Raw genomic sequence first — 190056 nt, 5'->3', positions numbered from 1 at the left:
CGGGGCGGCGATGATGGTGTTCGACCCGGTCGGCAACTACCGGATCAACTCCATCTTCAACTTCCCGGTGGTCTACCTGCCGGGTCAGGCTTGATCCCTGCGCCGGGCACGGCGGGCCCCCGCCCCCGTCGTGGTTCCGGTTTGTGCGGGGGTGCCGCCGCCGTCGGTGGGTTGGGTGATCTTGGTGGTTCTTGGTCAGCGTTGGGTCTTCGGTTTGCTGGGGGTTTACCAGCCTCTGGCTTTCCACTGGGGGAGGGCCGGGCGCTCGGCGCCCAGGGTGCTGTCCTTGCCGTGGCCCGGGTAGAACCAGGTGTCGTCCGGGAGTTGGTCGAACAGCTTGTGCTCGACGTCACCGATCAGCGCCGCGAAGCGCTCCGGGTCCTTGTCGGTGTTGCCCACCCCACCGGGGAAGAGACTGTCGCCGGTGAAGAGGTGCGGGGTGCCGGCCGGGTCGCGGTAGAGCAGCGCGATCGAACCCGGGGTGTGCCCCTTGATGTGGATGACCTCCAACGCGCAGTCGCCGACCGCCACGGTGTCGCCGTCGGCCAGCCGCTCCGCCTCGATCGGCAACCCCGCCGCGTCGTCGGCGTGCACCAACGCCTGGGCGCCGGTCTTGGCGACGACCTCCTCCAGCGCCACCCAGTGATCCATGTGCTGGTGGGTCGTCACCACGGCGGTGAGCCCACCGTCACCGATCAGCTCGAGCAGCCGGGGTGCCTCGTTCGCGGCGTCGATCAGTACCTGATCACCGGTGCCCGTGCAGCGCAGCAGGTAGGCGTTGTTGTCCATCGGACCCACCGACAGCTTGCTGATGGTCAGCCCGTCCAGCTCCCGAACCGCCGGTGGGCCGCCGTGCGTGACGTCTCCGCTGTATGTCATGACGTTTCTATATCCATTCCGGTGGAGTAGGCAGGGGACCGTCAGGGGTGACGGAGAGCAGGGTGCTGTCGGCGCGGCCGATCAGCCAGACGGCGAGGTCGGGGGCGGAGCCGGCGACGACCGGAGCGCCGACGCGCTCCCCGATCACCACCTCGTGCTCACTGCCGTCGAGACGCAACACCATCGACGGCGGTGTCGGCCCCGTGGCGTGATGACTGGCGGCCTCCCGCAGCAGTCGGTGGGCGAACGTCTCCGACCAGTCCGCGGCCCGGTAGTCGGCGGCCAGATCGAGGTGGTGCACCTCGATCTCCCGCAGCCGACCCCAGACCAGCAGCGCCGCCGGCCAGGGACCCTTACGCGCCTGCACCGTCGCCGCCCACGCGTCGGCCGGCATCGCCGCGACCGCCTCGGCGAACAGGTCCGCGGTGCGTCGCAGGTCGTCCAGGTGCGCGGCCGGTGGCCGGCTCGAACCGGCTTCGATGTCGGCGGTGCGGGCGTCCAGCGAGGCGTACATCGGCAGTGCCGCCCCGGTGCGGGCCGCGGTGAGCAGGTTGACGAAACCGTCGGCGTTGCGCGCCACATGCGCCAGGACGTGGCCGCGCGTCCAGCCCGGCAGCAGCGACGCGGCGGCCAGGTCCGCGGCGTCGAAAGAAGCGGCGGTACGCAGTAGTCGCCTGGTGGCCGCGTCCACCTCGCCCATCAGCAACAGCGGATCCGTGGTCACCCGTCGACCCTAGCGGTCCGCCGTCGCGCCGTCGCCGGGGAAATCGCTTTCGGCGCGTCGGCGCGCGACCTACCGTCAGCGGCAGACGCGGCACCGGGACATCGGACGGAGGTGGTGATCATGCCGGACGTGGCACGCGTGTTCCGCCATCACCAGCTTCGACACCGATGAGGATGCCATGACGATCGATTTGACCGCCCTCGGCTGGGACGCCGAGCGGACGGCGTACGCCGCGCGCCGCGGCGAGCACCAGCCGGGTCGGGTGGCCCGGGTGGACCGGGGGGTCTGCACGGTCCTCACCGCAGGTGGCCCGGTCCGGGCCAGTCTGGGTGGGGCGGTGCTGACCGTCGCCGCCCGGGACCCGTCCGCGCTGCCCTGCGCCGGGGACTGGGTGCTGCTCACCCACTGGCCGGACCGCCGCGTCACCGTCGAGGCCGTGCTGCCACGGCGGGGAGCGCTGATCCGACGTACCGCCGGCAAGGACGCCAGTGGTCAGGTGCTGGCCGCCAACCTCGACGCCGCCGCCGTGGTGGAGCCGGTGCACCCCGAGCCGGACGTGGGCCGGATCGAGCGGCTGCTCTCCCTGGCCCACGAGTCCGGCGCCCGGCCACTTGTCGTACTGACCAAGGCGGACCTCGCGGCCGACCCGGCCGCGCTGGCCCGCCAGCTGGCCGCCGTCGCGCCCGGGGTGCCCGTGCTGCCGGTCAGCGCCGAACGTGGCCTCGGGCTGGCACCACTGCGCGCCGAGGTGACGCCCGGCCGCACGCTCGGTCTGCTCGGCCCCTCCGGTGCCGGCAAGTCGAGCCTCGTCAACGCCCTCGTCGGAGCGGTGATGATGCCCACCCAGGCGATCCGGCGCGTCGACGGCAAGGGCCGGCACACCACCACCTGGCGGGCGCTCGTACCGATCCCCGGTGGCGGTGCGGTGATCGACACGCCCGGTGTCCGGGCGGTCGGCCTGCTGGACGGCGCGGCCGGGCTCGACCGGGCGTTCGCCGACATCGCCGGGCTGGCCGAGGGCTGCCGGTACGCCGACTGCGGTCACGACGGCGAGCCGGCCTGCGCGGTCCGGGAGGCGGTACACACCGGCGAGCTCTCCACCCGTCGGTGGGAGAGCTGGCGACGGCTGCAGGGTGAGGTGGCCCACGAGAGCCGACGGCGGGAGGCCCGGGTGGCGGCGGAGCGACGCGGCGGGTGGCGTTCGGCCCGGCGTCGGGCCGCGCGTCCGCCGGCGCCCGGCGGCTACTGACCGGGCACCCGCCGGCGCGTGGCCGACCGGGTTCCCGGGCGGCGCGGCCGACCGGGCTGAGCTGGGGGAATGTGCGGGCGAGGGAAACTGTCGTACCTCGGGGCTAGAGTTGCCGAGGCGCGTTTTCCGCGCCCGCACGACCGCTCAAGACCACCCAGAGCGGGACAGATCCTTTGCTTCATCTTCTCCCGGGAGTACACGCACCGTGGCCGACCGACTGATCATCCGTGGCGCGCGCGAGCACAACCTGCGTGACGTCAGTCTCGACCTGCCCCGGGACGCGCTCATCGTGTTCACCGGGCTGTCCGGGTCGGGCAAGTCGAGCCTGGCCTTCGACACGATCTTCGCCGAGGGGCAGCGGCGCTACGTCGAGTCGCTCTCGTCGTACGCCCGGCAGTTCCTCGGCCAGATGGACAAGCCAGACGTCGACTTCATCGAGGGCCTGAGCCCGGCCGTCTCGATCGACCAGAAATCCACCTCGCGCAACCCGCGCTCAACGGTCGGCACCATCACCGAGGTCTACGACTACCTGCGTCTGCTCTACGCCCGCATCGGTGAACCGCACTGCCCGGTCTGTGGTGAGCGCATCTCCCGGCAGAGCCCGCAGCAGATCGTCGACCGGGTCCTCGCCATGGCCGAGGGCACCAAGTTCATGGTGCTCGCCCCGGTGATCCGTGGCCGCAAGGGCGAATATGTCGACCTCTTCGCCGAGCTACAGGCCAAGGGCTACGCCCGGGCCCGGGTCGACGGCGTGGTTCACCCGCTGACCGAGCCGCCGAAGCTCAAGAAGCAGGAGAAGCACACCATCGAGGTGGTGATCGACCGGCTCACCGTCAAGCCGAGCGCCAAGCAGCGGCTCACCGACTCGGTCGAGGCCGCACTGGGCCTGTCCAGCGGCCTGGTCCTGCTCGACTTCGTCGACCTTCCCGAGGACGACCCGGACCGCGAGCGCCGCTACTCCGAGCACCTTGCCTGCCCCAACGACCACCCGCTCGCCATCGAGGATCTCGAGCCTCGGGTCTTCTCCTTCAACGCGCCCTACGGCGCCTGCCCGGAGTGCACCGGCCTGGGCACCAAGAAGGAGGTCGACCCGGAGCTGCTGGTCCCCGACCCGGAGCGCAGCCTGCGCGAGGGCGCCATCCAGCCCTGGTCCACCGGGCACAACCTGGAATACTTCCTGCGCCTGCTCGAGGCGCTCGGCGAGGCCCAGCACTTCGACATCGACACCCCGTGGCGGGCGTTGCCGGCGCGGGCACAGAAGACGATCCTCCACGGCTCCGACGACCAGGTTCACGTGCGCTACCGCAACAAGTACGGCCGCGAGCGCTCCTACTACACCGGCTTCGAGGGCGTGGTGCAGTGGATCGAGCGCCGGCACTCCGACACCGAATCCGAGTGGTCCCGCGACAAGTACGAGGGCTACATGCGCGACGTGCCCTGCGCGGCGTGCGGCGGTGCCCGGCTCAAGCCCGAAGTCCTCGCGGTCACCCTCGCGGGCAAGAGCATCGCCGAGGTCTGCAACCTCTCCGTGGGGGAGTGCGCCGACCTGCTCGCCGGCATCGAGCTGACCGACCGGCAGAAGATGATCGCCGAGCGGGTCCTCAAGGAGATCAACGCCCGGCTGCGGTTCCTGCTCGACGTCGGCCTGGACTACCTCTCCCTGGACCGCCCAGCCGGCACGCTCTCCGGCGGCGAGGCACAGCGCATCCGGCTGGCCACCCAGATCGGCTCCGGTCTGGTGGGCGTGCTCTACGTGCTCGACGAGCCGTCGATCGGGCTGCACCAGCGCGACAACCACCGGCTGATCGAGACCTTGATCCGGCTGCGTGGGCTCGGCAACACGCTGATCGTGGTGGAGCACGACGAGGACACCATCCGCACCGCCGACTGGATCGTCGACATCGGTCCCGGCGCGGGTGAGCACGGCGGCAAGATCGTGCACAGCGGCTCGGTGCCGGCGCTGCTGAAGAACAAGGAGTCGATCACCGGGGCGTACCTGTCCGGTCGGCGGTCGATCCCGACGCCGACGGGCCGCCGCCCGCAGGACCCGGCCCGCGAGCTGGTGGTGCACGGCGCGCGGGAGCACAACCTGCGCAACCTGACCGTCTCGTTCCCGCTGGGCCAGCTGATCGCTGTCACCGGGGTCAGCGGCTCGGGCAAGTCGACGCTGGTCAACGACATCCTGTACGCGGTGCTGGCCAACCAGATCAACGGCGCCCGGCTGGTGCCCGGCCGGCACACCCGCGTCTCCGGGCTGGAGCACGTGGACAAGGTCGTCGGCGTGGACCAGTCGCCGATCGGCCGCACGCCGCGCTCCAACCCGGCCACCTACACCGGCGTCTGGGACCACGTCCGCAAGCTCTTCGCCGAGACGACCGAGGCGAAGGTACGCGGGTACGGCCCGGGTCGGTTCTCCTTCAACGTCAAGGGCGGACGCTGCGAGGCGTGCTCCGGTGACGGCACCATCAAGATCGAGATGAACTTCCTCCCCGACGTGTACGTCCCCTGCGAGGTCTGCAAGGGCGCCCGGTACAACCGGGAGACCCTGGAGGTGCACTACAAGGGCAAGACCGTCTCGGACGTGCTGGAGATGCCGATCGAGGAGGCCGCCGAGTTCTTCTCCGCGATCCCGGCCATCCACCGGCACCTGAAGACCCTGGTCGACGTCGGCCTGGGCTACGTCCGTCTCGGTCAGCCGGCGCCGACCCTCTCCGGCGGTGAGGCGCAGCGGGTCAAGCTCGCCTCCGAGCTGCAGAAGCGCTCCACCGGGCGGACGGTCTACGTGCTCGACGAGCCGACCACCGGTCTGCACTTCGAGGACATCCGCAAGCTCCTGATGGTGCTGGAGGGGCTGGTCGACAAGGGCAACACGGTGATCACGATCGAGCACAACCTCGACGTGATCAAGACTGCGGACTGGCTGATCGACATGGGTCCCGAGGGTGGCCACCGTGGCGGCACCGTGCTCGCCACCGGCACCCCCGAGGAGGTCGCCGAGGTGGCCGAGAGCCACACTGGCGAGTTCCTGCGCCAGGTGCTCAAGCTCGACGGCAAGGCCAAGGGTGCGGCTGCCGCCACCACCCGAGCCGCCAAGGCCAACGGGGTCACCAAGGCGCGGGCCAGCCGTAAGGTGCCGGCCGCCGCGCGCTGACCTCTGTACGCGTGCTGATGGGGTGGGGCGGGTCGGATGACGACCTGCCCCACCCCATTTGTCGGGTCAAGCGGATGCCGTGGTGAACCATCCGGCACAGTTGCCCGTGTGGAGAAGTGTGGCCGGCTTTCGACCGGCAGCGGGCTAGAGAGAGGCGAGGCATGAGTGACGATCAAGCGCTGACCGGACCAGGTACGCAGACACGTCGTAACCTGCTCACCGGCGTCGGGGCGGTCGGCGCGGCCGTCGTCCTGGCTGCCTGCGGCAGTGACGACGGCGGCAGCAGCAGCGGTGCGCCCACAAGCGGTGGCCCCGCCGTACCCAGCACCGGCGACGCTGGCGGCGGTGACCGGCAGGATGCCCAGTCGCTGGCCACCACCGCCGACATCCCGGTCGGCGGCGGCAAGGTCCTCGCCGCTCAGGGCGTGGTCATCACCCAGCCCACGGCCGGCCAGTTCAAAGGCTTCAGCCCGATCTGTACGCACCAGAACTGCCCGGTGACGAACGTCGACGGCGGCACCATCAACTGCACCTGCCACAACAGCAAGTTCTCGATCGAGGACGGCTCGGTGAAGGCCGGCCCGGCCACCAAGCCGCTGCCGCCCAAGGAGATCAAGGTCACCGGCGACCAGATCTCGCTGGCCTGACCCGACGCGGGGCCGGTGGGCCGGCCCGGGCCGCACCTTGACCGGCCGGTCGCCCGGCGTCGCAGGATCGATCCGCGTTCGGAAAGTCGGGGTGTCAGCGGTGTGCTGACACCCCGACTTCCGGGGCACCGAGTGGATCACGCCTGCGGTGGGCTGTCGGTGCTGCGGACTAGGCTTGTTGGCGTGGCTGACCCCTCGACCTACCGCCCCGCACCCGGCACCATCCCGGAGCTACCAGGGGTCTACCGCTTTCGCGACGGCACCGGCCGGGTGATCTACGTCGGCAAGGCGCGAAATCTGCGCAGCCGACTCAACTCCTACTTCGGCGACGTCTGGAACCTGCACGAGCGCACCCGGCAGATGGTCACCACCGCCGAATCGGTGGACTGGATCACCGTCGGCACCGAGGTCGAGGCGCTCCAGCAGGAGTTCACCTGGATCAAGCAGTACGACCCGCGGTTCAACGTCCGCTACCGCGACGACAAGTCGTACCCCTATCTCGCTGTCACCCTCGACGAGGAGTACCCCCGGCTGCAGGTGATGCGCGGCGCCAAGCGCAAGGGCGTGCGTTACTTCGGTCCCTACTCGCATGCCTGGGCCATCCGGGAGACCCTCGACCTGCTGCTGCGCGTGTTCCCCGCACGCACGTGTTCCGCCGGGGTGTTCAAGCGGGCCGGCCAGGTCGGTCGCCCCTGCCTGCTGGGCTACATCGGCAAGTGCTCGGCGCCGTGCGTGGGCACCGTCTCCGCCGACGAACACCGGGCCATCGTCGACGGGTTCTGCGACTTCATGGCCGGGCGCACCGACACCATGGTCCGCAAGATCGAACGTGAGATGACCGAGGCGAGCGAGCAGCTGGAGTTCGAGCGGGCCGCCCGCCTGCGCGACGACGTGGCCGCGCTGCGCCGGGCCATGGAGAAGCAGACCGTTGTGCTCGGCGACGGCACCGACGCGGACGTCGTCGCGTTCGCCGACGACCCGCTCGAGGCGGCTGTGCAGGTCTTCCACGTCCGCGACGGCCGGGTCCGCGGCCAGCGCGGTTGGGTGGTGGAGAAGACCGAGGAGCTGACCACCGGGGACCTGGTGCACCACTTCTGCACCCAGGTGTACGGCGGCGAGCACGGCGAGGCCGACGTTCCTCGGGAACTACTGGTCCCCGAGCTGCCCGCGGACGCCGACGCGCTGGCCGAGTGGCTCTCCAACCACCGGGGCAGTCGGGTGTCGCTGCGGGTGCCGCAGCGTGGCGACAAACGCTCACTGATGGAGACGGTGGAGCGCAACGCCAAGGACGCGCTGGCCCGGCACAAGCTCAAGCGCTCCGGTGACCTGACCACCCGGGGCAAGGCACTGGACGAGATCAGCGAGGCGCTGGGCATGAGCACCTCGCCGCTGCGCATCGAGTGCTTCGACATCTCCCAGATCCAGGGCACCGACGTGGTCGCCAGCATGGTGGTCTTCGAGGACGGGTTGCCCCGCAAGAGCGAGTACCGGCGGTTCATCGTCCGGGGCGCCACCGACGACCTCTCCGCGATGTCCGAGGTGCTCCGTCGCCGCTTCGCCCGCTACCTGGACGCCAGGGCCGAGACGGGTGAGGTGGGCGTGGAGTCGGCCGACGATCCGGCCGCGCCCGGAGGCGCCACGGATCCACAGGTCGGCATCCTGATCGACCCGACCACCGGCCGGCCCCGAAAATTCGCGTACCCGCCACAGCTGGTGGTCGTCGACGGCGGCGCCCCACAGGTCGCCGCCGCCGCGCAGGCCCTCGCCGACCTCGGCATCGACGACGTGGCCCTGTGCGGGCTGGCCAAGCGGCTGGAAGAGGTGTGGCTCCCGGACGACGAGTTCCCGGTCATCCTCCCGCGCACCTCGGAAGGGCTCTACCTGCTGCAACGGGTGCGTGACGAGGCCCACCGGTTCGCCATCACCTTCCACCGGCAGCGCCGCTCCAAGCGGATGACCGAATCAGCGTTGGACCACGTACCCGGCCTGGGCGAGGTACGTCGCAAGGCGCTGCTGCGGCACTTCGGCTCGCTCAAACGACTCTCGGCGGCAACGGTCGACGAGATCACCGAGGTGCCTGGGGTGGGGCGGCGCACCGCCGAGGCGATCCTGGCTGCCCTGGACAAGGACACCAAGGCCGGCGACGGCGCGGGCGCGAAGCCCAGCACCTGAGCACTGTCGCTCGCTCGCTGCCGGGCCGGAGGCGGCCGCTGGCTGTCCTCGCTCGCTCCGGTGATGGGCGGTCGCCCCATGATCGTGCTCGTTCCTGGATGTAGTGGCCTCGTTGCGCTGGGAGGGGCCGCTTTCCTGGATCCAGCACGATCTAGCGGGGGTTCGGGCGCCGCTGCCCGGGCCGGGCTGCCCCGCCCGGTCTGCCCCGCCCGGTCTGCCCCGCCCGGTCTGCCCCGCCCGGTCTGCCCCGCCCGGTCTGCCCCGCCCGGTCTGCCCCGCCCGGTCTGCCCCGCTCGGCCCGCCCGCCCGCCCGCTCGGCCCGCCCGCCCGCTCGGCCACGCCGGCCCCACCCGGACTGCCCCGCCCCGCCCTGGACTGCCCCGGTCGGGTCCGGGGCGCATCGGACGAACCGTGCAGGCGGGCTTGATCCACTCGGTTTCCATGAAGTCGGGGCATCCTGGGCAGCGGGACACCGCGACTTCCGGGAACCCGAGTGGATCATGTTGGCCTGGCCGCCGTGTCGGGTTCGCTGGGCCGGCAAGGTGGGTGGTTTGTCGGGTTCGGCCTCGCGTGTCGGGTGGTCGGGGCCACCCCGGCGGCGGAATCGTGGGCCGGGCCGGGTCGTTATACCTGGCAGACCACCGCACCAGCCCGGCTCACCCCGGGCCGGCAGCCGGAACAGCCGCCGGGAACACCCGGCAGGCCGCCCCGGTTACAACCCCGAACGGCCGAGCACCCCAACGGCCGGGCCGCCGCCGGGAACACCCGGCAGGCCTCTGCGGTTACACCCCCGGAACGGCCGAGCACCACAACAGGCCGGCCCTTGCGGGTTGGCGGAATGATTCGCCGCCGGCACCCGTTACACCCTGTCCCGACGCCGACCCCCTCGTTGCGGGTCGCCGGGCAGACGAACTTTCCCCGCGCCACCATTCACCCCCCTGGTGTGGTGTGGGTATCCCCCTGAGGCAGAGGAGCACGCCATCATGCGTACCGATCTGATCCGTAAGACCGCCCTGACCGCCGCCGGCCTCGCCTTCACCGGCGGCGCCATCGCCGGCCCCGTCACCACCGCGTTCGCCGCACCCACCACCAGCAAGCCGGCCACGCAGACGCAGACCGACCGCAAGAGCCACAGCGAGCGGGAGCTCGGTGTGCGCTACGAAGCCCAGCCGAACTTCTACTACTGCGGGCCCGCCGCGACCCGTAACGCCCTGTCCGTGCAGGGCAAGAACATCAACGTCGACGACATGGCCAAGGAGATGGGCACCACCGAGGCCGGCACCAACTCCATCAACGACATCACCCCCGTACTGAACAAGGAAACCGGCAAGAACGACGCCTACCGCTCCGTCGAGATCAGCACCCCCGACGCCGACGCCAAGCAGACCGACCAACTGCGCGCCGACATCGTCCGCACGGTCGACGACGGCAGGGCCGTGGTCGCGAACATCGCCGGGACCAGCACCGACACCAACGGCGTGACCCACTCCTACGAAGGCGGGCACTACATCAGCGTCGTCGGCTACCACGACAACGGCACCACCGTCACCATCGCCGACTCCGCCGACCCCAACCAGGCCGCCTACCAGATCAGCGTCGAACACCTCGCCGACTGGATCGCCACCCGCGGCTACGCCACCAGCTGACCCAAACCGAACCACATGACCGAAGGGCCGTACCCCACGAGGGTCCGGCCCTTCGGCATGACCTCAGTCGGTGGCGAGGACGGCCAGGATCTGCTCGCCGTACTTGGCGAGTTTGTTCTCGCCGACCCCGCTGACCTTGGACAGGTCACCCAGCGTGGTGGGCGCGTCGCTGGCGATCTGGCGCAGAGTCGCGTCGTGGAAGATGACGTACGCCGGGACGCCCTGTTCCTTGGCGGTGGTCGCGCGCCAGGCTCGCAGCCGCTCGAAGAGCGACGCGGCGGCCGGGGTCAGCTCGGCCACGACGGTGGACGCGCCGCGCGGCTTCGATGAGCGGCTCGATGCCGGCTTCTCCGGCTCGCGACGCATCGTGACCGTACGGCGGCGAGCGAGGACGTCGGCGCTCGCCTCGGTCAGCGCCAGCGTGCCGTAGTCGCCCTCGACGGCGAGGAGCCCTTCGGCGAGCAGTTGGCGGACGACGCCCCGCCACTCGGCCTCGCTGAGCTCGGAGCCGATGCCGAAGACGGTCAGGGAGTCGTGACCGTACTGGCTGATCTTGTCGGTCTGCTTGCCGAGCAGGATGTCGATGCAGTGCCCGGCGCCGAAGCGCTGGTTGCGTTCGCGGTCGAGGCGGAAGACTGCGGAGAGCAACTTCTGGGCGGCGACGGTGCCGTCCCAGGTCTCCGGTGGGGTGAGGCAGGTGTCGCAGTTGCCGCACGCCGCCGTCGTCGTCTCGCCGAAGTATTCGAGCAGTTGGACCCGCCGGCAGCGCACCGTCTCGCAGAGGGCGAGCATCGCGTCAAGGTGCGCGGCCAGGTTGCGGCGGTGGGCGAGGTCCCCGTCGGACGTCTCGATCATTTTGCGTTGCTGGACCACGTCCTGAAGCCCGTACGCCAGCCAGGCGGTGGACGGCAGGCCGTCACGGCCGGCGCGGCCGGTCTCCTGGTAGTAGCCCTCGACGGATTTGGGCAGGTCGAGGTGGGCGACGAACCGCACGTCGGGCTTGTCGATGCCCATGCCGAAGGCGATGGTGGCCACCATGACCAGGCCGTCTTCCCGCAGGAAGCGCTGCTGGTTGCGGGCGCGGGTGCCCGCGTCCAGCCCTGCGTGGTACGGCAGCGCGGCGACCCCGTTGGCGGTGAGGAACTCCGCCGTCTTGTCGACCGAGGCACGGGACAGGCAGTAGACGATGCCGGCGTCGCCGGGGTGCTCGTCGCGCAGCAGGGTCAGCAACTGCTTGCGGGGCTCGCGCTTGGGCACGATCCGGTACTGGATGTTGGGCCGGTCGAAACTGGCCACGAAGTGCCGGGCGTCGTCGAGGTTGAGCCGCGTCGCGATCTCGGTGCGGGTGGCGCTGGTCGCGGTGGCGGTCAGGGCGATGCGGGGCACCTGCGGCCAGCGTTCGTGCAGCATCGAGAGCGCGAGATAGTCGGGGCGGAAGTCGTGCCCCCACTGGGACACGCAGTGCGCCTCGTCGATCGCGAACAGGGAGATGCGGCCCCGGTCGAGCAGGGCGAGGGTGGATCGGACGCCGAGCGCCTCCGGGGCGAGGTAGAGCAGGTCCAACTCGCTGGCGACGAAGGCCGCCTCCACCCGCCGTCGGGCGTCCAGGGTCTGGGTCGAGTTGAGGAACCCGGCGCGTACGCCGACTGCGGTGAGGGCGTCCACCTGGTCCTGCATGAGCGCGATCAGCGGGGACACGACGACGGCGACCCCGTCGCGGACCAGGGCCGGGATCTGGTAGCACAGGGACTTACCACCACCGGTGGGCATCAACACCAGCGCGTCGCCCCCGGCGACCACATGGTCGATCACGTCCTGCTGGAAACCACGGAATGCGTCGTAGCCGAACACCCGGCTCAGCACGTCCAGGGCGTCGGAGGCGGCCCGCAGGTCGGTGGGAGAAGCCATCCGGGGAGTCTACGAGCCCAGCCCGACATCATCGTCCGCAGACCTGTCGGGCGCGTCTACCGCATCTCGTATGTGAACCGGACCCTGCCTCCGAGTAGTTGATCGGCCCCTTGCGCATCGGTAAGCCGGGCAGCGATGGTTGCCTCGGCCAACTCCGCCGGCAGGGCGGCACTGAATTTCAAGCCCGCAAGCGCCTGGGCGGAGGCTCGGGGCAACCGGATTTGGGGCATCACTGAGGTGTAGCTGTCGCGCCACTGCATCGCATTCAGGTCGGTTCGCAGCCGTACGAACAGGTCGCCGTGAGCCTGCCCGGCTTCGACGACTTCCCTCAGCGTGCTGGCCAGGGTCAGGTTGGCCCGGTATCCGGCCCAGGTCCACCACCGGACCTCCCCGTTTGTCGAGCGGGACACCACACTGCTGTCCGGGTGAACGTCGCCCTCGTGCCGCTCACGAATCTCGCTGAGCTGATCGGCCGCGCGCGCCGTGAGATCGATGGGCGGCGTGGCGCCGAGTACCACCTCGCGCATGGCTTGGCAGAGCGCAAACGAAAGTCCACTGACCCCCGAACTGGTCCAGTGGGCGCGCCCACCATCGTCGGACGGTTCCACGTAGCAGCGTCGCCTCGCCCAGTCGATGTGGGTGACCTGCCAACTCCGGCCGCCGAGGAGCAGCCGACGATGGTTGCTCGTCTCGTTGGTGAGCAGGACGGGATCGACCCTACCGATCTCGGTCCGCCCGACCAGTACGGTGAACTGCGGTGGCGCGGTGAAAACCGAGAGCATTTCCATGAAATGGCGATGGCCGAAGCGGCGTTCCGCCGCCGGGCCGACGAACAACATGCCGGCGTCCTGTTCGAGGAAGCGTTCGGCCAGAAGGAATTGCAGGATGTTCTCCGCCCGCTCGTCGAACGGTGCCAACCCGTTGAACCAGCGGTGCCATTCTCGGTCGCCGACCTGTCCCTGTTGCAGGCAGAGGGCCAGGATTTGCTGCGCCACGATGTGTCGCGGTTCGGGCGGGGCCACCGTCGGTTCGACCCAGCCTCTTCCCCACAACAGCAGCAGACCGGCGGCTCGCAGGAGAGCGGGCCTGCTCAGGGTGAGAAGTAGGCAGTTGCGGACGGTGTCGGAGCGTCGACCGCTGCGGCCGAGACGTTGCAGGAACGACGCCACGGTCTGCGGTGCGTCGATCTGGATGACTCTGTCGAGGTCGCCGACATCGATGCCGAGCTCCAAAGTGCTGGTGGAGACGATGACGCAGTCTCGGGCCTCAATGAATGCCTGCTCGGCACGGGTCCGCTCGTCCCGGGAAAGCGAGGCGTGGGAGAGGAAGGTGTTAACCCCCCGGGCCCGGAGCAGGCTGCCCAGTTCCTCGACGCCCTGCCGGGACTCGCAAAAGACGAGACGTTTTTCCCCTCGGTGGAGGGCGGCGATGATGGTGGCGGCGTTCTCCCACGAGCCGACGTAGTCCAACTCGACTGCACCGGATGGCAGTTGCGGCGCTGCCGAGCGCAATGGTGAGGTTGGCGGACTGCTTATGTCGGTGAGGATGTGGGCGGGCCTCTGGTTTGCAGCGGAGCCCTGAAGCCAGGTGAGCAGGTCGGCGGGATTTCCGACGGTAGCTGAGAGCCCGATCCGTTGGATCGGCCGTCCGATCGGGTAGGCGAGCCGCTCCAGCAAGGCCAACAGGTGCCAGCCCCGGTCGTCGCCAGCGAAGGCGTGCACCTCGTCGATGATCACGACCCGCAGGCCGGCGAGGAGGTGGGTATGGTCGATGGTCCTGCTGACCAGCATCGACTCGATGGACTCCGGCGTGGTCAGCAGAACATTCGGCGGCTCGTGCAAGATGCGGCGCCGTCCGGCGCTGGTGACGTCTCCGTGCCAGACCGCAGACCGGCGACCCAGCCAGGAGGTGTACTGGTCCAGGCGCGGGCCGAGGTTGTTCAGCAGCGCCTTCAGCGGGCAGACGTAAAGCACGGAGATGCCGGGCCAGTTGGCCGTCGCCATGGCGGAGAGCACCGGAAAGAGCGCCGCCTCGGTCTTCCCGCTGGCTGTCGACGCCAGCAGCAGAGCGTCGTCACCTGCGAGCAGCGGGGCGATGGCCTGCTTTTGCAACTCGCGGAGCTGCTGCCAGCCGAGTGTGTTGACGATGTGATGCAGCAGCACCGGATGCAGGCGGTCGGCGCCCTCGACCGGGGTCTGCCCGGTCACGTCCGGACCACGTCGGTCATCACGGCAGTTGCAGCTCGACGTCGTCGGCCCGAGTGGCGTTCCGCTCGACGTCGGTCAGCTCTGCAGGGGCGAGGGTGAGTGCGTAGTTTCGGCGGGGATCGAAGTCGGGATACAGCTCGATGGGGTCGAGTACCCCGGCGACGAGCTTCTTCAGGAAGAGTCGGGGTGCGATTCCGACCCGCCCCCCGAGCTGCCCGGTGACGGCTCGGGCCAGGTCGGACAGGTAGTTGTCGTCAGCCAGGGCCAGCAAACGCTCCTCGGCGGGAGAGCCGGTGCTGTACAGGTCGCGCACCCGGCGGCCGAGTTGGGTCAGTGAATCGACGGTGAAGCCGGGCAGGCGGAGTTGGACGGCGCGGGGGTTGTCGAACCGGGCGTCGGCGGGGAAGTCGGTGGCCAAGCGCTGGGCCAGGGGGGCCAACCGTTGCATGCCCTGCGGCCCGTCGTAGAACGCGGGTGTGCCGGTGATCACCAGGTAGAGACCGGGAAACCGCCCCGCGTGCACCTCGTCCACGAGTTGCCGCAGTGCGTTGAGAGCTTTATCCCGCGCATCGGAGCGGACCCGCTGAAGGGTCTCGACCTCGTCCAGGACGACGAGCAGGCCGGCGTAGCCGCAGTCACGGAGCACCACCAGCAGTCCCTGGAGGAAGCCGAGCGCCCCGAAATGGTCGAGGTCCCCCCGTAGGCCGGCGTGCCGGCGTGCCGCGGATGACACGTGGGGCTGCCCACCAAGCCAGGCGAGCACCGCTTCGGCTCCGGCCATGTCTCCGGAGGAGAGCGCGGCACGGTAGCCGCGCAGCGCGATGGCGAAGCTCGGCGCGGTCCGGCTGACCCGGGCCAGCCGCTGGGCGAGGAGATCGTCGACGACACGTTCCACCGCCCGCTGGTCCGCCGGATCGACGCCGCCGGCCGCCAGCGCGTCCTCTTCTAAGGCGTAGAACCAGGCGTCGATGATCTGCCGTAGGGCGCTGGGCGAGAAGGTTGCGGTGGTGAGTCGTTCGATGAGCCGCCGGTAGACGGTCTCCAACCGGTGCAGCGGGGTCTCGTTCTCCGACACCTGCACTTCTGCCGCGGCCAGGTTGGCGCGCTTGGCCTGTTCGGCGAGCCAGCGGGCGAAGAAGGTCTTGCCAGAGCCGTATTCGCCGCGTATCGCCTTGAACACCGCGCCGCCGGTGCGTACCGTCCCGATTTCTTCGTCGACTGCGCTGGCGAATCGGTCGAGCCCGACGGCGAGAAGGTCGAGGCCGGATTCGGGGACTGCGCCGCGTCGTAGCGCGTCGATTACGAGCCGACGGCGTGCGGCGCTCGCCTGCGGCCTCATCGAACCCGCTCCGGCAGGCCGAATTGACGGCACAGCAGTGACACATCGAGCCGTACGGTGCGGCCGTCGTCGATCTGGGACAGGACCGGGAAGTTGTCGACGTTCAGGATCCGTTGCAGTGTCGCGACGAAGCCAATCGCCCGCCCCGGCTGCTCGCCCGCCCGCTCCGCGACCAGGACAGTCGGCAGCACGCCATTACTGTCGATCAAGGCCGTTAGGGCCCCCCGGATCTTGTTGAGCGGCACCTTGCGCGGGGTCAGGGCGTGCTGGGCGTCGAAAATCTCGGAGGCGAACAGCCGGTCCAGCAGCGCGTCACCGCTGTGGGTGCCCGTTGGCGATGCAGCCGGCAGGTCGAACAGCGCGTCCGGGTCAACCGGCGGCAGGGTTGCCTTTGGCTTCCGTCCGGCCTTGGTTCGTCCCTCGCGCGGCGGCGGCGGCGGGGGTGGCGCCTCGCGTTCGGCGACTGTCGCCGTCCACCAACCGGGCTGCTGGAGCGCGAGAGGACGCCAGCCCGCTGGGGCGGCGGCGCCGAGCGGCAGCAGGGCCACTACCGGTACGGCCACCTCGGCCAGGGATGCCCCACCGTGATAGCCGGCCCGGCGTGGCAGGTAACGCAGCCGCGAATCCCAGAGTGCGACTACTCGTTGACCGTCGGCGACCACACGGGAACCAACCAGTTCTACCTCGCCGTCTACCGGAGGCGCCGAGTCTGTGCGGTGACGCGCGGACGCTGCCCCGTCCGTTGCTCGTTGCTCACTGTCGCGGTCGAGTACGTGACCGTGGTCGCTGGTCAGGATCACCGCTCGCCCGTGGTAGCGGGCATGGTCGAGCAGGGTACGTAGGGGGCCGAAGCTGTTGAGCTGCCAGCCGGCATCGGCACTCTCCCGGCCATGGTCGAGCGCGTCATCCACGGTGTTCACGACAACGCCGACCAGCGTGTCCACCTCGCTGAGCGCCTCCACGAGCCGTTCGTGCAGCACCTCGCCGGCCTCGCCGTGCAGGGCCCCTTTGTGGAACAGTTCGGCACGCTGGCCCCGCCACAGTGGGTGCTTCCGGAACGAGGCCCGCTCGGTCGCCTGATCCCCCTCACCAATGGCGGCACCGAGCAGCGAGCTGCGCGAGACCGAGGTCACGGTCGGCAACGCGGCGACTGCGCCCCGCCGCCGTGGCTCGCCGGTGCCGCCGAGTGGGTCGTACTCCACCCAGCCCAGGGCTGTCAGCTCCCCGCCCAGCCCGGCGGCGACCGCGGTGCTCATACCGTCGATTACGACGACCAGCACCGGTCGGGTGTCGTCCTGCACCACCGGTGCTACTACGCGGGGCAGCACCGTCTCCACGGTGAGCAGGTCACCGGCCGGGCTGCCGTCGCTGCTCCAGTGAGCAAGTTGGCCAGCAAAGTCGTTGTCGAGTGCCCGGCGGCGGTCCCGGACGCGGTCGTACACGGCCCGGTAGGCGCGGCCCAGGCCAGTGTGGGCGTCATCACCGGCCCAGACGTGCTCGACGGCCAGATCGACCCAGCCCCATTCGGTGACCTGCTGGTCGATGGCGTGCGCGACTCCCGTTGGCTGACGGTTGGGGGTTGCCAGCCAGCGCAGCAGTCGTAGCGCCATCCGAGCCCGCTCGACTCGGTGCGGGTACGTGGCGGACAGATGGTGGGCTGCCAGGTCAGCGACCGCAGCTTTGGCGGTGTCGAGTGCGGCAGGGACTCGTTCGGGTCGTCGGTCGGTGCCGTCGAGGGCGTTCAGCGCGGACTGCATCGCGGTCGCTACCGCGCCTAGTCGGTGGTCGAAGCCGACGCGCAGGGTGCGGCTGGTACGACCCAGGTCCTGTGCCCCGAACATCAGCAGCAACTGTTCGGCCCGGTCCAGGATGGCCTGGCTGGTCTGTTGGGCGGATGGCAGCCGACCGTCTCGCCGGTTGGCTGCCTGGAGCAGGTCGACCATCGCGGTGCTGGCGGCTGCACCGAAGGAGCTGATCACCGCGCCGGGCAGCGGTGGATTGCCGAAGTACTGCTCGATGCGGCCCTGAGCGCGGAGCGTGTCCGGGTCGGCGTCGGCTCTGGGCGACCAGAGCGCTTCGCAGAGCAGGCCGAGCGGGATCGCGTCGGCCAGCCGGTCCACGGTGTGCAGGGTGGTGAGCGCCCGCAGCGGGGCACCGAAGACTTCTGTCAGCCAGGCGATCAGCCCGGTGCGTTCCGCGTCGGCCAGCGAGGCGAGCATGGCGCTGGAACCCGGCAGAGTCGTCCACCACAGCAGGGCGGTGACGTCGAGATCTTCGGGTTCAATGCTGAGCCGTCCGAGCCCCAGCCGTTCGGTCACGAGGTGTCGTAGTGCGGTGTCCCGTTCCAGCATCGTGCCGGTTCGGCGGGGCCACCCCTTTGAAGGCATGGCCTCGATCAACGCCGCCCCGGCCCAGCGGAGCGTCACCAGCCGGGAGTCGAGATGCCGGGCACCGAAACACTCGGCCACGAGGTCCCACGGGTCGAGGTGGATGACACGTCGCCGGAACACCCGGCTGAGGATGCCCGTGCCCAGATCATGCTGGGGGAGGTCGGTCAACAGCACCACCGGCTCGTCCTGAGCCACCGCCAACTGCTCCCAGATGGCCAGCACCGACGGGCAGGGCACCACCCGGACACGGCGGTCACCCCCGATGGTCAACCTCGGCTCGTAGGGCCATACCGGGGCCGCGGCGATCAGCACCACCGGCGGCGAGTCCGCCCGGGGCGGGTAAGCGTTGAACTGCTGGTTGATCCGTTGTGCGAGCGCACCGGGGTTCACCGGCAGCCCCGCCGGCCCTCCTGCCCTACCGGTCACGGCAGCACCCGCCAGCGCAGCTCGATCCTCCGTCCGGGATGCTGCCGAGCCACGTCGCGGACCGCCTCCATCGCGGCGTCGATGTCGTCGCCACCATCCAGGACTGTGACGCCGTGCTCCAAGGGGCCCGCGCCGTCGATCAGGGCGTGCTGTTCTTCCAGGACGCCCGCTGCCCGCTCTGGCGTCGGGCGGGGGAGTCGACGGGTGGCCCGGCGCAGCAACTCCGTGGCCCGGCTACGTGCCTTTGCGAGCGCGGCCGCCAGTGGGGTGGTCAGCTCGTCGTCAGTGATTGCCTGGCGTAGCGCGGCCCGGATCTCCGCCGCCTCGGCCGACCAGCGTTGGTCCAGTTCGTCGAGGAGGCCGAAGGTGTCCCACGGGGCGTCTCGGAGCGCGCGGCTGACCTCTTCGGCGCTGCGGATGCTGCGACCCGCCCGTTGGGCCGGCCCGCCGAGTTCGGCGCGGGCGAGCTGCCGGACGATGTCGATGTCCTGGTGCCGGGAGTCCAGCCCGTCGAGCAGGTCAGCGGCGGCCTGCGCGGTGTGCAGCCGGGGCCAGCCGTCGGCTTGGGGGTCGAGGCCGATCCGCGGCCCGTGTCGATCCAGCTCGTCGACCAGGCGGTGCGCGGCGTCCCGGTACGACCGGGCGCGCCTCGACAGGTCCTGCACGAACATTGCCACGAGCCGGCCCCGGGCCAGGTCGGGTGGCATGAAGCCGAACAGGTGCATGGCGCGTTCGCGGGCTGTCGCCCAGTCTGCCGGGTCCGGCCGTTGCGGGGTACGCAGCGCCAACTCGTCGCTGATGGCCGTCAGTTCGGGCTGTGGCGTGACGATGCCGCCGTGCCGGATCCACGTCCGGTCGGTCTGTTCGGCGAAGCTGGCCAGGACGAGTTGGGCGACGAGTGGGTCGAGCCCTCGGGGGCGCGGCTCGTCGAGCCAGCGTCGCAGGTCGGGCACCCGCAGGTCACCGTCGATACCCTCCTGGCCGGCCCGGCGCTGGAAGTGCTCAAGCCAGTGCCGGCCGAGGACGAATGCGGCCTCGTGCATTTCGCCGAGCAGCAGTGGATTGGCGATTCGGCGGACCACGGCCCGGTCCTTCTTCTCGACCTCGACTCGGCCGTCCGGCGCTTCGACTGCGCGCCGGACGTATTCCAGGACGGTCCGGATGTCGGCTGTTTTCAGCGCCTCACCACGCCGGTCCGGGTCGAAGTCGGGATGGTCGGGGTACTGCTGCGCAAGGAGTTGGTCGGCGACGTCGCGCAGCGCGTCAGCCAGTCTGGCCCCGACGGGCAGGGTCGGCGTCGGGCCAGGGCTGAGAGTGATCAGGTGCTCGTCGTAGGTGGGTACGACGTCCTCGGGTTTCTTGGTGGCCAACCCGTACGCCTGCTTGAGTACGGCGGTGACCGCGACCAACAGCGCGTCCCGTTGGCTGGTCAGGGTGGCGAGTGCCCGCCGCCGGTCATCCTCGCTGAGGTGTTTGGCCGCAGCGTCGAACCGGTGCCCGACAAGGAGAGCGTCCAACACGACCAACCGGCCCAGGTCGGTCTGGCGGGCGGTGCTCAGTGATGCCGGAATCCAGCAGAGCACCTGGTCGGTGAAGCGGGATCGCAACTGTTGAACCCGGTTGCGGTCGTCGGAGGGGTGGTGGGCGCTGTCGTCGAAGGGGTAGTCGATGACGAGCCGCCAGGCGGTGCGGACGAACGGGTGGAAGGCGTCGTCGCGCAGATCGTTTTCGTCGCGAATGTTGCCATAGATCACTTCGACGCTACGTCGGCTGCCCCGCCACACCAGGCTCGCCTGGTCGCAGTCCTGGTTGGTTTCGGCGACGTCCAGCTCCTTCCAGAGCAGCCGCTTGACCAGGACCTTGCGCTGCCCCACCGTGTCGAGGTGCCGGACGTTGTTGAGCACGCTCTCGACGTCGACGCCGATCAGGTCGAGGCGTACCCCGTCGCCGTCGAGCATCTTGATCTCGCCGAACCGGCTGGCCCAGTCTTCGATGCGCCGCTTGATCTGGCTGACCTCACCGCCCGGGACCGAGCTGGTGATGCTGCCGTGGTTGAGCGCGGACAGCTTGCGTGCGGTGAGATTGCGCAGCGCCGGCACGGACGGGGCCAACGCGGCCAGGATCAGTGTCTTGATCAGTCGATCTTCGCCGGTGAACGCCTTGATCCGGCCGGCGAGGTCACGATCCGGGGAGCCCTGGTGGCGGGCCGCCGCCAAGTCGTCGTCGGTGAGGTGATGTCGGTCCAGCAGGTATGGCCGTAGTTTGCCCTCGTACAGCTTCTGGGCGGTTTCGAACTCGGCCTTCAGCCGTTCGGTGAACGGCTGGTCTCCGCCTTTGCGAAGCACGTCGAAGAGGTCGCCGATGGGGATGAGCTCACCGAGTCGAAGGTCGTCGCGGCGGTCCATGAGTAGTTGCCGCATCAGCTTCAGCCCGGTCCGGGAGCGTTGCAGCGCGCTGGACACGTGCACCAGCGTGGAGAGGAAGGCCGGGCTGAACGGGTATGTCCGGCGGAACGACTCCAGGTCTGCCCCGCTGCCGGTGTCGGTGCCCAGCAGGGTGGTCCACACGTCGTCGCGGACCCGGGTGATCCGCTCGAACGCTTCGGCGAGCGCCTCGTCGGCCGGCCCTCCGTCGCCGCCGACGCGCTTCAACAGCCGTTTGCGGGTGATCTCCGGGAGGTTGCGGTCCTCCAGCGTGATTACGTCGAATCGACCGCTGGCCAGGTTGAGCGTGTCCTGGAAGCCCAGCTCGCTGGCCCCGGTCACCTCTTGGCCGACCAACTCACGCAGGTCCCGCTGGCGGGCGATGAAGGTGACTACCGGGATCGGCCTGCGGGCGTCACTGCCCTCGACGAAGTTGGTGATCTTTTGGATTTCCCGGGAAACGAACTGCTGGTCACCGATGGAGTTGGTCAGCCAGAGGATCAGCTCGTCGAGGAAGATGACGAGCGCGTCGTAGCCCAACTCCTTGGCGTGCCGGGCGATCTCGGTGAGACCCCGGTCGAGGGAGACGAAGCCCTCGGCGTCCTCCAATGCATTGCGGAAGAAGCCCTGCTGCCAGGTGCTGAGCAGGTCATTGACCAGCCGGCGGCGGGCGGCGTCGTCGGGGGCGGCGGCGAACGCCGCGTCGAGCTGCGCCGGGTCCCAGGACTGCCCCTCGGGGTCGCCCCACTTGTCCTCGCCCTGCGGAAGGCCAGCGAGGAACGCCTCGTCGCCGATCTGCTCGCGCAGATGCCGGCTCTGGTCGAGCAGGGCGTCGGTGCGGTGCACCGCCGGGATCAGCGCGTCCGGGTGTAGGCGCCGGACCTGCTCGATGTAGCCGCCGAGCACCCGTTGCTCGAGAGACTTGGCGCCGATCAGGTGATAAGGCACGATCAGGAACTTCCGCCCGGCCAGCCAGGAGTCGTGTCTGGCCAGTAGGGGAGCGAACTCGTCCCGTTCCCGGGCGGCCCGGTCGCCGCGCAGCAGCGCGTACAGCACTGCCATGAAGTGGGACTTGCCGGAGCCGAACGAGCCGTGCAGGTAGGCGGCCCGGGACACGCCGGTGGCCAGGGCGGTGGAGATCAGCCCGAGAGCCTGGTCGAAGTTCTCGACCAGGCTCGGCGGGATCACGTACTCGCTGACGGCCCGGTCGGTGTCGCTGACGCCGTCGGCGAGCTTGAGCACGAAGTCGCTGTTGCTGGTGGCCGACGGCTCGGGGATGACGATGTATTCCCGGAGCAGGGGTTGAGGGGGCGACGCCGGCATGGGTAACACCGTAGCGGAACGGGGACCGGCGGCAGTTGACCACGAGTACCGGCACGGCGACAACCGAGGGTGCGGTGGGGCCGTCACTGCCCCGTCTCGCCGTCCCCGTCACCCCAGCAGAGCCCGCCGAGACCGGCCGCGCTGTGGAAGCCGGGGTGCCCGGTGACGTCCATGCAGACCTCCTTGTCGGGACCGACCCGGCCGCAGAAGACCGGCTCGACGTGGTTCCAGGCATCGGCCCGGGACAGCAGCGCGGCCCCCGCCGGCATCTCGGGCCGCAGGATCGTCAACCCCTCCGTGTAGACGACGGCCTGGTCGCGGGCCTCCGTCACATCAGTCGCCAGGTAGGTCAGGTGCAGAGTCCAGCGCCGGGGCATCCGAAACCCGCCGGCCGGTGGCCCGTTGCGGCCCGACCGCCGTTCGCGCTCCGTCGTGTAGCGGGTGGCCAAAGATGTGACGTACGCGGACAGAGCGTCCGGTTTCCTCAGCGCGTGCGCGATGGCGGCCCGGACCCGCTCGGACACGTCGGCCCCGTCGAGTACGGCGGCCAGGTCGTCCTGGAAGCCGTTGTGCTGCTGCGGCTCCCGCTCCCACCGCGACGATCGGTTGTCAGTCACCGTTACCTGCCTCTCCGTAGCGAGTGATTACTCAGAGACTGGACCACGTAAGTAGAAAATGCAACGTCGTATTTTACTCCGCGAAGTACTTGATCTGTGGTCGCTCCCAGGCAAGAATCGATTACTCACAGTGGAGGCGATGCTGGCGATGTCACAGGTGCCAAGTCCGACGATCAGAGCCCGCCGTCTGCGGCGCGAGTTGCGTCGCCTGCGGGACCGCACCGGACGCACCGCCGAGGAGGTAGCCAAGATCCTGGGCTGGCATCGGACCAAGGTCATCCGCTTCGAACTCGGGCACTCCCGGGTGATGCCGAAGGACATGCCTCCGTTGCTTGACCTCTACGACGCCTCCGAAGAGGAGCGGGAGTCGCTGACTGGTTTGCTCCGGCAGTCGCGCCAGAAAGGCTGGTGGAGCGCCTACGGCGACGTGTTGCCGGACGACTACGTCGGCTTCGAGGCGGAGGCCACGTCGATCAGCGCGTTCGAGAGTCTGTACGTTCCCGGCCTGTTGCAGACAGAGGAGTACGTCCGCGCGATCGTCAAGGCGGGCCGCAGCACCGCCGACCAGGACGAGACCGATCGCGTAGTGGCGGCGAGACTTGCGCGCAAAGCTCTGTTGGCCCGTGACGCGCCGCCGTCCGTATGGGCTGTGTTGGACGAGGCGGTCGTGCGCCGGGTGGTTGGTGGCCCGACGGTGATGCGTGCGCAGCTTGCGCGCTTGGTCGAGGCGTGTGAGATGCCCACGGTGGAGATACAGGTCGTGCCGTTCGCAGCAGGAGCGCACGCGGCGATGGGTGGAGCTTTCACGGTGCTGGGTTATGCCGACCCGATGCTTGATCCGCCGGTGGTCTACCTCAGCAACGACAACAGCGCGCTGTTGCTGGAGGAGGACCGACAGGTGGCCCGCTATAGACTCATGTTCGACCACCTTCGGGCCAAGGCGCTCGACCCTGACCGGTCTGCGGACCTTCTTACGCGGGTTGCTGCCGAGCTCCCGGACTGAGGCCGATTACTTGGAGCGCTAGCGATGACCCTTCCGGATCTGGCACAGGTTGCCTGGCGCAAGAGCAGCCGAAGCGGTGCCAACGATTCGAATTGCGTTGAGGTCGGCGAGGCGTCGAGTGGGCTGGCAGTGCGCGACTCCAAGGATCCGGGCGGGCCGGCGCTCATCTTCGACCGGGGCGCTTGGTCGTCGTTCGTGACCGGTTTGCGGAGCGGCCCGCTCGGCTGATGCCGGCGGCATCACCTCCATCCGGTTGGATGGGCCCCACGGTGGTACGCATCGACATCGACGCACTCCGGGACGCGGCCGGACCTATGGTCTGTGCAGCGGCGGACAAGCTTCAGGCAGCCGGTCAGCCAGTGGTGCCCAGGCCGGTCGGCGGGGGAGTTTCCTACGTGTTCCGCGAGGTCGGGCAGCATCCGTTCGAAGTCTGGGTGGGCATCACGGCGGACGGTTTCACCGCCGAGCGCGACTGCGCCACTGCGGAGCTGTGCGCCCACGCCGGGGCCCTCACCGCCACCGCCCTGGACGGCGACTTCACGTGGTCGTCGTCGGCCACCCCACCGTCAGCCGTGACGACCGATCTAAGGGCCGCTGATTTGGTCGAAGTCGCGAGCAGCATCCCCGTCCGACGCTTGGCGCTGTTGGTCGCTGAGTGGGCAGCTGCGGATCGCGTGTTGGAAACCGGCTTCGCGCGCAGGCCGGCCAGCGCGCGTCTCTCTCCACTGCCGAGCTGGCCGGCATCCGTCGGACGATCGACAACCTGGCAAACGAGGCGACCAGCGGCAGCCGTTGGGATCTGCACGATATGGAGAAGGCCGGTCGGGCGATCGTCGAAGAGATCGAGGTGCTCGCCCAACGGCCGCCGACCCAGGAGGCGCTGTTGTTGGTCGAGCGGGCCGCCCGCGCGTGGGAAGGCCTCGCTGGCTACCTCAACGACGCCTGGGAGACGTACGAGGAGGAGCCAGCCGAGATCGGCGGCGCGCTACGGGCGGTCCACGTCCAGATCTGCGAGCAGGTGCAGCCGGACCCCGACGAGTTGGCCGCCCGACTTGTCGAGATCGTCGAGGCGGCCGACGTCGACTCTTGCCTTGATGAGCCGGACGACTACCTCACCGTGCTCGGTCACCAACGGGTCAAGGAGCTGCGGCACCGCCGCTGACGGTCGTCATGATCCGCGTCGCCGGCCGCGCGTGGTCGGCGGTTGCCAGGCGGTCAGATCCGCCTGAGTACGGTTCAGTTCGTTGAGCTGCTCGTCCAGGAAGGCGTCGTAGGCATCGGCGGGGGACTCGCCAGTGTCCGGGTCGAGTTCCCCGTGCCACTGGCGCACCCAGGGCAGCACCTCGTGCAGCCCGGCCAGCAGCGGCGTCACCTGCTCGGCCGTCCAGCCATCCGCCTGCTGCCGTTCGACGACCAGCAGGGCAAGTGCCTGCGCCTGCTCGCGGTGGTCCCAACCCGCCCACCCGATCAGGAGCGAGGGGTCAGCCGTCCGACCGGCACCGGGGTACGAGATGAAGGGCTCCTTCGGCACGTCGAGCTTGCCCCGGTTGCCCCAGTAACTGTTCTTCCGAAAGTCGACGGGCTTGTACTTCGGCGGCACCCGGATCGTTTTGCGGATCGCCTGACGGGCCGGCTCGTCGGGGGCGGCGTCTTCCTGGCGCTGCTTCTCCCAGACCAACTCCCAATCGTCCCGCTTCGCCAACCCGCTGTCGGTGTAGCGCAGCTTCGACAGGAACGGGACGTGCTCGCCGTCGATGAGGTCGGCGAGGACCTTGGCCAGTCCGCGGCCCGGGTCGTACAGGTCGGCCACCGCAACCGTGTCCGCATCCCGGCCCAGCTCGTCGGCGAGCTGGGCCACCGACAGCGGACGAGGCTGCGGGTTGCCGTTCTCGTCCGGGGCGTACCACAGCTCGCGCGCCTCGCACCGGTCCAGCAGCCAGGCCCGGAGCGCCTTGTCGAGCAGCTTGTCCCAGCCGTCGGTGCCCCAGCGGCGCTTGCACTCCGGCCGCTCGATCAGCGCGAGGTACCGGTTCGACTCGATAACCTCGATCCGCTTCCGCACCACGGCGCGGTACTCCGGCGACCAATGGTCGGGCAGCTCGGTGATCGGCGTTGAGCGGTGCCGGACAAACCACTGCGTGTCGGCGCTGCCCTCCTTCACCTTCCGGGCGAGCGCGATCTCGAACGCGCGCTCACCGAGGCTCAGCTCCGGGACGGAACCAGCGGGCGCGGTCAGCTCATCGGGCAGCAGGCCGTACTGCGCGTAGACCTGCCAGTCCAACTCCTCCTGAAGCGCGATCATCCAGCCCCGGATCGAGTGCCACTCGCGCTTGGCGGTCGCGAGGCGCTCGGCGGTGGGCGTCCCCTCGGCCGCGACGGCCGCCGGGCTCACCGCCGTCAGGCGCTGCGCTGCAGCATCCAATTCCCGCGCAAACTCCAACGGGTAGGCCTCCGGCAGCGGAAACTCCAACAACTTGGTCCCGTTGAACTGGTACCGGTTCTCCCATGCTTCGTCCTGAACGCCGCGACCCATGCCGCTGCCGCCCTTGCCCTGGCTGACCTGCTTCAACCAGAAACACGCCGTGGAACTGTTCAGCACTCCGATCAAGACGAGATGATCTTTCTCGTTAGCAGCCGGAGGTAGCTTGATCACCGGTGCGGTTTGCTTGAACACTTTCTTGCCCCGGTTCAACGAGAAATGATTGTGGGTCGACACCTCCCCGAAGGTGATTGAAGTGGGCGTCCGGTAGCGTTCGGGAACCCATCGATACCAGGTCCACCACGCGTCGCCGGCTTCTTCTCTTGTCTCTCCGCCGAAGCCGACGGTTTCCCTGAGAGTCTGCCGGAAGATCCAGAGGTGTCGGCCCCAAGCCGAGTCGGGCAGGTAGGGGAGAGGCTTCAAGTTCTGGTCGTAGGGAACGAGTGCCTCGACTGCGTCGGCTTCATTCCAGTCACGTACCGAATCCCCCGTGACCAGGGGCTTGTGTTCGGTAATACGATGCCGAAGATGCCAAGATCGTGGTGCCAGGAAAACGTCGTCCTGTCCGGGAAAGCTGGCGAAGCCGACCTTTCCTTGAATCCTCTGGCCGAGTCTTCTGGACGAACAGTTGATCAGGTCGAGGAGATGGCTAGCACCGCCCCCGGTCAGACTCCACGGGAAGGTGGCGAGTTGTTCCCGCGGGTGGTTGACAACGGAGATCCATTCGGATTCTGAGCCCGCGCTCCGGTACTGCTGGAGGATGGCCTGCCAGACATGGCCGTTCCGTGGTTCGGCAGGTGCCTCTGGCTCGCCGCGCACCCCCATGACCGTGCGGACGGTGTCCGCGCCGAGCTTGGCCGGGCGCTGACGGCCGACCATGATGACCGTCGGTGTGCCGTGGCCCGGGATGTAGGCCCCGGACGTGTCGATGACGTAGGTCAGGTCGATCCGGCTGGCCAGATACTCGGTGATCAGCTTCCGGCCGAACTCGCGTTTCATGAACGAGTTGGCGGTGATCTGCCCGACGTAGCCGGACCCGCGCCCGTCCGACTCGGCCCGCTTGGCCAGGTCGAAGAAGCGCTTGGCGAACGGCACCGACAGGGCGTACTTGCCCGAACACACGTCGCGATAGGACTCCCGGTAGATCTCGTTGAGGCTCTTGTCCTTCGGGGTGACGTACGGCGGGTTGCCGACCACCACGTGGTAGCGCCCCTCGCGCAGCATGTCCGGGTGGTTGTCCAGGTCCTCCGTGGCATACCGGAACCGGGCCAACTCGTCGACGTCGTCGAAGAGGGTGAGCTGGCGGGCCTTGAGCAGGGAGTCGCCGGTGGCGATCTGGAGCGGGAAGGCGTACCCCTTGGTCTGCGCGAGTGTCGCGAAGCCGGCGGCGCGCAGCGCGGCGACCAAAAGTCGGAACCTCGCGACGGCCACCGCGAACGGGTTGACGTCGACGCCGTGCACCGCCAGCAGGGCCAACCGGACCACCTCGTGCGGGTCCTTGTCCTGCTCCTCCGCATACCACGCCTTGCAGAGCCGGTCGAAGACCTCCAACAGGAAGTGCCCGGAGCCGCAGGTCGGGTCGATCACCTTGACCACGTCGAGGCCGAACTCGTCGAGCGCCGGGGTGAGGGTCAGGTCGAGGATGAACTCCTCGACGAAGTCCGGGGTCTGCAGCAGCGCGTACTTCTTGCGGGCCATCTCGGAGAGATGCTGGTAGAGGTCGCCGAGGAAGCGGGTGCCCCAGGCCGGGTCGGTGAAGTCGTGCACCAGGGCGCCGGCGTCGTCGCGTCGCCGCCAGAAGGCGATCAACGCCTTGGCGGCGTCGTGACTGACGTCGATCTGGTACGCCGGGTTGTGTTCCTCGTCGAAGAGCAACTTGCCGGCCTGTGACTGGCGGATCTGAGCGAAGCCGGCGAGCAGCCAGTCGCGGTCGGTCTTTGCCGGGTGGCGGCCGAAGAAGTCGTCCTGGGACTCCTCGGCGAGCACCGCGCGGTCCTGGGTCGGCCCGGTCAGGTAACAGGCGTCGCCGAGCAGGCCATTGTCCTCGCAGAACCGGACGAAGACGGTGCCGAGCACCCATGCCACCGCAGCCTGGGTGGCCCGCTCGTCGCGCCACTGCGTCCAACCGGCGGCGGTCCGGCCGAGCTTGAACGCCCGGTCGTACTCCCCGTGCAGGCGGTCGTGCAGGCCGTCGACCTCGGCGATCTGCACCACCAGGTCCCTCTCCAGCTTGCGGACCTGGCCCTGGAGATCCTTGCGCAGCGCCTCCTGGTCGATCACGGTCAACCGCCCCCCGTTCCGTTCCCGGCACCTGAACCGGGCCACCTTACCGGGCAGGTGGCAGTGCACCGGGCCTGTGTGGTGTCCGGCACCCGACAGTGCCACGCAGTTGAACGGGACTTCGAACTCACGTCCTGCTGGTTAGGCTGCCACGCTGACCCGAGAGGCGGAGGTGGGCGTGCGGATCATCGAGGGCACGGTCGAGGAAGTCATCGAGTGCCAGGCAGGGCATGCCCCGCCCCGGTCCGCTGAGCCCGGGTGGGTTGATCCATGTCTCTGGTTGGGATGACCCTCGGCAGCTACCGCTGCTTCGCCCGCCGACAGGACATCGAGCTGCGGCCGATCACCCTGGTGCTCGGCCGCAACAACGCGGGCAAGAGCGCGTTGGTCCGGGCGCCGGTGGTGTTCGGCACCGGCATCCGCACCGAGTCCCCGGAACCACTCGACCTGGACCAGCTCGGCGAGAGCATGGTCGACTCGTTCACCGACCTGGTCTACGGCAACCGGGCGCTGGGCAGCTTCCAGCTCGGCCTGGCACTCGACGGAGCAGCCGGCCCGATCGAACTGAAGGCCACTGTGCAGCATGTCCGGGAACACCACACGCAGGTGGTCAGCGAGCTGACTGTCACGACCGGTGGGGTGCGCCGGTTCCGGCTGGAGTGGGAGCTGACCGACCCGCGCCAGACGCCGCGCTACACGATCGAGGCCGGCGAGACGACCTGGACCGAGGTGCCGGTCCTGTTCCAGGGGCTGCTGCCGGTCGAGGTGGTGCAGCGTGACGGAATAGTCGACGGCATTCCGCCTGCCATCGAGACCGAGCTGCTCGGACTGAGCATGGACATCCGGGCCAGCTTCCCGAGGGTGCGCTACTTCGGGCCGTTCCGGGACCGGGCGCAACGACGCTACCGGCTCCCCGGCCGGGCGCCCGCCGAGATCGGCATCACCGGCGAGCACGCCGCGGGCATCCTCGCCAGCGACAAGGTCCGCAACCAGAGCCGGTTGATCCGACAGCTCAACGAGCAGTTCGCCGAGCAACTTCCGGGGTGGAAGTTGGATGTCGCCGAGCGGGGTGGCATGTGGTCGGTGGTGCTCACCTCCCGCGACGACGACACCATCCAGGTGAACCTGGCCGACGCCGGCACCGGTGTGGCTCAGGCGCTGCCGGTCTTCGTGCAGCGGGCGGCGGACCTGCTCCACCCCAGCGACCAATCCGTGTTGGAGATCATCGAGCAGCCGGAGCTGCACCTGCACCCGGCCGCGCACGCCGCGCTGGCTGAGCTCTACCTGACCGCCGCGCAGAACACCTCCACCCGCTTCCTGATCGAGACGCACAGCGAGACGCTGCTGCTGCGCCTGCGGCGGCGCATCGCCGGGGGCCTCGACCCGGCACTGCTCGCGGTCTACTTCGTGGACTCCCTCGACGGCGCGGCCGTCGCCCGACGCATTCACGTCGACGAGGCCGGCAACCTGGACTACTGGCCGGCGGGCGTCTTCTCCGAAGACTACGAGGAGACCAAGGAACTGGCCCGCGTCCAGTGGGAGAGGCGGGACGCCCGTGCGGGTTGAGCTGACCGCCGACGTGTTCGTCGACGTCGGCGACCCCGCTGACCAGTTCGACCCGACCGACCTCTACGTCCTGCTGCGCTGCTTCCCGGACCGCCGCCACGACTGGGTGACCAACTACGGGGTGGTCGCCGCCGTCGAGGCGTACCTGCCGAAACATCTGCCCGACCTCGCCGATACCTATGTCGCGTTGGCCCGCGACGCCATGGTCCAGCAGGCGTGGACCGGCACCACCCAGCAGCGGGACCTGGTCCGGGTCGGTCGAGCCGATCTCGCCGACCACTCTGCCGACCTGTGCCGGCCCGCGGTGCTCGTCGTCGAGAACAGCAGCTCGGACGGTGGCTTCCTGCACACCGTGGCGTGCGCCCTGCGGCACGAACGGGTCCTCACCGCGCTGGAGCGGGCCTGGTTGGAGGTGCACAGCGCGGGCGGCAGCGGGGAGGTTCCTCGGGTGGCCCGGGAGCACGCCGTCCGGTACCGGCGGTTGGTCAGGGTTGTCGCCCTGCTCGACAGCGACAGCCTGATCCCAGGCCAGCGGACCCCCAACCACGACCAAGCCGAGAAGCTGGCCGCCGAGGAAATCGCGGTGCACGTGCTGGCGCTGCGGGAGGCGGAGAACTACGTCCCGCACCGGGTGCTCGCCGGCATCGGCAAGCCGAAACAGGCGTCCCAGAAGCTGTCCTTGCTCAGGCGGCTGACCCCGCAACAGCGTGGTCACCTCGACATGAAGACCGGGCTCGGCAAGCGGAAACCGGAAGCCGTCGAGAAGCAGAAGGAGCTCTTCGAGGGCCTCGACCTGGCGGTGCAGCTCGGCCTGCATGACGGCTTCGGCAAGAATCTGCTCGAGCGGTTGGCCGAGTATCGGGAGCAACTGACCGAGCGGGACTTCGCCACTCTCGGCGACGAGGTCGTCGCGGAGCTGCGGACCATGCTCGACCTGATCGCGAGCCGGGTCTGACGACGGGAGCGGGGAGCAACTGATGGCGGAACACGCAGACGAGAGCACCGTCAAGCCGGAGGTCCTGCTGCTGGAACAGCTGCTGGACGACGTGGCCGCCGGCCGCCTGCGGGTGCCCAGGTTCCAACGCCCGTTCGTCTGGCGTCCCGAGCAGATGATCGACCTGTACGACAGCATCGAGCGGGGTTACCCGATCGGCAGCATCCTGGTGTGGGAGACACCGAAGGTGCTACCCAGCCTCGACCAGGTCGCCGGGATCGACATCCCGCCACCGCCCTCCGAGGGCCCGGTGGCCTACCTGATCGACGGCCACCAGCGGCTCTCCACCCTCTTCGGCACCCTCGCCCGCCGTCCGGCCCCCGCGTCCGCGCCGGGCGAGTGGGTATGGCGGATCTACCGCGACCTCGGCCTGGGCAACCACCCGGAGCCCCGGTTCGGGCACTGGCCGGAAGGTGAGCCGTCGGCACGGCTGCTTCCCATGCAGGCGGTGCTGCGCACGATGGAGTTCCTCGCCCATGCCCGTCGGCTGGCTCGCGAGGTGGCCGACCCGGCGGAGTGTGACGCGCTGGTCGAGGAGGCCGAGCAGCTCGCCCAACGAATCCGGTCCTACAAGATCGCAGTGGTTCGGCTGGTCGGTGGAGACCTGTCCCACGCGGTGGAGGCGTTCTCCCGGCTGAACAGCAAAGGTCAGCAGATCACCCCGGACCAGATGGTCTCCGCGTTGACCTACAGCGCGACCTCGACGTCCACGCTCGCCGACCGGATCAGCACGATCCGGGAGAGTATCGGCAACAGCGGTATCGGCGAGATTCCCGCGAGCACCGTCTTCCAGTCCATTCTCGCCATCGCCGGTGAGGAGAACGTGCAGGCGACCCGGTGGGGGGCCCTGGCCGACCGATTCCGGGATGATCTCAACGACGCGGCCCGGGCGGCCGAGCCGGCCCTGCACCGGGCGGTGCAGTTCCTGAGGTACGAGGTCGGGGTTCCGGCCACCCGGCTGGTGCCATACCCGCAGCAGGTCATGCTGCTGGCGGCCTTCCACCACCTCGTTCCCGTACCGGACCGCGCACAGGTTCGCACCCTGGTCCGCTGGTTCTGGGCCACCTCGTGGTCCGGCGTCCTCGCCGGCAGCAGCGAGTTCCAGACCCGACGGGCGTTGCAGCAGCTCCAAGGTTTCGCCGACGGCGGGAAGCTGAACCTTGAGGAGCATCGAGCACAGCCCGTCCCGGACTGGTTCGACGCCGACGACGGCCGGATCCGGGCGTTCATGTTGTGGGAACTGCGCCGGTTCCCGGAGCGACTTGGCCTCAGCGGTGGTCCGATCGATCTCGAGACCCTGCTCGCCGGGTCCGGGACCGCCGCCTATCGCCGTGTGGTGACCGATGTGCCTGAGGAGTCGTGGCCAGCCAACCGGATCATCCTGCCCAGCCAGTCAGGCTTGCCGGCGCGCGAGGACCTGGCCCTCCTGTCGCCGAGCCTGCTGCAGAAGGTGGTCACCAGCCACGGCATCCGTGCCGAGGCGCTGACCCATCTGGTCGCTGGGAACGGAACGGCGTTCGTTCGGGCGCGCGCTCGGGACCTGGCCCGCTGGGAGGCGGAGTTCATGGACGAGCAGGGGGTTCGGCCGGCGGTCGAGCTGAGCGACCTGATACTCGGACGCACCCACGGTGACCTACACGCCGGAAACATCCTGCTGCCGTCTGACTCTGACGACTAACTCGCCTGCTCCGGGTGGCCGCGGTGGGCATTGCTGACCCAGGCGTCCGGCAGGATGACCCACTCGTAGGGAGGCACCGGCACCACGGCGTCGTCCAGGTGCGGCAACTGGGTTGGGTCCTCCATGGGGCAGAGCAGCCAGACCGGCCCCGCCCCGGCGCGAGCCGCCTCGGCCAGCTCCTCCAGTAGGTGCATGCCCCGGTACCGCACCAGCGGCGCGGCATCGACGAGCAGTAACGGGCACTGCCGGTCGGGCAGCGCCAGCAGTGCGGGCCGCAGGCTCTGCCAGGCTCGGCCGGTGAACTCGGCGAGCTTCAGCGCGTCCCGGGAGTTCGGGTCGGCCCGGTCAGCGGTCAGCACGGTCGGCCAGGTCGGCTTCGGCCGGGACTCCACCAGCGTGCGCAGCTCGGAGACAAATCTGCCGGCCACGCTCACTGGTTGTCCGGCGAAACGGCCGGCCAGTTCCCGCGTCGCTCCGGCATACCGGTCGGCGCGGATGGTCAGCACCCGGAAACCTCCCTCGTCGGCAGCGGAGGCGAGTTGCTGCTCAGCGCGGATCGAGGCGGCCAACTCGGGTGACTCGGCCGTCCACGGCGTCATCCCGGACGCGGTGGAACGGCGACGTGACGACGCGACCCGGGTCGATGACAATGAGGAACGCCGGGCGTAGTAGCGGCCGGCCTTCCACACCAGGTCGAAGCCGGCCTCGGTGAGCAGCCGGTCCAGCCGGGGATGGGGGGGCAACGCCGGCAGCTCCGGGAACCGGGCCTGGACCTTCTCGGTGATCTGCCTCTCGCTGAGGCCAGCGGGCTCCGCATCCCCCACGGGTGCAGGCACCACCCCGGCCTGGGCCAGTCGCAATGCACGGACCGGATCGAGATTGCGGGGATAGATCTCCAACCGGGGGGACGCGGCGGCCGTCTTCGATGCCGCCGCCGCGAGCTGCACCATCCGGCGCTCATCGAGCGTGATTCCCGTGTGCTCGGTGCGCGGATCGACTGCGGTGAGGTCCCTCAGCACCGTCGCCGGGCTGGGCAGCACCTCCTGGCTGGCCAGCTCGTCCGCGACCTCGCCGAGCGCATCGGCGTAGTCGAGCAGGGCCGGTGCTGCCGGTGTCTCCTGGGGATCCGTGCTGCCCGCCTCCAGTGCGAACAGCAGTCGGTCGCCATGCCGGCGGGAGGCGAAGCGGGCCTCTTCCGCCAGTGGATCGATCTCCACGGCTGCTCGGACCGCCGCCATCGCCAGCGCTCGGCGCAGCTCCTCGCCGTCCTGGCCCGAACCTCGCCGGATCAGTAGCGCGACCGCGAGCTCCATCGCCCCCATCACCCGGCCACTTTCGGCCAGCAGCTCGATCAACTCCAGCCGGACGCTACGCAGCACCGGGTCGGCGTGCCACCGCTCACGTTGTGCCATCAGGCATTGCGCGACTCGACCCGGGCTGACCCCCACCAGGCTCGCCACCGCCGGTTGCTGCGGCCACGGAGCCAACTGCGGGAGGTTGCCCGCCTCGTCGGGCAGCCGTAGCAGCAACCGAATCGCTTCGACCTCGTTCCGATTGCGCCCAGTGGAATGCGGGACGGGCAGTAGCCGGGCAACCACGGCGTCCAGCCCGACCGTAGTGAACGCGGCCGGCTCGGGGTCTCCGCTGCCGGCGTCGGGGCCTGCGTTCACCGCCGCGTCGACCTCGGTCCGAGCTGCGGCCCGAGCCGCCGCGCTCGTCGGCATCGCTTCGTGCTCAACCAGCCGGCCCCGCCATTCCCGGAGCCGGCGTTGCAGCTCCTGTCGGGTCTTCGCACCGAGACCGGGGAGGCTGAAGAGCTGCTTCGAGCCGAGGGCCAGCAGCTCTCCGACGGTGGTCGCGTCCAGCCGGTGGGCGGCGGAGACGGCCCGTAGGGTGAGGCCGGACGCCTCCAGCACCGTCGCCCGGGTCGCTCGGTCGGCAGCGGCGTCGCGTTCTGCGGGAGTGGCGCCAGCCTCGTCGTCCGGGTGCACCGAGCCGACCGGGGCGGTGTGGTCGGACTGACGGAAGACCTGCTGCCAGGCGTCCCGCATCTCCTTCAGAGAGCTGTGTCGCTGGCTTGCGTCTCGGTTCAGTGCCCGGATGAAGAAACCGACCAGGCCGTCCCGGACCGCCGGGTCGAAGGCTTCGACGGCCAGCACTGGTGGGCCTTCGGTGTATCGGGGCTCGGTCGCGCCGTCCCCCCAAACCGGCAGCTCACCGGAGGCCATCTCGTGCAGGGTCACCGCAATCGCGTACCGCTCGGCGTGCTCGTCGTAGTGCGGGCGGGTGGTGGTGCCGAGGAACGGATCGAGATAGCGAGGGGTGCCGGCTTCGATGTCCTCCAGCGGCACTGCGGCCAGCGAGAAGTCGAAGAGCACGAGTTGGCGGGTCCGGTTGGGGCGGATCCGGATGGCGATGTTGTCCGGTTTGATGTCGCGATGGACCACGCCCTCGCCCTGGAGATGGTCCACCGCTCCGAACAGGTAATCGGAGTACGTCTCCAGCTCATCCACGGTCAACCGGCCGTCCTCACGCAGCTTGCGTGCGACGGTCTTCTCCCCGGCATGTTCGAGCACGATCACCCAGCGCGGCGGCAGGTGGATGGGCTCCTCCCGGGCGAGTCGAATGATCCGTGAATCCTGGTGGATGTTGCGCAACACCTGCGCTTCGTGTGACAGGCGGCTCGCCTTCTCGTCCGACAGGGCGACCTTGAGCACCTCCGGTGCGCCGGTGCGCCGGTTTTCGACCAGGAAAGCGCGAGAGGTGGAGCCGGTGCCCAACTTCTTGACGATCCGCCAGTCGGCGACCGTGTCACCGACCCGCGCCTCCAGCAGGTCCACCGGATCCGTGACCTCTGCCGGGGGAGCGGACGGCGCGGTCAGCTCCTCCTCGGCCAGCGTCAGCATCTCCAGCAGCTCCGCGACGCTGGACAGTCGGCGCGCGGGCACCGGTGCGGTGGACGCCTGGACCAGCTCGTCCATAAACTCTGAGATCGAGTCAGCGGAGGACGAGGGGCGAAGCCCGTCGTCGCTGGCCAGCCGGGCCAGCAACTCGCGCCGGTTTCCCGCTGGCGGTTGGCCCGAGAGCAGCAGATAGGCCAGGGCACCAAGACCGAAGACGTCCAGTGCCACCGGATCCGGTGTCGGCGTGCTCAGCTCTGGCGCGAGATACGCCTCAGCCGACCGCTCCAGATGGGCACCCAGCTGTGATGTCGGCGAGACGCGCAGGGCCACACCGCCGCCGCTTACCGAGTCGGGCAGCCGGCTCGCCGCCTGCCAGTCGCTGATCTGCACCTGCGGTTGTAGCCAGGCATCATCCTCACTCTGGCCACGGGCTCGATGGCCGGGAGTCGCCAGGATGCTGCGGGCAGAAAGGGCGCAATGGTGCAATCGGCGGCCGTGTGCGTACGCCATCGCCTCGGCGAGCTGCCGGATCATGTCAAGCCTGGCGCCGACCTCCAGCCGGTCGCCATGCTGCGCCATGAAGTGGTCGAGGCGTACGGCGCGGGGATCGTGGCGGAAGATGAGTGCCGGGCCACCTTCGTGGGGTTCCATCGTGTCCACCTGGACAATGCCGGGGTGCTGCACCCCATGCAGCGCCAGCATCTCCCGTCGGGCGGCCCGTTCGATGCTGGCCCGCTCGGCCTTGGCCGAGTTGCGCTCTACGAGGTAGATGCGGACCCGCCTGTGCTCGTGCTCGAACTGGGCATGGTGGGCGAGATGATCCTGCCAGGTCGGCCCCACATCGAAGGGGGTTGCGCCGAGCTGCCATGAACCGACCTGGTGATACCGGCGGCTGCGGGCCACCCCGGCGCCGGTCAGTAGCCGGGGCAGCGCCCGTGAGATCTCGGGCGTGATCCGCCGTCGCTCGTCCTGTGGCGGGCGGCCGAGCAGACCGGACCAAATCCCGGGAAGCGAGGATTCGTCTGCGTCTCCCTGCGTCTCTGGCCCGAAGACCCAGTGCAGTTGGTGCTCCGACACTGCGATTTGCAAGGTCGGCAGGGACAGGAAGACCGCGCCCTGGATGAACGGAATGTGGATCGGGGAACGGTCTCTCCGTGCCTGCGCGGTCAACAGCGACCGAAGCCGCTTGCCCTTGAGGTCAGCCAGGTGGAGGGGATTGTCGAACGTTCGTACCTTGTTGTTGCTCAGTAGCCAGTTGGACCCGCTGTTGGTGAGACGGCCACTGAGACTCTTGATCTCGACCAGGTAAATCCCACTGGGGGCGGCCACCAAGAGGTCCACCTCGTGAACGTGCCCGGTCTCGGCAGTGAAGGTGAAGTTCGACCACGCGCGGTAGGGCTCAGTGTCCGGCAGGAGGCGGCGGACGTGCTCCAGGGCCGCGCGCTCCCGCTCGAACTGAGTCGGCGTGACCGTCGTCCAACGGCTGTCCTTCACGCCGCCACCTCCGTGCGAATCCGGCATGGGCGATGTCCCCCATCCGCGGAGTCTACGAGCCGACGCCGACAGCGCCCGCCCGGCGCACCCGGGTCGGGTGGGCCGGACGGGCGGGGCGGTCAGCCGGGCTGGCTGGACCGGTTGGCCAGGCCGCGCGGCGGGGCCTTCATCCCGATCACGATGTCGACGATCTCGATGTAGCGGGCCTTGTTGCCCATGCGGAAGGCGGTGGCCGCCGCGTTGATCTCCTCCAGGGTGTCGGCCTCGACCATGGTGACCTGGTCGTACGTGCCGTTCACCCCGGTGCAGACGACGTGGGTGAGCTGCTTGGCGAAGCGGCCCAGGTCACGGGCGTGCTCGGCGGAGATCTCGTGGATGCCCTCACGTCCGAGGGCGAAGTACTCGGGGTTGATCCGCATGAACAGGAAGCCCACGTACTTGTTCTTGTCCGCCAGGTCGTGCATCGCACCCTCCCAGATATCGGCCTTGACCTGCGGTTATCGCAAGGAGCGTATAGACAGTCACTGATCGTCATCAAGGGCGCGCACTGTCGGGAGCGCGACCGCCGGGCGCTCGGTGTGCGCCGCCCGGCCACGGGTGCCGGGCGGGGACCGGGTGGCGGGATAGAGTCGCTGATTGACCAATCGCGGCCGAGGGCGGCCGCGGCGCCACGGCTTGGGGGTACGGGTGAGCGAGGCGCGCACAGCCGGGGACCGGATCGACGGCCCGGATGCCAATGACGAGCAGGTGGCGGCTGAGTCGGAGACCACACTGGTGGTGGTCACCGGCGTCTCCGGGGGTGGCCGCAGCACTGTGGCCCGGGCGTTGGAGAACGTCGGCTACTACGTCGTGGACAACCTGCCGCAGGCCCTGATGCTGGACATGGCCGAGCTGGCGTTCAAGGCGGGCGGCGCGGCTCGGCGTACCGCGATGGTGCTGGACGTGCGGTCGCGGGCCTTCTCCACGGACCTGGCCGGGGCGATCCGGGAGCTCAAGGAGCGCGGATTCTCGCCCCGGGTGGTCTTCGTCGACGCCGACGACGAGGTGCTGATCCGGCGGTTCGAGAGCGTTCGCCGTTCGCATCCGTTGCAGGGTGACGGGCGGCTGGCCGACGGCATCGCCGTGGAGCGCGGCCTGCTGGAGGAGGCCCGTGACCAGGCCGACGTGATCATTGACACCAGCCACCTGAACGTCAACCAGCTCCGGCGCCGCATCGAGGAGCTGTTCGGCGGCGAGGACGCCCGCCGGCTGCGGGTCACCGTGTTGTCGTTCGGCTTCAAGTACGGCCTGCCACCGGACGCCGACTTCGTGTTGGACGCCCGCTTCCTGCCCAATCCGTACTGGGTGCCGGAGCTGCGTGAGCACACCGGGCGGGAGGAGGCGGTCAGCGCGTACGTGCTGGGCCAGGAGGGCGCGGACGCCTTCGTCGCCTCGTACGCCGACCTGGTCAACGCCACCACGACCGGCTTCGAGCGGGAGGGCAAGCGGTACCTTACGGTCGCCGTGGGCTGCACCGGCGGCAAGCACCGCAGCGTGGCCATCGCCGAGGAGTTGGCCAGCCGACTGCGTCACTCGGGGTTGGCGGCGAACGCCCAGCACCGCGACCTGGGGCGGGAATGACGGCCCGGCGGGTGGTGGCGTTCGGCGGCGGGCACGGTCTGTCCGCCTCGTTGCGTGCGCTGCGCCACTGCGCCCCCGAACTCGACCTCGACATCACCGCGGTGGTCACGGTGGGTGACGACGGTGGTTCCAGTGGTCGGCTGCGGGCCGAGCGGGGTGGCCTGCCGCCGGGAGATCTGCGCCAGGCGTTGGTGGCCCTGGCCGGTGACCACCCGGCCACCCGGCGCAGCGCCGGGCTGTTCCAGCACCGCTTCGCCGCCGCGCCGGTGGGCGTACCCGGACCCGGCGCGACCGGCCAGGGCCTGGCGGCGGGCGACGACGCGGGCCGGGACGGCGCGGCTCCGCGCGGCACCGACGGGGCGTCGGCCGGCACCGACGGTCTGACCGGGCACGCGGTGGGCAACCTGGTGCTCTGCGGCCTCATGGAGCTGCTCGGCGACCCGGTGGCGGCGCTGGAGCACGCCGGCGCGATGCTCGGCGCGGTGGGCCGGGTGTTGCCGATGTCCCGCCAACCGGTCGGCATCGAGGCGCGGGTACGCGGCGCCGACCCGGCCGCCCCGGACGAGGTGTGCACGGTCAGTGGCCAGCACCAGGTGGCCGTGACCACCGGGCGGGTCGAGTCGCTGCGCCTCACCCCGAGCGCCCCACCGGCGTGCGCCGAGGCCATCGAGGCGATCCGGGCGGCCGATTGGTTGATCTTTGGGCCGGGCAGCTGGTACACGAGTGTGCTTCCGCACCTGCTGGTGCCGCAGTTGGCCGACGCGATCGTGTCCACCTCGGCCCGGCGGCTGGTCACGCTGAACCTCGCCGCGGAGAAGGAGACCCTGGGGCTCTCCGTCGCCGATCATCTCGCGGCACTGCACTGGTACCTGCCCGAACTCAAGGTCGATCTTGTGCTCGCCGACGCCAAGGCGGTGGGTGACCCCGAACCGGTCGAACGTGCGGCAGAATCGCTGGGTGCCCGCCTGGTCCTCGCCCCCGTCGCCGTTGTCGACGGGACTCCCCGCCATGATCCGGCTGCCCTGGGCGCCGCGCTGGTGCCTGTCCTGGGCGCCGATCGTTAGACACGTACGTAATCTCCGGCGACACGCCGGAACAGGTCCGTGAGGGGACGCACAATGGCGATGACGGCCGCGGTCAAGGACGAGCTGAGTCGGGTCGACGTGCCCAAGCCCTGCTGCCGGCGGGCGGAGATGGCCGCGCTGCTGCGCTTCGCCGGCGGGCTGCACATCGTCTCCGGCCGCGTGGTGGTGGAGGCGGAACTGGACACCGGGGCGGTCGCCCGGCGGCTGCGTCGGGAGGTCGCCGAGGTCTACGGCTACCCCAGCGAGATCCACGTGCTGGCCTCCGGTGGGCTGCGCAAGGGCAGCCACTTCATCGTGCGGGTGGTCAAGGACGGCGAGGCCCTCGCGCGGCAGACCGGCCTGCTCGACGTGCGGGGTCGCCCGGTGCGAGGGCTGCCCCCACACGTGGTGGCGGCCAACGTCTGCTGCGCGGTCTCCGCGTGGCGGGGCGCGTTCATGGCCCACGGCTCGCTCACCGAGCCCGGCCGCTCCAGCGCGCTGGAGATCACCTGCCCGGGGCCGGAGTCCGCGCTGGCGCTGGTCGGCGCGGCCCGCCGCATCGGCATCACCGCGAAGAACCGCGAGGTACGCGGGGTGGACCGGGTGGTCGTCAAGGACGGCGACGCTATCGCCGCGCTGCTCACCCGGATCGGCGCGCACTCCAGCGTGCTGGCCTGGGAGGAGCGTCGGGTACGCCGCGAGGTGCGGGCCACCGCCAACCGGCTCGCCAACTTCGACGACGCCAACCTGCGCCGCTCGGCGCGGGCGGCGGTCGCCGCGGCCGCCCGGGTCACCCGTGCGTTGGAGATCCTCGCCGACGAGGCGCCCAACCACCTGACCGACGCCGGTCGGCTGCGTCTGGAGCACCGGCAGGCGTCGCTGGAGGAACTGGGCGCCCTGGCCGACCCCCCGCTGACCAAGGACGCCATCGCGGGACGGATCCGCAGGCTCCTGGCGCTGGCCGACAAGCGGGCCCGCGACCTTGGCATCCCGGATACGGAAGCGGCAGTCACGCCCGACATGCTCGTGGTCTGATAGGACGGTGGGGCCGCACGGTGCGCCCGGGAGCGCGACCCGGCGCAGCGTGGTCTCGCACGCTCGGATAAGGTCGCTGAGTACGGCAAGGGGGCCGACACCGGCCTTTCTCGTCGTGCCCACCGCCTCGGGCGGTCAGGTCCTCAGACCGCGCGGCGGGGTGGCCGAGATGAACCGTCGACGGCCGGCTCCAACGGTCGGCGCACACCATTCCCGCCGGCCCGTTGTCTGAAGCCGGCGGACCAGAACGCGAGGAGATGGGACCTGTGACCATCCGGGTTGGCATCAACGGCTTTGGCCGAATCGGCCGTAACTTCTTCCGGGCAGTGCTGGCGTCTGACGCCGACATCGAGGTCGTGGCGGTGAACGACCTGACCGACAACGCCACGCTCGCCCACCTGCTCAAGTACGACAGCATCCTCGGTCGCCTGCCGTACGAGGTCAAGGCCAACTCCGACGAGATCACCGTCGGTGGCAAGACCATCAAGGCGTACGCCGAGAAGGACCCGTCGAAGCTGCCGTGGGGCGAGGTCGGCGCCGACGTCGTCATCGAGTCGACCGGCTTCTTCACCGACGCCACCAAGGCCAAGGCGCACGTCGACGGTGGGGCCAAGAAGGTCATCATCTCCGCCCCGGCGAAGAACGAGGACGTCACCGTCGTCATGGGTGTCAACCACGACACCTACGACCCGGCGAAGCACACCATCATCTCCAACGCTTCGTGCACCACCAACTGCCTCGCGCCGATGGCGAAGGTCCTGCACGACACGTTCGGCATCCAGCACGGTCTGATGACGACGATCCACGCGTACACCCAGGACCAGAACCTCCAGGACGCGCCGCACTCGGACCTGCGTCGTGCCCGGGCCGCCGCGCTGAACATCGTTCCGACCTCGACCGGCGCCGCCAAGGCGATCGGCCTGGTCCTGCCGGACCTCAAGGGCAAGCTCGACGGCTACGCCCTGCGGGTGCCGATCCCGACCGGCTCGGTCACCGACCTCACCGTCAACGTGGGTCGCGAGACCACCGTGGACGAGGTCAACGCCGCGCTGAAGGCCGCCGCGGACGGCCCGCTCAAGGGCATCCTGGTCTACAACGAGGACCCGATCGTCTCCACCGACATCGTGACCGACCCGGCGTCGTGCATCTTCGACGCGCCGCTGACCAAGGTCGTCGGCAACCAGGTCAAGGTCGTCGGCTGGTACGACAACGAGTGGGGCTACTCCAACCGCCTCGTCGACCTCGTCAAGCTGGTCGGTTCGTCGCTGTGAGCATCCGGACCCTCGACGACCTGCTCGCCGAGGGGGTGTCGGGTCGGCGCGTGCTGGTGCGCGCCGACCTGAACGTCCCGCTCGACAAGCAGACCGGTGCGATCACGGATGACGGGCGCATCCGCGCGGTGCTGCCGACCCTCGGCGCGCTGGTCGAGGCCGGCGCGAAGGTGGTCGTCTGCTCGCACCTGGGCCGCCCGAAGGGCGCCCCGGACCCGCAGTTCAGCCTGGGCCCGGTCGCCGGGCGGCTCGGTGAGCTGCTGGGCGCGCCGGTGCACTTCGCCACCGACACCGTGGGCGAGTCGGCCCGCGCCACCGTCGCCGACCTGGCCGACGGCCAGGTCGCTCTGCTGGAGAACCTGCGTTTCAACGCGGGCGAGACCAGCAAGGACGAGGCCGAGCGGGGCGCCTTCGCGGACCAGCTCGCCGCGTTCGGCGACGCGTACGTGGACGACGCGTTCGGTGCCGTGCACCGCAAGCACGCCAGCGTCTTCGACGTGCCGGCCCGGTTGCCGCACGTGGCGGGTCGGCTGGTGCTGCGTGAGGTCGAGGTGCTCTCCAAGCTCACCGGTGACCCCGAGCGCCCGTACGTCGTGGTGCTCGGTGGGTCGAAGGTGTCCGACAAGCTCGCCGTGATCGAGGCTCTGCTGCCCACTGTCGACCGGCTGCTCATCGGTGGCGGGATGTGTTTCACCTTCCTCAAGGCCCAGGGCCTGGAGGTGGGCACCTCGCTGCTGGAGAAGGACATGGTCGACACCTGCCGCAACCTGCTGGAGCGGTCCGACGGCAAGATCATGCTGCCGGTCGACGTGGTGGTGGCGGACGCGTTCGCTCCGGACGCGGCGCACGACACGGTGCGGGTCGACGGCATCCCGAGCCACCGGCTCGGCCTGGATGTCGGCCCGGAGACGGTGGCTGGCTTCAGCGCCGCGCTGTCCCAGGCGAAGACGATCTTCTGGAACGGCCCGATGGGCGTGTTCGAGATGCCGGCCTTCGCCGCGGGCACCCGGGGGATCGCCGAGGCGATCACCAAGGCCGACGCGTTCAGCGTCGTCGGTGGCGGTGACTCGGCCGCGGCCGTCCGTGCCCTGGGGCTGGACGAGTCGTCCTTCGGGCACATCTCCACCGGTGGTGGCGCCTCCCTGGAATACCTCGAGGGCAAGACCCTCCCCGGCATCGCGGCCCTGGAGAACTGAATGTCGAGCACCACCCGCCGGCCGCTGATGGCCGGCAACTGGAAGATGAACCTCAACCACCTCGAGGCCAACCTGCTGGTGCAGAAGCTGGCGGCGAGCCTCACCGAGAAGCAGCTCACCGACGTCGAGACGGTGGTGCTGCCACCCTTCACCGACCTGCGCACCGTGCAGACCGCGGTGGACGGGGACAAGCTGCTGATTGGCTACGGCGGGCAGGACCTCTCCCCGCACGCGTCCGGCGCGTACACCGGGGACATCTCCGGGCCGCAGCTGGCCAAGCTCGGCTGCACGTACGTGGTGGTCGGGCACTCCGAGCGGCGGGCCTACCACCACGAGGACGACGCGCTGGTCAACGCCAAGGTCAAGGCGGCGCTGACGCACGGCCTGACGCCGATCCTGTGCGTGGGGGAGGGGCTTGACGTCCGCGAGCAGGGCACCCACGTGGCGCACTGCTCCGACCAGCTCGACGGGGGCCTCGCCGGGCTCACCCCCGAGCAGGTGCGGCAGGTCGTGATCGCGTACGAGCCGGTCTGGGCGATCGGCACCGGCAAGACCGCGACCCCGGACGACGCCCAGGAGGTCTGCGGGGCGGTGCGTCAGCGACTGGCGGAACGCTTCGACCAGGAGACCGCCGACCAGGTTCGGGTGCTCTACGGCGGGTCGGTCAAGGCGTCCAACGTCGCCTCGATCATGGCCCAACCGGACGTGGACGGGGGCCTGGTGGGGGGCGCCAGCCTGGACGCCGAGGAATTCGCTCAGATCTGCAGGTTCCCGGAGCACCTCGCCCGCTGATCGCTCGGTATCCTTGACACCGCCCGTCCGCCGGTCGGTGCCGCCGTGCCCGATCAGACCGGGCGAGGATCGCTACGAGAGGAACTGACCCCAGCCATGCCGATCTGGTTCGCATACACGTTGATCGTGTTGCTGGTCATCACGAGCATTCTGCTCACCCTGCTGATCCTGCTGCACCGTGGCAAGGGTGGCGGTCTGTCGAGCATGTTCGGCGGTGGCGTCAGCTCCAGCCTCGCCGGCTCCTCGGTCGCCGAGAAGAACCTGGACCGCTACACCGTTCTGGTGAGCGTCGTCTGGTTCGCCGCCATCATCGGGCTCGGGCTCTGGCTGCGCCTCCAAATGAACAGCGGCGCCTGAGCAGGCTCAGTAAGTCGTACAATCTGCGCGCGGTTCGTCACTCGACGGGCCGCGCGCAGGCTTTTCTCCGCTGCACCGCGTCGCCCGCCGCTCCACCCCCGAAGACGGCGGGTCCCCTCCGACGACAGGAGCGAGCAGCCGTGCCGAATGGCAACGTTATCCGGGGAGCCCGGGTCGGGTCCGCACCGATGCGCCCCGACGAGAGGCACCAACCCGCCCCCCGACAGGACGTCACCTACTGGTGCCGTAACGACCACCGGGTCGACATTCGGATCGCCGCGGACGTCGAACCGCCACCCCTGTGGGACTGCCCCCGCTGTGGCCTACCCGCCGGTCGGGACGCCCAGAACCCGCCAGGTCGGGTCCGCGCCGAACCGTACAAGAGCCACCTGGCGTACGTGAAGGAGCGCCGTACCGCCGAGGAGGGAGAGGCCCTGCTCGCCGAGGCGCTCGCCGCACTGCGCCGTCGACGCGGCGAGTAGCGGGCTCCTCCGCCCGCTCAGCGCAGACTGCGCAGTCGGACTGGCACATCGGCTGCGGCCGTCCGGTCCAGCAACCAGCGGGTGCGGTTCACGCCGTGCACGCCGGCTGCCGGCAACTGCACCGGGCCTGCGCCGGCCAACGCCATACCCACCGCGCGAGCCTTGTCGGCGCCGGCGGCCACCAGCCAGACCTCCTCGGCGGTGTTGATGGCCGGCAGGGTGAGGGTGGTCCGCGTCGGCGGCGGCTTGGGGCTGCCCCGCACCGCGCTCACCGGCCGGGTCTCGTAGCCCACCGGGTGCTCGGGGAAGACCGAGGCCACGTGGCCGTCCTCGCCGACGCCCAGCATCAGCACGTCGAAGTGCGGCAGTGTGGCGTTCCCGGGCCGGGCGGCGCGGGCCAGCTCCTGCGCGTACTCGGCAGCCGCCGCCTCGGGGTCGTTGCCGGCCGGGCCGTCCGAAGCCGGCATCGCGTGCACCCGGGCCGGATTCAGCGGCACCACGTCCAGCAGGGCGGCCCGGGCCTGCGTCTCGTTGCGGTCCGGATCACCGGCGGGCAGGAACCGTTCGTCGCCCCACCACACGTCGACCCGGGACCAGTCCACCGCGTCGCGGGCCGGCAGCGTCGCCACCGCCCGGTAGACGGCCGCCGCGACCCGACCTCCGGTGAGCACCACCGAGGCTTCGCCCCGGTCGGCCTGGGCGTCGAGCAGCTTCACCAGCAACCGAGCCGCCACGGCCTGCGCCAGCAGGTCGGCGTCGGCGTGGACGGCGACACTCGCCTCACTCATGGTTGCGCCTTCGTTCGAGGACCGCGAGGCGGTCGCTGTCGTGCCCGGGGCGGTGTGCCCGAGGTGGTGGGGCGAAAACCCCGGAGATTGCGGGGCAGGGCCGGTGCGTACCGGCCCTGCCCGACGTTGTGCCCCGGCTGGGCTCAGCCCTCGCCGCTCGTGCCGACGTGCGCGGTCACCCCGGCCTCGGCGCGCTGCGCGGTGGCCGGATCCTTCCAGACGTGGACCCGCTGCGCGGGGCGCTGATCCAGCCCTCGCAGCCCGACAGTCGCGCCCAGCGCCTCCGCGTACACCTGGTCGGCGTCCAGCCGGCGCAGCTCCTCGGCCAGTTCGTCGCCGAGCGGGCGGCGCACCAGCGGCAGGGCCCGGTCGTCCTGGCCCGTGCGCCGGAACACGGCCATGCTGTCCTCGCGGGTCAGCGTCAGCTGATCGCCGTTGGCGCAGCTGAGCTGCACCTCCCGCATCCGGGGGAATTCGTTGCTGTCCACCCGGCGTGGGGTGATGCCGAGCCGGCTGGACAGCCAACCGGCCATCAGCGCCGCCGTCGGATCAGTGGGAGGCGCGACGATCGTCGCCTCGGTGACCTGGGCGTTGGTGGTGTCGAACGCCCCGGCGACAAGGGTGCGCCACGGGGTGATCCGGGTCCACGCCAGGTCGGTGTCGCCCGGGGCGTAGTCCCGGGCCCGCTGCCGCAGCGCCTCCAACGGGTCGGCGGCCTGCGCAGAGTCGGTGATCCTCCGGTCGGCCACCACCCCGAGGAAGTCGGTGGCGATCTCCGCCGGCGGCTCGCCGTGCCACCAGGTGACCACCGGTACGTCGGGAACGAGCAGCGGCATCACGACCGACTCGGCGTGCAGGGACAACCGGCCGTACATCCGGGTGACCACCGCCTCGCACGGGCCGAGCCGGCCACCGACCACGATCTCCGCGTCCAGTCGGTTGCGGTCCCGCTCGATCTCCGAGCGGACCACCACCACGAGGCGGCACGGGTGCGCCGCGGCGGCGATCGTCGCGGCGGCCTCAGCCTCCCGGACCCGCTTCTCGTCCACCACCACGATGAGGGTGAGCGCCATGCCGCTGGCCACCCCGCCGGCGCTGCGCCGCTCGGCGGCGAGCGCCTTGACCACCTCGTTGCCGGTGGTGTCCCACAGCCCGATCATGCTCGTCTCCAGGCGCGGCCCTCGCGGGCCAGCATCTCGTCGGAGGCCCGGGGGCCCCACTCGCCGGCCCGGTACGGCTCCGGGGTGGTGCCCTCCCAGGCGTGCTCAAGGGGGTCGATCACCTGCCAGCTCTGCTCGACCTCGGCCGCGTCCGGGAACAGGGTGCGGTCGCCGATCAGCACGTCCAGCACCAGACGCTCGTACGCCTCGGGGCTGGACTCGGTGAACGCCTCGCCGTACTGGAAGTCCATCGCGATGTCGCGGACCTCCATGGTCGTGCCCGGTACCTTCGAGCCGAACTTGAGCACCACGCCCTCGTCCGGCTGCACCCGGATGACCAGCTGGTTGTTGCCCAGCGACTCCATGTCGGCGTCGTTGAACGGCAGGTGCGGCGCCTTCTTGAACATGATGGCGACCTCGGTGACCCGCCGGGGCAGCCGCTTGCCGGCCCGGATGTAGAACGGCACCTCCGCCCAGCGGCGGTTCTGGATGCCCAACCGCACCGCCACGTACGTCTCAGTGGTGGAGTCGGCGGGGACGTCCCGCTCTTCCAGGTAACCGACAGCGCGTTCGCCGCCGACCCAGCCCGGCAGGTACTGACCGCGGACGGTGTCCCGGGCGACGTCCTTCGGCAGGGTGATGGCCTTGAGCACCTTCAGCTTCTCAGCCCGGATCTCGTCGGCGTCGAAGCTGGTCGGCTCCTCCATCGCCACCAGGGCGAGGAGTTGGAGAAGGTGGTTCTGCAGCACGTCGCGGGCGGTGCCGACGGTGTCGTAGAAGCCGGCGCGGCTGCCGATGCCGACGTCCTCCGCCATGGTGATCTGCACCGAGTCGACGTACTTCGAGTTCCACAGCGGCTCGAACAGGTTGTTGGCGAACCGCAGGGCGAGGATGTTCTGAACCGTCTCCTTGCCCAGGTAGTGGTCGATCCGGAAGACGTCCTCCCGGGTGAACACGTCGTCGACGAGGTCGTTGAGGGCCTTCGCCGAGGGCAGGTCGTTACCGAACGGCTTCTCCACCACGACCCGGCGCCAACCGCCGGACTTGTTGTTGTCGGCCATCCCGGTGCGGGCCAACTGCTTGAGCACGACAGGGAACGCGGCCGGCGGGATGGAGAAGTAGAACGCCGCGTTGCCGGTGATGCCGTGGGTCTGGCGCAGATCGTCAAGCGTCGAGGCGAGGGTGTCGAAGGCGGCGTCGTCGTCGAACGAACCGCCAACGAACTTGATGTTGCCGGCCAGCCGCGCCCACACCTCGTCCCGCCACGGCGTGCGGGCGTGCTTGCGGGCAGCCTCGCAGGCCAACGTCTCGAAGTCGCCGTCACCCCAGTCCCGGCGCGCGAAACCGAGCACCACGAAGCCCGGCGGCAACAGCCCCCGGTTGGCCAGGTCGTAGACCGCAGGGAGCAGTTTCTTGCGGGCCAGGTCGCCGGTCACCCCGAAGATCACCAGAGCACAGGGCTCCGGGATCCGGGGCAACCGGCGGTCCTGCGGGTCGCGCAGCGGGTTCACCGAACCGCCTCCTCGCTCCGCCTCAGTCACGTCGTCCATCCTCACGCCCGCAGATCACCGGCCGCATCCAGTAGTTGGGCGACACCGGCGGCCCGGTCGGTGAGGTGCAACCGCAGCAACGGCCGCTCCCGACCAGCGAGAGCCTGCCGGTCACCGGCGGCCTGCGCCGCCTGCAACTCACCGAAGGTGTACGGCTTGCCCGGCACCGCCAGGTCCTCGGCGACCGCGCCGGTCACCTGGAGATAGCTGCCCACCTGCGGGCCGCCCTTGTGGTACTGGCCAGTCGAGTGCAGGAAGCGCGGACCCCAGCCGAAGGTGACCGGTCGGCCACCCGCCTGCGCCAGCAGCGACCGCAGCTTGGCCGTGTCGGCGTCGGCGAACCGGTCGAGGTACGCCATCACCGCGAGGTAACCGTCGTCGCCCAGCCCGTCGAGCAGCCAGCGCAGCACACCGGCCAGGTCGCCGGGGGTGCCCTGCGGGGCGTACACCTCGATCGCGCCCTCGGTGAACGACGGCGTCTCCGCCGGCAGGCCCGAGGCCAGGATCTTGTTGGTGTTCTCCTTGGACTCGGTGACGTTGGGCTGGTTGAACGGGTCGATGCCGAGCACCACACCGGCCACCGCGGTGGCGTACTCCCAGGCCAGGAACTGCGCGCCCAGCGGGCCGTTGACGGCCACGTCCGGGGTGGCCCCGCCGCCCGGCATGTCACCGGGGGCCAGCGCGCCGCCGTAGCTGATCGTCAGCACGTCCGCGCCGGTGGCGCCGGGGCTCTGCGGAGACTCCACGACCACCGGCAGGATGCCCACCCCGGCCTTGCCCGTCGACTCGGCGATCAGCTGCTCGGCCCAGTCGCCGAGCCCGTCGATGCCGGTGCCGTCGGACACCAGGGCGACCTTGTCCCGGGCGAGCGTTGCCGCCGCGCCCAGAGCGGCGCCCAGCGCCAGCGCCGGGTTGTTCTGATCCGCGCCGAGCGACGTGGACAGCGCGTCGGCCTGGTCGAGCAGCTCCGCGACCTCGACCCCGGCCAGCGCCGAGGGCACCAGGCCGAACGCGGTGAGCGCCGAGTAGCGGCCGCCGACGTTCGGGTCGGCGAGCACCGTGAACGCGCCCATCTCGGCCGCGGTGGCCTCCAGCGGCGAACCCGGGTCGGTGACGATGACGAAGTGCCGGCCGGCCTCCGCCTCGGTCATCCCGGCGTCCAGGAACGCCTGCCAGTACGCGCGCCGGTGGCTGTCGGTCTCCACCGTCGACCCGGACTTGCTGGCCACCACCACGACGGTGCGCTCCAGCCGGTCACCGAGCGCCGCCCGGACCTGGCCCGGGTCGGTGGTGTCCAGCACCGTCAACGGGCGTCCGAGCGTCTGGGTGATCACCTCGGGCGCGAGCGAAGAGCCGCCCATGCCGGCGAGCACCACGTGATCCAGGTCGGCCAGCTCCGCGCTCAGCTCGGCCAACTGGACGAGCAGCTCGCGGCTGCGCCGGTGGGTGTCCACCCAGCCCAGCCGGATCTTGGCCTCGGCCTCGGCGTCCGGACCCCACAGGCTGGCGTCCTTGCCCGCCAGCCTGCCCGGGACGCCGGCCTTGACCAGCGCGTCCCGGGTCGAGGCGGGCGCGGCCTTGTCGACCGCGTCCGCGCCGTACACGGCCAGCCCGGCGGCTGCCTCCACCGGCCCCGCAAGCAGGTCGCTCATGCGCCACCCGCCTTGTCGGCGGCCTTGGCGTTGCCCTTGGCGGCCTTGTTCGGCGCGCCGGTGCCCTGCGCCGCGGCCTTCAGCGACTTGGTCACCCCGTCGAGCAGCTCCTGCCAGCTGACCTCGAACTTCTCCACGCCCTCGCGCTCCAGGGTGGCGATCACGTCGGCCATGTCCACCCCGACCGACTCCAGGTCCGCGAAGACCTTGCGGGCCGCGTCGTAGGCCCCGGTGACGGTGTCACCGCGGGTCTCGCCATGATCGGCGTACGCGTTGACGACGGACTCCGGCATGGTGTTGACAGTGCCGGGGGCGATCAGCTCCTCGACGTAGATGGTGTCCTTGTAGTCCGGGTTCTTCGTCGAGGTGGACGCCCACAGCGGCCGCTGCGGGTGCGCGCCGGCTGCGGCGAGCGCCTTCCAGCGGTCCGAGGCGAACACCTCGGTGTAGCGCTCGTACGCCAGTTGGGCGTTGGCGACGGCGGCCTTACCCCTGAGCGACTTGGCCTGCTCGGAGCCGATCTTCTCCAGCCGCTTGTCGACCTCGGCGTCGACCCGGGACACGAAGAAGGACGCGACCGAGCCGATCTTCGACAGGTCGTGGCCGTTGGCCTTGGCCTGCTCCAGGCCGGCGAGGAACGCCTCCATGACCGCCGAGTAGCGGTCCAGACCGAAGATCAGCGTCACGTTCACGCTGATCCCCTCGGCGAGCGTGTCGGTGATCGCCGACAGGCCCTCCTCGGTGGCCGGGATCTTGATGTAGAGGTTGGGCCGGTCGACAAGCCACCACAGCGCCTTGGCCTCGGCGACGGTCTTGTCCGCGTCGTGCGCGCTGCGGGGGTCCACCTCGATCGAGACGCGGCCGTCGACGCCGTCGCTGCCGTCGTACGACGGGCGCATCACGTCGCAGGCCCACCGCACGTCGTACGTGGTGAGCATGCGGACGGCCTCTTCCACGTCCACGTCACGAATAGCGAGGTCGCGCAGTTGCCAGTTGTACTCGTCGGCGTCGCTCAGGGCCTTGGCGAAGATCGTCGGGTTGGTGGTGACACCGGCCACGTGCTTCTCGCGGCGGAGCTGGTCCAGCCCGCCGGAGCTCAGTCGTACCCGGGAAAGGTCGTCGAGCCAGACCGCCACGCCCGCGGCGGTCAGCTCATTCAGCTTGTCGGTCATGCCGTCCACGCTCCCTCAGTTGCCGGTCGTGAAACCGGTGATGTCGCCCACCCGGGCCAGCGAGGCGTGTGCCGCCGCCACGATCCGGTCACCGGTGAACCCGAACTGCTCGAAGAGCACGGTGTGCGGGGCACTCGCGCCGTAGTGCTCGATGCTGACGCTCTCGCCCAGGTCACCGACGATGCCGCGCCAGGACATCGCGATGCCCGCCTCCACGCTCACCCTTGCCTTTACCCCGCGGGGGAGCACCGATTCCCGGTACGCCTCGTCCTGCTCGTAGAACCACTCCTGGCACGGCATCGAGACGACCCGGGTCGGGGTGCCGTCGGCCTCCAGCCGCTCCCGGGCGGTCAGGCAGAGCTGCACCTCGGAGCCGGTGCCCACGATGATCACCTGGGGCTTGCCGTTGGACGCCTCGGCCAACACGTAACCACCCTTGGTCACGCCCTCCGCGCTGCCCAGGACGTCGCGGTCCAGGGTCGGAAGCGGCTGACGACTCAACGCCAGCGCGGTGGGCCGGTCGGTGTGCTCCAGCGCCTGCCGCCACGCCCAGGCGGTCTCGTTGGCGTCGGCCGGGCGGACCACGTCCAGGCCGGGAATGGCGCGCAGCGCGGTCAGGTGCTCCACCGGCTGGTGGGTCGGGCCGTCCTCGCCGAGGCCGATCGAGTCGTGCGTCCAGACGTAGGTCACCGGCAGCTTCATCAGCGCGGCCAGCCGCACCGACGGACGCATGTAGTCGCTGAACACCAGGAACGTGCCGCCGTAGGGGCGGGTGCCGCCGTGCAGGGCGATGCCGTTGAGGATCGCGCCCATGGCGTGCTCACGGATGCCGAAGTGCAGCGTGCGGCCGTACTCGTGGCCGGGGAAGTCCTTGGTGGCGTGGGCGGCCGGGATGAACGACGGCTCGCCCTTCATCGTGGTGTTGTTGCTCTCGGCCAGGTCGGCCGAGCCGCCCCACAGCTCCGGGAGCACCGGCGCGAGCGCCTCCAGCACCTTGCCGGAAGCGGCCCGGGTGGCCACACCCTTGGCGTCCGCGGGGAAGACCGGCAACGCGTCGGTCCAGCCGTCGGGGAGTACGCGGCCAGCCAACCGCTCGTAGAGCGCGGTGCGCTCCGGGTTGGCCTTCTTCCAGGCGTCGAACGCGGCGGTCCACTCCTGCTCCGCCGCGTCGCCGCGCCCCATCACGGTGCGGGCGTGGCTGAGCACCTCCTCGTCGACCTGGAAGGTCTGCTCCGGGTCGAAGTCGAGGATCCGCTTGGTGGCCTTCACCTCATCGGCGCCGAGCGCCGAACCGTGGATCTTGCCGGTGTTCTGCTTGTTCGGCGCGGGCCAGCCGATGATGGTGCGCAGCGCGATGAAGGAGGGGCGAGCGGTCTCCGCCTTGGCGGCCACCAGCGCCGCGTACAGCGCCTCGGCGTCCTCGTGGTAGTCGCCCTGGTCGGCGTCGCCGCTGCGCCAGTCGACGGTCTGCACGTGCCAGCCGTACGCCTCGTAGCGGGCGGCCACGTCCTCGCTCTTGGCGATCCGGGTGTCGTCCTCGATGGAGATCTCGTTGTCGTCGTAGATCACCGTGAGGTTGCCCAGCTGCTGGTGCCCGGCGAGGGCGCTGGCCTCGTGGCTGATGCCCTCCTCGATGTCACCGTCGGAGACGATGCACCAGATGTCGTGGTCGAAGACGGACGCGCCCAGCTCGGCCTCGGGGTCGAACAGGCCGCGCTCGCGGCGGGCCGCCATGGCCATGCCGACCGCGTTGCCCAGACCCTGCCCGAGCGGGCCGGTGGTGGTCTCCACGCCCGGCGTGTGCCCGTGCTCGGGGTGCCCCGGCGTCTGCGAGCCCCACTGCCGCAGCGACTTGAGGTCGTCCAGGCTCAGCGGGTAACCGGAGAGGAACAGCTGGATGTAGAGCGTCAGGCTGGAGTGCCCGGCGGAGAGAACGAACCGGTCGCGGCCGGGCCAGTTCGGGTCGGCCGGGTTGTGCCGCATGACGCGGTTGAAGAGGAGGTACGCCGCGGGCGCGAGGCTCATCGCGGTGCCCGGGTGGCCGTTGCCGGATTTCTCTACGGCGTCCATGGCCAGCACGCGGACGGTGTCTACGGCCCGGCGATCGAGGTCGGACCAGTTCAGTGCGGGGTGCGCGGGTCGTTTAACAGCCACGATGGTTGTGCTCCTCGGCAGATGGGCGGAACCCTCACCGATGACCTTATCGAGCGTCCCTAAACATGCGCCCGGGGATCTGCGCATGGTGTGCGCTACGTGACCATCCGGATGCTCGCTTCAACCCGGTGGTGTGACGGCCCGCACCGTTGTCGGGTCGGCCGGGCAGCCAAAACGACGACGCGTAGTGTGTGGGGCGGTATGCGGACCCGTGCGGTCCCGACCGATCCGATCTCCCCGTGCCGATGCCGGAAGGTGGCAATCCGTGAGCATGATCACCGAGCGCCCCGCGAGCAACCCGGCCGGGCCACACCCGGCGCGGGCGGCCGAGGGCCCGGTGGCCCGGCGGGACGTACGCGCCGTTGTCTCGGCGTACGTGTCGCTCACCAAGCCGCGGATCGTCGAGTTGCTGCTGGTCACCACCATCCCGGCGATGATGCTCGCCGAGGGTGGGCTGCCGTCGCTGTGGCTGATGGCCATCGTGCTGATCGGCGGCTCGCTCGCCGCCGGCGCGGCAAGCGTCCTCAACTGCTACATCGACCGCGACATCGACCAGCTGATGCGGCGTACCAAGCGTCGGCCGCTGCCGGCGCACACCGTGTCGCCGCGGAGCGCGCTGATCTTCGGTCTGGTGCTGGCGGCGGTGTCGGTGGCCCTGATGGCGGCGTTCACCAACCTGCTGGCCGCCGGGCTGACCCTCGCCGCGATCGCCTACTACGACCTCGTCTACACCCTGTGGCTCAAGCGTTCCACCCCGACGAACACCTTCTGGGGCGGCGCCTGCGGGGCGGCACCGGTGCTGATCGGGTGGGCTGCGGTGACCGGCTCACTGGCGCCGGCCGCCTGGGGGCTCTTCGCTGTGGTCTTCTTCTGGCAGATGCCGCACTTCTACCCGCTCGCCATGAAGTACAAGGACGACTACGCCCGGGCCGGCATCCCGATGCTGCCGGTGGTGGCCTCGACTCGCCGGGTGAACGCCGAGATCCTGATCTTCGCGTGGCTCACCGTGCTCACCTCCCTGGCCGTCTGGCCCCTGGGGCTCAGCGCGATCTACGGGGTGCCGACCCTGGTGGTGGGTGCCATCTTCATCCTCGAGGCACACCGACTCTGCCGGCGCGCGACGCGCGGCGAGGCGATCAAGCCGATGCGGCTGTTCCACTGGTCGACGACGTACCTGACGATCGTCTTCGTGGCCGTCGCGCTCGACGCGCTGATCTGACCCCTCCCGGCCGACTCCGCGCCCCGCTCTCCGCGTGCGGAGGCCCTGCGCCCGTCGGCTCCGCTAGCTGCCTTCCGCCGCGCCGCGTTCGGCTTTCCGGCCCTCGCGATGTCCGTCTGCCGCGTGTCCGTGCGGCCGCGCTGTCAGCCCAGGTGGCACCCAGCGGCTCGGGTCGGCGGCGATCGATGCCGCTGATCTACTGACTAATCACGGACATGGATGAGTTGTCCGGGTTTAACGTCACATCAGAGTAACTTTCTACATGAGTCGGATCGGCTCAACCTGGGAGGGTTCGAAGGCGATTTGCGGGCGCGCTTTGGCCGTAAAAGTCGGTAAATAACCGGACAGCAAACCTGTGGTCGTCCTTAAACCTGTAGGTAATTGGCATCACAAAAGGTTCATGGTTCTCGCCCGACAGGGTGCAAGTCTGCTTAGGCTTCGCGTCATGGCAGATGGTTCCGATACGACGCTGACCGCTGAGCAGACCGCCGGCGAGCAGGCGCCCCAAGGCCTGGTTGCGGGTCTCAAGGCGTTCGCCGCAGAACACGGCGGCGCGAAGGCGGTCATCGAGTACGTCGGCAAGCGCGGCGCGCGAATCGTCCTGGTAGGTGCCGACGGTGAGTGGGGCGACCAGTTCGCCGACGACACCGTCACCGCCCGGGAGGCGTGCGCCAAGGCGGGAGTCACCGTCGAGAACGCCTGGGAGCGTGAACTGATGGACCAGATGCGTCCGAGCAACGACCTCTGGCGGTCGATGGCCCGGCGCACGATGGCCCGCTGAACAGACAGCTGAATTGACCACATATCACCAGTCGACCCGGGGGGAACCCCGGGTCGCTCTCGTCACCTGCTCAGACCTGGCCGACCTCGACCCGGACGACCGGCTGGTCCTCGCCCCGCTCGCCGCCCGTGGCGTCGCCGTCCAGGCCGTGGTCTGGGACGACCCCGACGTCGACTGGTCGTCCTACGACCTGGTCGTGCTCCGCTCACCCTGGGACTACGCGCTGCGCCGCGACGAGTTCGTGTCCTGGGCGTCGACAGTGCCCACGCTCGTCAACCCGGCCGACGTGGTCCGCTGGAACACCGACAAGCGCTACCTCGCCGAGCTGAGCGCCGCCGGCGTGCCAACCGTGCCGACAGCCTGGGTCATGCCGGGGGAGAGCTGGCAGCCGCCCGCCGAGACCGGCGAGTACGTGCTCAAACCCGCCGTCAGCGCCGGCAGTCAGGACACCGGCCGGTACGACCTGGCCGACCCGGAGCACCGCGACCTTGCCGCCGCACACGTTCGCCGACTCTCCGAGGCCGGCCGGGTCACCATGGTCCAGCCGTACCTGCGGGCCGTCGACACCGAAGGCGAGACGGCTCTGCTCTTCCTGGCCGGTCCCGAAGGGCTCGCGTTCAGCCACGCGATCCGCAAGGGTCCGATGCTGTCCGGGCCGGATTTCGGTCCGGACGGGCTGTACAAGGCCGAGGAGATCACCGCCCGTACCGCGCGCCCCGAGCAGCTGGCGGTGGCCGAGCAGACCCTCGCGACGGTGCCCGGCGGCACCCGACAGCTGCTCTACGCCCGGGTCGACCTGATCCCCGGCGCGGACGGCGAGCCGGTCCTGGTCGAGCTGGAGCTGACCGAGCCGTCGCTCTTCATCGGGTACGCGAACGGCGCCCCCGAGCGCCTCGCCACCGCGATCACCACTCACCTGGCCCGCAACGCCTAACCACTCACACAACAAGCAACTCCCGAACGGCCGCCCGCCCGCGCCGCGCGCACGTGCGTCCGGCTGCGGTGCTGCCGTCCTGCCGTCCTGCCGCGCTGCCTCGCTGCCGCCGGCAAGATCGCGCAACATCCTGGTTCTAGTGGCTTCCCGGCGTTCCGTGACCACTACATCCTGGTTCGAGTGCGATCTTGGTGGCCCGGGGCGCCAAGGCCGGGGTTCCGATCTCCAAAGGGGGGCGTTCGTCGTCAAGATCGGCGCAGGATCAGGGATGTTGCTGTCTCCGGCGTGGTGGAGGCAGCAACATCGGGGTGTTGTGAGGATCTTGGGCGCGGGGCGCGGGGCGCGGGGCGCGGGGCGCGGGGCGCGCGGGCGCGGGGCGCGGGGCGCGGGGCGCGGGGCGCGGGGCGCGGGGCGCGGGGCGCGGGGGAATATCGGTGGCGGGGGCGCGGGTCCGACGCGGAGGATGCGCGTGTGACTGAGGCGTACCCGAAGCAGGTTCCTGTCCGTGCGGCCACTGCCGCGCGTCGACAGCGCAGCCTGCCCCGGCCCGCCTGGATCCCGCGCCCGCCGTCGTGAGCGGCGCGTTCCTCGCCGGTCTCGTGGCCGGCTACGGCGTCGCCATTCCCGTCGGCGCGATCGCGATTCTGATCCTGGGGCTCAGCGCCCGTACGTCGTTTCGGGTGGGTGCGGCCGCGGCGCTCGCGGTGGCGACGGCCGACGGGCTCTACGCGGTGGTGGCCGTGCTCGGCGGCGCGGGCCTGGCCGGGATCATCGCGCCGGTCGCCGGGCCCCTGCGGGTGGTCGCCGCCGTGGTGCTGCTGGGTCTCGCCGGGCACGGCCTGTGGCGGACGTGGTCCGCGCACCGCTCGCACCGACCGCCAACGGCACGCGACGGTGGGGGCATGAGCACTCCGGGGCGGGCCTACGCGGCGCTGCTCGGGTTGACCCTGCTGAACCCGATGACGGTTCTCTACTTCACCGCCCTGGTGCTCGGCCGCCGGGACACTGCCGACTCGGGCATGGTCCCGATGGCCCTCTTCGTGGCCGGGGTGTTCCTGGCGTCGGCGAGCTGGCAACTGGTCATCGCCGGCGGTGGCACCGTGGTCGGCAGGGCGCTGACCGGGCCGCGTGGCCGGCTGGTCACCGGCCTGGTCTCCAGCGCGCTCATCGCCGCGTTGGCGGTGGCCGCGCTACTGCCAGGTTGAACGGCCACGGCGACCATCCGACCCGGCAGGAGGTCGCTGGGTCCAGGCCGAGCCGGACCAGGTTCACGGGCGGCTCAGCCACCCGGACGGCACCCGACCGCGCCTGGTCCGCGGTGTCGCCGGGCGTGTCCCTGGCCGGGCACACGGGCCGCCCGGGGGCCCGGACGGGTTCGCTGTGCCGTACGGTCGGGCGATGACCAGTCGACCCGCAGCCGGCGGAGGCCGGTGGGTCGAGGTCGACCCGGCCCGCGTCGGCCGCTGGGTCGAGGGCTTCGCCGACCGGCACGGCCCGCCCAGCACCAGCGCGAGGGAGTACGGCCTACTGCTCGCCGCCCCGGACGGGGCGACCGCCGAGCTGCACGCCCCGCCGGGTGCGCCGGCCCGCGCGGATGTGGCCGGGTTCGTGGCCTCCGCTGTCATGCCCCGCCGGATCGGCCTGCTGCTGGCGCGCAAGGGCGCGGTGGCGCTCGGGGTGGCCGAGGGCGGCGACCTCGTCGTCTCCAAGGTGGACACCCGCTACGTGCAGGGGCGCACCGCTGCGGGGGGATGGTCGCAGCACCGGTTCGCCCGCCGGCGTGACAACCAGGCGAAGGCTGCGCTGGGCGACGCGGCGGATCTGGCCGTACGGCTGCTGTTGCCGGAGGTGGCGACGCTCGCCGCGTTGGTCTGCGGCGGTGACCGGCGGGCGGTGGACGGGGTGCTGACCGACCGACGGTTGGCCCCGCTCGTGCCGTTGCGGGCGGAGCGGCTGCTCGACGTGCCGGAGCCCCGGCACGCGGTGCTGGTCGCGGCAGTGGGTGCGGCCCGGGCGGTACGCATCCTGGTGCGCGACCCCGACTGACCTCGGCCCGCACCGGCGGCCTCAGAGGCCCGCACGGGCGGCGTCGCAGGCCTGCACGGGGCGGCGTCGGAGGCCCGCACCGGCGGCGTCGGAGGGGAGACGGTCGCCACCCAAAATGGGGTTCGCGGCGTGCTGCTCGGCCGGCGGCCGGAGGATGGGCGCGTGGAGTTTCTGGTTGACATGGTGACGACGGTGCCCGACGGCACGTCGGAGGACGGCGTCGCCGACATGCGTGCGCGAGAGGCCGCGCGTTCGGCCGAGCTGATCGCCCAGGGCAGTCTCCTGCGGCTGTGGCGGCCGCCGCTGGCACCGGGGGAGTGGCGTACGTGGGGGCTGTTCCAGGCCGACGACGCCGATGAGCTGGAAGCCGTACTCGCGTCGATGCCGCTGCGCGCCTGGCGGCGCGAGACCGTGACGCCGTTGACACCGCACCCGAACGACCCGGGTCAGCCGCCTCGCTGAGCTGGCGAGGGCACGCCGCCTCGACAGGCACGCCACGGGACACGTCCGTCAGCAGGGAGATCATCATGTCCGACGCTCAGATTCTGCGTACCGTCCTCGACCGGTGGAAATCGGCTGTCGACGCCCACGAGCCCGACCGGGTCGCGGCGTGCTTCACCGATGACGCGATCTTCCAGGGGCTGCAGCCGTACACGGTCGGTCCTGCCGGCGTCGCCGCGTACTACGCCGGACAGCCGCTCGGCCTGACCGCCGCATACGACATCCGGGAGATCCGCCGTCTCGCCGACGACGTGGTCCTCGGCTACCTGGAGGTGGAGTTCGGCTTCACCGACCGGCCGGCACTGACCGTCAACCTCGGAGTGCTCCTGCGGCGGGTCGACGACGACTGGCTCATCGGCCACTACCAGGTCTCGCGGCTCACCTGACCCCGGAGCTACGGCCGGAATGACAATCGTGGCAGGCCCACCGGGGGCCTGCCACGATCTCGGAGCGGGTGTCAGAGCTGGTCGGTACCGAAGGTGTCGCAGGTCTTCGGGTCGCCGCGGTCGTAGCCCTGGGTGAACCAACGCTTGCGCTGCTCGGACGTGCCGTGGGTGAACTGGTCGGGGTTGACCCGCCCGCCGGAGCGCTCCTGGATGCTGTCGTCGCCGATCGCCTCGGCGGCCTGCACCGCCTCGCTGATGTCGGTCTGGGTGATGGACTTGAACAGCGGTTCCTGGCCGGTCTTGTCCTTGCTCTCGGTGGCGTGCTTGGCCCAGGCGCCGGCGTAGCAGTCGGCCTGCAACTCCAGCCGTACGGAGGCGGACTGGGGGCCGCTCTGGTCGCCCTGGCCGGCCTTGGCGTTGGTGCCGAGGAGGTTCTGGACGTGGTGTCCGTACTCGTGGGCAAGCACGTACGGCTGGGCGAACTCGCCCTTCGCCCCGAACCGGGACGCCAACTCGTCGTAGAAGCTCAGGTCGATGTAGACCTGCTTGTCGGCGGGGCAGTAGAACGGGCCGACGCCCGAGTCGGCCTGCCCGCAGCCGGTGTTGACGGCGGCCTGGAAGAAGTTGGTGTCGGTCTGCTCGTACTCTCCCTTGCCCAACTCCGGGTACGCCTTCTGCCAGTAGGCCTGGATGCTGTTGACGTAAAGCGCGTTGCGGCAGCGCGCGTCGTCGAGACGCTCGGGGTTGTCGCGGGAGCACAACTGCTCCAGGTCGGTGCCGCCGGCCTGACCGCCCTCGTCGCCGTTTGTCATGGCGTTGAGGCCGAAACCGCCGCCGAGCAGCGCGACGAGCACCGCCACCACGATGCCGATGATGCCGCCCCGACCGCCGCCTCCGGGGATCGGGATGCCGAGGCCGCCTCCGCCGCCTCCACCACCGCGGCCCACGTCGTTGACCTGCGAGGTGTCGATTTCGGCCCGCTCGTTGAGTTCCATGGTGACCCCGATCGCCGTATGCCGGTGATTGTCTTTTGTGTGTCGTTTCGTCCATCGAGTGCCGGACGGGGTCCGGACAGGCGTTCCGGTACCCGATGATCTTGATTGGTAATCCGGGCAGGCGCTCCGGGCGCGCCCGGTACACTTGTCAGGTGCTGCGCTGCGAAGGCTGAACCGCCCCGCGCCGTCGGGCCCTTGAGCCCGCCGGCCGTTTCGCGTGCCCCGAGTCAGCCTTCCGAACCCCGAGAGCGAGCCCCGCAAACATGATCACTGCCACCGGCCTGGAACTGCGTGCCGGTTCCCGGATCCTGCTGTCCGACACCACCCTGCGCGTGCAGCCCGGTGACCGGATCGGCCTGGTCGGTCGCAACGGCGCCGGCAAGACCACCACGCTGAAGGTGCTCGCCGGCGAGGGGCAGCCGTACGGCGGCCAGATCGACCAGCGCAGCGCCATCGGTTACCTGCCGCAGGACCCGCGCACGGGTGACCTGGAGGTCACCGGCCGCGACCGGGTTCTCTCCGCGCGCGGCCTGGACGTGCTGATGGCGCAGATGCAGGAGATCGAGGCCCGCCTCGCCGAGGACGCCAACGACAAGCTGGTCCGTCGGTACGGCGCGCTGGAGGACCAGTTCGCCGCCCTCGGCGGGTACGCGGCCGAGGCCGAGGCCGCGCGGATCTGCGCCAACCTCGGCCTACCGGACCGGGCGCTCGCGCAGACCATCGGCACCCTGTCCGGTGGTCAGCGGCGACGCATCGAGCTGGCCCGGATCCTGTTCCGTGACGCGGGCGAGAACGGCGGCGGCATCCTGCTGCTCGACGAGCCCACCAACCACCTCGACGCCGACTCGATCACCTGGCTGCGGGGCTTTCTCGCCAACCACAAGGGCGGCCTGATCGTGATCTCCCACGACGGCGCGCTGCTGGAGTCGGTGGTCAACAAGGTCTGGTTCCTCGACGCCACCCGGTCGGTCATCGACGTCTACAACCTGGGCTGGAAGGCGTACCTGGAGGCGCGCGAGACCGACGAGCGGCGCCGCCGCCGGGAGCGGGCCAACGCGGAGAAGAAGGCCGGCGCGCTGATGGCGCAGGCCGACAAGATGCGGGCCAAGGCCACCAAGACCGTGGCCGCGCAGAACATGGCCCGCCGCGCCGAGAAGCTGATCTCCGGCTTGGAGGAGGTGCGGGTCGCCGACCGGGTGGCCAAGGTGCGGTTCCCCAGCCCCGCGCCGTGCGGCAAGACCCCGCTCACGGCGACCGGTCTCTCCAAGTCGTACGGATCGCTGGAGATCTTCACCGACGTCAACGTGGCGGTGGACCGGGGCTCCCGGGTGGCCATCCTCGGGCTCAACGGCGCCGGTAAGACGACCCTGCTGCGGATGCTCGGCGGGCTGCTCAGCCCGGACACCGGCGAGGTGCACGCGGGGCATGGCCTGCGGCTGGGCTACTACGCCCAGGAGCACGAGACGCTGGACGTGGAGCGGACGGTTCTGGAGAACATGCGCGCCGCCGCGGTCGAGCAGTCCGACACCGACCTGCGCAAGATCCTCGGCGCCTTCCTGTTCTCCGGCGACGACGTGAACAAGCCGGCCGGGGTGCTCTCCGGCGGCGAGAAGACCCGGCTGGCGCTGTCCACCCTGGTCTGTTCCGGCGCCAACGTGCTGTTGCTCGACGAGCCGACGAACAACCTCGACCCGGTCAGCCGGGAGCAGGTCCTCGACGCCATCGCCAACTACCCGGGCGCGATCGTCCTGGTGACCCACGACCCGGGTGCGGTGCTGGCGCTCAAGCCGGACCGGGCCATCCTGCTGCCCGACGGCGACGAGGACGCCTGGAGCGACGACCTGCTCGAACTTGTCGAGCTGGCCTGACCAAGCTTCTGGCCGGGCCTCAACCGAGCAGGTCCACCAGCCGGCCGACGACGCCGGAGCTGACCAGGATCACCACGCCGATGCCGATGAAGATCGTCGGCACCAGCCAGTGGCCGGCGCGTTCGACCAGCCGGACAACCCGTGGGTGCCCTCCCAGCCACGCGCCGACGGCACACCACAGCGCGATGAGCAGCACGAAGATCAGGAGGAACACCGCGCTGTCGGCTGCGCCGAGGGCTCGGAAGACAGGTACGTAGACGGCCACGTTGTCGGCGCCGTTCGCGATCGTCACGCCGGCCACGCCGAGCGCTCCGGTCACGACAGTGGGCGTCTCGTCCTCGTCGGAGTGACGCAGCGCGCGTACGCCCAGCGCGATCGGCAACAGGCCGAGAAGCCCCGTCCACGGGTCCGGCACCACGAGCAGCCCGGCGGCCACCACCGCGCTCGCCAGCGCGAGCGCACCGATACCGACGTATTGGCCGGCGACAATCTGCCACGGGCGGGGCCGACCGGTGGTGCGGGCCGCGACGAAGAACAGGGTCAGGATGACGATGTCGTCGATGTCGGTCGCGGCGAAGACCACTGCCGCTCCGGCCGCCGTGCTGAGCAGGTCGATCACGACGGCAGGTTACGGCTTGTCGGCAGCAACCAGCGCCGGCGGGTGGTACGCCCGGACGCCGCGGCGGGCCGCATCGCCAGGATCACTCTATCGGGAAGCTGACATTGCATAGCGTGTCGGTTGGCGAAGAGTTGATATCTGGCGCATGATCGTTCGAGGCGGTCTAATAGGTGGGACCGTATCCGAACCGCACAGTCTGGGACGTGAGGACACAGCATGGCAGCCACTGGCACAGCCACCAGCACTGAGAAGGGTCGCCGGATCGTCGGAGCCGAGCGTCAGACGCTCGCCAAGGACCTGGTAAAGCGGTACACCTCGGGGGAGAGCATCCGCGCGTTGGCGGCCTCGACCGGCCGTTCCTACGGGTTCATCCATCGAGTGCTCACCGAGTCCGGCGTGCAGCTGCGTCAGCGCGGTGGCGCCCGACGCCGCAAGAAGGCGTGACCCGCCCCTCAGCGTCGTCCACCAGCGCCGCGCCCCGGGAAGTCCGGTGACCGCCGAGGCGACCGGGGTTCGGCTGACTTGCGACGGGCCGGTCGCCACGGTGACGTTGTGCCGGCCCGACGTGCTCAATGCCCAGACGCCCGCGATGTGGCGAGCGATGAGCGACTTTTCCCGCGACCTGCCCGGCGACGTGCGGGTGGTGGTGGTCCGCGGTGAGGGCCGCGCGTTCTCGGCCGGCCTCGATCTCGCGGTGGCGGGCGCCTCCGGTCCGGGGTCGTTCGCTGAGCTGGCCACGCTGCCCGAGCAGGAGTGCGCCGAGCGCATCGCGGAGTTCCAGGCCGGTTTCACCTGGCTGCACCGGCCGGATGTCGTCTCTGTCGCGGCCGTGCAGGGCCACGCGATCGGTGCTGGCTTTCAGCTCGCGCTCGCCTGCGACCTGCGAGTGCTGTCCGCGGACGCGAAGATGTCGATGGCCGAGGTGACCCTCGGCCTGGTGCCGGATCTGGCCGGGACGAAACGCCTCGTCGAGCTGGTCGGCTATTCGCGGGCGTTGGAGATCTGTGCGACAGGCCGCCGGTTGGACGCCGCCGAGGCGGACCGGATCGGGCTGGCCACCCTGGTCGTATCCCCGGCCGAGTTGGACGGCGCGGTGCGGGATTTGACCGCCGGCCTGCTCTCCGGGGCCCGCGACGCGGTGGTCGAGATCAAGGCGCTGCTCGCCGGCGCCGCCGGGCGGTCGCACGCCGACCAGCAGCGCGCCGAGCGGGAGGCACAGACCCGTCGGCTGCGTGACCTCGCCGGCACTGGAGAATAGGTAAGGACCGCACGGGAAGATCCGGGTTACGACCGAGGTTGTCACACTCGTCGGGAGAATTGACCTGACGGTGCGGTCTGCCCGGCAACCCGGAGGTGAACGATGTCCAACCCGATGTCCGGCGGTGGCATGGCCGGGTGGAGCATGCTCCGGTCGATGCGTAACCGCGACGAGGTCTCCTCCCACCGGCTCAAGCGCGGGGTGGCCCGCCGCATCGTCGATTTCGCCCACCCCTACCGGCGCGACATCATCGTCTTCCTGGCCACCGTGGTGTTGGCCGCCATCATCGGCGTGGCCACTCCGGTGCTCGCCGGCGACGTGATCAACGCGATCAACGAGGGCGGCACCGAGGCCGGGCGGCTCGTGGTGCGGCTGGCCCTGTTCATCGCCGCGCTTGCGGTCGCCGACGCGCTGCTGTCGCTGGCCCAGCGGTGGTATTCCGCCCGCATCGGCGAGGGCATCATCTTCAACCTGCGCACCCGGGTCTACGACCACGTGCAGCGGATGCCGTTGCAGTTCTTCACCCGCACCCAGACCGGCGCCCTGGTCAGCAGGCTCAACAACGACGTGCTCGGCGCCCAGCGGGCGTTCACCTCCACCCTGTCCGGTGTGGTCAGCAACGTCATCCAGTTGGTCCTCACCGCAGCGGTGATGTTCACCCTCTCCTGGCAGATCACCGCGCTGTCACTGGTGCTGCTGCCGATCTTCATCATTCCGGCCCGTCGGGTCGGCAAGCGACTGGCCGAGATCACCCGCGAGGCGTACAACCTCGACGCCAAGATGAACGCGACGATGACCGAGCGGTTCGGGGTGGCCGGCGCGCTGCTGGTGAAGCTCTTCGGCCAGCCCGAGATCGAGGCCCGCCGGTTCGGCGACCGGGCCGAGCGGGTCCGCGACATCGGCATCCAGTCCGCCATGTATTCCCGCACCTTCTTCGTGGCGATGCTGCTGGTCGCCTCGCTGGCGCAGGCGCTGACCTACGGTCTCGGCGGCTGGCTCGCGGTGACCGGCGGCGTCAGCGCCGGCACCGTGGTGACGCTCGCGCTGCTGCTCACCCGCCTGTACGGGCCGCTCACCGCGCTCTCCAACGTCCGGGTGGACGTGATGAGCGCGCTGGTCTCCTTCGACCGGGTCTTCGAGGTGCTCGACCTCAAGCCGGGCATCGTGGAGAAGCCCGACGCGGTACCGGTGCCCCTGGGTGCCGGCCGGGTCGACTTCCGCGACGTGCGTTTCCGCTACCCGAGCGCCGCCGAGGTCTCCCTCGCCTCCCTGGAGGAGGTCGCCACCCTCGACCGGACCGTCAACGAACCGGTGCTCAAGGGGGTCTCGTTCAGCGTCGAGCCGGGGCAGATGGTCGCGCTGGTCGGCCCGTCCGGGGCGGGCAAGTCGACACTGTCGATGCTCATCTCCCGGATCTACGACGTCAGCGACGGGCAGGTGCTCGTCGGCGGCGTGGACGTGCGTGACGCGACGCTCGCCTCCCTGCGCGACGAGATCGGTGTGGTCACTCAGGATTCGCACCTGTTCCACGAGACGATCGCCGAGAATCTGCGCTACGCCAAGCCCGACGCTACCGACGACGAGATCTGGGCCGCCCTGGCCGGGGCGCAGGTGGCCGATCTGGTTCGGGCGCTGCCCGACGGTCTGGACACCACGGTAGGGGAGCGCGGCTACCGGTTCTCCGGCGGCGAGAAGCAGCGCATCGCGATAGCGCGACTGCTGCTCAAGGCACCGTCGATCGTGATCCTCGACGAGGCGACCGCTCACCTTGACTCGGAGAGCGAGGCGGCGGTGCAGCGGGCGCTGTCGGTGGCGCTGGCCGGGCGGACCGCGCTGGTGATCGCGCACCGGCTCTCCACAGTGCGAGACGCCGACCAGATCCTCGTCCTGGACGGCGGACGGGTCGTCGAGCGGGGACGGCACGACGAGTTGGTGGCCGTTGGTGGGCTCTACGCCGAGCTGTACCGCACCCAGTTCGCGGTCGCCGACTCGCCCACCCCGTTCGTCGACGCGACCGGTGCCGAGCCGGTGGTCATGCCGCTGGGCACCTACCGCGCCGACGAGGTGCTGCCACCGGCCGCCGCCAACTGACGTCGTGGATCACAGGGCTGGTAGCTCGGTCGCTGCCCGCAACTCGGCGAACGCCAGGCCCAGGGTGACCGGGGTGAAGTGCGCGTTCAGGCCGCTGGGGTTGGGTAGCACCCACAGCCGCGCGTCGGCCAGCGTCTCCGGTTGCGGCCCGAAGGCTGCCTTGGGCCGCTGGAAACCGATCCGGTACGCGGTCACCCCCACCACTGCCACCCAGCGCGGCCGGTACCGGGCCACCTTGTCGGTCAGGATCGCCGCGCCGTCGAGGAGTTCCTCGGTGCTCAGCTCGTCCGCGCGGGCACTGGCCCGGGCGGCCATGTTGGTGATGCCGAGCCCGAGCGCCGGCAGTTCGTCCTGTTCGCTGGGGTGCAGCAGCCGGGGCGTGAACCCGCCCCGGTGCAGCGCCGGCCAGAACCGGTTGCCGGGTCGAGCGAAGTGCCAGCCCGTCGCCGCCGACCACAGACCCGGGTTGATGCCGACGAAGAGCACCTCCAGGCCGGGAGCGAGGACGTCGGGAATCGTCCGGTCCGCCGCTGCCGCGAGGTCCGCGCGGGTCGGCCGGGTCGGGACGGACCGCCGCGCCTTGATCGACTCGGGTTCCTGGACGTCGGCGTGTCCTGGTCGCGTCGACCGCCCGACTTCCGTGATGTCGAGTCGATCAACGCCCGGGTCCGGCTCTGGCGGCCTCACCGTGCGGGCGGGTCGGGCCCGCTCGGCTGTCACAGCCCGCGCAGCGCGCCGCCGTCGACCGGCACTGTGATTCCGGTGAGGTAGCTCGCGGCGGGGGAGAGCACGAACGCGGCCACCCGGCCGAACTCGGCGGGGTCGCCGACGCGGCGCAGCGGGATGCCGGCCTCCGCCTCGGCGCGGGCCCGCTCCGGGTCACCGGTCGCTCCGAACAGTTCCCGGTTGCGGTCGGTCATGATCCGGCCGGGCAACAGCCCGACCACCCGGACCCCACGCGGACCGTAGTCGTCGGCGATGTCCTTGGCGGCCCCGACCAGGCCGGGCCGCAGACCGTTGGAGATGCCGAGGCCGGGCACCGGGCCACGCGCCGAGGTGGAGAGCACCAACCCGATCGCGCCGCCCTCGGGCAGGGAGTTGGCGACAGTGCGTACGGCGCGGATGGTGCCCAGGAAGACGGTCTCGAAGGACAGCCGCCACTGCTCGTCGGTGACCGCTGCGGCGTTGCCCGGCGGTGGTCCACCGACCGAGATCAGCGCGCCGTCGAGCCGGCCGAAGTGTTCCTGGGCGGCGGCGACGAGCTGCCCCGGGGTCTCCGGGTGGGTCAGGTCCGCGGCCAGCCCGATGGCGTGCTCCGGGCCGCCCAGCTGCTGCGCGGCGGCGGCCACCGCGTCCGGGTCGCGGGCCGAGAGCACCACCCGCGCACCGTCGGCGACCAGGCTCTGTGCGGTCGCGTAACCCAGACCGCGGGAGGCGCCGGTGAGGACGTACACGCGGTCGGTCAGTCCGAGATCCATAACTCCGATCCTGCCGCATCCGGTAACCCGTCGCCAGCACGGGTGGACAGCCGTGGGGCGGGGCGCAGCAGGCGTACCCGGCCGGCGATCTGCAGCGCGACGGCGCCGCCGGCGCGGCCCACCGCTGGCGCCCGGCGCGGGCGCGGCGCTCGAAGCCCGTCGTAGCGCAGGCGTGCCTCCCGGACGGCCAACTCCTCGGCGGCGGCCGGGGGGAGCGCCTGCTGGGCGCGCAGCGACCGGGCCAGGTCCCAACCGTCGCGCAGCGATCCGGCGGTGGGTCGCCGGGCGGCCCACTCGGCGAAGGTGGCCGACCAGCGGGCGCCGAGACCTGCGGCGAGCAGTGGCCAGTGCCGGGCCACCTCGCCGGCCCGTTTGCGCAGCAGGGCCGCGCGGGTGGCGGCCAGCGGGCCCGGCGCGAACCCCGCCGGTGGCTCACCCCCGGCGACCAGCGCCGCGACAAGTTCGGCCTGCCGTTCGGCCAGCCCGACGCGGGGCGTCGGCGCGCTGCCGCCCTCTGGTGTGCCCGTCATGTCACGGCCGGAAAGCCCGCGGCGGCGGCCAGGGCGTCCAGTTCGGCGCGGAGTTCGACGGCCGGCGGATAGTGGCCGTCGCGCTCCAGCAGCAGGGCCGGCGGTCGCCGTCGGGCGCAGAGCGCGCCGAGAAGCTCCAGCACCGCTGTCGGCACCGGGTCGGTGTGGGTGTCGTGGTAGAAACCGCCGTGTTCCGCGCCGCCGGCCACGTGGGCGTACGCGACCCGTTCCAGCGGCAGGCGGTCCAGCAACGCCAGCGGGTCGGCACCCCGGTTGCGGGCGTTGGCGTGCACATTGGCCACGTCCAGCAGCAGCAGTGCTCCGGTCCGGTCGAGGATCTCGGAGAGGAAGTCCGCCTCGGTCAGCTCGTCGTCGGGCCAGTCGACAAGGGCGGCGATCGGTTCCAGCGCGATCGGCACCGGAAGCTCGGCCTGCGCCCGGGCCACGTTGGCGCAGACCGCGTCGACGGCTTCCCTGCTGCGGGGCAGCGGCAGCAGGTGACCGGCCTCCAGGCCGCCGGCCCGGACGAACGCGATGTGCTCGCTGACCAGCGGGGCGTCCAGGCGTTGTGCCACCGCGGCCAGGTGCGCGACCCGGGCCGGGTCGACCGGCTCGGCGCCGCCGAGAGAGAGCCGCACCCCATGGGGTACGACGGTCACCGCGCGGTCCCGCAGCTGGGTCAGGCCGGGCGGGAGCGGCCCGGAGGCGGGCACCCCCTCGGCCACCACCTCCACGAAGCGCAGGCCGGGCAGCTCGGCCACGAAACCGGCGATCTCCGGCCGCCAGCCGATCCCGACGCCGGACGGGCAGGTCATCCGCCGCACCCCCCGCCGCCGCACCCGCCTCCGCCGCCGCCGCAGGAACTGCCGCCGTCCGAGCCGGAGCTGTCACCACCGCCCGAGGATCCGTCGGATCCTCCGGACCAGCCGCTACCGGCGGCGGCCTGGCGCTGGATCTCGGCCTGCTCGGCGAAGCCAGGGTCGAGCGCCCAGAGCGAGGCGGTGCCGTACAGGGCCACGCCCATCGCCGCACCGGCCGCTCCGTAGGTGGCGTAGGCCGGTGCGGAGGCGGGGGCGAGGTGGGTGTGCTGGCGGCGGACGGAGCGCAGAGCGGCCCGACCGGCTCGGGTGAGCATCGGGACCCGACGCAGCACCAGCGTGACGATCAGGAGAGCGACCAGGGTCAGCAGCAGGTAGCCGACCGGGCGGCCGCTGAACAGGCCGGAGACCAACCGGAGCACACCGAGACCCAGCAGGGCGATCAGGAGCGTGGCCCAGAAGCGGGCCCGTGCGCGTTGCGCGTCGTTGGTCAGCAGCCCGCGCTCCTCCAGGCCGTTGCGGATCTGGTGCAGCGCGACGCGTACGCGCTCGTCCTGGGGCAGATCCCGGACCCGCGAGTGCTGGTGGGCTGCCCAGTGGATGGCCTGGTCCAGGGGGGTGAGCCCGGTCGGTGCGGCACCGACGGTGGTCAGTCGGCGGTCCGGTCGTACGCCGACCGCGCCGCTGCCGCGCAGCCCGCCGAGCGCCGCGTGCACCGCGAGTTGGGGGCCGCCGTTGAGGTACGCGACCTGCTGTGGTCCGAGGGGATCGGCGGTCATGGCACCGCTCGACCCGACCGCCAGACGGAACCGCTGGTACGCCACGATCGCCACCAGCAGGATGGCCGCGGCGATGTAGTAGCGGAGGAAGGTCGGGCCGGAGATGCCCCAGGTGTCGCCGGACGCGGCGTGGACGGTCATCGACTGCTCCTGTCACCGGAGGGATCGGCGGCCCCATTGTGGAGCAGCCTCGCCACGGTCGACAGACCGGTGTGCGCGCGGCTAGTGCCGGCGGACCGCCTCCTCGACGAGGTCGAGCACCGGGCCCAGGTCGCCGGCCGGTCGGCCCATGGCCAGGTGCAGCACCAGGCCGTCGTAGGCCAGCTCCAGGAACTGGGCCAGCACGTCGATCGGGACGTCCTCGCGCAGCACCCCGGCGTCGCGCTGGCGGGCCAGCCGGTCCCGGGTCGCCTCGGCGATCGCGGCGGACCGCTCCGCCCAGCGCTTGGCGAACGCCGGGTCGGTGCGCAGCCGGCGGGATACCTCCAGTTGGCTGCCCAGCCAGCCGGTGGTGTCCGGCGAGACGGCGCGAGCGAGGAGGTCGCGCATAACCTGGACCAGACCGTTGCGGGCCACCGTCTCGACCATGACCGCGGCGTCGTCCTCGGCGACGGCAAGGAAGAGCGAGTCCTTGTCGCGGAAGTGGTGGAAGATCGCGCCACGGGACAGGCCGGTGGCCTCTTCGAGGCGGCGTACGGTCGCCCCCTCGTAGCCGAGCCGGGCGAAACACGCCCGGGCCGCGGCGAGGATCTCCTGCCGGCGAGCGTCGAGCTGGTCCTGGCTTACTCTGGGCACACGTCGATCGTCGCAGGTCACCCCGGGGCACGCAAACCGTACGTACGGCTTGGGATGTTGCCGACTACCATCGCCCGGTGACCCAGTCCCACACGGTGCCCGACTCCCCGCTGACGGTGGCCACCATCCAGGCCACCCCCACACCGGGCGACGTCGCCGGCAACACGGTCATCGCCGCCGACCTGGTCCGTGAAGCCGGTAGGCGGGGTGCCCGGGTGGCCGTCCTGCCGGAACTGTTCCTCTGCGCGTACCACCCGCCGGTTCTCGCCGCCGACCCGGCCGGCACGGACGTCGCGGCCGACCCGGCCGGGATGGTCGCGGATCCCCGGCTCGACCCGCTGCGCGTCGCGGCGCGCGAGGCCGGCGTCACCGCGGTGGTCGGCGCGGCCGTCCGGCACCCCGACGGCCGGCGGACCATCGCGGCGCTGGTGGTCGACCGGACCGGCGAGGTGCGGGTCGGGTACGACAAGCAGCAGTTGTGGGGCGACGAGCGGGAGCTGTTCAGCCCCGGCGACCGGGGTGCCACGCTGCTCGTCGACGACTGGAGGCTCGGGCTCGGCATCTGCTACGACGGCTGTTTCCCCGAGCACGGCCGGGCCGCCGCCCTCGACGGCGCGCACGCCTACCTGTGCCCCAGCGGATACCTGGCCGGCTCCGAGCACCGCCGGGATCTCTACTACGCCGCACGTGCCCTGGACAACACGATGTTCGTGGTCTTCGCCAACGCGGTCGGAGGGGCCGATCCGTGGCGGTTCAACGGCGGTGCGGCCATCTACGACCCCGAGGGGCGGGTGCTGGCTCGCGGGGCGGACGACGGCACTGCGGTGCTCGTGGCGACGCTGGATCCCGCAGTGCTCGCGGCTACCCGGACGGCCCACTCGATGCTTCTCGATCGGCTGCCGGACCAGGGCGGCGCCCGGCTGTCGATGCCTGGCTGAGCCTGCCGTCAGCTCGATACCCGCCGCATCTGTTAACCGACACGTCGGTCCCGTAGGGTGCCCGAGTGCCACTGCTCCTGCTGGACCTGGACAACACCCTGCTGGATCGGGCCGGGCCGTTCCGCCGCTGGGGTGAGCGCTTCCTGGACAGCATCGGCGCGCCCCACACCGACATCGACTGGCTGATCTCGATCGACGCCGACGGTCTGACCGACCGCTGGGACCTCGCCGACGCCATCCGGGACCGCTACGAGCTGCGGATTCCCTCGATCGACCTGGTCGAGGAGCTGCACGACGGGGTGGTGGCGCAGACCCGGCTCGACCCGCTGACCGCCTGCGCGCTGCGGATCGCCGACGACGCCGGCTGGGTGCCGGTGGTGGTCTGCAACGGCACCGTACGCGTCGAGGACGCCAAGATTCGCCAGACCGGGCTGGACCAGTACGTCGCGGACTGGGTGATCTCCGAGGAGGCCGGCGTCAGCAAGCCCAACCCGAGAATCTTCGCGCTCGCCGCCCAGCGGGTCCGGATGCCGCTGCGGGGGGCGTGGGTGATCGGCGACAGCCCGGAGGCGGACATCGGCGGGGCCGCCGCCGTCGGGCTGCCCAGCGTCTGGCTGCACCGGGGGCGCACCTGGTCGGACGTCCGGTTCGCGCCGAGCCGCACCGTGGACGGGTTGATCGCCGCGGTCGCCACCGTGCTGGCCCGCTGAGGGTTTCCGCGCTGCCGGCCGTGCGTCCGAGCGGTCGTTCGGGTGGCGGCCCGGTAATTCGGTTGACCGGCCGACGTGGTCGTACGAGCATTGTCCGCGCATGGTGCATCCCGGGCGTGTGCCCGGTCGAGGAGAGGAGGCGGGTCATGGCCGTCTTTGCAGGTCGCTTCCAGCTGCCTATCTCAGCCTCGACCAAGGGAACCTCACCACAGTGCGCGATCATGACCTTCCGGCGCTTGAGCGCCGGAGCCGCGGCAAGAGCCGCTTCGACGACGACGAACAGCAGTTTCTGAAGCGCGGGCGGCCCACCGAGCCGCCCGCAGACCCGGACAGCGAACCTGACCCGGACACCGGCGAGCGCTGGTCGTCCTGGGACGACGCCGTGCACGGGCCACAACCGCACCCCGCCTGGCTGGTCACCGAGTTGGCCGCCAAGGACACCGAGCTGGGTGTGTTGAAGACCGGCAAGGAGGCGGACGTCCACCTGGTCCGTCGGGCCGTGCCGGACACCGACCGGTCCTGTCTGCTCGCGGTGAAACGCTACCGCGATCCCGAGCACCGGTTGTTCCACCGCGATGCCGGCTACCTGGAGGGCCGTCGGGTGCGCCGGTCCCGGGAGAACCGGGCGATGGCCAGCCGGACGGCGTTCGGCCGGCAGATGATCGCCGGGCAGTGGGCGGCAGCCGAGTTCGCCGCGCTGAGCCGGCTCTGGGAGATCGGCGCCGGGCACGACCGGATCGCCGTGCCGTACCCGGTGCAGTTGCGGGGCACTGAGCTGATGCTGGAGTTCGTCGGTGACGCCGAGTCGGGAGAGGCGGCACCCCGACTGGCCCAGTTGCGACCCGGCCCGACCGAGCTGCGTGACCTGTGGGCCCAACTGGTGGAGGCGCTGCGGGTGCTGGCGCGGGCCGGCTACGCGCATGGCGACCTGTCGCCGTACAACCTGCTCGTGCACCAGGGTCGACTGGTCGTGATCGACCTGCCGCAGGTGGTCGACGTGGTGGCGAACCCACAGGGGCCGGAGTTCCTGGCCCGCGATGTGCGGGTGGTCGGCGCCTGGTTCGCGGCCCGGGGTCTTTCCGCCGAGCTGGTGGACCCGGGCATGTTGACCGGAGAGCTGCTGCACGAGGCGGGCCTGCGCTGATCGGAGCGGGTCGGGCGGCCGCACCGCCCGACCCGCCACGTCGGCTATTGCAGGTAGCGCTCCACCTCGGGCTTGGGGCGTTCGCCCTGGGCGTCCGGGTCGCCGTGGGTCTCCCGGGCGGCCCGTCGGCGGCGTAGCAGGTCCCAGCACTGGTCGAGGGACTCCTCCAGGGCGCGCAGCCGCTCGCTGGCCTCGCCCTCGGTGCCCGACTCGTGGGCCTGGGCGTCGGCGCGCAGCTTGTGTTCCTCGTCGACCAGCTCGGAGATCCGGTTCAGGATGGTCTTGTCGTCCATGCCACAGAGCCTGGCACAGGGTGCCGGGCGTCGCCCGGATTCGGGGGTACCGGTGCGTCCCGGATCACCGACCCGCATCGGTCGGCCCGCCGTCGCCCTGGCGGAGAGGTGGCAGCCCGGCCGGCGGGATGCGGCCAGCTTCCGCCCGTCGTGGTGGCGGGGTCGGCCACCCGGCGGGTGCGACTCCTGAATATCCATTCTGGATTTGCTCGACGTAGGACATCGATGATTGTGCGTTCGCTTAGATGGAAATTGCGCTGTCCGCAAGTCTGGAGGTGCCCCCCGTTTGGTGAGATGCTTCCGGCGGCCCATAAGGTGAAAGTTTCATCAACCTGACCGACCGAAGTAGACAGTCGCGGTCGTCGGGACGACGAGGAGACGTGGTTCGATGTCGCAGGTGTCCGAGACGCGTCCCGTCACCGTCAGCGCCGAGCCCCGGACGATCCCGCTACGACGCGTTCTCCCGGCACTGGCCCGCGATCCGCTGGGCGCACTCGTCGACTTCGCGCAGGACGCCGGCGGTGACGTCGTCCGGCTCAACCTCGGCTCGTTCCGCCCCTATCTGGTCAGCCACCCTGAGCACCTGCAACGCATTCTGCGGGACAACGTTGCCAACTACACCCGGGACGGCGACGGGTTGCTCTGGCGCCCCGTACGCCGAATAGTCGGCGACGCCATCCTGGTCGCCGAGGGTGAGATCTGGGAATCCAGCCGAGGCGCGCTGCAACCGTTGTTCACCGCCAAGCGGGCCGAGATGCTCGTCGACAGGATGGCCGAGGCGATCAACGAGGCGGTCGACGAGTGGCTCGAACCGGCCCGCGCCGGTCGCCCGATCGACGGCGGAGCCGAACTGACCCGGATCGTCCTGCGCACCACAATGCGGGTGCTCTTCGCCGACCGGATCTCGGTGCCCGACGCGCTGCGGATCAGCGCCGCACTGGACACCGTCACCACCGCGATGCTCCCCCGACTGCTGATGCCCGTCGTGCCGTACGCGGTACCGATGCCCGGCGACCGGCGCTTCCGCGAGGCGGTGCGCACCATCGACGAGGTGGTGCTGCCGATCATCCGGGAGGCCCGGGCCCATCCCACCGACGGCGAGGACATCATCTCGACGCTCTGCCGGCCGCGCGCCGACGGCAGCGAGCCCGACGAGTACGCGATCCGCGGCGACGTGGTCGCGATGTTCTCCACCGCCACCGAGACCACGATCGCCCTGCTCTCCTGGCTCTGGCCGGTGCTCGGGTCCCGGCCCGACGTGGCCGAGCGAATGACCGACGAGATCGAGCGGGTGGTCGGCGCCGAACGGGTCGGACGCGAGCACCTGCCCCAACTGCGCTACGGCCGGATGGTGCTCGACGAGATGCTGCGGCTCTACCCGGCCGGCTGGATGATCCCGCGCACCGCGGTCGGCGACGACGTGCTGGGCGGGGTGCGGGTCAAGGCCGGCGGCACCGTGCTGGTCAGCCCGTACGTGACCCAGCGGATGTCGACCTTCTGGACCGACCCGACACTCTTCGACCCGGAGCGGTTCGCGCCGGAGCTGCCCCGGCGCCGTTACCGCTACTCCTACTTCCCGTTCGGCGGGGGCCCGCACCAGTGCCTCGGTCAGTACCTGTTCCTGCTGGAGGCCCAGCTCATCGTCAGCACCGTGCTGAGCCGCTACCGCTTCCGGCTGCGCGAACCGGTCGATCTCACCCCCCGGATGGGCGCCTCGCTGCAACCCAAGCAACGGGCCGAACTCATCCTCACCCCGGTCGAGCGCCCGGCCGCATCGTGACGGGGACCCCGCGACCGGCGCGGGCCGGTCAGGACGCGGTCGCCGAGCAGGGCCGGGTGTGCGCACTCGCCGTACGGGGCGTACGCGACCTTCAGACCGTCACCGCCGCCCATCCCGAGCTGTTCGACGCCGCGCCGTTCGACCCGGCACTGCTCAGTTCGGTGGCCACGGCCATCGCCTTCACCGCGCCGTGGCACACCGCCGCCGAACTGCGGATCACCACCCGTACCCTGCTCTGGGTCTTCGCCGCCGACTGGCAGGTCGACTACCTCGCCCGGTCCGTGGACGACGTCCGGGAGGTCGTGAATGACTGCCTGGCGGTGGCCGACGGCGCCGCGCCGCCACCCGGGCGGCACCTGGCCCGACTGCTGGCCGACCTGCGCGACGAGCTGACCACCGTGCCGGCGTTCACCCGGCGGCGCCCGATCTGGCGTGACGAGCTGGCCCGGATGCTCGACGCCGTGGCGCGGGAGTGGGACTGGAAGAACCTGCCGACCGACCCGACCACCGGGCGACGCCTGCCGGACCTGGACCGCTACCTGGACAACGCGGACAACCTGGCCTGCTCCTTCGTCAACGCCACCCACTGGATCGCGACCGGTGACGACCGGACACTTGCCCAGTTGACCGACCTGCTGGACGCCGGACGTGGCGTGCAGCGGGTGCTGCGGTTGGTCAACGACCTCGCCACACAGACACGTGACGCCGAGTGGGGTGACCTGAACGCCCTCTCGCTCGTCGACGACCCGGCGCAGGTGCACGACCGGCTGGCCGAGCTGACCGCCCGCTCCCGGGGAGACCTGGCCGCCCTCGCCGAGCGGTGCCCCCGTCAGGCGGACTACCTCAACCGGCAGATCTCCTTCACCGGCGGCTTCTACCAACTGTCGGACTTCTGGGGACTGCGCGATGAGTGACTGTGGCACCCGCTTCCTCGCCGACGCGGCGACGACCACCGAACCGGTCGCCGACGCCGCCCGCGAGCTGGTCGCCGGCCTCGGCCTGCGGCCGTGGGGGGAGGTCGCCGCGTCCGTGTACGAGACGGGGCGGCTGGTCGCCGTCGCCCCCTGGCTGACCGGGCACCACCAACGGATCGCGTTCCTGGTGCGCACCCAGCGCCCGGACGGGGCGTGGGGCCCACCCGAGGGGTACGCCCTGGTGCCGACGCTGAGCGCCACCGACGCGCTGCTCGCCGTGTTGTCCGACGGCAGGGCCGGGACGGAGCTGCTCGCCCCGGTGGCCCGTGGGCTCCGCGCGCTCGTCGAGACGCTGCTCCGCGCGGACGCCCGGACCCTGCCGGACACCCCCGCGCTGGACCTCATCGTTCCGGCGCTGGTCGACACGATCAATGGCCGGCTCGCCGGGCTGAAAGGAGCCGCCGCCGACCGACTGGACCGCGCGCCACTGCCGCTCCCGGCCGGGCTGAACCGGGACCGGCTGCGCGCGGTGCGGTCCGCGGTGGCCGCCGGAGCGGCGCTGCCGCCCAAGTTGGCCCACTTCTACGAGATCCTGGACGCGGCACCCCCCGAGGCTGGCCCCACGCTCACCGCGGTCGGCGCTTCACCCGCCGCGACCGCGGCCTGGCTGAGCGTCGCCGGCCCGGCTGCCGGCCCCGCCGCGTACGCCTTCCTGCGGGCGTTGATCCGCGACGGAGGCGGCCCGGTGCCCTGCCCGGCACCGATCACCGTCTTCGAGCGCGCCTGGGTGCTGAGCGGTCTGCACCGGGCCGGGTTCACGGTCGACCCGCCGGACTCGGTCCTGGAGAGCCTGACCGCTGCCACCGCCGGCCAGGGCATCGCCACCGGCGACGGCCTGCCGACCGACGCCGACACCACGGCGGTCTCCCTCGACGCGTTGGCCCGACTCGGCCGTCCGGCGGACCCGGCCAGCCTGTGGGTGTACGAGACGGCTGACGGCTTCTGCACCTGGCCGGGGGAGGACGGTTTCTCGGTCACCACGAACGCCCACGTGCTGGACGCTTTCGGTCAGTACGTGAGCCGGTACCCGGATGCGGACGGTCGCTACCACCGGGCGGTCGACCGGCTGAGCGCGGTGCTGACCGGGCGTCAACGCGCGGACGGCGCCTGGCAGGACAGATGGCACGCCTCGCCGTTCTACGCCACCGCGTGCTGCGTGCTGGCACTTGCCGAGTTCGGGCGGGGCGCGGCTGCCGCCGAGGCGGTGGATCGGGCAGCCGCCTGGGTGCTGGACAGCCAGCGCGCGGACGGCTCGTGGGGGCGGTGGGACGGCACCGCCGAGGAGACCGCGTACGCCCTCCAGGTGCTGTTGACGGTGCCGACGACGGTGCCCCGGGTCGACGCGGCCGTGGCGCGCGGGCACGCCTACCTGCACGAATCCGCCGCACGGGAGCACCCTCCACTGTGGTACGGCAAGGAGCTGTACTGTCCGACAGTCATCGTTCGCGCCGCGGTGCTCGCCGCCTGCCGACTGGCCGGCATCCGTGCCTCCGGGGTGGACCGATCGGTGGTGGATTGCGGTTACCAGTCAACAAAAACAGCGACTTGAGGGGTTGTGTGGACACTGCTAGCGTACGCAGAGCCTCAGCCCGGATGCCCCGCTGTGGTGGGACGTCGCCCCCTCTGATCATTCGTTGATGAGCTGAGTCAACGCCCGGCCTGGGACGGTTCAATGCGTTCTCGCGGTACGAGTATCCGCACCAAGGTTGTCGCCCTGCTGCTCTCCCTGGTCGCGCTCTGGATGTTCGCGGCGTGGGTGACCCTGCGTGACGGCTTCAATCTCCTCGGTATCCAGTTGCTCAACAGCAAGATCTACACGCCCAGCGAGCCGCTGCTGCAGGAACTCCAGGTGGAGCGGCGGTTGACCCAGGCGTACCTGAGCAATCCCGAGGCCGCGCAGCGGACGGCCCTTGAGGCCGAACACCTCAAGACCACGCAGTTGGCCGGCGCCTTCGCCGACTCGGTGCGCCACTGGCAGGTCGACATGGCCGGCAGTTCCGCACTGGACAACCAGCTCCGTATGACGATCGCCCAGGTCGACACGTTGAAGCAGACCCGCGCCGAGGTGCTCGACCGCAAGATCGATCGGATCGCCGCCGCCGAGGCGTACACCGGCGCGATCGAATCGATCTTCCAGATCTACGACGTGACAGGCAGCCTGGACGACAAGCAGATCGCCAGCGAGGCCGCCGCCCTCATCCAGCTCAACCGGATGAAGGAGCTGGTCTCGCAGGAGGACGCACTGCTCAGCGGCCTCTTCGGCAACGGGCGGATGAGCGGTGCCGAGTACGCCCGCTACGTCGCGCTGGTCGGCGCGGAGCGGTTCATCGGTGAGGAGACCCGGGTCCGGCTCGCCGACGCCGACCAGCGCCGCTACCAGCAGCTCGTCGAGGGTGAGGCGTTCACCCGACTGCGCGCCGTGCAGGACAGCATCATCCGCGAGGGCCGGCCGTCGACGCAGCTACCGGTCGGCGCCGAGCAGTGGCGCGGCACCGTGGAACCCGCGCTGGCCGAGATCAACGACGTCGTGATCGACGGCGGTGAGGGCGTCGTGGACCGGGCCACCGGCGTCGCCGTGATGGTCGTCGTCCGGCTGGTGCTCGCCACCGGTCTGGGCCTGCTCGCCGTCATCGCCTCCGTCGTCGTCTCCATCACCACCGCGCGGAACCTGCTGCGCCAGCTGGAGCGGCTGCGACAGGCCGCCTGGCAGCTCGCCGACGAGCGGCTCCCCCGGGTGGTGGACCGGCTCGGGCGCGGCGAGGAGGTCGACGTGGCCACCGAGGCGCCCCCGCTGGAGTTCGGCACCGACGAGATCGGTCAGGTCGGTAAGGCGTTCAACGCCGTTCAGGAGACCGCCCTGCGCACCGCCGTCGAGCAGGCCGACCTGCGTCGCAACGTCCGCGAGGTCTTCCTGAGCCTGGCCCGACGCACGCAGGCGCTCGTCCACCGTCAGCTCACCCTGCTCGACGCGATGGAACGCCGCGAGCACGACGCGGAGGAGCTGGAGGACCTGTTCCGGGTCGACCACCTCGCCACCCGGATGCGGCGCAACGCGGAAAACCTGATCGTGCTCTCCGGCTCCACCCCTGGTCGGGCCTGGCGGCGCAACGTCCCGATGGTCGACGTGGTGCGCGGCGCCGTGGCCGAGGTGGAGGACTACACCCGGGTCAACGTGCTGCCGCTGGGTCCTGTCTCGCTCGCCGGCCGCGCGGTCGGCGACGTCATCCACCTGCTCGCCGAGCTGATCGAGAACGGCCTGTCGTTCTCCCCGCCCCACACGACGGTCGAGGTCCGCGGCCAACTGGTCTCCAACGGCTTCGCCATCGAGATCGAGGACCGTGGCCTCGGCATGAGCGAGGAGGACCTGGCCGCGGCGAACCACCGCATCGTCGACCAGTCCGAGCTGAACCTCGCCAACGCCGCCCGCCTCGGGCTCTACGTGGTGAGCCGGCTGACCGAACGGCACGGCGTGCGGGTACGGCTCAAGGAGTCCGCGTACGGCGGCACCACCGCTGTCGTGCTGATCCCGCTGGAGCTGGTCACCGAGGCCGACGCCTCTCCGGAGGACTCCGGCTCGTTCCGGACCGGATCGGCCATCCCGATGCCGCCGGCACCCGCCACGGACACCGGCCGTACGACCCCCCTCGCACCGGTCGCGCTCGCCGCACCGACGACCACCACGTCGGAGGTGGCGGTGACCTCGGCGGCGCCGAATCCAGCCGACACCACCGCGCCGACGACGGACGGGGAGGCCGAGGCGGACACCGTTCTCCCCACCCGGCAGCGGACCACCCCGGCGACCAGCGCCCCCGACCTGCCCACCCGCGCCCGGCGCGGGCCCGCTCAGCCGGCCTTGGAAGCCCCGACAGTGCCCACCGGGCTGCCCGCTGTCGACACCACCCGCCCGGAGGCCCCCGGCGAAGAGGCGGCCCCGGCCGGCGACGGTGGGCCGGCGCCCGCCAGCGCCGATGCGGAGCGGACCGACTCCGGCCTGCCCGTCCGGGTCCGACAGGCGAACATCGTTCCCGAGTTGCGAGACGACCCGGCGGTGTCCGAAACCGACGACGAGGATGTGGTGCGCCCACCGGAGCAGGTTCGCCGGATGATGAGCTCCTACCAGACCGGCACCCGGCGTGGGCGGACCGACGCGGCGCGGCTGCTCGGCGGCGCCTCCGGCGCACCGGTGACGACGACGCCGTCCGAGCCGGCCGACGAGGATCCACAAGCGACCTGACCGAGCACCGACGACGCGCGGTGTGACGGTCGAGCCCCAGACGAACAACGGCACACAGCCGGGCGAGAAGAGGACGACGAAGTGACCCAGAAGACGGCTTCGAGCGCCGACCTGACGTGGTTGCTGGATGACCTGGTGGGCCGGGTGAAGCAGGCCGAACACGCGGTCGCGCTCTCCACCGACGGCCTCCTGATGGCCTCCTCGCAGGGGTTGAGCCGGGACGACGGTGAGCACCTCGCTGCGATGGCGGCCGGCATCCAGAGCCTCGCGCGGGGCGCCGGCAAGCGTTTCGGTGGCGGGCAGGTGCAACAGACCATCATCGAGATGCAGTCGTCGTTCCTGTTCGTCACCGCGGCGGGCCGCAACGCCTGCCTGGCGGTACTGGCCAGCGAGGACGCCGACGTCGGCCTGATCGCCTACGAGATGGCGATGCTGGTCACCCGGGTCGGCAAGTACGTCGCATCACCGTCGCGCGGCACTGATCAGCAGGTCGGCGAGAGGTAGCGGCGATGACGGTCCAGGGGGAGTCCGCAGACCATCAGTGGGTGGATGACCACGCGGGTCCGGTGGTGCGTCCGTACGCGGTGACGCGTGGTCGGGCCCGCCCGGTCACCGGCACATTCGACCTGATCTCCCTGGTCACGGCGACCCGAGCCGAGGTCACGCCCGAGGTCGGTCTCGGTCCCGAGCACTTGGCGATCGTCGGGCTGTGCCAACGCATACAGTCCGTCGCCGAGATCGCCGCCCATCTCGACCTGCCGGTGGGCACCATCAGGGTGCTCCTCGGTGATCTGGCGGCCCGCAGCCTGGTGCAGGTCCGCGAGCCACAGACCACGGCCGGTCTTCCCGACAACAGCATCTTCGAGGCGGTAATCAATGGACTACGGGCACTCTGACCGGCCGGCGGGAGCGACGCCACTGCCCACCGCGATCAAGATCCTGGTCGCGGGCGGCTTCGGCGTGGGCAAGACGACGATGGTCGGCGCGGTCAGCGAAACCCGGCCGTTGCGCACCGAGGAGGTGCTGACGGAGTCGGGGGTCGGCATCGACGACCTGTCCGGGGTGGAGAGCAAGACCACCACCACCGTGGCCATGGACTTCGGCCGGATCACCATCAGCGACGACCTGGTGCTGTACCTGTTCGGTACGCCGGGGCAGGACCGGTTCTGGTTCGTCTGGGACGAGTTGGCGTTGGGGGCGATCGGCGCGGTGGTGCTGGCCGACACCCGCCGGCTCGCCGACTGCTTCCCCTCGATCGACTACTTCGAGGGTCGGGGCACGCCCTTCGTGGTGGCGGTGAACTGCTTCCAGGACGCCCGGAAGTACCGGCTCGACGAGGTGCAGGCCGCGCTGAACCTGGACCCGGGTGTGCCGGTGCTGCTCTGCGACGCCCGGCAGCGTGAGTCCAGCAAGGAGGTGCTCGTCACGCTGATGGAGCACGCCATGAAGACCCGCGAGGCCCGCCGCCGCGCCGCCAGCGGAGACTGACCGGAATTTTTCGGGGGAGGGTGTCCGGAACGCTCCCGGCCGATCGTCATGCTGGCGACACCCCGAGAAACCAAGGGAGCGATCAGATGAAGTACATGATGTTCGTTTGCAGCGACACCGAGCCGGACACCGACCCCACCGAGCTTCCCGACATCGACAAGTGGGTGGCGGAGAACGACTCTCGTGGCCGCCGCCTGACCGGCAACGTACTGGGGCCGACCAGCGCGGCCACCACCGTCCGCGTTCGCGACGGCGAGCTGCTCGTCTCCGAGGGGCCGTTCGCGGAGACCGCCGAGGTGATCGTGGGCTTCGACCTGCTCGACTGCGCCGACCTGGACGAGGCGATCGAGGTGGCTCGCACCCACCCGATGGCCCGTGAGGGGCGACTGGAACTGCGTCCGTTCGCGGACCTGTCCGACTGACGAGGTTGTCCACCCCGCCGCGCCGGCCGGTGCGCATCCCGGCACCGTCCGACGCGGCGGCGGCGGAGGCCGTCGCGGTCGCCGGCGTCGAGGCGTACCCCCGGATCGTCGCGACCCTCATCCGGGTCACCGGGGACTGGGCGTTGGCCGAGGACTGCGCCCAGGAGTCGTTGACCGTCGCGCTGGAACGTTGGCCCACCGACGGTGTGCCGACCAACCCGGGCGGCTGGCTCATGACCGTGGCGCGCAACCGGGCGATCGACGTGCTGCGCCGGGCCACAGTGGAGCGGCGCAAGCTGCACGACCTGGCGTTGCTCACGCCCGACGACGCGCACCCCGAGCCCGAGGTGGGGCAGGACGTGGTGGACGACCGGTTGCGTCTCATCTTCACCTGCTGCCATCCGGCGCTCGCGATCGAGGCCCGGGTGGCGTTGACGCTGCGAACGGTCTGCGGCGTGCCAACCGCTGACATCGCCCGCCTGCTGCTGGTCAGCGAGTCGACGATGACCCGCCGGTTGACCCGGGCGCGCACCCGCATCGCCCAGGCCGGCATCCCGTACCGGGTGCCGAACGGGCCGGCGCTGACCGAGCGGCTGCCCGGCGTCCTCGCCGTGCTGTACCTGCTGTTCACCAGGGGCTACGTCGCCGACGGTGAACCGGCCTTCGCCGACGAGGCGGTCCGGCTGGCCCGGCTGCTGGACCGGCTGATGCCACACCAGTCCGAGGTCGCCGCGCTGCTGGCGCTGCTGCTGTTCCAACACTCCCGTCGGGACGCCCGCCGCGACGCCGCCGGCAACCTGCTCACCCTGCAACGGCAGGACCGCGACCGGTGGGACCGCGCCGCCATCGCCGAGGGCCTGACCGCCCTCGATCGGGTACGCCAGGACGGGCCGTACGCGTGGCAGGCCCGGATCGCCGCCTGCCACGCCACCGCCGCCTCGGCCGACGAGACCGACTGGCCGACGATCGCGCGGGCCTACGACGCGCTCGCCGAGCTGCGCCCCTCACCGGTGATCGCGCTCAACCGGGCGGTAGCGCACGGCTATGCGTACGGACCGGCCGCCGGGTTGATCCTGCTCGACGCGGCCCGCGCCGGAGGCAGGCTGGACGACCATCCGCTCGCCGTGGCGGTGCAGGCCGATCTGGTGGCCCGGCAGGGCGACCGGAGACGCGCGGCAGGACTGTTCCGGGAGGCGGCAGCAGCGGTGGGCTCGACCGCCGAGCGCCGTGCGCTGCTCGACCGGGCCGACGAACTCGACCGGTAGGGCAACGGGGGTCAGCCGCCCTTGGCCAGCACCAGGAACCGGGCCCAGGCCGCCGGGCCGAAGGCGAGCGCCGGACCGGCCGGGTCCTTCGAGTCAAGTACGCCGATGACGCCCGCGATTACCCCGTCCGCGAGCGGATGGAAGTCACGCCACCAGGATCGATACGTCGTACTTCTGGATGCGGTCGTCGCGGGTGACCAGGGTCAGACCTTCGTGCACGGCCTGTGCGACAAGCATCCGGTCGAAGGGATCCCGGTGGATCGCCGGCAGTCGACCAGCTGTGATTGCGTGATCGTAGCGGATCGGGAGTTCTCGCAATTCGGCGTCGCGGATCCGTTCGGCCAGGTCGACTGGGCCGGGCAACTTGCCCAGTGACTGTTTGATCGCAACCTCCCACAGCGTGACCGGGCTCAGGTACACATCGGGTTCGGTGTCGATGCGGTCCTTGATGTCCGTGCCGAGGACCGGGTCGTCGGTCAGCCACCAGAGCACCACGTGCGTGTCGAGCAAGAGCCTCATCCGGGCATTCCGAACTCGCGAGCAACCTCGTCGTTGACCTCGTCGGAATCCCAGTCACCGCTGAGATCCAGCGCACCGCGCAGAGACCCGCGACCGGTCCGTGTTGTTCGACGAAGAGGGATCACCTTGGCGACCGGGTTGCCAGCCCGGCTGATCACGATCTCCTCGCCGTGCTCGACCCGTTCGATGATGCGTGACAGGTTCGTCTTCGCATCATGGATGTTGAACTGCGCCGCAGCTTCACCGGCCACCATGCACCTCCTTAGCTAAGAGGTTAGCCCGTATCGAGGCCCGGTACGAGGAGCGACCCGGGAACGACGCAGGGTCCCTGCGACGGCGGTTACGGGGTTACGCGTGCCGCGCCGTGGATGACGCGGTAGCCGAGCGACTACGGGCGCTCTGACAGCGAGCCTTCCTCGGCTGGAACGGCGAAGGCCGCCCCCGCCGGAGCGGGAGCGGCCTTCCACCAGTCGGTACGTCAGTTGGCGATCATGCGGCGCAGCACGTACTGCAGGATGCCGCCGTGCCGGTAGTAGTCCGCCTCACCGGGGGTGTCGATCCGCACCACGGCGTCGAACTCCACGCCGGTGTCGGTGCTGACCTGCACGGTGCTCGGGGTGTCACCGTCGTTCAGGGCGGTCACCCCGGTGATGGTGAACGTCTCGCTGCCGGTCAGGCCGAGCGACTCGGCGGTGACGTCCACCGGGAACTGGAGCGGCAGTACGCCCATCCCGATCAGGTTGGAGCGGTGGATCCGCTCGTACGACTCGGCGATGACCGCCCGGACGCCCAGCAGCATCGTGCCCTTGGCCGCCCAGTCCCGCGACGAGCCCGAGCCGTACTCCTTGCCGGCCAGGATGACCAGCGGGATGCCGGCCTCCTGGTAGGCCATCGAGGCGTCGTAGATCGAGGTCTGCTCGCCGGTGAGGTGGTTGACGGTGAAGCCACCCTCCACCCCGGGCACCAGCTGGTTGCGCAGCCGGATGTTGGCGAAGGTGCCCCGGATCATCACCTCGTGGTTACCCCGGCGGGAACCGTACGAGTTGAACTCGTGGCGCGGCACACCGTGCTCGGCCAGGTACGTGCCAGCCGGGGAGTCCGCCTTGATCGCGCCGGCCGGCGAGATGTGGTCGGTGGTCACCGAGTCACCCAGCTTGGCCAGCACCCGTGCGGCGGAGATGTCGACGACCGGGCTCGGCTCCTGCTGCATGCCCTCGAAGTACGGGGGCTTACGCACGTAGGTGGAGTCGTTCTCCCAGGCGAAGGTGTCGCCGGTCGGGGTCGGCAGCGACTGCCACCGCTCGTCGCCGGCGAAGACATCGGCGTACGCGGCGCTGAAACCGGTGGCGCCGATCGCCTGGGCGATGACGTCCTGGATCTCGGCGCTGTTCGGCCAGATCTCGCGCAGGTAGACCGGGTTGCCCTCGGAGTCCTCACCGATCGGCTCGTTGGCTAGGTCGATGTCCATGGTGCCGGCCAGGGCGTAGGCGACCACCAGCGGCGGCGACGCCAGGTAGTTCATCTTGACGTCCGGGTTGATCCGGCCCTCGAAGTTCCGGTTGCCCGAGAGCACCGAGACGACCGACAGGTCGTGCTCGTTGACCGCGGCGGACACCTCCTCGGGCAGCGGGCCCGAGTTGCCGATGCACGTGGTGCAGCCGTAGCCGACCAGGTTGAAGCCGAGCTTGTCCAGGTACGGGGTGAGGCCGGCGCGCTCGTAGTAGTCCATGACGACCTTCGACCCGGGCGCCAGGGTGGTCTTCACCCACGGCTTGCGGGACAGGCCCTTCTCCACCGCGTTGCGGGCCAGCAGCGCGGCACCGATCATCACCTGCGGGTTGGACGTGTTGGTGCAGGAGGTGATCGCTGCGATCACCACTGCGCCGTGGTCCAGCTCGTACTCCACGCCGTCGCTGCCCGTGACCCGGACCGGGTTACTGGCCCGGCCGCCCGCGCCAACCGCCGCGGTCTCCAGGTCACGCGGCTCGTCGGCCGGGTCGCTGAACTCGTTGGCCGGCGGGTCGCTGGCCGGGAAGGACTCGGCGCTGGCCTCGTCGGCCGGACCGTTGGCGCCGCGCGGCAGCTCCTCGCGGGGGACACCCGGCTTGAGGTCGCGCTCACCGACGGAGTCGTCGGCAACGTAGTCGGTCAACGCGGAGCGGAACAGCGTCTTGGCGCTGCCCAGCGGCACCCGGTCCTGCGGGCGCTTCGGGCCGGCGAGCGACGGCTCGATGGTGCCGAGATCCAGCTCCAGGCGCTCGGAGTAGTCCGGCTCGGCGTCCGGGTCGTGCCAGAGACCCTGCTCCTTGGCGTACGCCTCGACGAGCGCGACCTGCGCGGCGTCCCGGCCGGTCAGCTCCAGGTAGCGGATCGTCTCCGCGTCGATCGGGAAGATCGCGACGGTGGAGCCGTACTCCGGGGACATGTTGCCGATGGTGGCCCGGTTGGCCAGCGGCACCGCGCTCACGCCGGGGCCGTAGAACTCGACGAACTTGCCGACGACACCGTGCTTGCGCAGCATCTCGGTGATGGTCAGCACCAGGTCGGTGGCGGTGGTGCCGGCCGGCATCTCCCCGGAGAGCTTGAAACCCACCACCCGGGGGATCAGCATGCTGACCGGCTGGCCGAGCATCGCGGCCTCAGCCTCGATGCCGCCGACGCCCCAGCCCAGCACGCCCAGGCCGTTGACCATCGTGGTGTGCGAGTCGGTGCCGACCACCGTGTCCGGGTACGCCTGGCCGTTGCGCTCCATGATGGTGCGGGCCAGGTACTCGATGTTGACCTGGTGCACGATGCCGGTGCCCGGCGGGACGACCTTGAACTCGTTGAACGCGGTCTGACCCCAGCGCAGGAACTGGTAGCGCTCCTTGTTGCGCTCGTACTCCAGCTCGACGTTGCGGGCGAACGCGTCCTCGCGGCCGAACAGGTCGGCGATGACCGAGTGGTCGATGACCAGCTCGGCCGGGGCGAGGGGGTTGACCTTGGTGGCGTCGCCGCCCAGGTCACGTACTGCCTCGCGCATGGTGGCCAGGTCGACCACGCAGGGCACGCCGGTGAAGTCCTGCATCAGGACCCGCGCCGGGGTGAACTGGATCTCCACGCTCGGGGCGGCGGTGGAGTCCCACCCGCCGAGCTGGCGGATGTGGTCGGCGGTGATGTTCGCGCCGTCCTCGGTCCGCAGCAGGTTCTCCAGCAGGATCTTCAGGCTGTACGGCAACCGTGCGTGGCCGTCCACCTTGTCGATCTTGAAAATCTCGTAGCTCGCGTCTCCGACGCGTAGCTGGGTCTTCGCACCGAAGGTGTCGAGGCTCGCCACGTCGTACTCCTTCACACCAGCGACCGTGAGTAGTCCTGAGCAGTCTGTCGCACCGGCCGGGGTGCCGCCGAGGTTAGGTGACACTTACCGCCCGATTCCGCTTCCAACAAAACCGTACGTCCGTCTTGCTATATGTGCAAGCGAGTGCCAGGGTTCGAGACAGGAGGTGCCGCAATGATCCACCACGTACTGCTGGCCTGTCCGCGCGGCACCGAGGAGGTCTCGCGCGCCTTCTACGCTGGCCTGCTCGGCCTGGTCGAGAAACCCAAACCCCCGGCCCTCGCCGCCCGCGGCGGTTGCTGGTTCATCGGGTACGACGCCGAACTGCACCTCGGCGTCGAAGACGACTTCCGCCCCGCCCGCAAGGCACACCCTGCCCTGCTCCGCCCCGACCTCGACATGCTTGCCGGTCGGCTGCTCGACGCCGGGTACGACGTCGTCTGGGGCGACGACGAGCTGCCCGGGATGCGCCGCTTCCATACTCACGACCCGCACGGCAACCGGCTGGAGTTCGTCGCCCCGCTCGCCGGCTGACGCCAGCCCTCGAGCCCCGCGGTTAAGGGTTGGATGGAGGCTGGGCGGTGTCCGCGAGCACGCCGGTTCACCAGGTCCCAGGGTAGGGTCGGAGGCCGGATCGGAAGGGGTGCCGAGTGGTCGACGTCCAGCACTGGCTCTCGGCCCTGCCTCCGGGCGTGGTCTACCTCATCGTCGCCGGCGTGATCGGCGTCGAGAGCATGGGTGTCCCGCTGCCCGGAGAGATCGTGCTCGTCAGCTCCGCCCTGCTCGCCGCCACCGGAGTGGTGGAGCCGGAGTGGGTGGCCAGCGCCGCGGCGTTCGGCGCCATCGTCGGCGACTCCGTCGGGTACGCCGTCGGCCGACGCGGCGGTCGCCCTCTCCTCGCTCGACTGGGCAGACGGTTCCCCAAACACCTGGGCCCGGCGCAACTCGCCCGTGCCGAACAGAGCTTCGCGCGGCACGGCGTCTGGGCGGTCTTCTTCGGTCGGTTCGTGGCACTGCTGCGGATCCTCGCCGGGCCGCTCGCCGGTGCGCTGCACGTGCCGTACCGCCGCTTCCTCCTGGCGAACGCGGCCGGCGGCTTGGTCTGGGCCTTCGGCACGACGTACCTGCTCTACTCGGTCGGCAAGGCCGCCGAACACTGGCTGAAGGACATCTCCTGGGCCGGGTTGGTCCTCGCGGTGCTCGCCGGGCTCGGCAGCACCTGGTGGCTGCGCCGCCGTGCCCACCGCGTCACGTCGACCGACAGCGCGCCCGGCGTGGAGGTGGCCTCCGACGGTCAGTCGGCTGCGGTGGCCTCCGACGTCGATCCGGTCCGCGCGGGCAACGAGCACTGATCTTTGACTGGTCATGCCGAAGGGCCGGACCCTCGTGGGGTCCGGCCCTTCGGTCTTGTGGTGTGGGTCAGCTGGTGGCGTAGCCGCGGGTGGCGATCCAGTCGGCGAGGTGTTCGACGCTGATCTGGTAGGCGGCCTGGTTGGGGTCGGCGGAGTCGGCGATGGTGACGGTGCTGCCGTTGTCTCGGTAGCCGACGACGCTGATGTAGTGCCCGCCTTCGTAGGAGTGGCTCACACCGTTGGTGTCGGTGCTGGTCCCGGCGATGTTCGCGACCACGGCCCTACCGTCGTCGACCGTCTTGACGATGTCGGCGCGCAGTTGGTCGGTCTGCTTGGCATCGGCGTCGGGGGTGCTGATTTCGACGGACCGGTAGGCGTCGTTCTTGCCGGTTTCCTTGTTCAGCACGGGGGTGATGTCGTTGATGGAGTTGGTGCCGGCCTCGGTGGTGCCCATCTCCTTGGCCATGTCATCAACGTTGATGTTCTTACCCTGCACACTCAGGGCGTTACGGGTCGCGGCGGGCCCGCAGTAGTAGAAGTTCGGCTGGGCTTCGTAGCGCACACCGAGCTCCCGCTCGCCGTGGCCCTTGCGGTCGGTCTGCGTCTGGGTGGCCGGCTTCGCATCGGACATGGCGTAGGCGGCGGTCACGGGGCCGGCGATGGCGCCGCCGGTGAACGCGAGGCCGGCGGCGGTCAGGGCGGTCTTACGAATCAGATCGGTACGCATGATGGCGTGCTCCTCTGCCTCGGGGGGATGCCCACACCACACCAGGGGGGATGGTGGTGGGGGGAAGTTCGTGCCCGGCGACCCGCAACGAGGGGGTCGGCGTCGGGACGGGGTGTAACCGGTGCCGGTGGCGGATCATTCCGCCTGCCTGCGGGGGTCGGCCGTTGTGGTGCTCGGCCGTTCGGGGGTGTAACCGGGGCGGCCTGTCGGGTGTTCCCGGCGGCTGTTCCGGCCGTTGTGGTGCTCGGCCGTTCGGGGGTGTAACCGAGGCGGCCTGCCAGGTGTTCCCGGGGCCGCTGCCCGCGCCCTACGACTCGACGGTCGCGGTGGTCTGCCAGGTATAACGACCCGGCCCGGCCCACGATTCCGCCGACGGGGTGGCCCCGACCACCCGACATTCGCCCCGAACCCGACAAACCACCCGAACCGCCACCCTACCGAACCCGACACGGCGGCCAAAACCCCATGATCTACTCTGGTTCCCTGAAAACGCGGTGTCCCGGTGGCGGAGACCCCACGACATCACGGAACCCGAGTCGATCATGCCGCCCTGCATCGTTACCGGGTGGAGGTGGTCAGGTTGCGTCGAGCAGTTCCAGGACGGCGTCGCGGGCGGCCAGGACGGCTGCCTCGGATTGCGGGCCGTGGTTGAGGATCTCGAAGGAGTGCTGCCCGTCCGGCACCTCGATCACCTGCATCGGCCAGCCCTTTGCGGCCGCCGCGGGGAGGAACGCGTCGATGCCGGCCAGGACCGGCGGGATGTCCTGACCGGCGCGGGTCAGCACCAGTGGCACGCCGGTGCCGGAGCTGAGTGCCTCGACCGGCAGGAACCGGGCGTCGACCTCCCAGCCGGGGAACGGAACGAGCAGCGGGTACGTCAGTGCGATCCCGCGTAGCCAGGCCGGTGGGACACGCAGCCAGTCGGCCGCGAAGAGGCCGCCGCCGGAGAAGAACCACAGCACCACCCGCTCGGGGTCGACCCGCGGATCGGCGCGGACCTGCTCGACCATGGCGGCGATGTCGTCGGCCGCGGCGGGCAGCGCGGACAGGTCGGACACCTGGTAGCTGACCAGCGCGGTGACGACGCCGCTCGCGGCGAGCAGCGCGCCGTAGCCGCGGTAGAGCAACCAGTCGCGAGGATCGGGCGCGTCGGGTGGCAGCGGAGCGCCGTGCACCACCACGACGGCCGGCGCGCGACCGGTGTGGGTGGGCAGGTGCAGGTCGACGTTGCCGTGTCGTTCGACCGGGGCGGCCGGGATGGACAGGACGAAGGGCCGCTGTGCGACGGGCGTCGTCATGGCCTCATCGTATCGATCATCGACCTGCCCGGCTGCCCCAACGATGATCTACAGAGGACGGTGGGTCAGGTCGGGTCACCGGGTTTCGCGGCGTCGCTGGCCTGGGCGTGCCGCTCCAGCAGCCGCTGCCGGATCTCCTCCGGGGTGTACGCGCGCCGACGCCGTTCGGCCCGGGCGATGACCACGCCGGAGGCCGCGACACCGGCGAGCCCGGCCAGCCCGAGAACCTTCCACCACCGCATTCGTTGCCGCATCGGCCTAGGCTAGACCCTCATGAGCATCAGCCTGGATGAGGCCGTCGAGTTGACCCGCACCGGTGACGTGTGGGTGTTCCGGGGCCGCAGCGTGCCGGACCGGGCGATCCAGTTCACCACCAACAGCCCGGTGAATCACGTCGGGATGGCGGTGGTGCTGGACGACATGCCGCCGCTGATGTGGCACGCGGAGTTGGGCAAATCGTTGCCGGACCTGTGGTCGGGCAGCCACCAACGTGGCGTCCAGCTGCACGACCTGCGGGACGCGGTGGGCGTCTGGGCCAACCGGTACGGCCAACGGGCCTGGTTGCGGCAGCTCGACCCGCCGGCCGACGCGGAGATGGAGCGGGCGGTGCTGCGGACGATCGCGCGGCTGGACGGCACGCCGTTCCCGTCGACCGCCCAGTTGGCGTGGCGCTGGGTGCGGGGTCGGGTGCCGGCCCTGCCGCGTCCCGGCCGGCTTCCCGCGCTGCCGCACCTCGGTGGGCTGTCGGCGTTGGCACGCCTCGGCCAGCCGACACCCCGCCCCAACCCGACCGAGCGCCCCAACCCGACCGAGCGCCCCAACCCGACCGCCCAAGTCAACCCCACCGACCGCGCCAACCCTTCCGGCCCGATCAGCTCGGCCCGGTCGGCGGGGGAGCGGGACCGGGCGCTGGAGACGGCGTACTGCGCCGAGGTGGTGGCGGTGACCTATGAGGCAATGGGGTTGCTGCCGGCGGGTCGACGTCCGAACTGGTACGACCCGGGGCGGTTCTGGAGCGGGGACGACCTGGGTCTGGCCGGCGACGCCCGGTTGGGTTCCGAGATCGAGGTTCAGGTGCCGCCCCGCTGAGGTTTGAGCTGTGCGGTGACCGGCAATTGCTGTGGCCGTGAACGCCTCCACGGACCTTGACACGTTGGCCGACTTCTTCGACCGGTACGGCGTGGCGTTGACCTCAGGCGACCTGCCGGCCATCGCCGGCTGTTACGCCCTGCCGGGGCTGGTGGTGGCTGACACCTACAGCTTCTCGTTCACGTCCGCGGCGGCGGTGGCGCTGTCCTTCGTGGGCGCCGCACCCGACTACCAGGACCGGGAGTTGGTCGCGGCCCACGCCCGGATCGAGGACGTGCAGCCGGTGTCCGCGCTGTTGACGATGGTGGCGGTCGAGTGGGAGTTCCTGGACTGTCGGGGGCAGGCGGTGCCGGGGGAGCGGTACCGCTACCTGCTGCGTATCTCGGATGACGGACCACTGATCTGCACTGTCGTCCGGACGGGCTGACCGACGGGGGCCGGTTGGCCCGATCCGTACCCACCCGGTTTCGGGCCCGTGCGGCGCTGGCTACGCTGTCGCGTCGGTGGGGGACGAGGGGAGACCTGATGGCGGTGCGGCCGGACGGTGCGGCAGATTCGCGGGCGGCGCGGGTGTTGGCGTCGGTGCCGTGGATCGTGGTGCTGCTCGGCGTGTGCGCGCTGGTGGTGCTCCTCGTGATCGCGCTGCTGTCGTTTCGCACCAGGGAGCGGGACGCGCCGCCGCAGGCCGCTCCTCCGGCGTTCCTGCCGACCGTGCCGGCCGCCGCGTCGGCCACCGGTGGGCCGACTCCGGCCGCCGTGGAGCGGCGCTCGGTGTCGCCGCGACCGTCACGCAGTAGCCGGACACCGTTACCGCGGGCCACCGTCACCGGCTCGCCGACTCCGGTGCCGACGAGCGTCCTGATTGCGCCGTCGGCGCAGGACGCGGTCAGCGCCCGGTACGAGGTCGGTTCGAACGGCTGGGACGGGGATTCGGCGGTCCTGTCGATCGCCAACGAGTCGAGTCGGTCGGCGGAATGGCAGGTGGAACTGCTGTTCGACGACGACACCTGGACTCTGCGAGTGGGTGATGACTCGGGCGTCTCGGTGCGGGGGCGCGGGCACGGGGAGTTCGTCCTGCGCGGCACCCGTTCGCTGGACGCGGGCGACTCTCGGACGCTGCGGCTGCGCGTCGGCTGGGGTGACTCGGCGCAGCGACCGGTCAAGTGCACAGTCAACGGGGTCGACTGCCGGATCGGCTGAGCCACCGCCGCACTGCTGCACAGCTGCACCGCCGCCCCGCCGCCCCGCCGCCCCGCCGCCCCGCCGCCCCGCCGCCCCGCCGCACCGCCGCACCGCCGCACCACCAAGGCTTTCCGGGCCGGGCCGCCGATCGCTACGCTGCGCGGACGGTTCGCTGAAGGAGGTACATGTCCGGCATGCGCCGTGTTCCGCGCCCACCACACGGTCCGGTGGCGATCGCCACCTCACCCTGGATCGTGGTCGGCGCCGGTGTCGTCGTGATGGTGGTCCTGCTCATCGTGGCCCTGGGCGCGTACCGGGGACGTAGCCCTGCGCCGGACGGCGCGCAACCGCCGGCGCTGCCGGTGCCGTCGGCGGTGGTGGTGGCGCCGAGCGTGCCCACCTCGGTGCCGTCTCCGCCGCCGGTGCTGCCGGGGATATCCGGCCGTGCGAACGGGCTGCCGCCGAGCGCGGCGGCCGGGCCCGCGTCACCATCGGCCGAACCGGCGGCCGGTCCGACCGGGAAGCCGGCGGCGACGCTGTCGCCGAGCCGGGCCGCGCCGGGACAGCCGGCGATGATCGGGCGGTACCGGGTGGTGCAGAGCTTCGACGGGGGTTTCATCGGCGAGGTGGCGATGGTCAACACGTCCACCCGCAGCCGTGGTTGGACGGTGCGGTTGGAGTTCGCCGGTGGACGGCTGGTGACCTCCTGGGTGGAGGGCGTCCCACAGGGGACGATCCGCCAGTTCGACGACGGCTTCACGTACGTCAGCGGGGTCGACGTGTCGCCGGGTGGTTCGGTGTCGTTGCGGTTCCACATGGAGCGGGCCCCCACCACACCGCGGGAGTGCACTGTCGACGGGACGCGCTGCAACGGGCTCTGACCGGCGCTTCCGCAAGGACGTGCTGTGTTGCGACCATGTTTGCAAGGTATTGCAGAATGTTTCGGCAAGGGTTAGCGTGCGGCCAATCAGCGACCAGAGGAAGGCGTCGATGAAACCCCCGCCGTTACCGCGCACCGCTCTGCTGGCCCTTGCCTCCCTGCTCACCGTCACGCTCGTCGGCGCTCCGGTCGCCGTGCAACCCGCCGCCGCGACCCCCCGGCCGTCCGCCGACGCCTCAACCGCGATCGGCGGCGCGACCCAGTGGCGCGCCGAACCCACCGCCGAGGCGCTGCTGAAGGCCGGCGGCAACTCTGCCCGAGCCGAGCAGTTCTACTTCGTCCTGCCGGACCGGTTCGCCAACGGGGACCCCCGCAACGACCGGGGCGGCCTCACCGGCGACCGGCTGCGGACCGGCCTCGACCCGACCGACAAGGGCTTCTACCACGGCGGCGACCTCAAGGGCGTCATCGACAAGTTGGACTACATCCAGGGGATGGGCACCACTGCCATCTGGCTCGCCCCGATCTTCAAGAACCGGCCGGTACAGGGTGCCGGCAACGACATCTCGGCCGGCTACCACGGTTACTGGATCACCGACTTCACCCAGGTGGACCCGCACTTCGGCACGATGGAAGAGATGAAGCGGCTGGTCAAGCTCGCCCACCAGCGCGGCCTCAAGATCTACCTTGACGTGATCGTCAACCACACCGCCGACGTGATCAAGTACGCCGAGGACAGGTACGCGTACGTGGACAAGGCGACCTCGCCGTACACCGACGCGCAGGGCCGGGCGTTCGAGGACCGCAACTACGCCGACGGCTCCCGGGCGTTCCCGCCGGTCGACAAGGAGTCCTTCCCGTACACGCCGACGTTCGCCGACTCGAAGGACGCGAGCGTCAAGGTCCCGGCCTGGCTGAACGACGCGACCATGTACCACAACCGGGGTGACTCCACCTTCGCGGGCGAGAACAGCGAGTACGGCGACTTCTTCGGCCTCGACGACCTGTGGACCGAGCGTCCCGAGGTGGTGCGGGGTTTGACCAAGGCGTACGGGGACTGGATCGGCGCGACCGGCGTCGACGGCTTCCGGTTGGACACCGTGAAGCACGTCAACATGGACTTCTGGCCGCAGTTCAGCCAGGGCATCGAGCGGGCCGCGGAGAAGGCCGGCAAGAAGGACTTCTTCATGTTCGGCGAGGTGTACAGCGCCGACCCGGAGATCAGCTCCAGCTACGTCCGCCAGGGTGGCCTGCCGGCCACCCTCGACTTCGCCTTCCAGGAGGCCGCGCGGGGCTTCACCGCCGGCGCCGGCTCCGCGAAGGCGCTCGCCGACGTGTACGCCCGCGACGACCTCTACGCGGCCCGGGACACCGACGCGGGCCGGTTGACCACCTTCCTCGGCAACCACGACATGGGCCGGATCGGATCGTTCATCGCCGGTGGTGGCAGCGACCCGGCCAGCCACCTGCGTCGTGACCAGCTCGCGCACCAGTTGATGTTCCTGACCCGGGGCCAGCCGGTGGTCTACTCCGGCGACGAACAGGGCTTCACCGGCCCCGGCGGGGACAAGGACGCCCGGCAGGACATGTTCGCGTCGAAGGTTGCCGACTACCTCGACGACGACCTGCTCGGCACCGACCGGACGCACGCCAGCGACCAGTTCGACCCGACCCACCCGCTGTACCGGACCATCGCCGACCTGGGCCGGCTGCGCCAGGCCCACCCGGCGTTGCGCGACGGCGTGCAGGTCACCCGGTACGCGGCTGACGGGCCGGGCGTCTTCGCCGCCTCCCGGATCGCCCCGTCCGACCGCACCGAGTACGTGGTGGCAGTGAACAACGCCGACACCGCGCAGACTGTCACGGTGGACACCTGGTCGGCCGGCGCCACCTTCACCGGCATCTACGGCGGCACCGACCGCGCCACCGCTGGCGGGGACGGCGAACTGACCCTCACCGTGCCGCCGTTGTCGGCGGCGGTGTACCGGGCCGGCAAACCCGTCGCACCGGCGGCCGACAAGCCGACCATCACCATCACCAGCCCGGTTCCGGACGCGGCCGTCGCCACCAGGGCAGCGGTCACCGCCCGGGTGACCGGCGACCCGCTGGCCACCGTCACCGTCGCGGCGCGGGTGGCCGGCGGCCGGTGGACACTGCTGGGCAGCGCCGACCACGCCCCGTACACGGTGCAGCACGACCTGACCGGACTGGCCGGCGGCACCCGGGTCGACTACAAGGCGGTGGTCCGCGACGGCCGGGGCCGTACCGCCACCGCCCGGTCCACCGCCGTCGTGGGAACCCCGCCGCAGGGCAGCTCCCGGGAGTGGGCGGTGGTGCACTACCAGCGCCCGGCCGGAGGGTACGACGACTGGGGGCTGTACGCCTGGGGGGACATCGACCCGGCGTACGTCACCGAGTGGCCGAAGGGGCAGCCGTTCGCCGGGGAGGACTCCTACGGCCGGTTCGCCTGGGTGAAACTCAAGCCGGGCGCGACGTCGGTGAACTTCCTGGTTGTCGACAAGGCTGGTACGAAGGACGTCGCCCAGGACCGCAGCATCGACGTCACCCAGACCGGCGAGATCTGGCTCAAGCAGGGCGACCCGGCGATCTACCCGAGCAGGCAGGCGGCCGCCGGAGAACCGGAGCCGCCGGTCGAGGAGGGCACCGCCGTGCTCCACTATCGGCGGGCCGACGGCAACTACGACGGCTGGGGCCTGCACCTGTGGGACGGCGCGGCCAACCCGACCGAGTGGTCCGCCCCGCTGAGGCCGAGCACCGTCGACGCGTTCGGGGCGGTGTTCCGGGTGCCACTGGCGACCGGTGCCACCGGCCTGAACTACATCATCCACAACGGCGACACCAAGGACCTGCCCGACGACCAGCGGCTCGACTTCGCCAGCGCCGGCCGGGAAGTGTGGCTGCTCGCCGCCACGCCCGGGCGCCTGCTGCCGTCGACGGCCACCACCGCCAGCGGAGACACCGACATCGGCAAGCAGGAGGCGCACTGGATCGACAGGTCCACTGTGGCGTGGCGGACACCGCCGACCGACGGCAGGACGTACGCGCTGGTCACCGCGCCCACCGGCGGGGTCAGCGTGGTCGACGGCGAGTTGACCGGCACGTACACCACGATGCCGCTGCGGGCGCAGCGCAACGGGCTCACCGAGGCCCAACGCGACAGGTTCCCGCACCTGTGGTCGTACCGTAGCTTCGCCCTGGACCGGGCGGACCTGGCCAAGGTCCCGGCGGCGCTGCGGGGGCAGCTGCTGGTCACCGAGCGCGACGCCGAGGGCGCGCTGCTCGCCGCGACCGGCGTGCAGATCCCCGGCGTGCTCGACGACGTGTACTCCCGCGCGACCGACGCCACGCTCGGGCCCACCTTCGCGGGGCGGACGCCGAGCCTCGCGCTCTGGGCGCCGACCGCCCACAGCGTGCGCCTGCACCTGTTCGACTCGCCCACCGCCGCACCGAAGTCGGTGCCGATGCGCCGCGACGACCGTACCGGCGTCTGGTCGGTGCGCGGCGACCACACCTGGACCGGCAAGTTCTATCGGTACGAGGTGCGGGCGTGGCAGCCGGCGGCGCAGCGGATGGTCACCGCGTCGGTGACCGACCCGTACTCGGTGGCCCTCGCCGCCGACTCCACGCACAGCCAGCTCGTCGACCTGAACGACCCAGCGCTGGCACCGCCCGGGTGGCGCACGCTGCGCAAACCGGCACCGGTGCCGGCCGCGAAGGCGCAGATCACCGAGTTGTCAGTGCGGGACTTCTCCATCGCCGACGACACCGTGCCGGCCGGGCGGCGGGGGACCTTCCTCGCGTTCACCGAGCCGGGAACCGCCGGAATGACCCACCTGCGGGCGCTCGGCGACGCCGGGGTCAACTACCTGCACCTGCTGCCGGCGTTCGACTTCGCGACGATCCCCGAGAAGCGGGCCGACCAGCGGCAGCCGGCCTGCGACCTGGCGGCGCTGCCACCGGACTCGGCCGAGCAGCAGAAGTGCGTGGCGGCGGTCGCCGAGACCGACGGCTACAACTGGGGGTACGACCCGCTGCACTACACAGTGCCCGAGGGCGGCTACGCCGTCGACCCGGTCGGCGCGGCGCGGACCACCGAGTTCCGGCGGATGGTCGCCGGGGTGAACGACGCCGGGCTGCGGGTGGTCATGGACGTGGTCTACAACCACACGTCGGCTGCCGGCACGGACGCGAAGTCGGTGCTCGACCAGATCGTGCCCGGCTACTACCACCGGCTGCTGGAGGACGGCGCGGTGGCCAACTCCACCTGCTGCGCCAACACCGCTCCCGAGCACGCGATGATGGGCAAGCTGGTGGTCGACTCGTTGGTCACCTGGGCGCGACAGTACAAGGTGGACGGTTTCCGCTTCGACCTGATGGGCCACCACCCGAAGGCGAACATCCTGGCCGTCCGGGCGGCCCTGGACCGGTTGACCGTCGCCCGCGACGGAGTGGACGGCAAGGCGATCATGCTTTACGGCGAGGGCTGGAACTTCGGCGAGGTCGCCAACGACGCCCGTTTCGTCCAGGCCACCCAGACCAACATGGCCGGCACCGGCATCGGCACCTTCAACGACCGGCTGCGCGACGCGGTGCGCGGCGGCGGACCGTTCGACGAGAACCCGAGGGTGCAGGGTTTCGCCTCCGGGCTCTACACCGACCCGAACGGCGACCCGGTCAACGGGTCACCGGCTGAGCAGAAGGCCCGGCTGCTGCGCGCCCACGACCTGATCAAGGTGGGGCTCACCGGGAACCTGCGCGACTACCGGTTCACCGACAGCGCCGGGCACGAGGTCACCGGGGCGCAGGTCGACTACAACGGCTCCCCGGCCGGCTACACGGCAGCGCCCGGGGAGGCCGTCACCTACGCCGACGCGCACGACAACGAGATCCTGTACGACGCGTTGGCGTACAAACTGCCGCAGGTCACCTCGGCGACCGACCGTTCCCGGATGCAGGTGCTGGCGTTGGGCACTGTGGTGCTGGGACAGGGCACCGGGTTCGTCACCGCAGGCACCGAACGGTTGCGGTCGAAGTCGCTGGACCGCAACTCGTACAACTCCGGTGACTGGTTCAACCAGATCCGCTGGGGTTGCGCAGAGGGCAACGGGTTCGGCGCCGGTCTGCCGCCCGCACCCGACAACGAGGACAAGTGGCCGTACGCGAAGCCGCTGCTGGCCGACCCGGCGCTGGTGCCGGACTGCGCGGCGATCAACACCACCGACGCCCGGTACGCCGAGTTGCTACGCGTCCGGGCGTCGTCGCCGGTGTTCGGGCTGGCCACCGCCGAGCAGGTACAGCGACGGGTGGCGTTCCCGCTGTCCGGCGCGCAGGAGACGCCGGGTGTGCTGACCATGACCCTGGACGCCAAAGGGCTGGGCGGGCCGTGGAAGTCGCTGACCGTCGTCTTCAACAGCACCCCGTCGACTGTCGACCAGACGGTGACCGGACTGCGCGGAGCGGACGTGGCACTGCACCCGGTGCTTGTCGACTCGGCCGACCCGGTGCTGCGTACCGCCTCGTTCGACCGGGCGGCCGGCACCTTCACCGTACCGGCGCGCAGCGTGGCGGTCTTCGTCCAGAAGTGACGTGAACCGGCCCCCTTCCGCGTCTCGCGGAAGGGGGCCGGCCCGTTGTGCTGGCGCTACGCCGTGCTCACCCTGAGGTGATCAGGCGAAGCAGTTCTCGATGGTGCCGCCCGGAATGGCCAGGCAGTTGGTCGGACGGTTCGCGGTGATGGCGGACTTGTCGTCCACGTTCACGTCTCCGAAGAAGCTGAAGACACCGCCCGGCTCGAAGGTGGAGAAGTTGTGGGCGACCTTCGTCTTCGACAGGTTGACCTCGCCGAAGATGTTGAAGATGCCGCCGCCGACCCCGATCGGGCCGATGGCCCGGTTACCGGCAACCTCGCTGTCGCGCAGCGTCGTGACGCTGAAGGCGTTGAAGAGCCCGCCGCCGAAGAAGCCGGCGGTGTTGTCCTTGATGCTGCTCTTCTCGAACGTGACAGCGCTGTCGAACGCGATGGCGACACCGCCACCGACACCGGCGGTGCTGTTCCGCTCCACCGAGACCTCGTGCAGGTTGAGCTGGCTGTCCGCCGCGGCCAGGCCGCCGCCGGCGAGGACCGCGGTGTTCGAGACGAACTTGGTCCCGTACGCCGTGGTGTTGCCCTCGATGTCGAGGTAGCCACCGCCGAAGCCCAGCGTCTCGTTGTCGTTGATCTCGGCCTTCTTGAGCTCGACCGTTCCGCCGTCGACGTCGTCGGCGAAGATCCGAGCGGCGCCGTTGGAGATACCGCCACCACCGATGATGGCAGTGTTGTCGGTGATCTTCGACTCCTCGACCTTGAGCAGGCCGGCGTTGAAGACACCGCCACCGAAGAAGAAGGCGGTGTTACGGGTCACGGTGCTGTGCCAGATCTTCGTGGTGCCGAAGTTGGCCACACCACCACCGTTGCCGCCCGACTGGTTCAGGACGACCTCGGACTCCAGGATCTCGGCGGTGCCGCCCGGCTGGACCAGGATGCCGGCGCCGTCGGTGTCCTCCGGGTACTCCACGAGCGGCGTGACGACACCCGGCTTGGCAGCCGGCGCGGCCTTGGCCGTGACCTTCGGAGCGGCCGTCAGGCCCGCCTTCGGGTTGGCCTGCCGGGCGGTGAGCGCCTGGTTCAGCGGAACGCCCGCCTTCACCTGAGCCGCGATCGCCTCGGAGTCCGAGTACGACGCCCAGACGGCCGCCGGCTCGACGCTGTTGTAGCGTTCGAGGGTCTGTCCACCCTTGATGGTCAGGCCCTTGATGGTGAGGTGACCGCCCGCGCCGACGTTCAGGATGCGGAAGTAGTCCGCAGTGGCTTCCCGGGCGATCGTCGTGTGCTCACCCTTCAGGGTGATGCGCTCGGTGATGACCGGCAGGCCGTTGCCCTGGTAGTCGTTGCGGCTCAGGTTGTAGGTGCAGCCCTTGGCCAGCTCCAGCACACCGCCGTGCTTGTTGTTGGCGAACACGATCGCCTGAATCAGCTTGTCGGTGTCGCAGGGCACCTCCTTCCCGCGCTCGTGGTCCTTGTCGCGGTCCTTGTCGCGGTCCTTGTCCTTGTTCCGGTCCTCGTCCTTGTTCCAGTCGCGCGCCTCGTCACCCCGCTGGTCGCCGTCCTTGCTGACCTGCGCGGTGTTCCAGTTCAAGCCGACCGCTCCGGCGCTGCCCGCGACGCCCACCGCCGCGAGACTGATCACGCCCGTCAAACCGGCCACGCCACTGGCGAGCCAGAGCTTGCGGCGGCTCTTGGCCGTCGCCCGCCCGGAGGCTTCGTTGTTCGTTAGGTAGTTGGACATCGGAGCTCTCTGCCCTCTCCTCGTACCAGACAGGGTCGCCGCCGTCAGACGGGCGTCCCCTGCTACAAATCGGTTGTAGCTCCCAAAACCACCGTATGAGAAGGTTCCTCGCCTCGCGGGCTTATCCGAGAGAAGCCCACATTAGGTTCATGTTGCCCCCACCGGGGCTGGGAACGACACACCCCACCCAAGCCGGCCCGCAAGCCCCTGACCTGCTCAAACGGGTACGCCCCTCCGAGCCGTCACGGCTCGGAGGGGCGCGCCCTCTATGTGGATCAGCCACCCGTTCCGGTCAGAAGCAGTCAGGAACGTTCAGGCAGTTGGTGGGGCGGTTGGCGGACACCACGGACTCGTCGTCCAGCCGCACGACGCTGAAGAGGCCGTTGGAGATCCCGCCGGGCGGCAGGGTGGCGAAGTTGTGCGTCACCTTCGTCCGGTGGAGGCTGACCTCGCCGCCGTCGGTGTTGTAGATGCCGCCGCCGCTGCCGACCGGGCCGAGGGCCCGGTTGCCGGTCACCTCGCTGTCGCGCAGCGTGGTGACGCTGTCCTCGTTGTAGAGGCCGGCGCCGAAGAAGCCGGCCGTGTTGTCCTTGATCCTGCTGTTCTCGATCGTCGCGACGCTGTCGAAGGCCACGGCCAGACCGCCACCCACGCCGGCGGTGCTGTTCTTGACCACCGAGGCGTCCTTGAGGGTGAGCTGGCTGTCGGCCACCGCGACGCCACCACCGGCGAGGACCGCCGTGTTGTCACTGACCGTCGTCTCGTGCAACGTCGTGGTGCCCCCGACATCCAGGACGCCGCCGCCGAAGCCGAGCGTCTCGTTGTCGGAGACCTCGCTCTTGTAGACCCAGACCGAGCCGCCGTCGACCTCTTCGGTGAAGATGTCGGCAGCGCCGTTGGAGATGCCGCCGCCGCCGACGATCCCGGTGTTGTCCTTGATCTTCGACTCGTCGACCTGCAGTACGCCGGCGTTGAAGACGCCGCCACCGAAGAAGAACGCGGTGTTGTGCGCAACCGTCGTCTTGCTGAGCCTGGTGCTGCCGAAGTTGGCCAACCCGCCGCCGTTGCCGCCGGACTGGTTGTAGAGCAACTCGCTGTCCAGGATCTCCGCGCGACCACCGGGCTGCACCAGCACCCCAGCGCCGTCGGTGAACCCAGGCTGCTCGACCAGCGGCACGACAGCCGTACCGGCACCCGCCGGCTTCGCCACCGCGGCTACCGGCTTGGCCGGGGCGGCCTTGGTGGCAGTCGGGGCGGCCTTGGTTGCTGCCGCGGCCGGCTTGGCTGGCGCTGCTGTCGCGGCCGGCTTGGCGGCTGCCTTTGCGGTGGCCTTGGCAGGCGCTGCCTGGGCGGTGGATTTGGCGGGCGCTGCCTTCGCGGCCGGCTTGGCAGCGGTTGCTGCCGGCTTCGTTGCCGTTGCCGCTGCCGCCGCTGGCTTGGCGCCGGGCGCGGCAGCGGTCGCCGGCTTCGCGGCGGGCGCCGCCGCTGCCGGTGGCGCGGCAGTGGTCGAGCGGACCTGGGCCGAGTACGGCGCCCAGACCGTCGCCGGGTCGGCGGCTATCGGGTACTGAAGGGTCTGGCCACCCCTGATGCTCAGGCCCTTGAGAGTGAGCTGCCCGCCAGCCCCGACGTTGAGGATGCGGAAGTAGTCGGCAGTGGCTTCGCGGCCGATGGTGGTGTGTTCACCCTTGAGGGTGATGCGCTCGGTGATCACCGGGAGGCCGTTGCCGTCCTGGTTGCGAGTCAGGGTGTAGGTGCAGCCCTTGGCCAGCTCCAGCACGCCGCCGTCATCGTTGTTGGCGAACGTGATCGCCTGGATCAGCTTGTCGGAGTCGCACGGCACCTGCCTGGTGCGGTCCTTCTCGTCGTGCTTGCCGTCCTCGCGGTCCTTGCCATCCTTGCCGGACTGGTCGTCGAAGCCGCTCCAGTCGTCGCCGCCCCACTCGTCGTCCTGACCGCCGTCGTCCTTGGCGCCGCCCTTGTCCGCGCCGCCGTCGTCGCTGACGTTCTCTCGGTTGGTCGATGGCTGCGCGTCCGACACCTGGTCGGACTTGGGCTTGTCGTCCCGAGCGGCGACGCCGCCGAGGGCCGCCAGGCCGACCACGCCGGTCAGCCCGGCTACGCCGGCGACCCAGAGCGCCCGCCTTCGCCGTGTTGGCGGAGCTGTCGAGGCCCCGCCGTCGGTACTCGTTACGTCGTTGGACATCAGAGCCTTCCGCCCTTTCCTGCTACCAGACGGGATCGCACCGCCCGAGGCGCCACGACCAGCTACAAATGGGTTGTAGCCTCTGATCCTCACCGTATGAGAACCATCTTCGCGATGCGGACGTATCCGAGATAACCACGCATTTGGCGCAGGCCAGGTGAGGGCGGCCAACCGGTCCGGGCCGGCGGAAAGGGCCCGAGCAGCACAAACACCGGCGGACGACGCACGGCAATCGGCCGTCGCCGCGCCGAGTCGAGGGACCGTCGTCTCGCGCCGTCCCCGGGCCGTCAGGTGTACGGAATCCGAACGGTGCCCGCCCTCCGGGCGTGATCCACTCGGCTTCGCTGAAAACGCGGCATCTGAGCGAGCGGGACAGCGCGACTTCACGGAAACCGAGTTGATCACGGCAAAAGCCCCTGGCCGCCGGCCCTCAGCGAAGGGCGGGCGGGCCAGGGGCGGAGCGTGACCCGCCAGCGCCCCCGGGCGAGGGCACTGGCGGGTCAGCCTGGTCTAGCGGGTCAGGAGGGTGGGCGGGTCAGCTGGGCAGGCGGGGACCGGCTTCGCGCTGCTCGGCCAGCCAGGTCTCCACCTCGTCGGAGGTGCGGGGCAGCCCGGCCGACAGGTTGACCGCGCCGGTCGCGGTGACCAGCACGTCGTCCTCGATCCGGATGCCCACACCCCGCAGCTCGGCGGGGACCAGCTCGTCCTCCGGCTGGAAGTACAGACCGGGCTCGACGGTGAGCACGTAACCCTCGCCCAGCGCGCCGTCGCGGTACGTCTCCTTGCGGGCGTTGGAGCAGTCGTGCACGTCGATGCCGAGCATGTGGCCGAAGCCGTGCAGCGTCCACCGCCGGTAGACGGTCGACTTCTCGTCCATCGCCTCGTCCACGCTCACCGGCAGCAGGCCCAGGTCGGACAGGCCCTCGGCCAGGACCCGCATGCAGGTCAGGTGGACGTCCTTGAACTTCACGCCGGGACGGATGGCCTCGATGCCGGCCTGCTGCGAGGCGTACACGATGTCGTAGACCTGGCGTTGCAGGGCGGTGAACCGACCGTTCACCGGGAGCACCCGTGTGACGTCGGCGGTGTAGAGGTTGCGACCCTCGACGCCCATGTCCATCAGCAGCAGGTCACCCGGTCGGGTGGCGCCGTGGTTGTGGACCCAGTGCAGGATCGTGGCGTGCTCGCCGGCGCCGACGATCGAGCTGTACCCGACGTCGTTGCCGTCGTGACGGGCCCGCAGCGCGAAGACACCTTCCAGGAGCCGCTCGGAGACCGCCCGGTCGGCCGGCAGGATCCGGGCGACGTCCTCGAAGCCGCGTACGGTGGCGTCGATCGCGTCCTGGAGTTGGCCGATCTCCCACTCGTCCTTGACCAGCTTCATCTCCGAGATGGCGATGGCCAGCTCGCGGTCCCGGGCCGGCTGGCCCTCGGTACGGGGCCCGTCGTAGGGGCGGACGGCCGCGTCCACCTGGGCGTCGAAACCGCGCAACACCCGGGTACGCCCCGGAGCCAGGTCGGCGAGCGTCGCCTCCAGGCCGGTCAGGTCGGCGGTCGGCAGGCCCACCTCGGTCGACTTCTCGCTGAGGGTGTGCCGCCGGCCCACCCACAGCTCGCCGTTGCGGCTGCGGAAGAACTCGTCGGTCTCCCGGGAGGACCGGGGCCGCATGTACAGCGTCGCGTCGTGCCCCGAGCCGTTCGGGCGCAGCACCAGGACGCTGTCGGCGTCGTGGTCGCCGGTCAGGTAGGCGAAGTCGCTGCCCGGCCGGAACGGGTAGTCAGTGTCGTTGGCCCGGACCTTCTCGGTGCCGGTGGGGATCACCAGCGTCTCGCCGGGGAACGCCGCCGAGAGGGCCGCCCGCCGCTTGGCGTAGTTGGGCGTCTCCGGGCGGGGCGTCACGGGAAGCGCGGTGTCGCTCCAACCCTGCCGCATGAAGGACAGGAACGCCTCCGGGAAGTCCGGATCGTGCGATTCCGTACCGTCCGTCGGCGTACCGTCGGTCTGTCCCTCGGTCATTGCGCCGCTCCCTCCGCTTCGTTGCTGGTCCCGACGGTACCGCGCGTCCGGTTGGCGGTGACGCCCCCTCGGAGTCGGGTGGATCGACGGACGGCTGCAAGGGCCGACAGCGCGCGTGGAAAGATGGCCACCATGTGCGGACTTCTGGCCTTCTTCAGCGCGAACGGCAACGCCGCAGCGCATCGCGACCACATCGCCGGAGCGTTGGAATGCCTGCACCACCGCGGCCCCGACGAGACAGGGGTCGAGGTGGTCGGCGACGCCTCCGGCCGGTACGCGGACGGCGTGTTCGCCCACAAGCGGCTGGCCATCATCGACGTCGCGTCGAGCCACGAGCCACTGCCCTACGCGAACGGCCGTTACCTGCTGACCTTCAACGGCGAGATCTACAACTACATCGAGCTGCGCGAGGAGTTGATCAGAAACTTCGGTGCCCAGTTCGCCACCGCCGGTGACGGCGAGGTGATCGTCGCGGGCTACCACTTCTGGGGTGAGCAGGTGCTCACCCGGCTGCGGGGCATGTTCGCCTTCGTCATCTGGGACCGGCAGGAACGGCGGGCGTTCGGTGCCCGCGACTACTTCGGCATCAAGCCGATGCACTACCTGGAGACCGCCGACGGCCTCTACCTGGCCTCGGAGAAGAAGGCGCTGCTGCCGTTCGCGCACAGCAACTACCAGGGCGACGCGGGCGTCGACACGGCGAACCTGAGCCACTACCTGACCCTCCAGTACGTCCCCGAGCCCGGCACCCTGCACAAGGGCATCAGCCGGATCGGCTCCGGGGAGTACCTGAACTGGACCCCGGGCGGCCGGATCGACGTACGCCGGTGGTACCGGCCGGTGTTCCGGCCGGCGCCGGTCGACGACGAGCAGAGGCTCTACCACGAGATCCGCGAGACGCTGCGGGAGAGCGTGCGCATGCACATGCGCTCCGACGTGCCGGTCGGCTCGTTCCTGTCCAGTGGCATCGACTCCACAGCGGTGGTGGCGCTGGCGCGGGAGTTCAACCCGAACATCCTGACCTTCACCGTCGGCTACGACGTGCCGGGTTACTCGGAGATCGACGTCGCCCAGGATTCGGCCCGGCACCTCGACGTCACCACGATCCCCACCAAGATCGGTCCGCAGGACATGATCGACGCGCTGCCGAAGATCGTCTGGCACCTTGACGACCCGGTGGCCGACCCGGCGCTGGTACCGCTCTACTTCGTGGCGAAGAAGGCCGCCGAGCACGTCACTGTGGTGCTCTCCGGTGAGGGCGCGGACGAGTTCTTCGGCGGTTACACGATCTATCGGGAGCCGCTGTCGCTGGGCAGCGTCAACGGTCTGCCCGGCGGTGTGCAGAAAGGGCTGCGCGCGGTCTCCAAGGCGATTCCGCAGGGGGTCAAGGGCAAAAGCTTCCTGGAGCGCGGCACCACCCCGATCGAGGAGCGTTACTACGGCAACGCCCGGATGTTCACCGAGGAGGAGAAGCAGCACCTGATGCGCCGCTACGACCCCTCGGTGCGCTACACGGACGTCACCGCCCCGATCTACGCCGAGTGCACCGAGCTGGACGACGTCACCAAGATGCAGTACGTCGACCTCTACACCTGGCTGCGCGGCGACATCCTGGTCAAGGCCGACCGGATCTCGATGTCGCACTCGCTGGAGGTGCGGGTGCCGTTCCTCGACCGTGAGGTGTTCGACGTCGCGGCGAAGATCCCGGTGGACCTGAAGCTGCCGCCGCGCTCCGACGCCACGAAGTACGCGATGCGTCAGGCGTTGCAGGGTGTCGTGCCGCCAGCCATCGTCAACCGCAAGAAGCTGGGCTTCCCGACCCCCACTCGGGTCTGGCTGCGTGGCGAGATGTACGAGTGGGCCCGGCACGTGCTGAGCACCTCGGGCGCGGGTGACCTGCTGGACCTGTCGTACGCGCTGCGGCTGCTCGACGAGCACAAGCGGGAGGAGGCCGACCACTCCCGCAAGGTGTGGACGGTGCTGATCTTCTGCATCTGGCACGCGATCTTCGTGGCCAAGACCCTCGACCCGGGTATCCAGCGCAACCAGTCCGCCCTGCTCACGAAGCCGGTGGTCGGTTCCATGGTCCGCTGACCCGGCCCAACGTCTCCAACATGATCAAGAGGTTTGCGTCACCCGAGTTGCTCCAGGTGACGCAAACCTCTTGATCATCTAGCCGGGGTGGGGCCTCAGCGCCCGGCGCAACTCACCGTGGGGACGCCGTTGGTTCCTGTGGAGCTGGCCAGGAAGCCGAACGTCGCGGTCCCCGACGGCGCGATAGTGCCGTTGTAGGCCACGTTTGTCGCCGTCACGGACGAGCCGGACGACGTCTGTGTCGCGCCCCAGATCTGGCTGATCGCCTGCCCGTTGGGCCAGGTCCAGCTCGCGGTCCAGCCGGACAACGCCGAACTGCCGTTGTTCGTGATCGTGACATCGCCCTGGAAGCCACCCTGCCAGGAGCCCGACACCTTGTAGCTGGCCGTGCAGGCGCCACCGGCCGGCGGCGGGGTGGTGGTCGGCGGCGGGTCGGTCGGACCCGGCGTCGGCGTGGTCGGCGTGGGGGTAGGCGACGTCGTGCCACCCCGGATGCCGGTCACCTGGCCGTTGCCACCGTCGAAGACCACGTCGGAGCAGCCGAAGAAGTTCTCCTGTGAGTCCGAGCGGACCCAGCGGGAGTAGATGATGTGCTGGCCGCTCTTGCCCGAGGGCAGGTTGCCGCTGAAGTAGTAGTGCCCGTCGTTGCTGCCGACCGAGCCGCGCTGCGGCGGGTTGGTCACCGTCAGGAACGGCTCCTCCAGGTCACTCCAGGCCAGGGCCCGGGTCGGGCTCCAACTGTTCTTCGTCACGTAGAAGTAGAACGTGCCCGGGTGGTGCGCCCAGTTGCTGTACTTGAAGTCCAACCGTGCCCCGGCGGTCAGGTGGGTCAGCGGCCAGTCGGTGCGGGGCAGGTCGTAGCCGCGGAAACCGGTGGCCCCGCCGCTGCACAGTTGCCCGTCCGGGATGAAGCCGGTGGTCCGGCCGCCAGCGTCGGAGCGCAGCACGCTGAACCAGTTGTAGAGGGAGTTCGTCCCGCTCTGGGCCACGGCGGCGGAGCACGCGGGGTTGGTCGGCCTGATCTCACCGGTCGTACTGAGGCCGTCCTGCCAGCACAGGTAGGTGCGGCTGCCGGGCGTCATCGCCGCGCCGTGCGCGGCGGCCGGCTGTGGAGTGGATGCCAGGGCGACAGCGCCGAGCGCGAGGGTCATGGCCGCGGTGAGCAAGGCGGCCATACGGGAACGGTTCACAGGTTCTCCTGACTCGCGAGGGGCGCTGGCTGAGCCGCCCCGCCGCAATCGGGTGGGATGTGGCGTGATCGCCCCGCTGTCGTGAGCGGTGCGACGATCACGGCGACGTGCCCCGGCGGAAAACAGCCGGTGGACGTGCGCCGTCGACGGTCCTGTCCTGGACCGGTGCCCTCGCGTCTAACCAACCCGGCAACCGGCGGCGCCGCAGCCCTCGCACCGCCCGGTACGCGTCATCCCACCACGCCGCAGCGACCGAGCGCAATAGTCATTCCTCGATGTATGAGAAGACCCGCCGGTCGTCGTTGGACGTCATATCCTGCGTACGGGGAGCGGGGACGGGGAGGCGGCCGCCGGTGCCGGACGTGTTCGACGAGGTGCACCGCCGGTGCCGCGACGGCGAGGCAGTCGCGCTGGCCACCGTGGTGGCCACCTGGCACTCCGCCCCGCAGCCACCCGGCGCCGCCATGGTGGTCGCTACCGACGGCACGGTCATCGGCAGCGTCTCCGGCGGCTGTGTCGAGGCCGATCTCTACGAACGGGCCCGCCGTGTGCTGGACACCGGCCAACCCGAGCTGTGCCGCTACGGGATCAGCGACGACGACGCGTACACAGTGGGCCTGACCTGCGGCGGCATCCTCGACGTGTTCGTGGAGCGCGTCGACGCGAGCGCCCTGCCGGCGCTGGAGGCGGTCGCCGCAGCCCGAAGCGGCGGCCACCCGGCGGCGATCGTCACCTGCGTGGCCGCCGACGCCAACGACGATCCACCCGCCGACGCCGGCAGGTCACCGACCGACCCCGCCCGGCGGCTCGGCCGGCGGCTCGTGCTGACCGGCCAGCGGTCCGTCGGCTCGCTCGGTGACGACCGGCTCGACGACGCGGCCAGCGCCGACGCCCTCGGGCTGCTCGCCGCCGGGCACAGCGGCATGCTCCGGTACGGGTACCACGGGCAGCGCCGAGGCGGCGGCGTCAGCCTCTTCGTGACCGCGTACGCCACCCCGCCCCGGATGATCGTCTTCGGTGCGATCGACTTCGCCGCCGCGGTGGCCCGGATCGGCGCGTTCCTCGGCTACCGGGTCACCGTCTGCGACGCCCGGCCGGTCTTCGCCACCGCGCGGCGCTTTCCCGAGGCGGACGAGGTGGTGGTGCAGTGGCCGCACCGCTACCTGCGTACCGAGTTGGCGGCCGATCGGCTCGACGAGCGGACGGTGGTGTGCGTCCTCACCCACGACCCCAGGTTCGACGTGCCGTTGCTGGAGTTGGCGCTGCGCCACCCGCTGGCGTACGTGGGCGCGATGGGCTCACGCCGTACCCACGACGAGCGACACAAGCTGTTGAGCGAGGCGGGGCTCAGCCCGGCGCAGCTCGCCCGGCTCGCCTCCCCGATCGGGTTGGATCTCGGTGGTCGTACCCCCGAGGAGACCGCTGTGAGTGTGGCCGCGCAGATCGTCGCGGCCCGGTGGGGCGGCACCGGTCGCCCCCTCGCGGTACTCGACGGGCCAATCCACCAGCCGGGGTAGCGCGCCCGTCGGTGCGCGGCCTTCGGCGCCCAACGGGCCGTGCGCTGTGCCAGCCTGGTGCCACGGAGGTCGGCTCGGCGATCGGCGGCCGGTGGCGACGACGAGAGGATCGGCATGGGATACGCGGTGGTGCTCGGTGAGGCGCTCGTCGACCTGCTCGACAGCGATCTCGAAGGGGAGCGGGTCTATCGGCAGGCCATCGGCGGCGGGCCGCTGAACGTCGCCGTCGGGGTGGCCCGCCTCGGCGGTGCGGCACAGTTCGTCGGCTCGCTCGGTGACGACGCGCTGGGCGGCCGGATCCGCGCCTTCCTCACCGCGGCCGACGTCGGGGTGGCCGGTGCGATCACGGTCCCGGCGCCGACCACGCTCGCAGTGGTCACGTACGCCGGGCCGGAGCCGGACTTCCGTTTCTACGGCGAGCCGGCCTCCTACGGACTGCTCGGTCCCGACGATCTGGACCTGGCGTTGCTGGAGGGCGCCGACGTGCTTTACTGCGGCTCGATCGTGCTGCTCCGACCCGCTACGCTCGCCGCCGCCCGCCGTGCCTGGTCGCTCGCCGCCGGCCTGCGGGTCTTCGACCCGAACGTACGTCCCCGGCTGCTGAACGGGCCGGGCGCGCTGGAGGGGCTGCGCGAGGTGGTGGCCGAGTTCGCCGCCGGCGCGCACCTGGTCAAGCTGAGCGCAGCCGACGCTGTGCTGCTCTACCCCGGTGAGCCGGTCGAGGGGGTGGCGGCGTACCTGCGTGAGTTGGGGGCGGCCACTGTGGTCGTGACGCTCGGCGCGGCCGGTGCGGTGCTGGCTGCCGCCGACGCCGACCCGGTCCGGGTGCCGGCCCCCAAGGTCAACGCGATCGACGCCACCGGCGCGGGTGACTCGGTGATGGCCGCGCTGATCGCCGACCTGCTCGTCGACGGCGAGCCGGACAGCCCGTCGGGCTGGACCGAGCGGGTGGCCTTCGCGCTACGGGTGGCCGGCCTGGTCTGCGAATCCCCGGGCGGCGCCACCGCCATGCCCACCCGCACCGCAGTACAAAACCGCTTCAACACCTAACCCCAACCCCAACCCCAACCCCAACCCCAACCCCGCGCCCCGCCCCCCGCCCCCGCGCCCCTTCCCCGGCGTCGATCTTGCAGTTTCTGTTGACGTTTCGTCAGATGTGCCCTCCTTTCGCCCCGCAGAAAGTGCAAGATCGCGCGCTCGGGCGGGGCGGGAGCGTGGGGGCGGGGGGAGGGTTGACCTCGGGGATTTGTGAACGTTAACATCGATGAAGCGCGATGGAAACGTGGGCGTCGTCGGGGAGGTTCTGATGCGGGTGGTTCTGGTACCTCTGGCGTTCCGCCACGTTGCGGCCCTACTGGTCATGCTGCTCGTGGCTGCCGGGATGGTCGTCGCCCACCCGCCCGAGCGGGCCGCCGCGTGGGACAACGCGGTGGCCGACACCCCGCCGATGGGGTGGAACAGCTACGACTCGTTCAACTGGCGGGTCACCGAGACCGACGTCCGGGCCAACGCCGACTACATGGCCACGAACCTGCGGCAGTTCGGCTGGGAGTACGTGGTGATCGACTGGGCCTGGTACTACCCCGGTCAACACAACAACAGCCCCAACCAGGACGCGAACCTGCAACCCCGGCTCCGGATGGACGCCAACGGCCGGCTGCTGCCGGACACGACCCGGTTCCCCTCCGCCGCCGGTGACAACGGGTTCAAGCCGCTCGCCGACTACGTCCACGCGAAGGGGCTGAAGTTCGGCGTCCACCTGATGCGGGGCATTCCCCGCCAGGCGGTCGCCGACAACGTCCCGATCCTCGGCACCACCTGCCGCGCCAACCAGATCAACAACACCACCACCGCGGCCTGGCTCAACCTCATGTGGGGCCTGAACATGTCCAACCCCTGCGCGCAGACCTACCTGGACTCGATGTTCCAGTTGCTGGCGTCCTGGGGTGTCGACTACGTGAAGGTGGACGACATCGCCGCCCCGACGTACCGGCAGTCGGAGGTCGAGGGGTACCGGACGGCCATCCAGCGCAGCGGCCGACCGATGGTGCTGAGCCTCTCGCCCGGCCCGACCTCGCTGTCCAGCGGCGCACACGTCCAGGCCAACGCGCACATGTGGCGGATCGTCAACGATCTGTGGGACAACTGGTCGTCAGTGGACGCGCTCTTCGACCAACTGCGCAACTGGACCCCGTACCGCGCCACCGGCGCCTGGCCCGACGCCGACATGATCCCGATCGGCCGGCTCTCCAAGTACGGGCCGGTTGGTTCGCCGCGATACTCCAACCTGACGTCGGACGAGCAGCGCACCCTGATGTCACTGTGGGCGATCAACCGTGCGCCACTGATGTGGGGTGGCAACCTGGTCGAGAACCGCGCCGCCGAGCTGGCGTTGATGACCAACGCTGCGGTTCTGGGAGTTAACCAGAACAGCGCGAACAACCGTCAGCTCTACGGTGGCAGCCGGCAGGTGTGGGTCGCCGACGTGCCGGGCAGCAACCACCGGTACGTCGCCCTGTTCAACAGGGACAGCAGCGCGGCGCAGGTGTCGGTGAACCTCGCCGACCTCGGGATCGGGTCGGCCGCCGTGACAGACCTGTGGTCCGGCGCGGCCCTCGGCACGGCGACCGGGACCCTCACCCGGTCGCTCCCGGCCCACGGCGCCGGGCTGTACCGGCTCGCCCCGGACACCACGGTGCCGGTGCCGAGCGCGTACACCCTCGCCGCGCGGCACAGCGGCAAGCTGCTGGACGTCAACAACAGCGCGACCACCGACGGTGCCGAGGTGGTGCAGTGGGCCGCCAACGGTCAGCCCAACCAGCGGTGGCGGTTCCAGGACGCAGGTGGGGGTTACCAGACGGTGGTCAGCGCGCACAGCGGAAAGTGCCTCGACGTGTACGGCGGCGCGGGCGCCACCGCCGACGGCGTACGGGTCACCCAGTGGACCTGCAACGGCGGCACCAACCAGCAGTGGCGGGTGCAGGACCTCGGCACGGGTTACGTGCAGCTCGTCGCCCGGCACAGCGGCAAGTGCCTCGACGTGCTCAACTCCGCCACCACCGACGGTGCCCGCGCGGTGCAGTGGACGTGTGGCACCGGCACCAACCAGCAGTGGCGACGCACCTCGGTGTAGGCCGTCAGGCCGTGCCGTTCAGTTCCAGGTAGCCGCGCTGGGCGGCGACCAGGGCCGGGCGGGCCCCGAAAGGGGCCTCGGCGGCCACCCGCTCCGGCGGGGCGCTGCCGGTGTGCGCGGCCCGGATCAGCCAGGCCAGCTTCGCCAGCTCCGCGTGCTGGGCCCGGACGAAGTCGACGTCGACCGGGTCGCCGTGGCCCGGGATCACCACAGTGCGCGCGGTGGTGAGTCGCAGCAGGTCCGCGACCGCGTCCGGCCACCGCAACGGGTACGAGTCCTCGAAGGCGGGCGGGCCGCTCTGCTCCACCAGGTCCCCGGCCACCAGCACGTCGGCGTCCGGCACGTGCACCACAAGGTCGGCCTCGGTGTGCCCCCGCCCGGGGTGGCGCAGCAGCACCTGTCGACCGCCCAGGTCGAGCACCGTCTCGACGTGCACGGTGTGCGTGGGAGCGAGCAGCGGGGTGTCGGCCAGCTCGGCGGCGAGCGCCGGGTGCTCCGTGCGCACCTCCTCGTACGCCTCCCGGCGCAGCCGCTCCGGCTCCTCGCGCAGGGCGGCGGCGGCCAGTTCGTGCGCGTACACCGGGCGGGGTGGGTCGCCGGCCAGGACGGCGTTGCCGAAGCAGTGGTCGTAGTGGTGGTGGGTGTTGACGAGCGTCAGCGGACGGTCGGTGACCGCCCGGACGGCCGCGGCCAGTTCGGTGGCCTGGGCGGCCGACGAGAGCGTGTCCACCAGTAGCGCCTCATCGTCGCCGACGACCAGTGTGACGTTGACCCGCAGCAGCGGTTCGGCCAGCACGTGTACCCGGTCGGCGACCTCGACGAAAGCGGCGTTCACGACGCCCGCCCGGCCCGTTCGACGAAGCGGCCCCGGTCGACCAGGATCCGGTCCACCCGGCCCCGGGCCACCGTCTGGTCACCGTCGCTGACCGTGACCTCGAACGACAGCCGGCGACCGTCGACGGTCGCCAGCAGCGCCTGCGCGCGGACCGTCCGGCCGACCACTGTCGGCGCCAGGTGCTCCAACTCGACCCGGGTGCCCACTGTCGTGGAACCGGGCGGCATCCCGGTCGCCGTCGCCGCGACGGTGGCCGCCTCGGCCAGCGCCAGCACCCGGGGGGTGCCCAGCACCGGTACGTCCCCGGAACCGACCGCCTGGGCGGTGTCCGCGTCGGTGACGGTCAACTCGACCTGGGCGGTCAGACCCGGCGCGAAGGCCGGCTCGGGCTGCTCCTGCATGGTCGTCAGCCTAGGTGCTCGCTGGACCCGTCGAGCACGCGCCCGACGATCCGCACGCGACCACCCCCGGACGCGCAACGGGTGGTCCCCGTCGGTCGATGCCGTACCCGTCGTTAACCTTGACCCCGATGGCCGTCGCGACTGACCCCCAGCCCCCCGCCCGGACCGACCCGCCCGCGTCCCCGGACGGGGGTCGTCGGCGCGTCGTCGCCATGACCGTCTGGGCGGTCGCGTTCGTCGCCGCGTGGCTGGCCATCGGGCTGCCCACCGACCCGGCGTACGCCTTCGTCTGGATCTGGCTGGCGACCATCGCCTGGAACAGCGATCGGCCGTGGCGTAGCCACCTGCGCTTCGCCCGGGACTGGGTGCCGGTGGTGCTGCTGTTCGTGATCTACAACCTCTCGCGCGGGTTCGCCGACAACGGGGCTACGCCGCACGCGATGGAGTTGATCGTCGCCGACCGGTTCATGTTCGGCTGGGCCACCGGCGGTGAGGTGCCCACCGTCTGGTTGCAGCAGCACCTCTACCACCCGCAGGTGCACTGGTGGGATATCGCGGCGAGCTGGGTGTACTTCTCCCACTTCGTGGTGGCGCTGGCCGCCGCCGCGGTGCTCTGGCTGCGCGATCGGCACCGCTGGGCCGCGTACATGCGGCGGTGGGGTTTCCTCTGCGCGGCCGGCCTGGTCACCTACTTCATCTACCCGGCGGCCCCGCCCTGGTGGGCGGCGCAGAACGGCCTGCTCACCGAGGTCGCCCGGATCTCCACCCGGGGTTGGAAGGCGTTCGGCATGCACGGCGCCGGCAACGTCCTCAACGCCGGCCAGATCGCCTCCAACCCGGTCGCCGCGATGCCGTCGCTGCACACCGCCTGGGCGTTGTTCGTGGTGCTGTTCTTCCTGACCGCCACCCGTCGTCGCTGGTGGCCGCTGCTGCTCGCGTACCCGCTGGCGATGACCTTCACCCTGGTCTACTCGGGTGAGCACTACGTGATCGACGTGCTGGTCGGCTGGGCCTACGTGGGGCTGACCTTCCTGGTGGTCGGTCTGGCGGAGCGCGGCTGGGCGGCGTGGCGTGTCCGCCACCCGAAGGCCGGAACGCAACCACCCCCCGACCCCCCGCACAACGAGCCGGAGCCCCCAACCCCACGCGGCCCGGAAACCACCACCACGAACACCCCGGTCCCCGCCGACCGCTGACCCACCCAAGGCCCGCCCCCGCCCTGGTTGATCAAGAGGTTTGCGTCACCGCGTGCTCGATTCTTGACGCGAACCTCTTGATCAACAGGCGGTCAGGGGGGAACGGAGGGCTGGGAGGGGCGGGGTCAGGGTTGGGGGGTGGTGGTGCGGGCCTGGTGGGCTCTTGTCGTCAGGTCGGCTGCCAGGGCCCAGGCTTCGGCCAGGTCGCGGTCCTGGGCGGTGGCACCGGAGCCGCCCGCCGTGTCCGCGTGCACGGTGGCCAACCCGAGACGGCGCTGGATGGGCCCCTGGACCACCCGCACGCTCTGGATCCGGGCGTACGGCACGATCACCAGTTGCCGGGTGAGCCGCCCCGACCGGGTGGCGAACACCCGCTCGAACAGCCCCGCGCCGAACGCGGCACGGCCCAGCGGGTGCAGCCAACGGGTCCGGCGCGGCGGCGGGCTCAGCGCGAGAGCGTCGAGGCGTACCCCGGGAAGCACCTCGGCGACGATCATCGTCGCCGTCGGCAGGTCGCCGACCGGCAGCAGCCGGTCGGGCCGGTTACGGTCGTCGGCCTCCGCGACGGAGTAACCGGCCACCTCCAGCCGCAGCCGCAGCCAGCCCTTCACCCGCCACAACAGTGGCCAGGTGGCCCGCACGGTCTGCACCCGCTCCAGCGGCACGGTCTGCGCCCGCGTCTCCAGCAGGCCGTTGTGCACCCGCAGCGTGCCGCCGTCGCGGGCCAGCCGGAAGTTCCAGTCGTCGAGGACGCGGCGGATCGGTTGCAGCAGCACACCCGCCATCGCGGTCAGGGTGCTCGCCACCGCGACGAACGACCACGAACCGGCGGTGAGGAACTGCACCACGACGAAGGCCACACCGAACGGGAGCAGGAACGCCTGCGGAGTGAGCAGTTGGCTGATCAGCAGGTTCTGGTTGCTCACCGCGTGCAGTGACCGGCCCGGTACGGCCGCCGGGGGCACCGTCGCACCCGGGGCCACCGGGGCCGCCGCGTCGCCGGGTACGGGCTGCTGCGCCACCCGCCCGGCCAGCACCAGCAGACGTTCCCGCAGCACTGCCGCGTCGCCCACCCCGAGGTACGCCAGTGGCGCCTCGGTCTTGCCTCCGCCGACCACCTCCAGGCGCAGCTCGGCCAGGCCGGTGAGCTGGGCGAGCAGCGGTCGGACCACCTCGACGGCCTGCAACCGTTCCAACGGGATGGCCCGGGTACGCCGCCAGAGCAGCCCCTCGTACACCCGTAGTTCCCGGCCGACGACGTGGTAGCCGGTGTTGTACCAGCTGATGACCGACAGCACTGTCGCGCCGAGCGCCAGCACCGCCACCATGGCGGCGAACCAGCCGAAGCCCACCCGCGACAGCGTCGACCAGGACAGCCCGGCGATCACCACGACCAGGGACTTGGCGCCGTGCAGCACCGGGCTGAGCGGGTGCAGTCGTTGCCGGGGTTCGCCCTCGCCACCACCCGGTGGTGCCGGCCACGGCGCGGGCGCCCCGGGCGGCACCGGCCCATCAGCTGCCGCGCCAGGCGGCACCCGTCCAGGCGGTGTCGCGCCATCACGAGCCGTGCCAGCGGGCAGCAGCGGCCCCGGTGGTGTCGGGCCGGTGGGCGGCACGGTGCTCGGCTCGGCGGGCCCGTCGCTCATCGGAGCGGCCCTCGGTGCGGTCGGCGGCTGCCCGCGTGGGTGCTCACAGCCCTTCCGCCCGATCCTCGCCGAGCGCGGTGAGTCGATCGCGCAGCCGGGACGCCTCCGCCGGGCGCAGCCCGGGCACCCGGGCATCGCTCGCCGCCGCCGCCGTGTGCAGCTGCACGGTGGCCAGGTCGAAGGCGCGCTCCAACGGCCCGGCGCTCACGTCGACGAACTGCATCCGCGAGTACGGCACGATGGAGAGCCGGCGCACCAGCAGCCCGTGCCGGACCAGCAGGTCGTTCTCCCGCTCGGCGTACCCCCAGGCCCGGACCGCGCGGACGATCGCGATGGCCCGCCACGCGCCGAGCACCAGCACGACGGCCACGGCGAGCCCGAACAACCAGTGGCCGCTGAACGCCCAGGCGACGCCGGTCACCGCCAGCCCGATGGCGACCACGATCGCCAGCCGGATCAGCTCCACCCAGATCAGGTCGGTGGAGATCGGCTGCCAGTTGACAGTGTCCGGCCAGGGCTCCAGCGGACCCCGAGCACCCGGCGCGGCCGTCATCAGCGCGCCGGAGTCGGGCGGCAGGAGGCCGGGAGGCGGCAGGTCGGGTGGGCGCTGGTCGGCGGCGGGTGCCGGCCGGTGACCGGGTGGCAGCGCACCCGGTGGCAGCGGGGCGGGCGTCGAGACATCCGGCGCGGTGGGCTCCGGGCCGAGCGTGCCGGGTGCGGGGAACGCGCCGGGCGGCGGGTCGACGCCGGGTGGTGCGGTGGCCGGGGTGGGCGGCCAGGACGGGGAGGTGGGGCCGGGGGAAGCCGGAGGGTCGCCGCTCACACGTCGAGCGTAGGCGATCCGGGCACCGGAGTGACGGCACGCAGGAAGCCTCGAGCGTCGAGGAAGTCACCGAGGCTGCCCCGGTGCCCGGCGCAGGCCAACCAGGTCTTACGCCGATCGGCGTCGTGCAGGCGGGGATTGTTCCACTCCAGCGCCCAGACGGCGACGGACCGGCAGCCCCGGGCCGAACAGATCAGGGCGTCGTCGGCGGGGGAGGGGGTGCTCATCCTGGCCAGTCTAGGGCGGCGGGACGGAAGCTTGAGCGCCGGGCGACCACGGGGGGAGCCGCCCGGCGACGGGGTGAATCGTACACGCGGCAGGCCGGTATGTGCACACCCGAGATGTGCGAATCGGCTGCCGGGGACGGCGCGCCCGAAATCGGCTTCTCCCTCCCTCGACACTCAGCAAGGCGTGCGAGTCTTGATACCGCACGAGCCGCGACGACCGACAAACGCTGTGGAGGACCGGTGGCCCAGCCGACCATGCCCGACGCCCCGACGCCGAACGGAGCGGCACCCGCCCCGGTGACCACACCAGCGCAGGACGCCACCCTGCTGGAGAAGGGCCTGTTCGAGATCAAACGTGTGATCGTCGGGCAGGACCGGATGGTGGAGCGGATGTTCGTCGCGCTGCTCGCCCGAGGTCACTGCCTGCTCGAAGGCGTGCCCGGGGTGGCCAAGACCCTGGCGGTGGAGACCCTCGCCAAGGTCGTCGGTGGGTCTTTCGCCCGGGTCCAGTTCACCCCGGATCTGGTGCCCGCCGACATCATGGGCACCCGGATCTACCGGCAGTCGAGCGAGAAGTTCGACGTCGAGTTGGGGCCGGTCTTCGTCAATTTCCTGCTCGCTGACGAGATCAACCGTGCGCCGGCGAAGGTGCAGTCCGCGCTGCTTGAGGTGATGAGCGAGCGGCAGGTGTCCATCGGTGGGGAGAGCCACCGGGTTCCCGACCCGTTCCTGGTGATGGCCACCCAGAACCCGATCGAGCAGGAGGGCGTCTACCCGCTGCCGGAGGCGCAGCGGGACCGGTTCCTCATGAAGATCGTGGTGGGCTACCCGACCGACGCGGAGGAACGGGAGATCGTCTACCGGATGGGCGTGGCCGCGCCCGAGCCGACCGCGGTGTTCGACACCCCGGAGCTGATCGCCCTGCAACGCAAGGCGGACCAGGTCTTCGTCCACAATGCCCTGGTCGACTACGCGGTCCGGTTGGTGCTGGCCACCCGGGCCCCGGCCGAGCACGGCATGCCCGACGTCGCGCAACTGATCCAGTACGGGGCCAGCCCGCGTGCCTCGCTGGGTCTGGTCCGGGCCACCCGTGCCCTGGCGTTGCTGCGCGGGCGTGACTACGCACTGCCGCAGGACGTTCAGGACATCGCGCCGGACATCCTGCGGCACCGGTTGGTGCTCAGCTACGACGCGCTCGCCGACGACGTACCCGCCGACCACATCGTGCAGCGGGTGATGTCGACGATTCCGCTCCCGGCGGTCGCTCCCCGGCAGCAGGCCACCCCGCCGTCGATCGCGCCGCCGCCGGGCGCTGGCTGGCCCGGGCAGCGCCCGTGACCTCACCCACCCCTCGTCCGGCCCCCCTGGCCGACCGTAGCGAAGCCGTGCTGTCCCGGCTTCAGCTGCTCGTCACCCGCAAGCTCGACGGTCTGCTCCAGGGCGACTACGCCGGCCTGCTGCCCGGACCGGGCAGTGAGGCGGGTGAGTCCCGGGAGTACCGCCCCGGCGACGACGTACGCCGGATGGACTGGCCGGTCACGGCCCGGACCACCACACCGCACGTGCGGCGTACGGTCGCCGACCGGGAGCTGGAGACCTGGCTCGCGCTGGACCTCTCCGCCAGCCTGGACTTCGGCACCGGGCAGTGGCTCAAACGGGAGGTGGTGGTGGCTGCCGCGGCTGCCATCACCCACCTGACCGTGCGCGGAGGTAACCGGATCGGCGCCGTGATCGGCACCGGTGGCGGGGTGTCCGCCCCGACCCGACGCTGGCGGGGCGTACCACCGCCGGCCGGGCCCGGGGTGCTCACCCGGCTGCCGGCCCGTTCCGGGCGCAAGGAGGCGCAGGGCCTGCTGCGTGCCGTCGCCGGCACCGCCATCCAGCCCGGCCGTGGTGATCTGGGCGCCCTGATCGAGATGCTCAACCGTCCGCCCCGCCGTCGCGGGGTGGCCGTGGTGGTCTCGGACTTCCTCGCGCCGGCCGAGCAGTGGGCGCGGCCGATGCGCAAGCTGCGCGTCCGCCACGACGTGCTGGCGATCGAGGTGGTCGACCCGCGTGAGCTGGAGTTGCCCGACGTGGGCGTGTTGCCGGTGGTCGACCCGGAGAGCGGCGAGCTGCACGAGGTGCAGACCGCCGACCCGCGGCTGCGGCAGCGCTACGCCGAGGCCGCCACCGCCCAACGGGCCATGATCGCCGCTGCCCTGCGCGGCGCCGGCGCGGCCCACCTGCGTCTGCGTACCGACCGAGACTGGCTGCTGGACATGGTGCGATTCGTGGCCGCGCAGCGGCACGCGCGTACCCGGGGGACGACACGATGATCCGTTTTCTGCAACCGTGGTGGCTGCTGGCCGTGCTGCCGGTCTTCGCCCTCGCCGCGTTCTACGTCTGGCGGCAGTTGCACCGCCGGGCGTACGCGATGCGGTTCACCAATGTGGACCTGCTGCGTACCGTCGCGCCGAAGGGCCTGGGCTGGCGTCGGCACGTCCCGGCGACTGCGTTCCTGCTCTGCCTGCTGGTGCTGGCCACCGCGCTGGCCCGTCCCGCTGTGGACACCAAGGAACCGCTGGAGCGGGCCACGGTGATGCTCGCCATCGACGTGTCGTTGTCGATGCAGGCCGACGACGTGGCGCCGAACCGGCTGGAGGCGGCCCAGGAGGCGGCCAAGCAGTTCGTCAGTGAGCTGCCGGAAAGCTACAACCTGGGCCTCGTGTCGTTCGCCAAGGCGGCCAACGTGCTGGTGCCGCCGGGCAAGGACCGGGACGCGGTGACCAGCGCCATCGACGGGCTGGTGCTGGCCGAGGCGACCGCGACCGGCGAGGCGGTGTTCACCTGCCTGGAGGCGATCCGGTCGGTGCCGGCCGATGGCGCGGCGGGTATTCCGCCGGCCCGGATCGTGCTGCTCTCCGACGGTTTCCGGACCTCCGGTCGGGCGGTGGAGGAGGCGGCGGCGGCCGCGCAGGCCGCGAACGTTCCGGTCTCCACCATCGCCTTCGGCACCGACACCGGCCAGGTCGACATCGGCGGGCAGTTGCAGCGGGTGCCGGTGGACCGGATGGCCCTCGCCGAGCTGGCCGAGACCACCGAGGGTTACTTCTACGAGGCGGCCTCGGTGAGCGAGTTGAAGCAGGTCTATCAGGACATGGGCAGCTCGATCGGGTTCCGCACCGAGCCGCGTGAGGTGACCCAGTGGTACGCCGGGGTGGCGTTGCTGCTGGCGCTCTGCGCGGGCGCGTTCAGTCTGCTGTGGTCGTCCCGCATGCTGTGAACGGCTGCGCCGGCGGCGGTCGACGATCGCCGCCGGCACCAGCACCGGGCAGCGCGAGCTGCCGGCCCGGAGCGGTCAGTGACCGCCACCGGCGAGCACGAAGACGATGGCCACCCAGACGGCGGCGAGGGTGAAGCCCAGCGGGGCGACGTAGCGGCTCATGACGGCTCCGGGTGGCGGCTGGACGGTCCGCGTGCGGGGGCGGACCGCAGGGGGTGGGGACGCGCACACGAAGTGGTGACCGGGCGGCTCCCGGCGACCGCCCGGGATCGGGCGGCGCGGCACACTCACCTCGGCAGTTGCCGACGTGGTGGGGAGCGGAGCGGGGTCAGCTCACCAGACTGAGTCGTGGCTCAGCGGGTCTGACCATCGGCCCGGCCACGACTGGGAGGATCGCTATCTCGCACAGCGATCACCTCCTGCAAGTCGGGCGGGCCGGAACGTCGATGATCGTACACCTGCGGTGCCGACGGAACGCACTCGGCCGACCGGTCGGCCGCCCCTCCACCGCCCGGCTGGGGACGCCACCCGCCACCAGCGCGTACGCCCCGCCGAAACGACAGCGGCTGACCCACCCGCACCACGGTGACCAGCACCACGGCGAGCAACGGCAGCCAGCAGCAGCGCGCCAGCACCCACCCCGGGCCGTCCGGGGCGGTGTGCAGACCGGGCAGGGCCAGCCCGCCGCGGGCGGTGAGCGCGGTCACCGCCACCAGTACCGGCTGGTGCCACAGGTAGACCCGGACGGCGGACCGGTTCACCTCGGTCACCGCCCGGCCCGGCAGCGGTCGGGTCAGCAGCCGGTGCAGTGCCGGTCGGGCGAGCAGCCCCAGCCCGACCTGGGTCACCGCCAACGCCACGACCAGCAGCGACGGCGGGTTCAGGTTGGACACCCCGGCCCCGGGTACGCCGACCGCGCTCACCGGGTAGCCCAGCGCCACCAGCGCCGCCAGCGCGACAGCCCCACCGGCCGCCAACGTGCCGCCCGCCCGACGGCCGTCCAGCCGTCCGTCGGCGTGCGCCACTCCCAGCAGGTAGGGCACCGACCAGGCCGCCAGCACGGTGACCGGGGGCAGGTCGGTGCCGGACGGCAGCAGCCGGACGGCCAGGTCGACCGCTGCCACCACGGCCACCGCCGGCGCTACGCACCGGGCCACCCCCCACCGGCGTACGGCGACGCGCAGCGGACCGGTCACCGCGACCAGGATCACCAGCGGTAGCAGGAACCACAGCGGGCTGACCGCCAGCCGCAGCGCGACGGCGAGCGTGTCGTCCGAGGTGCCGACGACGGTCGCGGCGAGCAGCACTGCGGCCCCCGCACCGAGCAGCGCCACGGTGGGCAGCAGCAGCCGCCGCAGCCGACCGGCCACCCAACCGCCGGTGCCGCCCGGGTAACGGGCCAGCGACCGGGTCGAGCCGAACCCGGCGGTGAAGAAGAACAACCCGAGCGTCTGCAACACCCACGTCATCGGGGCCAGGTCGGGCAGGGCGGTCAGGGGACTGGCCTGGTGCAGCCCGCCGTCGCCGGTCAGCACCAACCCGGTGACCAGCCAGTGCCCGAGCACGACCCCGCCGATGGCGTACGCCCGCAGGGCGTCGACGGCACGGTCCCGGCTCACCGGGCGTCCCCGATCCCGTCGGTGTCCACGCCGCCCAGCACGACCGCCGCCACCGCGACCAGCGTGGCGCTGCCCGGCACGAGGTAGCCGTCGTGCCCCGCCACCCCACCCACCGGCAGGGGCCGGGCACCGAACGCCGGGTCGCCGGGTCGCCGGCCGAAACCCAGGCCGGGCAGCCGCACCGGCGGTACCCGACGGATCCAGTCGGTCGGCGACTCGGCCGCCCAGAACCGCCGCCCGCCGGGCAGGTCGCCGGCGCGCTGCACCCCGGCGCCGACGCCGCCGAGGCTGACCACGTCGGTGACCCGGGCCGGGGCCTCCGCCGCCGCCAGCGACACCACCAGCGCCCCGTAGCTGTGCCCCACCAGCGTGATCGTCGCCGCCGGACGGCGTCCGGCCAGTTCCCTGAGCAGCGTGGCCAGTCCGGCCGCGCCGCGCCGCGCGCTGACGCCACCGGCGGCCGTCAGGACCCCGTCGGGCGGGTCGTAGCCGAGCCAGGCCAGCACCGCGACCCGCGCCGCCGGGTCGAGCGCCCGCAGCTCCCGGTAGAGCTGCCCGGCCTGCACCGCCGGCGCCCGCCGGGCCACCCCGCCCAACCCCCTGTCGAAGTCGGCGAGGGTGCTGCCGACCCCTGGCACCAGCACCGCGATCCGGTCCGCGTCGGCGAGGTCGCCGAAAACCTCGACCGCGCGGCCGTCACCGCGCTCGTCGAACAGCAGGAACCGGCGTCCGTCGGCCGCCCAGTCCGCGTACGGGGGGCCGGCCGCGCGCATCGCCGCCGCCGTCACGGGGTACGCCTCGACGAACCCCACCGCCGTGGCCGGCTCGGGTCGGGTCGGTAGAACCAGGTTCACGCCGAGCAGCGCGGCCATCGCCACCCGGCTGGCACCTCGTCGTCGCATCACGGTCTCCCTCCGGAATGTCGTCCGGAGGGAGACTGCGCCCAGGGGCGGGGCCCGGTCGTCGTCCCGCAGAGCCGTTTCAAGGCTGGCTCCACAGCGCTACTCGCCGGCGGCCACCAGACCCGTCTCGTACGCCAGCACCACTGCCTGTGCCCGGTCGCGCAGACCCAGCTTGGCCAGGATCCGCCCGACGTGCGTCTTCACCGTCTGCTCGGCCACCACCAGGTCACCCGCGATCTCCGCGTTGTTGCGGCCCCGGGCGATCAACCGCAGCACCTCGGTCTCGCGCGGGGTGAGCCCGGCCAGGTCGGTGGGGCGCGGGCTGCGGCGATCCGGACGGGCCGCGAACTCGGCGATCAGCCGACGGGTCACCCCCGGGGCGAGCAGCGCGTCCCCGGCCGCCACCACCCGCACCGCCTGCACCAGGTCGGCCGCCGGGGCGTCCTTGAGCAGGAACCCGCTCGCCCCGGCGCGCAGCGCCTCGTACACGTAGTCGTCCAGGTCGAAGGTGGTGAGGATGAGCACCCGGGGCCGCTGCGTCGACCGGTCACCGAGCAGCTTGCGGGTGGCCTCCAGCCCGTCCATGACCGGCATCCGCACGTCCATCAGCACCACGTCCGGGTCGAGGTGGCGGGCGGCGGCCACCGCCTGCGCGCCGTCGGCGGCGTCCCCCACCACCAGCAGATCCGGTTGGGCGGCGAGCAGCGCGCCGAAACCCTGCCGGACCATCGCCTGGTCGTCGGCGATCAGCACCCGGATCATCGGTCCCCGCCCTCCGCGTCGTACGGCAACTCGGCCGCCACCGCGTAACCCCCGTCGGGCAGCGGCCCGGCGGTGAACGTACCGCCCAGCGAGGTGGCCCGCTCCCGCATACCGGTCAGCCCGTGCCCGGGGCCACCGTCATCGGTCGGTCGGACGTCGGCCGGGGAGTTTTCGACGCGTACCCCCAGACCGGACGGACCGGTGCGGACGGTGACCCGCACCGCGGCGGCGGCAGCGTGGCGGGCCGCGTTGGCCAGGCCCTCCTGCACGATGCGGTACGCGGCCAGCCCGACCGGCGCGGGCACCCGGTCGTCGTCCACCGACTCGGCGTCCAGGGTCACCGGCAGCCCGGCCCGGCGTGCCGCGTCCACCATCGCGCCCAGGTCGGTGAGGTCCGGCTGCGGCGCGGTCTGCGGCCCGCTCGTCTCGCTGCGCAGCACCCCCAACAGCCGCCGCATGTCGGTCAGCGCGTCACGGGCCGACGCGGCGATGGCGACGAACTCCGCGGCTGCCGGGGCCGGCACGTCCGTCAGCCGGTACGGGGCGGTCTCCGCCTGCACCGCGATCAGCGACATGTGGTGGGCCACCACGTCGTGCAGTTCCCGGGCGATCCGGGTGCGTTCCTCCAGCACCGCACGACGTTTCTGCTCGCGTTCGCTCAGCTCGGTCTGCGCGACCAGCGCGCGCCGGGACAGCCGGTTGCGCCGGATCAGGTCGCCGGCGATCGCCAGCGCGCCGAGCAGCAGCAGGACCGGGACCCGGTTGTTCGGGTGGACAAGGGTGAACACCGGCACCGTGCTGATCGCCACCACCCAGGCCAGCACCGGGCGGTCGACCCGTGCGACGACCACCGCCGCCACCGCGATCGACCCGAGTGCCAGCGGCGGGGTCCACGGCCAGGCCTGGTCGGCCGGGGCGTTGAACGTGCAGATCAGCAGGGCCAGCACCGTCAGCCGCCAGGCCAGCAGCGGACGCCGGGGCAGCGCCAGCAGCGGCGCCACCGTCATCGCCGCGAACAGGAGCGCGATCGGCGGCGGCAGGCCCCAGTCGCTCTCCACTGTCAACGTGATCAGGAAGAGGCCGAGCGCGGCGAGCAGGCCGACCGGCGCGGCGTACGGGGCCAGCCGTGGCCACCGGGCCAGCAGCGGCCGTTCGGGCCGGGCGTCCGGGCCGAGCACTGTCTGCCGCAGGGCCCGTAGGGCCACCGCGATCGGATGCCGGTTCACCACCCGGAGGCTACGGGCCGACCCCGCCACGAGGCGTGCCACCAGGGGTTGATCCCGGTGTCCTACCCCAGTGTGACGCGACTCCCGTTAGCGCTTACCTGCCGGTAACGCCTAGGCTCCGACGCGTCCGTGCTGACCATCGCAAGGGGGAACAGTGGCTCGCACCGTGCTGGTGACCGGGGGCAACCGGGGGATCGGCCTGGCCATCGCGCAGGCCTTCGCCAAGCAGGGCGACCGGGTGGCGGTCACCCACCGCAGCGGCGAGGCGCCTGAGGGGCTGTTCGGCGTTCGCGCCGACGTCACCGACGCCGCCTCGATCGACGCCGCTTTCGCCGCCGTCGAGGCCGAGCTGGGGCCGGTCGAGGTGCTGGTCGCCAACGCCGGCATGACCGCCGACACGCTGCTGCTGCGGATGACCGAGGAGCAGTTCACCGACGTGGTGGACACCAACCTCACCGGCGCGTTCCGGGTCGCGAAGCGGGCCTCCGGCAAGATGCTCCGCGCCAAGTGGGGCCGAATGATCTTCATTTCCTCGGTGGTCGGCCTCGCCGGCGGTGCCGGGCAGGTCAACTACGCCGCCAGCAAGGCCGGCCTCGTCGGCGTCGCCCGCTCGATCACCCGGGAGCTGGGCAGCCGCAACATCACCGCGAACGTGGTGGCGCCCGGCTTCATCGACACCGACATGACCGCCGGCCTCACCGACGACCGCAAGGCGGAGATCCTCAAGTCCATCCCGGCCGGTCGGATGGCCAGCCCGGACGAGGTCGCCGACGTGGTCACCTGGCTGGCGTCCGACAGCGCCGGGTACGTCTCCGGCGCCGTCATCCCGGTCGACGGCGGCCTCGGCATGGGCCACTAACCCTTTTGACTACGGAGGAAATCAGCGATGTCCGGACTGCTCGCCGGTAAGCGACTGCTCGTCACCGGTGTCATCACCGACGCCTCGATCGCCTTCTCGGTGGCGAAGCTCGCCCAGGAGAACGGTGCGCAGGTCGTCCTCACCGGCTTCGGCCGGATGTCCCTGGTCGAGCGGATCGCCAAGCGGCTGCCCGAGCCCGCGCCGGTCATCGAGGTGGACGTCACCAACACCGAACACCTGGCCAGCCTCGCCGACCGGGTCCGCGAGCACGTCGACGGCCTCGACGGTGTCGTGCACTCGATCGGCTTCGCCCCGCAGAGCTGCCTGGGTGGCGGCTTCCTCGACGCGCCCTGGGAGGACGTGGCGACCGCCCTGCACGTCTCCACCTTCTCGTACAAGTCCCTTGCGATGGCGGCGCTGCCGCTGATGTCGCCCGGCGGCGCGGTGGTCGGTCTGACCTTCGACGCGACGAAGGCGTGGCCGGTCTACGACTGGATGGGCGTGGCCAAGGCCGGCCTGGAGTCCGCCTCCCGCTACCTGGCGATGCACCTGGGCAAGCAGGGCATCCGCAGCAACCTGGTCGCCGCCGGGCCGCTGCGGACCATCGCCGCCAAGTCGATCCCCGGCTTCGACCAGTTCGAGGACGCCTGGGCCGAGCGGGCCCCGCTGGGCTGGAGCCTCACCGACCAGGAGCCCGCCGCCAAGGCCTGCCTGGCGCTGCTCTCCGACTGGTTCCCGGCCACCACCGGCGAGATCGTCCACGTCGACGGCGGCTACCACGCCATCGGTTCCTGACGCTCCCCGCGACGCCCACTGGTCGCCGTCCGCGTGATCTACGCGTCCGAAACAGGGGGCGTCGCCGGGGCGTCCCGGCCGAGGGGCAAGAATGACCCCATGTCGTACGACGCGGTGGTGCTGGTGTCCTTCGGCGGGCCCGAGCGGCCCGAGGACGTGATGCCGTTCCTGCAGAACGTGACCCGGGGCCGGGGTGTGCCTCCTGAGCGGCTGGCCGAGGTCGCCGAGCACTACCAGCACTTCGGTGGGGTGTCCCCGATCAACCAGCAGTGCCGGGACCTCCTGGCCGCCGTCCGCGCCGACTTCGCCGCGCACGGTGTCGACCTGCCCATCTACTGGGGCAACCGCAACTGGGACCCGATGCTCGCCGACACCGTGACCCAGATGCGCGACGACGGGGTCACCCGGGCACTGGCCTTCGTCACCAGCGCGTACGGCGGCTACTCCTCCTGCCGGCAGTACCAGGAGGACATCGCCGCCGCGCGTGCCGCCGTCGGCCCGGAAGCCCCCGTGATCGAGAAGCTGCGCCAGTTCTGGGACCACCCCGGCTTCGTCGAGCCGCACGTCGACGCGGTCCGGGCGGCGTTGAGCCAGCTCGACCAGGCGTTGCGGGACACCACCCGGCTGGTCTTCACCGCCCACTCCATCCCCACCTCGATGGCGGCCAACGCCGGCCCGCACGGTGGCCGGTACGAGGCGCAGCTGCACGAGACCGCCCGGCTCGTCGCCGCGGCCGCCGCACCCGACCTGGAGTACGACCTGGTCTGGCAGAGCCGCTCCGGCCCGCCGCAGGTTCCGTGGCTGGAACCGGACATCAACGACCACCTGGCCGCCCTCGCCCAGAGCGGGACCACCGGTGTGGTGGTCAGCCCGATCGGGTTCGTCTCCGATCACCTGGAGGTCGTGTGGGACCTGGACACCGAAGCGCTGGAGACGGCGAAGCAGCTCGGCCTGGACTTCGTCCGGGCCGGTACGCCCGGCACCGACCCGCGTTTCGTGACCATGGTGCGTGAGCTGGTCACCGAGCGGACCGACCCGGACGGCGCGCAGCTGCGCCGCCGCCTGGGCGAGCTGCCCATGTGGGACACCTGCGCCACCGTCTGTTGCGTGCCGACCCGTCGCCCCTGACCTCTGAGGATCATCATGCATGACCGTAAGCCCGTGCAGAGTTGGCTGACCGACATGGACGGCGTGCTGGTGCACGAGGGCCAGCCGGTGCCCGGCGCGCCGGAGTTCATCAACCGGATGCGCGCCTCCGGCAAGCCGTTCCTGGTGCTGACCAACAACTCGATCTACACCCCGCGCGACCTGACGGCCCGGCTCAGCCGGATGGGGCTGGACGTGCCGGAGGAGTCGATCTGGTCCTCCGCCCTGGCCACCGGCCAGTTCCTCGCCGACCAGCGGCCGGGCGGCACCGCTTACGTCATCGGTGAGGCCGGGCTGACCACGGCGCTGCACGCCGTCGGCTACGTGCTGACCGATTTCGCCCCCGACTACGTGGTGCTCGGCGAGACCCGCACCTACAGCTTCGAGGCGATCACCAAGGCTGTCCGCCTGATCAACGACGGCGCGCGGTTCATCTGCACCAACCCCGACGTGACCGGCCCGTCCGTGGAGGGCGCGCTACCCGCCGCCGGCTCGGTCGCCGCCATGATCTCCAAGGCGACCGGGGTCGAGCCGTACTTCGTCGGCAAGCCCAACCCGATGATGATGCGCTCGGCGCTCAACACCATCAACGCCCACTCGGAGAGCACCGCGATGATCGGTGACCGGATGGACACCGACATCCTGTGCGGCCTGGAGGCTGGACTGGAGACCATCCTGGTGCTCACCGGGATCAGCAGCCGCACCGAGGCGGAGCGTTATCCGTACCGCCCGTCGCGGATCATCAACTCGGTCGCGGACCTGCTCGACGAGATCTGACCTGCCCTCAACCGGCGTTGCAGGGCTCCGGTCAGGGGCGCAGGGGGGCGTTGCAGGCGGCCACCAGCGCCTGCCGGCAGGCTGCGGTCAGGGGGCGGAGTGCCGCGTCCCGTTGCTGCGCCTCGTAGTTGTTGATCGCGCCGCCCGGGGCGGCGTGCCCGGCCAACGCCAGCACTCGGTCGAGCACCGCGGCGCGGGCGAAGAGCCGGCGGGCCCGCGGGTCGAAGCCCGGTGGGAGATCGGTGGTGCCGTCCGGGCGACGGAGCGCGGCCAGCGCACCCGCCAGCTCGGGCCGCCACTGGGCGACGTCGAGGCGGGTCAGCACGGCTGTCGTCTCGGCCAGCGCGGCGGCCAACTCGGCCTCCGCCTCGGCGGCGCCAGGCAACGAGAGTGACGCGGCGGGGGCGTTGGCCGGCAGCGGGTAGACCCGCCACAGCACCGTCTCGAAGCAGTCCCCGGAGCCGGAGGTGTGCGAGCGGACCTCCGGGATCAACCCCAGCCCGCCGGCGACCACCGCCTCACCCGTGACCAGCGCCGCACCGGCGAAGTCGCCGGGGCCGGGCAGACCCCTCGGGTCGCCGGGCGCGGGCAGCACCAGGCGGATCTCGTCCGGGGAGAGCTTGGCCAGGGTGGGCAGCGCGGCACCCAGCGGGACGTCGGTCCAGGTGCCCGGGGCGTCCGCAACGAGGTGTTCCTCGTCGCCGGCGATGGCGTCGGCGACCTCGTCGAAGGGCACCAACCCGGCGCGCCACGCGCGCACCCAGGCAACGAACCGGCTGGACCGGCGCGGCGCGAGTGTGACCGCGCCCGTTGCGGGGGTGGACATGCCGAAAGGGTACGTGGTCACGACCGGCCCTGTCTCGGCTGCCGCTCCGGTCGCCCGGCCTGCCCCCAACTGCCCTTTTCGCCCCGATCCCCGCTCCGGCCCGCTCGTGTCTCCGCGCCCCGGGTCGCGTCGATCATGCAGTGGTGGTGGGTGACAGGCACCGGTTGTAGACGTTTTGTGGAGCACCACAACTGCATGATCGACAGCGGTGGGTGGCGGCTGAGGTTAGGGGTGCGGCGGTCGGGGGGCGGGGCGGTGTGTCGGGGGTGGGGTGGGAGCGGGCTGGGTCTAGCGTGATCGACATGGCGGGGCGATACGGCGAGGACGTGTTGGCGGGCGACTGGCGACGGCGCAAGGTCACCCCCGAGGTGGACGCCGAACCGGATCTCGTGGTCGAGGATGCCGACTCCGGATTCTGTGGAGCGGTGGTGGGCTTCGAGGCCGGCGCGGTGGTGCTGGAGGACCGGCACGGTAAACGGCGCAACTTCCCGCTGCTGCCGGCGGCGTTCCTGCTCGACGGCCGCCCGGTGACGCTGCGCCGCCCCACCCGTGCGCCGGTTCCGGCGGCCCGTCGACGCACTGCGTCCGGCTCGGTCGCCGTGGACAACGTGCGGGCCCAGGTGGCGAAGGCCAGCCGGATCTGGGTGGAGGGCATCCACGACGCCGCGCTGGTCGAGCGGATCTGGGGCGACGACCTACGGATCGAGGGTGTTGTCGTGGAGCCGTTGGACGGCATCGACGCCCTCGACGCCGAGGTACGCGACTTCGGCCCCGGCCCGACCCGACGACTCGGCGTGCTCGTCGACCACCTGGTGCCGGGCAGCAAGGAGAGCCGGATCGTCGCCCGGGTGAACTCGCCGCACGTGCTGGTGACCGGGCACCCCTACGTGGACGTGTGGCAGGCGGTCAAGCCTGCCGCGTTGGGCATCGCGGCCTGGCCGGTCGTGCCGCCGGGGCGGCCGTGGAAGGAGGGGGTCTGCGCGGCCCTCGGGGTCGCCGAGCCGGCGGACATGTGGCGGCACATCCTGTCCCGGGTGAACAGCTTCGCCGACGTGGAGACCCCTCTGATCAACGCCATGGAACGGCTCATCGACTTCGTCACCGAGCCGGCCTGACCGCCTGACCCCCCGGCGGCCGGTCAGGGAACCTCGTCCGGGCTGCGCGTGAAGACGAACGTGGCGATGTCGACCGCCAGCGCCCGTCCGCTGTCGTCGCGCAGCACCGACAGGATCTCGCCGTTCTCCGGGCCGGAACGTCCCCGCCAGCGGTCCGTCCCCTCGGCGGTGAACCGGGTCACCCGCTCACCGCGTACGTGGGCCACCAGGTCACCCGCGTCCCAGCTCAGGTCCATCGAGGTGCCCATCCACCACCAGCGACCGGTCAGCTCGGCCGACCCCGCGTCGGGTGCGGCGGTGGCGGGCCGCCACGGCTGCGGGAGCGCCGGCTCGGCGTCCAGCACCATGGTCAGCAGCTGACGGCCGAGCCCGGTGATCGGGAAGCCGTACGAGTTGGCGAAGCCGACCACAGCGGTGCGGGTGGGTCGGTGCACCATGAGGGTGGCCACGTACCCGGGCATCGAGCCGCCGTGTCCGACGTACACCCGCTCGCCGTCGCGGTAGAGCTCCAGCCCCAGGCCGTGCCCGCCGGTCCAGGAGTCGAGGTCGCTGATCACCACGGGGGCGCACATCTCGGTCAGCGTCTCGGCGGCCAGCACCGACGGGTCGGGGTCGGCCAGGAAAGCGGCCCAGCGGCCGAGGTCCTCGATCGTCGACCAGAGCTGCCCGGCGGGAGCCATGGCGCCGGTGTCGGTACGGGGTTCCTCGCGCAGGGTGCCGTGCCAGGGGTGGACGACGTAACCGGGGGCGTACGGCTCGGTGGCCGTGTAGGTGGTGCGGCGCAGGCCCAGCGGGCCGAACACCCTTTCGTCGAGCAGGTCGGCCCAGGGTTTCCCGGTGAGCCGTTCGAGCAGGCCACCGAGGAGCCCGTAGGCCAGGTTGGAATAGTGGTAGGCGGTGTGCGGCGGGTAGGCGATCTTGTCGGCGTTGAGGCCGTCGAGCAGCGTGGCCAGGTCGGCGCCCGCGCTCCGCTCCCACCAGTCGCCCTCGGGTTCGCGTTGCATGCCGCTGGCGTGCCCGAGCAGCTGACGCACTGTGAGCGCGCCCGCCGCGGTGCCGGGCAGGTGCCGTTCCAGCGGGTCGTCGAGGGAGAGCTGGCCGGCGTCACGCAACTGCATGATCAAGGTGGCGGTCATCGTCTTGCTGATCGAGCCCACCCGGTACTGCAGGTCGGCGTCCGGGCGGGGGTGCTCGCCGGCGGTGGCCAGGTGGACCAGCGTGCCGTCGCGGACCACGCCCAGCACCAGTGACGGGGTACGTCCGTCGATCTGCGCCTGGGCGACCTGGGTGTCGATCTGCCGGGCGGTCGCGGGCAGCAGGGTCACGGGGATCTCCTCGTTCGGCCGGTGAATGCGGTGGGCGGCGCTCGTGTCGCCGAGCCTACTGATGATCACGGGTGGGCTGCTCGTGCATTAACGTGTCACCCTTGCGGTGTGGACGCCGTGGTGTGGATCGTTTTGGGTGTGGTGCTGGCCGTCGCCGAGATTTTCACGACGACGCTATTTCTGATCATGTTCGGGGTCGGTGCGTTCGCCGCCGCCGGCGCGGCCGCACTGGGTGCGCCGGTCGCGGTGCAGGCACTGGTGTTCGCTGTGGTGTCGGCGTTGAGCCTGGTGGTGGTCCGACCGGTCATCCGGCGGCACAGCCGCTCCGCGCTGGAGAGCGGCGAGCAGCCGTTCGGCGTGGAGGCGATCGAGGGCTCCACGGCACTGGTGTTGGAACGGGTGGACGCCGAGCACGGTCTGGTCAAGATCGACGGTGAGTTGTGGACCGCCCGGTCGTACGACACGACGCAGACTTTCGAGCCCGGTGAACGGGTTCGGGTGATAAAGGTCCGGGGCGCGACAGCCCTGGTGTGGCAGGACGATGTTTCTTCCGCCGGCGAGTTGCCGGAAGCGAGAGGGTGAACCGATGACGGTCATAGGTGTGCTGATCATCGCGGTGGCGTTGATCGCCGTGATAACGCTGGCCAAGGCGGTGCGGATCGTGCCGCAGCAGCGCCAGGACGTGGTGGAACGGCTCGGCAAGTACAAGCGCACCCTCAACCCCGGCCTCAACCTGCTGGTGCCGTTCATCGACGCGGTGCGTACCAAGGTCGACATGCGGGAGCAGGTGGTCAGCTTCCCGCCGCAGCCGGTGATCACCTCGGACAACCTGGTGGTCTCGATCGACACCGTTCTCTACTTCAAGGTGGTCGACTCGGTTCGGGCGACCTACGAGATCTCCAGCTTCCTTCAGGCCATCGAGCAGTTGACCGTCACCACGCTGCGTAACGTGATCGGCTCGCTCGATCTGGAGCGGGCGCTCACCAGCCGGGACGAGATCAACAGGCACCTCTCGGGCGTGCTGGACGAGACCACCGGCCGCTGGGGCATCAAGGTGACCCGGGTCGAGATCAAGGCGATCGAGCCGCCGGCCAGCATCCGCGACTCCATGGAGAAGCAGATGCGCGCCGAGCGGGACCGCCGCGCGGCGATCCTGACCGCCGAGGGCCACAAGCAGTCGGTGATCCTCACCGCCGAGGGTGACAAGCAGTCGGCGGTGCTGCGCGCGGACGGTGACCGGCAGGCCCGGATCCTGCAGGCCGAGGGCCAGGCGAAGGCGATTCGGACGGTCTTCGACGCGATCCACCAGGCGAACCCGAGCCAGAAGGTGCTCGCCTACCAGTACCTGCAGGCCCTGCCGCAGATCGCCCAGGGCAGCGCCAACAAGGTCTGGATCGTCCCGGCCGAGCTGACCAAGGCCCTGGAGGGCATGGGTGGCGCGCTGGGCGGGCTGAGCCAGATGGTGGGGGACCTGCCCGCACCGGAGGCAGCCGAACACGCGAGCCAGGTCGAGCGGGAGGCTGCGGCGGCGGCGCAGGCGGCGGCGGACGCTGCCCAGCAGATCCACGACGAGGTACGCGTCGCCGAGGCGCAGGCCACCGGCAGCAAGGGGCCGCAAGGGCTGCCCGCGCCGGAGCCGGTGTCCCCGACCAGCCTCGTCGAGGACCCGGCCGACCAGCGCGAGCGCGGCTGATCCGATACGCCGGCCGCTCGGTCGGCTAAATACGAAAAAGACTCATGGGGCGCTCCGACGCCTGCCACGATCGGTCCTAGGACGGGTGGTGACCAGGCAATCGGGGCGCCCCGGCGCGTCGGTGCACCGCTCGACGACGAGCGAGGTGACGCATGAAGGATCCGGCGAAGCGGATGTGGTCCTCGGCCCCGGTGCCCGGCGCGCACGACCCGGTCGCCCCGCTGGGCTCCCGGCGCAGCGGTGGTGGGTTCGGCGTACTGCCCTTCGTCGGCGAGCCGACCCCGGGCGCCCCCGCCACGAACGCCACCTGGGCCTGGTCGATACGTCGGTTCGCGCGGGCGGCGGTCTGGCTGCTGCCCGCGTACGCCATCCTCTACGGCGCGGTGGCGATGGCCAGCGACGGAGGGGTGGGCAACGACCCCTATCCGGCCGACGGCCGGGCGGTCTACCTGATCGGCTGGGTGGCCGCGGTCTGGCTCGGCCTGCTCGCGCTGCTGGCGCTCACCGGGCTGCTGGCCGCGACCCGCAGCCGCCGGGTGGCCGCGGCCGGGTTGCTGGTCAGCATCGCCGGCACCGTGCTGATGCTGCCGTTCGCCGGGTTCGAGGAGCAGACGCCCGTCTTCGGTGCCACCGCGCGGTCGCTGGTCCTGCTCGGCGCTACGTTCTACAGCGCGGGCTGGTTCCTCACCGGGTGGGCGGTGGCCCGCTCGGGCACCTTCAGCCTCGGCGACGGCGTCATGCTGATCATCGCCGCGCCGCTGCTCGGCCTCGGTGGTGCCCTGATCGGCTCGTTGCAGACCTTCGGCGCGATCTTCGTGCTGATCGCCGGCATCGGCATCGGCTACCGCTCCGGCCGCCTGATGCCCCGCGAAACCGCCAGAGACGCCGCCAGCGCCAGCCTGAGCACCCCAAACCCCTAACCCCACCCCACCCCGGGGTCCCACCTCCCGCCTCCCGCCCGCCGCCCCGCGCCGGTTGCCCCGCGCCCGTTGATCATGAAGTTGTTGCGTGCGACCTCGGCGTGTCCTGGCAATAACTTCATGATCAACCAGGGTGGGGCGGGGTGCGGGGTGGGGGCGGGGACAGGGGATTGGCTGGTGGGGGGCCGTGAAGTTGCTGACAATCCGGCTGTGGGGGTGGTCGGTTGGCGGCTTTCGTGGCAATCCTGGGGAGCATGGCCGCCCCTCGCTCGCCGCTGTCGCGGCTGTTCACAGTGCTGCTCGCCGGCGTGTTGGCCGGGCTCGTCCTGGCAGTCGCCGCACTGCCGGGCAACCTGCTGCTCGGGCTCACCGCCCGCTCCGCGCTCGGGTCGTACGCCGCGTTGCCGGCCTCGCTGAAGACCCCGGCCACGCCGCAGCGTTCGTACCTCTACGCCAACGACGGCAAGACGCTGATCACCACGTTCTACGACGTGAACCGCACCGATGTACCCCTGTCGGAGATCGCTCCGGTCATGCGGCAGGCAATCGTGGCGGCCGAGGACCGGCGCTTCTACGACCATGGTGGTGCGGACCTGCGCGGCCTGGCCCGGGCGCTGGTGGCCAACGTCAAGGGTGGCGGCACCGAGCAGGGCGGCTCGACGCTGACCATGCAGTACGTCCGTAACGTGCTCAAGACCGACCCCACCCGCACCGCCGAGGAGCGCGCCGCCGCCACCGATCCCACAGTGGGCCGCAAGATCCAGGAGATCCGGTACGCGAGCGCGCTGGACAAGAGCCTCGGCAAGGACGAGATCCTCGACCGGTACCTGAACATCGCCTACTTCGGTTCCGGCGCGTACGGGATCGCGGCGGCCAGCCAGCGGTACTTCGGCAAGCCTCCGGCGCAGTTGACCCTCGCCGAGTCGGCTCTGTTGGCCGGTCTGGTGCAGTCCCCGGACGCCTACAGCCCGATCAGCGGCGACAAGGACGAGGCGCTGACCCGCCGGTCGTACGTGCTGGACTCGATGGTCGCCACCAACGCGATCACCGCAGCGCAGGCCGCCCAGGCCAAGGCCGAGCCGCTGGCCCTGCGCCCCACCGCCCAGCCCAACGGCTGTACCGCCGTCTCCCAGGGCCACGACGACTGGGGCTACTTCTGCGACTACCTGCGCCAGTGGTGGCTGACCCAGCCGGCCTTCGGGGCGACCGTCGCGGAGCGTGAGCAGGCACTGCGTTCGGGCGGCTACACCGTGGTCACCTCGCTGGACCCGAAGATCCAGGCCACCGCGCAACAGCAGGCCACAAAGGTCTACGGGTACGACAACAAGCGCGCCCTGCCGATCGCGGCGGTCCAGCCCGGGACCGGGCGGGTGTTGGCGATGGCGGTCAACAGGCACTACAGCCTCGCCGACAACCCGGCCGGGCAGGCGAACTACCCGAACACCGTCAACCCGTTGATCTCCGGCGGAGCCAGCGTCGACGGATACCAGGCGGGTTCCACGTTCAAGATGTTCACCATGCTCGCCGCGCTGGAGTCGGGCCGTACCCTCTCCACCGGTTTCGACGCGCCCGCCAAGCTGCCCACCCGGTACCCCGCCGAGGGGTCGGGCAGCTGTGACGGTCACTGGTGCCCGGCGAACGCCAACCCGGACTGGATGGACGGGTACCGGATGATGTGGGACGGCTTCGGCCGCTCGGTGAACACCTACTTCGTCTGGCTGGCCGAGCAGGTCGGCCAGGACAAGGTGGTCCAGATGGCGCAGCGGCTCGGCATCACGTTCCGCGCCGACTCGGACGCCAACTTCGCCAAGAACAACGCCGCGAACTGGGGCTCGTTCACTCTGGGAGTGGCGGCCACCACCCCGCTCGACCTGGCCAACGCGTACGCGACGGTGGCCGCCGAGGGCACCTACTGCACGCCGGTGCCGGTGGTCTCGGTGACTGGCGCGGACGGCACGAAGGTGCCGGTGGGGCAGCCGTCCTGCAAGCGGGTGCTCGACGCCGACGTCGCCCGTGCCGCGACCGACGCGGCGCGCTGCCCGGTGGGTCAGCAGTCGGCGTTCGGGCAGTGCAACGGCGGCACCGCCACCGGTGTGAACGGCATCCTCGACGGCCGACCGGTGGCTGGTAAGACGGGTAGCTCGGAGCAGAACTCCACCGAGACGTTCGTCGGCTTCACCCCGCAGGTCGCGGTGGCCGGTATCGCCGCGAACCCGGACGACCCGGCCGACTCGGTGGGGTCAGCGGTGCAGGCCAAGGTGATCGACGCGGTGGCCCGGGTCATCGCCACCGCAGTGAAGGGCCAACCGGAGAAGGCGTTCGTCGCACCGAGCCGTGAGCTGGCCGGCGACGCGCGCCGCCCGGTGGAGCGCCCCGCCGTCCCGGAGCGTCAGCAGGAGCCCACCCAGGACCCCCGCTCAGCCCTGCAACGCTGGCTCGACCGCCGCGGCTGACCACCCACCCCGCCCCGCCCGCCCGCCCCCGCCCGCCCCGCCCCGGGCCGGGCCGGGCGCGGGGCGCGGGGCGCGGGGTGGGGTTAGCGGTCTCGGCGGCGGGGGCGGTAGCTCGCGAGCGTCGACGGGAGGCCGCGGCGGATGATTCCGGCCCAGTCGGTGTCGCCGCGTAGCACCGCCGCGGCGGTCTTGCGGGCCTGCTCGACGGTGAAGTGCGGTGGCAGCATCAGCTCCGCCGGGTCGACCAGGGCGTTGATCACCACCGGCCGGTCGGCGGTGAGCGCCCGGTCCCAGACGTCGCGCACCTGATCCGGTGAGTCGATCAACTCGCCGTGCAGCCCGAGCACCTCCGCCCACTGGTGGTAGGCGATGTCCGGCAACTGCTGGCTGTCCGGGAACATCGGCGTCCCCTCGGTGGAGCGCTGTTCCCAGCTGACGAACGCCAGATCCCGGTTGTTGAGGACCAGCACCACGAAGCGCGGGTCGGCCCAGCTGCGCCAGTACTTCGCCACGGTGATCAGCTCGTTGACGCCGTTCATCTGCATGGCGCCGTCACCGATCAGCGCGACCAGCGGCCGGTCCGGGTGGGCGAACTTGGCGCTCAGCGCGTACGGCATGGCGCCGCCCATGGACAGCAGCGTGCCGGAGAGGCTGGCCAGCATGCCGGGGCGTACCTGGATGTGTCGGGCGTACCAGGCGGTGGTGGTGCCGCAGTCGACGGCGAGCAGCACGTCGTCGGGCAGCCGTTCGTTCAGGGTGTGGAAGAGCAACTGCGGGTTGACCGGGTCGGCGGCCTGTTCGGCCAGGTCGTGTTGCACCCGACGCCACGCCGAGGTGGCCTCGGTGACCTCCGTCCGCCAGGCGGTCGGTCCGGGGCCGGGGCCCAGCTCGTTCAGCAGGGCCCGCAGCGTGGGGCGGGCGTCGCCGGTCAGGTTCACCTCCGTCGGGTAGCGCAGCCCGAGCTGGGTGCCGTCCAGGTCGATCTGGACCGCGCGGGCCTGCCCGGGTCGCGGGTAGAACTCCGAGTACGGCATGTTGCTGCCCACGATCAGCAGCCGGTCGCAGCCGCTCATCAGCTGCCAGCTCGGTCGGGTGCCGAGCAGCCCGATCGCGCCGGTCACCCACGGCTCGCGATGGTCGACGGCGGTGAAGCCGAGCAGTGCGGTGGCCACGCCGGCCCCGAGCCGATCAGCGATCTCGCGGACCTCGTCGCGTGCGCCGAGGGCACCCTGGCCGACCAGCATGGCCACCCGCTGCCCGCCGCGCAGGACCTCGGCCGCCCGGCGTACGTCCGCCTCCGGTGGCACCGTCGGCGTGCTGCTCGGCGCGTTGCTGGTCTGGTAGTAGCCGTGCGCGTGGGGCGGGTTCGGGACAGCCGGCTCGTCCTGGATGTCGAGAGGCAGGATCAGGGCGGTGACGGTACGCCGGGCCAGCGCCGTGCGGCACGCCCGGTCGACCAGGTGACGTACCTGTGCGGGGTTGTCGAGTTGGGCCAGGAACGCTGCCGCCACGTCCTTGTAGAGGGCGAGCAGGTCGACCTCCTGGTAGTAGCCGCCGCCCTCGGCGGTGGTCGCGGTGTGCCCGACCAGGGCGATCACCGGTTGGTGGTCGAGCTTCGCGTCGTACAGGCCATTGAGTAGATGGATGGCGCCCGGCCCGCTGGTGACCAGAGCGCAGCCCAGCGGACCGCCGCCGTACTTGACGTGCGCGGAGGCGGCGAAGCCGGCGGTCTCCTCGTGGCGGACCTGGATGAACTGGGCTCGTCCGTTCGTGCGTTGCAGCGCGGAGGTGAGGCCGTTGATGCCGTCGCCGGGGTAGCCGAAGTAGCGGTGCACGCCCCAGCTGAACAGTCGCGACACGATGTGGTCCGCGACGGTCGGACGCCGGGGCAGGGCACCCGCTTCGCCCGGGGTGGTGTCGGCTGCGCTCACCTGGCTGGTCCTTCCCGTCACGTCCGTTGTCTGCCGGTCATTCCCCTTCTTCTTCGGACAAAACGCCTCGTCGGGCGGGCCTCGGAGCGCGCTGCTCCGCGTCCGGCAGAATCGTCGGGTGCCCGTCCACCAGATCACCGACCCCGACGACGACCGGATCGCCGACTACCGGGCGCTCACCGACGTCGAGCTGCGCACCCGTTGGGAACCACCGCACGGCCTGTTCATCGCCGAGGGGGAGCTGGTGCTGCGCCGGGCGCTGCGCGCGGGCTACCCGGCCCGGTCGTACCTGGTCGACGCCAAGCGGGCCGACCAGCTCGCCGACCTGGACACCGGCGACGCCCCGGTCTACGCCGCGACCCAGGATGTGCTGCAACGGGCCACCGGTTTCCACGTACACCGGGGGGTGCTGGCGTCGTTCCACCGCCGGCCGCTGCCGACGGCGGCCGAGGTGCTCGCCACCGCGCGCCGGGTCGTCGTCCTGGAGGACGTGAACAACCACACCAACCTGGGCGCGATCTTCCGGGGCGCCGCCGCGCTCGGTGTCGACGCGGTGCTGCTGTCGCCGACCTGCGCCGACCCGCTCTACCGGCGCAGCGTCCGGGTCAGCATGGGTGAGGTCTTCGCCATGCCGTACGCGAAACTCGACCGCTGGCCGGAGGGTCTGGACCAGGTGCGAGAGGCCGGCTTCACGGTGCTCGCGATGACGCCCGCGCCGGACGCCGTACCGATGCAGCGGTTGACCCCGGCGCAGCGTGAGCGGGCCGCGTTGCTGCTCGGCGCCGAGGGGCCGGGCCTCACCGCGGCGGCGCAGGCCGCCAGCGACGTGCGGGTGGTCCTTCCGATGCGGCGCGGCGTGGACTCGTTGAACGTCGCCGCCGCGGCGGCCGTCGCGTTCTGGGAGCTGGGGCGCGACGACGCGCCGGTCGACGGCGGGTAGACCACATCGGCTTGCATGGCCATGCGTTCTATTGCATAATTTTCCCCGTGTCCAAGGTTCTCACCTCCCTGCCCACCGGCGAACGTGTCGGCATCGCCTTCTCCGGCGGCCTCGACACCTCGGTCGCGGTCGCGTGGATGCGCGACAAGGGCGCCATTCCCTGCGCCTACACCGCCGACATCGGCCAGTACGACGAGCCCGACATCGCCTCGGTGCCCGGTCGTGCGCTCAGCTACGGCGCCGAGCTCGGCCGCCTGGTCGACTGCCGCGCCGCCCTGGTCGAGGAGGGCCTCGCCGCGTTGACCTGCGGCGCCTTCCACATCCGCACCGGCGGTCGGGCCTACTTCAACACCACCCCGCTGGGTCGCGCCGTGACCGGCACCCTGCTGGTGCGGGCGATGGTCGCCGACGACGTGCAGATCTGGGGCGACGGCTCGACCTTCAAGGGCAACGACATCGAGCGGTTCTACCGGTACGGCCTGCTGGCCAACCCGATGCTGCGCATCTACAAGCCGTGGCTCGACACCGCCTTCGTCACCGAACTGGGTGGCCGTAAGGAGATGTCCGAGTGGCTGCTGGAGCGCGGCCTGCCCTACCGCGACAGCACCGAGAAGGCGTACTCGACCGACGCCAACATCTGGGGCGCCACGCACGAGGCGAAGACCCTGGAGCACCTCGACACCGGCATCGAGACGGTAAACCCGATCATGGGCGTCCGGTTCTGGGACCCGTCGGTGGAGATCCCGACCGAGGACGTCACGGTCGGTTTCGACCAGGGTCGCCCGGTCACGATCAACGGCAAGGAGTTCGGCAGCGCCGTCGACCTGGTGCTGGAGGCCAACGCCATCGGCGGCCGGCACGGCCTGGGCATGTCGGACCAGATCGAGAACCGGATCATCGAGGCCAAGAGCCGAGGCATCTACGAGGCGCCCGGGATGGCGCTGCTGCACTACGCGTACGAGCGGCTGGTGAACGCCATCCACAACGAGGACACCCTGGCGAACTACCACAACGAGGGTCGCCGCCTCGGTCGGCTGATGTACGAGGGCCGCTGGCTGGACCCGCAGGCGCTGATGCTCCGCGAGTCGTTGCAGCGGTGGGTCGGCACGGCGGTCACCGGCGAGGTGACGTTGCGGCTGCGCCGGGGCGAGGACTACTCGATCCTGGACACCACCGGCCCGTCGTTCAGCTACCACCCCGACAAGCTGTCCATGGAGCGCACCGAGGACTCGGCGTTCGGCCCGTCGGACCGGATCGGCCAGCTCACGATGCGCAACCTGGACATCGCCGACTCGCGGTCGAAGCTGGAGCAGTACGCCTCCCTCGGGCTGGTCGGCGGCGGAAACCCGCAGCGGATGATCGGGGCCGCGCAGGCCGCCTCCACCGGGTTGATCGGTGCGATGCCCGAGGGCGGCGCGGAAGCCATCGCGTCCCGGGGCGTCGCCTCGCCGGAGGACGCGGCCCTCGACCGCGCCGCGATGGAGTTCGGCGTCGACTGAGCCCTTCTACCACGCCGCCAGGCCGGGGCAGCCCACGCCGCCGCCCCGGCTCGCGTCGCCGGCCGCTGTTCGAGATCCGGCGTCACGGACGGTAGCGTGGCGGCCGTGTTCCCTACCGTCCGTGAGGTCCTCGCCCTGGGCCCGGTCCGCCACGGCGCGCCACGCGTCGTCGCCGGCGACGAGGGGCTGGACCGACCCGTCCGCTGGGTGCACGTCGCCGAGGTGCCGGACATCGCCACCCTGCTCGGCGGTGGCGAACTGGTGCTCACCACCGGCATCGGTCTGCCCGGGGACGACGCCGGGTTGCGGGCGTTCATCGGCGATCTCGCCGACGTCGGGGTCTCCGGGCTCGTCGTCGAGCTGGGCCGCCGGTACGTCAGCGGTGTGCCCCGGGTGATGGCCGCCGCCGCCGAGCGGCGTGGGCTGCCCCTGGTGGAGCTGCGCCGGGCCACCCCGTTCGTCCGGATCACCGAGGCGGTGCACGCGCTGATCGTCGACGCGCAGCTCACCGAGCTGCGTGCCACCGAGGAGATCCACCAGCGGTTCAACGACCTGTCCGTGGAGGGCGCCGACGCCGCCGAGGTGATCCGACAGGCCGCCGAGCTGTCCGGCTGCCCGGTGGTGCTGGAGAACCTGTCCCGGCAGGTGCTCGGGTACGACCCGGCGGGGGAGAGCGCAGAGCTGCTGCTGGACGGCTGGGAGCAGCACTCCCGGCGGATCCGCCCGGCCGGGCGGACCGCGTACGACCCGGACAGCGGCTGGCTGGTGACCACCGTCGGCGCCCGGGGCCAGGACTGGGGTCGGCTGCTGCTGCGCTGGCCGGCCAGCGGCGACGTGCCCAGCGCCCAGGCCGTCGAACCGAGCGTGGGCTCGCCCACCCGGCTCACCATCCTGATCGAGCGGGCTGCGTCCACGCTCGCGCTGGGCCGGCTGATCCGCCGCGACGCCGAGGGCCTGGAACGGCAGATCCACCGCACCCTGCTCACCGCGCTGCTCGACCACTCCCGCCCGGTGGACGAGGTGGGACTGCGGGCCAAGGCGCTCGGCGTGGTGCTCGACCGGCGGCACCTGGTCGGCGTGATGGTCCGGCACCGCGCCGACGACCCCGCCGGGGAAGTCGGCCCCGAGGCCGGCCAGGCCCGGCTACGTGATCTCTCCGAGGCCGTCGGCCAGGCCCTGCGGGAGGCGAAGCTGACCGCGCTGACCAGCGCCGTCGACGACAACTCGGTGGGCGCGCTGCTGGCCCTGCCGGACCCGGCCGCCGAGGACCGCGCGCTGTCCGCGTTCGCCAGCGCCCTTCGTCAGGTACGCCTCGACGCCGGCGCCGGCCGGACGGGACCCGGCGTCGACATGTCCCGCTCCTCCTCCGGCGCGGAGCCGTCCCGCGTGGCTCCCGGTGTCGAGGCCGCTCGGGTGGGTGTCGAGGGGGCCCGGGGTGCTGGTCCGGGTGCCGTGATCGTGGCCGCTGGGTCCGGGGTGAGCACCCTGCGGGAGGCCCGCCGGTCGCTCGTGGAGGCACGGCAGGTCGCCGAGGCGGCCCGACGGGACCGGCGTGACCTGCCGATCTTCCGGCTCCCGCACGTCGGGCTGGCCGGTCTGCTGCACCTGCTGCGCGACGAGCCCCGCCTCCAGACGTTCGTGGAACGCGAACTCGGCGCCCTGCTGGAGTACGACGCCCGGCACCCGAGGGAGCGGCTGCTGGACACCCTGCGCGCCTACCTGGAGCAGGGGCGCAACAAGTCCGCAGCCGCTGCCGCCGCCCACCTGTCCCGACCGGCCTTCTACGAACGCCTGGCCCGCATCGCCCGCGTCCTCGACGTGGACCTCGACTCGGTAGAGGCCGCCCTCTCCCTACACGTGGCCCTGCTAGCCCTGGACGCAGTCCGAACCCCGTAATACGCCGCGCCCTCCCCTCCCACGCCGCGATCTTGCACTTTCTGTTGGGACAAAGCCTCGTAAAGGCGGCATATCGACAACACAAAGTGCAAGATCGGCGGGGACGGAGGGGTGCGGGGGCGTGCGGGGTGCCGGGGGTGGGGTTAGGGGTTAGGTTGCTAGGGCGTTTAGGGCTTTTGCGTAGGTCGGGGGGATGTGGTTGGGGCCGCCGGGGGTGAAGACGTCCGAGTGGGCCACCGAGGACCAGGCCGTCTCCGGGACGGCGTCGACGAGGGCCTGGATCACCGGGGCGTCGCGCCACTGCTCCTGCTCGGCGAGCAGGCCGAGGGCCACCACCGACTCCTCGACCTCACCGACGCACTCGAACGGCTTGTGCCCGTCCACGCCCAGCAACTCGCGGTAGCCGGGGATCTGCGACTCGTCGGCCAGCAGGTCGCCGCCGAAGATGTGGGTGACCCGCTCCCGCGGCATGAACGGCGCCATGGCCAGGAAGACGAAGCGACACTTCGGGCAGTCCCGGCACCAGCGCTCGCTCGCGTCGCGCAGCTTGAACGCCTGGTTGCAGCTGGTCACCACGTCGTCGTACCGGGTGAACTCGGCGAACAGCCGGGCGATGTGCAGCTCGGACAGCGAACGCAGCAGGGAGAAGTACGGGTCGGTCAGGCCGGCGTGCTCGGCCAGCGACGCCCGCAGCAGCCCTTCCGCCTCGACGCCCTTGGACCACTGGTGGTTGATCTCGTGGCCGTTCCAGACCAGGTTCGGGTCGGACGCCGAACGCTCGTTGGACATCACCACCGGGCCCAGCCCGTGCAGGACGGCGGTGGCCACCGCGATCAGGGAGTTGATGGCGGTGACCGGGATGTGCCCGTTCAGCGCGCCGGCGGCGTTCAGGTCGAACAGCACCGGGTCGATGCGCCGCCGGGCAGCGAGGGGAACCAGCCCGGACGCCTCGTTGACGGCGACGATCACGTGGTTCGGGTTGACCGAGAATGGCACCGGGTCCAGTTCGGCGCGGCGCAGCGCCTCCAGGCTGACGATCGAGTCCTTACCGCCGCCGACTGCCGAGAGCGGGCGACGGTCCGAGTCGTCGTACACCCGGGCCGGCGTCACCACACCGGTTGGCACTTCGGGGCGCAGGTCGAGCACGTGCGGCAGTTGGTTGCGGTACGCGTACTCGGCGAGGCCCCTGGTGTAGACGGCCGTGACGTAGTCGACGGTGGCCGCGCCCAACGGCGTCGGCAGCACGAGCCGGGGCGGCGCGGCGGCCTTGTAGTAGCTGACCCCGGCGACGAGGTGGAGCACCTCCAGCACCCGGTTGAGGGTCGCCACCGTCTCGTCGGAGGGCGGTTCCGCCGGCAGCGGGAGCGTGATCACCTCGGTGAACCGCTGCTCGCCGGCCGGGCCGGTCAGGGCGTAGTCGAACAACACCTCGCCGGTGGCGAAGTCGATCGAGTAGGACGGGAAGGTGAAGGCGTCCATCCGCCGGAGCTGCTCGTTGGGCACACGCCATACTAGGCCCTGGTTCGTCCGGCCGTGTCCGGACCGGGCCCTGCCAGCCGCCGCCGTGACCCCCGAGGAGACACCAGTGCGCCTGTCTGACCTGCGCGGACGTACCGTCGCCGTCTGGGGCGCCGGTCGGGAGGGCCGGGCCGCTGTGACAGCGATCGCCGCCCACGGCCCGGCCGACCTGGTCGCCGTGGACGACAGCGCGAACTTCCTGTCGCTGCCGTGGGAAGGCCCCCTGGCCGAGGCGGCGCCGCTGGTCACCGGCGAGGCGGGCTTCGAACGGCTGGCCGCCGCCGACGTGGTGGTCCGGTCCCCGGGCGTGCCCCAGACCCACCCGTGGCTGGTCGAGCTGCGCCGCCGCGGGGTCATGGTGACCCAGGGCACCGCGTTGTGGATGGCCGACCACGCCGCGCGCACCGTCGGGGTCACCGGTAGCAAGGGCAAGAGCACCACCTCCAGCCTGATCAGTCACCTGCTCACCGCGATGGGGCGACCGAACGTCTTCGGCGGCAACATCGGCGTGCCGACCCTGGACCTGCCGGAGGCGGAGCTGTACGTGTTGGAGCTGTCCAGCTACCAGTGCAGCGACCTCACCGACTCGCCGCGGGTGGCGGTGGTCACCGCGCTCTTCCCCGAGCACCTGGACGCGCACGGCGGGGAGCGGGAGTACTACCGGGACAAGCTCAACCTGCTCGCCCACGACCCGCAGACGATCGTGGTCAACGGTGGCGATCCCCGGCTGGCGGCGGAGCTTGGTGAGCTGCCGGCGGTCCGCGCAGGAAGCCCCGACACCACCCACGTCGCCACCGGCTCCGACGGTACGCAGTGGTTCCACTTCGGTGACCAGCCGCTCTTCCCGCGCGCGGTGCTGCCGCTGGTCGGCCGGCACAACGAGGGCAACCTCTGCGTCGCGCTCGCGGTCCTTGACGCGCTCGGCGTGGACGTGGTGGCCGGTAAGGACCACCTCGCCATCGCGGTCGCCGAGTTCCAGGGGTTGGCCCACCGGCTCACCGAGATCACCGACCCGTCCGGGCTGACCTTCGTCGACGACACCCTCGCCACCAGCCCGTACGCGGCCATGCACGCCATCGACGCGTACGACGGGCGGCCGTTGACGGTGATCGTCGGCGGCAACGACCGGGGTCTGGACTACACGCCGTTGGCCGAGCACCTGGCCGAGCGGGAGCTGACCGTGATCGGGATTCCGGACAGCGGCACCCGGATCGTCGAGGTGCTCGCCGGCCTGCCGAAGGTGCGTACCGAACTGGTCGACGACCTGGTGGACGCGGTTCGGCTGTCCCGCGAGGTGACCCCGGCCGGCGGGGTGGTTCTGCTGTCCCCGGCCGCGCCCAGCTACGGCCGGTTCCGCAACTTCGAGCACCGCTCCGAGGTGTTCGCGCAGGCGGTCGCCGACACCGCCCGCTGACTCACCCCCGGTCGGCCGGGCTGGGGTCCGGTGACTGCATCCCTGGCAGCAGCATGGTGTCGGCGGCGTCCTCGTCCTCGGGCGGAGCGGGTGCCGCGGGTTCCGTTGGGGCCCGGGTGGGAGGGTGGTCCTTGTCCGGAGTCCAGGCGAAAGCGAGTGCTCCGCCGAGGAGAGCCAGCAGCATTCCGACCACGAAGCCGCCCAGGTTCGAGGTCAACCAGGAGACCAGCCCGAGCACCAGCGAGACCACGGCGTAGAAGACCCGCTGCTGCGGGGCGGTGATCAGCAGTACGCCGCAGATCACGAGGATGGTGGGTACCAGGTATGCGGCGAGCCCCTGCGGTCCGATGTGCAGCAGCACCCCGAGGGGCGCGCGCAGGGTCGCCAGCATCTCGGCGCCTCCGAGGGTGATCAGCACGGCGGCGCTGAATGGGCGGGCCCGCCGCCAGCGACGCCACCGCCCGCGGGACCCGCGGACGGCCGGCGCCGTTTGGTGTTGTTCGCTGCTCACGTCAGCACCCGTCGGGGGTGAACGCCATGCGCAGGTTGGGCAGGTTGAAGACGGCCGCGGTGGTGGCGTAGTTGTTCTGCCGCAGGTTCTTGATGATGATCGAGTCCGCCTGCTGGGAGAAGACGCCGGGGTTGCCCTTCACACCGGGCACCTTGTCCAGGGTGCTGGCGTCCTGCCCGATGTCGATGTTCGTGAAGGAGGCGTTGCCGGCGATCTCGTCGCCGTCGACCACCAGGGTCCGTGCGGTGACAGGTGTGTCGCCGCCGCCGGCGGTGATCTTCAGGAAGACGCCGCCGAGGTTGATGCTCTGGCAGAGGTTGCTCAGCTCCGCCCTGTCGATCGCCGAGACCATCACCAGGACCTGTCCGCCGGTGTCGCCCTGGTTGGGGCTGTCCGGGATCATCTGGTCGAGGGTGGCGAACTGCTCGAACCCGGTGCCGCTGAGACTGTCGGCGGTGACGGTGAACGGCATGCCCGAGATGGCGAACTGCGCGCCCAGCACGCCCTGGGCGGTGAGCATGATCATGCCAGCGGCGCCCGCCACGACGATGCCGAACGTGGCGGCGAACCGGCGCCAGCGCACGCCACTGCGCGGCGGGCCGGGTGCGATTGGTGTTGTTTCCTCCGACATGGCGGCTCCCCTTAAGATCAATCCATCGGCGACAATGGGAATTGCATCTCTGGCCCGCCCTTGTAGGGCGCAGAGCCGAAGTTACCGCCGAGTAAAGGGGAGGTCAACGGCATGTGGCGGCCATTTAGGCGGTATTTGTTAAATGCGGCCAAGGTGAAAAACCGCTGCGGTTTCCGACCGTGTGATCAGGAGTGGTGGGTCGGTGCGCATGGAGCGGTCGTACTCGGACCGTCGTCCGGCCTGATCGGCCGGGTCGCCTGAATCGCACCCTCGGTGCCCAGGAATGGTGCCATGGCCGCGTAGGTGAGCACCGGCAGCAGTTGCGGCAACTCCGCCGTCCGGCCCCGCGCCACACGGCCGCGGACGGTGGCGTAGATGCCGCCGACCACCGTGGACACCAGCTCGTCGCGGTCCACGTCGGCGAGCGCGGGCCCCGGGCCGGCGTCGGCGAAGAACCGGCGGAAGCTGTTGAGCAGCGCGTCGCGCTCGCGGCGGGCATCGGGGCCGGCGGCGTCGACCTCGACGAGCGCCATCCGGGCGAACGCCGGCACGCTCGCCAGCACCTCCAGCAGGGTGCGCAGCGCGGCGCGTGCCGCGTCCGGCCAGGTCGGGCCGGCCTCGCGGTAGGCGCTCTCCATCAGCTGTGACACCACGGCGATCCCGTGCCGGTACGCGGCGAGAAAGGCATCCTCCTTGCCGGTGAACAGGGCGTAGAAGGCTGGCCGGGTCACGCCGGCGGCGTGGCAGATGTCGCTGACCCGGGCGTTGCCGTAGCCCTTTGTCGCCACCTCGTGCACGAGCCCGTCGAAGAGGCGGTCGCGCTGGGTGGCGGCCACGACCTCTGCGGAGACCCGTCGCGGGCCGCGCTTGATCGCGCGGTCCGGGTCACGGCCCGGGCGTGCGCCCGGCAAGGGCGCCGGCACCGACTGAGGGTGGCTCTGCGTGGTCAACTCATTGACCCCCTTTGATTCGTTGACTTTGCGATCCTCCGGGGTTTATAACTTTCCTCACGCTCAGTTCGCTCCCCGTCACCTTTGGTGATCACCCCGGGTGGTCACCCCGACTCGTCGAAGGAGGGCTCGATGGCTGTCATTATCGCCGAACACGAACGCTCTCCCAATGCCGGAAAGGCGCAGGTGACGCGGCTACGCCGCAGTGCACCACGCCGACCCGCCCGCTGACCCGCGGCACCCCCCTCACCCGCGCCCTCGCCCGGCGCCTCCTCCACCACCACCGTCCACGTCGGACGGCCACAATCGCCGCCCGGCGTGCCCGCCCGGCGGTGACCGCCTGCGCGGTCCGCTCGTTCCCGTCCCACCACCGAAAGGAAGCACCATGCCCAGGTACGGAAAGATCGGCGGGGGCCTCGTCGCCCTCGCGCTGCTGACCGGTCTCGTAGCCGCCCCGCCAGCCTCCGCAGACCCGTCGGCCGCGCTCGCCGGCAACGTCCTGACCTATCCAACGGCCGGCGGCACCGCCGTGGCCGTCAACGACGTCATCCAGGCCAGCCTCAAGACCGGCACCAACGCCACCTTCTACAACTCCACGTCGGGCACCACCGGCATCAAGTGCGCCGCATCCGCCTTCAGCGCCAAGGTGCTCACCAACCCGACCGCCCCGGGCACCGCCACCGAGAGCCTCACCGCCCAGAGCTTCGGCACCTGCACCACAAACGTGTTCGGCACCACCGGAGTGCAGAGCATCGCCCTCAACAACCTGCCGTACGCCACCTCCGTCACCAGCGCCGGCGTCGTCAAGATCTCCGGCACCACGGCGGCGCCGGTCCAGAGCACCGTCGTGCTGAACTCGCTGCTCGGCGCGATCACCTGCGTCTACCGGACCAGCACCAACAGCCTCACCGGTGCGGCGGCCAACGCCACCAACTCGATCACCTTCGCCAACCAGCCGTTCACCAAGTTCTCCGGCCCGTCCCTCTGCTTCGGCACCGCGTACTTCTCGGCGACGTACTCGCCGGTGCGCGACAGCAGCAAGGGCAACGCCGCCGTCTACGTCAACTGACCACGTTCCACCGGGCCGGTGCGCGGCGACAGACCGTGCGCCGGCCCTCGACCGTGCGCGGGTCAGCCGGCGGCCAGCGCCGCGTGCAGGGCGCGCATCGAGCGGATCGCCGACCGGATCTCCTGAAGGTAGCGCCCCGGGGTGAGCGTCTGTTCGGGCAGCACCGCCAGGTCGGCGAGCGTCGGGTCCACCCCGACCGTGTCGATGGCACACCCGTACGGCACGGCCAGGGTGCGCAGCGCGTCGCAGTGTTGGAACGGCACGTAGATCGGTGCGGTGACCATCATGACCTCGTCGCCCGGCGCGAGCCGGACGTGGCCGGCCCAGAACCGCTGGGTGTCGGCGGTGTGGGCACGCCGCTGGTCCGGTTCGCTGGACGGCGCGGCCAGTACCCGGATCGGCGGCAACCCGTCCGGTCGGTAGGTCCGCGACGACCAGGAATGGTGCGGATGGCCGGCGTCGACCCCGTCCTGCTCCGCCGGCGCGGCCACCCCGAACACCCCCCGGACCGCCGAGTCCAGCACGTCCACCTCGGTGTCCTCGGCCGGCAGGCCAGCGTCGGCGAGCGTCGCGCGTTCCCACTCGGACAGCGGTCGGAAGCTGCCCAGGACGGCGACCTCGCCGCTCACCGGTAGGCCGGCGCGCAGCAGGTGCGCGGCGTAGCCGACGCGGCGTACGCAGGCGTGCGCCAGGCCGCCGAGCACCACCAGGTGGGCGTACGCCGACCGGGCCGGTGGCACCGGGTGGATCAGCCGGAGCGCGGCAGCCGCGTCCAGCACGAGGGTCGCGGTGGCCGGGTCGAGGTCGGGCTCCCGGGCGTCGGGCCGTTCCCGGCCGCCGCGGAAGTCCCAGTGCCGGGCGGAGAAGTCGTCGAGGTAGCGGAGCACGTCGGTGAGGTCGCCGTCGGGCCAGGTGCCGCCGAAGTGGGCGACCAGGCCGCGGATCGGGGTGGAGCAGACCCAGGCCCGGATGTCCGCCGTGATCCGCTCGTCGTCCGTTCCGGTCGACGGTGGCCCGTCCGCTCTGTGCACCTGCCGGATGCTACCGGCCAGCCGCGTCAGGGCTGCTGGTTGTGGTTGCTGTCTACGCTGGCGGGAGCCGCTGATGGGGGGATCCCGATGTCTCGTGACGTGGCCCGTCAGCGGTTACGGGAGGGCGGCGGCTCCGGCGCGGGCTTCGTTCGTCTGGTGGCGCACACCGACCCGGTGGCGTTGGTAGGCATCACGCTGTCGATCTTCCTCAGCGTCGTGCTCGACCTCAGCAACGCCGCCTCCGGGGTGGAGTCGCTGTTGGCCGGCCTGATGGGCATCACCATCTCGCTGCTCGTCGACTCACTGGCCCGCGCGGAGCGCCGCTTCCACCTGCGCACCCTGTTGGACGGGCCGCCCTGGCTGGTCCGCACCACAACGGAGCTGGCCGGGGCCATGCGGGAGGCGGCCGAGCAGCACGCGGGCACCCGGGTCGCGGTGGAGGCGCAGCGGCGCTACGAGCAGTTCCGGCTGGAGGCCGAGCAGCTCGCGGACGGTCGGATCATCCGGCGCGGTGACGAGGACGAGGATCTGGTCGGCGCGACCCGGGCCTGCGTACGCCGGCTGGACGGGTTGACCAACGTGATGCCCCGGGTGAGCGGAGAGTTGAGCTGGTGGCGCAGTGAGATCGGCCGGCGCTACTGGGAGGCCAACCTGGACGCTCTGCAACGGGGCGTCCAGATCACGCGGGTGTTCGTCTACGCCACGCTGACCGATGATCTGTCCGCCCTGGTGCAGATGCAGCGCGCGGCCGGGGCGCGGGTGGGTCTGCTGCCTCTCGGGGTGGTGAGTCCGCACCTGCACGTGAACTTGACGCTCTGGGATGGGTCGAGCTGTTGGGAGGCCCACATGACCGCGCACGGCGAGATCGGCGAGAACCAGTTCTCGGTCAACCGGACGGACGTCGCTCGACTCACCCGCGTGTTCGACCTCTGCGCGAACGCCGCGACCTTCCAGGACTGACGGCCCTCACCGGGGCGGGAGCGGGTGCGCCATGACGTGGAGCGCGGTCCTGCTGGTGACGGCCGTGGTCTGGGCGGTCAGCGTGATCCGCTCCGTCCGGCTCCGCGCGCTGGTCTACAGCCTGCCGCTGCCGATGACGCTCGCCCTGGTCACCACCGGGTACCGGGTGGACGGCGCGCAGGTGCTCGGCGTGCTCGGGCTCAACCTCTTCTTCGTCACAGTGGCCGTTACCCACCAGCGGTGGCGGTGGCCGATCCTGCTCGCCGACGTCGCGGGGATCGCCGCCTACGTGGCGCTGAGCGCCGGCCTGGTGGTCGTCGACATCCCGTTCGAGGTGGCCCTCGCCAGCACGCTCGTGCTCTGGCTGGCGGCCATCCTGTGGTTGCGCCGCCGCGCCCGCCGACGTGGGGCTTGCGCGCAGGAGACGGTCGCCGTCGCGGAGACCCGGCCGGACGGGCTGCCGGTGCTGCTCAAGCTGGTGGTCATCTTCGTGGGGGCGGTCCTGACCGCACTGCTCGGCGCGGTGCTGCGCGGCATGGTGGTGACGTTCCCGTACTCGGGGGTGCTGGTCGCCGTCGAGGCCCGCCGGCAGTTGGCCGAGTTCAGCCGGCACTTCGCCCGCAACAGCCTCGCGCTGGTCGGCTTCCTCACCGCGTACCACTACTTTCAGGACGTCTCGTCAGCCGCGGCGCTGGGCGTCGGCTGGACGGCCTTCGCGGTGGTCGCCGCCGCCCTGCACCTGCCGTTGCGCCCTCGCCAGGTTGCGCACGGGGGAGCGGCGAGCTGCCCGCCGACGGCGTTGCGGCCGGCGACCGAGCCACCACACCTACCGGCCGGCCAAGGTGCGGATCGAGTGGAGTGATGCTGCGATTGATGCGCAGAACAGCAGTGAAAGCTGCCCGGTGCCGTGGAAAGCGTTGACGTGCTGTCAGGTCGGGACGTCCATGCGCTACAGGCTGACAGTTGTTCGCATCGGCCGGCGGTGGGAGCGTGCGGTATCCACGAACGCCGCTGAAGGGTTGCCACGATGACCGACGACCTGCTGGCCCGGCACCGGGCAGTGCTCCCGTCCTGGATGCCGTTGTACTACGCCGAGCCGATCGAGCTGGTCTCCGGCTCGGGCCGCCGGGTCACCGACGCGCAGGGGCGCAGCTACCTGGACTTCTTCGGCGGCGTGTTGACCAACATGATCGGGTACGACATCCCGGAGATCCGGGAGGCCGTCGAGCGGCAGCTCGCCACCGGCATCGTGCACACCTCGACGCTCTACCTGATCCGTCAACAGGTGGAGCTGGCCGAGAAGATCGCCCAGCGCTCCGGCATCCCGGACGCCCGGGTGTTCTTCACGAACTCCGGCACCGAGGCGAACGAGGCGGCGCTGCTGGTGGCCACCAACCACCGCCGCTCGCACCAGATCCTGGCCGTGCGCAACAGTTACCACGGCCGGTCGTTCGCCGCGATGGGCGTCACCGGCAACCGCACCTGGTCGGCCAGCGGCCTCAACCCGCTCCAGGTGGCCTGGCTGCACTCCGGTGACCGGGTGCGGGGTCTGCTGGCCCGGCTCAGCGCCGACGAGCAGGTCGACGCGGCGGTGGAGGACCTGCGCGAGGTGTTGGCCACCCAGACCGCTGGCGACGTGGCCGCGCTCATCGCCGAGCCGATCCAGGGCGTGGGCGGTTTCGTGCACCCGCCGGACGGGCTCTTCGCCGGCTGGAAGAAGGTCCTCGACGAGCACGGCATCCTGTTCATCGCCGACGAGGTGCAGACCGGCTGGGGGCGCACCGGGGAGCACTTCTGGGGTTACCAGGCGCACGGCGTCACCCCCGACCTGCTCACCTTCGCCAAGGGCATCGGCAACGGGTTCGCCCTGGCCGGGGTGGTCGGTCGGGCCGACGTGCTCCAGGCGGTGCCGGCCATCAGCTTCTCCACCTTCGGCGGCAACCCGATCTCCACGGCGGCCGGCAACGCGGTGCTCGACTACCTGATCGCGCACGACCTCCAGGCGAACGTGGCCCGCGTCGGCGCGATCCTCGCCGACGGCCTGCGGTCCGCCGTGGGCGGGCTCGACTGCGTCGCCGAGGTACGCGGAAAGGGGCTGATGCTCGGCGTCGAGTTCGTCCGGCCGGGCGGCAGTGAGCCGGATCCGGCGCTGACCAACCGGGTCTTCGAAGCCGCCCGGGACGGTGGCCTGCTGACCGGCAAGGGCGGCCTCCACGGCAACGTGCTGCGGATGGGCCCACCGTTGACGCTGACCGAGGAGGAGGCCCGTGAGGGCCTGGCGATCCTCGTCGACGCGATCCGAACGGCTGCGGGGGTGGCGGCATGAGCATCGGTCACTTCATCGACGGCAAGCGGGTCGACGGCACGTCGCAGCGGCGTGGCGACGTGTTCGACCCGGCGACCGGTCGGCGCACCGCAGAGGTCGAGCTGGCCTCGACCTCCGACGTCGACGTGGCGGTGCAGGCCGCCGCCCGCGCGGCGCGGGCGTGGCGGGACGCGTCGCTGGCCCGGCGGTCGGCGGTGCTGTTCGCCTTCCGGGAGTTGGTGCACGCCCGGCGGGACCGGCTCGCCGAGGTGATCACCGCCGAGCACGGCAAGGTGCTCGCCGACGCCGCCGGCGAGGTGCAGCGCGGCCTGGAGGTCATCGAGTACGCGTGCGGCCTGCCGTCGGCGTTGCGCGGCGCGTTCAGCGAGAACGTGTCCACCGAGGTCGACTCGTACACCATCCGGCAGCCGCTCGGCGTGGTCGCGGTGATCTCGCCGTTCAACTTCCCGGTGATGGTGCCGCTGTGGTTCGTGCCGGTGGCTGTGGCCTGCGGCAACGCGGTGGTGCTCAAGCCGAGCGAGAAGGACCCGAGCGCGGCGCTGCTGCTGGCCGACTGGTTCGCCGAGGCGGGCCTGCCCGACGGGGTGCTCAACGTGGTCAACGGTGACAAGGAGGCGGTCGACGCGTTGCTGGAGCACCCGGAGGTGCGGGCGGTGTCGTTCGTCGGCTCCACGCCGATCGCCCGGTACGTCTACCAACGTGGCACGGCCGCCGGCAAGCGGGTGCAGGCGCTCGGTGGGGCGAAGAACCACATGGTGGTGCTCCCGGACGCCGATCTGGACCTGGCGGCCGACGCGGCGGTCAACGCCGGGTTCGGCTCGGCGGGGGAGCGGTGCATGGCCATCTCGGTGCTGGTGGCGGTGGAGCCGGTGGCGGACGCGCTGGTCGAGCGAATCGCCGCGCGGGTGACCGGTCTGCGCACCGGCGACGGCCGACGGGGCTGCGACATGGGCCCACTGGTGACCGCCGCGCACGCGGCGAAGGTGCGCTCCTACGTGGACGCCGGTGTCGCCGCCGGCGCGGTGCCGGTGGTGGACGGGCGGGACGTGACGCCGGACGGCGACCCGGACGGTTTCTGGCTCGGTCCGACGTTGTTCGACCGGGTGACCCCGGACATGGCGATCTACACCGACGAGATCTTCGGGCCGGTGCTGAGCGTGGTCCGGGTCGACTCGTACGACGAGGCGGTGGACCTGGTCAACGCCAGCCCGTACGGCAACGGCACGGCGATCTTCACCAACGACGGCGGGGCGGCCCGGCGCTACCAGCACGAGGTGGAGGTGGGCATGGTCGGGATCAACGTGCCCATCCCGGTGCCGATGGCGTACCACTCGTTCGGCGGCTGGAAGTCGTCGCTCTTCGGTGACCTGCACGCGCACGGCGAGGACGGGGTGCGGTTCTTCACCCGGGGCAAGGTCGTCACCAGCCGCTGGTTGGATCCGCGGCACGGCGGGGTCAACCTCGGGTTCCCCACCCAGACCTGAGCAGTCGCAGCACGCCCGCCCCGGCCAGGTACGCCACCAGTGCCGGGACGGGTGTGCCGAGCGGCTCCGGGGCGCGGGAGGCCGTCGCACTGTTGAGCAGCAGCGCCGCCACCACGGCGGCGTAGGCGGCCACCGTCGAGGCCGATCGGGCTGGCGTGCCTCGACCGGTCCGACGCCCGGTGCGATGCCGGCCGCTGCGCGCCTCCACCCGGCCGAAGATGGCGACGAGCACCGCCAGAACGGCGCTGAGCAGCAGCAACCACGGCACCCGCCAGGCCCACCAGGCGGCGCTGCCGACCGCGGGGGTGGGCAGCGCCCCGATCGCGTCGAGCACTCCGATCAGCAGGATCGCGGCGGTCAGGTGCCAGAGGAAGACGGTGAGCACCACGAGGTTGACGCCGATCACCAGCGACCAGGGGCCGGTGCGGCACAGCAGGCGCTCCGCCGGGCCGGACAGCAGCAGGATCAGACCGAGCTGGCCGGCGGCGACGGCCAGCAGCGCGAGGCTGGGCGGCGCGGCGTTGTCCAGGCGCTCGCCGGGCACGTGCAGCATGGCCACCGGCCACGGGCCGGGCCCGGTGAGCAGCAGCACCGTGGCCAGGCCGCCCGCCAGGAACACCAGTCCGGCCCGCCGCGAGGTGGGCAGTCGTCGCCAGCGGCGTACCCCCGGACGGTCGTGGGCCGACGGCCCGGCGGCGGGCGGCGGGCCGGCTTCCGAGGCGGTCGCGGCGGTGTCGCCCGGCGGCCCGGCGGCGGGCGGCGGAGTCCGCCGGGTGTCGTGCCAGGCGAAGCCGAGCTGGTGGACGGCCAGCCAACCGAAGAGGTAGTTGCCATAGCTCAGCGCCTCCGGCCCGGTGAGCCGGCCGAGGTCGCCGAGACCGACCAGGGCGACAAGCGCCAGCGGGATGGTCAGACCGAAGCGACGGTGCAGCGCGTACATCGGTGGGGTGAGCGCGACCGCAGCCAGGTAGGCGACCAGAAACCAGAGCGGAATGGTCGCGAACCAGAACACCTCGCGGATCCTGGTGGGGTCGGTGCCGCGCAGCCAGGCGACCGCCGCCCCGGCGGTGAGTACGAGCAGCAGCGTGCTGGTGGGGCGGACCAGGCGGGCACTGCGGTCGATCAGCCACCCGGCGGCGTCGCCGCCGCGGGCCCGCAGGCGGGTCAACGAGGCCGCGTTGGCGTAGCCCCCGACCAGGAAGAAGACGGGCATCACCTGGGCCAGCCAGGTCAGCGGGTACGCCCAGCGCAGGTCGCCGAGCGCGGAGTGCCCGGTGACCTGCCCGGAGGAGTCGCGCCCGATCGCCGTGACGCCCCAATGTCCGAAAACGACCATGGTGATGGCGAGTGCGCGGAGCAGGTCGACATATCGCTCCCGCCCAGCCGGGGTGTGCTCGGCCAGCTGGCGCAGGCGGCGCATCGCCTCAGGCTAGGCGACCTGATGACGGCTGGTGGTGATAACGGTTCGACAGTCAGGACTTGAAGTCCGAGCCCGGCTGTCGTAGAAATTCTTCAGCAATGGAGCATTAACTGAAGAGAACTACCGCCCCTCGCGCGGTGGACGCCTCCCCCACAAGACCGGCGATCCGCCCGACCCGACCCGAGGAGAACCCATGAACAGGCGTGACATCCTGCGGCGCAGCGCAGCCGCCGGCCTCCTGGCCACCCCCGCCGCCGGTCTGCTGTCCGGCTGCGCCACCAGCGGTGGCGGTGACAAGAACGATGCCGAGACCTACCGGGGCACCAAGAGCGCCGAGAACCCGCTCGGCGTGAAGGAGGACGCCCCACTCGAGGTGGTGATCTTCGGCGGCGGGTTCGGTGAGGAGTACGCAAAGGCCCACGAGGCCATGTACACCGAGAAGTACCCGAAGGCGAAGATCAAGCACTCCTCCACCCAGGAGATCAGCAAGACCCTCCAGCCGCGCTTCGTCGACGGCACCCCGCCCGACGTGGTCAACAACTCCGGCTCCAGCCAGATCGACTTCAACGGCCTGGTCAGCCAGAACGCCCTCGCCGGCCTCGACGAACTGCTGGCCGCCCCGAGCCTCGACATCCCCGGCAAGACGGTCAAGGACACCCTGCTGCCCGGCGCGGTCGAGGTCGGCTCCTACGACGGCAAGTTCCTGGTGCTCAACTACACCTACACCGCCTACGGCATCTGGCACTCCGCCAAGCTCTTCGCCGACCGCGGCTGGTCGTACGCTAAGAACTGGGACGAGCACATCGCGCTCTGCAAGCAGATCAAGGCCGCCGGCATCGCCCCCTGGACGTACGCCGGCCTGCACCCGCGCTACATGAGCTGGCCGCTGATCTCCACGGCGATCAAGTTCGGCGGCCCGTCGGTGGCGACCGCCATCGACAACCTGGAGCCGAACGCCTGGAAGTCCGACTCGATGCGCGCCGCCGCCGACGCCTGGCACCAGATCGTCAAGGACAAGTACATCCTGGACGGCTCGCCCGGCCTGGACCACAAGCAGTCGCAGACCGCCTGGTGTCAGGGCAAGGCCGCCTTCATCTCCTGCGGATCCTGGCTGGAGAGCGAGCAGAAGGACGTCACCCCGGCCGGTTTCAACATGACCATCGCGCCGACGCCGAGCCTCGGCAGCGGCGACAAGCTGCCGTTCGAGGCGATCCGGGGAACCGCCGGGGAACCGTTCATGGTGCCCGCCAAGGCCCGCAACGTCGCCGGCGGCCTGGAGTACTTCCGGACCATGCTCTCCAAGAAGGGCGCCCAGGACTTCACGAAGAAGGTCGCCAGCCTCACCGTGGTCGCCGGTGCCACCGAGGGCGTCGAGCTGCCGTACGGGCTGAGCACCGTGGTGAAGGCCCTCGACGCGTCCGGCGCCAACGGCTTCAACTGGGTCTACAACAGCTTCTACCGCAAGTTGGAACGCAACCTCGTCGACGCCGCGTGCGGCGAGTTCTTCAGCGGCCGGATCGGCCCCGCCGAGTTCCTCGAACAGTGCCAGAAGGGCGCCGACTCGATCGCCCAGGACAGCTCGATCAAGAAGTACAAGCGAGCGGCCTGACCGCCCGGCCGGTGGGGGAGAGGTCCGCCCCCACCGGCCGTACCCAAACGGAGAGGTCCCTCTCGTGAAACATGGCAAGTGGCCGCTGATCGTCACGTTCCTGGTGCCACCGGTGCTGCTGTACGTGTTCTTCGTCGTCTCGCCGTACCTCCAGGCGTTCCAGATCTCCACCACCGACTGGCTCGGCTACTCGGCCGACGCCAACCCGGTCGGTCTGGCCAACTTCAAGACCCTCTGGCACGACGACTACGTGTGGAACGCGCTGAAGAACAACGCCATCCTGCTGGGGCTGGTGCCGGTGCTCACCATCGTGCTCGGGCTGTTCTTCGCCACCATGCTCGCCATGGGCGGACGCAAGGGCAGTGCCGGCGTCACCGGCGTACGCGGCGGCGCGCTCTACCGCACCGTCTACTTCTTCCCGCAGGTTCTCTCCGTGGTGATCATCGCGTTGCTGTGGAAGGAGGTGTACCACCCCAACAAGGGGCTGCTCACCACAGCTCTGCACGGCCTCGGCCTGCCCGCGCCGACCTGGCTCGGCGACCCGGCGACCGCCTTCTGGTGCGTGCTGGCGGTGATGGTCTGGAGCAACGTCGGCTTCTACGTGGTGCTGTTCGGCGCGGCGATGTCGGCAGTGCCGAAGGAGATCTACGAGGCCGTCCTGCTCGACGGCGCGTCCCGGTTCACCACCCTGCGCCGGGTCACCCTGCCGCTGCTCTGGGACACCGTCCAGGTCGCCTGGGTCTACCTGGCCATCTTTGCCCTGGACGGGTTCATCCTCGTCCAGCTGATGACCAACGGCGGGCCGAACTTCTCCACCGACGTGATCGGCGTACGCATGTACGACACCGCCTTCGGCAGCGAGACCAAGTTCGGCTACGCCTCAGCGATCGGCGTGGTGATGTTCTTCCTGACCCTCTCGGTGGCGGTGCTGTCGCTGCGGGTCGGCCGGCGCGAACGGATCGAGTACTCGTGACCACTCTGGATCAGCCCACCGCGACCGCCCCGACCCCGGTCACCAGCGGGGACCGCCCGGTACGCCGGGAACTCGGCGTGGCCAACGCCCTCTCGCACGGCTTCCTGCTGCTCTGGGGCCTGCTCACCGTGCTGCCACTGCTGTGGATGTTCATCAGCTCGTTCAAGACCAACGGTGAGATCCTCGCCGACCCGTGGGGGCTGCCCGGTGCGCTGCACCTGGACAACTGGGTGCGGGCCTGGACCGGCGCGCACATCGGCCGGTACTTCCTCAACAGCCTGGTGGTGGTGGCCGGCTCGGTCAGCCTCACCATGCTGATGGGCGCCACCGCCGCGTACGTCTTCGCCCGGTACGAGTTCCGCGGTCGCCAGGTCGTCTACTACCTGTTCGTCGGCGGCCTGATGTTCCCGGTGTTCCTCGCCCTGGTACCGCTCTTCTTCGTGGTCCGCAACGCCGGCCTCTTCAACACCTGGCTCGGGCTGATCCTCGTGTACGCGGCCTACTCGCTGCCGTTCACAGTGTTCTTCCTGACCGCGTTCTTCCGGACCCTGCCGACCTCGGTGGCGGAGGCCGCACTGGTCGACGGCTGTGGTCACTTCCGGCTCTTCTTCCGGGTGATGCTCCCCATGGCACGTCCGGGACTGATCAGTGTGGCGATCTTCAACTTCCTCAGCCACTGGAACCAGTTCCTGCTACCGCAGGTGCTGTTGCAGGGCGACGAGTCCAAGTGGATGCTGGCGCAGGGGCTCTTCGCGCTGTCGGTCAGCCAGGGGTACGCCGGCGACTACGCACGGCTCTTCGCCGGACTGAGTATCGCGGTGCTCCCGGTGCTCGCGGTCTACGTGGCCTTCCAGCGGCAGGTGCAGGCGGGCCTCACCGCAGGGCAGCTCAAGTAGAACCAACCTAGCCACCGCTGACCGATCCCGATCACCCCACCCGCAGGCCGATACGACCTTCCCCGCGACTCGTTCACCCCGACTCGCTCACCGACCGGCCCCACCCCGGGCCGGCCCCACCCCGGGCCGCCCCTCGGTGCCGGCCCGCCCCCAAGATCCGCGCAACTCCGGTGAAATTGCTGCCTCACGCCGTGTCGACGCAGCAGTTTCACCGAAAGTGCGCGGATCTTGGCCATGTCGCGACGGGCCAGGGCCGTTGGGGCGCGCCGGCGCATGTGTGGAGCCACCGCGGACCCCTTGATCGTGCTCGATCCAGGATGTAGTCCCCTCCTGGCGGCGTGAGGCCACTACATCCTGGTTCGAGCACGATCTTGGGCCGGGCGGGGTGCGGCGCGGCCGGGCGGGGTGCGAGGCGGCCGAGGTGCGGGGCGCAGTGCGGCGCGGGTTGCGCCGCGGGCAGGTCAGGCGCGGGGCACCGCGGTGCGGGGGCGCGAGGTGCCGTGCCGATGCGGGCGGCGCGCTGCGCGCCGTTGGCTTCAGGGGGTGGGGAACAGGCGGGCGTGCAGCGCGCCCGGGTCGGTCACCTCGGGTAGGCCACGGGCGGCGAGCCAGGCTGCGGCGGCGGCCCCGTCTCCGGCGGTGCGCAGTGGCGCGTCCGGCCAGTGTCGCGCGATCTCGGCCCGGACGGCTGCGGCGAGCGGGGTGTCCGCGGTGAGCAGGCCGCCGCCGAGCACGATCGGTGTCGCAGCCCCGGCGGGGCGGATGCGGCTCACGCTCTCGGTGAGGTGCGCGGCGGCGTCGGTGATCAGTTCGGTGGCGACCGGGTCGCCGTGGGTGGCGGCGTCGACGACCAGTGGCGCGAGCCGGGCCAGTTCGACGGGGGGTCGACGGGTCACCGTCTGGATGGTGGCGTCGACGGTGTCCCGGGGGCGGGCGGCGATGTCGGCGCTGCCCAGAATCTCGGTGAGCACGGTGGTGGTCAGCGCGCCCAGCGCACTGCGGGCGTCGAGGTCGGCGAGCAGTCGGCGTACGGCTTCCCGACCGAGCCAGAAGCCCGACCCGGCGTCGCCGAGCAGCCAGCCGTGGCCGTCGGCGATCCGGTCGAGCCGCAGCTCGTGGACGTGGGCGGTGATCGCGCCGGTGCCGGCGATGAGGATGGTTCCGTCCGGGGCGGCGGTGCCGGAGGCGTACGCGACCAGGGCATCGCCGTGGACCTCGTACGGGCAGCGCAGGCCGGCGTCGTGCCAGGCCTGGTCGAAGGCGGCCCGCCCGGCCGGGTCGGCGAGCAGTCGGCCGGCTCCGGCGAGCCCGATGGTGCCGGCGGCGGCCCGCGTCGGGTCGACGTCGGCGAGCGCTTCGCGGAGCGCGGTCAGCAGTTCGGCGGCGGCGCGCTCGGCGCCGTGACTGGTGGGGTTGCCGCCGCCGGCGCGACCGGTGCCGACGCGTTGCCCGGTGAGGGTGAGGACGGTCGCCCGGGTGGACGTACCGCCGATGTCGAGACCCACCACGACGCTGTCGGACATCGGCACGACTCTCCTTGCGCGGAACGATGATCTGGCTTGTTCATGCTGGTCGGCGGCGTCGTGCGGGGCAAGTTGCGGTGAGCGCTGAGGGCTGCGCAACAGGTAACAGTTTGAAAACTTCGCCCACGGTCTTGACATAGACGGTCGTTCAGTAAGAAATTTTACCACTAACAGTTAAGAGTCCTTTGAAAATGCGAGGCGTCGATGGTTGATCATGAGGTGGACACCGCTGCGGGGACCGCGGTGGTCGACGCCGATGCGATCGACCGGCGGAACGCCCTCGGATCAACGTCCGACGGGGTGCTGGCCAGGGTCCGCAACGGGCTCGGCGAGTTGACCGGTGCTTTGCACCGCGTCGCCGAGCACGTGCTCAGCGACCCGGAGGCCGCCGCCCGCTCGACGATCGTCGAACTGGCCGAGCGCAGCGGTACCTCACCGGCGACCATCACCCGGTTCTGCCGGGCGATGGGCTTCGAGGGGTACGCCGACCTGCGACTGGGCATCGCCTCCGAGACCGGTCGGGCCCGCTCTGCCGGTTGGACAGTCGACATTGGACGGGAGATCCAGCCGAGCGACCCGCTCGCTCGCGTGCTCGACCAGATCATGGCGGCCGACACCCGGGCCATGCATGACACGGCCACCCTTCTCGATCTCGCTGAGGTCGAGCGGGCCGCGGTGGCGATCGCCGGCGCCAGCAGGGTGAACATCTTCGGTGCCAGCGGCAGCGCCCTGGTCGGTGAGGAGATGCAGTTCAGCCTGCACCGCATCGGTGTGGCCGCGTGGGCCTGGAACGACGTGCACGAGGGGCTGGCCAGCGCCGCGTTGCTGCGATCGGGGGACGTGGCGCTCGGCATCTCGCACACCGGGCAGACCCGGGAGACGATCGAGATGCTCGCCGAGGCGGGCAGCCGGGGCGCCACCACGCTCGCGCTCACCGGCTTTCCCCGCTCCCCGTTGGCCGAGCTGGCCGACATCGTCCTGCTCACCGCCAGCCAGGCGACCACCTTCCGGCCGGACGCGCTCTCCGCCCGGCACCCCCAACTGGTGGTGCTCGACCTGCTCTACATCGCTGTCGCCCAACGCACGCACGACCGCGCGCACGCGGCCTTCCGGCGGACAGCGCAGGCCGTCGACGGGCACAAGGCAGCGAAGGGAGCCCACTGATGATCAGCGCCCAGGGGTACGCGGACGCCGTCCGCCCGGTGCTCGACCGGCTGCTCGACTCGGAGGCCGACGGGATCACCCGGGCCGCCGACCTGATCGCCGACAGCCTGCGCGACGGCGGCGTGCTCCAGGCGTTCGGCGCCGGGCACTCGGAGGCGTTCGCCGCCGAGCTGGTCGCCCGGGCCGGCGGGTTGGTCCCCACCAACCGGCTCTCGGTACGGGACCTGGTGATGCACGGTGACGCCCCGCGTGACGTGCTCGCCGACCCCAAGCTGGAACGTGATCCCTCCATCGCCCACCAGATCTACGCGCTCGCGGCGCCCCAGCCGCGCGACGTGTTCGTGGTGGCGTCCCAGTCCGGCATCAACGGCTCGGTGGTCGAGCTGGCGGCGCTGGTCACCGAGCGCGGTCACCCGTTGATCGCGGTCACCTCGGTCGAGCACACCGCGCGGGTGGCGCCACGGCACCCGTCCGGGCACCGGCTCGCCGACCTCGCCGACGTCGTGCTGGACAACGGCGCGCCGTACGGCGATGCACTGCTGCCGCTCGAGGGCGGCGGCGCGGTCTGTGCGGTCTCCTCGGTCACCACGGCGCTGCTGGCGCAGTTGCTGACCGCGGAGGTCGTACGACGGTTCCACCAGGCCGGGGAGGTACCCCCTATCTACCTCTCCGCCAACGTCCCCGGCGGGGACGAGCACAACCTCGCCCTCGAGTCGCGGTACGCCGGACGTCTCCGGCGTACCGCATGACCCGAATTTCACAAGGAGATACGACGATGTCGATTACCCCCGAACACCCGGCCGCACTCGACCGTCGCACGGTGCTGCGTCGCGCCGCCGCCGTGGGCATGCTCGCCACTCCGGCCATCGGCCTGCTCGGCGCCTGCGCCACCAGCGGCAGTGACGGTGACAACGAGCAGGTCGCCGGCGGAACCAAGAGCGAGGCGAACCCGCTGGGCGTCAAGGAGGACGCCGCGATCGAGGTGGTCATCTTCAACGGTGGTTACGGCGAGAAGTACGCCACCGACGTGCACGAGCCGCTGTACAAGAAGGCGTTCCCCAAGGCCGAGGTCAAGCACCAGGCCACCCAGGCCGTCTCCACTGTGCTACAGCCGCGCTTCGCCTCCGGCAACCCGCCGGAGTTCGTGAACAACTCGGGCGAGAAGCTGATGGACTTCGGCGCGCTCGTGGCCGACGGTCAGCTCCAGGACCTCACCGAGCTGTGGGACGCGCCGTCGGTCGACGACCCGACCAAGAAGGTCCGCGACACGGTGGTGCCGGGCACCATCGAGGCCGGTTCGTTCAACGGCAAGCCGTTCGTCCTGTACTACGTCTCCACGGTCTTCGGCATCTGGTACTCGGCCAAGCTGTTCAAGGACAATGGCTGGGCGCCGGCGAAGACCTGGGAAGAGTTCATGACTCTGCTCACGAACATCAAGGCCAAGGGCATCACCCCGTACGGCTACGCCGGTGCGAACGCGGCCTACTACCAGTGGAACGTGATCCTCACCCAGGCCGCCAAGATCGGCGGCACGGACGTGCTGAAGAACATCGACAACCTGGAGGACGGCGCCTGGAAGCAGGACGCCGTGAAGCAGGCGGCCGCGGCGTGGGCCGAGGTCGGGGCGAAGTTCAGCGACAAGAGCTTCGAAGGCCTCAAGCACACCGACGTGCAGCTGCGGCAGAACCAGTACAAGGTGGCCCTGTACCCCAGCGGTGACTGGCTGGAGGGCGAGCAGAAGAAGGACACCCCGGCCGGCTTCGACTACCAGCTCATGCCGGTGCCGAGCCTGACCGCATCGGACAAGCTGCCAGCCACTGCGCTGCGCGCCACCGCCGGTGAGGGCTACTTCGTCTCGGCCAAGAGCAAGAACCCCAAGGGTGGCCTGGAGTACATGCGTCAGATGCTGTCGAAGGCGGGCGCGAAGGGCTTCACCGAGGTGGTCAAGGCCCCGACGGTGGTCACCGCCGGCTCGGAGGGCTTCTCCTTCCCGCCCGGTGTGGCCAGCTCGCAGGCCGCGCTCAAGGCAGCCGGTCAGGACGTGTTCAACCTGTACTTCGACGGCTGGTACAAGGAGCTCGACACGGAGGCGCGTACCGCCACCAACGAGCTGATGTTCGGCCGGATCAACGCCGACGCCTTCGTGGAGCGGATCCAGAAGCGCGCCGACGCCATCAAGAAGGACAGCTCCGTCACCAAGTTCAAGCGCTGATCGATCGGAGCTAGGGTCATGCGGCACGGCAAGTATCCATTCGTGATCGGGTTCCTGTTCGCCCCGGTCGCGCTGTACGTGACATTCGTGATCTGGCCGTACGCGCAGGCGTTTCAGATCTCGATGACCAACTGGCGGGGGCTGTCCGCCCCGCAGTGGGTGGGCTTCGACAACTACCAGAGGTTGCTCGACGACGGGGCCTTCTGGAAGGCGGTCCAGCACCACGGCGTACTGCTGCTTGCCCTGCCGCTGATCACCATTGCCATCGCGTTGTTCTTCTCCTTCCTGCTCAACGTGGGCGGCAAGAGCAGCGGTGGTCAACGCCAGGGGGTCTGGGGGGCGAAGTTCTACCGGGTGGTGTTCTTCTTCCCCCAGGTCCTGGCGGTGGCCATCATCGCGGTGTTGTTCCAGATGGTGTACCGGCCGAACGAGTCCGGCCTGATCAACGGCGTGTTGATGAAGTTCGGCATCGAGCCGATCCTCTTCCTGGTCAAGCCGAGCCTGGCCCTCTGGTCGATCCTCGCGGTGCTGGTCTGGCAGGCGGTCGGCTTCTACGTGGTGCTCTTCTCGGCCGGGATGGCCTCCATCCCCGGTGAGATCTATGAGGCCGCCGAGATGGACGGGGCGACGAGGGTGACGCTGTTCTTCCGGGTCACCCTGCCGCTGCTGTGGGACACGCTCCAGGTGGCCTGGGTGTACCTCGGGATCGCGGCGTTCGACGCGTTCGCCATCGTGGCGGTGCTCTCGGTGGACGGTGGCGGCCCGGACGGCGCCACCACCGTGCTGGCCATGGAGATCTACCGCAACGCGTTCGTCTACTCGAAGTACGGCTACGCCTCGGCGATGGGCGTGGCGTTGTTCTTCCTCACCCTCACGTTCGCGGCGCTGACGCTGCGGCTCACCAAGCGGGAAAGCGTGGAGTACTGATGAATCCGCAGTCGACGCTGCCGCCGACCCCGGCCGCGCTGCCGCCGAAGACCGGTGACCCGTCCGCCCCCGCCGGGCCGGGCCGCAAGGACCCTCGCTCGGAGGTACGGCTCTTCGCCGGCCTGGGGCACGTCGCGCTCGCCGTGTGGGCGGTGATCGTCATCGTGCCGATCCTCTGGACCTTCCTGGCCGCGTTCAAGAACACCAGCGAGATCTTCAGCAGCCCGTGGACGCTCCCGGCCGAGCTGCGGTGGGAGAACTTCGGGCGGGCCTGGACCAAGGCACACGTCGGCCGTTACTTCATCAACAGCGTGATCGTGGTGTCGTGCAGCACGTTCCTGACCATGCTGCTCGGCTCGATGGCCGCGTACGTGCTGGCCCGTTACAAGTTCTGGGGCAACCGGGCGGTCTACTACCTGTTCGTCTCCGGGTTGGCCTTCCCGGTCTTCCTGGCCCTGGTGCCGCTCTTCTTCGTCGTGAAGAACCTCGGGCTGCTCGACACCCACACCGGCGTGATCCTGGTCTACTCGGCGTACTCGTTGCCGTTCACCGTGTTCTTCCTGGCCGCGTTCTTCAAGACGCTGCCGTCGTCGGTGGCCGAGGCGGGGATGATCGACGGCTGCTCGCACACCCGGCTGTTCTTCCAGGTGATGATGCCGATGGCGAAGCCGGGCCTGATCAGCGTGGCGATCTTCAACATCATCGGCCAGTGGGCGCAGTACCAGCTCCCGTTGGTGCTGCTCTCCAACGCCAAGGACAAGTGGGTGCTCACCCAGGGCATCGCCGACATCTCGGTGAACGCCGGCTACGAGGCGGACTGGTCCGGGCTGTTCGCCGCGCTGACCATCGCCATCCTCCCGATGATCATCGTGTACGCGGTCTTCCAGCGTCAGATCCAGGCCGGCCTCACCTCCGGAGCGGTGAAGTAGGACGCCTCACCGCTCGTCGACGCGGGTGTGCCAGGAGCGCCACAGCGCCGCGTACGCCCCGCCGGCCGCGACCAGCTCGTCGTGGCTGCCGATCTCGGTGATCCGACCGTCGGCGAGCACGGCGACCCGGTCGGCGTCGTGCGCGGTGTTGAGTCGGTGCGCGATCGCGATGACGGTCCGCCCGACCAGCACGGCGGCCAGAGCGCGTTCGGTCCGGCGGGCGGTGGACGGGTCGAGCGCGGCGGTCGCCTCGTCCAGGATCAGCGTGTGCGGGTCGGCGAGCACCAACCGGGCCAGCGCGAGCTGTTGGGCCTCGGCCGCACCGAGTTGACGGGCCCCGTCGCCGAGCTGGGTGTCCAGGTCGTCGGGGAGCTCGGCGAACCACTCGGCGCCCACCGTGAGCAGCGCGGCACGCATCTCCTCGTCGGTGGCGTCGGGCGCGGCGAAGGAGAGGTTGTCGCGTACCGAGCCGATGAAGACGTGGTGCTCCTGGGTGACCAGGGCGATCCGGCGGCGTCGCTCGGCCGGGTCGAGGTCGGTGATCGGGCAGCCGCCGATGGTGACGACGCCGTGGCGTGGCGCGTCGATCCCGGCCAGCAGCCGGGCCAGGGTGGACTTGCCGGCGCCGGACGGGCCGACGACGGCCAGCCGTTCACCGGGCTGCACCTCCAGGTCGATGCCGTGCAGCACGTCCGGCCCGTCGGAGTAGGAGAACCGGGCCCCACTGACGACCAGCCGCTCACCTCGTGACGAGGCGTTCGTGCCGGGTGCTTCCGGCGGGACCATGCCCACGCCGAGCAGTCGCGCGTACGACGCGAAGCCGCGCTGCGCCTGCTCGGTCCACTGCAACAGCCGGTCCAACGGGTCGATCGCCTGTTGCAGGTAGAGCGCGGCGGCGACCACCGCGCCGAGCGACACCATGTCCCGGGAGAGCAGGTAGCCCCCGACGAGCAGGACCATGGCGACCGGCAGCGGATAGCTGGCCTCGACGACCGAGAAGAACACGGTACGCAGCGCGAGGGTCGCCCGACGGGCCCGCCACACCGCTGTGACGCGGGTGGTGCCGTGCCGGATCCGGTCGTCGGCCAGCCGCAGCGCCTCCACTGTGCGCGCGCCCTCGGCGGTGGTGGTCAGCGTCTCGGTCAGCTCGGCTGCCGCCGCGCCCTCGGTGAGGTACGCGGAGCTGGCCCGGCGCAGGTACCAGCGGGTCACCGCCACGATCGACGGGAGCCCGGCCAGCGCGGCCAACCCGAGCAGCGGATGCAGCAGGAAGACGGCCCCGAACAGCAACGTCAACTGCACAGTGGCGATGACCATGGTGGGCACCACGTCCCGGACGGTGGTGCCGACCGTCGACACGTCGACCGAGCTGCGGGTGGCCAGGTCCCCGGAGCCGGCACGCTCGACGACCGAGACGGGCAGCCCGAGAGTCCGGGAGACGAACTCCTCGCGCAGCTCGGCGACGGCCCGTTCGCCGAAGCGGTGGCCGGCGTACTGGGCGTACCGGGAGAGCAGGGCGCTGACCACGACGCAGCCGGCGATGGCCAGTGCCAGCCGGTCCACTGTCGCCACGCCCGCGCCCGCGGTGACCCGGTCGACGATGGTGCCCAGCAGCCACGGCGGGGCGAGCCCGGCGACCGCGGCGGCGCTGTGCAGCGCCAGCACGACCCCGACGGCGCGCCGGTGCCGGCTGATCATGTCCCGCAGGGCGCGGCGTACGGTGCCACGGTCGGCGACCGGCAGCCGGCTCACCGGTACGCCTCCTCGCTGCCGCGGGCCACCAGGTGCCGGTAGGCCGGGTCGTCGTCGAGCAGGTCGGCGTGGCTGCCGGTGGCGGTGACCCGGCCGGCGCTCAGAAGCGCGACCACGTCGGCCCGGCCGAGCAGCAGCGGCGACGTGGCGATCACCACTGTGGTCCGCCCGGCCCGCGCGGCCCGCAGCCGCTCGGCGATCCGCGCCTCGGTGTGCGCGTCCACCGCCGACGTCGGGTCGACGAGGATCAGCACCTCCGGTTCGCTGCTCAACGCCCGGGCCAGGCGCAGGCGTTGGCGTTGACCGCCGGAGAGCGTCCGGCCTCGGGCGTCGATCGGGGTGTCCAGCCCGGCGGGCAGGGCGTCGACGACGTCCTGCGCCGATGCGGTCCGCAGGGCCGCGCCGATCCGTTCGTCATCGTCGTCGGCCCCGGCTCGCAGGATGTCGCGCAGGGTGCCGGCGAAGAGGTAGGAGTCGTGGTCGGCGACGAGGATCCGCGCGCGGACCTCGTCCAGGGCGACCTCGCGCAGCGGCACGCCGCCCCAGGTGACGTCGCTGGCCACGTACCGGCCGAGCCGGTCGGCCAACGCCACGGCCGCCGCCGGGTCGTCCGCCGCCACCCCGGTCAGGTGGCCGGCGCGCACGGTCAGGCCGGTCACCGGGTCGTGCAGGTCGGCCGGGTCGTCCGGCCCGGCCAGATCGTCCGGCCGGCGTGCCTCGGGCACGGCGCCCGGCCACCGGCGGCCCGGCCCACCGACGTCGTCCGGTGTCACGTTGAGCAGGTCGGCGATCCGTCGGGCGGCGACCCGGCCGCGAATGAGCTGGTAACTGCCCTCCAGCAGAAACCAGACCGGCACGATCAGGGTCGCCACGTAGCCGTAGACGGCGACCAACTCGCCGATCGTGACGTCGCCGGTCACCGCCATCCGGGCCGTCAGCCACACCACCGCCGCCAGGAACAACCCAGGGATGGCAACCGTCGCCGCGTCGATCCAGCTGTTGACCGCGCCGACCCGGTAGCCCTCGGCGCGTAGCTCCTGGGACCGGGCCGCGTACCGCCGGGCGAACAGGTCCCGGCCGCCCACCCCGGCGAGCACCCGCAGCCCGGCGACGATGTCACCGGACCGGGCGGTGAGCGCGCCCTGTTGCCGGCGGTAGACCGATTCGACCTGCTCCAGGCGGCGCAGCAGCGGCCCCACGATCAGACCGACCACCGGCACCCCCACCAGCACGCAGAGCGCGAGCATCGGGGAGACCGACCAGAGCACCACGGCGATCACCCCGTACGCGATGACAGCGCCGACGCCGGGCCCGGTCAGCGTCAGCACCTGCGCCGTCCAGTCGATGTCGGAGCCGCCGATGGTGGACACCTCGCCGGCCCCGACCCGGCGGGGCAGCACCGCGCCGATGCGGGACAGGTGGCGCAGCAGAACCTCCGCCGAGCGGGCCTTGGCGTCCTCCCGGATGAAGGTCATCGTGCGGTGCCGCATGATGCCCAGGTAGGACAGGGCCACGCCCGCGACGACGATCGCCGCTACCCAGAGCGCCAGGGCCTGGGTGTCGCGTTCGCGCAGCCCGTCGTCGACGGCGCGGGCGATCAGGTAGGGCCGGGCCGAGAGCCCGATCATCCAGGCCGTGCCGATCAGGCTGCCGCGCAGCACCCGCCAGGGTTGGCAGCGGACGAGCCACCAGAGGTAGCGCATCGGACCGCGGGCGTCGGGGGTGCCGGGATCGGGATGCGGGATCTGCGGAGGCACCTGATCACGCTACCGACCGGCCCCGACAGCCCACCGGCCCGACGACGGTGAGGTGCGCCTCCGTTCCTGTCGGACGGGAGAGGCAGAATCACGTTCGTGCTGGTGGCGGTGGTGTCCGACGAGCGGGGTGGGGGAGTGCTGTGCCCGCTGGACGCCACCGGCCGGCCGGCCGGCCGACCCGAGGTCGTCACCGATCTGGTCGCCGCGGTCGCCGCCCGCGAGGCCGCCGAGCACCCGCGCTGGGTCTGGTCGACCGCCACGGCGCTCTACCCGACGCTGCTGCGCGCCGGCGTCCGGGTCGATCGGTGTCACGACGTGGAGTTGACCGAGGCGTTGCTGCTCGGGCACGTGGGCCGTTGGGGTGAGCCCCGCTCGCTGGCCGCCGCCTGGGCCCGGCTGACCGGCGCGGCGGTGCCGCCCGACCCGCCGCCGCGTGCAGCAGCGCCACCCGGGCACGGGCAGGGCGCGCTCTTCGACACCCTGCCCGGTCCGCCGGGCCCGGGCATCGAGGCACTGACCCAGGTGTACGCCGACCAGCTCACCCGCGTCGCCGCGACCGAGCACCCCGGCCGGTTCCGGTTGCTGGTGGCCGCGGAGTCGGCCGGCGCGCTGATCGCGGCGGAGATGGGTGTCGTCGGGCTGCCCTGGCGGGCCGACGTGCACAACGAGATCCTGCACGAGTTGCTCGGCGAGGCGTCCCCGGTCGGTGGTCCGCCACGCCGACTCGCCGAGCTGGCCGCCCGGATCGCCGACGCGCTCGGCGTACGCGGCCTGCACACCGACTCCCCGGCGGAGCTGCTGAAGGCGTTCGCCCGGGCCGGGGTGGAGCTGCCCAACACCCGGGCCTGGGTGCTGCGCGGGGTGGACCATCCGGCGGTGCCGCTGGTGCTGGAATACAAGGAGCTGTACCGGATCTGGACGGCGCACGGCTGGTCCTGGCTCGATCAGTGGGCCCGGGGAGGCCGGTTCCAACCGGAGTACGTGCCGGCTGGGGTCGTCTCCGGCCGGTGGGCCACCCGGGGCGGTGGCGCGTTGCAGATTCCCAAGGTGATCCGCCGGGCGGTGGTGGCCGATCCGGGCTGGCGGTTGGTGGTCGCCGACGCCGGCCAGTTGGAGCCCCGGGTGCTGGCCGCGGTCTCCGGCGACGCGCGGTTGGCGGCGGCGGGTGGTGCCGGCGACCTCTACGCGGCCCTGGCCCGGGACTCGTTCGGCGGTGACCGGGCCAAGGCCAAGGTGGCCCTGCTCGGCGCGATGTACGGGCAGACCGGCGGGGCCGCGGTGCCCGCGTTGGCGGTGCTGAAGCGCAGTTACCCGACGGCGTTCGGTTACGTCGAGGCGGCGGCGCGTACCGGTGAGACGGGTGGGCTGGTGCGGTCGTGGCTGGGGCGGACGTGTCCGCCCGGCTCGGTCGGGTTCGGTGATCTCGACGACGAGCCCGCCGACCCGGAGCGGGCGGGTGATCCGCACAGTCCGCGGGCGCGTGCCGCCCGGTCCCGGGGCCGTTTCACCCGCAACTTCGTCATCCAGGCCACGGCGGCGGAGTGGGCCTCCACGTTGCTGGCCACGCTGCGGACGGAGCTGTCTGGCACTGACGCCGAGCTGGTCTTCTTCCAGCACGACGAGGTGGTCGTGCACGCGCCGGCCGATCAGGCGGACGCGGTCGCCGAGGCTGTCAACCGGTCGGGCGAGCGAGCCTCCGCGCTGCTCTTCGGTGTGACGCCGGTCCGGTTCCCACTGGACCTGTCCATCGTCGACTGCTACGCCGACGCGGCCTGATCCGTGCTCGCGCCATGATCAAGTGACGGGAAGTAGGTTCCACGAGCCCTCCCGACCTACGCGTCAGGGGTGGCAGCGGGGCGGAGCGGCTGCGGTCCGGTGTATAACGGTTGTGCTATTTCTCCTTTTCGCCCCGCCACCCCTGGCTGGCGCTCCTCGTTGCAGTGTCCGTAGGAGGGGGCGGATCGGTCGCGGTCGCTCCCATGCTTGAGGGGGCGCAGCTGAACGGGATCGCAGGAATGATCATCGCCGCAGGCGGGGGACGACGGATCGGTGGTCCTGAGGCGCTGCTGCACCAGGGCGACAAGCCGCTGGTGAATCAGATGATCGACACGATGACCGAGGCGGGCTGCGAGCAGATCGTGGTCGTCCTGGGCGCTGCCGCCGAGCAGGTCCAGGAAACCGCCGACCTGGGCAAGGCGACCGTTGTGATCAACAAGGCGTGGGGCACCGGGGTCGGCTCGTCCATCCGGGCAGGCCTGGCCGCCATGGACGACGAGGGGATCGAAGCGGTGGTGGTGGTGCCGGTCGACATGCCGGGCCTGACCGCCGAGGCGGTCAGCCGGGTGGCCGCGCTGCCGTACCCGGACGTGCTGGTCTGCGCCACCTACGACGGTCTGCGCGGCTACCCGATGCTGTTCGGCCGCCGGCACTGGCCCGGCATCGCGACCCTGGCCAGCGCCGACGTCGGTGCTCGGCCGTACCTGTTGGCGCACAAGGACCAGATCGTCGACATCGCCTGCGACTCGGTGGCCGACGGCAGCCGGGTCGACACTCCGGAGCTGATGGAGATGTACGGGCTCACTGTCCCGCCGCAGCGCGTCGGGGTGTAGGACCGCGCCGATCTTGCCCCGCCCCGCCCCGCCCCGCCCCGCCCCGCCGCGCCCCCGCCCCGCCCCGCCGCGCCGCGCCGATCTTGCACTTCCTGTTGCCGAATCACGGGTGATTGCCCCGTTTGTCGGGACAGAAAGTGCAAGATCGACGGGGACGGGACGGGGACGGGACGGGACGGAGACGGGGGCGTGGGTGGGGTGGGGTTACTCCGCGATCTGGTCCAGCTCGCCGGTGGCGGCGAGACGCTGGTACCAGTGGGCGCTGTCCTTCCAGGTGCGTACCTGGGTGTCGTAGTCGACCCGGATGATGCCGAAGCGACGGTCGTAGCCGTAGCCCCACTCGAAGTTGTCCAGCAACGACCAGACGAAGTAGCCGCGCACATCCGCGCCCTGCGCGCGGGCGTCGGCCATCGCGCCGATGTGCCGACGCAGGTAGTCGATCCGCCGGTCGTCGTGGATCCGGCCGTCGGCCGACACCACATCGTCGAAAGCCGCGCCGTTCTCGGTGATCATCATGGGCTGGTGGGGGTACTCGCGCTGGAGGCGCAGCAGCAGCTCGGTCAGCGCCGGCGGGTCGATGTTCCAACCCATCGCCGTGTACGGGCCGGGCTGCGGCAGGAAGTCGACGTTCTCCGCGGCGACCCACGGCGTCGAGGTCGACGCGCCGTGCCCGTCAGCGTCGGAGCGGGCCGACACCCCGTCCCACGCCCGGACCAGGGTGCTGGAGTAGTAGTTGACCCCGAGCACGTCCAGCGGCACCGCGATCAGCTTCTCGTCGCCCTCGCGCACGAACGACCAGTCGGTGACGGAAGCGGTGTCGGCCAGCAGGTCGGCCGGGTACTCCCCGTCCAGCATCGGGCCGAGGAACGCCCGGTTCGCCAACGCGTCGATCCGCCGGACCGCGTCCTGGTCGGCGGCCGAGTCCGACGCACCCCGGATGACGTGCAGGTTCAGGGTCACCGACAGCTCGGCGGAGGGGGCCAGCTCGCGGACCACCCGACCGGCCAGGCCGTGCGCGAGGTTGAGGTGGTGCACCGCGGCCAGCGCCGCCGCCGGCTCGGTCCGACCCGGCGCGTGTACGCCGGAGGCGTAGCCCAGGTACGCGGAGCACCACGGCTCGTTGAGCGTCGTCCAGGTGTGCACCCGGTCGCCCAGCGCACCGACGATGCCCGCCGCGTACTCCTGGAAGCGCAACGCGGTCTCCCGCGCCGCCCACCCACCGGCGTCCTCCAACTCCTGCGGCAGGTCCCAGTGGTACATGGTGGCGACCGGGCGGACGCCCCGCTCCAGCAGCCCGTCCACCAGCCGCGAGTAGAAGTCGATGCCGGCCTGGTTGAACCGGCCCGAGCCGCCCGGCTGCACCCGGGGCCAGGAGATGGAGAACCGGTACGCCCCGAGCCCCAGGTCGGCGATGTGCCCGAGGTCGTCGGCCCACCGGTGGTAGTGGTCGGCGGCCACGTCACCGGTGTCACCGTTGAGGGTTCGACCCGGTGTGTGGCTGTAGGTGTCCCAGATGGACGGTCCGCGCCCGTCCTCGGTCGCCGCGCCCTCGATCTGGTACGCGGCCGTCGCCGAGCCCCAGACGAAGCTCTCCGGGAAGTGGTGTTGCGTCATCGTTCCGTCCCCTGGATCTCGCAGATATAGCCCGTCGAGGTGCCGGCCACCAGTTCGGCGCTGACCGTCCCACCCTCGTAGCGCACGTCGAACTCGGCGCCCGGCCCGTTGCCGGGTGACGGTACCCGTACCCGGGTCCGCTGCCCCTCGGCCGGTGCGTACACCCGCAGCCGCACATCGTCGGCCCACTCGTAGTCCGGTCGGTCGGTGCGCGAGCCGAACGGGATGACCGCGCCCGGTCGGGCCAGCACCGGCAGGCTGTCGAAGCAGTGCTTCTCGGTCAGCCAGGCCGGGCCGGTGACCTGCGCGCCGGTGACCAGGTGCGTCCAGGTGCCGGCGGGTACGTAGTACGTGACGTCGCCGTCGGCGCTGAGCACCGGGGCGACCAGCACGTCCGGGCCGAGCATGTACTGCCGGTCCAGGTGTGTCGTCGCCGGGTCGTCCGGGAACTCCAGGAACATCGGGCGCATCACCGGCGTCCCGTCGCGGTGCGCCTCCTGGGCGGCGGCTGCCAGGTACGGCATCAGGCCGAGCTTGAGGTGGGTGAAGTGCCGCAGCACGTCCACGGACTCCTCGTCGTACGCCCACGGCACCCGGTACGAGCCGGACCCGTGCAGCCGGGAATGAGAGGAGAGCAGCCCGAAGGCGACCCACCGCTTGAACACCGCCGGGTCGGGAGTGCCCTCGAAGCCGCCGATGTCGTGGCTCCAGTAGCCGAAGCCGGAGGCCGCCAGGGACAACCCGCCGCGCAGCGACTCGGCCATCGCGCCGAACGTCGACTCGCAGTCGCCACCCCAGTGCACGGGGAACTGCTGCCCGCCGGCGGTGGCCGAGCGGGCGAACAGCACCGCCTCGCCCTCGCCGCGCTCGGTCTCCAGCAGCTCGAAGACGGCCTTGTTGTAGAGGTACGAGTAGTAGTTGTGCATACGCTGCGGGTCCGAGCCGTCGTGCCACACCACGTCGGTCGGGATGCGCTCACCGAAGTCGGTCTTGAAGCAGTCGACGCCCATGTCCAGCAGGGCCTTGAGTTTGCCGGTGAACCAGCGGACCGCGTCCGGGTTGGTGAAGTCGACGAGCGCCATGCCGGCCTGCCACTTGTCCCACTGCCAGACCGAACCGTCCGGGTTACGGACCAGGTAACCGGCCTCGCGGCCCTCCTCGAAGAGGTAGGAGCGCTGCGCGATGTACGGGTTGATCCAGACGCACACCTTCAGGTCGCGCTCGTGCAGCCGGCGCAGCATCCCCTCCGGGTCGGGGAAGGTCGCCGGGTCCCAGATGAAGTCGACCCAGTGGAACTGACGCATCCAGAAACAGTCGAAGTGGAACACCGACAGCGGCAGCCCCCGCTCGGCCATCCCGTCGACGAACTCGGTCACCGTCTTCTCGTCGTACGAGGTGGTGAACGAGGTCGACAACCAGAGGCCGTACGACCAGGCGGGGATCCGGGCCGGACGGCCGGTGAGGGCGGTGTAGCGGCGCAGCACGTCCTTCGGGTGGGGTCCGTCGATGACGTAGTAGGTGAGCGACTGGCCCTCGACGCTGAACTGGGTCTGAGCCACGACCTCGGAGCCGACCTCGAACGACACGTGCTCCGGGTGGTCGACGAAGACCCCGTAGCCGGCGCTGCTCAGGTAGAACGGCACGTTCTTGTACGCCTGCTCGCTGGCGGTGCCTCCGTCGGCGTTCCAGATGTCGACGGTCTGCCCGTTCTTCACGAACGGGCCGAAGCGCTCGCCCAACCCGTACACCGTCTCGCCGACACCGAGGGCGAGCCGTTCGTGTACGTGCCGGCGGCCCTCGGCGTCGGTGACGACGCCGATGCTGCGTGCGGTGGACGCGGTGACCAGCCGGTCGCCGTGCAGGAAGTCGACCCGCCACCCGTCGATGAGCGCGACCCGCGCGGTCAGTTCGCCGGAGGTCAGTGTCGCGCTGAGCCCGGTGACGTCGACGGTGACCGGGTGCGTGTCGTCGGTGCTCAGCCCGAAGTGCGGCTCGCGGGGCAACCCTCCGGTGTGGTGGGCGATGGTCACGCCGATGACACCGGGGGCGGGGGAGAAGAACCGGACGGTGACCAGGGGGCGGTTGAGGGTGTCGCCGCGGCCGGTGATCTGACCGGTCGGTGCGAAGACGGTGAAGCCGCGCTCGTCCGGCTCGACCGACTCCACGATGCCGGGGCGCAGGACGCTGACGCCGGGGCGCAGCTGCCAGTACCCGTCGGTGAACTTCACTTCTCGGCTCCTGCCGTGATGCCGCGCGCCAGAGTGCGCTGGAAGATGAGGAAGAAGAGGATGGCCGGCACCAGGCTGATCAGCGCGCCGGCGTTGGTGGTCGGAGCGTCCATCAGCCGGTCGCCCTGCAACGACGCGAGCGCGACCGGAATGGTCTGCGTCTGGTTGTCGATCAGCATGACCAGCGGGATGAGGAACTCGTTCCACGTCCAGATGAAGAAGAAGATGAGCAGCACCGCGAGGGTGGGCCGCAGGTTGGGGAAGACCACCCGCCACAGCACCGTCCACTTGCCGGCGCCGTCCAGCGCGGCGGCCTCCAGCAGCGAGCGCGGGAACGTGCCCATCACCGAGGCGAGCAGGTACGTGCCGAACGCGCTCTGGATCACGGTGAAGATGATGATCACCGAGAGCTGGGTGTTGTAGAGGCCGACCTGCTTCGCCGCGTAGTACAGCGGGTAGATCAGCGCCTCCTGCGGCAGCATGTTGGCCAGCAGGAAGAGACCCACGATCCACAGCCGGCCCCGGACCCGGCCGATGCCCAGCGCGTACGCGTTGAGCAGTGACACGGCGACGCCGAGCACTGCCACCGAGCCGGCGATGACCGCCGAGTTCCAGAACTTCAGCGGGAAGTTGACAGCGGTCCAGTACGTGCGCAGACCCTTGGTGTAGAACTCCGTCGGCCAGCTCAGCGGGCCGCCCGACGAGTAGTCGCCGGGCGACTTGAACGCGTTGAGCAGCATGAACGCGAACGGCACCAGCATTACGAGCGCGCCGAGGGTGACCAGGGCGAGCACCACCCAGCGGCTGACGCCACGGTGGTGTCGATCGCGTACGGGCCGGGCCGGCGTCACCGCCGCCGGGCTCGGTGTGAGCGTGACGGCCATGTCAGAACCCCCGGTCCCGGCGCTCGCTGCGGGCCTGCATCCAGATGAAGACCCCGGCCACCACCACGATGATCAGTGTCAGCACCGTGGAGATCGCGGAGCCGTAGCCAACCTGCAGCTTCTTGAAGAACGTGTAATAGGCGAAGTAGCTCGGCACGTTCGTCGCGTTGTCCGGACCACCCCGGGTCAGCGCGAAGATCGGCCCGAACACCTTCAACGCGGCGATGGTGCAGGTGAGGGCCACCACGAAGGTCTCCGGCCGGATCTGCGGAAGGGTGATCGCCCGGAACCGGTGCAGCCAGTTCGCGCCGTCGACCTCGGCCGCCTCGTACAGCTCGGGGTCGACCCGCTGCAACGCCGCCATGAAGACGACCACCGGGTAGCCGATCTGCACCCAGATCATCACGGCCATCACGGCCGGCAGGGCGGTGCCCGGGTCCCCGAGCCAGTCATGGCGTAACGCGCCGAGACCGACCACGTCGAGAAGGCTGTTGAACGCGCCGTCGGGGCGCAGGATCCAGCCCCAGACGATGCCGGCCACCACGACGGGCAGCACCTGCGGGAGGTAGAACGCGGCCCGTAGCGCGGCGGCGGTGCGGGGCTTGAACCGGCGGCCGACGACGTCGAAGAGCACCGCGGCGAGCAGCAGCCCCAGCACCGTGGGCACCACCACCATCGCGACGAGCATCCAGACGGTGTTGCGGAACGACGCCCAGAACACGTCGTCCTGGAGCAACTGCCGGTAGTTGTCCAGGCCGACCCACCGGGGGTCGCCGATGCCGGACCACTTGGTCAACGAGAGGTAGAGGGTGCCGACCAGCGGCGCGCCGATGACCAGGAGAAAGAGCACCGCTCCGGGGAGCAGGTAGAGCCAGTACGCCGCGTTGCGGCCGCGGCGTCTGCGGCTGGGCGCGGGCGGGGTGGGGGTCGCGGCCGGCGGTGTGGCGGCGACCGTCTCGGAGACTGCCATGGAAGATCCTTCCCGGCGGGGCGGGCGGGCGCGCACCGGTCGTGCCGGTCGCGCCCGCCGCTCGCCGTGTCACTTGCCGGTGATCTCCTTGACGCCATCGGCGTACGGCTTGGCGATCGTGTCGAGAACCTGGTCGGGCGACTTCGAGCCGTTGATCAGACCCTGGAAGCCGGAGACCAGCACGTCGTAGTAGCCGGGGACCGGCCAGTCCGGGTAGAAGGCGAGCCCGTCGGACTTGCTGACCGTGTTGAAGTCCTCGATCAGCTTGCGGTCCTTCGGGTCGCTGATCTTCGACGCGTCAGCGGCGACTGGAACACCACCGTTGTTGCCGATCAGGTCCTGGATCTCCGGACGCAGGGTGATGTCGATGAAGTCGTACGCCAGGCTCTTGGCCTTGCTGTTCTCCGGGACGACCCAGAGGTTGCCGGAGGAGCCGGCCTGCAGGGTGTTGCCGGGGAAGAGGAAGGTGTCCCAGTTGGCCTTCATCTCGGTCTTGAACCGGCCGTACCACCAGCTACCCGAGACGATCATCGGAACCTTGCCGCCGATGAAGGCGGTGCCCATGTCCTCGGCCTTGAGGCTTGCCGAGTTCTTCGCGACGTAGCCCTTCTGCACCCACTGGGCGAAGGTTTCCGCGCCGTACTTGAGCGGGTCGGCCTTGAAGTCGACCGGGTTCTTGTAGAGCTGGTAGTTGTCGACGAACTGCCGGTCGCCCTTGGAGAGGGCGAGCTGGTAGAAGAGCTGCCCGGCCGGGTACTCGGCACCCGCCATGCCCAGCGGAGTGATGCCCTTGCCGACGAAGGTGTCCATCGCGGCGGTCATTTCCGCCATCGAGGTCGGGACCTTGACGCCGTTGCTCTGGAACAGGTCCTTGTTGTAGTAGACGGTGACGTACTCGCCGTAGTTCGGCACACCGAACCACTTGCCGGAGCCCATCACGCCCTTGTCGCTGTACCGGGCGGTGGTCTGCAGGCTGGGGCTGAGCTTGCCGGCCCAGCCGCGCTTGTCGGCCTCGCTGCTCAGGTCGGCCAGCAGGCCCTGGGAGGAGAGCAGCCCGGCGGTCGCGTTGCCCTTGTTGTACTCCATGATGTCCGGGCCCTCGGACGAGTTAATGATCATGCCGGCGTTCTGCTGGATCTGCTCGAACGCCTTGCGCTCGAAGCGCACCTCCACGCCCGGGTGCTCGGACTTGAAGATCTCGATCGCCCGGTCCCAGCCGACCCCCATGGCGCTGTTCTCGCTCTCGTAGTGCCAGAGCTTGAGGGTCTTGGCGTCACTGTCGTCCCCGCTGTCACCACCGCCGCACGCGGCGACGGTGGTCGTCGCCATCGCCGCCAGGGCGATCGCGGCGACGAGCCGGTGGAATCGCTGCATTAGCATCCTCCTCGTTGAGTATCTAGCCGGTACTTCACGGGGCCCGTCGTCGCGTTGCAGCGCGGCGGCGGGCCATTTACTGATCGGCCCCCATCAGCTGGTGGCTTCGGGGCACGGCGGTCGACCCACGGACCTCCAACGCGCACGGCAGCAGTTGCTGGTGACGAAGGTCAGCGGGGCCATCCAGCTGGCGCGTCAGCGCCTCGATCGCGATCCGGCCGAGCGCCGAACCGGGTGACGTCATCGCGGTCAGCGCCGGGGTGGCCAGCTCGGCGACCTGCGGCGAGGTGACCATCGAGACGACGGAGACGTCGTCGGGCACTGACAACCCGCGGCCGGTCAGCTCACCGAGAATGCCGAAGATCGCCGTCTCGTTCATCGCCAACACCGCCGTCAGCTCCGGGGCCTGCGCGAACGCGGCGGCCAGCGCGGCCCGCCCGCCGGCGGCGCTGTCCTCGGCCGCGATCATCACCGGCTCCAGGCCGTGCCCGGTCATCGCCGCGGTGAAGGCGTCACGGGTACGCAACGCCGGCCCGTAACCGCTGGCCAACGTCGCGGCCGAGTGGTTGACGTAGACGATGCGCCGATGCCCGAGGCCGACCAGGTGCGCGACAGCCTCCCGAACGGTCTGGTCGAAGTCGATGTCGACGTAGGAGAGCGTGCTGGTGTCGCCCGTGCGGCCGATGAGCACCAGCGGCACCCCCGCCTCCTGGAGCACAGTGACCCGCTCGTCAGCCAGCTGGACCTCCATCAGCACGACCCCGTCGAGCATCCGCTGACTGGCTAGCCGACGCAGGTCGTCGAGGTTGCCCCCACCGACCGGCGAGAGCACCAGGTGGTAGCCGGCGACGCTGGCCGCGGCGGCTGCACCGGTGACGAACGCGGTCTCGGTGGCGCCGAGGCCACGCTCGTCCATCGGCATCAGCAGGCCGAGGATCCGGCTGCGGCGACTGGCCAGCCCACGGGCCATCGCGTTGGGCTGGTAGTCGAGCTGCGCCATCGCGGCGAGCACCTTGTTACGGGTGGCCTGCGAGATCGGCCGGGTGCCGGTGAGCACGTACGAGACGGTGCTGACCGAGACCTGTGCGAGGCGGGCGACGTCGTGCATGGTGGCCACCGCGCACCTCCTCCGGCCTGGGGTGGGACCGCTCCCGAACTTCGTCGAAGCGTTTCGACGAAGCGGTTCGACAGGACGCTAGGCCACCTGTTACGGCGACGTCAATAGCCGATGTCGAAAAGAATTCAGGGGCGCGCGGAGCCCCGCGCCCGTCCCTCCCGAGCGCGCCCTGCGCGCGGCCAGGCTGGAAGGGTGCCGGGCCCTCGCCCAGTCCACGCCGCGCCACGCGCTACTCCTGGTCGGTCCGCGCCGCGCCGTGCCCGGTCGGTCAGTCGCAGAGGACGGTCACGGTCGAGATCCGCGCAACATCGGGGATGTTGCTGCCTCCCATTCGCCGGAGGCGGCAACTTCCGGGTAGTTGCGCGGATCTTGGCTGCGGGTCAAGCGAGTGAGCGGGCCGGGCGGCGGCAAGATCGTGCTCGATCCTGGATGTAGTCCCTTGGATTGTCGTGGAGGCCACTACATCAAGGATCGAGCACGATCTTGGGTGCGGGGTGCGGGGTGCGGGGTGCGGGGTGCGGGGTGCGGGGTGCGGGGTGCGGGGTGCGGGGTGCGGTGGGGGGCGTGCGGGGCGGCACGGTGGGGTGAGCGCGCGGGGCGCGGCCCGGTGGGGCGAGGGCGAAGGCGTGGGCGCGGGCCTGTGGGGCGCGGCGGGCGAGGGTCAGGGCAGGTTGAACAGGGTGGCGGCGCTGTTCCAGCAGACGGCGCGTAGCCAGTCGTCGCCCAGGTCCAGTCGGGCGAGCCCGGTCACCTGGTCGGCATACGGGTACGGGATGTTCGGAAAGTCGCTACCCAGCAGCACCTTGCCGGCCAGCCCCAACTCGCGTAACCGGGGCAACTCCTCGGCGGGGTAGGGAACGAACTGGTCGAAGTAGGGCGTGAACACCATTGTAGTGTCCAGTTGGACCCGCTCGTACGTCTCGGCGAGGTCCAGGAAGGCCTGGTAGTCCGGAGCTCCCATGTGCGCCACCACGGCGGTCAGTCGAGGGTGGCGGGCGAGTAGGGCGGCGAACGGTTCCGGGCCGGTGTGGGAGGTCCCCACCGGTGCGTGCCCGGCGTGCACCACCACCGGCACACCCGCGTCGGACAGCATCCCCCACACCGGGTCCAGCGCCGGATCGGTCGGCGCGAAGCCGCCGACCTGTAGGTGCAGCTTGAACACCTGGGCGCCTTCGGCGAGGGCTGCCTCGACGTACCCGGGGGCGTCCGGCTCAGGGTAGAACGTGGCTGAGGCCAGGCATCCGGGGGTGTCGCGGGCGAAGTCCAGCGTCCAGCGGTTGAGTTCCGCCGCCATGCCCGGTCGGTGTGCGTACGCCAGGGCGCTGAACGCCCGCACCCCGAGCCGGTGCAGGTGCGCGACCCGTTCGGCGTCGCTCCAGCGGTAGAGGATGGGCCATTCGGTGCCGACCAGAGGCCCGGCGGCGTCGAAGTAGGCCCACACCCGACGCAGCAGGCGTGGTGGCAGGAAGTGCACGTGCACGTCGGCGAGGCCGGGCAGCCCAAGGGCACGGCAGAACTCCGGTACGCGGTCGTCCGCGTCGGGTGGGACCGGCAGATGGTCGCCGGCCGTGCCAGCCGGCACCGGCGCCGCATCCGTCATATGTCGATGTCGAATCGGCTCAGCACCGAGGGCGCGATCAGGCCGACGGTGGCGAGCGCGGAGACGACGGTCAGTGCGATGCGCATTCCGACCACTTCGGCCTTGCTGCCGACGCGCAGGGCGATGCTGTTCGGCAGGCCGATCATCATCCACATGCGGCGCTTGATGGGGATCGGCCAGAGGATCGGCACGCCGGCCCTGGTGATCATGTCGCCGAGGATGTGCACGAAGCAGCCCACGCCGAGCGCGGTGCCGATCAATGGATAGCCGCGTCCGCCCGGCAGGTTGGCGAAGGTGAACCAGGCGGCCCCGGCCGACGCGAGAGTGATGATCACCCAGCCGGCCCGTTCGGCCCACTCGTCGAACAGCCCGCGCAGCGCCAGGCCGAACATGAAGAACAGGATGGTGATGACAGCCCACTTGCCGTACGCGGCGCAGAGGGCGGTGGTGCCCCAGCCGACCAGCACGGTGAACGGCAGCGTGTGGGTGAGCGTCCGGTGCCCGTTGTTGCGGCGTGGGTCCTTGCTGAGCTTCGTGGCGTAGTAGACCCCGAGGGAGATCTTCTCCATCACCTCGGCGGCGAAGAGCGAGAAGACTCCGAAGGTACGGGCCACGGTGGCCCCACCCTGGTTCTTGGTCACCTTGCCCGACATGTCGAGGTCGGGAAAGAGCGCGCCGCCGGCGCACACCGCGGTGCCCACCGCCAACGCGAGCGGCGACTGGTGGTAGTCGGCGAACTGCTCCAGTGCCCAGGAGCCAGCCAGCCACACCGCCGCGCCGGACAGCGCGTGTTGCGGTCCCATCATCTCGGCTCACCCTCCCCAGGGATCTTGAGCGCCCAAAACTACGCCACTGTAGTAAGCGTCGGCGTCGCAGGGGCATCACCCAGAAGGTCCACATCGGACCGCGCTACAAGGTGGGGGTGAAGCTCTGCCGGATCATCGGCAAGTATGCCGCGTTGACCTGCCAGTCGAACTCTTCTGTCAACCACGAGACGGTGTAGGAGCGGTCGGCCGAGGTGTTGGCGAGCAAGCGGAAGCTGTGCACCGCAACGCCGAGGGCGTTCTGCCAGCCGCACTCCCACACCGCGCCGCCCTCGAAGATGTCCATCGCGGAGATGTCCACCTTGCGATAGTCCGGCAAGGCCGCGTTGGCGGTCAGCCGATCCTCCTCGGCCTCCCAGTGGGCCACCGGATCGGGGCGGGCCGGCCCCGCCTCGACGCTGAGCACCCGGGTCCCGCCGGATCTCCGGAAGCAGGTCACCGAGCCCTCGGTCCAGCGCGCCCACCCCACCGGCGCGGCGATCCGGAACCCGCTCGGGTCGTCGTACCAGGTCCAGCCCTCGCGTAGCCCGTACTTCACGCCGGGTGGCGGTGACACCGCCACCACCGGGGTCGCCGACGGTGGCGGGGGAGACGTGCAGGCGAACGCGGCCGGCCGGGAGGTCGGCGCGCCACCGCCCGAGCCGGACGGGGGGGTCTGGTCGTCGTGCCGGTTGACCAGCGCGAGCGTGACGCCTCCCGCGACGAGCACAGCGGCAGCAGCACCACCCAGGGCGATCAGGCGCCGTCGTCGGCCGGGTCGGCGCCGCGGGCTCGGGGTCGGTGTGGCCGGCTCGCCCGACGGGGCGACCGGTTCGACCGGTTGGGTCGTCCTGGTCCGTCCGGCGTCACGGACCGCCGCGACCGCCGTGGAGCGGGTCGACGCGGCGGGCTCGTCGTGGCTCGCCTCGGCGGTGCGCAGCAGCGCCTCCGCCTCGGCGGCGGTCAACCGCCGCCAGGGGTCGCGCTGCAACAGGCCGATGAGGACGGGACGCAACGGGCCGGCCCGACGCATCGGGTCCGGTGGTTCGGTGGCCAGCGCGCTGAGCGTCGCCATCGCGCTCGACCGTGCGTACGGTGACTGCCCTTCGACAGTGGCGTAGAGCGTCGCGCCCAGCGACCACAGGTCGGTGCGCGCGTCGGACACCCCTTCGCGGGCCCGTTCGGGGGCGACGAACTGCGGCGAGCCGAGCACGGTGCCGGGCCCGGTCATCACACCCTCGCCGCCGTCGAAGGTGGCCAGCCCGAAGTCGGTGAGCACCACCCGCCCGTCGTCGGCGACCAGCACGTTGTGCGGCTTGACATCGCGGTGCAGCACCCCGGCGGCGTGGGCGGCGCGTAACGCGGCGAGCACCGCCAGCCCGATCCGGGCGGTGCGCTGCGGACTCAGCGGCCCCTCGGCGCTGATGATCTGCTGCACCGATCGCGACGGCACGTACTCCATCACGATCCAGGGGCTCTCCCGGTCGTGCACCACGTCGTAGAGGCGGACCACATTGGGATGGTTGAGGCGAGCGGCGGTGCGTGCCTCTCGCAGGGTCCGTAGCCGCAACTCCTCGCGTTCGGTCTCGGCCAGCCAGGACGGCGGCACGACCTCCTTAACTGCTACGTCGCGATGCAACATCTCGTCGCGAGCAAGCCACACCCGGCCCATTCCGCCGGTGCCGACCAGGTCGAGCAGCCGGTACCGACCCGCGATCAGCAACTGATGCACGGTCGCTCCCCCTCGGTCACCCCGGGATCCACGATAGCCACCAATGGCGGCTAATTCATCCACTGAGCGGCCTCGATCCACGACGGACGGTGGTCTCGATCATGGCCATACGGTGCAGGTCAGCGGGGTGGTCGGAAACTCTCTCGCACCTTTTTCCAGTCGGCTGCGGCCCCGGCCCAGTCCTCGTCGTGGGTGATCCAGGCCAGCGTCCAGCGGCCGGCAGCGACAGTTTGTTGCCGAGCGTGCAGCCACAGGGCGCCGTAGGGGGCCTGCCACCGGAGTTCCCACTCCGCCCCGCCGTCGCTGGCGGCGAGCCGGATCTCGTCGTACCCCGGCAACGCCCCGGCCCCGGCGGCAGCGTCCCGGGCCGCGCGGAGCCGGACCAGAGGGTCGGCGCTGTTGCCGGGTGCGACGCTGAAGGCCCGGCCGGTCGCCGGGTCCTGGAAGCAGGCCACCCCGTCGTCGCGGGAGTAGTACCAGCTGGCCGGCACGGAGACCCGGAAGCCTGTGGTGTCGGCGTGCCAGACCCAGCCCGGCGGTGGCCGGAACTGTTCGCCGGAGGCCGGGTCGCCGGCCAGCACCGGCGTGCCGGCGACATGCGGGCGGACACACGCGAACGGCGGCGGGGGGACGTCCCGTCCGTTGGGCGGCGGCCCAGGCCGGTCGGGGCCCGGTCCGCCCGGTCCGCCTGGTCCGTCCGGCCTGTTGTCGGCTGGACGGTTCGGTGGCTGCGGGGAGGACGAGGCGACCGTGTCACCGGGCTTGTCGTCGGCGAAGGTCAGCGCGGTACCGACACCGGCCGCGACGGCCACCAGCAGCGCCACACCGATCAGTGCCAGCCGGCGGGTGGCCGGTCCCCGGGCCGCCCGGTCCGCGCCCGGCGCGGGGGAGGCCCCTCCGGTTGCGGTCGGGGCGGGGTTCGGCTCGTCGGACGGATCGGGCAACGGGATGGTGGGGTCCTGGTCGCCGTCGACGGCGGCGGGGTGGGCGATCAGCCCGGGCACCGGCCGGTCACCAGAGGGCCGGTCGGTCGCCGGCGGCAGGTCGGCGCGGCCAGTCGCGGCCATCGTGAGCAACCGACGGGCCGCGTCGTGGTCGAGGCGCTCGCGCGGGTCGCGGCGCAGCAACCCCTCCAGCACCGGCGCGAGCGCCCCGGCGTGGGGGGCGGGGTCGGGCGGGCCGGCGGCCAGCGCGCTCAGGGTGGCCATCGCGGTGCTGCGGGCGTACGGGGACTTGCCCTCCACGGCGGCGTGCAGGGTCGCCCCGAGCGACCACAGATCGGCGGCCACCGTGGACACCCCCTCGGCGGCCCGCTCGGGGGCCACGTACTGCGGGGAGCCGAAGACCATGCCGGGGCGGGTCATCGCGCCGTCGCCACCGTCGAAGGTGGCCAGCCCGAAGTCGGTGAGCATCACCCGCCCGTCGTGCGCCACGAGCACGTTCTGCGGTTTGATGTCGCGGTGCAGCACTCCGACGGTGTGTGCGGCCTGGAGCGCGTCGAGCACGGCCAGCCCGATCCGGGCTGCGCGGGCCGGCTCGAGCGGCCCCTCGGCGTCGACGACGTCCTGAAGGGTGCGGGACGGGACGTACTCCATGATGATCCACGGGCTGCCGTCGACCGCGACGACGTCGTAGAGCCGGACCACTGCGGGGTGGTTGAGTCGGGCCGCGGCGCGCGCCTCCCGCATGGTGCGTGAGCGCACCTCGTCCCGTTCATGATCGGCCAACCAACTCGGTGGGACGATCTCCTTGACCGCCACCTCGCGGTGCAGCATCTCGTCGCGGGCACGCCACACCCGACCCATGCCCCCGCGACCCACCAGGTCGAGCAGCCGGTACCGACCAGCGATCAGCACCTGTGCACGCTCCTCCTCAGCCGCTGTCCGGGCTACACCCTAACCAGCGGATCGGAAGTCACCTATCGGTCGACCGACTTGGCTCAGCAGGCGGCGTGGTCGGCGGCAGCGAGCAGGTTCCCTTCCGGGATGGCGATGCGGGTCCGTCCGGCACTCAGTCGGGCGGCGGCGCGGCGGGCCTGCACGGGGCCGTGTTCGCGGCGGGCGGTGGCGTAGCTGGCGGCGGTGCGGGCCGCGATGGTGGCCCAGCCGTACCGCTCGCCGACCATCGTGCGGGCCCGGCGGGCCAGCCGCCGGGCGAAGACCTCGTCGCCGAGCAGTTGGCCGACCGCGCCGGCGAGCGCGTCCGGGTCGCTGTGCGGGAACGTCACCCCGGTCACGCCGGGTTCGACGATCTCGGCGAGGCCGCCGGTACGGGCCACGGCGAGGGGCGCTCCGGCGGCCGCCGCTTCCAGCGCCACCATGCCGAACGGCTCATAGAGGCTGGGGACCACCGTCGCGTCGGTGGCGCCGAGCATCGCCGGTAGTTGGGTGGAGTCGAGGAACCCGGTGAACCGGACCGTCGAGCTGAGCGCCAGTCGCCGGGCCTCCGCCTCCAACTCGGTGCGGTACGGGCCGTCGCCGGCGATCACCACGCGCAGCCCCGGGTGCCGTTCGCGCAGCCGGGGTATGGCGTGCACCAGGTGCTGGACGCCCTTCTCGTAGACCAGCCGGCCGGCGTACCCGACAAGCGGGCCGTCCCCGGCGAACCGTGCCCGGGCCGACGCGACCGCTCGGGGGCGGGCCCGCCAGGCCCGGTCGTCGACCCCGTTGGGCACCACGTCGACCTGGCCGGCAGGTACGTCGAACAGCGCGGTCACCTGGTCGCGCATGTAACCCGAGCAGGTGATCACCCGGATGGAGGAGTTGCTGAGCCAGTGTTCGACCCCGTGGATGGTGCGGTTCATCTCCTCGGGCAGCCAGCCCTGGTGCCGGCCCGCCTCGGTGGCGTGGATGGTGGTGACCAGGGGGAGGTCCAGGTGCTCGGCGAGGGTGACGGCGGTGTGCGCGACGAGCCAGTCGTGGGCGTGGATGACGTCGTAGGCGCCGGCCTGGGTGGCGCGCAGGGCGGTGCGGGTGAGGGTGTGGTTGAA

At 71.0% G+C, this 190056-nt stretch carries 154 protein-coding genes and 1 pseudogene; 85 read left to right on the top strand and 70 right to left on the bottom strand.

Features of this window, described 5'->3' with window-relative positions; genetic code table 11:
* Positions 1-225: 225 nt before the first annotated feature.
* Positions 226-879 carry an MBL fold metallo-hydrolase gene (locus tag AB0B68_RS16155; RefSeq protein ID WP_357207191.1) on the bottom strand — a complete coding sequence of 218 codons (654 nt, stop codon included), beginning with the start codon at positions 877-879 and terminating at the stop codon, positions 226-228.
* Positions 880-886: 7 nt separating this feature from the next.
* Positions 887-1603: a maleylpyruvate isomerase family mycothiol-dependent enzyme gene (locus AB0B68_RS16150; protein WP_357260618.1), complete on the bottom strand. Its 717-nt coding sequence runs from the start codon at positions 1601-1603 to the stop codon at positions 887-889.
* Positions 1604-1781: 178 nt separating this feature from the next.
* On the opposite strand from AB0B68_RS16150, the gene rsgA reads away from it, so the two are divergent.
* The 5 genes from rsgA to AB0B68_RS16125 all read left to right on the top strand — a co-directional run bounded on the left by rsgA (position 1782) and on the right by AB0B68_RS16125 (position 10468).
* Entirely contained in the window at positions 1782-2852 is a 1071-nt protein-coding gene (rsgA, locus tag AB0B68_RS16145; protein WP_357207187.1) for a ribosome small subunit-dependent GTPase A, read from the top strand.
* A gap of 205 nt (positions 2853-3057) precedes the next feature.
* The gene (gene uvrA, locus AB0B68_RS16140) at positions 3058-6003 is read left to right on the top strand and encodes an excinuclease ABC subunit UvrA (RefSeq protein ID WP_091408018.1); all 2946 of its coding nucleotides are present in this window, start codon (positions 3058-3060) and stop codon (positions 6001-6003) included.
* A gap of 161 nt (positions 6004-6164) precedes the next feature.
* Positions 6165-6650 carry a Rieske (2Fe-2S) protein gene (locus tag AB0B68_RS16135; RefSeq protein ID WP_355010215.1) on the top strand — a complete coding sequence of 162 codons (486 nt, stop codon included), beginning with the start codon at positions 6165-6167 and terminating at the stop codon, positions 6648-6650.
* 183 nt (positions 6651-6833) lie between these two features.
* Positions 6834-8822: an excinuclease ABC subunit UvrC gene (uvrC, locus tag AB0B68_RS16130; protein ID WP_357207185.1), complete on the top strand. Its 1989-nt coding sequence runs from the start codon at positions 6834-6836 to the stop codon at positions 8820-8822.
* A 983-nt stretch (positions 8823-9805) separates the two neighbouring features.
* Positions 9806-10468, top strand: a complete 663-nt coding sequence (locus AB0B68_RS16125; protein ID WP_357260615.1) for a C39 family peptidase — start codon at positions 9806-9808, stop codon at positions 10466-10468.
* Positions 10469-10531: 63 nt separating this feature from the next.
* Here AB0B68_RS16125 and recQ read toward each other — a convergent pair whose 3' ends face one another.
* The 6 genes from recQ to AB0B68_RS16095 all read right to left on the bottom strand — a co-directional run bounded on the left by recQ (position 10532) and on the right by AB0B68_RS16095 (position 23101).
* On the bottom strand, positions 10532-12376 hold the full coding sequence (recQ, locus tag AB0B68_RS16120) for a DNA helicase RecQ (RefSeq protein WP_357260612.1): 1845 nt from the start codon (positions 12374-12376) through the stop codon (positions 10532-10534).
* A gap of 56 nt (positions 12377-12432) precedes the next feature.
* Complete coding sequence (locus AB0B68_RS16115) at positions 12433-14583, bottom strand: DEAD/DEAH box helicase (protein ID WP_357260609.1); 2151 nt, start codon at positions 14581-14583, stop codon at positions 12433-12435.
* A gap of 19 nt (positions 14584-14602) precedes the next feature.
* Positions 14603-15922 carry a BREX system ATP-binding protein BrxD gene (gene brxD / locus AB0B68_RS16110; protein WP_357260606.1) on the bottom strand — a complete coding sequence of 440 codons (1320 nt, stop codon included), beginning with the start codon at positions 15920-15922 and terminating at the stop codon, positions 14603-14605.
* Entirely contained in the window at positions 15919-18738 is a 2820-nt protein-coding gene (pglZ, locus tag AB0B68_RS16105) for a BREX-2 system phosphatase PglZ (protein ID WP_357260603.1), read from the bottom strand. The genes brxD and pglZ overlap by 4 nt, the downstream gene beginning before the upstream one ends.
* Positions 18735-22484, bottom strand: a complete 3750-nt coding sequence (locus tag AB0B68_RS16100; protein WP_357260600.1) for a hypothetical protein — start codon at positions 22482-22484, stop codon at positions 18735-18737. Before AB0B68_RS16100 ends, pglZ begins: the two co-directional genes overlap by 4 nt.
* Before the next feature lie 83 nt (positions 22485-22567).
* Complete coding sequence (locus tag AB0B68_RS16095) at positions 22568-23101, bottom strand: hypothetical protein (protein ID WP_357260597.1); 534 nt, start codon at positions 23099-23101, stop codon at positions 22568-22570.
* Positions 23102-23249: 148 nt separating this feature from the next.
* On the opposite strand from AB0B68_RS16095, the gene AB0B68_RS16090 reads away from it, so the two are divergent.
* The 3 genes from AB0B68_RS16090 to AB0B68_RS16080 all read left to right on the top strand — a co-directional run bounded on the left by AB0B68_RS16090 (position 23250) and on the right by AB0B68_RS16080 (position 25266).
* Positions 23250-24104: a DUF5753 domain-containing protein gene (locus tag AB0B68_RS16090; RefSeq protein ID WP_357260645.1), complete on the top strand. Its 855-nt coding sequence runs from the start codon at positions 23250-23252 to the stop codon at positions 24102-24104.
* Between the two features lie 24 nt (positions 24105-24128).
* Entirely contained in the window at positions 24129-24332 is a 204-nt protein-coding gene (locus AB0B68_RS16085; protein ID WP_357260594.1) for a DUF397 domain-containing protein, read from the top strand.
* A gap of 427 nt (positions 24333-24759) precedes the next feature.
* Positions 24760-25266, top strand: a complete 507-nt coding sequence (locus AB0B68_RS16080) for a hypothetical protein (RefSeq protein WP_357260591.1) — start codon at positions 24760-24762, stop codon at positions 25264-25266.
* Between the two features lie 6 nt (positions 25267-25272).
* Here the strand turns inward: AB0B68_RS16080 and pglX are convergent, their stop codons facing one another.
* Positions 25273-28863 (bottom strand): BREX-2 system adenine-specific DNA-methyltransferase PglX, encoded by a 3591-nt coding sequence (gene pglX / locus AB0B68_RS16075; protein ID WP_357260642.1) that lies wholly within the window; start codon positions 28861-28863, stop codon positions 25273-25275.
* 270 nt (positions 28864-29133) lie between these two features.
* Between pglX and AB0B68_RS16070 the strand changes: the two genes are divergently transcribed.
* Genes AB0B68_RS16070 through AB0B68_RS16060 form a run of 3 tightly spaced genes read left to right on the top strand, consistent with a single transcriptional unit; the run spans position 29134 to position 33101 of the window.
* Positions 29134-30429 carry an AAA family ATPase gene (locus AB0B68_RS16070; RefSeq protein ID WP_357260588.1) on the top strand — a complete coding sequence of 432 codons (1296 nt, stop codon included), beginning with the start codon at positions 29134-29136 and terminating at the stop codon, positions 30427-30429.
* Complete coding sequence (locus tag AB0B68_RS16065) at positions 30419-31384, top strand: hypothetical protein (protein WP_357260585.1); 966 nt, start codon at positions 30419-30421, stop codon at positions 31382-31384. Before AB0B68_RS16070 ends, AB0B68_RS16065 begins: the two co-directional genes overlap by 11 nt.
* 22 nt (positions 31385-31406) lie before the next feature.
* Entirely contained in the window at positions 31407-33101 is a 1695-nt protein-coding gene (locus tag AB0B68_RS16060) for a DUF262 domain-containing protein (protein ID WP_357260582.1), read from the top strand.
* On the opposite strand, the gene pglW is transcribed toward AB0B68_RS16060, so the two are convergent.
* Together pglW and AB0B68_RS16050 are read right to left on the bottom strand one after the other, a co-directional pair.
* Positions 33098-37498 carry a BREX system serine/threonine kinase PglW gene (gene pglW, locus AB0B68_RS16055; protein ID WP_357260579.1) on the bottom strand — a complete coding sequence of 1467 codons (4401 nt, stop codon included), beginning with the start codon at positions 37496-37498 and terminating at the stop codon, positions 33098-33100. The two genes, AB0B68_RS16060 and pglW, sit on opposite strands and share 4 nt — an antisense overlap.
* Before the next feature lie 119 nt (positions 37499-37617).
* Positions 37618-37962, bottom strand: coding sequence for a hypothetical protein (locus AB0B68_RS16050; protein WP_355009940.1), 345 nt, complete (start codon positions 37960-37962; stop codon positions 37618-37620).
* Between the two features lie 253 nt (positions 37963-38215).
* On the opposite strand from AB0B68_RS16050, the gene rapZ reads away from it, so the two are divergent.
* From rapZ to AB0B68_RS16010, 8 genes are all read left to right on the top strand, one after another.
* Entirely contained in the window at positions 38216-39118 is a 903-nt protein-coding gene (gene rapZ, locus AB0B68_RS16045) for an RNase adapter RapZ (RefSeq protein WP_355009982.1), read from the top strand.
* A complete protein-coding gene (locus AB0B68_RS16040) occupies positions 39115-40182 on the top strand; it encodes a 2-phospho-L-lactate transferase CofD family protein (protein WP_357260576.1) in 1068 nt (355 codons plus the stop codon). The genes rapZ and AB0B68_RS16040 overlap by 4 nt, the downstream gene beginning before the upstream one ends.
* 54 nt (positions 40183-40236) lie before the next feature.
* On the top strand, positions 40237-41217 hold the full coding sequence (gene whiA / locus AB0B68_RS16035) for a DNA-binding protein WhiA (RefSeq protein ID WP_210785006.1): 981 nt from the start codon (positions 40237-40239) through the stop codon (positions 41215-41217).
* A 266-nt stretch (positions 41218-41483) separates the two neighbouring features.
* Positions 41484-42488, top strand: a complete 1005-nt coding sequence (gap, locus tag AB0B68_RS16030; protein ID WP_357198555.1) for a type I glyceraldehyde-3-phosphate dehydrogenase — start codon at positions 41484-41486, stop codon at positions 42486-42488.
* A complete protein-coding gene (locus tag AB0B68_RS16025; RefSeq protein ID WP_357232530.1) occupies positions 42485-43684 on the top strand; it encodes a phosphoglycerate kinase in 1200 nt (399 codons plus the stop codon). Before gap ends, AB0B68_RS16025 begins: the two co-directional genes overlap by 4 nt.
* Entirely contained in the window at positions 43685-44476 is a 792-nt protein-coding gene (gene tpiA, locus AB0B68_RS16020) for a triose-phosphate isomerase (RefSeq protein WP_357260573.1), read from the top strand.
* A gap of 96 nt (positions 44477-44572) precedes the next feature.
* Positions 44573-44833, top strand: a complete 261-nt coding sequence (gene secG / locus AB0B68_RS16015) for a preprotein translocase subunit SecG (protein ID WP_121653040.1) — start codon at positions 44573-44575, stop codon at positions 44831-44833.
* A gap of 140 nt (positions 44834-44973) precedes the next feature.
* A complete protein-coding gene (locus AB0B68_RS16010) occupies positions 44974-45315 on the top strand; it encodes an RNA polymerase-binding protein RbpA (protein ID WP_124853953.1) in 342 nt (113 codons plus the stop codon).
* Between the two features lie 17 nt (positions 45316-45332).
* On the opposite strand, the gene pgl is transcribed toward AB0B68_RS16010, so the two are convergent.
* The 6 genes from pgl to tkt form a co-directional block, all read right to left on the bottom strand.
* Entirely contained in the window at positions 45333-46103 is a 771-nt protein-coding gene (pgl, locus tag AB0B68_RS16005) for a 6-phosphogluconolactonase (protein ID WP_357198545.1), read from the bottom strand.
* A gap of 143 nt (positions 46104-46246) precedes the next feature.
* Positions 46247-47263: a glucose-6-phosphate dehydrogenase assembly protein OpcA gene (locus AB0B68_RS16000; RefSeq protein WP_355009945.1), complete on the bottom strand. Its 1017-nt coding sequence runs from the start codon at positions 47261-47263 to the stop codon at positions 46247-46249.
* Positions 47260-48813, bottom strand: coding sequence for a glucose-6-phosphate dehydrogenase (gene zwf, locus AB0B68_RS15995; RefSeq protein WP_357198541.1), 1554 nt, complete (start codon positions 48811-48813; stop codon positions 47260-47262). Before zwf ends, AB0B68_RS16000 begins: the two co-directional genes overlap by 4 nt.
* A gap of 2 nt (positions 48814-48815) precedes the next feature.
* A complete protein-coding gene (locus AB0B68_RS15990; protein WP_357198538.1) occupies positions 48816-50465 on the bottom strand; it encodes a glucose-6-phosphate isomerase in 1650 nt (549 codons plus the stop codon).
* The gene (tal, locus tag AB0B68_RS15985) at positions 50462-51637 is read right to left on the bottom strand and encodes a transaldolase (RefSeq protein WP_357198535.1); all 1176 of its coding nucleotides are present in this window, start codon (positions 51635-51637) and stop codon (positions 50462-50464) included. The genes AB0B68_RS15990 and tal overlap by 4 nt, the downstream gene beginning before the upstream one ends.
* Before the next feature lie 15 nt (positions 51638-51652).
* Entirely contained in the window at positions 51653-53791 is a 2139-nt protein-coding gene (gene tkt, locus AB0B68_RS15980) for a transketolase (protein WP_357198532.1), read from the bottom strand.
* Positions 53792-54056: 265 nt separating this feature from the next.
* Here tkt and AB0B68_RS15975 point away from each other — a divergent pair, with 265 nt between their 5' ends.
* The 7 genes from AB0B68_RS15975 to AB0B68_RS15945 all read left to right on the top strand — a co-directional run bounded on the left by AB0B68_RS15975 (position 54057) and on the right by AB0B68_RS15945 (position 59658).
* The gene (locus AB0B68_RS15975; protein WP_357260570.1) at positions 54057-55010 is read left to right on the top strand and encodes a heme o synthase; all 954 of its coding nucleotides are present in this window, start codon (positions 54057-54059) and stop codon (positions 55008-55010) included.
* Positions 55011-55455: 445 nt separating this feature from the next.
* Positions 55456-55791: a hypothetical protein gene (locus AB0B68_RS15970; RefSeq protein ID WP_357198526.1), complete on the top strand. Its 336-nt coding sequence runs from the start codon at positions 55456-55458 to the stop codon at positions 55789-55791.
* A 13-nt stretch (positions 55792-55804) separates the two neighbouring features.
* On the top strand, positions 55805-56725 hold the full coding sequence (locus AB0B68_RS15965; RefSeq protein WP_357260567.1) for a hypothetical protein: 921 nt from the start codon (positions 55805-55807) through the stop codon (positions 56723-56725).
* Between the two features lie 572 nt (positions 56726-57297).
* Entirely contained in the window at positions 57298-57930 is a 633-nt protein-coding gene (locus tag AB0B68_RS15960; protein ID WP_357208460.1) for a LysE family transporter, read from the top strand.
* A 193-nt stretch (positions 57931-58123) separates the two neighbouring features.
* A complete protein-coding gene (locus AB0B68_RS15955) occupies positions 58124-58771 on the top strand; it encodes an acVLRF1 family peptidyl-tRNA hydrolase (RefSeq protein WP_357208458.1) in 648 nt (215 codons plus the stop codon).
* 162 nt (positions 58772-58933) lie between these two features.
* Positions 58934-59233: a muconolactone Delta-isomerase family protein gene (locus AB0B68_RS15950; RefSeq protein WP_357208455.1), complete on the top strand. Its 300-nt coding sequence runs from the start codon at positions 58934-58936 to the stop codon at positions 59231-59233.
* A gap of 65 nt (positions 59234-59298) precedes the next feature.
* A complete protein-coding gene (locus tag AB0B68_RS15945) occupies positions 59299-59658 on the top strand; it encodes a hypothetical protein (protein WP_357208453.1) in 360 nt (119 codons plus the stop codon).
* Positions 59659-59729: 71 nt separating this feature from the next.
* Here the strand turns inward: AB0B68_RS15945 and AB0B68_RS15940 are convergent, their stop codons facing one another.
* Positions 59730-60653, bottom strand: coding sequence for a neutral zinc metallopeptidase (locus AB0B68_RS15940; RefSeq protein ID WP_357208612.1), 924 nt, complete (start codon positions 60651-60653; stop codon positions 59730-59732).
* A gap of 263 nt (positions 60654-60916) precedes the next feature.
* Here AB0B68_RS15940 and AB0B68_RS15935 point away from each other — a divergent pair, with 263 nt between their 5' ends.
* Entirely contained in the window at positions 60917-62521 is a 1605-nt protein-coding gene (locus AB0B68_RS15935) for an ABC-F family ATP-binding cassette domain-containing protein (RefSeq protein WP_357204154.1), read from the top strand.
* A 19-nt stretch (positions 62522-62540) separates the two neighbouring features.
* On the opposite strand, the gene AB0B68_RS15930 is transcribed toward AB0B68_RS15935, so the two are convergent.
* Positions 62541-63140, bottom strand: coding sequence for a cadmium resistance transporter (locus AB0B68_RS15930; protein ID WP_357260564.1), 600 nt, complete (start codon positions 63138-63140; stop codon positions 62541-62543).
* 216 nt (positions 63141-63356) lie between these two features.
* Here AB0B68_RS15930 and AB0B68_RS15925 point away from each other — a divergent pair, with 216 nt between their 5' ends.
* From AB0B68_RS15925 to AB0B68_RS15915, 3 genes are all read left to right on the top strand, one after another.
* Positions 63357-63584 (top strand): helix-turn-helix domain-containing protein, encoded by a 228-nt coding sequence (locus AB0B68_RS15925; RefSeq protein WP_007462679.1) that lies wholly within the window; start codon positions 63357-63359, stop codon positions 63582-63584.
* A 46-nt stretch (positions 63585-63630) separates the two neighbouring features.
* A complete protein-coding gene (locus tag AB0B68_RS15920) occupies positions 63631-64398 on the top strand; it encodes an enoyl-CoA hydratase/isomerase family protein (RefSeq protein WP_357204158.1) in 768 nt (255 codons plus the stop codon).
* 114 nt (positions 64399-64512) lie between these two features.
* Positions 64513-66489 carry an ABC transporter ATP-binding protein gene (locus AB0B68_RS15915; RefSeq protein ID WP_355009984.1) on the top strand — a complete coding sequence of 659 codons (1977 nt, stop codon included), beginning with the start codon at positions 64513-64515 and terminating at the stop codon, positions 66487-66489.
* Between the two features lie 9 nt (positions 66490-66498).
* On the opposite strand, the gene mug is transcribed toward AB0B68_RS15915, so the two are convergent.
* The 6 genes from mug to AB0B68_RS15885 all read right to left on the bottom strand — a co-directional run bounded on the left by mug (position 66499) and on the right by AB0B68_RS15885 (position 70889).
* Positions 66499-67074, bottom strand: a complete 576-nt coding sequence (gene mug / locus AB0B68_RS15910; protein ID WP_357260639.1) for a G/U mismatch-specific DNA glycosylase — start codon at positions 67072-67074, stop codon at positions 66499-66501.
* A gap of 131 nt (positions 67075-67205) precedes the next feature.
* On the bottom strand, positions 67206-67967 hold the full coding sequence (locus AB0B68_RS15905; protein ID WP_357204160.1) for an SDR family oxidoreductase: 762 nt from the start codon (positions 67965-67967) through the stop codon (positions 67206-67208).
* Positions 67952-68497 (bottom strand): hypothetical protein, encoded by a 546-nt coding sequence (locus AB0B68_RS15900; protein ID WP_357204162.1) that lies wholly within the window; start codon positions 68495-68497, stop codon positions 67952-67954. The genes AB0B68_RS15905 and AB0B68_RS15900 overlap by 16 nt, the downstream gene beginning before the upstream one ends.
* Positions 68494-69312, bottom strand: a complete 819-nt coding sequence (locus AB0B68_RS15895; protein ID WP_357260561.1) for a DUF692 domain-containing protein — start codon at positions 69310-69312, stop codon at positions 68494-68496. The genes AB0B68_RS15900 and AB0B68_RS15895 overlap by 4 nt, the downstream gene beginning before the upstream one ends.
* Positions 69309-70235, bottom strand: a complete 927-nt coding sequence (locus tag AB0B68_RS15890) for a TIGR04222 domain-containing membrane protein (protein ID WP_357204166.1) — start codon at positions 70233-70235, stop codon at positions 69309-69311. The genes AB0B68_RS15895 and AB0B68_RS15890 overlap by 4 nt, the downstream gene beginning before the upstream one ends.
* Before the next feature lie 81 nt (positions 70236-70316).
* Positions 70317-70889, bottom strand: coding sequence for a helix-turn-helix domain-containing protein (locus AB0B68_RS15885; protein ID WP_355009969.1), 573 nt, complete (start codon positions 70887-70889; stop codon positions 70317-70319).
* Positions 70890-70966: 77 nt separating this feature from the next.
* Here AB0B68_RS15885 and AB0B68_RS15880 point away from each other — a divergent pair, with 77 nt between their 5' ends.
* The 3 genes from AB0B68_RS15880 to AB0B68_RS15870 all read left to right on the top strand — a co-directional run bounded on the left by AB0B68_RS15880 (position 70967) and on the right by AB0B68_RS15870 (position 73681).
* Positions 70967-71827: a carbon-nitrogen hydrolase family protein gene (locus AB0B68_RS15880; protein WP_357260559.1), complete on the top strand. Its 861-nt coding sequence runs from the start codon at positions 70967-70969 to the stop codon at positions 71825-71827.
* A gap of 65 nt (positions 71828-71892) precedes the next feature.
* On the top strand, positions 71893-72537 hold the full coding sequence (locus tag AB0B68_RS15875) for an HAD family hydrolase (RefSeq protein ID WP_091403736.1): 645 nt from the start codon (positions 71893-71895) through the stop codon (positions 72535-72537).
* A gap of 211 nt (positions 72538-72748) precedes the next feature.
* Positions 72749-73681: an RIO1 family regulatory kinase/ATPase gene (locus tag AB0B68_RS15870; RefSeq protein ID WP_357260556.1), complete on the top strand. Its 933-nt coding sequence runs from the start codon at positions 72749-72751 to the stop codon at positions 73679-73681.
* A gap of 44 nt (positions 73682-73725) precedes the next feature.
* Here the strand turns inward: AB0B68_RS15870 and AB0B68_RS15865 are convergent, their stop codons facing one another.
* Positions 73726-73974 carry a DUF2630 family protein gene (locus AB0B68_RS15865; protein WP_091403743.1) on the bottom strand — a complete coding sequence of 83 codons (249 nt, stop codon included), beginning with the start codon at positions 73972-73974 and terminating at the stop codon, positions 73726-73728.
* A gap of 442 nt (positions 73975-74416) precedes the next feature.
* On the opposite strand from AB0B68_RS15865, the gene AB0B68_RS15860 reads away from it, so the two are divergent.
* The 9 genes from AB0B68_RS15860 (at position 74417) to AB0B68_RS15820 (ending at position 84137) form a co-directional block, all read left to right on the top strand.
* Positions 74417-75754: a cytochrome P450 gene (locus AB0B68_RS15860; protein ID WP_357204182.1), complete on the top strand. Its 1338-nt coding sequence runs from the start codon at positions 74417-74419 to the stop codon at positions 75752-75754.
* Positions 75751-76668 carry a terpene synthase family protein gene (locus AB0B68_RS15855; protein WP_357204175.1) on the top strand — a complete coding sequence of 306 codons (918 nt, stop codon included), beginning with the start codon at positions 75751-75753 and terminating at the stop codon, positions 76666-76668. Before AB0B68_RS15860 ends, AB0B68_RS15855 begins: the two co-directional genes overlap by 4 nt.
* Positions 76661-78277 carry a prenyltransferase/squalene oxidase repeat-containing protein gene (locus AB0B68_RS15850; protein ID WP_357260553.1) on the top strand — a complete coding sequence of 539 codons (1617 nt, stop codon included), beginning with the start codon at positions 76661-76663 and terminating at the stop codon, positions 78275-78277. The genes AB0B68_RS15855 and AB0B68_RS15850 overlap by 8 nt, the downstream gene beginning before the upstream one ends.
* A gap of 123 nt (positions 78278-78400) precedes the next feature.
* On the top strand, positions 78401-80962 hold the full coding sequence (locus AB0B68_RS15845) for a nitrate- and nitrite sensing domain-containing protein (protein WP_357260550.1): 2562 nt from the start codon (positions 78401-78403) through the stop codon (positions 80960-80962).
* Positions 80963-81043: 81 nt separating this feature from the next.
* The gene (locus AB0B68_RS15840; protein WP_091403761.1) at positions 81044-81466 is read left to right on the top strand and encodes a roadblock/LC7 domain-containing protein; all 423 of its coding nucleotides are present in this window, start codon (positions 81044-81046) and stop codon (positions 81464-81466) included.
* Positions 81467-81471: 5 nt separating this feature from the next.
* On the top strand, positions 81472-81858 hold the full coding sequence (locus tag AB0B68_RS15835; protein WP_030337267.1) for a DUF742 domain-containing protein: 387 nt from the start codon (positions 81472-81474) through the stop codon (positions 81856-81858).
* Positions 81839-82450 carry an ATP/GTP-binding protein gene (locus AB0B68_RS15830; RefSeq protein ID WP_355009975.1) on the top strand — a complete coding sequence of 204 codons (612 nt, stop codon included), beginning with the start codon at positions 81839-81841 and terminating at the stop codon, positions 82448-82450. The genes AB0B68_RS15835 and AB0B68_RS15830 overlap by 20 nt, the downstream gene beginning before the upstream one ends.
* Before the next feature lie 95 nt (positions 82451-82545).
* The gene (locus AB0B68_RS15825; RefSeq protein WP_357207438.1) at positions 82546-82872 is read left to right on the top strand and encodes a YciI family protein; all 327 of its coding nucleotides are present in this window, start codon (positions 82546-82548) and stop codon (positions 82870-82872) included.
* A 5-nt stretch (positions 82873-82877) separates the two neighbouring features.
* A complete protein-coding gene (locus AB0B68_RS15820; protein WP_357260547.1) occupies positions 82878-84137 on the top strand; it encodes a sigma-70 family RNA polymerase sigma factor in 1260 nt (419 codons plus the stop codon).
* 11 nt (positions 84138-84148) lie between these two features.
* On the opposite strand, the pseudogene AB0B68_RS15815 reads toward AB0B68_RS15820, so the two are convergent.
* From AB0B68_RS15815 to AB0B68_RS15800, 4 genes and pseudogenes are all read right to left on the bottom strand, one after another.
* Positions 84149-84262: pseudogene (locus AB0B68_RS15815) on the bottom strand (DUF397 domain-containing protein); the annotation flags it as partial.
* 19 nt (positions 84263-84281) lie between these two features.
* A complete protein-coding gene (locus AB0B68_RS15810) occupies positions 84282-84656 on the bottom strand; it encodes a type II toxin-antitoxin system VapC family toxin (protein ID WP_357260544.1) in 375 nt (124 codons plus the stop codon).
* Positions 84653-84910, bottom strand: coding sequence for a type II toxin-antitoxin system prevent-host-death family antitoxin (locus AB0B68_RS15805; protein ID WP_357260541.1), 258 nt, complete (start codon positions 84908-84910; stop codon positions 84653-84655). Before AB0B68_RS15805 ends, AB0B68_RS15810 begins: the two co-directional genes overlap by 4 nt.
* A 224-nt stretch (positions 84911-85134) precedes the next feature.
* Positions 85135-87987, bottom strand: a complete 2853-nt coding sequence (locus tag AB0B68_RS15800) for an aconitate hydratase (protein WP_357260538.1) — start codon at positions 87985-87987, stop codon at positions 85135-85137.
* A 159-nt stretch (positions 87988-88146) separates the two neighbouring features.
* Between AB0B68_RS15800 and AB0B68_RS15795 the strand changes: the two genes are divergently transcribed.
* Positions 88147-88506, top strand: coding sequence for a glyoxalase (locus AB0B68_RS15795; RefSeq protein WP_357207433.1), 360 nt, complete (start codon positions 88147-88149; stop codon positions 88504-88506).
* 116 nt (positions 88507-88622) lie between these two features.
* The gene (locus AB0B68_RS15790; protein WP_357260535.1) at positions 88623-89324 is read left to right on the top strand and encodes a DedA family protein; all 702 of its coding nucleotides are present in this window, start codon (positions 88623-88625) and stop codon (positions 89322-89324) included.
* A 67-nt stretch (positions 89325-89391) separates the two neighbouring features.
* On the opposite strand, the gene AB0B68_RS15785 is transcribed toward AB0B68_RS15790, so the two are convergent.
* The 3 genes from AB0B68_RS15785 to AB0B68_RS15775 form a co-directional block, all read right to left on the bottom strand.
* Positions 89392-90051, bottom strand: a complete 660-nt coding sequence (locus AB0B68_RS15785) for a C39 family peptidase (RefSeq protein WP_357260532.1) — start codon at positions 90049-90051, stop codon at positions 89392-89394.
* Between the two features lie 575 nt (positions 90052-90626).
* The gene (locus AB0B68_RS15780) at positions 90627-91349 is read right to left on the bottom strand and encodes a hypothetical protein (protein ID WP_357260529.1); all 723 of its coding nucleotides are present in this window, start codon (positions 91347-91349) and stop codon (positions 90627-90629) included.
* A 65-nt stretch (positions 91350-91414) separates the two neighbouring features.
* Positions 91415-91603, bottom strand: a complete 189-nt coding sequence (locus AB0B68_RS15775; RefSeq protein ID WP_238671532.1) for a hypothetical protein — start codon at positions 91601-91603, stop codon at positions 91415-91417.
* Positions 91604-91622: 19 nt separating this feature from the next.
* Between AB0B68_RS15775 and AB0B68_RS15770 the strand changes: the two genes are divergently transcribed.
* The 5 genes from AB0B68_RS15770 (at position 91623) to pulA (ending at position 100106) form a co-directional block, all read left to right on the top strand.
* A complete protein-coding gene (locus AB0B68_RS15770; protein ID WP_357260526.1) occupies positions 91623-92438 on the top strand; it encodes a hypothetical protein in 816 nt (271 codons plus the stop codon).
* A gap of 37 nt (positions 92439-92475) precedes the next feature.
* The gene (locus AB0B68_RS15765) at positions 92476-92865 is read left to right on the top strand and encodes a hypothetical protein (protein ID WP_357207039.1); all 390 of its coding nucleotides are present in this window, start codon (positions 92476-92478) and stop codon (positions 92863-92865) included.
* 98 nt (positions 92866-92963) lie between these two features.
* On the top strand, positions 92964-93638 hold the full coding sequence (locus tag AB0B68_RS15760) for a hypothetical protein (protein ID WP_357260523.1): 675 nt from the start codon (positions 92964-92966) through the stop codon (positions 93636-93638).
* 167 nt (positions 93639-93805) lie between these two features.
* Positions 93806-94501 carry a cellulose binding domain-containing protein gene (locus tag AB0B68_RS15755; RefSeq protein ID WP_357207042.1) on the top strand — a complete coding sequence of 232 codons (696 nt, stop codon included), beginning with the start codon at positions 93806-93808 and terminating at the stop codon, positions 94499-94501.
* Positions 94502-94610: 109 nt separating this feature from the next.
* Positions 94611-100106 (top strand): pullulanase-type alpha-1,6-glucosidase, encoded by a 5496-nt coding sequence (gene pulA / locus AB0B68_RS15750; protein ID WP_357260520.1) that lies wholly within the window; start codon positions 94611-94613, stop codon positions 100104-100106.
* An 81-nt stretch (positions 100107-100187) separates the two neighbouring features.
* On the opposite strand, the gene AB0B68_RS15745 is transcribed toward pulA, so the two are convergent.
* The 3 genes from AB0B68_RS15745 to AB0B68_RS15735 all read right to left on the bottom strand — a co-directional run bounded on the left by AB0B68_RS15745 (position 100188) and on the right by AB0B68_RS15735 (position 106069).
* Positions 100188-101846, bottom strand: coding sequence for a hypothetical protein (locus tag AB0B68_RS15745; protein WP_357208521.1), 1659 nt, complete (start codon positions 101844-101846; stop codon positions 100188-100190).
* 292 nt (positions 101847-102138) lie between these two features.
* The gene (locus AB0B68_RS15740) at positions 102139-104052 is read right to left on the bottom strand and encodes a hypothetical protein (RefSeq protein ID WP_357260517.1); all 1914 of its coding nucleotides are present in this window, start codon (positions 104050-104052) and stop codon (positions 102139-102141) included.
* 535 nt (positions 104053-104587) lie between these two features.
* A complete protein-coding gene (locus AB0B68_RS15735; protein WP_357260514.1) occupies positions 104588-106069 on the bottom strand; it encodes an aminopeptidase P family protein in 1482 nt (493 codons plus the stop codon).
* Positions 106070-106201: 132 nt separating this feature from the next.
* Between AB0B68_RS15735 and asnB the strand changes: the two genes are divergently transcribed.
* Positions 106202-108163, top strand: a complete 1962-nt coding sequence (asnB, locus tag AB0B68_RS15730; RefSeq protein WP_357194453.1) for an asparagine synthase (glutamine-hydrolyzing) — start codon at positions 106202-106204, stop codon at positions 108161-108163.
* Positions 108164-108258: 95 nt separating this feature from the next.
* Here asnB and AB0B68_RS15725 read toward each other — a convergent pair whose 3' ends face one another.
* Positions 108259-109338: a lytic polysaccharide monooxygenase gene (locus AB0B68_RS15725; RefSeq protein ID WP_357194476.1), complete on the bottom strand. Its 1080-nt coding sequence runs from the start codon at positions 109336-109338 to the stop codon at positions 108259-108261.
* Between the two features lie 368 nt (positions 109339-109706).
* On the opposite strand from AB0B68_RS15725, the gene AB0B68_RS15720 reads away from it, so the two are divergent.
* From AB0B68_RS15720 to AB0B68_RS15710, 3 genes are all read left to right on the top strand, one after another.
* The gene (locus AB0B68_RS15720; RefSeq protein ID WP_357260511.1) at positions 109707-110870 is read left to right on the top strand and encodes an XdhC/CoxI family protein; all 1164 of its coding nucleotides are present in this window, start codon (positions 109707-109709) and stop codon (positions 110868-110870) included.
* Positions 110871-110984: 114 nt separating this feature from the next.
* Positions 110985-111920, top strand: a complete 936-nt coding sequence (locus tag AB0B68_RS15715; RefSeq protein ID WP_357260508.1) for a carbohydrate kinase — start codon at positions 110985-110987, stop codon at positions 111918-111920.
* 256 nt (positions 111921-112176) lie between these two features.
* On the top strand, positions 112177-114003 hold the full coding sequence (locus tag AB0B68_RS15710) for an RICIN domain-containing protein (protein WP_357260505.1): 1827 nt from the start codon (positions 112177-112179) through the stop codon (positions 114001-114003).
* A gap of 4 nt (positions 114004-114007) precedes the next feature.
* Here the strand turns inward: AB0B68_RS15710 and AB0B68_RS15705 are convergent, their stop codons facing one another.
* Both AB0B68_RS15705 and AB0B68_RS15700 read right to left on the bottom strand, forming a co-directional pair.
* The gene (locus AB0B68_RS15705; RefSeq protein ID WP_357194441.1) at positions 114008-114838 is read right to left on the bottom strand and encodes an MBL fold metallo-hydrolase; all 831 of its coding nucleotides are present in this window, start codon (positions 114836-114838) and stop codon (positions 114008-114010) included.
* The gene (locus tag AB0B68_RS15700) at positions 114835-115239 is read right to left on the bottom strand and encodes a hotdog domain-containing protein (RefSeq protein WP_030488289.1); all 405 of its coding nucleotides are present in this window, start codon (positions 115237-115239) and stop codon (positions 114835-114837) included. Before AB0B68_RS15700 ends, AB0B68_RS15705 begins: the two co-directional genes overlap by 4 nt.
* A 128-nt stretch (positions 115240-115367) precedes the next feature.
* Here AB0B68_RS15700 and AB0B68_RS15695 point away from each other — a divergent pair, with 128 nt between their 5' ends.
* The gene (locus AB0B68_RS15695; RefSeq protein WP_357260502.1) at positions 115368-116435 is read left to right on the top strand and encodes a phosphatase PAP2 family protein; all 1068 of its coding nucleotides are present in this window, start codon (positions 115368-115370) and stop codon (positions 116433-116435) included.
* Between the two features lie 125 nt (positions 116436-116560).
* Here the strand turns inward: AB0B68_RS15695 and AB0B68_RS15690 are convergent, their stop codons facing one another.
* The 3 genes from AB0B68_RS15690 to AB0B68_RS15680 all read right to left on the bottom strand — a co-directional run bounded on the left by AB0B68_RS15690 (position 116561) and on the right by AB0B68_RS15680 (position 119131).
* Positions 116561-118081: a PH domain-containing protein gene (locus AB0B68_RS15690; protein WP_357260499.1), complete on the bottom strand. Its 1521-nt coding sequence runs from the start codon at positions 118079-118081 to the stop codon at positions 116561-116563.
* Between the two features lie 43 nt (positions 118082-118124).
* Positions 118125-118634, bottom strand: a complete 510-nt coding sequence (locus tag AB0B68_RS15685) for a PH domain-containing protein (protein WP_357260636.1) — start codon at positions 118632-118634, stop codon at positions 118125-118127.
* Positions 118635-118900: 266 nt separating this feature from the next.
* The gene (locus AB0B68_RS15680) at positions 118901-119131 is read right to left on the bottom strand and encodes a hypothetical protein (protein WP_357194432.1); all 231 of its coding nucleotides are present in this window, start codon (positions 119129-119131) and stop codon (positions 118901-118903) included.
* A gap of 240 nt (positions 119132-119371) precedes the next feature.
* Here AB0B68_RS15680 and AB0B68_RS15675 point away from each other — a divergent pair, with 240 nt between their 5' ends.
* From AB0B68_RS15675 to AB0B68_RS15665, 3 genes are read left to right on the top strand one after another with little or no spacing between them, the layout of a single operon-like run.
* Complete coding sequence (locus AB0B68_RS15675; protein WP_196924350.1) at positions 119372-120469, top strand: MoxR family ATPase; 1098 nt, start codon at positions 119372-119374, stop codon at positions 120467-120469.
* Positions 120448-121449 carry a DUF58 domain-containing protein gene (locus AB0B68_RS15670; protein ID WP_357260633.1) on the top strand — a complete coding sequence of 334 codons (1002 nt, stop codon included), beginning with the start codon at positions 120448-120450 and terminating at the stop codon, positions 121447-121449. The genes AB0B68_RS15675 and AB0B68_RS15670 overlap by 22 nt, the downstream gene beginning before the upstream one ends.
* Positions 121446-122396, top strand: a complete 951-nt coding sequence (locus AB0B68_RS15665; RefSeq protein ID WP_238682141.1) for a VWA domain-containing protein — start codon at positions 121446-121448, stop codon at positions 122394-122396. Before AB0B68_RS15670 ends, AB0B68_RS15665 begins: the two co-directional genes overlap by 4 nt.
* 75 nt (positions 122397-122471) lie before the next feature.
* Here AB0B68_RS15665 and AB0B68_RS15660 read toward each other — a convergent pair whose 3' ends face one another.
* The 5 genes from AB0B68_RS15660 to AB0B68_RS15640 form a co-directional block, all read right to left on the bottom strand.
* Positions 122472-122687, bottom strand: a complete 216-nt coding sequence (locus AB0B68_RS15660) for a hypothetical protein (RefSeq protein WP_357260496.1) — start codon at positions 122685-122687, stop codon at positions 122472-122474.
* A 62-nt stretch (positions 122688-122749) separates the two neighbouring features.
* Positions 122750-124015 (bottom strand): acyltransferase, encoded by a 1266-nt coding sequence (locus AB0B68_RS15655; protein WP_357260493.1) that lies wholly within the window; start codon positions 124013-124015, stop codon positions 122750-122752.
* Positions 124012-124917 carry an alpha/beta hydrolase gene (locus AB0B68_RS15650; RefSeq protein ID WP_357260490.1) on the bottom strand — a complete coding sequence of 302 codons (906 nt, stop codon included), beginning with the start codon at positions 124915-124917 and terminating at the stop codon, positions 124012-124014. The genes AB0B68_RS15655 and AB0B68_RS15650 overlap by 4 nt, the downstream gene beginning before the upstream one ends.
* 99 nt (positions 124918-125016) lie before the next feature.
* The gene (locus tag AB0B68_RS15645) at positions 125017-125679 is read right to left on the bottom strand and encodes a response regulator transcription factor (RefSeq protein WP_357194423.1); all 663 of its coding nucleotides are present in this window, start codon (positions 125677-125679) and stop codon (positions 125017-125019) included.
* Entirely contained in the window at positions 125676-126905 is a 1230-nt protein-coding gene (locus tag AB0B68_RS15640) for a histidine kinase (protein ID WP_357260487.1), read from the bottom strand. Before AB0B68_RS15640 ends, AB0B68_RS15645 begins: the two co-directional genes overlap by 4 nt.
* Before the next feature lie 154 nt (positions 126906-127059).
* On the opposite strand from AB0B68_RS15640, the gene fabG reads away from it, so the two are divergent.
* The 4 genes from fabG (at position 127060) to AB0B68_RS15620 (ending at position 130482) form a co-directional block, all read left to right on the top strand.
* On the top strand, positions 127060-127764 hold the full coding sequence (gene fabG / locus AB0B68_RS15635) for a 3-oxoacyl-ACP reductase FabG (protein WP_355009692.1): 705 nt from the start codon (positions 127060-127062) through the stop codon (positions 127762-127764).
* Positions 127765-127791: 27 nt separating this feature from the next.
* On the top strand, positions 127792-128559 hold the full coding sequence (fabI, locus tag AB0B68_RS15630; protein ID WP_357194417.1) for an enoyl-ACP reductase FabI: 768 nt from the start codon (positions 127792-127794) through the stop codon (positions 128557-128559).
* A 99-nt stretch (positions 128560-128658) separates the two neighbouring features.
* Positions 128659-129687: a ferrochelatase gene (locus AB0B68_RS15625; protein WP_357260485.1), complete on the top strand. Its 1029-nt coding sequence runs from the start codon at positions 128659-128661 to the stop codon at positions 129685-129687.
* A gap of 15 nt (positions 129688-129702) precedes the next feature.
* Positions 129703-130482, top strand: a complete 780-nt coding sequence (locus tag AB0B68_RS15620; RefSeq protein WP_091403868.1) for an HAD-IIA family hydrolase — start codon at positions 129703-129705, stop codon at positions 130480-130482.
* Between the two features lie 31 nt (positions 130483-130513).
* Here AB0B68_RS15620 and AB0B68_RS15615 read toward each other — a convergent pair whose 3' ends face one another.
* Positions 130514-131308 (bottom strand): hypothetical protein, encoded by a 795-nt coding sequence (locus AB0B68_RS15615; RefSeq protein WP_357194411.1) that lies wholly within the window; start codon positions 131306-131308, stop codon positions 130514-130516.
* A 302-nt stretch (positions 131309-131610) separates the two neighbouring features.
* Here AB0B68_RS15615 and AB0B68_RS15610 point away from each other — a divergent pair, with 302 nt between their 5' ends.
* Complete coding sequence (locus tag AB0B68_RS15610) at positions 131611-132423, top strand: DUF3097 domain-containing protein (RefSeq protein ID WP_357194409.1); 813 nt, start codon at positions 131611-131613, stop codon at positions 132421-132423.
* A 23-nt stretch (positions 132424-132446) separates the two neighbouring features.
* Here AB0B68_RS15610 and AB0B68_RS15605 read toward each other — a convergent pair whose 3' ends face one another.
* Positions 132447-133748, bottom strand: a complete 1302-nt coding sequence (locus AB0B68_RS15605) for a serine hydrolase domain-containing protein (RefSeq protein WP_357260630.1) — start codon at positions 133746-133748, stop codon at positions 132447-132449.
* 108 nt (positions 133749-133856) lie between these two features.
* Here AB0B68_RS15605 and AB0B68_RS15600 point away from each other — a divergent pair, with 108 nt between their 5' ends.
* The 4 genes from AB0B68_RS15600 to AB0B68_RS15585 all read left to right on the top strand — a co-directional run bounded on the left by AB0B68_RS15600 (position 133857) and on the right by AB0B68_RS15585 (position 138814).
* On the top strand, positions 133857-134330 hold the full coding sequence (locus AB0B68_RS15600) for an NfeD family protein (protein WP_355009697.1): 474 nt from the start codon (positions 133857-133859) through the stop codon (positions 134328-134330).
* Between the two features lie 4 nt (positions 134331-134334).
* Positions 134335-135441, top strand: a complete 1107-nt coding sequence (locus tag AB0B68_RS15595; protein ID WP_357194402.1) for an SPFH domain-containing protein — start codon at positions 134335-134337, stop codon at positions 135439-135441.
* Between the two features lie 152 nt (positions 135442-135593).
* Positions 135594-136361: a hypothetical protein gene (locus AB0B68_RS15590; protein ID WP_357260483.1), complete on the top strand. Its 768-nt coding sequence runs from the start codon at positions 135594-135596 to the stop codon at positions 136359-136361.
* Positions 136362-136615: 254 nt separating this feature from the next.
* Positions 136616-138814: a transglycosylase domain-containing protein gene (locus AB0B68_RS15585; RefSeq protein ID WP_357194396.1), complete on the top strand. Its 2199-nt coding sequence runs from the start codon at positions 136616-136618 to the stop codon at positions 138812-138814.
* 83 nt (positions 138815-138897) lie between these two features.
* On the opposite strand, the gene AB0B68_RS15580 is transcribed toward AB0B68_RS15585, so the two are convergent.
* The gene (locus AB0B68_RS15580; RefSeq protein ID WP_357194393.1) at positions 138898-140745 is read right to left on the bottom strand and encodes a thiamine pyrophosphate-requiring protein; all 1848 of its coding nucleotides are present in this window, start codon (positions 140743-140745) and stop codon (positions 138898-138900) included.
* 91 nt (positions 140746-140836) lie between these two features.
* Here AB0B68_RS15580 and AB0B68_RS15575 point away from each other — a divergent pair, with 91 nt between their 5' ends.
* From AB0B68_RS15575 to AB0B68_RS15565, 3 genes are all read left to right on the top strand, one after another.
* Positions 140837-141685 (top strand): RNA methyltransferase, encoded by an 849-nt coding sequence (locus tag AB0B68_RS15575; RefSeq protein WP_357194469.1) that lies wholly within the window; start codon positions 140837-140839, stop codon positions 141683-141685.
* 47 nt (positions 141686-141732) lie between these two features.
* Entirely contained in the window at positions 141733-143184 is a 1452-nt protein-coding gene (argG, locus tag AB0B68_RS15570; RefSeq protein WP_357194390.1) for an argininosuccinate synthase, read from the top strand.
* A gap of 96 nt (positions 143185-143280) precedes the next feature.
* Positions 143281-145080, top strand: coding sequence for a PucR family transcriptional regulator ligand-binding domain-containing protein (locus AB0B68_RS15565; protein WP_357260480.1), 1800 nt, complete (start codon positions 143281-143283; stop codon positions 145078-145080).
* 150 nt (positions 145081-145230) lie between these two features.
* Here the strand turns inward: AB0B68_RS15565 and AB0B68_RS15560 are convergent, their stop codons facing one another.
* Complete coding sequence (locus AB0B68_RS15560; RefSeq protein WP_357194384.1) at positions 145231-146583, bottom strand: hypothetical protein; 1353 nt, start codon at positions 146581-146583, stop codon at positions 145231-145233.
* Positions 146584-146665: 82 nt separating this feature from the next.
* Here AB0B68_RS15560 and murD point away from each other — a divergent pair, with 82 nt between their 5' ends.
* Positions 146666-148012, top strand: coding sequence for a UDP-N-acetylmuramoyl-L-alanine--D-glutamate ligase (murD, locus tag AB0B68_RS15555; RefSeq protein ID WP_357194381.1), 1347 nt, complete (start codon positions 146666-146668; stop codon positions 148010-148012).
* 1 nt (position 148013) lies between these two features.
* On the opposite strand, the gene AB0B68_RS15550 is transcribed toward murD, so the two are convergent.
* The 3 genes from AB0B68_RS15550 to AB0B68_RS15540 form a co-directional block, all read right to left on the bottom strand.
* The gene (locus tag AB0B68_RS15550) at positions 148014-148523 is read right to left on the bottom strand and encodes a DUF6114 domain-containing protein (protein ID WP_357260477.1); all 510 of its coding nucleotides are present in this window, start codon (positions 148521-148523) and stop codon (positions 148014-148016) included.
* A gap of 1 nt (position 148524) precedes the next feature.
* On the bottom strand, positions 148525-149154 hold the full coding sequence (locus tag AB0B68_RS15545) for a DUF6230 family protein (RefSeq protein ID WP_357194378.1): 630 nt from the start codon (positions 149152-149154) through the stop codon (positions 148525-148527).
* Positions 149155-149339: 185 nt separating this feature from the next.
* Positions 149340-150077 carry a TetR/AcrR family transcriptional regulator gene (locus tag AB0B68_RS15540; RefSeq protein WP_357260474.1) on the bottom strand — a complete coding sequence of 246 codons (738 nt, stop codon included), beginning with the start codon at positions 150075-150077 and terminating at the stop codon, positions 149340-149342.
* Positions 150078-150489: 412 nt separating this feature from the next.
* Here AB0B68_RS15540 and AB0B68_RS15535 point away from each other — a divergent pair, with 412 nt between their 5' ends.
* Positions 150490-151173, top strand: coding sequence for a Tat pathway signal sequence domain protein (locus AB0B68_RS15535; RefSeq protein WP_357194372.1), 684 nt, complete (start codon positions 150490-150492; stop codon positions 151171-151173).
* Between the two features lie 62 nt (positions 151174-151235).
* On the opposite strand, the gene AB0B68_RS15530 is transcribed toward AB0B68_RS15535, so the two are convergent.
* Entirely contained in the window at positions 151236-152204 is a 969-nt protein-coding gene (locus tag AB0B68_RS15530; RefSeq protein WP_357260471.1) for a hypothetical protein, read from the bottom strand.
* A gap of 87 nt (positions 152205-152291) precedes the next feature.
* Between AB0B68_RS15530 and AB0B68_RS15525 the strand changes: the two genes are divergently transcribed.
* From AB0B68_RS15525 to AB0B68_RS15510, 4 genes are all read left to right on the top strand, one after another.
* Positions 152292-153164, top strand: a complete 873-nt coding sequence (locus AB0B68_RS15525) for a hypothetical protein (protein WP_357194367.1) — start codon at positions 152292-152294, stop codon at positions 153162-153164.
* Between the two features lie 31 nt (positions 153165-153195).
* Positions 153196-154026 carry a hypothetical protein gene (locus tag AB0B68_RS15520; RefSeq protein ID WP_357260468.1) on the top strand — a complete coding sequence of 277 codons (831 nt, stop codon included), beginning with the start codon at positions 153196-153198 and terminating at the stop codon, positions 154024-154026.
* A 165-nt stretch (positions 154027-154191) separates the two neighbouring features.
* Positions 154192-155490, top strand: coding sequence for an aspartate aminotransferase family protein (locus tag AB0B68_RS15515; protein ID WP_357194361.1), 1299 nt, complete (start codon positions 154192-154194; stop codon positions 155488-155490).
* Positions 155487-156974, top strand: coding sequence for a CoA-acylating methylmalonate-semialdehyde dehydrogenase (locus AB0B68_RS15510; RefSeq protein WP_357260465.1), 1488 nt, complete (start codon positions 155487-155489; stop codon positions 156972-156974). The genes AB0B68_RS15515 and AB0B68_RS15510 overlap by 4 nt, the downstream gene beginning before the upstream one ends.
* Here the strand turns inward: AB0B68_RS15510 and AB0B68_RS15505 are convergent.
* On the bottom strand, positions 156946-158394 hold the full coding sequence (locus AB0B68_RS15505) for an acyltransferase (RefSeq protein ID WP_357260462.1): 1449 nt from the start codon (positions 158392-158394) through the stop codon (positions 156946-156948). The genes AB0B68_RS15510 and AB0B68_RS15505 overlap by 29 nt on opposite strands.
* Positions 158395-158587: 193 nt before the next feature.
* On the opposite strand from AB0B68_RS15505, the gene ngcE (AB0B68_RS15500) reads away from it, so the two are divergent.
* The 3 genes from ngcE (AB0B68_RS15500) (at position 158588) to AB0B68_RS15490 (ending at position 161872) form a co-directional block, all read left to right on the top strand.
* On the top strand, positions 158588-160003 hold the full coding sequence (gene ngcE, locus AB0B68_RS15500; RefSeq protein WP_357194352.1) for an N-acetylglucosamine/diacetylchitobiose ABC transporter substrate-binding protein: 1416 nt from the start codon (positions 158588-158590) through the stop codon (positions 160001-160003).
* Between the two features lie 64 nt (positions 160004-160067).
* Positions 160068-160976, top strand: coding sequence for a sugar ABC transporter permease (locus AB0B68_RS15495; protein ID WP_091403945.1), 909 nt, complete (start codon positions 160068-160070; stop codon positions 160974-160976).
* Positions 160973-161872, top strand: a complete 900-nt coding sequence (locus AB0B68_RS15490; RefSeq protein WP_357260459.1) for a carbohydrate ABC transporter permease — start codon at positions 160973-160975, stop codon at positions 161870-161872. The genes AB0B68_RS15495 and AB0B68_RS15490 overlap by 4 nt, the downstream gene beginning before the upstream one ends.
* A 536-nt stretch (positions 161873-162408) precedes the next feature.
* Here the strand turns inward: AB0B68_RS15490 and AB0B68_RS15485 are convergent.
* Positions 162409-163395, bottom strand: coding sequence for a BadF/BadG/BcrA/BcrD ATPase family protein (locus tag AB0B68_RS15485; protein ID WP_357260456.1), 987 nt, complete (start codon positions 163393-163395; stop codon positions 162409-162411).
* Positions 163396-163599: 204 nt separating this feature from the next.
* Between AB0B68_RS15485 and AB0B68_RS15480 the strand changes: the two genes are divergently transcribed.
* From AB0B68_RS15480 to AB0B68_RS15460, 5 genes are read left to right on the top strand one after another with little or no spacing between them, the layout of a single operon-like run.
* Positions 163600-164559 carry a MurR/RpiR family transcriptional regulator gene (locus AB0B68_RS15480; RefSeq protein WP_357194340.1) on the top strand — a complete coding sequence of 320 codons (960 nt, stop codon included), beginning with the start codon at positions 163600-163602 and terminating at the stop codon, positions 164557-164559.
* Entirely contained in the window at positions 164559-165308 is a 750-nt protein-coding gene (locus tag AB0B68_RS15475; RefSeq protein ID WP_091403970.1) for an SIS domain-containing protein, read from the top strand. The genes AB0B68_RS15480 and AB0B68_RS15475 overlap by 1 nt, the downstream gene beginning before the upstream one ends.
* A 26-nt stretch (positions 165309-165334) precedes the next feature.
* Positions 165335-166771, top strand: a complete 1437-nt coding sequence (gene ngcE, locus AB0B68_RS15470; protein WP_357260452.1) for an N-acetylglucosamine/diacetylchitobiose ABC transporter substrate-binding protein — start codon at positions 165335-165337, stop codon at positions 166769-166771.
* 18 nt (positions 166772-166789) lie between these two features.
* Positions 166790-167698 (top strand): sugar ABC transporter permease, encoded by a 909-nt coding sequence (locus tag AB0B68_RS15465; protein ID WP_354878663.1) that lies wholly within the window; start codon positions 166790-166792, stop codon positions 167696-167698.
* Complete coding sequence (locus AB0B68_RS15460; protein ID WP_354878666.1) at positions 167698-168627, top strand: carbohydrate ABC transporter permease; 930 nt, start codon at positions 167698-167700, stop codon at positions 168625-168627. The genes AB0B68_RS15465 and AB0B68_RS15460 overlap by 1 nt, the downstream gene beginning before the upstream one ends.
* 6 nt (positions 168628-168633) lie before the next feature.
* On the opposite strand, the gene AB0B68_RS15455 is transcribed toward AB0B68_RS15460, so the two are convergent.
* Both AB0B68_RS15455 and AB0B68_RS15450 read right to left on the bottom strand, forming a co-directional pair.
* Positions 168634-170325 (bottom strand): ABC transporter ATP-binding protein, encoded by a 1692-nt coding sequence (locus AB0B68_RS15455; RefSeq protein WP_357194464.1) that lies wholly within the window; start codon positions 170323-170325, stop codon positions 168634-168636.
* Between the two features lie 50 nt (positions 170326-170375).
* Positions 170376-172082: an ABC transporter ATP-binding protein gene (locus tag AB0B68_RS15450; protein WP_357260627.1), complete on the bottom strand. Its 1707-nt coding sequence runs from the start codon at positions 172080-172082 to the stop codon at positions 170376-170378.
* A gap of 120 nt (positions 172083-172202) precedes the next feature.
* Between AB0B68_RS15450 and AB0B68_RS15445 the strand changes: the two genes are divergently transcribed.
* The gene (locus AB0B68_RS15445) at positions 172203-173912 is read left to right on the top strand and encodes a bifunctional 3'-5' exonuclease/DNA polymerase (RefSeq protein ID WP_357260624.1); all 1710 of its coding nucleotides are present in this window, start codon (positions 172203-172205) and stop codon (positions 173910-173912) included.
* 239 nt (positions 173913-174151) lie between these two features.
* Entirely contained in the window at positions 174152-174745 is a 594-nt protein-coding gene (locus AB0B68_RS15440; RefSeq protein ID WP_238687087.1) for a nucleotidyltransferase family protein, read from the top strand.
* 204 nt (positions 174746-174949) lie between these two features.
* On the opposite strand, the gene AB0B68_RS15435 is transcribed toward AB0B68_RS15440, so the two are convergent.
* The 11 genes from AB0B68_RS15435 to AB0B68_RS15385 form a co-directional block, all read right to left on the bottom strand.
* Positions 174950-176359 carry a GH1 family beta-glucosidase gene (locus AB0B68_RS15435; protein WP_357194329.1) on the bottom strand — a complete coding sequence of 470 codons (1410 nt, stop codon included), beginning with the start codon at positions 176357-176359 and terminating at the stop codon, positions 174950-174952.
* Positions 176356-178587 (bottom strand): alpha-xylosidase, encoded by a 2232-nt coding sequence (gene yicI / locus AB0B68_RS15430; RefSeq protein ID WP_357260449.1) that lies wholly within the window; start codon positions 178585-178587, stop codon positions 176356-176358. The genes AB0B68_RS15435 and yicI overlap by 4 nt, the downstream gene beginning before the upstream one ends.
* The gene (locus tag AB0B68_RS15425; RefSeq protein WP_357194323.1) at positions 178584-179471 is read right to left on the bottom strand and encodes a carbohydrate ABC transporter permease; all 888 of its coding nucleotides are present in this window, start codon (positions 179469-179471) and stop codon (positions 178584-178586) included. The genes yicI and AB0B68_RS15425 overlap by 4 nt, the downstream gene beginning before the upstream one ends.
* 1 nt (position 179472) lies before the next feature.
* A complete protein-coding gene (locus AB0B68_RS15420; protein ID WP_357260446.1) occupies positions 179473-180441 on the bottom strand; it encodes a sugar ABC transporter permease in 969 nt (322 codons plus the stop codon).
* A 69-nt stretch (positions 180442-180510) separates the two neighbouring features.
* Positions 180511-181815, bottom strand: a complete 1305-nt coding sequence (locus AB0B68_RS15415) for an extracellular solute-binding protein (RefSeq protein WP_357207150.1) — start codon at positions 181813-181815, stop codon at positions 180511-180513.
* 76 nt (positions 181816-181891) lie between these two features.
* Positions 181892-182923 (bottom strand): LacI family DNA-binding transcriptional regulator, encoded by a 1032-nt coding sequence (locus tag AB0B68_RS15410; RefSeq protein ID WP_357207158.1) that lies wholly within the window; start codon positions 182921-182923, stop codon positions 181892-181894.
* Between the two features lie 670 nt (positions 182924-183593).
* Positions 183594-184487: an amidohydrolase family protein gene (locus AB0B68_RS15405; protein ID WP_357260621.1), complete on the bottom strand. Its 894-nt coding sequence runs from the start codon at positions 184485-184487 to the stop codon at positions 183594-183596.
* Between the two features lie 41 nt (positions 184488-184528).
* Positions 184529-185338 (bottom strand): metal-dependent hydrolase, encoded by an 810-nt coding sequence (locus AB0B68_RS15400; protein WP_238672615.1) that lies wholly within the window; start codon positions 185336-185338, stop codon positions 184529-184531.
* A gap of 103 nt (positions 185339-185441) precedes the next feature.
* Positions 185442-187067 carry a serine/threonine-protein kinase gene (locus tag AB0B68_RS15395; protein WP_357260443.1) on the bottom strand — a complete coding sequence of 542 codons (1626 nt, stop codon included), beginning with the start codon at positions 187065-187067 and terminating at the stop codon, positions 185442-185444.
* 119 nt (positions 187068-187186) lie between these two features.
* Positions 187187-188923, bottom strand: coding sequence for a protein kinase (locus tag AB0B68_RS15390; RefSeq protein ID WP_357260440.1), 1737 nt, complete (start codon positions 188921-188923; stop codon positions 187187-187189).
* Between the two features lie 83 nt (positions 188924-189006).
* Positions 189007-190056, bottom strand: a 1050-nt coding sequence (locus tag AB0B68_RS15385) for a glycosyltransferase family 4 protein (RefSeq protein ID WP_357260437.1), incomplete at its 5' end; no start/stop codon positions are given.

Source organism: Micromonospora sp. NPDC049049, assembly GCF_040649115.1.
Taxonomy (GTDB): domain Bacteria; phylum Actinomycetota; class Actinomycetes; order Mycobacteriales; family Micromonosporaceae; genus Micromonospora.
The sequence above is the reverse complement of the archived record's forward strand: the minus strand, read 5'-3'. Positions and strand labels throughout refer to the sequence as shown.

Bases quoted from the DNA above. Each gene is read 5' to 3' on its own strand.
- AB0B68_RS16070 (WP_357260588.1), top strand. From the start codon at position 29,134: ATGTCTCTGGTTGGGATGACCCTCGGCAGCTACCGCTGCTTCGCCCGC.
- AB0B68_RS15865 (WP_091403743.1), bottom strand. From the start codon at position 73,974: ATGGACGACAAGACCATCCTGAACCGGATCTCCGAGCTGGTCGACGAG.
- AB0B68_RS15955 (WP_357208458.1), top strand. From the start codon at position 58,124: ATGACCAGTCGACCCGCAGCCGGCGGAGGCCGGTGGGTCGAGGTCGAC.
- AB0B68_RS15830 (WP_355009975.1), top strand. From the start codon at position 81,839: ATGGACTACGGGCACTCTGACCGGCCGGCGGGAGCGACGCCACTGCCC.
- AB0B68_RS15970 (WP_357198526.1), top strand. From the start codon at position 55,456: ATGGCAGATGGTTCCGATACGACGCTGACCGCTGAGCAGACCGCCGGC.
- AB0B68_RS15890 (WP_357204166.1), bottom strand. From the start codon at position 70,235: ATGACCGTCCACGCCGCGTCCGGCGACACCTGGGGCATCTCCGGCCCG.
- AB0B68_RS15510 (WP_357260465.1), top strand. From the start codon at position 155,487: ATGAGCATCGGTCACTTCATCGACGGCAAGCGGGTCGACGGCACGTCG.
- AB0B68_RS15590 (WP_357260483.1), top strand. From the start codon at position 135,594: ATGAAGGATCCGGCGAAGCGGATGTGGTCCTCGGCCCCGGTGCCCGGC.
- AB0B68_RS15850 (WP_357260553.1), top strand. From the start codon at position 76,661: ATGAGTGACTGTGGCACCCGCTTCCTCGCCGACGCGGCGACGACCACC.
- recQ (WP_357260612.1), bottom strand. From the start codon at position 12,376: ATGGCTTCTCCCACCGACCTGCGGGCCGCCTCCGACGCCCTGGACGTG.
- AB0B68_RS15760 (WP_357260523.1), top strand. From the start codon at position 92,964: ATGGCGGTGCGGCCGGACGGTGCGGCAGATTCGCGGGCGGCGCGGGTG.
- AB0B68_RS16085 (WP_357260594.1), top strand. From the start codon at position 24,129: ATGACCCTTCCGGATCTGGCACAGGTTGCCTGGCGCAAGAGCAGCCGA.
- AB0B68_RS15905 (WP_357204160.1), bottom strand. From the start codon at position 67,967: ATGGATCTCGGACTGACCGACCGCGTGTACGTCCTCACCGGCGCCTCC.
- AB0B68_RS15515 (WP_357194361.1), top strand. From the start codon at position 154,192: ATGACCGACGACCTGCTGGCCCGGCACCGGGCAGTGCTCCCGTCCTGG.
- AB0B68_RS16100 (WP_357260600.1), bottom strand. From the start codon at position 22,484: ATGCCGGCGTCGCCCCCTCAACCCCTGCTCCGGGAATACATCGTCATC.
- pgl (WP_357198545.1), bottom strand. From the start codon at position 46,103: ATGAGTGAGGCGAGTGTCGCCGTCCACGCCGACGCCGACCTGCTGGCG.
- AB0B68_RS15465 (WP_354878663.1), top strand. From the start codon at position 166,790: ATGCGGCACGGCAAGTATCCATTCGTGATCGGGTTCCTGTTCGCCCCG.
- AB0B68_RS15825 (WP_357207438.1), top strand. From the start codon at position 82,546: ATGATGTTCGTTTGCAGCGACACCGAGCCGGACACCGACCCCACCGAG.
- AB0B68_RS15425 (WP_357194323.1), bottom strand. From the start codon at position 179,471: ATGGCCGTCACGCTCACACCGAGCCCGGCGGCGGTGACGCCGGCCCGG.
- AB0B68_RS15650 (WP_357260490.1), bottom strand. From the start codon at position 124,917: ATGCGACGACGAGGTGCCAGCCGGGTGGCGATGGCCGCGCTGCTCGGC.
- pulA (WP_357260520.1), top strand. From the start codon at position 94,611: ATGAAACCCCCGCCGTTACCGCGCACCGCTCTGCTGGCCCTTGCCTCC.
- AB0B68_RS15505 (WP_357260462.1), bottom strand. From the start codon at position 158,394: ATGCGCCGCCTGCGCCAGCTGGCCGAGCACACCCCGGCTGGGCGGGAG.
- AB0B68_RS16155 (WP_357207191.1), bottom strand. From the start codon at position 879: ATGACATACAGCGGAGACGTCACGCACGGCGGCCCACCGGCGGTTCGG.
- AB0B68_RS15690 (WP_357260499.1), bottom strand. From the start codon at position 118,081: ATGAGCGACGGGCCCGCCGAGCCGAGCACCGTGCCGCCCACCGGCCCG.
- AB0B68_RS15925 (WP_007462679.1), top strand. From the start codon at position 63,357: ATGGCAGCCACTGGCACAGCCACCAGCACTGAGAAGGGTCGCCGGATC.
- AB0B68_RS15665 (WP_238682141.1), top strand. From the start codon at position 121,446: ATGATCCGTTTTCTGCAACCGTGGTGGCTGCTGGCCGTGCTGCCGGTC.
- AB0B68_RS15835 (WP_030337267.1), top strand. From the start codon at position 81,472: ATGACGGTCCAGGGGGAGTCCGCAGACCATCAGTGGGTGGATGACCAC.
- AB0B68_RS15780 (WP_357260529.1), bottom strand. From the start codon at position 91,349: ATGACGACGCCCGTCGCACAGCGGCCCTTCGTCCTGTCCATCCCGGCC.
- AB0B68_RS15700 (WP_030488289.1), bottom strand. From the start codon at position 115,239: ATGCAGGAGCAGCCCGAGCCGGCCTTCGCGCCGGGTCTGACCGCCCAG.
- tpiA (WP_357260573.1), top strand. From the start codon at position 43,685: ATGTCGAGCACCACCCGCCGGCCGCTGATGGCCGGCAACTGGAAGATG.
- tal (WP_357198535.1), bottom strand. From the start codon at position 51,637: ATGACCGACAAGCTGAATGAGCTGACCGCCGCGGGCGTGGCGGTCTGG.
- AB0B68_RS15525 (WP_357194367.1), top strand. From the start codon at position 152,292: ATGTCTCGTGACGTGGCCCGTCAGCGGTTACGGGAGGGCGGCGGCTCC.
- AB0B68_RS15810 (WP_357260544.1), bottom strand. From the start codon at position 84,656: ATGAGGCTCTTGCTCGACACGCACGTGGTGCTCTGGTGGCTGACCGAC.
- AB0B68_RS15935 (WP_357204154.1), top strand. From the start codon at position 60,917: ATGATCACTGCCACCGGCCTGGAACTGCGTGCCGGTTCCCGGATCCTG.
- AB0B68_RS15845 (WP_357260550.1), top strand. From the start codon at position 78,401: ATGCGTTCTCGCGGTACGAGTATCCGCACCAAGGTTGTCGCCCTGCTG.
- AB0B68_RS15895 (WP_357260561.1), bottom strand. From the start codon at position 69,312: ATGACCTGCCCGTCCGGCGTCGGGATCGGCTGGCGGCCGGAGATCGCC.
- ngcE (WP_357194352.1), top strand. From the start codon at position 158,588: ATGAACAGGCGTGACATCCTGCGGCGCAGCGCAGCCGCCGGCCTCCTG.
- AB0B68_RS15735 (WP_357260514.1), bottom strand. From the start codon at position 106,069: ATGACCGAGGGACAGACCGACGGTACGCCGACGGACGGTACGGAATCG.
- AB0B68_RS15440 (WP_238687087.1), top strand. From the start codon at position 174,152: ATGATCATCGCCGCAGGCGGGGGACGACGGATCGGTGGTCCTGAGGCG.
- AB0B68_RS15775 (WP_238671532.1), bottom strand. From the start codon at position 91,603: ATGCGGCAACGAATGCGGTGGTGGAAGGTTCTCGGGCTGGCCGGGCTC.
- AB0B68_RS15615 (WP_357194411.1), bottom strand. From the start codon at position 131,308: ATGTCCACCCCCGCAACGGGCGCGGTCACACTCGCGCCGCGCCGGTCC.
- AB0B68_RS15485 (WP_357260456.1), bottom strand. From the start codon at position 163,395: ATGTCCGACAGCGTCGTGGTGGGTCTCGACATCGGCGGTACGTCCACC.
- AB0B68_RS15400 (WP_238672615.1), bottom strand. From the start codon at position 185,338: ATGATGGGACCGCAACACGCGCTGTCCGGCGCGGCGGTGTGGCTGGCT.
- asnB (WP_357194453.1), top strand. From the start codon at position 106,202: ATGTGCGGACTTCTGGCCTTCTTCAGCGCGAACGGCAACGCCGCAGCG.
- AB0B68_RS16090 (WP_357260645.1), top strand. From the start codon at position 23,250: ATGTCACAGGTGCCAAGTCCGACGATCAGAGCCCGCCGTCTGCGGCGC.
- AB0B68_RS15480 (WP_357194340.1), top strand. From the start codon at position 163,600: ATGGTTGATCATGAGGTGGACACCGCTGCGGGGACCGCGGTGGTCGAC.
- AB0B68_RS15915 (WP_355009984.1), top strand. From the start codon at position 64,513: ATGTCCGGCGGTGGCATGGCCGGGTGGAGCATGCTCCGGTCGATGCGT.
- AB0B68_RS15680 (WP_357194432.1), bottom strand. From the start codon at position 119,131: ATGAGCACCCCCTCCCCCGCCGACGACGCCCTGATCTGTTCGGCCCGG.
- AB0B68_RS15745 (WP_357208521.1), bottom strand. From the start codon at position 101,846: ATGTCCAACTACCTAACGAACAACGAAGCCTCCGGGCGGGCGACGGCC.
- AB0B68_RS15715 (WP_357260508.1), top strand. From the start codon at position 110,985: ATGGGATACGCGGTGGTGCTCGGTGAGGCGCTCGTCGACCTGCTCGAC.
- AB0B68_RS15645 (WP_357194423.1), bottom strand. From the start codon at position 125,679: ATGATCCGGGTGCTGATCGCCGACGACCAGGCGATGGTCCGGCAGGGT.
- AB0B68_RS15420 (WP_357260446.1), bottom strand. From the start codon at position 180,441: ATGGCAGTCTCCGAGACGGTCGCCGCCACACCGCCGGCCGCGACCCCC.
- AB0B68_RS15770 (WP_357260526.1), top strand. From the start codon at position 91,623: ATGAGCATCAGCCTGGATGAGGCCGTCGAGTTGACCCGCACCGGTGAC.
- AB0B68_RS15535 (WP_357194372.1), top strand. From the start codon at position 150,490: ATGCCCAGGTACGGAAAGATCGGCGGGGGCCTCGTCGCCCTCGCGCTG.
- AB0B68_RS15460 (WP_354878666.1), top strand. From the start codon at position 167,698: ATGAATCCGCAGTCGACGCTGCCGCCGACCCCGGCCGCGCTGCCGCCG.
- AB0B68_RS15945 (WP_357208453.1), top strand. From the start codon at position 59,299: ATGTCCGACGCTCAGATTCTGCGTACCGTCCTCGACCGGTGGAAATCG.
- AB0B68_RS15685 (WP_357260636.1), bottom strand. From the start codon at position 118,634: ATGACGGCCGCGCCGGGTGCTCGGGGTCCGCTGGAGCCCTGGCCGGAC.
- AB0B68_RS15900 (WP_357204162.1), bottom strand. From the start codon at position 68,497: ATGACGGGCACACCAGAGGGCGGCAGCGCGCCGACGCCCCGCGTCGGG.
- AB0B68_RS15695 (WP_357260502.1), top strand. From the start codon at position 115,368: ATGGCCGTCGCGACTGACCCCCAGCCCCCCGCCCGGACCGACCCGCCC.
- AB0B68_RS15785 (WP_357260532.1), bottom strand. From the start codon at position 90,051: ATGCGTACCGATCTGATTCGTAAGACCGCCCTGACCGCCGCCGGCCTC.
- AB0B68_RS15740 (WP_357260517.1), bottom strand. From the start codon at position 104,052: ATGTCCAACGACGTAACGAGTACCGACGGCGGGGCCTCGACAGCTCCG.
- AB0B68_RS15435 (WP_357194329.1), bottom strand. From the start codon at position 176,359: ATGACGCAACACCACTTCCCGGAGAGCTTCGTCTGGGGCTCGGCGACG.
- AB0B68_RS15595 (WP_357194402.1), top strand. From the start codon at position 134,335: ATGACGGTCATAGGTGTGCTGATCATCGCGGTGGCGTTGATCGCCGTG.
- secG (WP_121653040.1), top strand. From the start codon at position 44,573: ATGCCGATCTGGTTCGCATACACGTTGATCGTGTTGCTGGTCATCACG.
- AB0B68_RS15725 (WP_357194476.1), bottom strand. From the start codon at position 109,338: ATGGCCGCCTTGCTCACCGCGGCCATGACCCTCGCGCTCGGCGCTGTC.
- AB0B68_RS16000 (WP_355009945.1), bottom strand. From the start codon at position 47,263: ATGATCGGGCTGTGGGACACCACCGGCAACGAGGTGGTCAAGGCGCTC.
- AB0B68_RS15610 (WP_357194409.1), top strand. From the start codon at position 131,611: ATGGCGGGGCGATACGGCGAGGACGTGTTGGCGGGCGACTGGCGACGG.
- AB0B68_RS15520 (WP_357260468.1), top strand. From the start codon at position 153,196: ATGACGTGGAGCGCGGTCCTGCTGGTGACGGCCGTGGTCTGGGCGGTC.
- AB0B68_RS16040 (WP_357260576.1), top strand. From the start codon at position 39,115: ATGACGGCCCGGCGGGTGGTGGCGTTCGGCGGCGGGCACGGTCTGTCC.
- ngcE (WP_357260452.1), top strand. From the start codon at position 165,335: ATGTCGATTACCCCCGAACACCCGGCCGCACTCGACCGTCGCACGGTG.
- AB0B68_RS15410 (WP_357207158.1), bottom strand. From the start codon at position 182,923: ATGCACGACGTCGCCCGCCTCGCACAGGTCTCGGTCAGCACCGTCTCG.
- AB0B68_RS15625 (WP_357260485.1), top strand. From the start codon at position 128,659: ATGTCGTACGACGCGGTGGTGCTGGTGTCCTTCGGCGGGCCCGAGCGG.
- AB0B68_RS15990 (WP_357198538.1), bottom strand. From the start codon at position 50,465: ATGAGCGACCTGCTTGCGGGGCCGGTGGAGGCAGCCGCCGGGCTGGCC.
- AB0B68_RS15940 (WP_357208612.1), bottom strand. From the start codon at position 60,653: ATGGAACTCAACGAGCGGGCCGAAATCGACACCTCGCAGGTCAACGAC.
- AB0B68_RS15455 (WP_357194464.1), bottom strand. From the start codon at position 170,325: ATGATCAGCCGGCACCGGCGCGCCGTCGGGGTCGTGCTGGCGCTGCAC.
- rsgA (WP_357207187.1), top strand. From the start codon at position 1,782: ATGACGATCGATTTGACCGCCCTCGGCTGGGACGCCGAGCGGACGGCG.
- brxD (WP_357260606.1), bottom strand. From the start codon at position 15,922: ATGAGGCCGCAGGCGAGCGCCGCACGCCGTCGGCTCGTAATCGACGCG.
- AB0B68_RS15805 (WP_357260541.1), bottom strand. From the start codon at position 84,910: ATGGTGGCCGGTGAAGCTGCGGCGCAGTTCAACATCCATGATGCGAAG.
- AB0B68_RS15710 (WP_357260505.1), top strand. From the start codon at position 112,177: ATGCGGGTGGTTCTGGTACCTCTGGCGTTCCGCCACGTTGCGGCCCTA.
- AB0B68_RS15620 (WP_091403868.1), top strand. From the start codon at position 129,703: ATGCATGACCGTAAGCCCGTGCAGAGTTGGCTGACCGACATGGACGGC.
- AB0B68_RS16060 (WP_357260582.1), top strand. From the start codon at position 31,407: ATGGCGGAACACGCAGACGAGAGCACCGTCAAGCCGGAGGTCCTGCTG.
- AB0B68_RS16050 (WP_355009940.1), bottom strand. From the start codon at position 37,962: ATGCACGACCTGGCGGACAAGAACAAGTACGTGGGCTTCCTGTTCATG.
- AB0B68_RS15415 (WP_357207150.1), bottom strand. From the start codon at position 181,815: ATGCAGCGATTCCACCGGCTCGTCGCCGCGATCGCCCTGGCGGCGATG.
- AB0B68_RS15450 (WP_357260627.1), bottom strand. From the start codon at position 172,082: ATGCGCTACCTCTGGTGGCTCGTCCGCTGCCAACCCTGGCGGGTGCTG.
- whiA (WP_210785006.1), top strand. From the start codon at position 40,237: ATGGCGATGACGGCCGCGGTCAAGGACGAGCTGAGTCGGGTCGACGTG.
- AB0B68_RS15755 (WP_357207042.1), top strand. From the start codon at position 93,806: ATGTCCGGCATGCGCCGTGTTCCGCGCCCACCACACGGTCCGGTGGCG.
- AB0B68_RS16125 (WP_357260615.1), top strand. From the start codon at position 9,806: ATGCGTACCGATCTGATCCGTAAGACCGCCCTGACCGCCGCCGGCCTC.
- AB0B68_RS15545 (WP_357194378.1), bottom strand. From the start codon at position 149,154: ATGTCGGAGGAAACAACACCAATCGCACCCGGCCCGCCGCGCAGTGGC.
- AB0B68_RS15585 (WP_357194396.1), top strand. From the start codon at position 136,616: ATGGCCGCCCCTCGCTCGCCGCTGTCGCGGCTGTTCACAGTGCTGCTC.
- AB0B68_RS16135 (WP_355010215.1), top strand. From the start codon at position 6,165: ATGAGTGACGATCAAGCGCTGACCGGACCAGGTACGCAGACACGTCGT.
- AB0B68_RS15795 (WP_357207433.1), top strand. From the start codon at position 88,147: ATGATCCACCACGTACTGCTGGCCTGTCCGCGCGGCACCGAGGAGGTC.
- zwf (WP_357198541.1), bottom strand. From the start codon at position 48,813: ATGGACGACGTGACTGAGGCGGAGCGAGGAGGCGGTTCGGTGAACCCG.
- fabI (WP_357194417.1), top strand. From the start codon at position 127,792: ATGTCCGGACTGCTCGCCGGTAAGCGACTGCTCGTCACCGGTGTCATC.
- AB0B68_RS15475 (WP_091403970.1), top strand. From the start codon at position 164,559: ATGATCAGCGCCCAGGGGTACGCGGACGCCGTCCGCCCGGTGCTCGAC.